Origin of the sequence: Aeromonas sp. MR7 (assembly GCF_963899385.1) — a bacterium.
Classification (GTDB): Bacteria; Pseudomonadota; Gammaproteobacteria; order Enterobacterales; family Aeromonadaceae; genus Aeromonas; species Aeromonas bestiarum.
In genome coordinates, this window is the sequence record NZ_CAWQXH010000021.1 from 1 (window position 1) to 230,686 (window position 230,686).

Annotated in this window: 187 protein-coding genes, 4 tRNA genes and 5 pseudogenes (1 of these 196 cut by a window edge); 99 read left to right on the plus strand and 97 right to left on the minus strand. The window is 60.9% G+C overall.

Annotation, left to right across the window (positions count from 1 at the left end; genetic code table 11):
- Nucleotides 1-2,938: VCBS domain-containing protein (locus AACW87_RS11845; protein ID WP_241325033.1), on the plus strand; the 2,938-nt coding region annotated here is incomplete at its 5' end.
- A 204-nt stretch (nucleotides 2,939-3,142) separates the two neighbouring features.
- Complete coding sequence (locus AACW87_RS11850) at nucleotides 3,143-4,246, plus strand: ElyC/SanA/YdcF family protein (protein WP_241325034.1); 1,104 nt, start codon at nucleotides 3,143-3,145, stop codon at nucleotides 4,244-4,246.
- A 55-nt stretch (nucleotides 4,247-4,301) separates the two neighbouring features.
- Here the strand turns inward: AACW87_RS11850 and AACW87_RS11855 are convergent, their stop codons facing one another.
- Nucleotides 4,302-4,658, minus strand: a complete 357-nt coding sequence (locus tag AACW87_RS11855; protein WP_277606773.1) for a DUF805 domain-containing protein — start codon at nucleotides 4,656-4,658, stop codon at nucleotides 4,302-4,304.
- A 260-nt stretch (nucleotides 4,659-4,918) separates the two neighbouring features.
- Here AACW87_RS11855 and AACW87_RS11860 point away from each other — a divergent pair.
- Nucleotides 4,919-5,044: pseudogene (locus AACW87_RS11860) on the plus strand (taurine dioxygenase); the annotation flags it as partial.
- A 238-nt stretch (nucleotides 5,045-5,282) separates the two neighbouring features.
- Nucleotides 5,283-6,974, plus strand: a complete 1,692-nt coding sequence (locus tag AACW87_RS11865) for an alpha/beta fold hydrolase (RefSeq protein WP_241325035.1) — start codon at nucleotides 5,283-5,285, stop codon at nucleotides 6,972-6,974.
- 88 nt (nucleotides 6,975-7,062) lie between these two features.
- On the opposite strand, the gene AACW87_RS11870 is transcribed toward AACW87_RS11865, so the two are convergent.
- The 6 genes from AACW87_RS11870 to cyoA form a co-directional block, all read right to left on the minus strand.
- Nucleotides 7,063-8,424, minus strand: a complete 1,362-nt coding sequence (locus AACW87_RS11870) for an MFS transporter (protein ID WP_241325036.1) — start codon at nucleotides 8,422-8,424, stop codon at nucleotides 7,063-7,065.
- 281 nt (nucleotides 8,425-8,705) lie between these two features.
- Nucleotides 8,706-9,599, minus strand: a complete 894-nt coding sequence (gene cyoE, locus AACW87_RS11880) for a heme o synthase (RefSeq protein ID WP_042871245.1) — start codon at nucleotides 9,597-9,599, stop codon at nucleotides 8,706-8,708.
- 10 nt (nucleotides 9,600-9,609) lie between these two features.
- Entirely contained in the window at nucleotides 9,610-9,939 is a 330-nt protein-coding gene (locus AACW87_RS11885) for a cytochrome o ubiquinol oxidase subunit IV (protein WP_025327639.1), read from the minus strand.
- Nucleotides 9,939-10,553 carry a cytochrome o ubiquinol oxidase subunit III gene (locus AACW87_RS11890; RefSeq protein ID WP_042871241.1) on the minus strand — a complete coding sequence of 205 codons (615 nt, stop codon included), beginning with the start codon at nucleotides 10,551-10,553 and terminating at the stop codon, nucleotides 9,939-9,941. Before AACW87_RS11890 ends, AACW87_RS11885 begins: the two co-directional genes overlap by 1 nt.
- A 4-nt stretch (nucleotides 10,554-10,557) precedes the next feature.
- Nucleotides 10,558-12,534 (minus strand): cytochrome o ubiquinol oxidase subunit I, encoded by a 1,977-nt coding sequence (cyoB, locus tag AACW87_RS11895; RefSeq protein ID WP_043134253.1) that lies wholly within the window; start codon nucleotides 12,532-12,534, stop codon nucleotides 10,558-10,560.
- 3 nt (nucleotides 12,535-12,537) lie between these two features.
- Nucleotides 12,538-13,563, minus strand: coding sequence for a cytochrome o ubiquinol oxidase subunit II (gene cyoA, locus AACW87_RS11900; RefSeq protein ID WP_084214134.1), 1,026 nt, complete (start codon nucleotides 13,561-13,563; stop codon nucleotides 12,538-12,540).
- Nucleotides 13,564-14,174: 611 nt separating this feature from the next.
- On the opposite strand from cyoA, the gene AACW87_RS11905 reads away from it, so the two are divergent.
- Both AACW87_RS11905 and AACW87_RS11910 read left to right on the plus strand, forming a co-directional pair.
- A complete protein-coding gene (locus AACW87_RS11905; protein ID WP_241325037.1) occupies nucleotides 14,175-16,100 on the plus strand; it encodes an NAD(P)-binding protein in 1,926 nt (641 codons plus the stop codon).
- Nucleotides 16,097-17,296: a c-type cytochrome gene (locus AACW87_RS11910; protein ID WP_241325038.1), complete on the plus strand. Its 1,200-nt coding sequence runs from the start codon at nucleotides 16,097-16,099 to the stop codon at nucleotides 17,294-17,296. The genes AACW87_RS11905 and AACW87_RS11910 overlap by 4 nt, the downstream gene beginning before the upstream one ends.
- Before the next feature lie 75 nt (nucleotides 17,297-17,371).
- Here AACW87_RS11910 and AACW87_RS11915 read toward each other — a convergent pair whose 3' ends face one another.
- A complete protein-coding gene (locus tag AACW87_RS11915; protein WP_241325039.1) occupies nucleotides 17,372-17,707 on the minus strand; it encodes a DUF3634 family protein in 336 nt (111 codons plus the stop codon).
- Between the two features lie 144 nt (nucleotides 17,708-17,851).
- A complete protein-coding gene (locus AACW87_RS11920) occupies nucleotides 17,852-18,820 on the minus strand; it encodes a nucleoside hydrolase (RefSeq protein ID WP_043556739.1) in 969 nt (322 codons plus the stop codon).
- Nucleotides 18,821-19,083: 263 nt separating this feature from the next.
- On the opposite strand from AACW87_RS11920, the gene AACW87_RS11925 reads away from it, so the two are divergent.
- Both AACW87_RS11925 and AACW87_RS11930 read left to right on the plus strand, forming a co-directional pair.
- The gene (locus AACW87_RS11925; protein ID WP_241325040.1) at nucleotides 19,084-19,644 is read left to right on the plus strand and encodes a HutD family protein; all 561 of its coding nucleotides are present in this window, start codon (nucleotides 19,084-19,086) and stop codon (nucleotides 19,642-19,644) included.
- A gap of 105 nt (nucleotides 19,645-19,749) precedes the next feature.
- The gene (locus AACW87_RS11930; protein ID WP_241278370.1) at nucleotides 19,750-20,205 is read left to right on the plus strand and encodes a PD-(D/E)XK nuclease superfamily protein; all 456 of its coding nucleotides are present in this window, start codon (nucleotides 19,750-19,752) and stop codon (nucleotides 20,203-20,205) included.
- A gap of 9 nt (nucleotides 20,206-20,214) precedes the next feature.
- On the opposite strand, the gene AACW87_RS11935 is transcribed toward AACW87_RS11930, so the two are convergent.
- Entirely contained in the window at nucleotides 20,215-20,418 is a 204-nt protein-coding gene (locus AACW87_RS11935; protein ID WP_043134265.1) for a hypothetical protein, read from the minus strand.
- Between the two features lie 212 nt (nucleotides 20,419-20,630).
- Nucleotides 20,631-21,071 carry an azurin gene (gene azu / locus AACW87_RS11940; protein ID WP_241325041.1) on the minus strand — a complete coding sequence of 147 codons (441 nt, stop codon included), beginning with the start codon at nucleotides 21,069-21,071 and terminating at the stop codon, nucleotides 20,631-20,633.
- A 329-nt stretch (nucleotides 21,072-21,400) separates the two neighbouring features.
- Between azu and AACW87_RS11945 the strand changes: the two genes are divergently transcribed.
- The 11 genes from AACW87_RS11945 to AACW87_RS11995 all read left to right on the plus strand — a co-directional run bounded on the left by AACW87_RS11945 (nucleotide 21,401) and on the right by AACW87_RS11995 (nucleotide 38,909).
- Entirely contained in the window at nucleotides 21,401-22,441 is a 1,041-nt protein-coding gene (locus AACW87_RS11945; protein ID WP_241325042.1) for an FAD:protein FMN transferase, read from the plus strand.
- A gap of 110 nt (nucleotides 22,442-22,551) precedes the next feature.
- Nucleotides 22,552-24,198 carry a tetratricopeptide repeat-containing response regulator gene (locus tag AACW87_RS11950; RefSeq protein WP_043134270.1) on the plus strand — a complete coding sequence of 549 codons (1,647 nt, stop codon included), beginning with the start codon at nucleotides 22,552-22,554 and terminating at the stop codon, nucleotides 24,196-24,198.
- Between the two features lie 60 nt (nucleotides 24,199-24,258).
- Nucleotides 24,259-25,221, plus strand: coding sequence for an ion channel (locus tag AACW87_RS11955; protein ID WP_043134271.1), 963 nt, complete (start codon nucleotides 24,259-24,261; stop codon nucleotides 25,219-25,221).
- A gap of 225 nt (nucleotides 25,222-25,446) precedes the next feature.
- The gene (xthA, locus tag AACW87_RS11960; protein WP_042871215.1) at nucleotides 25,447-26,253 is read left to right on the plus strand and encodes an exodeoxyribonuclease III; all 807 of its coding nucleotides are present in this window, start codon (nucleotides 25,447-25,449) and stop codon (nucleotides 26,251-26,253) included.
- Nucleotides 26,254-26,593: 340 nt separating this feature from the next.
- Nucleotides 26,594-27,793 (plus strand): efflux RND transporter periplasmic adaptor subunit, encoded by a 1,200-nt coding sequence (locus AACW87_RS11965; RefSeq protein WP_103471133.1) that lies wholly within the window; start codon nucleotides 26,594-26,596, stop codon nucleotides 27,791-27,793.
- Nucleotides 27,794-27,802: 9 nt separating this feature from the next.
- Nucleotides 27,803-30,931 (plus strand): efflux RND transporter permease subunit, encoded by a 3,129-nt coding sequence (locus AACW87_RS11970; protein ID WP_241325043.1) that lies wholly within the window; start codon nucleotides 27,803-27,805, stop codon nucleotides 30,929-30,931.
- A gap of 217 nt (nucleotides 30,932-31,148) precedes the next feature.
- A complete protein-coding gene (locus AACW87_RS11975; RefSeq protein ID WP_241325044.1) occupies nucleotides 31,149-31,601 on the plus strand; it encodes a hypothetical protein in 453 nt (150 codons plus the stop codon).
- A gap of 322 nt (nucleotides 31,602-31,923) precedes the next feature.
- Nucleotides 31,924-33,435: an efflux RND transporter periplasmic adaptor subunit gene (locus AACW87_RS11980; protein WP_241325045.1), complete on the plus strand. Its 1,512-nt coding sequence runs from the start codon at nucleotides 31,924-31,926 to the stop codon at nucleotides 33,433-33,435.
- Nucleotides 33,432-36,560, plus strand: a complete 3,129-nt coding sequence (locus AACW87_RS11985) for an efflux RND transporter permease subunit (protein ID WP_241325046.1) — start codon at nucleotides 33,432-33,434, stop codon at nucleotides 36,558-36,560. Before AACW87_RS11980 ends, AACW87_RS11985 begins: the two co-directional genes overlap by 4 nt.
- A 46-nt stretch (nucleotides 36,561-36,606) precedes the next feature.
- Nucleotides 36,607-36,963: a copper-binding protein gene (locus tag AACW87_RS11990; protein ID WP_241278377.1), complete on the plus strand. Its 357-nt coding sequence runs from the start codon at nucleotides 36,607-36,609 to the stop codon at nucleotides 36,961-36,963.
- 410 nt (nucleotides 36,964-37,373) lie between these two features.
- Nucleotides 37,374-38,909, plus strand: coding sequence for a glycosyl hydrolase family 18 protein (locus AACW87_RS11995; protein WP_241278378.1), 1,536 nt, complete (start codon nucleotides 37,374-37,376; stop codon nucleotides 38,907-38,909).
- 224 nt (nucleotides 38,910-39,133) lie between these two features.
- Here AACW87_RS11995 and AACW87_RS12000 read toward each other — a convergent pair whose 3' ends face one another.
- The 3 genes from AACW87_RS12000 to AACW87_RS12010 form a co-directional block, all read right to left on the minus strand.
- Nucleotides 39,134-39,922, minus strand: a complete 789-nt coding sequence (locus AACW87_RS12000; RefSeq protein WP_241278379.1) for a hypothetical protein — start codon at nucleotides 39,920-39,922, stop codon at nucleotides 39,134-39,136.
- 229 nt (nucleotides 39,923-40,151) lie between these two features.
- On the minus strand, nucleotides 40,152-41,846 hold the full coding sequence (locus tag AACW87_RS12005; protein ID WP_241325047.1) for a pyridoxal phosphate-dependent decarboxylase family protein: 1,695 nt from the start codon (nucleotides 41,844-41,846) through the stop codon (nucleotides 40,152-40,154).
- A gap of 176 nt (nucleotides 41,847-42,022) precedes the next feature.
- A complete protein-coding gene (locus AACW87_RS12010) occupies nucleotides 42,023-43,039 on the minus strand; it encodes a lipoate--protein ligase A (RefSeq protein ID WP_241325048.1) in 1,017 nt (338 codons plus the stop codon).
- 443 nt (nucleotides 43,040-43,482) lie between these two features.
- On the opposite strand from AACW87_RS12010, the gene AACW87_RS12015 reads away from it, so the two are divergent.
- Complete coding sequence (locus tag AACW87_RS12015) at nucleotides 43,483-45,915, plus strand: diguanylate cyclase domain-containing protein (RefSeq protein WP_241325049.1); 2,433 nt, start codon at nucleotides 43,483-43,485, stop codon at nucleotides 45,913-45,915.
- Nucleotides 45,916-46,020: 105 nt separating this feature from the next.
- Here AACW87_RS12015 and AACW87_RS12020 read toward each other — a convergent pair whose 3' ends face one another.
- The 3 genes from AACW87_RS12020 to AACW87_RS12030 are packed head-to-tail and all read right to left on the minus strand — an operon-like array spanning nucleotide 46,021 to nucleotide 47,213.
- Nucleotides 46,021-46,470, minus strand: coding sequence for a YeeE/YedE family protein (locus AACW87_RS12020; RefSeq protein WP_241325050.1), 450 nt, complete (start codon nucleotides 46,468-46,470; stop codon nucleotides 46,021-46,023).
- A 12-nt stretch (nucleotides 46,471-46,482) separates the two neighbouring features.
- Complete coding sequence (locus tag AACW87_RS12025) at nucleotides 46,483-46,896, minus strand: YeeE/YedE family protein (RefSeq protein WP_043556773.1); 414 nt, start codon at nucleotides 46,894-46,896, stop codon at nucleotides 46,483-46,485.
- Nucleotides 46,896-47,213, minus strand: coding sequence for an ArsR/SmtB family transcription factor (locus tag AACW87_RS12030; RefSeq protein ID WP_098983306.1), 318 nt, complete (start codon nucleotides 47,211-47,213; stop codon nucleotides 46,896-46,898). Before AACW87_RS12030 ends, AACW87_RS12025 begins: the two co-directional genes overlap by 1 nt.
- Before the next feature lie 516 nt (nucleotides 47,214-47,729).
- Here AACW87_RS12030 and AACW87_RS12035 point away from each other — a divergent pair.
- Nucleotides 47,730-48,104 (plus strand): hypothetical protein, encoded by a 375-nt coding sequence (locus tag AACW87_RS12035; RefSeq protein WP_043556778.1) that lies wholly within the window; start codon nucleotides 47,730-47,732, stop codon nucleotides 48,102-48,104.
- A gap of 217 nt (nucleotides 48,105-48,321) precedes the next feature.
- On the plus strand, nucleotides 48,322-49,050 hold the full coding sequence (locus AACW87_RS12040) for an MgtC/SapB family protein (protein WP_043134302.1): 729 nt from the start codon (nucleotides 48,322-48,324) through the stop codon (nucleotides 49,048-49,050).
- 92 nt (nucleotides 49,051-49,142) lie between these two features.
- Here the strand turns inward: AACW87_RS12040 and AACW87_RS12045 are convergent, their stop codons facing one another.
- The 5 genes from AACW87_RS12045 to AACW87_RS12065 form a co-directional block, all read right to left on the minus strand.
- Complete coding sequence (locus AACW87_RS12045; protein WP_043134305.1) at nucleotides 49,143-50,153, minus strand: substrate-binding domain-containing protein; 1,011 nt, start codon at nucleotides 50,151-50,153, stop codon at nucleotides 49,143-49,145.
- 27 nt (nucleotides 50,154-50,180) lie between these two features.
- Nucleotides 50,181-51,596 (minus strand): glycoside hydrolase family 32 protein, encoded by a 1,416-nt coding sequence (locus AACW87_RS12050; RefSeq protein WP_241325051.1) that lies wholly within the window; start codon nucleotides 51,594-51,596, stop codon nucleotides 50,181-50,183.
- Nucleotides 51,596-52,960: a sucrose-specific PTS transporter subunit IIBC gene (locus AACW87_RS12055; RefSeq protein ID WP_043556782.1), complete on the minus strand. Its 1,365-nt coding sequence runs from the start codon at nucleotides 52,958-52,960 to the stop codon at nucleotides 51,596-51,598. The genes AACW87_RS12050 and AACW87_RS12055 overlap by 1 nt, the downstream gene beginning before the upstream one ends.
- An 83-nt stretch (nucleotides 52,961-53,043) precedes the next feature.
- Complete coding sequence (locus AACW87_RS12060) at nucleotides 53,044-53,958, minus strand: aminoimidazole riboside kinase (RefSeq protein ID WP_241325308.1); 915 nt, start codon at nucleotides 53,956-53,958, stop codon at nucleotides 53,044-53,046.
- A gap of 157 nt (nucleotides 53,959-54,115) precedes the next feature.
- Nucleotides 54,116-55,606 carry a carbohydrate porin gene (locus AACW87_RS12065; RefSeq protein ID WP_241325052.1) on the minus strand — a complete coding sequence of 497 codons (1,491 nt, stop codon included), beginning with the start codon at nucleotides 55,604-55,606 and terminating at the stop codon, nucleotides 54,116-54,118.
- Nucleotides 55,607-55,810: 204 nt separating this feature from the next.
- On the opposite strand from AACW87_RS12065, the pseudogene AACW87_RS12070 reads away from it, so the two are divergent.
- Nucleotides 55,811-56,226 (plus strand): annotated as a pseudogene (locus tag AACW87_RS12070) (IS66 family transposase); the annotation flags it as partial.
- Nucleotides 56,227-56,399: 173 nt separating this feature from the next.
- Here AACW87_RS12070 and AACW87_RS12075 read toward each other — a convergent pair.
- Entirely contained in the window at nucleotides 56,400-56,597 is a 198-nt protein-coding gene (locus tag AACW87_RS12075) for a hypothetical protein (protein ID WP_241278388.1), read from the minus strand.
- Between the two features lie 875 nt (nucleotides 56,598-57,472).
- On the opposite strand from AACW87_RS12075, the gene mgtE reads away from it, so the two are divergent.
- Complete coding sequence (gene mgtE / locus AACW87_RS12080; RefSeq protein WP_241325053.1) at nucleotides 57,473-58,852, plus strand: magnesium transporter; 1,380 nt, start codon at nucleotides 57,473-57,475, stop codon at nucleotides 58,850-58,852.
- 117 nt (nucleotides 58,853-58,969) lie between these two features.
- On the opposite strand, the gene dnaJ is transcribed toward mgtE, so the two are convergent.
- The 3 genes from dnaJ to grpE all read right to left on the minus strand — a co-directional run bounded on the left by dnaJ (nucleotide 58,970) and on the right by grpE (nucleotide 63,026).
- On the minus strand, nucleotides 58,970-60,112 hold the full coding sequence (gene dnaJ / locus AACW87_RS12085; RefSeq protein WP_042871174.1) for a molecular chaperone DnaJ: 1,143 nt from the start codon (nucleotides 60,110-60,112) through the stop codon (nucleotides 58,970-58,972).
- A 113-nt stretch (nucleotides 60,113-60,225) separates the two neighbouring features.
- The gene (gene dnaK / locus AACW87_RS12090; RefSeq protein ID WP_043556785.1) at nucleotides 60,226-62,151 is read right to left on the minus strand and encodes a molecular chaperone DnaK; all 1,926 of its coding nucleotides are present in this window, start codon (nucleotides 62,149-62,151) and stop codon (nucleotides 60,226-60,228) included.
- Between the two features lie 299 nt (nucleotides 62,152-62,450).
- Complete coding sequence (grpE, locus tag AACW87_RS12095) at nucleotides 62,451-63,026, minus strand: nucleotide exchange factor GrpE (RefSeq protein WP_043556786.1); 576 nt, start codon at nucleotides 63,024-63,026, stop codon at nucleotides 62,451-62,453.
- A 267-nt stretch (nucleotides 63,027-63,293) separates the two neighbouring features.
- On the opposite strand from grpE, the gene nadK reads away from it, so the two are divergent.
- Complete coding sequence (nadK, locus tag AACW87_RS12100) at nucleotides 63,294-64,178, plus strand: NAD(+) kinase (protein WP_042871168.1); 885 nt, start codon at nucleotides 63,294-63,296, stop codon at nucleotides 64,176-64,178.
- Between the two features lie 114 nt (nucleotides 64,179-64,292).
- A complete protein-coding gene (recN, locus tag AACW87_RS12105) occupies nucleotides 64,293-65,957 on the plus strand; it encodes a DNA repair protein RecN (protein ID WP_098983297.1) in 1,665 nt (554 codons plus the stop codon).
- Nucleotides 65,958-66,093: 136 nt separating this feature from the next.
- Here recN and AACW87_RS12110 read toward each other — a convergent pair whose 3' ends face one another.
- Complete coding sequence (locus tag AACW87_RS12110; RefSeq protein WP_241325054.1) at nucleotides 66,094-66,240, minus strand: hypothetical protein; 147 nt, start codon at nucleotides 66,238-66,240, stop codon at nucleotides 66,094-66,096.
- A 198-nt stretch (nucleotides 66,241-66,438) separates the two neighbouring features.
- Between AACW87_RS12110 and AACW87_RS12115 the strand changes: the two genes are divergently transcribed.
- From AACW87_RS12115 to AACW87_RS12145, 7 genes are all read left to right on the plus strand, one after another.
- Nucleotides 66,439-67,332 (plus strand): DHHA2 domain-containing protein, encoded by an 894-nt coding sequence (locus AACW87_RS12115; RefSeq protein WP_098983295.1) that lies wholly within the window; start codon nucleotides 66,439-66,441, stop codon nucleotides 67,330-67,332.
- Nucleotides 67,333-67,742: 410 nt separating this feature from the next.
- Entirely contained in the window at nucleotides 67,743-68,183 is a 441-nt protein-coding gene (locus AACW87_RS12120) for a universal stress protein (RefSeq protein ID WP_043134323.1), read from the plus strand.
- Between the two features lie 260 nt (nucleotides 68,184-68,443).
- Complete coding sequence (locus AACW87_RS12125) at nucleotides 68,444-69,607, plus strand: efflux RND transporter periplasmic adaptor subunit (RefSeq protein ID WP_241325055.1); 1,164 nt, start codon at nucleotides 68,444-68,446, stop codon at nucleotides 69,605-69,607.
- On the plus strand, nucleotides 69,604-71,544 hold the full coding sequence (locus AACW87_RS12130; protein ID WP_241325056.1) for a MacB family efflux pump subunit: 1,941 nt from the start codon (nucleotides 69,604-69,606) through the stop codon (nucleotides 71,542-71,544). The genes AACW87_RS12125 and AACW87_RS12130 overlap by 4 nt, the downstream gene beginning before the upstream one ends.
- The gene (locus AACW87_RS12135; RefSeq protein WP_241325057.1) at nucleotides 71,541-72,914 is read left to right on the plus strand and encodes an efflux transporter outer membrane subunit; all 1,374 of its coding nucleotides are present in this window, start codon (nucleotides 71,541-71,543) and stop codon (nucleotides 72,912-72,914) included. The genes AACW87_RS12130 and AACW87_RS12135 overlap by 4 nt, the downstream gene beginning before the upstream one ends.
- 153 nt (nucleotides 72,915-73,067) lie before the next feature.
- A complete protein-coding gene (locus AACW87_RS12140) occupies nucleotides 73,068-73,874 on the plus strand; it encodes a siderophore-interacting protein (protein ID WP_241325058.1) in 807 nt (268 codons plus the stop codon).
- Nucleotides 73,875-74,142: 268 nt separating this feature from the next.
- The gene (locus tag AACW87_RS12145) at nucleotides 74,143-75,249 is read left to right on the plus strand and encodes a 3-deoxy-7-phosphoheptulonate synthase (RefSeq protein ID WP_241325059.1); all 1,107 of its coding nucleotides are present in this window, start codon (nucleotides 74,143-74,145) and stop codon (nucleotides 75,247-75,249) included.
- Between the two features lie 591 nt (nucleotides 75,250-75,840).
- Here the strand turns inward: AACW87_RS12145 and AACW87_RS12150 are convergent.
- Nucleotides 75,841-76,251 (minus strand): H-NS family histone-like protein, encoded by a 411-nt coding sequence (locus AACW87_RS12150; protein WP_043134332.1) that lies wholly within the window; start codon nucleotides 76,249-76,251, stop codon nucleotides 75,841-75,843.
- A 402-nt stretch (nucleotides 76,252-76,653) separates the two neighbouring features.
- The gene (locus AACW87_RS12155; protein WP_241325060.1) at nucleotides 76,654-77,076 is read right to left on the minus strand and encodes a GNAT family N-acetyltransferase; all 423 of its coding nucleotides are present in this window, start codon (nucleotides 77,074-77,076) and stop codon (nucleotides 76,654-76,656) included.
- Nucleotides 77,077-77,262: 186 nt separating this feature from the next.
- Between AACW87_RS12155 and AACW87_RS12160 the strand changes: the two genes are divergently transcribed.
- On the plus strand, nucleotides 77,263-77,763 hold the full coding sequence (locus AACW87_RS12160) for an SRPBCC family protein (RefSeq protein WP_011706794.1): 501 nt from the start codon (nucleotides 77,263-77,265) through the stop codon (nucleotides 77,761-77,763).
- 45 nt (nucleotides 77,764-77,808) lie between these two features.
- Here the strand turns inward: AACW87_RS12160 and AACW87_RS12165 are convergent, their stop codons facing one another.
- Nucleotides 77,809-78,195 carry a hypothetical protein gene (locus AACW87_RS12165; protein ID WP_241325061.1) on the minus strand — a complete coding sequence of 129 codons (387 nt, stop codon included), beginning with the start codon at nucleotides 78,193-78,195 and terminating at the stop codon, nucleotides 77,809-77,811.
- A gap of 93 nt (nucleotides 78,196-78,288) precedes the next feature.
- Nucleotides 78,289-78,431: pseudogene (locus AACW87_RS22625) on the minus strand (DUF805 domain-containing protein); the annotation flags it as partial.
- A gap of 267 nt (nucleotides 78,432-78,698) precedes the next feature.
- On the opposite strand from AACW87_RS22625, the gene AACW87_RS12175 reads away from it, so the two are divergent.
- Complete coding sequence (locus AACW87_RS12175) at nucleotides 78,699-78,947, plus strand: DUF3297 family protein (protein ID WP_042034019.1); 249 nt, start codon at nucleotides 78,699-78,701, stop codon at nucleotides 78,945-78,947.
- A 110-nt stretch (nucleotides 78,948-79,057) separates the two neighbouring features.
- Here AACW87_RS12175 and AACW87_RS12180 read toward each other — a convergent pair whose 3' ends face one another.
- Nucleotides 79,058-80,335: an NAD(P)/FAD-dependent oxidoreductase gene (locus tag AACW87_RS12180; RefSeq protein WP_241325062.1), complete on the minus strand. Its 1,278-nt coding sequence runs from the start codon at nucleotides 80,333-80,335 to the stop codon at nucleotides 79,058-79,060.
- 50 nt (nucleotides 80,336-80,385) lie between these two features.
- On the minus strand, nucleotides 80,386-80,985 hold the full coding sequence (puuR, locus tag AACW87_RS12185; RefSeq protein ID WP_043134343.1) for an HTH-type transcriptional regulator PuuR: 600 nt from the start codon (nucleotides 80,983-80,985) through the stop codon (nucleotides 80,386-80,388).
- Nucleotides 80,986-81,307: 322 nt separating this feature from the next.
- Between puuR and AACW87_RS12190 the strand changes: the two genes are divergently transcribed.
- The 4 genes from AACW87_RS12190 to AACW87_RS12205 all read left to right on the plus strand — a co-directional run bounded on the left by AACW87_RS12190 (nucleotide 81,308) and on the right by AACW87_RS12205 (nucleotide 87,580).
- Nucleotides 81,308-82,771, plus strand: coding sequence for an NAD-dependent succinate-semialdehyde dehydrogenase (locus AACW87_RS12190; protein WP_241325063.1), 1,464 nt, complete (start codon nucleotides 81,308-81,310; stop codon nucleotides 82,769-82,771).
- A gap of 179 nt (nucleotides 82,772-82,950) precedes the next feature.
- The gene (gene gabT / locus AACW87_RS12195; RefSeq protein WP_241325064.1) at nucleotides 82,951-84,243 is read left to right on the plus strand and encodes a 4-aminobutyrate--2-oxoglutarate transaminase; all 1,293 of its coding nucleotides are present in this window, start codon (nucleotides 82,951-82,953) and stop codon (nucleotides 84,241-84,243) included.
- Between the two features lie 210 nt (nucleotides 84,244-84,453).
- A complete protein-coding gene (locus AACW87_RS12200) occupies nucleotides 84,454-85,779 on the plus strand; it encodes an APC family permease (protein ID WP_043134347.1) in 1,326 nt (441 codons plus the stop codon).
- A gap of 448 nt (nucleotides 85,780-86,227) precedes the next feature.
- The gene (locus AACW87_RS12205; RefSeq protein ID WP_098983261.1) at nucleotides 86,228-87,580 is read left to right on the plus strand and encodes an APC family permease; all 1,353 of its coding nucleotides are present in this window, start codon (nucleotides 86,228-86,230) and stop codon (nucleotides 87,578-87,580) included.
- A gap of 104 nt (nucleotides 87,581-87,684) precedes the next feature.
- Here the strand turns inward: AACW87_RS12205 and AACW87_RS12210 are convergent, their stop codons facing one another.
- Nucleotides 87,685-88,065 carry a hypothetical protein gene (locus tag AACW87_RS12210; protein WP_043134353.1) on the minus strand — a complete coding sequence of 127 codons (381 nt, stop codon included), beginning with the start codon at nucleotides 88,063-88,065 and terminating at the stop codon, nucleotides 87,685-87,687.
- A 284-nt stretch (nucleotides 88,066-88,349) separates the two neighbouring features.
- On the opposite strand from AACW87_RS12210, the gene AACW87_RS12215 reads away from it, so the two are divergent.
- The 5 genes from AACW87_RS12215 to AACW87_RS12235 all read left to right on the plus strand — a co-directional run bounded on the left by AACW87_RS12215 (nucleotide 88,350) and on the right by AACW87_RS12235 (nucleotide 95,352).
- Entirely contained in the window at nucleotides 88,350-89,504 is a 1,155-nt protein-coding gene (locus AACW87_RS12215; RefSeq protein ID WP_241325065.1) for a Na/Pi cotransporter family protein, read from the plus strand.
- Nucleotides 89,505-89,643: 139 nt separating this feature from the next.
- Nucleotides 89,644-90,114 (plus strand): FKBP-type peptidyl-prolyl cis-trans isomerase, encoded by a 471-nt coding sequence (locus AACW87_RS12220; protein ID WP_241325066.1) that lies wholly within the window; start codon nucleotides 89,644-89,646, stop codon nucleotides 90,112-90,114.
- Nucleotides 90,115-90,428: 314 nt separating this feature from the next.
- A complete protein-coding gene (locus AACW87_RS12225) occupies nucleotides 90,429-91,196 on the plus strand; it encodes a DODA-type extradiol aromatic ring-opening family dioxygenase (protein ID WP_241325067.1) in 768 nt (255 codons plus the stop codon).
- 167 nt (nucleotides 91,197-91,363) lie between these two features.
- Nucleotides 91,364-94,609 (plus strand): response regulator, encoded by a 3,246-nt coding sequence (locus AACW87_RS12230; RefSeq protein ID WP_241325068.1) that lies wholly within the window; start codon nucleotides 91,364-91,366, stop codon nucleotides 94,607-94,609.
- A gap of 65 nt (nucleotides 94,610-94,674) precedes the next feature.
- Nucleotides 94,675-95,352 carry a Crp/Fnr family transcriptional regulator gene (locus AACW87_RS12235; protein ID WP_241325069.1) on the plus strand — a complete coding sequence of 226 codons (678 nt, stop codon included), beginning with the start codon at nucleotides 94,675-94,677 and terminating at the stop codon, nucleotides 95,350-95,352.
- Nucleotides 95,353-95,442: 90 nt separating this feature from the next.
- Here AACW87_RS12235 and tsgA read toward each other — a convergent pair whose 3' ends face one another.
- The 3 genes from tsgA to AACW87_RS12250 form a co-directional block, all read right to left on the minus strand.
- Nucleotides 95,443-96,606, minus strand: a complete 1,164-nt coding sequence (tsgA, locus tag AACW87_RS12240; RefSeq protein WP_241325070.1) for an MFS transporter TsgA — start codon at nucleotides 96,604-96,606, stop codon at nucleotides 95,443-95,445.
- Between the two features lie 57 nt (nucleotides 96,607-96,663).
- On the minus strand, nucleotides 96,664-97,365 hold the full coding sequence (deoD, locus tag AACW87_RS12245) for a purine-nucleoside phosphorylase (protein WP_241325071.1): 702 nt from the start codon (nucleotides 97,363-97,365) through the stop codon (nucleotides 96,664-96,666).
- A 287-nt stretch (nucleotides 97,366-97,652) separates the two neighbouring features.
- Complete coding sequence (locus AACW87_RS12250) at nucleotides 97,653-98,033, minus strand: hypothetical protein (protein WP_042065734.1); 381 nt, start codon at nucleotides 98,031-98,033, stop codon at nucleotides 97,653-97,655.
- A gap of 747 nt (nucleotides 98,034-98,780) precedes the next feature.
- On the opposite strand from AACW87_RS12250, the gene AACW87_RS12255 reads away from it, so the two are divergent.
- On the plus strand, nucleotides 98,781-99,704 hold the full coding sequence (locus AACW87_RS12255) for a hypothetical protein (RefSeq protein WP_241325072.1): 924 nt from the start codon (nucleotides 98,781-98,783) through the stop codon (nucleotides 99,702-99,704).
- A gap of 418 nt (nucleotides 99,705-100,122) precedes the next feature.
- On the opposite strand, the gene AACW87_RS12260 is transcribed toward AACW87_RS12255, so the two are convergent.
- Nucleotides 100,123-101,073 carry a transposase gene (locus tag AACW87_RS12260; protein WP_241325073.1) on the minus strand — a complete coding sequence of 317 codons (951 nt, stop codon included), beginning with the start codon at nucleotides 101,071-101,073 and terminating at the stop codon, nucleotides 100,123-100,125.
- Nucleotides 101,074-101,364: 291 nt separating this feature from the next.
- Here AACW87_RS12260 and AACW87_RS12265 point away from each other — a divergent pair, with 291 nt between their 5' ends.
- Nucleotides 101,365-102,279, plus strand: coding sequence for a DKNYY domain-containing protein (locus tag AACW87_RS12265; RefSeq protein WP_241325074.1), 915 nt, complete (start codon nucleotides 101,365-101,367; stop codon nucleotides 102,277-102,279).
- Nucleotides 102,280-102,393: 114 nt separating this feature from the next.
- On the opposite strand, the pseudogene AACW87_RS12270 reads toward AACW87_RS12265, so the two are convergent.
- Nucleotides 102,394-102,987 (minus strand): annotated as a pseudogene (locus AACW87_RS12270) (threonine synthase); the annotation flags it as partial.
- A 160-nt stretch (nucleotides 102,988-103,147) separates the two neighbouring features.
- Here AACW87_RS12270 and AACW87_RS12275 point away from each other — a divergent pair.
- Nucleotides 103,148-104,056, plus strand: a complete 909-nt coding sequence (locus AACW87_RS12275) for a hypothetical protein (RefSeq protein WP_241325075.1) — start codon at nucleotides 103,148-103,150, stop codon at nucleotides 104,054-104,056.
- Nucleotides 104,057-104,174: 118 nt separating this feature from the next.
- On the opposite strand, the gene AACW87_RS12280 is transcribed toward AACW87_RS12275, so the two are convergent.
- The 5 genes from AACW87_RS12280 to AACW87_RS12300 all read right to left on the minus strand — a co-directional run bounded on the left by AACW87_RS12280 (nucleotide 104,175) and on the right by AACW87_RS12300 (nucleotide 110,391).
- Nucleotides 104,175-104,597 carry a YybH family protein gene (locus AACW87_RS12280; protein WP_241325076.1) on the minus strand — a complete coding sequence of 141 codons (423 nt, stop codon included), beginning with the start codon at nucleotides 104,595-104,597 and terminating at the stop codon, nucleotides 104,175-104,177.
- A gap of 129 nt (nucleotides 104,598-104,726) precedes the next feature.
- On the minus strand, nucleotides 104,727-106,001 hold the full coding sequence (thrC, locus tag AACW87_RS12285) for a threonine synthase (protein WP_241325077.1): 1,275 nt from the start codon (nucleotides 105,999-106,001) through the stop codon (nucleotides 104,727-104,729).
- Nucleotides 105,998-106,978 carry a homoserine kinase gene (thrB, locus tag AACW87_RS12290; RefSeq protein ID WP_241325078.1) on the minus strand — a complete coding sequence of 327 codons (981 nt, stop codon included), beginning with the start codon at nucleotides 106,976-106,978 and terminating at the stop codon, nucleotides 105,998-106,000. Before thrB ends, thrC begins: the two co-directional genes overlap by 4 nt.
- A gap of 2 nt (nucleotides 106,979-106,980) precedes the next feature.
- Nucleotides 106,981-109,440, minus strand: coding sequence for a bifunctional aspartate kinase/homoserine dehydrogenase I (gene thrA, locus AACW87_RS12295; protein WP_241325079.1), 2,460 nt, complete (start codon nucleotides 109,438-109,440; stop codon nucleotides 106,981-106,983).
- Nucleotides 109,441-109,698: 258 nt separating this feature from the next.
- Nucleotides 109,699-110,391 carry a tRNA/rRNA methyltransferase gene (locus AACW87_RS12300; RefSeq protein ID WP_241325080.1) on the minus strand — a complete coding sequence of 231 codons (693 nt, stop codon included), beginning with the start codon at nucleotides 110,389-110,391 and terminating at the stop codon, nucleotides 109,699-109,701.
- A gap of 265 nt (nucleotides 110,392-110,656) precedes the next feature.
- On the opposite strand from AACW87_RS12300, the gene aceK reads away from it, so the two are divergent.
- Nucleotides 110,657-112,384 (plus strand): bifunctional isocitrate dehydrogenase kinase/phosphatase, encoded by a 1,728-nt coding sequence (aceK, locus tag AACW87_RS12305; RefSeq protein WP_241325081.1) that lies wholly within the window; start codon nucleotides 110,657-110,659, stop codon nucleotides 112,382-112,384.
- Nucleotides 112,385-112,545: 161 nt separating this feature from the next.
- Here the strand turns inward: aceK and AACW87_RS12310 are convergent, their stop codons facing one another.
- On the minus strand, nucleotides 112,546-112,944 hold the full coding sequence (locus AACW87_RS12310; protein ID WP_042871037.1) for an META domain-containing protein: 399 nt from the start codon (nucleotides 112,942-112,944) through the stop codon (nucleotides 112,546-112,548).
- A 172-nt stretch (nucleotides 112,945-113,116) separates the two neighbouring features.
- Between AACW87_RS12310 and AACW87_RS12315 the strand changes: the two genes are divergently transcribed.
- Entirely contained in the window at nucleotides 113,117-113,593 is a 477-nt protein-coding gene (locus tag AACW87_RS12315; protein ID WP_241325082.1) for a hypothetical protein, read from the plus strand.
- 4 nt (nucleotides 113,594-113,597) lie between these two features.
- Here the strand turns inward: AACW87_RS12315 and AACW87_RS12320 are convergent, their stop codons facing one another.
- Nucleotides 113,598-114,077, minus strand: coding sequence for a putative 4-hydroxy-4-methyl-2-oxoglutarate aldolase (locus AACW87_RS12320; protein WP_241325083.1), 480 nt, complete (start codon nucleotides 114,075-114,077; stop codon nucleotides 113,598-113,600).
- A gap of 42 nt (nucleotides 114,078-114,119) precedes the next feature.
- Nucleotides 114,120-114,536 carry a DUF3293 domain-containing protein gene (locus AACW87_RS12325; protein WP_241325084.1) on the minus strand — a complete coding sequence of 139 codons (417 nt, stop codon included), beginning with the start codon at nucleotides 114,534-114,536 and terminating at the stop codon, nucleotides 114,120-114,122.
- A gap of 376 nt (nucleotides 114,537-114,912) precedes the next feature.
- Between AACW87_RS12325 and arcA the strand changes: the two genes are divergently transcribed.
- Nucleotides 114,913-115,632 (plus strand): two-component system response regulator ArcA, encoded by a 720-nt coding sequence (gene arcA / locus AACW87_RS12330; RefSeq protein WP_010633329.1) that lies wholly within the window; start codon nucleotides 114,913-114,915, stop codon nucleotides 115,630-115,632.
- 147 nt (nucleotides 115,633-115,779) lie between these two features.
- On the opposite strand, the gene AACW87_RS12335 is transcribed toward arcA, so the two are convergent.
- Nucleotides 115,780-115,854: transfer RNA gene (locus AACW87_RS12335), tRNA-Gly, on the minus strand.
- A gap of 95 nt (nucleotides 115,855-115,949) precedes the next feature.
- Nucleotides 115,950-116,023, minus strand: a tRNA-Gly gene (locus tag AACW87_RS12340).
- A gap of 201 nt (nucleotides 116,024-116,224) precedes the next feature.
- On the opposite strand from AACW87_RS12340, the gene cydD reads away from it, so the two are divergent.
- The 4 genes from cydD (at nucleotide 116,225) to AACW87_RS12360 (ending at nucleotide 120,903) form a co-directional block, all read left to right on the plus strand.
- Nucleotides 116,225-117,994 (plus strand): heme ABC transporter permease/ATP-binding protein CydD, encoded by a 1,770-nt coding sequence (gene cydD / locus AACW87_RS12345; RefSeq protein WP_241325085.1) that lies wholly within the window; start codon nucleotides 116,225-116,227, stop codon nucleotides 117,992-117,994.
- On the plus strand, nucleotides 117,987-119,732 hold the full coding sequence (cydC, locus tag AACW87_RS12350; protein WP_241325086.1) for a heme ABC transporter ATP-binding protein/permease CydC: 1,746 nt from the start codon (nucleotides 117,987-117,989) through the stop codon (nucleotides 119,730-119,732). The genes cydD and cydC overlap by 8 nt, the downstream gene beginning before the upstream one ends.
- A gap of 405 nt (nucleotides 119,733-120,137) precedes the next feature.
- Nucleotides 120,138-120,509: an Rcs stress response system protein RcsF gene (rcsF, locus tag AACW87_RS12355; RefSeq protein ID WP_042871028.1), complete on the plus strand. Its 372-nt coding sequence runs from the start codon at nucleotides 120,138-120,140 to the stop codon at nucleotides 120,507-120,509.
- 7 nt (nucleotides 120,510-120,516) lie between these two features.
- On the plus strand, nucleotides 120,517-120,903 hold the full coding sequence (locus AACW87_RS12360) for a DUF488 domain-containing protein (protein WP_043137973.1): 387 nt from the start codon (nucleotides 120,517-120,519) through the stop codon (nucleotides 120,901-120,903).
- An 89-nt stretch (nucleotides 120,904-120,992) separates the two neighbouring features.
- On the opposite strand, the gene AACW87_RS12365 is transcribed toward AACW87_RS12360, so the two are convergent.
- Complete coding sequence (locus tag AACW87_RS12365) at nucleotides 120,993-121,985, minus strand: NAD-dependent epimerase/dehydratase family protein (protein WP_241325087.1); 993 nt, start codon at nucleotides 121,983-121,985, stop codon at nucleotides 120,993-120,995.
- 248 nt (nucleotides 121,986-122,233) lie between these two features.
- On the opposite strand from AACW87_RS12365, the gene tsaA reads away from it, so the two are divergent.
- Entirely contained in the window at nucleotides 122,234-122,938 is a 705-nt protein-coding gene (gene tsaA, locus AACW87_RS12370) for a tRNA (N6-threonylcarbamoyladenosine(37)-N6)-methyltransferase TrmO (RefSeq protein WP_241325088.1), read from the plus strand.
- A 162-nt stretch (nucleotides 122,939-123,100) separates the two neighbouring features.
- Here tsaA and AACW87_RS12375 read toward each other — a convergent pair whose 3' ends face one another.
- Nucleotides 123,101-123,292, minus strand: coding sequence for a YegP family protein (locus AACW87_RS12375; protein WP_241325089.1), 192 nt, complete (start codon nucleotides 123,290-123,292; stop codon nucleotides 123,101-123,103).
- A gap of 306 nt (nucleotides 123,293-123,598) precedes the next feature.
- On the opposite strand from AACW87_RS12375, the gene AACW87_RS12380 reads away from it, so the two are divergent.
- Complete coding sequence (locus AACW87_RS12380) at nucleotides 123,599-124,009, plus strand: H-NS family histone-like protein (protein WP_241325090.1); 411 nt, start codon at nucleotides 123,599-123,601, stop codon at nucleotides 124,007-124,009.
- A 706-nt stretch (nucleotides 124,010-124,715) separates the two neighbouring features.
- Here AACW87_RS12380 and AACW87_RS12385 read toward each other — a convergent pair.
- From AACW87_RS12385 to AACW87_RS12430, 10 genes are all read right to left on the minus strand, one after another.
- A complete protein-coding gene (locus tag AACW87_RS12385) occupies nucleotides 124,716-127,040 on the minus strand; it encodes a DEAD/DEAH box helicase (RefSeq protein ID WP_241325091.1) in 2,325 nt (774 codons plus the stop codon).
- Entirely contained in the window at nucleotides 127,037-127,726 is a 690-nt protein-coding gene (locus AACW87_RS12390; RefSeq protein WP_241325092.1) for a hypothetical protein, read from the minus strand. Before AACW87_RS12390 ends, AACW87_RS12385 begins: the two co-directional genes overlap by 4 nt.
- Before the next feature lie 153 nt (nucleotides 127,727-127,879).
- Complete coding sequence (locus AACW87_RS12395; RefSeq protein WP_241325093.1) at nucleotides 127,880-129,913, minus strand: replication endonuclease; 2,034 nt, start codon at nucleotides 129,911-129,913, stop codon at nucleotides 127,880-127,882.
- A 511-nt stretch (nucleotides 129,914-130,424) separates the two neighbouring features.
- On the minus strand, nucleotides 130,425-131,150 hold the full coding sequence (locus AACW87_RS12400) for a hypothetical protein (RefSeq protein ID WP_241325094.1): 726 nt from the start codon (nucleotides 131,148-131,150) through the stop codon (nucleotides 130,425-130,427).
- A 4-nt stretch (nucleotides 131,151-131,154) separates the two neighbouring features.
- Nucleotides 131,155-132,120: a P2 family phage major capsid protein gene (locus AACW87_RS12405; RefSeq protein ID WP_241325095.1), complete on the minus strand. Its 966-nt coding sequence runs from the start codon at nucleotides 132,118-132,120 to the stop codon at nucleotides 131,155-131,157.
- 13 nt (nucleotides 132,121-132,133) lie between these two features.
- A complete protein-coding gene (locus AACW87_RS12410; protein ID WP_241325096.1) occupies nucleotides 132,134-132,781 on the minus strand; it encodes a GPO family capsid scaffolding protein in 648 nt (215 codons plus the stop codon).
- Nucleotides 132,778-133,098 carry an ogr/Delta-like zinc finger family protein gene (locus AACW87_RS12415; RefSeq protein ID WP_241325097.1) on the minus strand — a complete coding sequence of 107 codons (321 nt, stop codon included), beginning with the start codon at nucleotides 133,096-133,098 and terminating at the stop codon, nucleotides 132,778-132,780. Before AACW87_RS12415 ends, AACW87_RS12410 begins: the two co-directional genes overlap by 4 nt.
- A gap of 39 nt (nucleotides 133,099-133,137) precedes the next feature.
- Nucleotides 133,138-133,338 (minus strand): ogr/Delta-like zinc finger family protein, encoded by a 201-nt coding sequence (locus AACW87_RS12420; RefSeq protein WP_080706441.1) that lies wholly within the window; start codon nucleotides 133,336-133,338, stop codon nucleotides 133,138-133,140.
- A gap of 190 nt (nucleotides 133,339-133,528) precedes the next feature.
- The gene (locus AACW87_RS12425) at nucleotides 133,529-133,768 is read right to left on the minus strand and encodes a hypothetical protein (RefSeq protein ID WP_241325098.1); all 240 of its coding nucleotides are present in this window, start codon (nucleotides 133,766-133,768) and stop codon (nucleotides 133,529-133,531) included.
- Nucleotides 133,765-134,094 (minus strand): Cox family DNA-binding protein, encoded by a 330-nt coding sequence (locus AACW87_RS12430; protein WP_241325099.1) that lies wholly within the window; start codon nucleotides 134,092-134,094, stop codon nucleotides 133,765-133,767. Before AACW87_RS12430 ends, AACW87_RS12425 begins: the two co-directional genes overlap by 4 nt.
- 112 nt (nucleotides 134,095-134,206) lie before the next feature.
- Between AACW87_RS12430 and AACW87_RS12435 the strand changes: the two genes are divergently transcribed.
- Together AACW87_RS12435 and AACW87_RS12440 are read left to right on the plus strand one after the other, a co-directional pair.
- Complete coding sequence (locus AACW87_RS12435; RefSeq protein WP_241325100.1) at nucleotides 134,207-134,506, plus strand: helix-turn-helix transcriptional regulator; 300 nt, start codon at nucleotides 134,207-134,209, stop codon at nucleotides 134,504-134,506.
- Between the two features lie 66 nt (nucleotides 134,507-134,572).
- On the plus strand, nucleotides 134,573-135,559 hold the full coding sequence (locus AACW87_RS12440) for a phage integrase (RefSeq protein ID WP_241325101.1): 987 nt from the start codon (nucleotides 134,573-134,575) through the stop codon (nucleotides 135,557-135,559).
- Nucleotides 135,560-135,688: 129 nt separating this feature from the next.
- Here the strand turns inward: AACW87_RS12440 and AACW87_RS12445 are convergent, their stop codons facing one another.
- Genes AACW87_RS12445 through AACW87_RS12460 form a run of 4 tightly spaced genes read right to left on the minus strand, consistent with a single transcriptional unit; the run spans nucleotide 135,689 to nucleotide 140,375 of the window.
- Nucleotides 135,689-137,134, minus strand: coding sequence for an HD domain-containing phosphohydrolase (locus AACW87_RS12445; protein WP_241278421.1), 1,446 nt, complete (start codon nucleotides 137,132-137,134; stop codon nucleotides 135,689-135,691).
- Between the two features lie 55 nt (nucleotides 137,135-137,189).
- Nucleotides 137,190-138,311 (minus strand): beta-ketoacyl-ACP synthase III, encoded by a 1,122-nt coding sequence (locus AACW87_RS12450; RefSeq protein WP_098983201.1) that lies wholly within the window; start codon nucleotides 138,309-138,311, stop codon nucleotides 137,190-137,192.
- Between the two features lie 57 nt (nucleotides 138,312-138,368).
- Nucleotides 138,369-139,532 carry a vWA domain-containing protein gene (locus AACW87_RS12455; RefSeq protein ID WP_241325102.1) on the minus strand — a complete coding sequence of 388 codons (1,164 nt, stop codon included), beginning with the start codon at nucleotides 139,530-139,532 and terminating at the stop codon, nucleotides 138,369-138,371.
- Entirely contained in the window at nucleotides 139,533-140,375 is an 843-nt protein-coding gene (locus tag AACW87_RS12460) for an AAA family ATPase (RefSeq protein WP_241325103.1), read from the minus strand.
- Between the two features lie 167 nt (nucleotides 140,376-140,542).
- Between AACW87_RS12460 and cysK the strand changes: the two genes are divergently transcribed.
- The 4 genes from cysK to crr all read left to right on the plus strand — a co-directional run bounded on the left by cysK (nucleotide 140,543) and on the right by crr (nucleotide 144,536).
- Nucleotides 140,543-141,511, plus strand: coding sequence for a cysteine synthase A (gene cysK / locus AACW87_RS12465; RefSeq protein ID WP_042871008.1), 969 nt, complete (start codon nucleotides 140,543-140,545; stop codon nucleotides 141,509-141,511).
- A 442-nt stretch (nucleotides 141,512-141,953) separates the two neighbouring features.
- Complete coding sequence (locus AACW87_RS12470; protein ID WP_005303128.1) at nucleotides 141,954-142,211, plus strand: HPr family phosphocarrier protein; 258 nt, start codon at nucleotides 141,954-141,956, stop codon at nucleotides 142,209-142,211.
- Between the two features lie 44 nt (nucleotides 142,212-142,255).
- Nucleotides 142,256-143,983: a phosphoenolpyruvate-protein phosphotransferase PtsI gene (ptsI, locus tag AACW87_RS12475; protein ID WP_241325104.1), complete on the plus strand. Its 1,728-nt coding sequence runs from the start codon at nucleotides 142,256-142,258 to the stop codon at nucleotides 143,981-143,983.
- A 43-nt stretch (nucleotides 143,984-144,026) separates the two neighbouring features.
- Nucleotides 144,027-144,536 (plus strand): PTS glucose transporter subunit IIA, encoded by a 510-nt coding sequence (crr, locus tag AACW87_RS12480; protein WP_042871003.1) that lies wholly within the window; start codon nucleotides 144,027-144,029, stop codon nucleotides 144,534-144,536.
- A 90-nt stretch (nucleotides 144,537-144,626) separates the two neighbouring features.
- Here the strand turns inward: crr and AACW87_RS12485 are convergent, their stop codons facing one another.
- Both AACW87_RS12485 and AACW87_RS12490 read right to left on the minus strand, forming a co-directional pair.
- The gene (locus tag AACW87_RS12485; RefSeq protein ID WP_378081546.1) at nucleotides 144,627-145,595 is read right to left on the minus strand and encodes a sensor domain-containing diguanylate cyclase; all 969 of its coding nucleotides are present in this window, start codon (nucleotides 145,593-145,595) and stop codon (nucleotides 144,627-144,629) included.
- A gap of 56 nt (nucleotides 145,596-145,651) precedes the next feature.
- Nucleotides 145,652-146,470, minus strand: a complete 819-nt coding sequence (locus tag AACW87_RS12490; protein ID WP_241325105.1) for an ABC transporter substrate-binding protein — start codon at nucleotides 146,468-146,470, stop codon at nucleotides 145,652-145,654.
- A 229-nt stretch (nucleotides 146,471-146,699) separates the two neighbouring features.
- Between AACW87_RS12490 and AACW87_RS12495 the strand changes: the two genes are divergently transcribed.
- The gene (locus AACW87_RS12495; protein ID WP_241278429.1) at nucleotides 146,700-147,248 is read left to right on the plus strand and encodes a cytochrome b; all 549 of its coding nucleotides are present in this window, start codon (nucleotides 146,700-146,702) and stop codon (nucleotides 147,246-147,248) included.
- 30 nt (nucleotides 147,249-147,278) lie between these two features.
- On the opposite strand, the gene AACW87_RS12500 is transcribed toward AACW87_RS12495, so the two are convergent.
- From AACW87_RS12500 to AACW87_RS12515, 4 genes are all read right to left on the minus strand, one after another.
- A complete protein-coding gene (locus tag AACW87_RS12500; RefSeq protein WP_339385736.1) occupies nucleotides 147,279-147,929 on the minus strand; it encodes a bactofilin family protein in 651 nt (216 codons plus the stop codon).
- Between the two features lie 178 nt (nucleotides 147,930-148,107).
- Nucleotides 148,108-151,866 carry an AAA family ATPase gene (locus AACW87_RS12505; RefSeq protein ID WP_241325107.1) on the minus strand — a complete coding sequence of 1,253 codons (3,759 nt, stop codon included), beginning with the start codon at nucleotides 151,864-151,866 and terminating at the stop codon, nucleotides 148,108-148,110.
- Nucleotides 151,863-153,089: an exonuclease SbcCD subunit D C-terminal domain-containing protein gene (locus tag AACW87_RS12510; protein ID WP_241325108.1), complete on the minus strand. Its 1,227-nt coding sequence runs from the start codon at nucleotides 153,087-153,089 to the stop codon at nucleotides 151,863-151,865. Before AACW87_RS12510 ends, AACW87_RS12505 begins: the two co-directional genes overlap by 4 nt.
- A 105-nt stretch (nucleotides 153,090-153,194) precedes the next feature.
- Entirely contained in the window at nucleotides 153,195-153,623 is a 429-nt protein-coding gene (locus tag AACW87_RS12515) for a GNAT family N-acetyltransferase (protein WP_043137934.1), read from the minus strand.
- A gap of 180 nt (nucleotides 153,624-153,803) precedes the next feature.
- Here AACW87_RS12515 and rdgC point away from each other — a divergent pair, with 180 nt between their 5' ends.
- From rdgC to AACW87_RS12535, 4 genes are all read left to right on the plus strand, one after another.
- A complete protein-coding gene (gene rdgC, locus AACW87_RS12520; RefSeq protein ID WP_043137930.1) occupies nucleotides 153,804-154,715 on the plus strand; it encodes a recombination-associated protein RdgC in 912 nt (303 codons plus the stop codon).
- 180 nt (nucleotides 154,716-154,895) lie between these two features.
- Nucleotides 154,896-156,677, plus strand: coding sequence for a gamma-glutamyltransferase (gene ggt, locus AACW87_RS12525; protein ID WP_241325109.1), 1,782 nt, complete (start codon nucleotides 154,896-154,898; stop codon nucleotides 156,675-156,677).
- A gap of 384 nt (nucleotides 156,678-157,061) precedes the next feature.
- Nucleotides 157,062-158,705 carry a YbaL family putative K(+) efflux transporter gene (gene ybaL / locus AACW87_RS12530; RefSeq protein WP_241325110.1) on the plus strand — a complete coding sequence of 548 codons (1,644 nt, stop codon included), beginning with the start codon at nucleotides 157,062-157,064 and terminating at the stop codon, nucleotides 158,703-158,705.
- A gap of 385 nt (nucleotides 158,706-159,090) precedes the next feature.
- Nucleotides 159,091-160,272 carry a M28 family metallopeptidase gene (locus AACW87_RS12535; RefSeq protein WP_043137919.1) on the plus strand — a complete coding sequence of 394 codons (1,182 nt, stop codon included), beginning with the start codon at nucleotides 159,091-159,093 and terminating at the stop codon, nucleotides 160,270-160,272.
- A 70-nt stretch (nucleotides 160,273-160,342) separates the two neighbouring features.
- Here the strand turns inward: AACW87_RS12535 and AACW87_RS12540 are convergent, their stop codons facing one another.
- Nucleotides 160,343-160,558: a hypothetical protein gene (locus tag AACW87_RS12540; RefSeq protein ID WP_445206853.1), complete on the minus strand. Its 216-nt coding sequence runs from the start codon at nucleotides 160,556-160,558 to the stop codon at nucleotides 160,343-160,345.
- A gap of 306 nt (nucleotides 160,559-160,864) precedes the next feature.
- Between AACW87_RS12540 and pykF the strand changes: the two genes are divergently transcribed.
- From pykF to pgl, 4 genes are all read left to right on the plus strand, one after another.
- A complete protein-coding gene (gene pykF, locus AACW87_RS12545) occupies nucleotides 160,865-162,277 on the plus strand; it encodes a pyruvate kinase PykF (protein WP_042870985.1) in 1,413 nt (470 codons plus the stop codon).
- A gap of 147 nt (nucleotides 162,278-162,424) precedes the next feature.
- Nucleotides 162,425-165,745: a mechanosensitive channel MscK gene (gene mscK / locus AACW87_RS12550; RefSeq protein ID WP_241325112.1), complete on the plus strand. Its 3,321-nt coding sequence runs from the start codon at nucleotides 162,425-162,427 to the stop codon at nucleotides 165,743-165,745.
- A 224-nt stretch (nucleotides 165,746-165,969) separates the two neighbouring features.
- Nucleotides 165,970-166,803 (plus strand): hypothetical protein, encoded by an 834-nt coding sequence (locus AACW87_RS12555; protein ID WP_241325113.1) that lies wholly within the window; start codon nucleotides 165,970-165,972, stop codon nucleotides 166,801-166,803.
- 65 nt (nucleotides 166,804-166,868) lie between these two features.
- Nucleotides 166,869-167,876 (plus strand): 6-phosphogluconolactonase, encoded by a 1,008-nt coding sequence (pgl, locus tag AACW87_RS12560; protein ID WP_241325114.1) that lies wholly within the window; start codon nucleotides 166,869-166,871, stop codon nucleotides 167,874-167,876.
- Between the two features lie 82 nt (nucleotides 167,877-167,958).
- Here the strand turns inward: pgl and AACW87_RS12565 are convergent, their stop codons facing one another.
- Nucleotides 167,959-169,197, minus strand: coding sequence for a uracil-xanthine permease family protein (locus AACW87_RS12565; protein WP_172955298.1), 1,239 nt, complete (start codon nucleotides 169,195-169,197; stop codon nucleotides 167,959-167,961).
- A 308-nt stretch (nucleotides 169,198-169,505) separates the two neighbouring features.
- On the opposite strand from AACW87_RS12565, the pseudogene AACW87_RS12570 reads away from it, so the two are divergent.
- Nucleotides 169,506-170,748 (plus strand): annotated as a pseudogene (locus AACW87_RS12570) (hypothetical protein).
- Entirely contained in the window at nucleotides 170,745-171,086 is a 342-nt protein-coding gene (locus AACW87_RS12575; protein WP_241325115.1) for an RT0821/Lpp0805 family surface protein, read from the plus strand. Before AACW87_RS12570 ends, AACW87_RS12575 begins: the two are co-directional and overlap by 4 nt.
- 54 nt (nucleotides 171,087-171,140) lie before the next feature.
- Here the strand turns inward: AACW87_RS12575 and AACW87_RS12580 are convergent, their stop codons facing one another.
- Nucleotides 171,141-172,856, minus strand: a complete 1,716-nt coding sequence (locus tag AACW87_RS12580; RefSeq protein ID WP_098983163.1) for an NAD-dependent malic enzyme — start codon at nucleotides 172,854-172,856, stop codon at nucleotides 171,141-171,143.
- Nucleotides 172,857-173,093: 237 nt separating this feature from the next.
- On the opposite strand from AACW87_RS12580, the gene AACW87_RS12585 reads away from it, so the two are divergent.
- Nucleotides 173,094-174,224 carry a hybrid sensor histidine kinase/response regulator gene (locus AACW87_RS12585; RefSeq protein WP_098983161.1) on the plus strand — a complete coding sequence of 377 codons (1,131 nt, stop codon included), beginning with the start codon at nucleotides 173,094-173,096 and terminating at the stop codon, nucleotides 174,222-174,224.
- A gap of 91 nt (nucleotides 174,225-174,315) precedes the next feature.
- Here the strand turns inward: AACW87_RS12585 and AACW87_RS12590 are convergent, their stop codons facing one another.
- The 9 genes from AACW87_RS12590 to AACW87_RS12630 form a co-directional block, all read right to left on the minus strand.
- Nucleotides 174,316-175,287: a formate dehydrogenase subunit gamma gene (locus tag AACW87_RS12590; RefSeq protein ID WP_241325116.1), complete on the minus strand. Its 972-nt coding sequence runs from the start codon at nucleotides 175,285-175,287 to the stop codon at nucleotides 174,316-174,318.
- Nucleotides 175,284-175,907, minus strand: a complete 624-nt coding sequence (gene fdh3B / locus AACW87_RS12595) for a formate dehydrogenase FDH3 subunit beta (protein WP_042865547.1) — start codon at nucleotides 175,905-175,907, stop codon at nucleotides 175,284-175,286. Before fdh3B ends, AACW87_RS12590 begins: the two co-directional genes overlap by 4 nt.
- A gap of 4 nt (nucleotides 175,908-175,911) precedes the next feature.
- On the minus strand, nucleotides 175,912-178,788 hold the full coding sequence (locus AACW87_RS12600; protein WP_241325117.1) for a formate dehydrogenase subunit alpha: 2,877 nt from the start codon (nucleotides 178,786-178,788) through the stop codon (nucleotides 175,912-175,914).
- A 23-nt stretch (nucleotides 178,789-178,811) separates the two neighbouring features.
- The gene (locus tag AACW87_RS12605) at nucleotides 178,812-179,015 is read right to left on the minus strand and encodes a transcriptional initiation protein Tat (protein ID WP_043137891.1); all 204 of its coding nucleotides are present in this window, start codon (nucleotides 179,013-179,015) and stop codon (nucleotides 178,812-178,814) included.
- Nucleotides 179,016-179,088: 73 nt separating this feature from the next.
- Nucleotides 179,089-179,721 carry a TorD/DmsD family molecular chaperone gene (locus tag AACW87_RS12610; RefSeq protein WP_241325118.1) on the minus strand — a complete coding sequence of 211 codons (633 nt, stop codon included), beginning with the start codon at nucleotides 179,719-179,721 and terminating at the stop codon, nucleotides 179,089-179,091.
- Nucleotides 179,722-179,731: 10 nt separating this feature from the next.
- A complete protein-coding gene (locus AACW87_RS12615; protein ID WP_445206854.1) occupies nucleotides 179,732-181,477 on the minus strand; it encodes a 4Fe-4S binding protein in 1,746 nt (581 codons plus the stop codon).
- 104 nt (nucleotides 181,478-181,581) lie between these two features.
- Nucleotides 181,582-182,250, minus strand: a complete 669-nt coding sequence (locus AACW87_RS12620) for a DUF3306 domain-containing protein (protein ID WP_241325119.1) — start codon at nucleotides 182,248-182,250, stop codon at nucleotides 181,582-181,584.
- Nucleotides 182,243-182,797, minus strand: coding sequence for a DUF3305 domain-containing protein (locus tag AACW87_RS12625; RefSeq protein WP_241325120.1), 555 nt, complete (start codon nucleotides 182,795-182,797; stop codon nucleotides 182,243-182,245). The genes AACW87_RS12620 and AACW87_RS12625 overlap by 8 nt, the downstream gene beginning before the upstream one ends.
- A 666-nt stretch (nucleotides 182,798-183,463) precedes the next feature.
- Complete coding sequence (locus AACW87_RS12630; RefSeq protein WP_276329611.1) at nucleotides 183,464-183,598, minus strand: hypothetical protein; 135 nt, start codon at nucleotides 183,596-183,598, stop codon at nucleotides 183,464-183,466.
- Between the two features lie 604 nt (nucleotides 183,599-184,202).
- On the opposite strand from AACW87_RS12630, the gene AACW87_RS12635 reads away from it, so the two are divergent.
- Nucleotides 184,203-185,060: a formate dehydrogenase accessory sulfurtransferase FdhD gene (locus tag AACW87_RS12635; RefSeq protein ID WP_241325121.1), complete on the plus strand. Its 858-nt coding sequence runs from the start codon at nucleotides 184,203-184,205 to the stop codon at nucleotides 185,058-185,060.
- 89 nt (nucleotides 185,061-185,149) lie between these two features.
- Nucleotides 185,150-186,016 (plus strand): helix-turn-helix transcriptional regulator, encoded by an 867-nt coding sequence (locus AACW87_RS12640; protein ID WP_084214094.1) that lies wholly within the window; start codon nucleotides 185,150-185,152, stop codon nucleotides 186,014-186,016.
- Nucleotides 186,017-186,139: 123 nt separating this feature from the next.
- Here the strand turns inward: AACW87_RS12640 and AACW87_RS12645 are convergent, their stop codons facing one another.
- Complete coding sequence (locus tag AACW87_RS12645; protein WP_241325122.1) at nucleotides 186,140-188,260, minus strand: sensor histidine kinase; 2,121 nt, start codon at nucleotides 188,258-188,260, stop codon at nucleotides 186,140-186,142.
- Between the two features lie 25 nt (nucleotides 188,261-188,285).
- Nucleotides 188,286-189,641 carry a sigma-54-dependent transcriptional regulator gene (locus tag AACW87_RS12650; protein WP_241278445.1) on the minus strand — a complete coding sequence of 452 codons (1,356 nt, stop codon included), beginning with the start codon at nucleotides 189,639-189,641 and terminating at the stop codon, nucleotides 188,286-188,288.
- A 250-nt stretch (nucleotides 189,642-189,891) separates the two neighbouring features.
- Between AACW87_RS12650 and AACW87_RS12655 the strand changes: the two genes are divergently transcribed.
- The 6 genes from AACW87_RS12655 (at nucleotide 189,892) to AACW87_RS12680 (ending at nucleotide 195,856) form a co-directional block, all read left to right on the plus strand.
- Entirely contained in the window at nucleotides 189,892-190,737 is an 846-nt protein-coding gene (locus AACW87_RS12655) for a substrate-binding domain-containing protein (RefSeq protein ID WP_241325123.1), read from the plus strand.
- A 126-nt stretch (nucleotides 190,738-190,863) separates the two neighbouring features.
- Complete coding sequence (locus AACW87_RS12660; RefSeq protein ID WP_043137869.1) at nucleotides 190,864-191,565, plus strand: ABC transporter permease; 702 nt, start codon at nucleotides 190,864-190,866, stop codon at nucleotides 191,563-191,565.
- 115 nt (nucleotides 191,566-191,680) lie between these two features.
- On the plus strand, nucleotides 191,681-192,376 hold the full coding sequence (locus tag AACW87_RS12665) for an energy-coupling factor ABC transporter ATP-binding protein (RefSeq protein WP_098983132.1): 696 nt from the start codon (nucleotides 191,681-191,683) through the stop codon (nucleotides 192,374-192,376).
- Nucleotides 192,348-192,992: a molybdenum cofactor guanylyltransferase MobA gene (gene mobA, locus AACW87_RS12670; protein WP_241325124.1), complete on the plus strand. Its 645-nt coding sequence runs from the start codon at nucleotides 192,348-192,350 to the stop codon at nucleotides 192,990-192,992. Before AACW87_RS12665 ends, mobA begins: the two co-directional genes overlap by 29 nt.
- A complete protein-coding gene (locus tag AACW87_RS12675) occupies nucleotides 192,989-194,734 on the plus strand; it encodes a bifunctional molybdopterin-guanine dinucleotide biosynthesis adaptor protein MobB/molybdopterin molybdotransferase MoeA (RefSeq protein ID WP_241325125.1) in 1,746 nt (581 codons plus the stop codon). The genes mobA and AACW87_RS12675 overlap by 4 nt, the downstream gene beginning before the upstream one ends.
- A gap of 63 nt (nucleotides 194,735-194,797) precedes the next feature.
- Nucleotides 194,798-195,856, plus strand: coding sequence for an FUSC family protein (locus AACW87_RS12680; RefSeq protein WP_043556363.1), 1,059 nt, complete (start codon nucleotides 194,798-194,800; stop codon nucleotides 195,854-195,856).
- Between the two features lie 46 nt (nucleotides 195,857-195,902).
- Here AACW87_RS12680 and AACW87_RS12685 read toward each other — a convergent pair whose 3' ends face one another.
- From AACW87_RS12685 to AACW87_RS12705, 5 genes are all read right to left on the minus strand, one after another.
- Nucleotides 195,903-197,276, minus strand: coding sequence for an HD-GYP domain-containing protein (locus AACW87_RS12685; protein WP_241325126.1), 1,374 nt, complete (start codon nucleotides 197,274-197,276; stop codon nucleotides 195,903-195,905).
- 86 nt (nucleotides 197,277-197,362) lie between these two features.
- A complete protein-coding gene (locus AACW87_RS12690) occupies nucleotides 197,363-197,920 on the minus strand; it encodes a DUF3332 domain-containing protein (RefSeq protein ID WP_241325127.1) in 558 nt (185 codons plus the stop codon).
- A 167-nt stretch (nucleotides 197,921-198,087) separates the two neighbouring features.
- Nucleotides 198,088-199,389 (minus strand): methyl-accepting chemotaxis protein, encoded by a 1,302-nt coding sequence (locus tag AACW87_RS12695; protein ID WP_277606775.1) that lies wholly within the window; start codon nucleotides 199,387-199,389, stop codon nucleotides 198,088-198,090.
- A gap of 48 nt (nucleotides 199,390-199,437) precedes the next feature.
- A complete protein-coding gene (locus tag AACW87_RS12700; protein WP_098983121.1) occupies nucleotides 199,438-199,944 on the minus strand; it encodes a GNAT family N-acetyltransferase in 507 nt (168 codons plus the stop codon).
- 326 nt (nucleotides 199,945-200,270) lie between these two features.
- Nucleotides 200,271-200,471 carry a YbfA family protein gene (locus AACW87_RS12705; protein WP_043136007.1) on the minus strand — a complete coding sequence of 67 codons (201 nt, stop codon included), beginning with the start codon at nucleotides 200,469-200,471 and terminating at the stop codon, nucleotides 200,271-200,273.
- 214 nt (nucleotides 200,472-200,685) lie between these two features.
- On the opposite strand from AACW87_RS12705, the gene AACW87_RS12710 reads away from it, so the two are divergent.
- Entirely contained in the window at nucleotides 200,686-200,979 is a 294-nt protein-coding gene (locus AACW87_RS12710; RefSeq protein WP_043136003.1) for a hypothetical protein, read from the plus strand.
- Between the two features lie 83 nt (nucleotides 200,980-201,062).
- Here the strand turns inward: AACW87_RS12710 and AACW87_RS12715 are convergent.
- Both AACW87_RS12715 and AACW87_RS12720 read right to left on the minus strand, forming a co-directional pair.
- A tRNA-Cys gene (locus tag AACW87_RS12715) sits at nucleotides 201,063-201,136 on the minus strand.
- Between the two features lie 57 nt (nucleotides 201,137-201,193).
- Nucleotides 201,194-201,269: transfer RNA gene (locus tag AACW87_RS12720), tRNA-Gly, on the minus strand.
- A gap of 248 nt (nucleotides 201,270-201,517) precedes the next feature.
- Between AACW87_RS12720 and AACW87_RS12725 the strand changes: the two genes are divergently transcribed.
- The 11 genes from AACW87_RS12725 to AACW87_RS12775 all read left to right on the plus strand — a co-directional run bounded on the left by AACW87_RS12725 (nucleotide 201,518) and on the right by AACW87_RS12775 (nucleotide 218,113).
- Nucleotides 201,518-204,955, plus strand: a complete 3,438-nt coding sequence (locus tag AACW87_RS12725) for a response regulator (protein ID WP_241325128.1) — start codon at nucleotides 201,518-201,520, stop codon at nucleotides 204,953-204,955.
- Nucleotides 204,956-205,357: 402 nt separating this feature from the next.
- Nucleotides 205,358-207,043, plus strand: a complete 1,686-nt coding sequence (locus AACW87_RS12730; RefSeq protein ID WP_043135998.1) for an ABC transporter substrate-binding protein — start codon at nucleotides 205,358-205,360, stop codon at nucleotides 207,041-207,043.
- Between the two features lie 117 nt (nucleotides 207,044-207,160).
- On the plus strand, nucleotides 207,161-208,144 hold the full coding sequence (locus AACW87_RS12735; protein ID WP_042867464.1) for an ABC transporter permease: 984 nt from the start codon (nucleotides 207,161-207,163) through the stop codon (nucleotides 208,142-208,144).
- A 1-nt stretch (nucleotide 208,145) separates the two neighbouring features.
- On the plus strand, nucleotides 208,146-209,054 hold the full coding sequence (locus AACW87_RS12740) for an ABC transporter permease (RefSeq protein ID WP_098983113.1): 909 nt from the start codon (nucleotides 208,146-208,148) through the stop codon (nucleotides 209,052-209,054).
- Nucleotides 209,051-210,070, plus strand: coding sequence for an ABC transporter ATP-binding protein (locus tag AACW87_RS12745; RefSeq protein WP_043556351.1), 1,020 nt, complete (start codon nucleotides 209,051-209,053; stop codon nucleotides 210,068-210,070). The genes AACW87_RS12740 and AACW87_RS12745 overlap by 4 nt, the downstream gene beginning before the upstream one ends.
- A gap of 11 nt (nucleotides 210,071-210,081) precedes the next feature.
- Nucleotides 210,082-211,074 (plus strand): ABC transporter ATP-binding protein, encoded by a 993-nt coding sequence (locus AACW87_RS12750; RefSeq protein ID WP_241278455.1) that lies wholly within the window; start codon nucleotides 210,082-210,084, stop codon nucleotides 211,072-211,074.
- A 114-nt stretch (nucleotides 211,075-211,188) separates the two neighbouring features.
- Complete coding sequence (locus tag AACW87_RS12755) at nucleotides 211,189-212,916, plus strand: glycoside hydrolase family 9 protein (protein ID WP_241325129.1); 1,728 nt, start codon at nucleotides 211,189-211,191, stop codon at nucleotides 212,914-212,916.
- 105 nt (nucleotides 212,917-213,021) lie between these two features.
- Nucleotides 213,022-213,894, plus strand: a complete 873-nt coding sequence (locus tag AACW87_RS12760) for a BadF/BadG/BcrA/BcrD ATPase family protein (RefSeq protein WP_241325130.1) — start codon at nucleotides 213,022-213,024, stop codon at nucleotides 213,892-213,894.
- Nucleotides 213,895-214,054: 160 nt separating this feature from the next.
- Nucleotides 214,055-215,920 (plus strand): beta-N-acetylhexosaminidase, encoded by a 1,866-nt coding sequence (locus AACW87_RS12765; protein ID WP_241325131.1) that lies wholly within the window; start codon nucleotides 214,055-214,057, stop codon nucleotides 215,918-215,920.
- A 214-nt stretch (nucleotides 215,921-216,134) separates the two neighbouring features.
- Nucleotides 216,135-217,688, plus strand: a complete 1,554-nt coding sequence (locus AACW87_RS12770; protein ID WP_241278459.1) for a methyl-accepting chemotaxis protein — start codon at nucleotides 216,135-216,137, stop codon at nucleotides 217,686-217,688.
- A gap of 68 nt (nucleotides 217,689-217,756) precedes the next feature.
- A complete protein-coding gene (locus AACW87_RS12775) occupies nucleotides 217,757-218,113 on the plus strand; it encodes an MGMT family protein (RefSeq protein WP_043135974.1) in 357 nt (118 codons plus the stop codon).
- Between the two features lie 73 nt (nucleotides 218,114-218,186).
- On the opposite strand, the gene AACW87_RS12780 is transcribed toward AACW87_RS12775, so the two are convergent.
- Together AACW87_RS12780 and topA are read right to left on the minus strand one after the other, a co-directional pair.
- Entirely contained in the window at nucleotides 218,187-218,354 is a 168-nt protein-coding gene (locus AACW87_RS12780; protein WP_005312189.1) for a hypothetical protein, read from the minus strand.
- 114 nt (nucleotides 218,355-218,468) lie between these two features.
- Nucleotides 218,469-221,090 (minus strand): type I DNA topoisomerase, encoded by a 2,622-nt coding sequence (topA, locus tag AACW87_RS12785; protein ID WP_043556342.1) that lies wholly within the window; start codon nucleotides 221,088-221,090, stop codon nucleotides 218,469-218,471.
- A gap of 361 nt (nucleotides 221,091-221,451) precedes the next feature.
- On the opposite strand from topA, the gene astB reads away from it, so the two are divergent.
- On the plus strand, nucleotides 221,452-222,789 hold the full coding sequence (gene astB / locus AACW87_RS12790; protein ID WP_241325132.1) for an N-succinylarginine dihydrolase: 1,338 nt from the start codon (nucleotides 221,452-221,454) through the stop codon (nucleotides 222,787-222,789).
- Nucleotides 222,790-223,006: 217 nt separating this feature from the next.
- Here astB and sohB read toward each other — a convergent pair whose 3' ends face one another.
- Entirely contained in the window at nucleotides 223,007-224,014 is a 1,008-nt protein-coding gene (sohB, locus tag AACW87_RS12795; RefSeq protein ID WP_058393651.1) for a protease SohB, read from the minus strand.
- Between the two features lie 223 nt (nucleotides 224,015-224,237).
- On the opposite strand from sohB, the gene AACW87_RS12800 reads away from it, so the two are divergent.
- Complete coding sequence (locus tag AACW87_RS12800) at nucleotides 224,238-224,993, plus strand: YciK family oxidoreductase (RefSeq protein ID WP_043135552.1); 756 nt, start codon at nucleotides 224,238-224,240, stop codon at nucleotides 224,991-224,993.
- A gap of 109 nt (nucleotides 224,994-225,102) precedes the next feature.
- The gene (locus AACW87_RS12805) at nucleotides 225,103-225,987 is read left to right on the plus strand and encodes a LysR family transcriptional regulator (RefSeq protein ID WP_241278462.1); all 885 of its coding nucleotides are present in this window, start codon (nucleotides 225,103-225,105) and stop codon (nucleotides 225,985-225,987) included.
- Between the two features lie 55 nt (nucleotides 225,988-226,042).
- Here the strand turns inward: AACW87_RS12805 and AACW87_RS12810 are convergent, their stop codons facing one another.
- Nucleotides 226,043-227,215 (minus strand): MFS transporter, encoded by a 1,173-nt coding sequence (locus tag AACW87_RS12810; RefSeq protein WP_043135556.1) that lies wholly within the window; start codon nucleotides 227,213-227,215, stop codon nucleotides 226,043-226,045.
- A gap of 161 nt (nucleotides 227,216-227,376) precedes the next feature.
- Between AACW87_RS12810 and AACW87_RS12815 the strand changes: the two genes are divergently transcribed.
- Both AACW87_RS12815 and AACW87_RS12820 read left to right on the plus strand, forming a co-directional pair.
- Nucleotides 227,377-228,516, plus strand: a complete 1,140-nt coding sequence (locus AACW87_RS12815; protein ID WP_241325133.1) for a MalY/PatB family protein — start codon at nucleotides 227,377-227,379, stop codon at nucleotides 228,514-228,516.
- A gap of 183 nt (nucleotides 228,517-228,699) precedes the next feature.
- On the plus strand, nucleotides 228,700-230,019 hold the full coding sequence (locus AACW87_RS12820) for a TAXI family TRAP transporter solute-binding subunit (protein ID WP_241325134.1): 1,320 nt from the start codon (nucleotides 228,700-228,702) through the stop codon (nucleotides 230,017-230,019).
- A 230-nt stretch (nucleotides 230,020-230,249) separates the two neighbouring features.
- Here AACW87_RS12820 and AACW87_RS12825 read toward each other — a convergent pair whose 3' ends face one another.
- Nucleotides 230,250-230,686: the final stretch of a LysR family transcriptional regulator gene (locus AACW87_RS12825; protein WP_241325135.1), read on the minus strand. The gene runs 484 nt beyond the window's last position; only the last 437 of its 921 coding nucleotides appear in the window; the start codon falls outside the window, past its right edge; its stop codon occupies nucleotides 230,250-230,252.

Genomic DNA, 230,686 nt, shown 5'->3' on the forward strand with positions numbered 1-230,686 from the left:
GAATGGCGACCACGGCACCTTCTCCATCGATACCAATGGCAATTGGAGCTATCAGCTCAACAACAATGACCCCGCCGTGCAGGCCCTCAAAGAGGGTGAGTCCCTGCCGAGCGAGACCTTCGTGGTCAACAGTGCTGACGGCTCCGCCCAGCACACCGTCACCGTCGCCATCACTGGCACCAATGAAGATCCCGATGCGCAAGACGACGGCCTTGCCAGCAATAAGATCGTGACGCTCGATGGGCAGAACTGGGATACCAGCGGCGATATCAAGGTCAATTACTATGTCATCAATGCCACGACCGGACTGAAAGTGGCCGACGCCGAGAAATCCGATTACACCGGCGATGGCGACCATCGTTTCGGGGTGAAATCCGGAATCGAGCAACCAAGTGCAGACACTGTTCAGGCCGGGCAGATCGGCTACCTCGACAGCGCGGATCAGAGCGAAGCCATGAGCTTCACCTTCCAGCAGGGACAGGTCGCCAACCATGCCACCATCCAGGTCAAGAACCTGTGGAGCGACATAGCACATGGCAGCTGGGAACCGGGTATCGAGCGGGGTGTCTGGAAAGCCTTCTACAAGGGCGAGCTGGTTGCGACCGGTATCTTCGAAGGCACCTCTGGCGGTCGACAGGATGTGCAGATCGATGCCGGTGGCCGCTACTTTGACACCATCGAAATGTCAGCCATTGGCTACAAGGATGGCATCGTCGATCCGAAAGGCTCCGAGTACTTTATCACCCAGGTCACCGCAGATCTGACCCGCTTCGATCAGGCCTATCAGACCAATGAGACCGGCGTGCTCTCCCTCGACGTGTTGAGCAATGACTCGGATCCCAACGGGGATGCCATCGCCATCGTGCCGGGAAGCTACCCGGCCTATATCACCCTGGTCAATGGCAAGCTGCAGTTTGATGCCGCCAAATACCTGCTGACGTTGCCTGAGGCTGAACGGGATTTGGCTGCGGGCGAAGCCAAAGAGATCAAGTTTGACTACGTGATTCGCGACACTCACGGCGCCACCGATCACGCCAGCGTCACCATCATCCTGATCGGTGAGACGCAACCCGCTCAGGCTCCACTGCATGTGACAGTGCAAGAGGATGGACTGGCTGGCGGTGCGCACGCTCACAGCGAAGGCCCTCTGCCGGGCGCCCATGATGCCACGCCACACGACTACCAGTTTGCCACCCGGCAGACAGGTACTGCAGCCAGCAGCGGTGGCAAGCCGCTGAGCTACGAGGTGAGCAGTGATGGTCTGACCCTGACCGGCTTTATCATGGAAGATGGCCATAAAACGAACGTACTGACAGCGCAGCTGAACTCGCAGAGCGGCACCTATCAGCTGGATCTGTTCCGCCCACTCGATCATAGTGCTGCCGGCAAGGACACCCTCTCTCTGCCATTCGAGCTCGACATCAAGGTTGGCAACCAGCACACCAAGGGAGAACTGGTGATCGATGTGATCGACAGCGCCCCTGCGCCTGCCCACCTGACCCTCACCACCGGGGATATGGCACCGCAATCCAACTCCGTCATCATTGCGCTGGATATGTCCGGTTCCATGGGAGAAGCGGTGAAGGATGCCGATGGCAACACAACGACCCGCTGGGCACTCTCGCAACAGGCTATCAAGGCGATGTTCGAGCAATACGACAAGCTGGGGGATGTGCAGTTCAAGATTGCCACCCACGCGGGCCAACCAGATGGACAAGTATCAGGCTGGTTACACTCGTTAGCCGATATCCAGCAGTTCTTCAGCAAGCTGAGCCCGGCAGCCTGGACCCCCTACACTCAGGCACTTAACCAGCTCGATGCGATTCTGGCAGATAGTCAGAATCAGCAGGACATGGCAGGGAGCAACAAGCAGTTCTACTTCCTCTCCGATGGCGCGCCCTCGGACTTTGACTACTGGTTGAACGGCCGAGACAAGTCAGACATGTTCCGCGAGCGCCTGATGAAGGGCATCAGCCCGGATGAAGTGGGTGGAGAGCAGCACTATCAGGATCTGCTCAATGGCCGGGTCGCGCCAACCAAAGCCGAGCAGTTGCTGATCCTGGGCGAATCCATGGAGCACATTCTGGCTCAGCACGGCCACCCCTTTGACAACGTCAATATGCTCGCCATTGGCAAGAGCTCCTCGCTGGAGTATCTGGCCCCCATGGCGGGTCAGGATGGTACCGCCATCAAGGTGGAGAAGGATGCCGATATCATCAGCACCCTGACCGAGTCGGTTCCGGGCCAGCTGCACGGAGATGTCACCGGCTCATCGATCGAGGGAGAGTGGGTAGATAGCCTAGCCCACGATGGTCGCACCTACTTCTACGACCAGAAGCAAAACGGCATCTTCGCCCACAACAGCGATAGCGACAGCAAGGTGGTCGACGGCTCCAAACTGACGCTCGACACGACCAACGGCAAGCTGGTACTGAACTTTGAAACCGGCCAGTACGACTATCAAGCCAAGGATGTTCATGGGGATGGACAGGATAAATTCCTCCTCACCTTGCGCGATGGTGATGGCGATACCGCAGATACCTCTCTGGTCATCAAGGTCACGGATCTGCAAGGGGGCATCAGCGCACAACCGTTGACCCTGGGGTCGGATGAGAAGTCTGCCTCCTCTGCTCCCTTGCTCGGTACAGAGGCGCAGGATGAGCTCATCGAGCTGCCCGTCAGCCAGTTAGCCGCGCCTGCCAACCATGTGGAGAGCCTGACAACGACCGGGATAGCCATCGACGATCTGCTTGGTCATGATGAGATGGGCAGCCTGCTCACCCAGGTCGCACCTGCCACTCAAGACTCCGCTGGCATTTCCGCTGAGGGGCTGACCACGTCAATCCTGCCGGATGGCAATGCCTCTGACTTGCTCAGTCATACCATGCAAAACCCGGTATTTGATGAACTGCTGTCACAACAGCAATTTATCCAGTAATCCCTCAAGCCAGGCCCCCAACCCAATCGTTGGGGGCTTTTTTGTATGCCGGCGTGCCCTTCATGGGATCCCGATCGCACCCTGCGAAACCGTTAATCGCTCACAGTTTAAGATCCCGATCCGGGGTAATATCCCACTTTCCCATTACCCCCACGATCGAAGAGGCATGTTCTCCTGACCAAATTCAACCGCGAGCCGACCTACATGAAGCAGACCCTACTCTCCCTGACCCTGGCCAGCCTGTTGGCGCTGCCAGTGTTTGTCTCCACCAATGCCTGGGCTGCTCCGGTGCGCTCCCTGCAAAAGGAGCAGAACTACGACCAGTACATCAGCAAGCGCCAGGTGGTGGATCAGCTGCTGGCGGATGCCTGGCAGATCTTCAAGTCGCCGGCCCGCATCTCCACCGCCGGCTTCACCGCCAAGATGCCGAGCAACATGGAGCAGGTCACAGAGCTGCTGCTGCAGGCCTATCAGCTCGAACCCTACCGCACCGACCTGCTGATCTCGGCGGCCAACGCCCAGATCTACAACGGCAACGTGGACAAGGCCATAGGCCTGTTCGAGCAGGCGCTCAGCACGGCGCCGGACGACATAGATCTGCTCACCTACCTCGCCACCTGGCAGACCTTCAAGCAAAACCCCGGCGCCGCCCAGGCATACCAGAGCAAGCTGGCGACCCTCAATCCCGGCCGCGCCGCCGATCTGCAGCGCATTCTGGATACGGTGGCCCGCGTCAACGCCACCCCGCTGAAAGAGCAGGGGGAGCGTTCACCCAAGCCGGGCAACCGGGCCATCGTCACCCTGGGCTATGCCCTCAACCCCGATGGCAGCATGCACGACATCTTGCTGGGCCGACTGGAGACTACCCGCTCCCTGGCCCAGGCCAACCCGGCGGCGCTCATCATACTGACCGGCGGCGTGCCCCAGAACCGCCAGACCGAGGGCAAGCTGATGGCGGACTGGCTGGTGAAGAAGGGCATAGATCGCTCGCGCATCATAGAGGAGAACTACGCCACCAGTACGGTGGAAAACGCCCTCTACAGCGGCTACGCCCTCGCCCACCACCAGATCCAGTACGCCACCCTGGTGAGCTCCGCCAGCCACGTGCGCCGGGGCCAGACATTGCTGGAGATCGCCTGCTGGCAGAGCGGCCCGGCCGGGATCCAGATAGACAGCGTCAGCTACCCGGACAAGTCGCTCTCGACCCTGGCCAAGGTGAGCGACGGCGAGTTGCTCGGTATCTACCGCGATGCGCTGCGCACCTATGGGCTGTGGAGCTACCGCTCGGCCCCGCTTATCGAACGCTGAACCATGTCGAATAAAAAAACCGCCGAATGGCGGTTTTTTTATCTGTCAGTAATGCTCATATTCCCTTCGGGTCTTCACCGAAACGGTTCTCTCCCGTAGTCCCTGCGCAGAAACTGAAGTAGAGTAAAATAAAGGGGCCTACCACTGGAATACAAGATATAAGGATCCACCAGCCACTGCGATCGATATCATGCAACCGGCGTACCGTCACTGCAAAACCGGGAAAGGCGACCAATAATAAATAAAGACAGAGCACTGAGACTCCAACCTCTGGACTAGCAAACAAGACACACACCATACTAATTATGCTAGCAACAAGAACGTTGAACAGGCTGAACATCCAATACTCTTTACGACGTGCTCGTCCGCGCAGTACTGCATATTTTTTAAGAACAGAAAGATACCATTGCATTGTATTAACCCAGATTTATCTATTGTTATGTTGATGCCATTTCAGGCCGTGGCACGCTACCACAAGAGCTCAATAGAGTCCACAAAAAGACTGTCGTCCTGATTTTTGAGAACTTGTCTCCATGCTTACCACCTGAAGATACGCCCCATTATCAGTTCACTGAGCGCACTCTTGAGTGAGTTTTTTCGGGTTGTACCAGTAAACTCTGCTGTCCAATCAGTTAGTGTTCTTGCTGGCTCAACGCATTATATTGGCAGGAGAACGACATCGCCATCTGGGACAACCGGGTCACCCAGCACTATGCCAACGCCGACTATCTGCCTGCCCGGCGGGTGATGCACAGGGCCACCATACTGGGAGACAAACCCTTCTGGCGGGCCTGGTGAGCACGCGGGTATAACCGGCACTCCCTTCATGCCACATGGCCTGTTTAGCGACATTTATTGATCCCGATAAAAATAACGGGGTGCTATGCGGGCCATTATTTTCAAATAACCCAGTTAATGACGCCAAATTATTTTCACCGACATACATTGAAATATTTCCATACAATTGCCCGCTGCTATTTTTTTGAGTCCATCACGTAACATGCCCGGGTTCAGGCAATATGATGGAAACAAAAAAATGAAATACACGCTGATGATATCTTTGCTGGCGCCGGCCCTGCTGGCGGGCTGCGATCTGGAAAAGAAAGAGGAAGCTCCCTTCAAGGCGCGGCATATCACCGCCGCTTATGACACGGGCAACATCTGCCGCCAATTGCGGCAGGGGTGGCAGGAGGATGGCGTCGCCGTGCCCGCCAGCCAGGTCGGTTGCCACTACCTGACGGTGCCACTCGATTACGACAAGGAGTGGGTCCAGATCAAGCAGACCAAATGGGAGAAACGCCCTGCCCCCGCCCCGGCTGCCACTTTCCTCTCTGGCAACACAAGCCGCTTCTCGACCCCCTCCTGGTCAGGCAACCCCATCCGGGGCGAGATCAAGCAGGAGACCCGCACGGTCAAGGGGGACACCATAGACCTCTTCTATGTGCACTATCGCGCCACCGGCGACTATCGCGGCACCCTCTTCTACAACCCGGGCGGCCCCACCTCGGCCACCCCGGATCTGGGTATCCTGCTCGACATGCTGCGCAGTGCCAACCCCGCCATCCTGGCGCACTACGACATAGTCACCCTGGATCCCCGCGGGGCCGGTTACAGCGCGCTCGGGCATGAACTTAGAAGCTGCCTGCTGACGGACAAGAGCGGCATCCGGCCAGACATGACCCCGGCGCAGCTCGCCCAGATCTTTGCCAGCCGAGACAAGGGCGCCCTGCCGGCGCTCGAGAGCGGTGACGATCAGGGCAAGGCCTTCGGCACTGCGCTGCGGGAGCGCTGCGACGAGCCGTTGAAGCTGCATGCGCCGCACCTGGGCTCGCGGGCCGTGGTCGAGGACATGGAGCGACTGCGTCAGCATCTGGGGCGCGACCGCATCACCCCCATCACCTTCTCCTACGGCACCCGCCTCGCCGCCCTCTATGCCGCCCGCTACCCAAGCCACGTGGCCAACCTGGTGGTCGACTCGCCGATGTCCCCTGCCGAGAGCCGCTACCCGGCCATCTTCCGCGGCGATGCCGAGAATGCCAATCGCATCCTTGCCTGGCGCTTCGGGGCCGAGGCGCTGCAGCGCAGCATGGCGGTGACCCGCCAGGTGCGCGACAGCGGCCGCTATGTGGACAACATGGGCAACGTGCTCGACCGCCCCCACTGGGAAGCTGTGATGAGCGATGCCATCAGCGGCAGCCAGCACTATGATCAGCTCGCCTTCTGGCAGCAGGATGATGCAGGCCCCCTGCTGGCCCGCCTCGCCAAGCAGCAGGCCGACGAGACCCCCTACCAGGATCTGCTGGAAATGCCCTTCTTCAGCGCCATCCACTGCACCGACAACAGCGAGCCCTATGGCTGGCAGGCGCTGGACCCGGAAGATGCCGCCTTCCAGGGGGCCGGCGCCCTGCTGCTGGCCAAAAGCTTCAACACCTGCGCCGACTGGCCTTATCCGCGCCAGCCCATCACCACCTACGGCGCCGGCGAGATAAAGCTCCCGAATGATGCCAAGGCCCTGGTGCTCGGCGCCGAGTACGATCCCAATACGCCCTTTGCAGGCGCTCGCCAGATGCAGGCCGCCTTTGGCAGCGCCACCCGTCTGGTGCGGGTGGAGCAGAGCAACCGGCACGGCCAGCTGCACTCCTCACAGTGCGCCAGAGAGGCCCTCAGCACCCTGCTGCTGGGTGACGCCGCGAGCCTCCCCAGCGAGCAGCCCTGCCTGGCCGACTGAACCCGGCCCAACTGAGCACAGTCCAGCTGAGCACAGTCCAACAAAAAGCCCGCCGAATTGGCGGGCTTTTGCATGCTGGCAGACGCCGTCAGACGGCGACCAGCCGCTCCAGATCGCTGCGCGTGAGGCGCTTGCTGTCCACCTTCACATAGAGCGAATGCTCGGCTGGCGCCAGCAGCACATCGCTCACCCCGTCACAGGCGCGGATCTTCTGCTCCAGCGCCGGGCTCGCCTCGACCCCTGCCGGCAGCACTATGCGCAGGCTGCTCACATAGGGGGGCTCCTGCATGGTGAGGCTGACCCCCAGCCAGGCCAGGGCCAGCAGGGCGCAACTGCCAAACACCAGCACGCCGCCACCCAGGCTGTAGAGCAACCCCCCCAGGCTGCCGCCTATGGCCACCCCGATGAACTGGCTGGTGGAGTAGACGCCCATGGCGGTGCCCTTGTAACCCGGTGGCGACTCCTTGCTGATGAGCGACGGCAGCAGCGCCTCCATCACGTTGAAGCCGATGAAGAAGAGCTGCAGCCCGGCGAGCAGGCCCCACAGCTGCAGCCCGGCTTGCCACAGCACCACTTCGGCGATGAGCATCACTAGCACGCAAGCCTGGAATACCCGCTTCATCTGGCGGCGTTTTTCGGCATAGATGATGAAGGGCACCACGCTGACAAAGGCGACCAGCATGGTGACCAGATAGGCCTGCCACTGGCTGTCACGGGGCAGACCGGCCTGCTCCAGCAGCGGCGGCAGCGCCACGAAGCTCGACATCAGCAGGGTGTGCACGCAGAGGATGCCGAGGTTGAGTTTGAGCAGGCGCGGGTTGGTGAGCACGGTGCGCATCCCGCCCCTGACCATGCTGGACTCGCGATTGAGCAGGTGACCGCTCGGGGTCGGCACCAGCCAGAGGGTGATGGCTATGCCCCCCAGCGCCAGCAGGGCGATGAGCCAGAACAGACCGGACAGCCCCAGCGCGCGGGTGATGAGGGGGCCCGTCACCATGGCGATGGCGAAGGTGATACCAAAGCTCACCCCGATGAAGGCCATCGCCTTGGTGCGGTTCTGCTCGCGGGTGAGATCCGAGAGCAGCGCCATGACGGCCGCCGAGATGGCGCCGCTGCCCTGCAAGGCGCGACCGAGGATGACGCCCCAGATGGAGTGGGTCAGCGCCGCGATCACGCTGCCCAGCGCAAACATCAGCAGGCCGCCGACGATGAGCGGCTTTCTGCCGATACGATCGGAGAGCAGGCCAAACGGGATCTGGAACAGCGCCTGGGTCATGCCATAGATACCGATGGCAAGGCCGATCAGGGCTTCGGAGGCGCCCGCCAGAGACATGCCATAGGTGGTCAGCACCGGCAGCACCATAAACATGCCGAGCATGCGCAGGGAGAAGACGGAGCCGAGCGCCCAGGTCGCGCGGCGCTCGCCCCTCGTCATGGTGAAATCATTCATGATGGCCTCGATAGGTCAAAGAGAAGGGAGACGCAAGGGGTGGATGACACAAGGCGCGCCACACCCGAACAACGGGAAAAGTGCCCCGCAGGGCGGCCCCATAATAACAGAGCCGGGAAGGTTCCCGGCTCTGGATTTCATGCATTTAGGGGTGCAGTTCACACTATCAGGGCAGCATGCTCACCAGCACGGGAGTTGCGTCCGGCTGGAAGTCCACCGACATCATCACGCTCAGGCAAGTGAAGATGATGACGACGATGGAGAACATGTCCGCGTCAGGATCACGGCAGCATGCTCACCAATACCGGCGCCGCATCCGGCTGGAAGTCCACCGACATCATCACGCTCAGGCAGGTGATGGTGACGATGGAGAACATGAACAGCTTGCGGGCCCAGAGGGAGTCATCGACCGCCTGCTTGTAACCCGACAGCGCCATGCCCAGCCACCAGACGCTGACCGCAGTGGCCACGATCAGATACTTGTAGCCGGCGTAACCGCCGAGGAACAGCATCAGGGTCGGCACCATGAAGGCCAGTATGTAGAGGGTGATGTGGTGTTTGGCCACGACAATCCCCTTCACCACCGGCAGCACGGGTATGTTGGCGGCCTGGTAATCCTTGAAGCGAAAGATGGCAATCGCATAGGAGTGCGGCATCTGCCACAGGCTGAAGATCGCCAGCAGGATCAAGGCGCCCGAGTCAAACTGACCGCTCACGGCGCAGTAGCCGATGACGGGTGGCGCGGCACCGGAGAGGCTGCCGACCAGGGTGCCATAGACGGAGTGACGCTTCATGTAGAGGCTGTAGACCCCTACATAGACCAGGAAGCCCAGCACTGCCAGCAAGGCGGCCAACGGATTGGCCGCAAAGTAGAGCAGTGCAATGCCCGCAACGCCCAGCGCGCTCGCATACCAGAGCGACACACCGGGGGCGATCAGCCCCTTCACCAGGGCGCGGTTCTTGGTGCGCTCCATGATGCAGTCGATGTCCCGGTCGATATAGTTGTTGAACACACAACCAGAGGCCACCACCAGGGAGACACCCACCATGGTCAGGATGAACAGGGGCACGTCCAGGCTCCCCTTGGAGGCCAGCAGGAATCCCCCGATAACCGAGATGAGGTTACCGAAGATGATGCCCGGCTTGGTCACTTGCAGGTATTGCTTCATCATCACATCAAGCCGCTCAGTGAACCATCATGTTGATGTTGAGGTTGTACATGATCCACAGGGAACCCACGACCACGATGGCGATGATGAGCACGGTAAACACCAGTGCCACCAGGTTCCAGCGCTCCTCTGACGAGGTGTTCATGTGCAGGAAGTAGATCAGATGCACGAAGATCTGCACCACCGCCATGGCCACCACTGTGCCCAGCACCATGGCGTGGGAGGCGGAGCCATCCATCACCATCCAGAAGGGGATTGCGGTCAGTATGAGTGACAGCACGAAGCCGGTCATATAGGACTTGACGCTGCCGTGGCTCGCGCCGTGATTGTCAACGGAATGACTCATTACATGACCCCCATCAGATAGACCACGGTGAAGACGCAGATCCACACCACGTCCAGGAAGTGCCAGAACAGGCTCAGGCACATCAGGCGAGTACGGTTGCGCTCGGTCAGCCCCTTCTTGCTGATCAGCACCATCATCACGATGATCCAGACCAGGCCACTGGTCACGTGGATCCCGTGGGTACCGACCAGGGTGAAGAAGGCGGAGAGGAAACCGCTGCGCTGCGGGCCGAAGCCCTCTGCGATCAGGTGGTGGAACTCGTAGATCTCCATGGCGATGAAGCCGGCGCCAAGCAGGAAGGTGACCAGCAGCCAGGTATTGACCGCGGAGACCTTGTTCTTGTTCATGGCCAGCATGCCGAAGCCGAAGGTGATGGAGCTCAGCAGCAGCAGCATGGTTTCGGCGAACACGAACGGCAGTTCGAAGATATCCTTGCCGCTCGGGCCGCCGGCGGTGCCGTTGACCAGGACTGCATAGGTTGCGAACAGGGTCGCAAACAGGATGCAGTCACTCATCAGGTAGATCCAGAAACCGAACACCTTGGTGGCACCGGCATCATGGTGCCCATGATCGTCATGGGCGCCGTGAGTGTGATGTAGAACGTCAGTCGCCATGGAATTAAGCCACCTTGTTGATATTGTCGAAATGCTGACCTTCGATGCGCTCGATCTCGTCAACCTGCACGTAGTAATCCACGTCCTCATTGAAGCTGTGGACGATCCAGGTGGCTATCATGCCGACGAAGCCGGCGATGGCCATCCACCAGATGTGCCAGATCATGGCAAAGCCGAACACCACGCTGAAGGCGGCGATGATGACACCGGCACCCGAGTTTTTCGGCATGTGGATGGGAGCGTACTGGGCCGGCCGCAGGAAGGCAGAACCGTCTTGCTTGGCTTCCCAGAAGGCATCCAGACCTGTGATCTTCGGCTCGATGGCGAAGTTGTAGAAGGGCGGCGGTGAAGAGGTCGACCACTCCAGGGTACGGCCACCCCAGGGATCGCCAGTCAGATCGCGGTTCTTCTCGCGGTCACGAATACTGACCACCACCTGGATAACCTGGCACAGGACGCCGATGGCGATCAGGCCGGCACCGCAGGCAGCGACTACCAGCCAGCCGTGGAACTCGGGATCTATGTTCTGGCTGACCCGACGGGTCATGCCCATGAAGCCCAGCACGTAGAGCGGCATGAAGGCCACGAAGAAGCCGGTGATCCAGAACCAGAAGGCACGCTTGCCCCAGACCTCATCCAGCTTGAAGCCGAACGCCTTCGGGAACCAGTAGGTGATACCGGCGAAGCAACCGAACACCACGCCGCCGATGATGACGTTGTGGAAGTGGGCGATCAGGAACAGGCTGTTGTGCAGCACGAAGTTGGCGGCCGGCACGGAGAGCAGTACCCCGGTCATGCCACCCACGGTGAAGGTGATGATGAAGCCGACGGTCCACAGCATGGGCGAGGTGAACTCGATGCGACCGCGGTACATGGTGAACAGCCAGTTGAAGATCTTCACCCCGGTCGGGATCGAGATGATCATGGTGGTGATGCCGAAGAAGGCATTCACGTTGGCGCCCGATCCCATGGTGAAGAAGTGGTGCAGCCAGACCACGAAGGAGAGCACGGTAATGGCGATGGTCGCCCACACCAGGGAGGTGTAGCCGAACAGCTTCTTCTTGCAGAAGGTCGCCACCACTTCGGAGAAGATCCCGAACACCGGCAGCACCAGGATATACACCTCGGGGTGACCCCAGGCCCAGATCAGGTTGATGTACATCATCATGTTGCCACCCATGTCATTGGTAAAGAAATGGGTACCCAGGTAACGGTCTGCGGTGAGCAGGGCTATGGTGACGGTCAGGATCGGGAAGGAGGCGATGATCAGTATGTTGGCGCACAGCGCGGTCCAGGTGAACACCGGCAACCGCATCATGGTCATGCCGGGGGCACGCATCCGGATGATGGTGGCAAAGAAGTTGACGCCGGTCAGCAAGGTGCCCAATCCTGAGATCTGCAGACTCCAGATCCAGTAATCGACCCCGACCCCGGGACTGAACTCCTTGCCCGACAAGGGCGGATAGGCCAGCCAGCCGGTCTGGGCAAATTCACCGACCCCGAGGGAGACGTTGATCAGCACCACGGCGGCGGCGGTAAACCAGAAGCTCAGGTTGTTGAGGAAGGGGAAGGCGACGTCACGGGCACCGATCTGCAGCGGCACCACTATGTTCATCAGGCCGATCACCAGTGGCATGGCCACGAAGAAGATCATGATGACGCCGTGGGCGGTGAAGATCTGGTCGTAGTGGTGGGGCGGCAATATGCCTTCGCCACCGGCCGAGGCCATCACCTGCTGGGTACGCATCATGACCGCATCGGCAAAGCCGCGCAGCAGCATGACCATGCCCAGGATGAGATACATGATACCGAGACGCTTGTGATCCACAGAGGTGAACCACTCTTGCCACAGATACTGCCACTTGCCGAAATAGGTGATCAGCCCGGCGATGGCCAGCCCGCCCAATAAGATTGCGGCTATCGTGACCATGATAATGGGTTCATGGTACGGGACAGCGTCGAGCGTTAATTTTCCAAACATCAATTATTCCTCGGATCCTGCTTTCACACTCTTGTCATCCATCGGCATGGCCATATGCCCGGCATGATCCATTTGTGCATCATGGGTCATCTCGTCATGGTCCATTGCTTGATGATCCAGGGTGTCGCCATGCTGCATGGCACCTTCGTGGGCCATGCCCTGGTGCTCACCCGGCTTCATGTCACCCATGAACTTGTTGATCACGTTGACGAACAGGGCCGGGTCGGCACTGGCGAAATACTCCACCGGATTGTTCTGGCTCTGCTTGGCCAGGGCCTCGAACTCGGCCATGGTGGCGAGCATCTTGGGTGACTGTTTCACCTTGGCGACCCAGGCATCGAAGTCGGCCTGATCCCGCGTGGCGATGGCCTGGAACTTCATGCCGGAGAAACCGGCGCCGCTGTAACTGCCGGAGATCCCCTTGTACTGGCCCGCCTCGTTGGCGATGAGATGCAACTTGGTCTGCATGCCCGCCATGGCGTAGATCTGACCGCCCAGCTGGGGAATGAAGAAGGAGTTCATCACTGTGTCGGAGGTCACCCGGAAATTGACCGGGGTATTGACCGGGAAGGCCAGTTCATTGACCGAGGCGATACCCAGTTCCGGATAGACGAACAACCACTTCCAGTCGAGGGAAATAACATCGACCTGGATCGGTTTGACGTCCGATTCCAGCGGTTTATAAGGATCCAGCGAGTGGGATGTTTTCCAGGTAATGACCGCCAGGATGGCGACAATAATGACGGGTACGGTCCAGACGACCGCTTCAATCTTGTTGGAGTGAGACCAATCCGGGGTGTATTTGGCATTGGTATTGGATGCTCTGTATTTACGAGAGAATACCACTGCCATAATAATCACAGGGATCACTACAATTAACATCAGCCCGATGGCCGTTAATATCAGTGATTTCTGTTCCAGACCAATCTGCCCTTTGGGGCTCATTAGAGCCATGTCGCAACCACTGAGCAAGCCGGTTGTCGCGAGCAACAGCAAGGCGCCCAAGCCCCTTTTTACATCAGGTCTCATGCCGTTTCCTCATCTTCGCAAGGCGTAAAGTTGTAATAAAAACGCATCATTCTATTGCATCGGGGGGGGATGTGAACAACATGAAAAATTAATCCCGAACTTGTGTGCGGTTTGGGATTTCCCTGTGAAGCATGTTAATGCCTTGACGGCAAGGCATTTATCAAATCCCGCAAATCACGAATTCATCATTAACAGGCCTTATTTCATCCAATTGTTGTTGATTGAATAGACAGATAGCTGCTTCACCCTATATTTGGCAGGGTTAAATCGCCCCGATCGTTGCTATTTGTATAAAATATCGACGCTATTTTCGGCGCCGCCGTCGAACAGACAGAACATCGAGCGGAACTCAATCCGGACCATAATTAATCAAACTAAACTCTAATTAATTCCATGGATTTGATGAGGCCATAGTCCGCAAAGATGCATATTGCATGCATTTCCAGGGGCCAGATCCATCACAGGACTCATCATTTTGTTTAATAAGTTATTATCAAAGCCATGGACTCCATCCGGATATGGCGTTAGGTTGCGCCCCTTCGTTACCAAGCCAGTCACGAATTCAACCTTATCCCATTTCCCATTTGACTCTTCATACAACAGGGATTGCCATGAGTATCACACGCAGAGACTTTCTCAACGGCGTAGCCATAGCGATTGCGGCCGGTGTCGCCCCCATCAATCTGCTGCAAGCGGCGCAAGGCGGCAACGCGCTGGCCGACAAGACGCTGGCCTATTCGCCCGCCCTCACCGGCCTGCGCGGCAACCATCCGGGCTCCTTCGAGCCGGCCCACAGCATAGCCCGCGACGGCAAGCAGTATGACTTCGCCAATGTCCCCCTCGAGGGGGAGTACGATCTGGTGATCGTCGGTGCCGGCATCAGCGGCCTGGCGGCCGCCTGCTTCTATCAGCAATTGCTCGGCGCGGACAAAAAGATCCTGCTGCTCGACAACCACGACGATTTTGGCGGCCACGCCAAGCGCAACGAGTTCACCACCCCCGATGGGCTGCGGCTGGGCTACGGCGGCAGCGAATCCCTGCAATCGCCGCGTTCCGTCTACAGCCCCATTGCGCTCGGGCTGCTCAAGGCACTCGAGGTCAACATCGACGAGCTGGCCAAGGGCTTCCAGCAGACCTTCTACCCGGATCTGGGGCTCAGTCGCGGCGTCTATTTCGACGAGCAGCACTTTGGCGTCAACAAGGTGGTGAGCGGCGATCCGGGCCACAACGTGGCCGACGACATTCCCCGCGATCGCTTGAACGGCCGCCCGCTGGCACAGTTCATCGGTGACTTCCCGCTCGACGAGAGCGACCGTGCCGCCCTGCTGGCCCTGCACGAAGAGAAGATCGACTACCTGAGCGGCATGAGCCGGGAAGAGAAAGACCTCTGGATGACCCGCAACAGCTACACCAGCTTCCTGCGCGACAAGGTGGGGCTCAGCGAGCGGGCGATCACTTACTTCCAGCAGCGCACCAACGACTTCCAGGCGGTCGGCATAGACGCCACCGCCTGCGCCGATGCGCGCCTCTGTGCCCTGCCGGGCTTCGACGGGCTGGATCTCACTCCCCTCGATGCCGAGGAGCAGGCGGAGCTGGACGATCCTTACATCTTCCACTTCCCGGACGGCAACGCCGGGCTGACCCGCTTGATGGTGCGCAAGCTCATTCCGCAGGTGGCCCCCGGCCACACCATGCAGGACGTGGTGCTGGCCAAGTTTGACTACGGCAAGCTCGACCTGCCGGAGCACAAGGTGCAACTGCGCCTTGGCAGCACGGCGCTGCAAGCCAAAAACGTCCGTCTTGCCGATGGCAAATCGGCGGTGGATGTCACCTACATCAAGGAGGGGAAACTGCATAGGGTGCGGGCCAAACAGTCCGTCATGGCCGGTTACAACATGATGATCCCCTACATGGTGCCCGAGCTGCCTGAGCCCCAGAAGGAGGCGCTGCGCCAGAACGCCAAGGCGCCGCTGGTCTACACCAAGGTGGTGATCAAGAACTGGCACGCCTTCGTCAAACTCGGCGTGCACGAGGTCTACTCACCGGCGGCCCCCTACAGCCGGGTCAAGCTGGACTACCCGGTCAACCTCGGCGGCTACGAGCATCCCAAGAGCCCGGATCAGCCCATGTGTCTGCACATGGTCTATGTGCCGACCCTGCCGGGCAGCGGTCTCTCGTCCCGCGAGCAGTCCCGCAAGGGGCGCGCCATGATCCTCGGCATGCCGTTCGAGCAGCATGAGCAGATGATCCGCGAGCAGCTGCAGGGGATGCTGGGCAGCGCCGGGTTCAACCATGAGCAGGATATCCTCGCCATCACGGTCAACCGCTGGTCCCACGGCTACTCCTACATCACCAACACCCTGTTCGATGACGAGGCGCAGTGCGAAAAATGGATTGAGCTGGGTCGTCAGCCCATAGGCAACATCACCATAGCCAACTCCGACTCGGACTGGAGCCCCTACGCCCACTCCGCCATCGATCAGGCCTGGCGCGCGGTCAACGAGCTGGTCGCCATGCAGAAGGGAGGTGCCCAATGAACCGCGCCCTGTCACTGACCGCCAGCGCCCTGCTGCTGGCCCTGCCCGCCCTGGCTGCACAGGCAACGCCTGCCATGTCGGCGGGGGAATACGTGGCCAAGCTGGGGGATTGTGCCGCCTGCCACACCAGCGAAACCAGCCAGCCGCTGGCTGGCGGCAAGGGCTTCCCGACCCCGATCGGCACAGTCTTTTCCACCAACATCACCCCGGACAAGAGCCACGGCATCGGCAACTACAGCCTGCCGGAGTTCATCAAGGTGATGCGCGAAGGGGTGGCCCGGGATGGTCATCGGCTCTATCCGGCCATGCCCTACACCGCCTACGCCAAGATGAGCGACACAGATCTCGGGGATCTCTACCAGCATCTGATGAAGGAGGTGAAGCCGCTGGCGGTGGCCAACAAGGAGAGCGACATCCCCTGGCCACTCAACATGCGCTGGCCGCTGATGGGCTGGAACTGGGTCTATCACGATGACAGCCGCTTCACCCCGGTGGCGGGCAAGAGCGAGCAGTGGAATCGCGGCGCCTATCTGGTGCAGGGTGCCGGTCACTGCGGCAGCTGCCACACCCCGCGCGGACTCGGCATGCAGGAAAAAGCCCTGACCGAGGCGGACCCTCTCTATCTGAGCGGCGCCACCCTGGATGGCTGGTATGCCCCCGACATCCGCGGCACCCGCTACGACAAGCAGGCGCTGATCGATCTGCTGAAAACCGGTCGCAGCCAGCATCAGGCCGTCTCCGGCCCAATGGCGGAAGTGATCACTCACAGCAGCCAGTACTTCAGCGATGCGGATCTGGCCGGCATAGCCACCTATCTTATCGAGATCGGAGATCATACGCCGCCAGCCCAGGGCAACCGGGCCTACGCCAACGCGGGCGGCAAGGCGGACTATGCCATGTACTGCTCCACCTGCCACGGCGTCAACGGTCAGGGCAATGATGGAGTGATTCCATCGCTGGTGGGCAACCAGACAGTGCTGGCCGACGATCCGGCCAGCCTGCTCAACGTGCTGCTGTACGGCGCCGAGACCCCCATTACCCAGGGCCATATCGGCTACCGCATGCCGGGTTATGGCTGGACCCTCAACGACGAACAGGTGGCCGGGCTGGTCAACACATTGCGCGCCTCCTGGGGCAATGAAGGGGTGGCCATCAAGCCGGCCACCGTCAAGGCCCAGCGCGCGCTGCACGAATAAGCCTGCGCCGCACCACCTCTGCCATAAAAAAACGGGCCTCCAGTGGAGGCCCGTTTGTTGTGTGCGAGCGCGGCGTCAACCCTTGCGCGGTTTTGACCCCGGCAGGGGCGCCGCCGGCTGGCGGTAATCGGCATAGGGGAAGATGTTGCGAAAACGCTGGGCCACCGGCTCGGGGATGGAGCGGGAGAAGACCAGCTTGACGCCGTCTCCGTCACGCTGACCCAGAATGCGGCCCCGCACCGTCTCGTGGCGCAGTATCTGCCTGGCATGCTCAATGAACGCGGGAGACAGCTTGCCCCGCTTGACCACCAGCTTGCCCGGCGCAAGCCGGATCTCGAACAGGGCGCCCCGTCCCAGCTTCATCAACCACCAGATCAGGGCAATCGCCACCAACAAGGATAACCAGGCCATCTATTTCCCTCCTAACGACTCGATATCCGCGCGCAGATCAGGCCATCTCGTGCCCTCCCGGTCGCGCCATGGCTGCCAGTATAGGCCGCCATTGCCCCCGATTGTTTGGCGGGGATCACAGCCACAGCGTCATTTGAGCGCCACTCAGCAATCCTTGCCCCAGGCCACCAGCGTCTCGCGATAGAGTGCCAGCAGCGCCTGATCCCGCACCGCCACCCCGACCTGCTGGGCACGATAATCGGCCCAGCCGTCGTGGGGATGGGACTTGCCATCGAATTTCTGCAGGGTGTGACCGATGGCGGGCCCCTCGTTGATGACCCGTACCGGCCCTTCCCGCAGGGTGAACAGGGTCGGATCTATCACGTAGGCGATGGCGGACGGGTCGTGCACGTGGCAGCCGTCGAGCCCGATCCGCTCCGAGTAGAAGCGCAGATAGAAGCGGCTCACATCCCACAGGAAGCGGCCCGGTTCCCCCGCGTCATCGCGCAGCGCATCCAGATAGGCGCTGCTGAAGAAGCTCTGCTGGGTCACGTCCAGCCCTATGATCACTACGGGCCAGTCGGCGGTAAACACCCGATCGGCGGCATCGGGATCGTCGTGAATGTTGGCCTCGGCATAGGGGGTCACGTTGCCGCGATGGCCGTTGACGCCAAAGGCGCCCCCCATCACCACCACCTGCTTCACCAGGCTGGTGATCTCCGGCGCCTCCTGCAGTGCCAGCGCCAGGTTGGTGAGCGGGCCTATGGTGACCAGGGTGATCTCGCCAGGCGCGGCCTTCACCGCCTCGACGATATATTGCCAGGCGGGTCTGGGATCCGCCGTGATGGTCACCTCCCCCGCCTCCACGTCCCCCAGTCCACTCGGGCCGTGCACGACCGTGGTCGGCCCCACCGGCTCGCGGCGCAGCGGGGCCACGGCTCCCTTGGCCACATCCGCCTTCATGCCATATTTCTGCTTGAGCCAGAGCGCGTTGCGGGTGCCGTTGTCTATGGTGGCATTGCCAAACACTGTGGTGATGGCTAGCAGCTCGATGGCGGGGTGCGCCTCGGCAAACAGTATTGCCATGGCGTCGTCGATACCGGGATCCGTATCCAGAATGATTTTGTGGGCCATGGGGCCTCCAGACAGCAAGAGAGTTGCCAGTGTAGCGACCTCCCGTCCGTTTAACAGCGCAGGGATCACAGCCTGAGGGTTTCCCCCGACCCGGCCCCGTCGAGTGGCGGCATTTTGAGCAGGCCGGCTGGCAGACGGGCCAATGCGCCTAAATAGTGGCCAACCGGACGAACGCGAGGCGCCGCCGCCTTGTGAGCCGGCCTGGGGGATGGTATCACTTGGCCTCATTGCCCCTTCTCTCACTCCACTGCCGAGGCGCCATAGTGATCACCCTGATTAAAGAGTCTGACCAGCTGAAGATGCCCTGGAAGAACAAGCAGGGCACCACAGCCCAGATCCTCATCGCCCCCAAGGGCGCCACCCTGGACAAGCTCGACTTTGACTACCGGCTGAGCTCGGCCCCCATCAAGGCCGCCGGCCCCTTCTCCAAATTTCCCGGCTATCAACGCATCCTGCTGCCCATCAGCGGCGCCGGCTTCGTGCTCAACGGCCACCCCTATGCCACCTTAGAGGCGGCCCACTTCAGCGGAGACGATGAGACCCACTGCGAGCTGCTGAAAAAAGAGGTGACGGATCTGGGGCTCATCTACGATCCCGCGCGCATCAGCGCCAACGTGCGGGTGCTCAATCTGCCCTTCCCGCTTAGCCTCAGTCTGGATACAGACAAAACCTACCTCTGCCACCTGCTGAGCGGCCAGCTCGACGTTGAGGGCCAAGCCGTCGCGGTCAACGAGACGCTGGTGGTGACGGGGGAAGAGAGCATAAAACTGGAGTGCCAGAAGAAGACGGCCATCGCCTTCTTTACCTTACAATCAATTATTTAATAAATTTAACCTTTGGGGCCATGGTCAAAAAACACTCCACCATATTGAATATTATTAATGGTGGAGTAATATGGATCTCTCTATGTTTTTGTGATGAGAGATCCTATGCAATACACATTTGATGGGTTTGAAACACCACCTGAACTCACCACTGAAGAAGAAAAAAGCAATCAACAACTTCAGAAAAGAATGAGAGATATTCTAGAAGAATTTCAATATGTTGAAGATAATCATCTATCGACACACAAAACATTCAAGTCTAGAGTGCCTTATGAAGATCTCTATGGACTTAAAGCCATAAGTGCTTTTGTAATTAACCACCCAGTTGATGGATTAACTCGAATAGAGCCTCATCAACAACAAGTCTCCGGCTCTGTTGACCGCAAATTTCCTTTCTTTTTACAAAGTGCGTATAAAGCCCCCGAACCAAATGTCATTATTTTAATCGAAGGCCAAGGCCATAAAAAGGCCGCCTTCGAATGGTTAAAATCTGAATCAGCCAAATACACCACCAAAAATATCAAATGCTATGACTTGGCAGAATTCGCACTTTGGCTCTGACCTCTTAGATCAGCGCTTGGGGGCGCGGCCCCCGCTGTCGAGACAGGCCTGCATGCTGTCGTAGGGAACATAATGCTTGGTGCGGCTGTAGTAGGTGCCGCCCTGGGGGTGGCAGATACCGTTGCGGCTCTTCTTGACCGGGGGCTCTGCCGCCAGCGCCAGGGCGCACACCAGCAGCAGGCAACAGCTGACCACCCATTTGACTGCTCTCATCACCCACATCCATTCTGAGTCTGGGGTGACAGGCCCCGCTTGCGGCCTATTTTATCCCGTCCAGGACGCGGCCACTCCTCGCCAGATCACGAAATGCACCATTCATTCAATCGCTTGGCTCGTCAGCACAGCGCGATCGACACCAGGTATCCGCATCATAAAAAAAGCCGGGGCAGCCCGGCTTTTTTCTTCATGACCACCCGACAAGCGGCTTAACCGACCTTGAAGGTGCCCTTCATCATGGCGAAGTGGCCGGGGAAGGAGCAGAAGAAGGTGAGGTCTTTGCCGGCTAGGCCGTCGGTCTTGAAGGTGACGCTGGCGCTCTCGCCACCACCCACCAGCTTGGTGTGGGCCAGCACGCGCGGATCATCCTTGGGCAGGTAGTTGTTGTCGGCACCGGCACTCATGCCTGCGGTGGCCACGGCCTGATAGTCGGCGGTATTCGCCAGCGCCCAGTTGTGGCCCATGGCGGTCACCGGCATCTTGCCGGTGTGATTGAGGGTCACGGTCACCTCTTTGCAGGTGGCAGGTACGCTCATCTCTTTGAGGTTGTACTGCATGGCATCATTGCCTTCGATGACCAACGCGCACTCATCGGCCAGAGCCGGGGCAGCCAGGGTACTCAGAAACAGCAGGGTAATCGCCTTTTTCATCATCCTCTCCTTTGATTGGCAATAGATGGCAACACGATTGCCTGCAGGCTGGCGCCGGACTGGCAAAGATGCTGTCAAAATCGACCTTATTCTACTCAAATGTAGTCAATCGGCTATGGCTTTAGCGCAAAGCTGCGGGTCAGGTCACCAGATTGACCATGTTCACAGCAGACGCTGAACCTGAATGGATACGCATCAACCCCTCTCCCGGCCCACCCCTGTTTAATTTTCTCCCGTCATTTTCCACACGGCCACTCGCCAGCCGCCAGCCGCTTGGCTAAGCTGGCGGCCCATGGCACCAGGCCCTGTTCAAGATAGAGATATTGCTTATGTCGTTTCCCCCGGTATTGGCCCTGCGCGGCCTCTTGCTGACCCTGATACTGGCGCTGACCGCCTGCCAGCCTGCACCGACCCAGACCCGCATTCAGGGCAAGACAATGGGTACCTATTATGTGGTGACTGTGAGCGATCCCTTCCCGGGGGGCGAGCCTGCGCTGCAACAGGAGGTCGATGCCCTGCTGGTACGCATGAATCACGAGATCTCCACCTACGACCCGAACTCCCTCATCTCCCGCTTCAATCAGGGCAGCGGCCAGCCCCCCATGGCCATTCCCGCCACCATGGCCAAAATAGTTCAGCAGGGTATCGACGCCGGGCACCTCACCGCAGGCAAGCTGGACGTCACAGTGGGGCCGCTGGTCAACCTGTGGGGATTCGGCCCGGACAAGCGCCCGCTCAAGCGGCCAGATGCCGGGCAAATTGCCGCAGCCCGCCTCAAGGTAGGCATAGACAAGCTGAGCCTGACGCCGGAGGGGGATCACTTCCTGCTCGGCAAGACAATCCCGGCGCTCTACCTCGATCTCTCCACCCTGGGTGAGGGGGCCGCCTCGGACGAGATAGCCGGCCTGCTCGAGAGCAAGGGGGTACACAACTACCTGATCGAAGTGGCCGGTGCCGTGCGCAGCAAGGGCCACAACGGCAAGGGCAACCCCTGGCGGGTGGCCATAGTCGAGCCGTCCGATCAACCGGGGGCCTTCTCGGACGTGGTGAGCCCGAACGGCATGGCGCTCAGCACCGCCGGCAATTATCGCAACTATTACGAGCTCGATGGCCAGCGCTACTCCCACATCATAGATCCCGCCACGGGCGCGCCTGTGACCCACAAACTGGTCTCCGCCAGCGTGATCACCCCGACCGCACTGGAAGCCGATGCCCTCGACACGGCGCTCATGGTGATGGGGCCCGAGCAGGCCATGGCGTTTGCCAGGGAGCACCAACTGGCCGTCTACCTTATCGTCAAGACGGAGCAGGGCTTTCGGGCCGACTACAGCCCGCAATTTGCCCCCTATCTGGTGCAGAAAAAACCATGAATAACGGGGCTTTGCCGAAAAACAGGGTACCCACCCCATGTTCAATTGCCTGTCTGCGCGCTTTGGTGGCACACTTCTGTTATCCGCCCGTAGCGCCCTGACCCAGACAGATGCAGACACCGGAACCCGAGCCAGAAAAAAAAGCCCCGCCCAAGCCCAAGCGCATTCTGCTGGTCAACGAACAGCGATCCTTTCAGGTGATGATGAAGGCGATGCTGATCAACATCGGCATCAGTCGCATCACCTATGTCAATTCGGCCGAGGAGGCCAGACGTCGCTGTCAGAAAGAGACCTTTGACATCTACCTGCTCGATTACGAACTGGGGGTCGGCGAGAACGGCCGCCAGTTGCTGGAGAGCCTGCGGGATCAGAAGCTCATTCCCCCCCAGAGCGTGGTGATCATGGTGAGCGGCGACAGCTCCCGCGCCATGGTGTTGAGCGCGCTGGAGGCCGAGCCCGACGAATACCTGATGAAGCCCTTCTCCCAGGAGCAGTTCTCGTTTCGTCTCAAACGCGCCCTCGCCCGTCGCCTGGCGCTGGAGAGCGTCTTCATCGCCCTCGCCCAGGACGATCTGCCCACCCTGCTGGCCGCCTGCGCCGAACGGGCCGATGCGGTGCCGCGCTTTGCCAACTTCTGCCGCTGCCTGCAGGCCGATACCCAGCTCAAGCTGGGGCAGGCCAAGGAGGCGCGCAGCCTGATGCGCCAGCTGCTGGCCGGCCAGGAGAACAGCTGGGCCCGGCTGACCCTGGGCAAGGCGTGCCATACGCTCGGACTTAATGAGGAGGCGGTGAGCCACCTGCAGGCGACCCTCAAGAACACCCCGCTGATGGTGGAGGCCCACCTCTGGCTGGCGGAATCCCAGCTGGCGCTCGGCAATGACGAACAGGCCCAGCAGGAGCTCAGACGGGCGGTGGACATCTCCCCCCAGTCGGTGCAGCTCTCCCGCCGGCTGGCGGAGGTGTGCCTGCTGCGCCACGACTACGCCCAGGCCAAGGACGTGCTGCTGTCGCTCATCGACTTGTCGCGCAACTCCATCCATCGTACCCCCCACTATCTGGGGGCCTATATCCAGGCGCTGACCCTGTACGCCCTCAACAGCAACGACATCTACCACATAGCCAACCTGCAAAAGCAGGTGAATTCGGCCCTCTCGCGCATTCGCGATTCGCTGATGATGTCGGAGTTCAACTACCCGGTGTTCGAGCAGATTTGCCAAGCCAGGGTGCAGATCGCCCTGGGCGAGCTGCTCAAGGGCAAGAAGATGCTCTATCGCGCCAACCAGAACTGGCTCGATCAGCCGGGCACCATGCCCCCCAGCCTGCTGGGCGAGACCATACTCGCCCTCTACCAGCTCGGCGAATTCGAATATGCCGAGACGCTGCAGGCGCTGCTGGCGGAGGATGAAGACAGGCTGCTCACCACCTGCATCCAGGCCACCCGCGACGACAAGACGGTGCTCGAGCGCCGCCAGCGTTACCAGCAGCTCAACGAACTGGGCATCAAGGCCTACCAGAGCGGCGAACTGGAGCAGGCCCTGGGCCACTTTCGCGAGGCGCTGCGCCGGGCCCCCGCCAATACAGGTGCCGCCCTCAACAAGATCCAGGTGCTGCTGCAACTGATGCAGAAGAACCGCAAGAGCCCGGAGTTTGGCGCCGAGTGCAAGGAGACCCTGGAGGTGCTGGACGGCATTCCCCTGAACCCGGCACAGCAGGATCGTTTTCGCAAACTGCGTCAGGAGTTTACCCAGCTCAGTTGACCCCGGCCACGGCCCGCTCGCCTATGCTGATACAGACTCGGCGAGGGGAGGAAACAGACGATGGCCATGTGTCGATATCTGGTGGCGGACGGGCGCCACTGCAGCGAGGAGGCGGAGGAGCACGAACTGTGCCGCTGGCACGATCCCCACGCCGATCATCAGAGTCCCCATACCGCTCGCGAGCTGGAGCACTACATCCAGCAAGGGGGTCTGTGCCACGGCCTGCAACTGGCCCGCGCCAACCTGGCCGGCCTCAACCTGGTGAAGAAGGGGGCCCCGCAGGGCTTCTTGCTGGAACAGTGCAACTTCTATCGCGCCAACCTGCAGGGAGCTCACCTCTACGGCATCCGCATCAAGGGCGGCAGCCTGATGAAGGCGGATCTCAGCGAAGCCAACCTGCACTGCGCCGAGCTCGATGACGTCAACCTGCTCGGCATCCGCTGGCACAACACCCGGCTCGACAACCTCAACACAGGCAAACGGCTGATGCAGGAGCGGCGCGGCCGCAAGGAGCGCGATCCCGTGCAGGCCCGCATCTGGCTGAAAGAGGCCGAGGAGACCTACCGGGATCTGCGCAAGGCCTCGGAGGCCCAGGGCATCTTCACCATGTCCGGCCGCTACATACAGCAGGAGCTCACCATGCGCAGGCTGCAGTTGCCGCTCTGGTCGACCCAGCGTTTCACCTCCTGGATCGTCGATCTGTTCTGCGGCTACGGCGAGGCGCCCATGCGGGTGGTGCTCTTCTCCCTGCTGCTCATCTTCATCTGCAGCATCTTCTACTTCTTCTTTGGCCTGAGCTTCAACGGCAACCACCTCATCTACCGGCCAGACGCCCCCCTGGAGCAGAACGCCATCTTCCTGCTCGAGTGCCTCTATTACAGCGTGGTGACCTTCACCACCCTGGGTTACGGGGACTTCACCCCCATAGGCCTGTCACGGCTCTTCGCCGCCTTCGAGGCTTTCACCGGCAGCTTCACGCTGGCGCTGTTCGTGGTGGTGTTCGTCAAGAAGATGACTCGCTAAAAACCTGCCCACGATCTTGCTGCGAGGCCGTGATCAAGGCTCATGTGCTGCTCGGAATCCTCATGTATCCATATACATTCCGGTTCCTGCGCTGCGCTTCACCTTGCTGACAGCCTCTCGCGACAGATCGTGAACAGGTTACCGATAGCCCGGCACCTGAACTTGCATCCAGGGCGGATTCCTAGTCCAATAGCGACTTATAAAAATGACATGAGCATCCCGGACATGAAGATCATCTCTTTCAATATCAATGGCCTGCGCGCCCGTCTTCATCAGCTGCAAGCCATCATCGACAAACACCAGCCAGATGTGATCGGCCTGCAGGAGATCAAGGTGCACGACGAGGCCTTCCCGCTGGCGGATGTGGAGGCCATGGGGTATCACGTGGAGTTCCACGGCCAGAAGGCCCACTACGGGGTGGCCATCATGAGCAAGCAGAAACCGGTCGAGGTGCAAAAAGGCTTCCCCACGGATCCGGAAGATGCCCAGCGCCGCATGATCATGGCCACCTTCAAGCGCGAAGATGGCTCCCTCATCAAGGTGATGAACGGCTACTTCCCCCAGGGCGAGAGCCAGGACCACGAGACCAAGTTCCCGGCCAAGCAGAAGTTCTACGAGGATCTGCAGCACTATCTGGAGACCCACCACACCCCGGACGATCAACTGGTGCTGATCGGCGACGTGAACATCTCCCCCACCGATCTCGACATCGGCATCGGCGAGGCGAACCGCAAGCGCTGGCTGCGGGATGGCAAATGCTCCTTCCTGCCCATAGAGCGGGAATGGATGGAACGGCTGAAAGGGTTCGGCCTGACCGACACCTTCCGCGCCGCCAACCCCACGGAGTGCGAGCGTTTCTCCTGGTTTGATTACCGCTCAAAGGGCTTTGACGAGAATCGCGGCCTGCGCATCGACCTCATCATGGCCTCCAACGCGCTCAAGGACGCTGTGACCGAGACCGGCATCGACTACGAACTGCGCGGCATCGAGAAACCCTCGGACCACGCCCCCATCTGGGCCTGCTTCGCCTGATGACGACAAACAGTGGGGACGTTTGACGCCCCCACTGTGACCCGGCCCCCACTTCCCCGCCCTTTTCCTTCTTATAATGCCCAGCAGACCACCCGTGCCGCGCGCAACGCTTATAGTGAGTGCGTCCGTCACCGGGACACAAGTTGTCGCTGGCTCGCCTCTCTGCCGCCATTGGCACTGATAACTTCCATCCCCGAGCAGCTTGGGTTCAATATTCGTGCTCTATCATGAAAAATTGTCAGTAATCCAATGAGTTGAATTTGTAACCATGCTGTTGATGATGTCAGTTCAGAAGAAAGGTGTGCACGGCGATCGCGATCCATCCAACAGGAGTGTGATGATGAAGGTGCAAAACGTCAGGGAAGATAGGTTCAAGCGTTGTGGAATTGCCCTGGCACTGGCCAGCCTGTTGACCGCCTGTGGCGACGAGCCGACCGCCGGTGCCCAGGCGCTGCCTCCCGTGCCCGTGGTGGTGGCCGAGGTCAAGCTGACCGATGTGCCCCTGACCGCCGAGATGGTGGGTGAAACCGCCGGTTTTCGCGAGATCGATGTCCGCTCCCGGGTGAGCGGCATACTGCTCAAACGTACCTATGTGGAAGGCCAGCCGGTCAGCGCCGGCCAGGAGCTGTTCCTGATCGACCCCGAGCCCTACAAGGTGGCGCTGGAGCAGTCCAGAGGCACACTTGCCCAGGAGCAGGCCCGTCTCAACAAGGCCCGCGCCGATCGGGATCGCATCATCCCCCTGTTCAAACGCCAGGTGGTGAGCCGCAAGGACTATGACGACACCATAGCCAACTACGAAGCCGCCATCGCCAGCCATCAGGCGGCCCAGGCCAAGGTAAAGGAAGCGGATCTCAACCTCAGCTACACCCAGGTCACGGCCCCCATCAACGGCATGGCGAGCAAGAGCTCCCAGTCAGAAGGCAGCCTCATCTCCACCAGCGGCGAAAATGGCCTGCTCACCACCATCACCCAGTTCGACCCGCTCTACGTCAACTTCTCCTACTCGGAGCAGGATCGTCTCAACTTCGAGAACTCGGTGAAAAAGGGATTGATTGAGGCCAGGGATGCCACCAACTGGCGCACCCACATCCGGCTGGCGGACGGCTCCGTCTATCCAGAGGCGGGCAAGCTCAACTTCTCCGACAGCCGGGTCGATCCCCAGACCGGCACCATACGGGCCCGCGCCATCTTCGACAACAAGAAGGGCGCCCTGCTGCCCGGCCAGTTCGTGCGCATGACCATCGATCTGGGGCTGCGCAAGAACGCCATCCTGGTACCGCCGCGGGCCATAGTCCAGTCCCAGGCCGACCGCATGGTGATGGTGGTGGATGCCGACAACAAGGTGGTGCCACGGCCGGTCAAGCTGGGTTCCGTGGTCGACAGCGGCGTGCTGATCGACAGCGGGCTCGCGCCCGGCGAACGCTACATAGTCGAGGGGTTGATGAAGGCCCGTCCCGGTTCCGTGGTCAAGCCGGTTTCGGCCGCCGAGATGAAGGCCATCAGCGCCAATATGGTCAGCCAGGCCGCGGCCAAGTAAGGAGTTCGTATGTTTTCCAAGTTCTTCATCGAACGCCCCATCTTCGCCAGCGTGATCTCCATCATCATAGTGCTGGCTGGATTGGCGGCGATGCGATCCCTGCCCATAGAGCAGTATCCGCAGATAACGCCGCCCGTGGTGTCGGTGACTGCCTTCTACCCGGGCGCCACCCCCGAGGTGATCTCCCAGACGGTGGCCGCGCCACTGGAGCAGCAGATCAACGGCGTGGAGCGGATGCTCTACATGCAGTCCGGTTCGGCCTCCAACGGCCAGATGAACCTCAACATCTATTTCGAGATCGGTACCGATCCGGATCAGGCCACCATCAACGTCAACAACCGGGTCTCGGCCGCCATGGCCCAGCTGCCGGAAGAGGTGAAGAAGCAGGGGGTAACGGTCAAGAAGAAATCGACCTCGATCCTGCAGGTGGTGACCCTGCAATCCCCGGGCGGCACCTTTGACACCACCTATCTGTCGAACTACGCCCTGCTCAACATCATAGATGAGCTCAAGCGCATTCCCGGGGTCGGCGACACCACATTGTTCGGCGGCACAGACTACGCCATGCGCATCTGGCTGCGGCCGGACCGGCTGGCCCAGCTCGAGCTCACCCCGAGCGACGTGATCGGCGCCATCCGCGAGCAGAACACCCAGTTCGCGGCCGGCAAGATAGGCGCCCAGCCCACCACGGCCCCCATCGACTTCACCTACACGGTGCAGACCAAGGGGCGCCTCGAGGATGTGAAAGAGTTCCAGAACATCATCATCCGCTCCATGCCGGACGGCTCGAAAATCCGGGTCAAGGACGTGGCCCGGGTCGAGCTCGGCGGCAAGGACTACGACCTGCTGGCCAAGGCCAACGGCAAACCCGCCATCGGCATCGCCACCTACCTGCAACCGGGCGCCAACGCCGTGGCGGTGGCCGATCAGGTGCATGCCACCATGCTGCGCCTCAAGGAGCGCTTCCCCCAGGACATCGAGTACCAGATCCCCTACGACACCACAGAGTTCGTGAAGATCTCCATCGAGGAGGTGGTGCACACCCTGTTCGAGGCGATCCTGCTGGTGTTCGTGGTGGTCTACCTCTTCCTGCAGAACTTCCGTGCCACCCTGATCCCCTGTATCGCTGTGCCGGTGTCGCTGATCGGCACCTTCGCCGGCATGCTGGTGCTGGGCTTCTCCATCAACCTGCTGACCCTGTTTGGCATGGTGCTCGCCATCGGTATCGTGGTGGATGACGCCATCGTAGTGCTGGAGAACGTCGAGCGGATCATGCAGGAGAAGAAGTGCTCGCCCAAGGAGGCCGCCATCCTCGCCATGCAGGAGGTGTCGGGCCCCGTCATCGCCATCGTGCTGGTGCTGTGCGCCGTCTTCCTGCCGGTCGCCTTCATGGGCGGCATGACGGGGGTCATGTACAAGCAGTTCGCCATCACGGTCGCGGTGTCGGTAGCCATCTCAGGCCTGGTGGCGCTGACCCTGTCACCGGCCCTCTGCGCCGTGTTGCTGAAAGAGGGACACCACAAGCCGGCCCGCTTCTTCGTCTGGTTCAACAACGCCTTCGATGGCCTGACCCGTCGCTACGTGCGCGGGGTGGCCTTCCTCAACCGCCGGGTCGGGGTGGCGTTCACCATCATCGCCTTCATCCTGGTCTCCATCTACGGCTTGCTGCTGAAGGTGCCCGGGGAGCTGGTACCGAACGAAGATCAGGGCTACCTGCTCTCCGCCGTCATGCTGCCGGATGCGGCCTCCCTCACCCGCACCCAGGCGGTGGCGAACGACTTCGACCGGATGGCGATGGCCAACCCCAACGTCAAGGACGTCATCACCTTCTCGGGCTTTGACATCCTCTCCAACGCCATCATCAGCAACAGCGGCATCAGCTTCATCACCCTCAAGGACTGGAGCGAGCGCCAGGGCGCGGGGCAGGACTCCTTCTCCCTGGCCAAGACCTTCCAGGGCATGAGCCTGATGGGGCTGGCGGATGGCTTCGTCGCCTCCTTCAACCCGCCGCCCATCACCGGCATGTCCACCACAGGCGGGCTTGAGGCCTATCTGCAAAACCGCAGCACCGGCAACGCCCAAGCCTTCTCGGCCGAGGTGCAGCGTTTCCTCGAGGCGGCCAAAGAGCGTCCCGAGTTCGCCAGCGTCACCTCCACCTATCGCGCCAACGTGCCCCAGGTCTATCTCGATCTGGATCGCGAGAAGGCCAAGGCGCTGGGGCTGCCCATCAATGCGGTGTTTGACACCATGCAGGCCACCTTCGGTCAGGTCTATGTCAACGACTTCAACCAGTTCGGTCGTACCTACCGGGTGCAGTTGCAGTCAGAGGCGGACTACCGCGCCAAGAAGAGCGACATCCGCAACGTCTATGTGCGCTCCGACAAGGGGGAGATGATACCGCTCAGCAGTCTGGTGACGGTGCGCGATGCCACAGGCCCCGAACTGGTCGAGCGTTTCAACATCTTCCAGGCGGCCAAGATCATGGCGCAGCCGGCGCCGGGCTACAGCTCCGGCCAGGCCATAGCGGCGCTGGAGGCCGTGGCCGACGAGTCCCTCGGCAACGACGCCAAGCTGGAGTGGACCGGCTCCGCCTATCAGGAGAAGGCGGCCGCCGGCAGTGCGGGCACCGCGTTCGGCTTCGGCATAGTGATGATCTTCCTCATCCTGGCCGCCCAGTACGAACGCTGGAGCCTGCCGTTTGCGGTGATAACCGCCGTGCCCTTCGCCCTGTTTGGCGCCCTGCTGGCCACCTGGCTGGTGGGCCTCACCAACAACGTCTACTTCCAGATAGGGCTGGTGACGCTCGTCGGGCTGGCGGCCAAGAACGCCATCCTGATCGTAGAGTTCGCTGTGATGAAGCACGAGGAGGGAATGAGCCTGATCGAGTCGGCGCTGGAGGCGGCGCGGCTGCGTTTTCGCCCCATAGTGATGACCTCGCTCGCCTTCATCCTCGGTTGTGTGCCGCTGGTGACCTCGAGCGGCGCCGGCGCGGCGAGCCGTCACGCCCTCGGCTGGCCGGTCATCGGCGGCATGCTGGCGGCGACCTTCATCGCCATCTTCTTCATCCCGCTCTTCTTCCGCCTCATCATGAAGCGATCGGAGCAACCCCGCGCCCCCGCGCCCCAGCAGAAACAGTGACACAAGCCCCCGCCGATGCGGGGGCTTTTCTATACCTACGCGGCTCATCTGTCGCCCCCTCCTTGTGCTTCCATCTGCGCCTCCCATCCAGGCAACCCCTTACCTCCTCAGGCAAAGCGCAAGCGAGATCACAACCGCGCCGATTGGCTTGTACTCACCTTGACCTTACTCTCAAGGTAAGGTTTACAGTGACCCCAATCATCATCAGGACATGTCCATGCTGTCATCGAGATTGCCCACTGAGCGTATTGCCCGGCTGTTGCTGGCGCTCATGCTCGTCTGCAATCTCACCCTCTGCATCAGCTGGCACGGGGCCGAGATCATCTCCCCCGCCATGGCGACCGGCAGCGACGACGCAACCATGAGCGCGACCGCCATGCAGGGGCTAGCCTGCCACACAATGACACCCGATGATGGCGCTCAGGGCGATGCCATGAACCAGGGGGAGTGCCAGATGCACGGCGGCCTCACCTCGCCAACCGGTGCCGGTCTGCCACTGCTGGCCGCGCTGCTGACCCTGCTCGTTCTCCCTTTGTTGCTGCTGCCCCATCTGGGGGCCGCCAGCCATCTGTTCGATCACTGGCTGCGGGATCCCTTCCTGCGATCTCGCGGTACTCACCCCCCCTCCTGGCCTCGCCGACATCTGATGCTGTCGGTGTTGCGCCATTAGAAAGCGCTTCTCTCGCGTGCTCGCGGCAAGGCTCATCTTGTCGCCTGCGCACGCCCTTGCCTGACCCTGTCACGACTGGCCATGCCAGTCACCACAGGGAGCCGTGCGCGCTGACACAGCTGCGCCCCGTTTGCCGCCCTGCCCGTGTGTGCTTTCGTGATAACGACAGCCAGGTGCCACTCTGGCGCACTTGTCACCACGGCAGCCCGGCGGCCTGACAGAAGAGAAGACATATGATGTCATCTGCCCGCATTCCCGGACACAGTACCAAACGCTGCGTCGAACCAAGTGCCACCCGCCTCCCGCAGACAGGAGGTGTGCGATGAGCCAGAAACTGCTGTTCTGCGCCCTGCTGCTCGCCCTCGGGGCCGGTGGCGGCTACTGGGTAGCCAAACAGACGACCGACGGCGCCAGCGCCAAGGAGAAGACGCCGCTCTACTGGGTCAACCCCATGGATCCCCGCGACAAGCGCGATGCCCCCGCCAAGGACAACATGGGGATGGACTTCATCCCCGTCTATGAGGAGAAACAGGGTGGCTCGCCCGGCACCATCACCATCAGCCCCGAGATCCAGCAGAACCTGGGAGTGCGGCTGGCCAAGGTAGAGAGGCTGCCCATCCACCAGCGGATCGAGACCGTGGGTTACGTCGGTTATGACGAAGACAGGCTGGAGGCGGTCAACGCCCGCATGGCGGGCTGGATCCGCACCCTCGCCATCAAGAGCGAGGGGCAGAAGGTGACCAAGGGAAGCCTGATTTACGAGCTCTACGCCCCGGATCTGGTCAACGCCCAGCACGAATACCTGCTGGCTCTCAACACCGCCAACCCGCTGCTGCTGCGCGCCGCCGAGGGCAAGCTCAAGTCCCTGCAGGTACCGGCGGACCAGATAGCCGCCCTCAAGCGCAGCCGCCAGGTGCGTGAAACCATCAGTATTTATGCCCCCAGCAGCGGTTATGTGTCGGAGCTGAAGGTGCGCGAGGGCCAGTACGTGGAGCCCGCCGCGGCGCTGTTCAACATCAGTACCCTGCAGCAGGTGTGGGTGAGCGCCGAGGTGTTCGAGCGCCAGGCGGCCCAGCTGAAGGTGGGGGATCCTGTCACCATGACCCTGGATTACGCCCCCGGTCGCAGCTGGCAGGGCCGGGTGGATTACCTCTATCCGACCCTAGATGCCGCCACCCGCACCCTCAAGGTGCGGCTGCGCTTTGACAACCCGGACGAGTTCCTGAAACCCAACATGTTCGCCAAGGTGAGCATCCGCACCGGCAAGGGTGAGCCCCAAATGGTGGTACCGAGCGAAGCCGTGATCCGCACCGGCAACCAGAACCGGCTGGTACTGGCGCTGGGGGATGGCAGCTTCAAGTCGGTGGCCGTCACCCTGGGCGCCCAGTTTGGTGACAAGGTCGCCATCGAGGAGGGGGTGGAAACGGGTGACAGCATAGTCAGCTCGGCCCAGTTCCTGCTCGACTCCGAATCGGCCATCGACTCGGACTTCCAGCGCATGACGGCGGTGCGCCCCACCCAGGTGTGGACCCAGGGCGAGGTGCAGGGGATCACTCTTGCCAACCGCACCCTGACGGTCTCCCACCAGCCTATCCCCGAGTGGCAGTGGCCCGCCATGGAGATGGATTTCACCGTGGCGGACGGCGTCGACATGACCAAACTCGCATCGGGTCAGACCCTGCATCTGCAGGTGGAACAGCAGGGGGACGAGTACCGCATCACCAACATCCATATCGAGGATGCCCCCGCCAACAAGGCCGTGCCTGCCAACGATGACATGACGGACATGGAAGGCATGGACCATAGCCAGCATGATATGGGAGCCAAGCCATGATCCCTTCCATCATTCGCTGGTCGGTGGGCAACCGCTTTCTGGTGTTGCTGCTGACCGTCATGCTCACCGCCTGGGGGCTCTGGTCGGTCAAACAGACCCCGGTAGACGCCCTGCCGGATCTCTCCGACGTGCAGGTGATCATCAAGACTTCCTACCCGGGTCAGGCGCCCCAGGTGGTGGAGGATCAGGTCACCTACCCGCTCACCACCGCCATGCTGGCGGTGCCGGGCTCCACCACGGTACGCGGCTACTCCTTCTTCGGCGACTCCTTCGTCTACGTGCTGTTTGACGACAACACGGATCTCTACTGGGCCCGCGCCCGGGTGCTGGAGTATCTGAGCCAGGTCGCCCCCAATCTGCCGGCCGAGGCGAAACCCCAGCTGGGCCCGGATGCTACCGGGGTGGGCTGGGTCTATCAGTACGCTCTGGTGGACAGAAGCGGCAAGCACGATCTCAGCGAGCTCACCTCGTTGCAGAACTGGTTCCTGAAATACGAGCTGCAGACCGTCAACGGCGTCTCCGAAGTCGCCACAGTGGGCGGCATGGTGCGCCAGTATCAGGTGCGGGTCGATCCGGACAAGCTGCGCGCCTACGGCATTCCCCTCTCCCTCATCCAGACCGCCATAGAGCAGGGCAACCAGGAGACAGGCGCCTCCGTCATCGAGATGGCGGAAGCGGAATACATGGTGCGCTCCAACGGCTATCTGAAGAGCGTCGAAGACCTCAAGCAGATCCCGCTCGGCACCCAGGTCAGGGGCGCTCCCCTGCTGCTCGGCGATGTGGCGGATGTGGTCACGGGCCCCCAGAGCCGGCGCGGTATCGCCGAGCTCAACGGCGAAGGGGAAGTGGTGGGCGGCATCATAGTCATGCGCTACGGCGAGAATGCCCAGCACACCATAGACGGGGTCAAGGCGCGGCTGGCGGAGCTGAAAAGCAGCCTGCCACAGGGGGTGGAGATAGTCACCGTCTACGATAGATCCGATCTTATCCAGCGCGCCATCGACAACCTCTCCGGCAAGCTGCTGGAGGAGTTCGCCGTAGTGGTGCTGGTCTGTCTGGCCTTCCTGTTCCACCTGCGCTCGTCTCTGGTGGTGGTCATCACCTTGCCCATCGCCATCCTGACCGCCTTTATCGTCATGCACCTGCAGGGGATCAACGCCAACATCATGTCCCTTGGCGGCATCGCCATCGCCATCGGTGCCATGGTGGACGGCGCCATAGTGATGATCGAAAACGTGCACAAGCATATGGAACGGGAGGCATTAACGGACAAGAACCGCTGGCGCATCATCACCGAGGCAAGCATCGAAGTGGGGCCCGCCATCTTCTTCTCCCTGCTCATCATCACCATGAGCTTCTTGCCGGTGTTTGCACTGGAGGCGCAGGAGGGACGCATGTTCCATCCGCTGGCCTACACCAAGACCTACGCCATGGCGGCGGCGGCCGGGCTCTCCATCACGCTGGTGCCGGTGATCATGGGGTATTTCATCCGTGGCAAGGTGCTGGCCGAACAGGCCAACCCCCTCAACCGTGGCTTGAGCCAGGCCTATATCCCGCTGCTCAAGGCCGTGCTGGCGCGCCCCAAAACCACGCTGGCCGCCGCACTGCTGGTGACTGTGGCGGGCTTCTGGCCACTCCAGTATCTGGGCTCGGAGTTCATACCGCCGCTCGATGAGGGGGACATAATGTACATGCCCACCACGGCGGCCAACATCTCGGTGGGCAAGGCGCGGGAAATATTGCAGCAAACCGACAAGCTGATCCGCACCGTGCCCGAGGTGCAGAACGTGTTCGGCAAGGCGGGCCGCGCCGATTCGGCCACAGACCCCGCCGACCTGGTAATGATGGAGACCAGCATACAGCTCAAGCCGCGCGACCAGTGGCGCCCCGGCATGACACCGGAGAAGCTGAAAGAGGAGCTAGACTCCCTGATTCGCTTCCCCGGCCTCACCAACGCCTGGGTGCCTCCCATCAAGACCCGCATCGACATGCTGGCTACCGGCATCAAGACCCCGGTCGGCATCAAGATAGCCGGGCCCGACCTCAAGGTGATCCAGCAAGTCGGCCAGCAGCTCGAGCAGATCGTCGGCAAGGTGGCGGGGGCAGCGTCTGTCTACGCCGAACGGGTGGCCGGTGGCCGCTATGTGAAGGTGGATATAGACCGGCTCAATGCCGCCCGTTATGGCCTCAACATCGCCGACGTGCAGGCGGTGCTCGCCACCGCAGTGGGCGGCATGGACGTGGGCCAGACCATAGAGGGGCGCGAGCGCTACCCCATCAACCTGCGCTATCCCCAGAGCTATCGCGATTCAGTGGCAAGCCTCGAACTGCTGCCGCTGATCACACCCAAGGGGGAGCGGATCGCGCTGGCGGACGTGGCCCGCGTCTACATCAGTGACGAGGCCCCCATGCTGCGCAGTGAAAATGCGCGCCTGAACGGCTGGGTCTACGTGGATATTCGCGGTCGCGACATCGGCACCTTCGTCGCAGAGGCCAAGGCCGAAGTGGCCAAGCAGCTGGTGCTGCCGGCCGGCTACGCCCTCACCTGGTCCGGTCAGTACGAATACATGGAGCGGGCCAAGGCGCGCCTCGCCTACGTGGTGCCGTTAACCATCGCCATTATCGTGCTGCTGCTCTATCTGGCGTTTCGCCGCATGCAGGAGGTGTTGCTCATCCTCACCACGCTGCCGCTCGCCGTGGTGGGCGGGATCTGGACCATATGGCTGCTGGATTTCAACCTCTCGGTGGCGGTGGGAGTGGGCTTTATCGCCCTGGCCGGGGTGGCGGTGGAGACGGGCGTGCTGATGCTGGTCTACCTCAACCACGCCTGGGATGACCTGGTAGCCAAGGGCAAACCGGACAAGGCGGGCCTGCACCAGGCCGTGATCCACGGCGCCGCCCTGCGCCTGCGCCCCAAGATGATGACTGTGGTGACCATTATCGCGGGTCTCTTGCCCATCATGTGGAGCCAGGGCACCGGCTCGGAGGTGATGCAGCGCATCGCCGCCCCCATGATAGGCGGCATGGTGAGCGCCCTGGTGCTGACCCTGCTGGTGCTGCCCGCCGCCTACTACCTGTGGCGCAGCCGAGGCCTTGGCAAGACCGCGCACCAGGCAGCCGAATAACCCGAACTTACAACCGATTTTGAATAAACGACTGAAGGAAAACATCATGAATTACAAGACGCTGACCCTGACATTGCTGCTTGGCCTCGCCTCTCTCCAGGCCCAGGCCGAAATGACCATGAGCCACGAGGGGCACGATATGGCCCAGATGGAGGGGATGGATATGCAGGCGATGGGAGAGAGCGTGATGACCAAGGGAGTCATCAGCCGTATCGACGAGGCCAACGGCAAGGTGGGGATCAAACACGAGGCCATCGACAACCTCAAGATGCCCCCCATGACAATGGTGTTCCTGCTGGCCGATCCCGCCCTGACCAAGGGGCTCAAGGTGGGGGATGCGGTACGCTTTCACGCCGAAAACCCGGCCGGCAAGCTGACGGTCACCCAGTTGCAGAAGCGGTAAAACGACCGACGTGAAACTGGAATATGGAAGGCGGACACCCTCCGTCTTTCATATTCCCTTTCTTTATTCTTGATGCCACCCCAGTCGGATTATGGTCAAACATCCAAATATAATTCAACAAAGACCTTGGCAAGCAGGCTGGATATATAACCACGAGCAGTTATTTGCATTTAAAACAATGATGAAACACTGACAACAAAATTAATAAAACAAGCTTGACAGCCATTCAGTTTATATTCAGCAAAAAACAGTCATCTCACCTTATTATCAGGGCTCATTATTCATAACTGGAGTCACATCAGACCAATAAAATATACCACCGATAATGTCATCCAAGATAACCCTGTATGAGAGCAAGGATATTGCTTTCGGCTCTACTGTGCTCTTGTAGAGATCAATAAGGATATTATATGAAACATCACACCCTGTTCGGCGCGATCCCGCTGCTGTTTGCCGGCGCGGCCATGGCACAAACACCAGAAATAACCGCCTACTATCTGAGTGGCTCGGATGCCCCGGCCAATACACCTGGCTACTATGCATCACTGGACAATCTGGAAACCTTGAGTAATCAGGTGGCCAGTCAAAAGAGCAATTTCAACAAGCTGGTACTGTCATTTGTCCAACCCAGCCTGGTCAATTACACGCAAAATGACCTGGCCTGCACCGGGTTATTTGGTTATGTCTGCGACACTGCCACCGTTAATAAGGCGCCAAAAGATAATAAATCCATCGCCGACTTTTCCCAGCTCAGGGATATTATCAACACCTTCAAACTCCATGGCGTCGAGACCTATATTGCCGTCGGTGGCTGGAACTTCAGCTGCATCCCGGAATACTACGATGTCACGGCGGGCAAGGTGGATGCCTGTGGCCCGGCCGGAGAGCAATACGACTCCTTCCCCAACCCGGGCCCCCGCAACCGCTTCGACAACCCGATATCCGGCCAGGCCGCGGATCAGGCGTATCGCAACGTGGTGCAGCTGGCCAATGACCTCGGCGTGGCAGGCATTGATCTGGACTACGAGGAGTTCTGGCACGCGGATCTCAACGCCTACAGCTGGCGGCTGACGCCGGATTCGGTGCAGCCGCCGGCCAGCAATGTGGAATACCTGGACACGGCTACCCTGATGAGCAGAGGCAAGGGAGTACGGGTCTACAACGACAGCATGCAACTCAATCCCGCCGAGCAGCCCTATCCCAGGATCATGCCGGACACGGTCGACAAGTTTGCGGCCATCATGCGCTCCCTCTACCAGGCCATCGATGCCATCAACCCCGAGCTGGCACTGAGCACGGCGGCCCCCGCAACCGGCGGTATCCCAAACATGTCGGCCAACTGGGGCAGCAATGCCTATACCAGCAATACCTATGGTGGTGCTTGGTGGGGCGGTAATTTATATGGCCTGATTTACAATACCGCGCTGCAATATCCAGATCTGGTCGATCGACTCAGTACCATTGGCATAATGTCATATGACCTGAGCGAAACAGACTGTGGGGGCGACACCAATATTCCGTGCGATCTGGCAGGGCAGGTTGATTATTATTACGGGGCCTTCTTCAGCTGGCTTAAATCCGGTGACACCATACGACCCGGACACGCAGTGGTAAAAGGATCGCCGAGTTATGCCAGCGCCGCCATTCAACCGCAAAAATTGCTGATAAGTCCAGCCATCACGGTCGGATTTGAAGTTGGCAGACCGGCGACAGGCAATTTACTGCTGAGCAAGGATCTCCTCACGGATATCGCCACGCGCACGGCCAGATATTCCCCCTCCGGCATGATCATGTGGGATCTGTATAAAGACAAACGCCATGATGAACCTATGGGTGGCTGGGATCCTGCATGGGCCCGTCCCAATGATGTGTTGACCGCAACCTGTCACATCATGGGATTAAGTGGCGAACAATATGATTGCGCCAGTACGGTGCCGACTCCCTGACCCCGTCACCTTCAACATACCTTGATCACATCATGCCGGCGCACCTTGCACCGGCATGTCTCTATTACGCCGCACTAATGACGCCACATTCGGGCACAAGCCGATATTATCCAGGCCGGTGTGAGCCCGCAGAGGCAATCCATCCGATACCTTGGCGCCTCGCCCGTCCTGATGACAAACAGGCCGGGCCCCTGACCCGGCTTGCATTGTGCCATCAGCGCGGCTCACCCGTTCGGATAAGCCTGGGCTATGTTGGCCTGCGCCACCCCCATCAGCTGGGCCGAGATATCCTGCAGCACATAGAGGTCGCGGCGGCGGGTCCAGGGTTGATCGGATTGCTCGTCATACCAGACGGGCAGTTCGATCCCCTCCGGGGCATGGCTCGCCACCTTGCGGGCACGGCAGGTGATGATGCAGCGTTTGACGTGGTCGCGGTGACCTATAACGGCCGCCATGCCGAGGGCGGCGGCATCTCCGCCTGCGTAATCCCTGACGATGGCCTCCACCACTCCGTCCGTGCTGAGGTAGATCAGCTTGCCCTCATTATCCCAGTAAGGCTCGATGGAGATGACATCCCGGGCCGGGATATCGGGATAGCGGGCCGAGTCGAGGAAGCGGGCTATCTCCCACTGCACATACATGGGTACCGGCTTTTGCCGATAGAGGGCGGCGCAACAGGCGGCCAGGGCCTCATTCATGGGGCCGGGTTCGGCCAGCTCATCCGGGTTGCCCGAGGCATTGGGGCGGTTGCCAAAGGCAAAGGCTATTACGCAGTTGACGCTGTCGATGACGACCCGGGACGGCGTCATGTTGAAGCAGGCCTCCTCGATGAAGGGGGCCAGCCGGCGGGCAGTCTGCTCGTCGTGCAATTCGGCGCTCAGCCGGTCTGTCAGGGTGGTGCTAAAGTCGACCGGGCTCCCTTCGCTGTCGTTGCTGCTGTTGCACCCGGCCAGGGTGGCGACCAGTGGGGCACTCAACAACCCCAGGGTGACTCTGCGTCTGTGCTTGTCCATAACGGCTCCTTTTGTTGATATCCAAGGCTGCAAGCCAGCCCGTTGGAGTCCATACCGTACGGAAAAAACAGGGCGATAAAAGTCAGAAAGGGATGCAGAGGGGCGTAACGTGCAGAACTTCACATTTCCCGGGGGATTCGCAAGCAATCCCTTTTGATTCAATTGATTGACGTATCAAAAAAGCAGGACGCAGGGGGAGACCCGCCTGCGCCCCGTCATTCATCCACCATCAGCCGCGAATGTGCGCGATGAAGGCATCGATCTGCTCACGGCCGCAGGCGGGGTTCATAAAGACCGCCTTCTCACCGGCGATATAGGAGTATTTGCCGCGGGCATCGTAGTCGGAGTGGGCTATGGCCTCCACCCAGTTGGTGTAGAGCCCCACCTTGCCGCGCCCGGTAAAGAGGCCGCGGTGATAGTCGGTGTTGCGCTGCAGCCGCGCCTTGTAGGCCGCGTCCGGGCTGCGCGCCAGCTCGAAGGCGAACTCGGCGTCCGGATCCTGCACCCACTCTGGGTTGTAGATCTTGAAGCCCACGCTCGGCCCCTGATTCTCCTGGGCCACCAGCTTGACGTTGCCGAGCTGGCTTAACCGGAAGCGGAAGTAGTTGGCATTTTGCAGGCAGTGGGCCAGCACGGTGCGATAACCCTCGACCCCCAGGTAGTTGAGCGCCGCATAGGCACCGAACAGGCCGCTCGCCCCGCGGGAACACTCTATGGTGGACTGCAGGTGGGTCTGGCCCTGAATGTCCCGCTCAAAATAGGAGAAGTTCTCCGGGTCGTTCTCCATCGCCTTGAGATCGTCCTGCTCCTTGATCATCACCAGGCTGGAGGTATAGGGCACATAGCCCCACTTCTGGAAATCGACGGTGAAGGAGTCGGCGTATTTCAGCTCGGCGAAGCGGGCCACGTTGCGCTCGATCCCCGCCAGGGTAGCGCCGTTGATGGCGAGCGGGTTGGCACCAAAATCGTAATCCAGGAAGAAGATCATCGACCAGCCGATGGCGGCATCCACGTGGATGTGGGGCTTGACCGCCACCTCGAACCGCTCGCAGAGGCGATCCCGCAGCTCGACCACGGGTTTGACCTGGTCCACCCCGAAGGTGTCAGTGGTACCCATGGTGAGCATGATTGTGGGCACCACGTGCTTGAGGGCAAAACAGGCGGTCAGGGTGCGTTCCAGGTGATCGAGATCGATGTCGTTGTTCTCGCCAACCTGAATGCGGATGGTCTTGTTCTCTATGTCGACCCCGAGCAGGGAGAGGTTGGTGATGTTGGAATAGTGGCCGCCCTGGGAGTTGATGATGCGGTAATCCTGATAGTGGCCCAGCCCCTTGTGCTTGGCCTCCGGCAGGCTCTTGCGAATGCCGAGCAGGTAGCCGTAGAGGTTACAGAAGGTCCCCCCCTGGGTGAAGATGCCGGTGGCGCGGGCCGGATCGTAACCCGCCAGCAGGGCTATCTGGCGCACCACCTTCTTCTCCAGCTCCTCGGCCACCCCGGCATACTCGGAGTAGACCAGGTTGGGGTTGGCCAATATACCCATCTGGGCGCCGTAGATGGCGGGATCCGCCGACATTGTGATGACGTTCTCGACGCTGGAGGGGTTCTCCCAGTCTTTCGACAGAGCCCCTGCAAACAGCAGCTCGGTCATGGGCTCGCCTGGGGTGCGCATCTGTGCGGGCACCGGCATGGTCTCGCAGAGATCGGCGAGGCGGGCGCGGCCATCTGGCCAGGCGTTCAGGCGGGCATCCGGCGCCAGGCCACGGGCGCGAAACTCGTTGAGGGTGGCGAAACCGGGCTCGCGAAACACCGGCCAGAGATCGGGATTGCGCGAGAAAAAGTTGGCTTTGACTGTGGCGAAACGGGCGGAGAACTCGGGGTGGATGGCGTTGACGCCTTCATCTTTCAGATAAACTAAGTCACTCATTTTTATACCATTAGTACAGCAAGTGTGCTGCCCTTATACCCCTGAGCCGCTGTTTGAAACAGCGACAATATCTAATGGCCTCCCCTACTTTTTGTCATGATGAGCCGTGGCGTGGGCTGGCAAAAAGGCGCCTTTGGGGCGCCTCTTTTGATTTCGTGATCGGACAGGAAAAAACCTCAGCGCAGGGCGGCCAGCAACCAGCGGGAGAGCTCGTCCAGCTCGGCTTGCTGGGCCGGGAAATCGGCCCGCAGTTGCGACAGCAGCGTCGCTATGGCCTCGCGGCGATAGGCGAGGCCAACCAGCCGTTCGGCCAGCGCATCCAGCGGCGCCGGATCCAGGCTGTCGCTGAAGATCTGCGCCCGGCCTATGACCCCCTTCTCCACATCGAAATGGAGCTCGACCCCGCCCCAGCCGAAGCGCTCGTCCAGCTGATGGCTGAACGCAGGCGCATGGCCGAAGTTCCACTCCCAGCTGCGCTGGCGGGCGAAGGTGTCGGCAAAGCCGGGCAGGTCGGGCAGTTGGCTCGGAGAGATGTGCTCGGGCAGAACCTGCTCGCCGTAATGGGCAAAGAAGGCCTCGCAGAGAGCGTGGCTCAGCTGGTTGTGGTCAATGCCGGGCAGCAGCTCGCACAGGTTGGCCACCCGGCTGCGCACCGAGCTGATGCCCTTGGCCGCCAGCTTCTTGGGATCCGGATTGAGGTAGTTGGCGAGCCGGCCCAGATCGGCGTCCAGCAGCAGGGTGCCGTGATGAAAGCCGCGATCCTGGGTCTCCCGATACGCCGAGCCCGACACCTTGCGCTCCCCGTCCTGGGTCGCCACCAGCAGATCGTTGCGCCCGGAGGCGAAGGCGCTCACCCCGAGCCGCTTGAGCGCATCCAGCACTATGGCGGTGGATATGCTCTTGTCATAGCCGGGCTTGCCCGCCATGAAGGTGAAGCAGCTGTTGCCAAGGTCGTGAAACACGGCGCCGCCCCCGCTGCTGCGCCGGGCCAGGGTTATTCCATCCTCTTCCATACGACGGGTGTTGCACTCCTTCCAGGGGTTCTGGGCGCGGCCAATCACCACGGTATTGGCGTTGCGCCACAGGAAGAGCACCCGCTGGTTCGGGTCCATCTGGCGAAAGATGCACTCCTCCACCGCTAGGTTGAACAGGGGATCGTGAGAGTCGGACAACAACAGACGCAATCGGGACATGAGAGAGCCTCAACGAGAAGGAAGAGCCGCTATCATACCACCGCTGGCGACCGGATTTGGGCCCTTGCCGGCTGGGCTCCATCGTTACCGATTAACAACCTAATAGAATCAATCCGGATACATTCCCACAGCATCAGAAAAGTATCTTTTGATACGGCGACACAGGTTGACGCATTGCACCGTGAAAAAAGCAATCACTCACTATTACTGAGGTAAACAACAGGTAAATACGACTAAAATGCGACCGTTTTTATAGGCCATATGGCTCCTTAATTATTCGCATAATTGACAAAAATACCGAGCATGAAAGCCAAATGTGATAAACGACACAGAAATCACTTTTTTTGTCACCCATCCCCCATTCCAGCGGCCTTTCGCCCCCTTGCGGGCAACAAGGAATTGTTTGACTCTAGGATCGAACCCGTCTCCCGAGAGGAATGTATATGACAGGCGTAAATTCCTCCCTTCATCGCTTGCTCTGGTATCTGCCAATGCTGGGTATGGCGATCTGCTACAGCGTCACCTCTTTGCCCCTGAGGGCGGCAGATCAGATAGTGGTGCAACTGCCATGGCAACATCAGTTCCAGTTCGCCGGTTATTACGCCGCCCAGTTCAAGGGCTTTTATCGTGATGCCGGTCTGAATGTCGCGCTGCGCGCCGCCACGCCGCAGACCAATGTGGTCAACGAGGTGGTGTCGGGCAATGCCCAGTTCGGGATCAGCGGCAGCGACTTGCTGCTCGCCCGTGCCGCAGGCCGTCCGGTCGTGGTACTGGCGGCCATGCTGCAGCACTCGCCGCTGGTCCTGCTCTCGCTGGAACGGCCCGACATACTGCAACCCTCTGATCTGGCGGGCAAACGCCTGATGCTGGAACCAGGCTCCAGGGAGTTGCAGGTCTATCTCGGCCGCCATGCCCAGCCACAGAGCTGGACCAGACTGCCCTATGAACAGGGGCTGCAGGCCTTGCTGACCGGACAGGTGGATGCCATCAGCGCCTACAGCACCACCGAGCCCTTCTATCTGGCCCAGCTGGGGATCCCCTACCGGGTATTCTCTCCCCGCGACATCGACTTCGACTTCTACGGTGACAATCTGTTTACCTCTGAGCGCGAGCTGGCGGGCAGGCCGGAGCGGGTCTATGCGTTCCAGCAGGCCAGTCTCAAGGGATGGCGCTATGCCATGGAAAACCCGGAGGAGATGATCAGCTGGATCATGGAGAACTATCCCAGCGGTTATGGCCGTGAGCAGCTGGAGTTCGAGGCCCGTGAAACCAGGGAACTGATGCAGCCGGATCTTATCGAGCCCGGCTACATGCAACCCGAGCGATGGCAGCAGATCGCCAGGACCTACCTGGAGGCGGGTTTGCTCAGCTCCCTGCCCGATCTGGAACGCTTCCTCTACAACCCGGACCGGGAGCGGATGCGCCAGCAGCGGCAGCTGTTCGACAAGAGCGTGGCCGTTGCCATGCTGATCACCTTCACCCTGCTGACCCTGCTCGGCATCTTCTGCCACCTCTACCTGCGCCTGCGTCAGGAGGCCCGGGATCGGCTGCGGCTCACCCGTGAACTGGCCCAGAGCGAACAGCACTACCGGTTCGTGGCGGAGAACAGCGCTGACGTCATCTGGACCATGGATACCGCCACCCTGCGCTTTCGCTACGTCAGCCCGGCCATTCTGCCGCTCAGCGGTTACGAGGCGATCGACATCCTCAGCCTGCCCCTCAAGCAGCTGATCCCGGAAACCTCCAGAAAACAGCTGCGCGATGAGCTCAGTGACTCCCTCGCGGCCTGGCAACGGGGCGACCACGAGCAGACCCGCTGCGTGATCCGCACCCAGTTGCGGCACAGGGAGGGGCATCTGGTCGCGACCGAGACCATCACCACCTTGCACGGCAACGAGAAAGGCCAGCCCGATGCCATCCTGGGGGTCACCCGCGACATCACGGAACGCGCCGCCAGCGAGGAGATGATGCACCGCCTCGCCTTCTATGATCCGCTCACCAACCTGCCCAACCGTCGCCTGCTGCAACTGCGGCTGAAGGAGGCCATGGCCGACGAGGGGGGAGAGCTGGCGCTGATGTTTATCGATCTGGATCACTTCAAGCCGATCAACGACACCTTCGGCCATGAGACCGGCGATGTGTTGCTCAACATGGTGGCCGAGCGCATGCGCCACTGCGTGCGGGAACAGGATCTGGTGGCCCGCCTCGGGGGCGATGAGTTCGTGATCCTGCTGCCCGATACCAGTGACGAGGCGCTGGCGGTGGCGGATCATCTGCACCAGAGCCTGCGTCATCCGTTCCGGGTGGATGAAGAGCAGGAGTTGCGGATCTCCAGCAGCATAGGGGTGGCGCTCTACCCGGAACATGGCACGGATCCCAAGACCCTGATGCACCATGCCGATCAGGCCATGTATCAGGCCAAGGGACGGGGCCGTGGCCGGGTCTGCCTGTTTACCGCCGGGCTGGATCCCGAGCTGGGCTCACTGCTGTGGCAAAACAGCCACGAGTGCGGCCACCCCCGCATCGATGCCGAGCATCGCCAGCTCTTCGTGCTGACCAACCGGCTGCTGGAGCGCATGAAAGACAACAGTGAACACCCTGCCCTCTATCTGGAGAGTCTGGAAGGCTTGTTCGAAATGGCGCGCCACCACTTCGCCTTCGAGGAGCAGATGCTGGCCGAGCTGGACTATGCCGAGCTGGCCAGCCACCAGCAGGACCACCAGCGGCTGCTGCACAGGGCAAGCCAGCTGATGACCGCCGCCAGGGCCGGTGAGCTTGGCAACGACGAATTGCTCAACTTCATCATTCAGGAGCTGGTTGTCGGCCACATGAGCCAGGCCGACCGACGCTACTTCCCGCTGATGAAAGGACGCTGACTCAGCGCACCAGCCACCTGAACGTGTGAAAAGAGGAGGGCCACCCAGGTGGCCCTCTCGCTATTGCGCCTGCCTGACTCCGGCACGGATGCCGGGACTGCGGGATCATGGCGCCTGAGGATCAGGCCTGCGGGCGGGCCACAGCGTCGGCCATACCCTGTCCACCAGCAAGATCCCGCTCACCATGGCCGCCACGAACAGCAGTATCATGGGCTGACCGCTGGAGATGAGGCTCAAGGCAGGCCCGGGACAGATGCCCACCAGGCCCCAGCCGATGCCGAACAGGGCAGAGCCACCGAGGAGGCGACCGTCCACCTGTCGGGCCTGGCTGAACGAATATGGCTCACCGAGCAGGCTCTGGCGGCTCGGTTTTACCAGCAGAAAGTAGCCCGGCATGAACACCAGCAAGGCCCCGCCCATCACGAAGGCCAGGCTGGGATCCCAGGCCCCCGCCACGTCGAGAAAGCCGATGACCCGGGCCGGATCCACCATGCCGGAGATGGCAAGGCCGATCCCGAACAAGAGACCGGCCAACAGACTGATAAAGAGTTTCATCTCATCGCCTCGTTACAACAGATGCAGGGTGACAAACACGGTGAGGGCACCGGTTGCCATGAAGGTGAGGGTGGCAAGGATGGAGCGCACAGAAAGCCGACCCATGCCGCAGATGCCGTGACCACTGGTGCAGCCATTGCCAAGACGGGTACCGATCCCGACCAGCAGCCCAGCCAGCAGCACCAGCGGCCAGGCCGGCAGGGTGTCGAAGCGCGGCAGCCGAGCCCAGTCCAGGGAAAATGCCAGCCAGGCACCCGCCCCCAGTCCCAGCAGAAACAGCCAGCGCCAGGCGTGCCTGTGTTGCATGGCGCCCGCCAGAATGCCGCTGATCCCGGCCACCTTGCCGTTGAACAGCATCAGCATCAGGGCGGAGAGCCCCACCAGCATGCCCCCGGCCAGGGCAAGCAACCATTGGGTTTCAAACATCAGGACACCTCGTCATCTTGGGAGTGGCAAAAATGGGTGCGCAACACGGCCAGTACATCCGCCGCCGCCTCGTTCGCCAGCGAGCAGTAGATCTGCTGGGCAACCTTGCGCGACCGGATCAGGCCGCTGCGCCTGAGCACCGCCAGTTGCTGGGAGAATGCCGACTGCCCCAGCGCACTGTGTGCCAGCAGTTCGCCAACACCCTTCTCGCCATCAAGCAGCTGGCAGAGCACCAGCAACCGCTCGGGATGGGCCAGCGCCTTGAGCAGGGCGGCCGCCTCGCTGGCATGCCGGGTCATCTCATCGAAAGGGGCCATAGGAATAAATTAGCAGTTGCTTATATTAAGCTTCATTCTATAAATAAAACCTAAATTAGCAATATCTAATTTTTATATGGGAGTGAACCCTAAGCATGGCCGTGGATCAGGGCGCAGGCTGCCGCAGCCACTGGCCCGGCGCCTGGGATGGCGCCGGCCTTGGCCGGGCTGGTATGGATGTAGCCAAGTGGCTCAGGTTATTGACAAACTTGTATCTAAATGTTGCTGAACGCGGATAAGGCTTTACCTCATCGCTCTGGATGAGTACCATCTGGCCGTTCATCAACAGCGGAGACCATCAGTGGGCAATTCATCAAGTGACAGTTGTAGGCCGACCCAGTCAGTCGGCACCCAGGTCGCGAGATAGCCGCAGGTCTTCCTCTGCCGCGTTCTCGCAACCCTGCGAGAAGCGGAAATCCACTCCCCTCTTCTCTTTTTACACTTGACGTCAGGTGACCCAAGCCCAGGCCTGGACACCTTGCCTGCATAGTTTCTGCTTCCCACAAGGAGGCTGCTATGCGTTTTATTTCAACCAAGTCCGGATCCACCCAGGCCCACCCCCTGCTGAGCAAGCTGGGCCGTGGTTTGTTGCCACTCTGGCTGCGCGCCAAGCCGAGTCAGCACCACTACAGGTTGCAGATCCGTTGCCAGGATCGCGCCGACATGGAGCAGGTGCTCGACATGGTGACTCATACCCTGCAACCGGCCGGGCTGCGTCCCATGCAGTCCCTGAGGCCAGGGCGCAGCGGAGGTCGGGAGCTGGTGCTCAATCTGCACTGCACCCCGCCACAGCGCCGTTATCTGGTGCAGTTCGTGCATCAGGTCGGGGTCGCCCACCCGGTTCGCTGGGAGCTGCGTCCCCGTCGCGACGCCGAGCCACTGCTCAACTAACGGGATCGCGTAGATCGGGGGCCAGCCATGCTGGCCCCTTTCCATCTGGCCCGGCTATCTGCTCGCCATTCTGAGTGCGCGGGCCCGTTTGACCGTGCGCCCGCTTTCATTTCCCATGATGGCCTTCACCGCGCGCACCTCTGCGATTCATCAGGAATGCTCACTGGGCCTTCTATCCTGTATCCCGAAGGCCATCTCAAACCAGAAGGAGTACGCCATGAGAATGTGGCAGCAATTTGACATGATTTCCCTGCTCGACACCCTGGCCAGCCTGTTGCTGGCCTTCGTGCTGGGCAGCCTAGTCGGGCTGGAGCGCCAGTACCGCCAGCGTACCGCCGGTCTTCGCACCAACGTGCTGGTCGCAGTGGGGGCCGCCCTGTTCGTCAGCCTGGCCCAGCGCATCTATGACCTGCACGGCGGCAACTACAACGTGGTCCATGTGGTGGCCTATATCGTCTCCGGCATCGGCTTTCTCGGCGCCGGTGTCATCATGCGCGAGTCTGGCAATATCCGCGGCATCAACACGGCCGCCACCCTGTGGGGCGTGGCGGCTGTGGGCGCGGCCAGCGGGGCCGGGCTCGCCATGGAGGCAGTGCTCGGCGCCCTGTTCGTGCTGGCCGCCAACACCCTGCTGCGACCGCTGGTCAACCAGATCAACCGCCGCCCGGTGGACAATACAGATACCGAGGTGACCTACAGGGTCACGGCCCTCGCCCAGCGCGAGTATCAGAAGGAGGTGCTGCACTGGCTCGAAGAGATGATGGAGCAGGCCAACTACCCTTTGAGCGAGCTGGACATAGAGCCGTTCGGTGAACAGGATCTGGAGATCTCCGCCGTGCTGCTGGCTACCTCCATCGACGGCGACGAGCTGGATGCCCTGATGGTGAAGCTGGCCATTCATCCCCATATCAAGCAGGTGTTCTGGCGCGCCAGCACCACGGATTGAACCGGCTGGGCATGTCTGTGTGCCCTCCCCCGATAAACAAAAAAGCCCCGCCAATTCTGGCGGGGCTTTTGTATGGGAGCAAACCTGCGCGACTAGCGGCGGGTGCGCCAGCGTACCCTGGGGCTGATCACCTGGGCGGTCTGCGCGGGGGGATTGCCCGCGATCAGTTGCTGCATCAGCTCGAAGGCGGCGCGGGCCAGCGCCGGACAATCCTGCGCCACCGAGTCGATGCGCATCGGTATGCAGTCGAGCAGATCGTGATCATCGAAGGTGCACAGCCGCATGCCAGTCTCCATCAGCCCAGCCTCGTTGAGATAGCGCAGCACCCCTTCCAGCAGGGTAAAAGAGGCGGTGAAGAGCCCGCGGGGCGGCGCCCCCAGCTCGGCCACCAGCTCGGCCATCAGCTGATAGCCCGAGCTCGGCTGATAGTCACGATGGCGCACCCGGATGGCGTCCGCCTCAAGCCCGGCTCGATGCAGCCCCAGCTCATACCCGGCAAGCCGATGGCGGCTGGGGGAGAGATCCAGCAGACCGCCGAAATAGTAAATTTCCTCGCCGCATTCGCCAGCCATGTCCCGCACCAGCTCGGCGGTGGCCTTGCAGGCGTCCGAGATCACCATGGGCAGGCGCGACTCGCCTATGTGGCGATCCAGCTGCACCACCGGCAGGCGGTCGTGAATGCGGGCATAGATGTCGTCGCTGTGGCCGCTGGAGGCGACGATGAGGCCATCCACCTGACGGCTGATGAGGTTGTCCACCACCGTCTGCTCCAGAGTGGGATCATCCTCGGAGCAGGCGATCAGCAGCTGGATGCCCGCCTCCCGGCAGTGAGCCTCGAGGGCGCGGGCGATGCGGGCAAAACCGAAGTTGGTGAGATCGGGGATCACCAGACCCCAGGTGTAACTGCGGGTCTCGCGCAGGGCGCGGGCATGAAAGCTCGGCTGGTAGTGGCACTCATCCGCCACCGCCTGGATGCGCTTTTGGGTCTGATCGGCAATCCGGTACTCAGCACTCTTGCCGTTGAGCACCAGACTGGCGGTCGCCTTGGACACCCCCGCCAACTCGGCTATCTGGGCAATCGTGATCCGTTTCTTCTTCTCCACCTGGCCTCCCGGCTGACTAGCACCGGGCTATTGTACTAGGCAAGCCGACAGCGGCCAGTGATTGAGGCAAATTTTGCAGCCCCCACCCGCGTTCCCTGCCGATAGCTGCGGCTTTTCACCGGGGAAGTAGCGGGCCGACAGGCTGTGGCGACCGCCATCGATGAAACACTCCAGACTGGAACGATCGCACAGCACAGTGATCCGCCCACCCAGCCAGGGGGCGGATCGCGTCTCCCATTCCCCGCTCTGCCAGTTCTGGCGCCGCAAGGTGATGCGCCCAGGCTGCCACACCAGCTCGGCCACGGCGCCGAACCAGAGGCTTCCCTCACCGCACAGATCCAGATCGAGCCAGGCCGAGTCGATGGCCAGCCCCGCAAATTCGCCTGGCGTCCCCTCGAACCGGGTCAACTCCCCCTTCAATGCCGCCAGCTCCGCCACCGGCCGCTGGCAGAGCCACTCCCCCTGCCAGAACAGCTCCCGCGGGCAGCTCATCTGATGGATCCAGCCATAGGGGATAGTGGGCTGGCTCATCTCGTTCTCCTCCGGCAGCCCCAGCCAGCCGAACAAGAGGCGCCGCCCCTGACTGTCCTGGGTGGTCTGTGGCGCATAGAACTCGAAGCCCCTGTCCAACTCGTGGAAAGCCCCGTGCTTGAAGTGCTCGCCGTCAAAATGGCCCGCCAGCCAGCCACACTGGTAGAGATTGCGATAATCCTCCCCCACCGGGGCAATCCCTTGCGGGCAACTTATCAGCACGTGGCGACCCCCTAGCGGGAAGAGATCCGGGCACTCCCACATATAGCCAAAGTCGCCGAGACCGCCATGCCCGCTGCCGGCGATGGAGCCCAGCAGCTGCCACTTGTCCAGCGTCTCGCCGCGATAGAGCAGCACTTCGCCCCTGTCATCCAGAGTGCGGGCCCCCAGCACCATGAGCCACTGCTGGCCGTCGTGCCACACCTTGGGGTCGCGCACATGGCCGCTGTAGCCTGCGGGCAGTTCCAGCACAGGCCCCAGCTTGACAAAGCCACCCTCACCATCGGCGCGAGCCAGACACTGGTAGGCGGTACGGCTGCCATCCGGGTATTTGACGTTGCCTGTGTAGATAAGGGTCAGGCACCCCTGCTCGTCGCTCACCGCCGAGCCCGAGTAGCAGCCGTGGCTCTCATAGACTTCGGTGGGCAGCAGCGCCACCGGCTCGTGCTGCCAGTGCAGCAGATCGGTCGAGCTGACATGGCCCCACCCCTTGTTGCTGTGCTCGCAGCCGAGCGGATTCCACTGGTAGAAGAGGTGGTAGCGCCCGTCGTGCTCGATAAAGCCGTTGGGGTCGTTGAGCAGCCCCACCGGGGCTGCCAGATGCCAGCGGGGCCTATGGGGATCGGCCGCCGCCTTGAGCTGTCCGGCCAGCAAGGACCGGACAACCTGGTTGAGGAGATCGACGTCCTTCATCACTCCACCTTGTATTTGAGCAGCCAGGAGGCGGCAAAGGCAGCGCCAAAGGCGATCACCAGCCCGATGACATAGTGGATGAGGCTCATGGGCTGGACTATGGCCATGCCGGGAATGCCGGTCAGCCCCACCGCCGTCATGCCCACCTTGGCCGCCACCACGTAGGCACCGCCCAGGGCACCGCCGAGCAGACCGGCCAGGAAGGGCTTGATGTAGCGCAGGTTGACGCCGAAGATCGCCGCCTCTGTGATGCCGAGCAGGCAGGACATGGCCGCCGGCACTGTGATCGCCTTGATTTTCGGATCCCGTGTCTTGAAGTAGACAGCCAGACAGGCTCCCCCCTGCGCCACGTTGGCCATGGCCCAGATGGGCAACAGGAAGTTGACGCCTATGGCCGGATTGGTGAGCAGCCCCGCCTCTATGGCGTGGAAGCTGTGGTGGATGCCGGTGATGACGATGAGGGAATAGGTGCCGCCAAACACCAGTCCCGCCAACCAGCCTGCCTGCTCATAAAGCGCACTCAGACCGAAGGAGATGCCGTCCCCCAGCACTCGACCCGCCGGACCGATAAACAGCAGCGCCACGAAACCTGTGATGATGACGGTGAGAAACGGCGTGAGGATCAGATCCAGCGCGTCCGGAATGCGCTTGCGCAACTGCTTCTCCAGATGGGACATGAACCAGACCGCCAGCAGCACAGGGAAGACGGTGCCCTGATAGCCGATCATGGCGACATCGAGACCGAAGAAGTCCATGGTCTTGAAGCCACCGGCCACGCCCCAGGCGTTGGTCAGCGCCGGATGGGTGAGGATGCCCCCCATGGTGGCCCCCAGATAGGGGTTGCCGCCAAACTCCCGCGCCGCAGTAAAGCCGATCAGGATCGGCAAAATGATGAAGGCCGCCGAGCTGAACATGTCGAGCATGACGAAGAGGGCACTGTCGGCATTGACCCAGCCGTAGGTGCGCACCATGCCGAGCAGCCCCATCAGCAGACCGGACGCGACGATTGCCGGAATGATGGGCACGAAGATGTTGGAGAGCGTCCGCGCCAGGCGCTGGGCCACATTAAGCTTGGCCGTCGCCATGTCGGTCAGCTCCGCCTTGCTGGCGGTGCCGGTACCGGTCAGGGCGACGAACTCCGCATAGACCTTGTTGACCAGACCTGTGCCGAAGATCACCTGAATTTGACCCGCATTGCTGAAGCAGCCTTTTACCCCGTCCAGCTTGTCGATGGCAGCCTTGTTCACCTTGCTGTCGTCCGCCAGCACCAGCCGCAGCCGAGTGGCACAGTGAGCGGCGCTGACGATGTTCTCCTTGCCCCCGAGCAGGGGCACCAGATCCTTGGCTATCGCACTGATATTCATATTCTTCCTCTTATGACCCGCCGCGCTGGCGGGCCCTTGTCACATGAGAGTAGGGGCTGTCGAGCCGGGCTTCTAGCCGCAGATCAACAGCCGCTTGCGCCTGATCGCAAAAAGGCATCCAGTTCTGTGCGGGTCGGCAGCGCCGTCATGGCCCCCTTGGCGGTGGTGGCAAGCGCCCCGCAGCCGTGAGCCTGGGCCAGGATGGCGTGCAGTTCGGCCAGCGTGGGCAATCGCTCACCCTGCGCCAGCGCGGCCAGGAGACCGGCGACGAAAGCATCCCCCGCCCCCGTGGTGTCGAGTGGGGTCACTTTTTGCCCCACCCACTCCAGCAACTCGCCATCCAGGCGGGCCACCACTCCGGCCGCCCCCCGGGTCACCAGCACCAGCGCCGGGCCCGAGAGAGTGGCGAGCCCTGCGGCCAGCTCATCCTCGCCGCTCAGCAGTTGCAGCTCCTCCACCGAGAGCTTGACCACGTCCGCCAGCGCGATGGCCGCGCTTACCTGTGGCAGCATCTCGGCGGGCTTGCCCCACACTTCGGGGCGCAGGTTGGGGTCGAAACAGACCCGTCCGCCTGCTGCCTTGATGGCGGCCATGGCGTGCAGACAACTGGTGCGCACAGGTTCGTTGGCGAGCGCGATGGAGCAGGTCAGCAGCCACTGACCGGCGCCAAAGCTCGGCAAATCCGCCGGGGTGAGGAACTGGTCGGCACTGGGGCGCACCATGAAGGTGAAGCTGCGCTCCCCTGCCTCATCGAGCGCCACCAGCACGGTCGAGGTGTTATGGGCCGGATCCTGGGTCAGGTGACCGATATCGACACCCTCGGTCACCAGGGTTTCGGCCATGAAGCGGCCGAAGGGATCGGCGCCGACCCGGCCGATAAAGGCCGCATCACCGCCAAGCCGTGCCACCCCGACCGCCACATTGGCGGGGGCGCCGCCCGGACACTTGAGGTAGTGCAGTTCCCCTTCCGGGATCAAGTCCACTACGGCATCCCCCATTACCCACACACGATTCGTCACCTTGCTACTCCACTGCTGCACAGGATTCATTGACGGGGCCAGGCCCTCATCTCTTGGCTTTCATTATTAGCTAAACCGATTTAGCTAACCAACAGATCTCGGCACCGGCTGCCATTTTTGTGATCAGGATAACGAACTAGAACCAGGTTTCCATCTGCACGCCAAAGTTCCACTCGCCACCGGCGGTGAAGTTGCTCTGACCCATGGCATCGTCGCTGGCGTAGTTGTCGAGCTCGGAGGACCAGTCCATCCAAGTCGCGAACACCCGCAGTTCGGGGCGCTCGAAGAAGCCGGCGGTCTGCGCCTTGAAGGTGGGAGCGAAGGTGAGCTTGGTGAAGTTGCCGCTCACCGCCTGGCGGCCCTTGTAGCCCTTGGGATCCAGATCCATGTACTGCCATGCCGCCTCGTAGACCAGCTCGACGTTCTGGCTCAGCACCTGGGCCACCCGGGTATTGAGGGTCAGCCACTGGTATTCATCCCCCTTCACGTAACGGTCCTGGCTCTGCTCTGCCAGCAGGGCCGGCGCGAAACGCCAGCGCGGGTTGAGGTCCGTGGCGCCAAACACGGCGACTCGCACCGCATCGGCATCCGGCAGCAACTCGCTGTCGGAACCCAGCCCCTTGAGCTCGGCCCCCAGGCCATGACCATAGAGGATCGCCGCCTTGGAGAAGCCGGGGTTGATGCCAAAGAAGCTGTCGGCATGATAGGCCAGCAGGGTGTGCGCCCCCTTGTTCGCCGCCTCGCTTCCCTTGCCGCCGTCGTTGATGCGCGCCTCGTTGTCCTTGGCCGAGAGACCGTTCAGCATCCACTGCCAGTTGCCGACGCGGTTGTTCATGGTGAGGATATGGCTCTCTATGTCCGACAGGCCGCTGGCGCTGATGTCACCATAGTCGCGACCATAGAGGGAGAAGTTCGCCTTCCAGCTGTCGGCCAGCTGCACGTCGTAGACGCCACCGCCGGTCCCGGCCAGGAACACCACATCCGAGTCGAGCCAGTGGATGTCGAAGTTGTCCCGATCGAAGCGCTTGCCCGCCCACAACACCGCATGCTTGAAGGGGCCGTCAAAGCTCGCCAGATTGCCGATTTCGGCAAACACCTGGCGGGTATTGAGGCTCGAATCGCTGGCGGTCCAGTCGTTGCTGGTCTCCACGCCATCGGCCAGCATCAGCTTGTAGCGGGCCCAGCTGCCGTCGGCGAAGGTCTGGGTCTTCAGCAGATTGGCCTCCATGTAGGTGTCATCCTCGTTGCCAAGCCGGCCAACAGCCCCGCCCACCGATCCGGCCGGCGTGATGTAGGGCCCACCGCGCCCGCCGTTGCCATTGCCGTTGACCAGCAAGCCCGAGCGGGCATAGCCGTGAAACTCGAAGCCCTGCGCCCCCGCCGTCTTCTCATCCACCTTCTGGCTGCGGCTGTTGGCGACCTGGGCCTGCTCACTGGCCGCACTCGCCTTCACCTCGGCCTGACTGGCACGACTTTCCGCCGCCTCGGCTCGCGCTTCGGCCGCCTGTACCCGCGCCTCCAGCGCCGCCAGCCTGGCTTCGATACCGCCCTCGGCCGCCCACAGCGGACCGCTCATCCCCAATCCCAGCGCTACCGCCAGCGCCAATCTGCTCTTGAACATCATCATCTTCCTCACCTGTCGTGTGTTGCCCGATCGGGCTCTGTTTTTATCGGCGAAGAGAGCATAGCTAAACCGCTTTAGCTAACTCAATACAGAAGCTAAACCGTTTCAGCCACTCTGTGAGCGGGATAACATTTGTACAGAATGAATTGGCTGAACTTGTGAGGTGGATCCCTCATTGGGATCAACTCAATAGGGCGAATCCAAAGTAACCGTTATGAAAATGGCTACCTCGGCAAGGAGCAGTATCTGCACCGACTCAGGCGCTATCGGCAGAGCTAGCACAAGGAACCGTGCTGTGCTCGAAGCGCTACCGGGGCCGCAGTGAGTGGCTAATCAAGGATGACGAGATGCTGTGGCGGTTTATGAGTGATGACGATATCCCGCTGACGAATAACGAGGCGGAACGGGCGCTACGCGGCTATGTGCTATGGCGTAAAGGGAGCTACGGCGTGTGTTCACATCGTGGGGAATTGTTTCGCCAGCGAATACTGTCGTTGGTGGAGACGGCCAAACGACTGGGGCATTGTCCTCAGGAATGGCTTCGTGCAGTCGTCCGAGCTTGCATCGAGAAAACGGATTACCCCCTCCCTGCCGAGTTGTGTGCATCAAGCCCCTGCCGGTGAACGGTTACGTTAACGTCTCATATGTTGCAAGATCAGATTGAAGCGACCTGATTTAGCTGACACGCCCGACAGAAGCCCGTAGGCAAGCCGAAGACATACGATACACGCTAAAAAATTGACCCCGCCACTCGGCGGGGTCAACCTATCAGTTCAGATCCTGGCTGCCAGCTTTCTCAACAGCCGCGAAAAATCAGCCCGAGTTGCGCTCCAAAACAGGCACCCATGGAACCATCTGAAATGCCACCAGATCCGGCATTGCAACTCTGTGCTGCCGCATCACGATAGGCTTTGCATGTATCGTCTTTATTCCCAGCAAAAGCATTTGCAGACATCAAATGGAATAAAGCAATTGCCAAAATACATTTTTTCATAAAATAGTCCTTTAAATAAAAAGCTTGAGTGCTTTTATTGCAACCTGTTTGTCCATAACAAGATAGACGCCAAAACTATACTCACCTGAGTACACCGACACCACCCATTAATCATCATGATATCAATAAAGTTGTTTCTAAATGTTTCTGGCTGCGGATTAATTATTTACCAATAAGTGTCATTCCAGTAGCATCGCCGCATTGATTAATAACGGAGACCATCAGTGGGCAATTCATCAGATGACAGTAGGTTGTTGAGCTCGTCAGCCAATACCTGAGTCGCGAGATCCCGCAGATTCTTCTGCCGCTATCTCGCGCTATGCGGAGAGCGGTTTATTTGCACCTGAGTGCACCCCTTCCCTGTATTCACTCGATGTCTATTACTTGCGCCATCCAGGATCACCCGCTGGATGACGTCAATCATGCCTGCATGGATCTTCTCCTGATATCAGGACCCGCATGTCATTACCGCTGTCTACCCATCAGCCCATGTTGCTCCGCCCATGGCGCGAGTTGCCAATGGCGAGCCCGGTTTGCCTAGGGTCAGTGGCCATGCGGCTTGCCGGCGAAACCGCAGGGGACATGGCAGCCGCCGCTCACCGGGTTGCGTCCGTCTCGCCATCCGGTCTCCCTTGCTGCACGCTTGCCGAGCGTTGCACCTGTTCAGTTCCCCTTTCGTTGCCCATGACGGGCAAGAATATGGCCGTTTTCTACATCAATCAGGAGGTGCCTTATGGACCCTGACCCTGGAGCCAGTACTGGCGACTAGCCCGAGTTAATTTTCGGGTGTTATTTCTTTATCTATTTTTGCTGATGTGATGTCAGTCGGGACTCTATTTGCCATTTTTCCGGCTGATGTAATAAAGGATATATAAATGCAATACCAAGATATTCACCAACAACTGTACGTACTGCTGCAAAACAAGGATCGCATGGGGATCCAGAGCCTGAGCCTGAATATTCATGAAGTCGATTTGGCTCAAGCGATAAAGCGCCTGACAGACAAGCATATTCACACCTTCCTCAGCCTGGTGCCTGCATTGCGGGCCGCTCGCATCTTCCGCCATCTGCCCAGCGACATTCAGGCCAGTCTGGTGCGCTCCATGGCCAAGACCCAGCTGGAGGAGCTGTGCACCCGCCTCTCCCCCGATGACAGAGCCGACCTCTACAATCGTCTGCCCGCCGCCTTGCGCCAGATCCTGCTCGATGCGATGACGGAGGAAGAGCGGGAGGATACCCAACGACTGGCCTCTTACTCCGACAGCCTGGTCGGCTCCATCATGAGCTCGGATTGTGCCAGCCTGCCAGCCGACATCACAGTGGGCGAGGGGCTGCAGCGCCTGCGCAGCACTGCCGCTGACAGAGAAAGCATCTACACCCTGTATGTCGTGGATGAAATGCGCCGCCTCATCGGGGTTGTCTCGCTGCGAGAACTCTTTCTGGCCGACAGCAAGGCCCCCATATCAAGCATCATGCAGCGGGAGCTGGTGAGTATTCAGGCAGATGCCCACAAGGGAGCCGCCGCGGACATGATAGCCCGCTATAACCTGCTGGCCCTGCCGGTGTTGAATAATGACCGACAGCTGCTCGGCATGGTCACTGTGGATGATGCGATGGATGTGGCCGAAGAAGAGGACGCCAACCGCATTGCCCGCTTCGGTGGCACGGCGGCTCTGGGTGGCCCCGAACTCGATCTTCGCGCATCCAGCACACTGAGCATGTTCAATGCCCGTTTCTTCTGGCTGGCGGTACTGACCATCTTTGGCATTCTCACCAGCAATCTGGTCGCGGCCCAGGAGGATCTGCTCAGCGAGGTCCTGATCCTCGCCGCCTTCATTGCCCCCATCATCGACATGGGCGGCAACGCGGGCAGCCAGTCTGCCACCCTGGTGATCCGCTCGATGGGCATGGGGCAGCTCAAGCTGAGCTTGCGTGACTTCTTCTTCGTACTGCGTCGCGATCTGCCCGTTGCCGTGGCGCTGGGGGTGGGTGTCGCCGTGCTGGAAGGCGTGATGGCATTCTGGAGCAAGAGCATAGGTTGGGACATAGTGCTGATCGTCAGCCTGTCCGCCATGACGGTGACCGTCGTTGGCAGCCAGCTCGGTTTGGCTCTGCCCTTCGTGGCGCGCAAGATAGGCACTGACCCGGCCACCCTCAGCTCCCCCATGCTCACCTCGATCATGGATCTGCTGGGTGTGTTGATCTATTTTGGCTTCGCCTATGCCTTCCTCGGCAGCACGCTGGTCGGCGCCTGATATGGACAGCTCTGCACATCGGAATGACGGGTCGCGATAGCGCTCGGCTCAAGACGACAAAAAAAGAGGGAGGCATCATGCCTCCCTCTTTCTATCTTGGTGCCGGACCGGCTGCCATCAGCGGGTCAGGTCGTCGAAGAAGCGTTTCACCCCTTCGAAGAAGCCTTCCGATCTCGGCTTGTGGGTCTTGGCGGCGGCACCGCTGAACGACTCGTCCAGCTGGCGCAGCAGCTCTTTCTGGGACTCGGTCAGCTTGACCGGGGTCTCGACCACCACCTTGCACATCAGATCCCCCACCTGGCCGGAGCGCACGGACTTGACGCCCTTGCCCCGCATGCGGAACATCTTGCCGGTCTGGGTCTCGGGAGTGACCTTGAGCTTGACGCGGCCATCCAGGGTCGGCACTTCGATCTCGCCACCGAGTGCGGCGGCGGTGAAGCTGATGGGCACTTCGCAGTAGAGGTTGTTGCCGTCACGCACGAAGATCTCGTGCTCCTTGACGTGCACCTGTACGTAGAGATCCCCGGCCGGAGCCCCGGCTTCCCCCGCTTCCCCTTCGCCGGAGAGACGGATGCGATCGCCGGTATCGACGCCCGCCGGAATTTTCACCGACAGTGTCTTGGTCTTCTGGTAGCGACCCTCGCCATGGCACTTGCGGCACGGATCCTTGATGATCTTGCCGCGACCGTGGCAGTGCGGACAGGCTTGCTGCACCGCGAAGAAGCCCTGACGCATCTGCACCTGACCGGCCCCGTGGCAGGTCGGGCAGGTCTGGGCACTGCTGCCGGTGTGGGCGCCGGAGCCGTTGCAGACCTCGCAGTGGACCAGGGTCGGTACCTTGATCTCCTTGGAGACGCCGCGCACCGCCTCTTCCAGGGTCAGCTCCATGGTGTAGCGCAGGTCGGAACCCCGGGCCGGACCACGACGACCGCCGCCGTTGCGACCGCCAAAGATGTCGCCAAAGATGTCGCCGAACGCATCACCGAAATCGGCTCCGCCGCCAAAGCCACCGTGGCCACCGCCACCCTGGCTCTGATCCACGCCGGCATGACCGTACTGGTCATAACGGGCGCGCAAGTTGGCATCGGTCAGGACCTCATAGGCTTCCTTGACCTCTTTGAACTTCTCTTCGGAGGCGGCATCACCCTGGTTGCGATCCGGGTGAAACTTCATCGCCAGACGCTTGTACGCCTTCTTGATCTCGCGCTCGTCGGCATCTTTCGATACCCCGAGCACTTCATAGAAATCGCGCTTTGACATACTGATCCTGTTGCTACGTAAACAGTTATGCAGACGGGCGTTGGTCACCCAACGCCCGTAAATTCATCGTTCAAGCCGATGGGCAGAGCGGACTCTGCCCATCTGGGTGTGGCTTATTTCTTGTCGTCTTTCACTTCTTCGAACTCGGCATCGACCACGTCGTCGTCAGCCTTGGCGGAAGAAGAGGACTGACCGGCATCGGCGCCAGCGCCCTGAGCCTGGGCTTGCTGCTGGGCAATCTCCATCAGCTTCTGGGAGGCTTCCATCAGCGCCTGTTGCTTGGCTTCGATGACCGCCTTGTCGTCACCCTTGATGACGGCTTCCAGCTCGCTCAATGCGGTTTCGATCTTGGTCTTGTCGTCGGCAGGCAGGGCTTCACCGGCTTCGGCTACCTGCTTGCGGACCGAGTGGACCAGACCGTCAGCCTGGTTGCGGGTCTGCACCAGCTCTTCAAACTTCTTGTCTTCGGCCGCGTTGGCTTCCGCCTCGCGTACCATGCGTTCGATCTCTTCATCAGACAGACCGGAGGAAGCCTGGATGGTGATCTTCTGCTCCTTGTTGGTCTCCTTGTCTTTGGCAGAGACGTGCAGGATACCGTTGGCATCGATGTCGAAGGTCACTTCGATCTGCGGCAGGCCACGCTGAGCCGGACGGATACCTTCCAGGTTGAACTGGCCCAGGGACTTGTTGTCGCTGGCGCGCTTGCGCTCACCCTGCAGCACGTGAATGGTCACGGCAGACTGGTTGTCTTCGGCGGTGGAGAACACCTGGGACTTCTTGGTCGGGATGGTGGTGTTCTTCTCGATCAGCGCAGTCATCACGCTGCCCATGGTTTCGATACCCAGGGAGAGCGGAGTCACGTCCAGCAGCAGTACGTCGGTCTTGTCACCGGACAGTACGGCACCCTGGATGGCAGCACCCATGGCCACGGCTTCGTCCGGGTTGACGTCTTTGCGCGGCTCTTTGCCAAAGAACTCGGCAACAGTCTTCTGCACCATAGGCATGCGGGTCTGACCGCCTACCAGGATGACGTCGTCGATCTCGCCAACGGCCAGACCTGAGTCTTTCAGGGCGGTACGGACCGGCTCGAGCGAGTCTTTCACCATGTCTTCCACCAGCGATTCCAGCTTGGCGCGGGTCACCTTGATGTTCATGTGCTTGGGACCTGTGGCATCTGCAGTGATGTACGGCAGGTTCACGTCGGTCTGCTGGGCGGAAGAGAGCTCGATCTTGGCTTTCTCGGCGGCATCTTTCAGACGCTGCAGGGCCAGCTGGTCGTTGCGCAGGTCGATGCCCTGCTCACGCTTGAACTCATCTACCAGATAGTTGATGACGCGGTTGTCGAAGTCTTCACCACCCAGGTGGGTGTTACCGTTGGTCGCCAGTACTTCGAAGGTGGTTTCCCCTTCGACTTCGTCGATCTCGATGATGGAGATATCGAAAGTACCGCCACCCAGGTCATACACGGCAACCTTGCGCTCGCCCTTGACCTTGTTCACGCCGTAAGCGAAAGCAGCTGCTGTCGGTTCGTTGATGATGCGTTTTACATCCAGACCCGCGATGCGACCGGCATCCTTGGTAGCCTGACGCTGGGCATCGTTGAAGTAGGCCGGTACTGTGATGACGGCTTCGGTCACCGGCTCGCCCAGGTAATCCTCGGCGGTCTTCTTCATCTTCTTCAGCACTTCGGCAGAGATCTGCGGCGGTGCCATTTTCTTGCCCTTCACTTCAACCCAGGCATCACCGTTGTCAGCCTTGGCGATGGCGTACGGCATGATCTTCAGGTCACGCTGCACTTCTTCATCTTCGAAACGGCGACCGATCAGACGCTTGATGGCGAACAGGGTGTTCTTCGGGTTGGTGATGGCCTGACGCTTGGCCGGCTGACCAACCAGGATCTCGCCATCATCGGCATAGGCAATGATGGACGGAGTAGTACGATCGCCTTCTGCGTTCTCGATCACGCGAGCGGTGTCGCCATCCAGAATAGCGACGCAGGAGTTGGTAGTACCCAGGTCAATACCGATGATTTTACCCATTTGACGAATCTCCAAATACTTTGAATAAACTGGCGAGGAACTCGCCTTAATGCGTTAACGGCTAGGTGGGGGCAGCCAGAGTGGCTTTCAAGCTCCCGGCATCAAATTTTTTGTGCCGCCGCGGCCTTGCAACCTATATGGGGTCTCAAGTTGTCGCTTCAAGCCCCGCCCTCAAAAAACCGCGCATTCTTGCCCTGTTTACGGCTGAATGCTTGCCAAATGGCGCCACTGAATACGCAGAATGGCGCCGCTATCAATAAAAAGCCCGCCGAGCGGCGGGCTCAGCACAGCGATGACTCTCAGGCCGGCGCCTTGGAGACCATCACCATGGCCGGACGGATCACCCGACCGTTGAGCTCGTAGCCCTTCTGCATCACGGCGATGACGGTGTTCGGTGCCAGCTCGCCATTTTCGATCATGCTCATCGCCTGATGGGCGTTGGGATCGAACGGCTGATTGAGCGGATCCAGCGGATTCAGACCAAACTTGCCCACCGAGCTCTGCATGGATTTGAGGGTCAGCTCGACCCCTTCGATCATGGGCTTGAGGGCATCGTTCTCTTTGTCCGCCAGCTCAATGGCGCGCTCCAGGTTGTCCAGTACCGGCAGCAGTTCGGCGGCGAATTTCTCCAGCGCAAACTTGTGAGCCTTCTCCACGTCCTGGGCGGCGCGGCGACGCAGGTTTTCCATCTCGGCGACGGCACGAATGGCACGCTCGCGCTCTTCATTGGACGCCAGCCGGGCGGCGTCCAGTTGGGCCTCCAGCTCGGCAATGCGGGCCTGCTCGGCTGTCACTTCACTGTCTACATCGGTCGGCTCGACTGGCTGGACTTCCACTTGCTCCATCGCTTCAACCTTTTGTTCTTCGTGGTTCATGACATCTCCAATTTCAGGGTTGCTTGTTAGGGTCTGTTGACGTTCGGGTGCGCGACAAGTCGCTAACAGACCCTGTAATGGCGCTATTATGGGGACGCAGCCCCGGCTTTCAAGGGGAAAAGGGCGCTATCGTCGCCAATGAGCCGAGCCAACGGCCAAATTGCCACTTTTCATGGCGCTATGCCCACCAGTCGACGCCGGCAGCAGACAAATCCCCCACAAAGCGCGGTATACTCCCCCCAATACTCATCCCAGACCCGACAGCATATGGATTCTCCGTTCAAAACCATTGCCCTGATTGGCAAACCCCACCACGAAGGGGCCAACCAGACCCTGACCGGTCTGCATCAATATCTCACTACCCGAGGTTTTCGGGTGCTGGTGGAGAGCCGGGTGGCCCACACCCTCGGCATCATGGATGAGAACGTGATGGATCTGGTCCAGCTCGGTGAGCAGGCGGATCTGGCCATAGTCGTCGGCGGGGACGGCAACATGCTGGGGGCGGCCCGGGTGCTGTCACGGTTCGACGTGGCGGTGATCGGCGTCAACCGGGGCAATCTCGGCTTTTTGACCGACCTGTCGCCGCAGGATTACCTGCTGCCGCTGGAACAGGTGCTCTCAGGCCACTACAAGAGTGAACACCGCTTCCTGCTGGAGGCCGCCGTCTATCGTCACGGGGAGCGTAAATCGAGCAACCTGGCGGTGAACGAAGCCGTGCTGCACCCGGGCAAGATAGCCCACATGATCGAGTTCGAGGTCTATATCGATGGCAGCTTCATGTACAGCCAGCGCTCGGACGGCATCATAGTCGCCACCCCGACCGGCTCCACCGCCTATTCGCTATCGGCGGGCGGCGCCATCCTCACCCCCAAGCTCAACGCCATCACCCTGGTGCCCATGTTCCCGCACACCCTCAGCAGCCGCCCCATAGTGCTGGATGCGGACAGCGAGGTGCGGTTGCTGGTCTCGCCCGACAATCAGGACGATGCCATGCAGGTGAGCTGTGACGGTCAGGTGACCCTGGCGGTCCACCCGGGTGACGAGATCCTCATCAAGAAGAGCAGCCACAAGCTGCACCTGGTGCATCCCCTTGATTACAGCTACTTCCACGTGCTGCGCAACAAGCTCGGCTGGGGCAGCAAGCTGTTCTAAGCCGCTTTTCAACCCTTCCTTGTCCATCCTGTTGCGGGCCGACTCTTTACTGTATGTAAAACCAGTATATACTGGATGCATACACAGTAATGTTGGCCCATACAGGATGAGACCATGCTGACCCAGCTGACCGTCAACAACTTCGCCATCGTCAAGTTTCTCGAACTCGATCTGCAACCCGGCATGACCTGCATCACGGGTGAGACGGGTGCCGGTAAATCCATCGCCATAGACGCGCTCGGCCTCTGCCTCGGCGAGCGGGCCGAAGCCAGCATGGTGCGCCCCGATAGCGACAAGACAGAGGTCAGCGCCCGTTTCCTGCTGGACGGCAACCCGGCCGCCCGCGCCTGGCTCGCCGCCAACGAGCTGGACAACGAAGGCGAATGCATAGTGCGGCGGGTACTCTCCGCCGAGGGGCGTTCCCGCAGCTACATCAACGGGGTGCCCGTCCCCCTGACCCAGCTCAAGAACCTGGGTCAACTGCTGGTCAACGTCCACGGCCAGCACGCCCACCAGCTCCTGCTCAAGCCCGACTACCAGCTCAGCTTGCTGGATGGCTACGCCGGCCATCACCTGCTGCTGGACGAAGTGCGCCAGCATTATCAGCTGTGGCGCCAGCTGCAAAACGAGCTCAATCGCCTCAAGGCCGAACAGCAACAGCGGGAGGCCCGCCGTCAGCTCATCGAATATCAGGTGCAGGAGCTGGACGAGTTTGCCCTGCAACCGGGGGAGTTCGAGGCGATCGAAGAAGAGCATCAGCGGCTCGCCAACGGCACCGAGCTGATGCAGGAGTGCGGCGCCTGTCTCGATCTGCTCTATGACAACGAAGAGACCACCATCGCCGGCCTGTTGCAGGTTGCCGTCGACAAGGCCGAGGGTCTGGTGGGCATGGACAGCCGGCTCACCCCTGTGCTGGAGATGTTGAACGAGGCGATGATAGGCGTGCAGGAGAGCCACAGCGAGCTGCGCAGCTATCTGGATCGGCTTGAACTGGATCCCGAGCGCTTCAACGAGCTGGAAGCCCGCCTCTCCAAAGCCATCAATCTGGCCCGCAAGCACCATGTCAAACCGGCCGAGCTGGCCCTGCATCATCAGGATCTGGCCAGTGATCTCGCCCGCCTCAACTCTGATGAAGAGCGCCTCGAGGGCATGGAAGATGAACTGGCCGAGGCCCGCCTTGCCTTCGTGCAGGCCGCCGAGGCCCTGAGCCAGAGCCGTCAGCGTTACGCCCAGGAGCTAGGCACCAAGGTGACCGCCAGCATGCACGAGCTGGCGATGCCGGACGGCCGCTTCGCCATCGAGGTGCGACCGGATGCCCAGAGCAGCCTGTCACCACTCGGCATCGATCGGGTGGAATTTATGGTCACCACCAACCCGGGGCAACCGATCCAGCCGCTCGGCAAGGTGGCCTCGGGGGGTGAACTGTCGCGGATCAGCCTCGCCATAGTGGTGATCAGCGCCCGCAAGGTCTCGACCCCGACCCTGATTTTCGATGAGGTGGACGTGGGGATCAGCGGCCCCACCGCCGCCGTGGTGGGTCGTCTGCTGCGCCAGCTCGGTGAATCCACTCAGGTCATGGTGGTGACTCACCTGCCGCAGGTGGCAGGCAAGGGCCACCAGCACATGGTGGTGAGCAAGCACACGGACGGCAAGACAACTGAGACCCAGATGCAGGCACTGGATCAGGGAGCCCGCCTCAAGGAGCTGGCTCGTCTGCTGGGCGGCGACCATATCACCGACAATACCCTGGCCAACGCCCGCGAGCTGCTGGCCTCCTGAGCAAGCATCTCCAGGCAGGCAGTAAAAGGGAGCGCCAGACCCGCAGGGTTGGGCTCTCCTTTTTTGTTGCTCTCCCCTCATTGCCTCATGCTCTTTTCCTCTCCCACAATCCCCTCCTCTGGCTGGCCAGCCAATATCAGAGAAGCCTCTCTGACCCGGACCTGGCGCTGGCGGTAGACAGGACAACACCTGAGCTGCAGCCAAATTCCTGAGGCAGGATCTGGGTCTGGGTCTGGGTCTGGGTCTGGGTCTGGGTCTGGGTCTGCAATATGGTACTCGCCATGGCCTGCTCCACCCACACGGCAGGGGGCAGCAAGGGACTATAGGATCAGCCTGGTTGCCAGAACTAGCACAGCTGCATAGAGTGAAACCAGACTGGGGGCAAGCCCTCACTCCGTTTAGCCATCTTATCCGCGCCCCCTGCCCGATCTGCGTCATCGCGATCTCGGCCAGGCGAGCCTCCAACGTCAGGAATGTCTTTATGCTCCATGTGTTTGGCCACAAGAACCCCGATAGCGACAGCATCTGTACCGCCCTGGTCACCGCCGACTGGCTCAATCGACAGGGCCGGCAGGCCCAGGCCTATGCCCTGGGTGAACCCATAGCCGAAACCCGCTTCATTCTGGAAACTGCCGGGGTCGATGCCCCGCCCCTGCTGCAGGGCAGCGTGGCCAACAAATCTGTGTTTCTAGTGGATTTCAGCGAGCTGGAGCAGGGGCCAGAGGGGCTGGCCGAGGCCGACGTGCAGGGGCTGATCGATCACCACAGGATAGGCACACTCATCACCCGGGGCCCGCTCGATGCCTGGATCCGGGCCGTGGGTTGCAGCGCCACCGTCCTGCTGGAGCTGATGGGCTATGACACCCTCTCTCGCACCCAGGCTCGCCTGCTGCTAGGGGCCATCATCAGCGACACCTTCAGCCTCACCTCGCCGACCACCACGGCCCGTGATCGCGCCGCCGTCAATGCGCTGCTGCCCCTGGCCGATCTGGCGCTGGAGCCCTTCGCCCAGACCCTGCTGGAGCGGCGTACCCAGCTCGGTGACGCTCCTATGACAGAGCTGCTCGTCGCCGACGAGAAGGCGTACCAGATCGCCGGTTACAAGCTCTATGTCAGCCAGATCTGCGTGATGGATCCGGCGCAGATCCACACCCGCCAGGCCGAGCTGGCGCAGGCCATGCAAGACCGGCTGGAGCAAGATGAGCTGGATGCCTATGTGCTGATGCTGACCGATCTGGCCAAGGGCGGCAGCCTGCTCTACTTCGCCAGCAAGGGCATACTGCCCGAGCAGCCGACTCATCTGGCCGGCGCCGTCAGCCGCAAGAAAGAGGGGCTGCCCTGGTTGACCCAGTATCTCTCCTCAGACCCGGCTTGAGTTCAGTGGAGAGGGGCCGGCCCAGGGCTGGCTCCCTCTCCACTCTCCATCGCCCACTCTTGCCACCGCCTCCCGCACGCCCCAAACCGCTCCCGCCCGCGCTCTCATCGATGCCAAACCACAGGATCCTGGTTTTTGGCGCCTATCCACAGCGCAAACATGCTGCCCTGTCAGGTTTTTCACTGCCAACAGACCAATGAACCGTCAAAAAGCAAGGTTCCCTTCATTTTCCATTCAACTCAGTCTGTTATGATGATGTGAACGAACATGGCTTTGCGATGCATCACCGACAAAGAGTGACGCCAGACGCGCGAAACCGGTTCGTTCTATGCGACACATAGCGGGAACACAGTGGTAGGGGACAGACAATTTGTCCCCGGTGCCCCGCGCCATGCCAAGGAGAACTGCTTATGACCTCAACCCATATTGTGCTGTTGCTGGAAGGCAAGGATTACGAGCAGGAGACACTGGCCAAAGCAAGCCGGTTGGTACAGGGAATGGGCGGTGAATTGACCCTGCTGCACCTGACCCACAGCAGCAAGATGCGCCGCAAGAGCCTGTCACTGTCCGAGGAGGAACGCAGTGCCCAGGGCACCCTGGATGCCAAGGCCATCATCAGCGAGCTCATCACCACCCTGCAGCACCCGGTGGATTACCAGTGTCTGGTGGTCGATGACGTGGTGCCCGATCTGAAGCGCTGGCTGGACGCGCACCCGGCGGATCTGTTGCTGGTGGGCAGCCGCCACCACTGGATGGAAGGGTCACTGGCCCGCCTGCTCATCTACAAGCTGCCGATCGATATCCAGATCTGCCACGAACCCTACGCCGAACAGCTCAAGGCCGTCGGCTGATCTGCCTGGCGCCCACCCCACGGGTGGGCGCCGCTTGCCAACATGGCACAACCTCCTTTCATTCCCTCTCGCCGCACGCTCTCGCACCTCTCCGCCCTGCCCATCCAGGCCGCCCCCCAGCCACAGTCCTGACGGCAGGCAAGGCCGGTAATGACAAGGCTATCTACATGTTTCCTTACATATTCATCGCTGTTTTTTAAGCCTCGTTTGCTGCAGGATATTGCCCTTGCACGCCTTCGCACGTTTCTTTCAGGTGATAAATGAACATAACCCCCAAGCAGCGAAAATTCGCCCTGCTCATCCTGCTCCCGCTGGCTGCCATCTCCTGGCTGGCCTGGCCGAACAAGGCCCCCGAGCCCGTGCTGAGCGCGCCAGTGACTCGTCAGGATGTGGAGCAGACTGTGCTGGCCAGCGGCGTACTGCAGGCCATAGAGCAGGTGGATGTGGGTGCCCAGGTCTCGGGTCAGGTGACCTATCTGGCGGTCGAGGCAGGGCAGAGCGTCAAGCAGGGGGAGCTGCTGGCCGAGATAGACCCGCTGCTCGCCCAGAACAACCTCAAGACCGCCGAGGCGGATCTCGCCAGTCGCCGAGCCCAGCTCAAGATCAAGCAGGCACAGCTCAAGCAAAACGAGCTGGCCTGGCGTCGCCAGCAGCAGATGTTCAGGCAGGAAGCCAGCTCCCGCGCCGATCTGGAGAGCGCCGAAGCCCAGCTGGCGGTCACCCGGGCCGAGCTGCAGAGCGCCCAGGCCGAGATCGAGAATGCGCTGATCAAGGTGGATCGCACCAAAACAGAGCTGGGCTATAACCGCATCCTGGCCCCCATGGATGGCACAGTCGTCAGCATAGTGACCCGCCAGGGCCAGACCCTGGCCGCCAGCCAGACGGTGCCGACCCTGCTCAAGCTCGCCAACCTGGAGACAATGACGGTGAAGGCGCAGATCTCCGAGGCAGATGTCACCCGGGTCAAGGCCGGCATGCCGGTCTATTTCACCCTGATGGGGGATGCGGACACCCGCTATCACGGCACCCTGCGCACGGTCGAGCTGGCCCCCACCAACATCAATGAGCAGGCCACCAGCACCACGGCTACCAGCAATGCCGCCGTCTACTACTACGCCCTGTTCGACGTGCCCAACCCGGATCACACCCTGCGGGTCGCCATGACCACGCAAGTCACCATAGTGCTCGGCGAGCGCAAGCAGGTACTGACCATTCCACAGACGGCCCTTGGCAAGAAGCTGGGGGAGAACGAGTACGAGGTCACCCTGCTCAAGGATGACGATCAGAAAGAGACGCGCCGCATCAAGACCGGCATGAAGGATGACATCAAGGTGGAGGTGGTCAGCGGCCTGAGCGAGCAGGAGAAAGTCACCCTGGGCCAGGGCAAGCCGGTCAGCGACGGTGACATGGAGATAATGCTGTGAGCGAGCCGCTGATCCAGCTCAAGGGCATAGAGCGACGCTATCAGAGCGGGGAGCAGGAGGTTACCGTCCTGCATCCGCTGGATCTGACCATAGAGGCGGGGGAGATGATCGCCATCGTCGGCGCCTCCGGCTCCGGCAAATCCACCCTGATGAACCTGCTCGGCTGCCTCGATCGTCCAAGCGCGGGCCAGTACCTGTTCCGGGGGCAGGACACAGCCACCCTGGACGCCCTCTCCCTGGCCCGGTTGCGCTGCCACCACTTTGGTTTCATCTTTCAGCGCTACCACCTGCTGCCGCACCTCAATGCCGCCGCCAACGTGGAGATCCCGGCCGTCTATGCCGGCGCCTCCCGTCCCGAACGGCAGGCGCGCTCCCAAGCCCTGCTGGCACGGCTGGGCTTGAGCGATCGCAGCCATCACACCCCGGGCCAGCTCTCCGGCGGCCAGCAGCAGAGGGTCAGTATCGCCCGGGCGCTGGCCAACGGCGGCGAGGTGATCCTGGCGGATGAACCCACCGGCGCCCTCGACAGCCAAAGCGGCAAGGAGGTGATGGCCATCCTCAAGGAGCTGCATGCCCAGGGCCACACCATCATACTGGTGACCCACGACATGGCGGTGGCCAGCCACGCGGATCGCATCATCACGCTGCGCGATGGCCGGGTGTTGGAAGACAGCGGCAAACCGGCCACGGCCACAGCCCCCCTTCAGCCCGCCCCACCCACCGCCAGGGCCGGTGGCAACGACTGGGATCGCTATCGCGAGGCGGGGCGCATGGCGCTGCACGCCATGCTGGCCCACCGCATGCGCACCTTCCTCACCATGCTCGGCATCATCATCGGCATAGCCGCCGTGGTGAGCGTGGTTGCGCTCGGTCAGGGCGCCCGTGCCAAGGTGATCGATCAGATCAACGCCATGGGCACCAACACCATAGACATCTTCCCCGGCAAGGATTGGGGAGACGAGAAGGCTGCCAGCATCCAGACCCTCAACAAGCGGGATCTCGATGCCCTGCTCGGCCAGCCTTATCTGGAAGGGGCCAGCCCCCAGATCGCCTCGTCGGGTCAGCTGCGTTATCGCAACAAGACCAGCAGCGGCAGCATAGTGGGGGTCGGCAGCGACTTCTTCCGGGTCAAGGGGATGAAGCTCACCAGTGGCCGCCTGTTTGACGAGCGCGACATCCAGAACCGGGCCGCGGTGGCCGTGGTGGATGGCAAAACTATAAAGAGTCTGCTCGGCGAGGAAGATCCCGTCGGCCAGGTGGTACTGGTTGGCACCCTGCCGGTGCGCATCATAGGCGTGGTGGAAGAGGAGACGGGGTTTGGCCGCAGCAGTCAATCGGTCAATGTTTGGCTGCCCTACAGCGCCGTGATGAGCCGCCTTATCTCCCAGAACCACTTCAGCCAGCTCACCATTCGGGTCAAGGACGGGGTGCAACCCGCCCTTGCCGAACAGGCCGCCATCGAGCTGCTGACCCAGCGTCACGGGGTGAAGGACTTCTTCACCTTCAGCAGCGACAGCATCATCAAGTCTGTGGAGAAGACCACGGCCACCATGACGCTGCTGGTCTCCGCCATCGCGGTGATCTCCCTCATCGTCGGCGGGGTCGGGGTGATGAACATCATGCTGGTCTCGGTGGTGGAGCGCACCCGTGAAATCGGGATCCGCATCGCGGTCGGTGCCCGCCAGTCGGACATTTTGCAGCAGTTTCTGATCGAGGCGGTGATGGTGAGCCTGCTCGGCGGCATGCTCGGGGTCGGCGTCTCCCTGCTCATCGGCCTGCTCTTCTCCCTGTTCGTGGAGAGCATACAGATGCAGTTCTCGCTCTTTTCCATCCTGATGGCGTTTGGCTGCTCCTCGCTCATCGGGATCCTGTTTGGTTACCTGCCCGCCCGCAATGCCGCCCGGCTCGATCCGGTCGAGGCGCTGGCGAGGGAATGACGATGCACAACTTATCCAGACTGGGGCTCTGCCTCGCCCTTGCCGCAGGCGTGAGCGCCTGCAGCCAGCAGAGCACCTATCACAGACAAGATCTGGCGCTGGCCCCGAGCTGGCAGCAGCCGGACGAGGGGCTCACCCGGCAGCAAGCCGGCCTCTGGTGGCAAGGGTTTCATGATCCGGCGCTGGATCAGCTGGTGGCGGCCGTGCTGGCCGCCAACCCCGACATGCAGGTCGCCGGACTGAGGCTCAGAAGCGCACTGCTGGGTGCGGATCTCGCCGATACCAACCTGACCCCCTCAGTCAATGCCAGCCTGGGCGCCAACGGCACCAAGGACCTGAAGAGTGGCAAGGCCAGCGGCAGCATGGGCCCCACCCTGACCCTCGGCTACGAGGTAGATCTGTGGGGCCGGCTCGCCTCGGTGCGGGATCAGGCGAGCTGGGAAGCCCAGGCCTCCGCCCAGGATCTGGCGGCCACCCGTCTGATGCTGATCGGCAAGGCGCTGGAGCAGTACTGGCAACTGGCCTATCTCGGCTCGGCCGTCAGTCTGGGCGAGCGGCAACTGGCCAACTATGCCCGTGCCGAGCAGCTGACCCAGGCCAAATACCAGGCCGGCGCCGTCACCCGGCTCGATCTGGTGCAGGCCAGCCAGCAGAAGGCGGGCAAGCAGGCGGAACTCAGCTCGCTCCTGATGCAGCAGGAACAGGCCCGCAATGCCCTGCGCCTCTTGCTCGGTCGCAGCAGTGGTCCGCTGCCATTTGCCCCGAGCGCACTGACGACGACGCCCGCGCCATCGCTGGCAGTCGGCATACCGGCAGATGTGCTGGCGCGGCGCCCCGACGTGCGCGCCGCCGAGCTGCGGCTGCGCAAGACACTGGCGAAAGGGGACGAGATCCGCACCGGTTTCTACCCCACCCTCAGCCTCACCGGCGGGGCAAGCACCAGCTCGGATACCCTGACCCAGGTGCTGCAAAACCCGGTCGGCACCCTGGGCGCCACCCTGGCGCTGCCCTTCCTTGAATACAACAAGACCCGGCTCTCCATCGCGGGCTCAGAGCTTGACTACCAGATCGCCGAGGCCGAGTTTCGCAAGCAGCTCTACACAGCCCTGGTGGAGGTGGAAGATGGCCTGGCCGCCCGCCATCATGGCGAGCAGCGCCTGAGCTATCTGGCCGAGCAGCTGGCGTTTGCCAAAGAGGCGGAGCGGCTGGCCAAGGCCCGTTTCCAGGCCGGTGCCACCGGAGTGCAGGCCTGGCTGGATGAGCAGAACCGGTTGTGGGATGCCGAGCTCGCCCTGCTCGGTCAGCAGAAGGAGCAGCTCAACACCATGGCCAGGATCTACAAGGCGTTGGGGGGCAGCGATCGCAGCTAACCCAAGCCCTGGCGACGCCGCCACTCATGCCATGAGAGGTGGCGTTTTTCTCCCTTTTTCATGTCCCCTTCCTGACGGACTGCCACACAAAGCAATTGATAATAGTTTTCATTTAATGAAAAATGGGCGCCATTATCAGTCAGGAGTATCCATATGTCTCAGCCCGCCCCGGTCAATCGTCCTCGTCTGCTCACGGTCAAACACATCCGGGATGTGAGCCCGCACCTGCGCCGAGTCTGCCTGACCAGCCCGGAACTCGCTGACTACCCCTTCACCTGCGGCGGCGCCCATATCAAGATCATGCTGCCCCAGCCAGGCCAGGCCCATACCGTGCTGCCCACGCCCACCCCGCAAGGGCCGCGCTGGGAAGACCCGAGCCAGCGCCCCATCATGCGCACCTTCACCATACGGGCGTTTCGCCGCGAGGCGCTGGAGCTGGACATCGACTTCGCCCTGCACGGCGATGCCGGCCCCGCCAGCCGCTTTGCCCTTGAGGCCCAGCCCGGCGATCTGCTGGCCATCTCGGGCCCGGGCGGCCCGGATCCCATGCTGCAACCCGCCCTGCATTACTACATGGCGGGGGATCTCACTTCCCTGCCCGCCATCAGCGCCATGGCGGAGGTGATGCCCGCCGACGCCCAGGGCCATATCGCCCTGCTGGTGCCCTATCAGGAAGATGTGCAGGATCTGTCGCTGCCGGCCGGCGTCAGCCTGCGCTGGTTTATCGGCCCCCCCGAACAGACAGAACCGCTGGTGGCCTATTTCACCGCCCTGCCGATGCAGGAACAGGCGAGCTACTTCTGGTTCGGCGGCGAAGAGGGGCTGGTAGTGCCCTTGCGCCGCCACGTCAGGCGCACCCTGGAGGTGGATCGCACACGCGTCTACGCCGTGCCCTACTGGCGTCAAGGCAAGGATGAAGAGGCCTATCACCACGCCCGTCACGACGTGATGGACAGCTGATCCCCCACATTTTTCCTCCCATTATCAAGCTCATGGCCTGCCGGTCATGGGCTTGATGGCTATCTGCCCTCCCCCGTTTTTACCCCTCTCCCCCCATTCTGGTGATCCGCTCGGTTGTGCTTGCATTTGAGACAGACAACAAGATAATGATAATCACTCTCAACAATAAACAGTGATGATGCCCCATTGCAGCACCCTCGCCATGACCTCAGGGGTCGGGCGTGGCGCGCACGTCATTCACTCCCGTTTGCACAGCAAGGTAATCCAGATGGCAGTTTTGAACTCGGTAATGCGCGCCTTCGCGGTGGAGGCTCTCCCCACTCCTGCCGACCTGTTGGCACTTCATCCCTGTCCCGCCCCGACCACGGCGCTGATCGCGCACCATCGCCAGCAGGCTCGCCAGATCCTGACAGGAGAGGACGATCGTCTGCTGGTGGTGATAGGCCCCTGCTCCATCCATGATCCGCTCGCCGCCCTCGATTACGCCCAGCGGCTGGCGCGACTTGCCGACACCTATCAAGACAGGTTGCAGATAGTGATGCGCACCTACTTCGAGAAGCCCCGCACCACGGTCGGCTGGAAGGGACTGGTGTTCGACCCCCATCTGGATGGCAGCAACGACATAGGCCATGGCCTGCGGCTGGCGCGCCAGCTGCTGCTCGACATCAACCGGCTGGGGCTGGCCACCGCCACCGAGTTTCTCGATACCACCAGCTTCCTCTATCTGGCCGATCTCATCAGCTGGGGGGCGATAGGCGCCCGTACCACCGAGTCCCAGGTACACCGACAGCTGGCCTCGGCCCTGCCCTGCCCCGTCGGCTTCAAGAACGGCACGGACGGCAATATCCGGGTGGCCATCGATGCCATCCAGGCCAGTGAAGCCTCCCACCTGTTCACCGCGCCGGGCAGTCAGGGCGGCATTGTGGTGATCAAGAGCGAAGGCAACCCGGCCGGCCACATCATATTGCGCGGTGGTACGCGCCCCAATTACCACCAGGGCGACGTGGAGGATGCCGCCGAACGACTGACGCGGCAGGGGCTCAGCCACCGCCTGATGGTGGACTGCAGCCACGGCAACAGCCAGAAGCTGCACAAGAACCAGATCCGGGTGGCAGGGGAGCTCTGTCGTCAACTGGGAGAAGGCAGCGACGCCATCGCCGCCGTCATGGTCGAGAGCTTCCTGCAAGGGGGCAGCCAGAAGCCTGCGCCCTTGAACCAACTCGCCTACGGCCAATCGGTCACCGACGCCTGCCTGTGCTGGGACGATACCCTGACCCTGCTCGCCATGCTGGCCGATGCCGTGGAGGCCCGCCGCCAGCACAGCGTCAAGGTCCAGCCTGGCAAGGCGCTCTGGAATACCCAGCTGGCCAGTTGAACCCGGGAAGGCTCCCCCCGCGGGAGCCTGATTTCCCCTGTATCTCCCCCTTGCAATGCAGCCCCCTCGCCACGCCCGCACGACCCGGGTGATCCGTTCAGGTTGAACATTCTGGATATACGGGTCCGCAGCGGATAAAGAAAATATCCCCCACCATGATAAACAACGGTATAGCGGCGCCCCATTATGCTGCGCCAGATAAAACTGAAAAACAGCTGGCTTAATGGCACAGACAACCCCAATGAGTAAAAAAGAAGCGCGGCTTGCTTGCGGGCAGCTTAATGCCCCCTAATTTTCTGGGGAATGACAGAGAAGAATATGCACCGGGCTATATGAGTCCAACAGATTGACTCTCACGAGTGGTCGACAAGCACGCTGCAATAAAATAGAGCGCAACATCACCACTCAGATGCAGACGGATCACAATTAATCGGCCAATAAAGGAGGCAAACACATGGACTGAACCGATGCGTCATACGACGACAAACGGGGTGGTACAAAATGAGTGGGGAATTGACAGGAGAGAGTTTCGGTGAGCACAAATAATAATGCCGCCTCGCGGGCGGCATTATTCATGACAGATCCAATGGATCAGATCAGGAAATCATTCAGATCCTTGCCCAGCGCAACTTGCTCGGCAATGGCTTTCGGCATACGGCCCTGACCGGTCCAGGTCTTCTCCTGGCCGTCTTCCTGGTACTTGTACTTGGCAGGACGCGGAGCACGCTTGCTCTTGGTCGCGCCAGCAGCGGCAGCCGGAGCAGCGGCGCTGTTGATCAGCTCGCGCGGGTCGATACCGGCTTGCTGCAGCATTTCAGTGAACTCGCTCAGCTTGCGCTGACGCTCTTCCTGTTCGGCACGCTCTTGTTCAACGGACTCGGCACGCTCGTTATATACCAGCTCAAACTTTTCTTTTGCTTCTTGCAGCTGTTCAAACGGCAATTCACGGATGGCAGCGCGCAGGCTGCGAATGTTCAGCAGAACTTTCAGAAACTCGTTCATTACTTCCTCACAGAATTATTTTTGTTTGTCACAGGGATAACACAGCTTGAGAATAGCATGCCTGTCTGATAACAACATAATGATTTTATAGCTGCTGTCACTTTCTTAACAAAAACTATTGGCTGAATATGTCAGCAACTTTATTCACCCATTGGTCATTGCGCAAGGCCAGCTGATCACGCTCGGCACAATTCCTCCATACCGGCCTGGCAAATAGGCATGAACCGCCCAGGTATATTTCTCATCACACTTGCGTCAGCTATTTTTACAATTGGCCACGGCTGTTAAAACCCATGCCACCCACACGAGACTCAAGGTAGACGATTGGCGCTATATATTGTCGTCAGGGGCCCATGGCCCCTGACATTCGTCATCCTCATTTTTACCTGCCGCTGACGAGCACTATTCGAGGCTGAGTCGACGCCAGGGGCCGGTGATCTCGCAGTGACCCGTTTCCTCCGTGTTCTGCCAGCCCAGGCGATGGTAGAAGGCCAGGGCAGCCGTATTATGGGTCGCCACCTTGAGCGAGGCCGGTTTCTGGAACGCCGCCAATCCCTGGGCAAGCAGGGCTCGCCCCAGCCCCTGACCATGCCAGTCGGCCGACACATAGAGATGATGCACGAAGCTCTCATCCCCCCAGATGGAGACAAACCCGCAGGGGGCACCGCCCCGTTCGGCCACCCAGATCTGCTCACCCCGGGTCTGTTCGTCGAAATCCTCCAGCCGAAAGTGGGAAGGATCGACCCAGTGAAAGGTCTGACGCCGCCCTTTCAGAAACAACTGCGCCAAGTAGGGAGTGTCTGTCTCTCGCATGACTCTGATCATCAAGCCTTCCTCGTCACTATGATCACCTAGCACCACTGTCGATGGATCGCCACATCATGTCAAATTGCCAGGCCAGTATGACTGGCCGATGGATGGCACGGATGTGACACACCTCTGTCCATTTTATCGCCCGTGGGGCTATACTGCCTGAGTCCCATGTATGGATGGTTTGAGGCTCGCTGATTTATGGATAACAAGCAGATAGAAGGTAACATCTTTGTTCCGGCCCATATCGACGATGTCTGGCGCGCCTGGACAACCGAGAGCGGCCTGCGCAGCTTCCTGGCGCCGGAATGTCTGATGGTGCCCGAACCGAATGGTCCGTTCGAAATCTATTTCAGACCCGATGCCCCACTGGGTGAACGTGGCAGCGAAGGCTGCCGGGTGATGGCCGTCATGCCCCACGACCTGCTCAGCTTCAGCTGGAATTTCCCGCCCTCCCTGCCCCACATTCGCCTGCAAAAGACCCAGGTCAGCCTGCGGTTCGTGCCGGAAGGTCAGGGCACCCGGCTCTACTTCCTGCAAACTGGCTGGGCGAACGATCCTGACTGGGATCAGGGCTATGCCTATTTTCGGGAAGAGTGGCTGGAGACCAGCCTGCCGCGCCTGCAGTACCGCTTCACCCACGGCCCCATCGACTGGAATAACCCGCCGGACAAGCAGCAACTGAAATCCCTGGCCCAATAAGGCCCATTGAAAAACACCGCCCACAGGCGGTGTTTTTCAATGGGGTTACTGGCAATGCAGCATGGGCGCCTCATCCAATAGCCAGGAAATCCAGCGCCGTTTTGAATTGAGCACGAATCCTTCATCTGCCGCTATGCCTTTTACTATGTAACCATCTGCGGCGCGACGTTCCGTCAGCGCAACAAACTGCCATTCGTTGCTATTAATGCGCTCCCCCTTGATTAAGGCTTCGCTTAACTGTTTATTCATCACAATGATTGACAGTCCCTCCACAGCGTCTATCCCCAACCCGGTATTTGCAACACGACCCACTGCAACCGGCACCTTGATGGTACAGTGACGCCCTTCGCCATCAACACGGGTATAGCTTCCCTCACCAACCCGGCCCTGCAACCACAACAGTTTCCCCTGGGTCAGACGCTCTACCGACAATATACCCTGCGTCCCCTTGGGGAATGGATGAATATTGACGGCGTCAGCGAGTGCTGACCGGACTTATCAGCATGAGCAACAAGAGGCAATGTTTCATGATGCCTCCCTCACGGATAGGTGGCCTGAACAAGCTTGCCGAGCAAGCAAATAGATCAACACAAAGGGCCCACGCCAGGGACAAAAAAGATCCATCCCCACCATCCCGAGCGATCAATATCGTGCAGCCGGCGAACCAGATTGCCGGGCACCCAGTTCGGACTCATTATTGACGCAAGATCGCGCCGACGAAATCGTGGCAAAACTGGATATATTGATATGAGAAAAAGCCGGCATGCCTGCGACTTGGCGGTAACAGAAGAGAGCGACCTCATCGTCCATTAATATATGGGATCAGCTTCATCCAGCATGGAAGAGGGGATGGTTGCACACGTTTTGTGCCACCTTGAATGCCATGGCGGCATTCTCTACAATGACGCACTTTTTATCCATTTCAGGTCATATTGATGAGCGATACCAACACCAAGCCGGCCCTGCCGGATCGCCTTGCAGGCAACCCGCGCAGCCCGCACCATGTCGCCGCCTGTTTCGAACACCAGATTGGTATTCGACTCAATGGCAAAGAGCGCACCAACGTCGAAGAGTATTGCATCAGCGAAGGCTGGGTAAAAATCCCCTCCCCCAAGGCGCTGGATCGTCGCGGTCAGCCCATTCTGATCACCCTGAAAGGCACCGTTGAAGCCTTTTATCTCTAAGTGAGTCAGGCGCCTGTCGCCAACAGGGTAAAAAACAAGGCCACCGTCCGGTGGCCTTGTCGTTTCTGGCTTCTGCCCACACCAATAAGTTGCGGCAGAATCGGCGGCGCTTACACCCCCAAGCGGTCGCGCAGGGTATACCAGGCGGCGCCGGCGGCGGTGAAGGGGATGCGGAACAGGCGGCCGCCGGGGAAGGGGTAGTGCGGCAGCTTGGCGAAGGCATCGAAGCGCTCAGCCTGACCGCTCAATACCTCGGAGAGCAGCTTGCCCGCCAGATGGGTACAGGTGACGCCGTGGCCGCTGTAACCCTGCATGTAATAGATGTTGGGGCCGATGCGGCCAAACTGCGGCAGACGCGACAGGGTCAGCAGGAAGTTGCCGGTCCAGGTGTACTCCACCTTGACGTCCGCCAGCTGCGGGAAGGTTTTCAGCATCTTGGGGATGATCAGCCGCTCGATATCCGCCGGATCCCGCGCGCCATAGACAACGCCGCCGCCGTAGATCAGCCGGTGATCGCCCGAGGTGCGGTAGTAGTCGAGCAGGTAGTTGCAATCTTCCAGGCAGTAGTTTTGCGGCAGGAGGGAACGGGCCCGCTCCTCCCCCAGCACCTCGGTGGCGACCACCTGAGTGCCGCAGGGCATGCTCTTGCCGGCGAGCTCGGGCACCAGGTTGCCAAGATAGGCGTTGCCGGCCACCACCACGAAGCGCGCCTTCACCGCCCCCTTGGCGGTCTTGACCAGAGCGGGCTGGCCCGGGGTGATGCTGGTGACAGCGGATTGCTCGAAGATCCTGCCGCCCTGCATGCGGATGGCCTCCGCCTCCCCCAGCGCCAGGTTGAGGGGGTGAATATGACCGCCGCTCTTGTCGAGCAGGCCGCCGACGTAGCGATCACTCGCTATCACCTCGCGGATCCCGTCCCCGTCCAGCAGCTCCAGCTTGTCGTTGCCCCACTTCTGCCAACGGGCCTGCTGGGCCTTGAGCTCATGCAGCTGGCGCTCCGTCTCGGCGGCAAAGACCCCGCCCTCCTGCAGGTCGCACTGGATGTTGTAGCGCTGGATGCGATCGCGAATGATCTGGCCCCCCTCAAACAACATGGAGCCGAGCAGCCTGGCCTGATCCGGCGGGCAGTTCGCTTCTATGGTGTCGATGTCGCGGCTGTAGGAGTTGACTATCTGGCCGCCGTTGCGACCGCTGGCGCCAAAGCCCACCCGGGCCGCCTCCAGCACCACCACCGAATAGCCCTTTTCCACCAGATGCAGCGCGCTGGAGAGGCCGGTGTAGCCCGCGCCTATGACGCAGACATCGCACTCAAGCTGCTCGGTCAGGGTCGGATAGGGCGCGTGTTTGTTGGCACTGGCTGCGTAGTAACTGTTTACATGCTCGGTCATGATCCTGTTTCCTTACCGGTTCTTTTCCCAAACGAGACATAGTCTCAACACTAGAAGTTGGCCGGGGTATGGGCGCTGACGATGCGGCAGACCTGCCCCGACGGATTGCTGAAGCTGTGGGGCTCGCCCGTGTCGATCACGTAGCTGTCCCCGGCACTGAGTTGATAGGCCTGGCCGGCTACCGTCAGGGTCACGGCCCCTTCCAGCACGGTTCCGACCTCCTCCCCCAGATGCTTGACCTGACCGCCGGTGTCGGTGCCGGGGGCATAGGTCTCCAGCATGAAGCCGAGCTGGCGACGGTTGTTGCCGTTGTGTACCAGCTTCATGGAGACCCCCTGACTGCCCAGCTCGATCAGCTGATCGGCCTTGATCACCACGCTCGGCGTGCGTCCCTCCTCCTCGGCGAAGAAACGCGACAGCGGCAGCTCATAGACGTTGAGCAATTTTTGCAGGGAGGCCACCGACGGGCTCACCTTGTCCTGCTCTATCATGCAGATGGCGCCATGGGTCAGCCCGCTCAGCTCGGCGACTCGCCGCTGGGAGAGCCCGAGACGACGGCGGGTGGCGGCGAGGCGCTCCCCCATGCTCTTGCCCATCAACGGGTTATCCGTCATGGTCTGCCACCTTGCCTCTCCTTGTGGTTGCTGCATCGCCCACCTCCTTGTGTGCCTGCGAACATGTGTGGCGGCCGATCTGTTCGATGGCATCCGGTTAAAATAACGGGTCAATCTGTCGGGTGTGTTCGTTATCCTGCACGGCGCACGCCGTTCATTATTTTGCACACCCAGCACCACAAAAACCGGTAAAATCGCCCTGACAGCTCCATTTCTAGCATGTGCAGCCCAGTTTACTCAAATATATTTAACACTTGAAAAACATTTCAGCTCAATTTATGGTCTTCCTGTGCTTATTATTCTATACGGTGGCAGCACGGGATGACGTGACCACCCTGACCCACAATCGAGGCTTCTCATGTCAGCATCACAACCTGCTCTCTCCTTGATCAAATCCCTTGCCTATATAGGTGGCCGCTGGTGCGAGGCCCATGGCGGGCAGCACTTCGAGGTGCACAACCCGGCCACCGGTCAGGTCATCACCCAGGTGCCCGACATGGACGAGGCAGACACCCGCCGCGCCATCGAGGCCGCCCACGCGGCCCAACCGGCCTGGGCGGCGCTCACCGCCAAGGAGCGCAGCAACAAACTCTACGCCTGGTTCGAGCTCATCCTGGCCAACCAGGATGAGCTGGCCCGCATCATGACCTGCGAGCAGGGCAAGCCGCTGGCCGAGGCCAAGGGGGAAGTGGCCTATGGCGCCAGCTTCATCCAGTGGTTCGCGGAAGAGGGCAAGCGCGCCTATGGCCGCACCATTCCGGGTTTCTCCAGCGACCGGCGTCTGGCCACCATCAAGCAGCCGGTGGGCGTGGTCGCCGCCATCACCCCCTGGAACTTCCCCATCGCCATGATCACCCGCAAGGCGGGCCCGGCGCTGGCCGCCGGTTGCACCATAGTCATCAAGCCTGCCGCCGAGACACCGCTGTGTGCGCTGGCGCTGGCGGCACTGGCGGAGCAGGCGGGCATCCCTGCCGGGGTCATCAACATAGTGACCAGCCATCAGGCGGCCGCGGTGGGCAACGAGATGTGCAACAACAAGACGGTGCGCAAGCTCTCCTTTACCGGCTCCACCCGCATCGGCAAGCTGTTGATGCGCCAGTGTGCCGATACCATGAAGAAGCTGTCGCTGGAGCTGGGTGGCAACGCCCCCTTCATAGTGTTTGACGACGCCGATCTCGATGCCGCCATCGCCGGGGCGCTCGCCTCCAAGTACCGCAACGCCGGCCAGACCTGCGTCTGCGCCAACCGCATCCTGGTGCAGGCCGGTGTCTACGACGCCTTCGCCGAGAAGCTCACCGCCGCGGTCAAGGCCTTCAAGGTGGGGGACGGCATGAGCGAGGGCACCCAGATTGGCCCGCTGATCAACCCGGCCGCCGCCAGCAAGGTGGCCGAGCTGGTCAGGCAGGCGACCGCCGCCGGAGCCGAGCTGCTGCTGGGGGGCGAGGCCCATCCCGCCGGCCCGCTCTTCTACCAGCCCACCATTTTGGGCAAGGTCGACAAGCGCAACCCCATTTTGCAGGAGGAGATCTTCGGCCCGGTCGCCCCGCTGGTGCGTTTCGAGACCGAAGCCGAGGCCATCGCCATCGCCAACGACACCCCCTATGGTCTCGCCGCCTACTTCTATGGCCGCGACATCGCCCGGGTATGGCGGGTGGCCGAGCAGCTGGAATACGGCATGGTGGGCATCAACGAGGGGATCATCTCCACCGAACTGGCCCCCTTTGGCGGCATCAAGGAGTCGGGTCTGGGTCGTGAAGGGGCGGCCGAGGGGCTGGAGGAGTACCTCGAAACCAAATACCTCTGCTTTGGCGGCATTCGCTAGGGGCGGTTTTATACCGGCCCTCCCGGTCTCCCCGAGGGGGAGAGCAAACCGGGCCCGCCCTGCAGGGCGGGATAGTGCCAGCGCAGACAGACAGCAAGACAAGGACGAAGTGAGTGCTCCCCGCCGGGGAGGCTCGCCATCATTGAGACAGGGGCCCCTGGCCCCTCATGGAGGAAAACATGAGTCATGCAAACAACAACCAGGCCTGGCAAGCCCGCCGTGAAGCCGCCGTGGTCAACGGCGTCGGCACCCTGCTGCCGGTGTTTATCGAGCGGGCGAAGAACGCCGAGCTGTGGGATGTGGAGGGCAACCGCTACATCGACTTTGCCTCCGGCATCGCCGTGCTCAACACAGGCCACAACCACCCGAAAGTGGTGGCGGCGGTGCGTGAACAGCTCGAAAAATTCAGCCACACCTGCTTCCAGGTCACCCCCTACCCCGGCTATATCGAGCTTGCCGAGAAGCTCAACGCCCTGGTACCCGGCTCCACCCCCAAGCGCACCCTGTTTCTCTCCACCGGTGCCGAGGCGGTGGAAAACGCCATCAAGATAGCCCGCGCCCACACGGGTCGCAGCGGCACCATCGCCTTCAAGGGGGGCTTTCACGGCCGCACCATGATGGGCATGGCGCTGACCGGCAAGGTAGTGCCCTACAAGACCGGCTTCGGCCCCTTCCCGGGGGAGGTCTATCACCTGCCCTTCCCGAGCGACTACCTGGGGGTGAGCGAGGCCGACGCCCTGGCCGCGCTGGATCTCTGCTTCAGCTCGGACATAGAGCCGGCCCGGGTCGCGGCCATCATTCTCGAACCCGTGCAGGGTGAGGGTGGCTTCTATGCCGCCTCCCCAAGCTTCATGCAAAGCCTGCGCAAGCTGTGCGATCAGCACGGCATAGTGCTCATCTGCGACGAGATCCAGAGCGGTTTCTGTCGCACCGGCAAGACCTTTGCCACCGAGTACAGCGGCATAGAGCCGGACATCATTACACTCGCCAAGAGCCTGGCCGGCGGCTTCCCACTGTCTGCCGTGGTGGGCAAGGCAGCCATCATGAACGCCGCCAAGCCGGGCGGTCTGGGGGGCACCTATGCGGGCTCGCCCATCGCCTGCGCCGCCGCCCTGGCGGTGCTGGAGGTGATCGAGGAGGAGCGACTCAACCAGCAAGCCCTGACCCAGGGTGAGCAGATCAAGGCCCGCCTGCACCAGCTGGCGGAACGCTTCGACTGCATCGGCGACATCCGCGGCCCCGGCGCCATGGTAGCCATGGAGCTGGTCAAGGGTCGCAATGCCGGCCAACCCGATCCGGATCTCACCAAACGGCTGGTGGCCGAGGCGGGCAAGCGCGGGCTGGTGCTGCTCTCCTGCGGCGTGCGGGCCAACGTCATCCGCTTCCTGGCGCCCCTCACCGCCTCCCCGGCCTTGATCGAGGAAGGGCTGGGTCTGCTGGAGCAGGCACTCACGGCCGCCAGTCAAGGCTAGATCCGCGCCGTTTTGCCAGTCGGTGCGAAAAATACCGTCAGATAACCGCAGGCCGCCCATCGCGGACGGCCTGCTCATACGGTATCATCGCCGCCCCAAAAAATGATGACAGGAGCGCTTGGCTCCCTCCAAGGCCGAGGCCCCCCTGTCACGGATCCTGCGCCTGCCCGCTGCGCGGGAAACCTGCACCGAATTCAAGGAGATAGGCCAATGGCTCCACGCCCGGCTCGATTGAAGCAAACCCTCACCCTGTGGCAAGTGGTGGTGATGGGATTGGCCTACATGACCCCCATGGTGGTGTTCGATACCTTCGGCATCGTCACCGACATCACCCACGGTCATGTCACCACCGCCTACCTGCTGGCCCTGGTCGGCGTGCTCTTTACCGCCACCAGCTACAGCCAGATGGTGCGTCACTACCCCTCGGCGGGCTCGGCCTACACCTATGCCCAGAAGGAGTTCTCCCCCGTGGTGGGCTTCATGGTGGGCTGGTCGTCCCTGCTGGACTATGTCTTCCTGCCGATGATCAACATGCTGCTGGCCAAGATCTATCTAAGCGCCCTCTTCCCCGGCGTCGAGCCCTGGATCTTCATCTGCGCCATGACGGCCCTGATGACCCTCATCAACCTGCGCGGCATCGATCTGGTGGCCAACCTCAACGGCATCATAATCCTGATCCAGATCGCCATCATAGTGGTGTTCCTGGCCCTGATTGGCTATGGCATAGCCCAGGGTGAAGGGGTCGGTGCCGTCAGCCTGCAACCCGTCTACAGCGCCAACGCCGAGGTGCTGCCGCTGCTGACCGGCGCCACCATCCTCTGTTTCTCCTTCCTGGGTTTTGACAGTCTGAGCGCCCTGTGCGAAGAGACGCCGGAGGCGGGCAAGGTGATCCCCAAGGCCATCTTCCTGACCGCGCTGCTGGGGGGCCTCATCTTCGTGGTGGTGGCCTATGCCCTGCAGCTCTACTTCCCGGATGCCTCCCGCTTCAAGGAGCCGGATGCCGTGCTGCCCGAGATAGCCCTCTACGTGGGCGGCAAGCTGTTCCAGAGCGTGGTGCTGGTGTGCGCCTGCGTGGCCGTGCTGGCCTCCGGGCTCTCCTCCCACGCCGGGGTATCCCGCATCCTCTATGTAATGGGGCGGGACAAGGTGCTGCCCCAGCGCACCTTCGGCTACATACACCCCAAGTGGCAGACCCCGGTGTTCAACATATTGCTGGTGGGCCTGCTGGCGCTGTCGGCCATCAGCTTCGATCTGGAAATCGCCCTGGCCCTGATCAACTTCGGCGCCCTGGTGGCCTTTACCGTGGTCAATCTGTCGGTGATCGCCTGCTATTACGTGCGTCAGGGGCGCAACAAGACCCTCAGGGATCACCTGCAATATCTGGTGCTGCCCCTGTGCGGGGCAGGGACTGTCGCGGTTCTCTGGTTCAATCTGGAACAAACCTCCCTTATCCTCGGCCTTATCTGGGCTGCCATAGGGGGAATTTATCTGTTTTTGCGCACCACCTTCTGGCGCGTATCCTTGCCGACCTATTGAGCCGCAACCCCTGCCACATCTGGGCTGGCGTCCATCTCCCACACTCGGGAGCGGACGCCATTTATTGATATAAACCAGGTCATTGATAATTCTCTTGCCTGGAATGGCCTTAGTGGCTTGTCTTCCCCCCCCATCTGGGGCAAAATCCCGCCGCTTTCATAACCGATGTGATCCCACATCGGTTATTTTCATTTTGAAAAAAAATCAATACCACTCGAGGCCGGAACCATTCCGGAAATGATATCAAGGTTCAGATGAACCTAATGCCGCAATGAGGAAAAACATGGGGCTCTTGTTTGCTTTGTCTCCGGTCGCCACCGGAACCTGCTTTGGTCGCCGCGCGACCAACGTCTGTGGTTTGCATACCGATGTTGTGAGTACGCGAGAACCCGGTCCCATGGCCTCAAGCCATTCCACTTCCTGCCGTCCGTGCAAGGAGGAAGCCTGAATGAGCCAGCAGCAACCCGTTCGTCTGAAGAAAACCCTCAGCATGTGGCAGGTGGTGGTGATGGGCCTCGCCTATCTGACCCCCATGGCCGTATTCGATACCTTCGCCATCGTCGGTGACATCACCGAGGGCCGGGTCGCCACCGCCTATCTGCTGGCGCTCGGCGGCATACTGCTGACCGCGTTCAGCTATGGCCATCTGGTGCGCAAGTTCCCCTCTGCGGGCTCTGCCTATACCTATGCCCAAAAGGTGTTCAACCCCTACGTCGGTTTCATGGTGGGCTGGTCTTCCCTGCTCGACTACATGTTCATGCCGATGATCAACATTCTCTTGGCCAAGATCTACCTCACCGCCATGTTCCCGGGTGTCGATCCCTGGATCTTCATCTTCGGTCTGGTGACGGTAATGACCTTCCTCAACCTGCGCGGCATCAACCTGGTGGCCAACTTCAATGGCCTGATAGTGGTGATCCAGCTGGCCATCATCACCCTCTTCATCGGTCTGATGGGCTGGGGCATCTATCACGGCGAAGGCGCGGCAACCCTGATGAGCAGCCGGCCGTTCCACTTCGAATCCGCCAGCATGGTGCCGCTGTTTACCGGTGCCACCATCCTCTGCTTCTCCTTCCTCGGCTTCGACGGTCTGAGCTCGCTCAGTGAAGAGACCCCGAACGCCGGCAAGGTGATACCGCGCGCCATAGTGCTGACCGCGCTCATCGGCGGCGTCATCTTCGTGGTGGTCTCCTACTGCCTGCAGCTCTACTTCCCGGATCTGGCCCGTTTCAAGGAGCCCGATGCCGTGCTGCCCGAGATCGCCCTCTACGTCGGCGGCGCCTTCTTCCAGAGCGTGGTGCTGGTGTGCACCACGGTCGCCGTGCTGGCCTCCGGCATGGCGGCGCACGCAGGCGTCTCCCGCATCCTCTACGTGATGGGGCGCGATCGCATGATCCCGGAGCGGGTGTTTGGCTATATCCACCCGAAATACCGCACCCCGGCCATCAACGTGCTGATGGTGGGCGGTCTGGCCCTCTCCGCCGTATCGTTCGATCTGGATACCGCGCTGGCGCTGGTGAACTTCGGTGCCCTGGTGGCCTTCACCTTCGTCAACCTGTCGGTCATAGGCCAGTTCTGGGTCCGCGAGAAGCGCAACAAGAGCATCAAGGATCACCTGCTCTACCTGCTGCTGCCGCTGCTCGGCGCCGCCACTATCGGTGCGCTCTGGATCAACCTGGAGCAGAGCTCGCTGGAGCTGGGCCTGATCTGGGCGGGTCTCGGGGTCACCTACCTGTTCCTGCGCCTCGCCGTGTTCCGCATTCCCTTCCGTCAGTACGAAGAGACTGCCGACTCCCAATAAGGGACCGCGCCACACAGCAAGAAAGCAGAAGGGGAGCCATGGCTCCCCTTCTTGTTTTGCACCCAGCCAGCGCCGGCCTGCCATGCCCGCAACAGGCCGGCGGATCAGCCCTGGTTGATCACGGCGGTGGCGGCCGCCTTGAGCGGATCCTTGGCTACCGCCTTCACATCCTGCTGGGTCTGCTTGAGCTGCTGCCCGGCCTGATTGACCTTGTGCTGGGTCGCCTTCACATCGCTCTTGCCCTCTTTGAGGCCGGCGGTCTTCTTGTCCAGCACGTCAGTGGTGTTCTTCTTCACTTCCGCCTTGGCTTTCTCTTTCTGCTGGCGCACCAGCTTGTCGGTGTCGCAGTTGCCCTTGACCCCCAGGGTAGCATTGAGCGCCTCGTTCTTGACGGCCTTGTCGAGGTTGCACTCGGACTTGAACACGCTGGCCTGCGCACCGGCAGACAGCAGACCCAGGGAAAGACACAGTACCCATGCTCGCATAACAACATCACTCTCGTTGAGGGAAGGAAAGGAGGCCAGCATATAACCCTGACTCCCGGGCGCAAGCACCTGGACCCGCGCGCCCCCAAACGGGCCGAAATCGGCTCCGGCTCCGACAGCGGTTGTCCGCCATGGGCGGCGGTACGCACCTCGTTACCCCGCGAACGGCCCCCTGCCGCCATGTCATCAAACCATCATAAAAGTGCCACTTTGTCATATTTCTGTCATGGAGCCTTGGTCTAATGCGCCCGTCCATTTTCACGCAGACTGTCCCAAGAGGCTTCATGCACAGCAACCCATCTTTCGCACAACAGCAGACCCGTCGTCCCGGCCCACTGTTCAACTGGCTCGCTGTCATCACCCTGATCTACCTGATCCTGGTGGCCGTCGGCGCCGTCTCCCACGGCTTCAAGGGCTTCTCCGGCGGCGCCGAGGGCGCGGCCCAGATCTTCGCCTTCGCGAGCAACCCCTTCGTCGCCCTGCTGCTCGGCATACTGGCCACGGCGCTGGTGCAATCGTCCAGCACTGTCACCTCGGTGATCGTCGGTCTGGTGGCGGGCGGCCTGCCCATCGGCATGGCCATCCCCATGGTGATGGGGGCGAACCTGGGCACCACCATCACCAACACCATAGTCTCCATGGGCCATATCCGGGACAGTGCCGAGTTTCGTCGCGCCTTCGCCGCCGCCACAGTCCACGACTTCTTCAACCTGCTGGCAGTGTTCATCTTCCTGCCGCTGGAGCTGATGTTCGGCCTGCTGCAAAAGAGCGCCGAAGCCCTGGCCAACCTGCTGGTGGGCTCTGCCGACATGTCGATGCAGGGGATGGATTTCATGAAGCCCCTCATCTCCCCCGCCCTCACCTTCATCGACGGCCTGGTCGCCTTCCTGCCTGGCAAGGGCCCCGCCATCGCCACCATCCTCATCGGCATACTGCTGATCCTCGGCTGTGTCACCTGGCTCGGCAAGGTGCTGCAACGGGTGCTGGTGGGGCGGGCCCGGGATCTGCTGCACAAGGCGCTGGGCCGTGGTCCGCTGACCGGCATCGCCTCCGGCACCCTGGTCACCGTCATGGTGCAATCCTCCTCCACCACCACCAGCCTGATGATACCGCTGGCGGGGAGCGGCCTGTTCAGCACCCGTCAGCTCTACCCCTTCACCCTGGGCGCCAATATAGGCACCACCATCACGGCCCTGCTGGCGGCCACCGCCATCAGCGGCGCCGGGGCCAAGCTGGCGCTGACCATAGCCCTGGTGCACGTGCTGTTCAACCTGTTCGCCGTGGCGCTCATCTATGGCGTGCCCTTCCTGCGCGAGTTGCCCATCCGGGCCGCCGAGGGGCTGGCCCGGGTGGGCAGCGAGAACAAGCTGCTGGCGCTGGGTTACGTGGTGGGCCTCTTCTTCGCCCTGCCCGCCCTGATGATGGTGGCGGCGAAGTAATCCGCCCTCATGAGGCGAGGGGGCCGGTTCCTGGCCCCCTCGTCGTCTGTCTGTTCCGTCACATCCTCCCGCGTCCCGACTCGCCCTCCCTCCCCGACTGGGATAAGATGCCGCCTTCATTGCATTTAAGGAAAAACTGATGAAATTCATTCTGATCGCGCTGCTGGTTGCCGGTGTCGCCTACTACTTCTACTCGAGCAGCAATAACAAAAAGCTGGCACAAGACAATGTGCGCAAGGGCGCCGAGTTCCTCGCCGGCAACAAGGACAAACCCCTGGTGACCACCACGGCCTCCGGCCTGCAGTACGAGATGCTGACCCCGGGCAGCGGCACGGTTCACCCCACCGCCACCAGCAAGGTAAAGGTGCACTACGAGGGCAAGTTGCTGGACGGCACCGTCTTCGACAGCTCGGTCGCCCGTGGCGAGCCCATCGAGTTTGGCCTCAATCAGGTGATCGCCGGCTGGACCGAAGGGGTACAGCTGATGGTGGAAGGGGAGAAGACCCGCTTCTACATCCCCGCCAATCTGGCCTATGGCGACCGTGCCGCCGGCAAGATACCGCCGGGATCCGTGCTGATCTTCGATGTGGAATTGCTGGGCATTCAATAAGTCGGTCCATGGTGGCAGTGCCATCGGCAAGAGCCCGCTGAGTGCCCGCGCTCATGAACTGCCGGGCATTCAATAAGCCTGATGCCGTGATAATCAGACAAGGCCAGCGCCATGCGCCGGCCTTGTCGTTTATGGGATCAATCCCCCGGTTTTTGCCACAACTATCAACCTATAGTGAACAGTGCTTATACATGACACTGGATTGTTAACCATCAATCCTGGGCAGATAATGAGCTCATCGTCAGTGGCAACACGCCCTGACCCGGGTTTCTGGTACGCCGTGCGTACCGACACAGCTTATATGGAGTCTTGTCATGTCTATCGCCCCTGTATGGTTCATCTCTCACGGCGCCCCGGATCTGGTCTTGCGTGATCAGCCGGCCACCCACTTCCTCAAGACCCTGCGCCTTGGGGATATCAAGGGGCTGGTGGTAATCTCGGCCCACTGGTTCAGCCGCACCGAGCTGCAGATCAACGTCGAGCCCAACCCGGCGCTCATGTATGACTTCTACGGCTTCCCCGACCCGCTCTACAGCATCCGCTGGCCCGCCAACAGCCCGGCTTGGTTACAGGAGGCGGTGGGCGATCAGCTGATGCTGGCGGGCTTGCCGGCCACGCCGGTGCGGCGCGAACTGGATCACGGCGTCTGGTCGCCGCTCTCCCTGATGGATCCGACCAGCGAGATCCCGCTGGTGCAGATCTCCATCCCGGCCAGTTTCAGCCCGAGCCAGCTGTGGCAACTGGGCGAGGCGCTGCAGAGCCTGCGCGAGCAGGGGATAGGCATACTGGCCTCCGGCGCCATCACCCACAACCTGCGGGCGCTCGGGCCGGAAAACTCGCCCGTACCCGGCTGGGCAAGCGCCTTCGTCAACTGGCTGGAGCAGACCATGAGCGAGGGTGACAGGCCCGCGCTGGAGGATTACCGGGCACGCGCGCCGGGGGCGGTGGAATCCCATCCTCACGACGATCACCTGCGCCCGCTGTTCGTGGCGCTCGGCGCCGCCGGCCAGGACAAGCCCCTCAAGCTGCACGACAGCTGGGATGGCGGCAGCCTCTACATGGGCTCCTACCGCTTCGGCTGACGCCGTGCAAATCAAATCGATATGGCGGGCCTGTCCCGCCATTTTTCATGGTGCAAGCACTGATAAACAGGTAAATAGGGACTCATGGCGCGGGACTTTGCGGTAGAATCGCCCCTTTCGGGCGTTTTCTGACAGGCAGGGATGGTTGTCGCAACCCAGGTAGCATGATGAAGCTTACAAGATCCCTGTTCCTCCTCGGCCTGCTGATCTCCCTGCCGCTGCAGGCGCTGACCCTGCACAGCCGCCACTACATACAGAGCAGCTACGCCTCCCAGGTGCCGGCCGAGCAGCACTGGCTCAGGCAAGTCAAGGCGCTGCGGGTCGGCGTGCTGCGTCACGACTATCGCCCGTTCGCCATGATAGTCTCGGACAGCCGCTTCGAGGGGATCTCCGCCGATTACCTGAACATAGTGGCCAAGACGCTGCAAAAGCCGATCGTGCTGCAGGCGTTCGATGACAAGCAGAGCGCACTGGCAGCCTTGCGGGCGGGCAAGCTCGACATGGTCAACCTCGGCAACCTAAGCCTGAGCAAGCGCCAGCAGACCGGCATCGCCCTCAGCCAGCGCTACTTCAGCAATACCCCTATTTTCTCGGCCTTGAAATCTGAATCCGGCCCCCTGCTGCTGCCGGGCCAGCGCGTCGCCACAGTGCAGGGGTACGTCGATCCGGCCGAGTTCAAACGTTACTACCCTGAGCTCACCCTGGTCAGCTACCCCTCCAACGTGGCGGCCTTCGATGCCGTCTTCTTCGGGCGGGACCAGCTGCTGCTGAGCGACATCCACTCCATGCACTACCTCAACAGCGAGCGCTTCGACAAACTCATCCAGCGCCGCGAGGCACAACCCAGCCTGGCCCCGGACGGCTTCCGGTTCGCTGTCTCGACGCGCAGCCCGCACCTGCTGGCCCTGCTCAACCGCACACTGCAAGAGGTCAACGACGTGACCCGCAGCCTCATCTTCAGCCAGTGGAACGGGCCCATCCGCGACATAGTCGACAACCCGGCCGACATCTATGACGCCGCCGAGCTGGCCTGGCTGGCCAGGGCCAGACCTGTCAAGGTGTGGCTGGTGGACGATCTCTATCCCTATGGCGTGCGGGACTACGACAACCAGCTCACCGGCATGTCGGTGGACATGCTGGCCAAGCTGAGCAAGCGCTCCGGCCTGACGTTCGAATTCGTGTCGTTTCGCTCGGAGCAGGCGCGCAACGAGGCCCTGCGCAGTGGCGAGCTGGATCTCATCGGCGCCATCTCCAAGCCGGTGGCCGAGAGCTACCGGCTACACGCCTCCATCCCCTACTCCACCGACGACATCTACGTGATAGTCGCGCGCAAAGGGGATGAGTTGCATGGCACCCTGGGAGAACTGGCGGGCAAACGGGTAGGCTCGACTGACTACAACCCCATAGCCAGGGGCCTGACCGCCAGCCAGGTGAGCTTCATGGAGAGCGCGGACGAGGCGATGCGGGCCGTCGACAGTGGCCGGCTCGATGCCGCCATAGTGCCACTCTACTTTGCCCAGAACGCGGTGGATTGCGGCCGGCTGGCCAGGATCCGCATCGCCGGGCCCGCCGACAGCATGCCCATCAAGATGGGCTTTGCCAGCATGCCGGGCCACGACATGCTGATGCGCATCATAGACAAGACCATACTCTCCATCTCCCCCAACGAGCTGGCCATGATGAGCTACGAGTGGCGCAACCGGAAACTGCCGGCGCCCACCTTCATGGAGCGCAACGCCCACTACTTCTACCTGCTGTTTGCGGCCCTGTTCGGCCTGGCCTTGCTGCTGTTTTACCGCAACCGCATGCTCAACCGGCTGGCGCAAGCGGAGCAGGCCTCCCGTCGCCAGCTGGAAGAACATGTGCGTTTCATCGAGGCGCTGGGGGAGAGCCTGCCCCACCCCATAGTGGTGCGTGACACGGTCGGCAAGGTGATCCTCTGCAACAGCAAGTACCTGGCCATCCTGGGTGCCCGGCTGGAGCAGGTGCTGGGCAAATCCTTCGTCGAGGGGCTGCGGGGGCACATCAATGCCGATGCCATCGCCGCGCTGGAGCAGGATTTCCAGCAGGCGCTGCGAAGCGGCAGTCCCATCCTCTCGGATCGCATCTTCAGCAACACGGAGCGGCGCCAGTTCGTCTACCACTGGATGGTGCCCTACTTCGACGGCCAAGGGGCCATCAGCGGGGTGATCAACGGCTGGATCGACATCACGGAGCGCAAGACCATGGAGGAGGCGCTGCGCCACGCCAAGGAGCAGGCCGACAACGCCAGCCGGGCCAAGAGCGATTTTCTCGCCACCATGAGCCACGAGATCCGCACCCCCATGAACGCCATTCTCGGCATGCTGGAGCTCGCCATTCAGGATCCGGCGCTCGCGCCCCACACAGGCGAGCAGCTGCGCATCGCCTCCGAGTCCGCCAACGGCCTGCTGGATCTCATCGGCGACGTGCTCGACATCTCCAGCATAGAGTCGGGCCAGATGACGCTCTCCCCCGCCCCCTGCGAGCTGGCGCCGCTGCTGCAATCCGTGGCCCAGGTGTTCAGGGGCATGGCCGAGCAGAAGGGGCTGAGTTACCTCGTCACCCTGGACGCCCTGCCGCGGGTGCTGATCGATCCGCTGCGGCTGCGCCAGATCATCTTCAATCTGCTCGGCAACGCCATCAAGTTCACCGAGCGGGGGGAGGTGAGCCTCAGGGCCACACTCGGCGGGGACGCCACTCGCCCCCTGCTGCTGCTCACCATAGCCGACAGCGGGGTGGGCATAGCGCCCGACAAGCTGCCCCTGCTGTTCAACCCCTTCTATCGCGCCCACGACCCTTATCAGTACGCGGGCACTGGCCTTGGCCTCAACATTGCCCGGATCCTGTGCCAGATGATGGGGGGCAAGATAGAGGTCAGCAGCCAGCTCGGGGTGGGCACAGAACTCAGGATCCGCCTGCCGCTGACCCCGCTGGACGATGCCGCCGTGCAGCCGCCCCGACACGGCGACGGGATCAGATCCCCGGCGCCGGGTGGCACGACGCAATTGCAGATCCTGGTGGTGGATGACAACCACGCCAACCAGATACTGTTGCGCCAGCAGCTCAAGCACCTGGGTCACGAGGTGAGCGTGCGCGGCAACGGAGTCGAGGCGCTGCGGGCCATCCAGAGCCACCCCTTCGATCTGGTCATCACCGACTGCCAGATGCCGCTGATGGATGGTTTCGAGCTGACTCGCCGCATCCGCGCCCGCGGCCATGAGCTGCCGATCTGGGGCTTCACCGCCCATGCCCTGCCCCGCGAGCGGGCGCTCTGTCTGGCCGCCGGCATGGATGATTGCCTCTACAAGCCCATAGGTCTTGCCCGCCTGCGCACCGCGCTCGCCAGCCTCAACCAGCTTGAGACCCAGACCCGGACTGGCGAGCGGGTTTAAGGGCTGGAGTATCCGCCCGCAAGCGTGTGTAATAGCCGTTTGTTTTCAGCAGGTGCGCACACTCCATGCAACTCAAACCCCTTCTCAAGGGCCGCTTTCAGCCCCACTGGCAGGCCGGCCACGATCTGATCGAACAGGTGGTCAGCTCCTGCATCACGGAGCGGCGGCTTATCCCGGAAGGGGAGCCCCTGATGCGTCAGGGGGAGCCGTTGCGGGATCTGGTACTGGTGAAGAGCGGCCGCATCGCCATGGGCCACACCGCCATGAACGGCCGCCGCTTTCAGCTCGGCACCCTGGAGTGCGATAACCAGCTGTTTGGCGAGATGGAGTTCTTCACCGGCTACCGCTGCCAGCTCGACATCATGGCCGAGGAGCCGCTGGAAGTGGCCCGCATCGACGGTGAACGGCTGGAGCAGGCGCTGGTCGCCCACCCCAGGGTGGCGCTCTTCTTCGCCACGGCCATTGCCATCGACTATCAGGACACTGTGGATATCTTCACCTGCCGCATGCTCTACCCCATCAGCTACAACATCGCCCTCGACCTCTATCACAGTCACTGCCACGACAATCCGGTGAGCGGCTTTCGCAAGGGGTATCAGGAGGCGGAACGCTTCGGCACCACGGACCGGGTCTACCGGCGGGCGGTGAAAGAGCTGATGGACAAGGGGCTGGTGGCGCGCGGCGAGGAGGGGTTGCAGATCCGCGATCTGGCCGGGCTCAAGGCGTTTCTGGAACAGCCATAAACAAAGCAGGCAACGCACGCCAACAGGGTGCAATAACAGGATAAAAAGAGGGGCGGTCGATACCGCCCCTCTTGCTATTCAATCTCTATATCAGGCCAGACAAGGCTGGGGCCGCGCCATTTTCAGCGACGCCACCAACATGGCGAGAATCACGCCATAGATGACAGGGATGGCGTACATCACCGCCTGCAAGCCGATCACCTGCTCCAGCAGGGCGCTGATAGCCGGGCTGAACATGGCCCCCGCGCTGCCGCTGATAAGGATATAGGAGACGTTCTTGCTCGATGCCTGGCGCACAAACGACACCCCATAGGCGATAAAGGCGTTGTAGAGCGCGGCGCAGACAAAGCCGTAACCATAGGTGAGGTAAGGCAGCTGGCTCAGGTTGTCGGTGGTAACGATCAACGCCGTCATCCCCATCGCCAGGGTGATGATCACCAGCAGAAAGGTGCGGATCGGAATGCGGGTGACGATGGCGGTCGACACCAGGGCGCCGAGCAGGGCAGCCGTCCAGTACTGGGTGATGATGTTGCCCGCCTCCTCGAAGGGGATGCCGAACTTGTTCTTCACGAACATGGGCGCCCAGGTGAGGAAGGTGTAGAGCGCCAGCATACCGAGAAAGAGCCCCAAGCCGCCGCTGATGATGCCGAGGTTCCACTCCGAGTGCTCGTTGCCGGCGCTCTCGCCCCCCGCCTCGCAGCTGCGGAAGTTGGTCAGCACCGCCACCAGCATGGTCGCCAGCGCCACCACACCCACCGCCAGATAGCTCCAGCTCCACGCCATGGCGTGGGTCAGGGTGTAGGTGGTGATGAGTGGAAAGACCACCCCGGCCACGTTGAAGGTGGCATCCTGCACCACCAGCATGGTGCTTTGCATCCGCGCCTTCCAGACGCTCACCACCAGGGTCCCCGCAATGCAGAGCCCCACCCCGCCACACAGACCAATCACCGTCATGGCCGCCATCACCACATAGAGCGAGCCGGTCAGGTGGAGCGATGCCGCCGCCAGGGCGATCAGCCCGTAGCAGAGCAGCGTCATCCGCTTGAGACCCACCTTCTCGATGAGGAAGAAGGCCGCTATAGTGCCAGCCAGCGCCCCGCCGTTGAGCAGGGAGAAGATGGAGGCCACCTGATTGACATCGGCGCCAAACTTGGCAGCGATGGGTTCAATCAGCATGCCGAACTGGGTCGCAAAACCGGCCATCACGAAGTTGGCCAGGAAGCTGATGGCTGTGAGGGAGAGCTTATTGTTCATATTGGATCTCTCATAAGGGTCAGGGTACGTGCAAGGTACAGCGGGGTGGCGGCGGCGCTACAGCGCTGTGTGCAGCGCCAGCTCGATCATCTGGTTGAAGGAGAGCTGCCGCTCCTCTGCGGTGGTCTCTTCACCGGTCAGGCAGTGGTCGGAGACGGTCAGGATGGCGAGCGCCTCTATCCCCTGCTGATGGGCCAGCCCGTAGAGACCGGCCACCTCCATGTCGATGCCGAGCACACCGAACTTCTCCAGCGCCGGAATCAGGTTTTCGTCCGGATCGTAATAGAGATCGCCGGTAAAGATATTGCCCACCTTGACCGGGATAGCCTTCTCCTGCGCCAGGGTGAACGCCTTGTGCAACAGGGCGAAGTCGGCCGAGGTCGCCATCTGGTAGCCGGCGCTGCGCTTGGCATTGGTCGGGGAGTCGGTGCCCGCCGCCTGCGCCAGGATGACGTCGCGCATCTGCACGTGGCGCTGGGTCGCCCCCAGACTGCCGATGCGGATGATGCGCTTGACCCCGAAGTCGTTCACCAGCTCGTGGGCGTAGAGCACCATGGAGGGGATCCCCATGCCGTGGCCCATCACGGAGATGCGCTGACCGTTGTAGTAGCCGGTGTAGCCCAGCATGTTGCGCACATTGGTCACCTCGCGCGCATCGGTCAGAAAGGTCTCGGCGATATAGCGGGCCCGCAGCGGATCCCCCGGCATGATGACGGTGTCGGCGAAATCGCCCGGGTTGGCATTGATATGAGCTGTCATTATTGTTGTGCTCCAGTTTGACTCCTGTAGATGAGCGCATCCTAGCCCCCTCCTCGCCTCCCCTTGCAGGACAAAAGTCCTGTTGCCCCGATCGAGATCCCAGTTCCGGCAACTTCTCCGAGGCCACCCCCACTCGCCCCCCTTCGCCACCGCTCAGCGGCCCTTAATCAGCCCTGCCCCTGCGGCAAACGCCCCGTCACCCGCTCAGCGATAACGCCCCGGTGTGCGCGCCAAAAAGCGCGGGGGGCCTGATGGCCCCCCGCAAACACACCGAATGAGAAAATGCCTTACTTGGCGGCGCTATCCTTCACGCACTTCTGGACAAAGCTGTTCTTGGCCGCGCCGGCCAGTTTCTTGTCGGCCGCCGCCTTCTCGCACTTGGCCGCCGGATCCATCGCCGCCCCCGTCTTCACGCACTTCTGGATAAAGCTGTTCTTGGCCGCACCGGCCAGCTTCTTGTCAGCCGCCGCTTTCTCGCATTCGCCCGTCTTGGCGCCGGCGGCATCTTTCACGCACTTGCCCACAAAGCTGGTCTTGGCGGCGCCCGCCAGTTTTTTGGCCGCGGCCTGCGCCTCGCACTGCAACTGGGCAGCGTCGTTGGCAAAGACCGGATTGGCCAGCAGCACGCTGCCGCAGAGCAGGCCGAACAGGATGGCAATACGCTTCATATAACGTTCCTTATTGTGATGTGTTGGCATGGTGATCTGTTTGCACGGCGATGGTTTGCAAATAGCTGTTATTGCAACAGCTGATTGTTGCCGCAGATCCCCCGCCTCGCCAGCAAGGGACACGGAGCACAGGGCACCATAGCCCGCACTATAGCGCCGATTGGCTAAGTGGGATTCTCCCCGGCCAGTTACACCTCAACAGCAAGCCATCCCCCTCTTCTCCGCGATGCTCGCCAACACCAATAAAATCAAGGGTCATGGGAATCCAGTTCCCTGCCACAGCGATTTCTTGAGCCAGCGCATAAAACGCAGATATTCCTGATAGTTACGTCAATTTTTGACTGGTGAGACCAGATTCGATTGGCTTAACATAGCCATCCGGTGCCTATTGCTGCGATGGGCTGCTGCCCTCGCTGGTCAATAGAGCATATTGGAAGTTGTAATCCACGGGCGGTAGCGGGATTTTTATTAGTAAAGACCATAATATTAGGAGTTTTGAGCATGCAATAATTAGAGCGTTCGAACTGTGATGTACGAAGCCTTAAAACATACATGTATTATATTTATCTAAAGAAAATATTTGTATTATATTATTTATCGACTGGCATCACCAACTTAAATTATATTTAATTTTCTTTTTAAAGGGGAATAGCAACAATGCATGAGTAGTATTTATACAATTCGATCATTTATATGATTTTTTGAAGTTACTCTAACCACCCGCTTTTCACTTAGCAAATAACCAAAATGAACATAGAAAGCCAAGAGTGTAAAAATATGAGTTTTGAAAAATTTGATGATAAGATAGGCATTGATGGATACTATAAATTAATCAGAGATTGCTTTTTCCCAAATAGTACCGAAAACAGCTTTGATATTTCAGGGTTTTCTGCTGAAGAATTCATTTATAGAAAAGGAACTATATTCTCAAGAGTTAGAAAAATCAGTCATGATGATGCTATTAAATTTCATTATGGCGATATAGAAATTAACGATTTTTATCCACCTAAACCCACAATAGTCAACGTACCCATAGGAAGATTCAATAAGAAAAACAATCCTGTTCTTTATGTTGCTGATAATCCAGATATTGCAATAAAAGAATGTGAGATCATTGATGGTGATTATTATTTACTTACTTTTCTAAAGCTTAGGAAGGATATGTGCTTTCTTAAAATAGGGCAGCATGATACAGATCATCGTTCGCAGATTATTTTTAAGTTACTGAGTACAAAAGATAAAAAGTTTTACCCTTTAATAAACTTGATTTATTCAGATTTTTTATGCTTTGAAAAGCACCATGGTATTGCATATGACTCTACTAAAGTAACAGAATTACATGCCAATGATAACCTTAGCGACATGAAATCCATACTTAATATTGCCATCAAAAATGAAAATTTTGTCGATGTCGGGCTAGATACATCACTTCTAGCGCATATGCACAATGGTCACGCTCGCTATCACTCCATATTCACCCGATTAAGCAATAAGAAAAGAAATAAAATAAAATGCATTAATTATCTTGGAAACAAAAAATCATTTATCGATAGTTTTATGAAGACAGAGGTTAGAATGCACAACGAAAAGTATAAAAACAAACTACTTCTGGAGAAGGGGCATTTCCAAAAGTTTGATGGCATCCCAATAAAGTTGACAATAAAAAAATAAGCTAAGATTAAAAATCATTAATCTGAACTAATTCACTCTGCATCTTCTAGGTGCAGGGTTTCACTCAGATGTAAAAATGGGAGCACAATTTAGGATACACTCACTTCCTTAGCCCACAGATGCAACACATCCTTTCTAACCAATACTCCCTTTCAAGCCCCACTCAGGCAACAAAGGAAACCAGCAACAGCAAATATCTAGGACACCGAAAATATCTAGGAAAAATATCTAGAAAATATCTAGGACACCCACCTTTCTGAGCCACTGACTATCTCTGCAATCATGAATACTGACCCCAAGGAAACAGTAACAATCGGGCAAACGAGCGGTTTTTGCCTGACAGATCACTTGTACAAACATGGCAATGCCTGACACCGGAACATATGCAAAAAACGGGGAGAAGACAGGGGCTAACGGATTAGTAAGGTGGCTGATGACATCGTTGTTGACCACAGTGGTGGGCGAACTGCTGACAATGTGCCTTGTCTCCCACAACTCTGATCCCTTGTCGCCTAAACAGGGTCACCTGTTTCAGCCATCGGGCACCATCAAGGCCCAACCGCACCAAGATTGGGGCCAGGCGGGCCGGAATATAACCCCGCTTGTCGGTCCGAATTGCACGGCCGGTCCAGTCAACCAGCATCAGATAGTCAGTGAAGACATAGGGCAGGCCGTCAGGTTCGCACTTACTGGCAAACGGCAGCAATAGTGGTGGCAAAACATCGGTGCCGGGATCTTTCTCGAGACGCTGTTTGATACTGGTGTAATCGCTCTGCTCGGGCCGGTCGGTCAATCCAGCCCGTATCGGGTTGAGGTCCACATACGCCATGCAGGCGAGCAGGGCCGACTCGGTCAGCAAAGCCTGGCTTTTGAAGCGCCCTTCCCAGAAATGGCCCTTGCAGCCATCTTCCCGATTGGCCTGCCGTGCCAGGTTTTCATTGAGCAGCCGCACAAACCAGCTGATGGAGTGAAGCCGCTCGCGCCACTCCCCTATCAGCTGCTGCACTACAACCAGCTCGGGCTCAATCAGGGGTTCCCCCTGGTACCAGCGCCGTACCAGCAGCGGCCATTGGAACAGGGCAGCCCAGCGCTCGGCTATCTCCCGCTCGTTCCAGTTGGTGGCCGTATCAGGCTCAACCTTGAGCACCAGGTGGTAGTGATTGTTCATCACCGCATAAGCGCAGACGCCGATGGCAAACAGTCGCGACAGCTGGCCCAGCTTGTCAACCACCCACTGGCGCCGATGCTCGTAACTCTGGCCAGAATGAACATCTTCCCCACACAGAAAAGCCCGCCGTACACAGCGACTGACCACATGGTAATAAGGCGTATCCTGCAAGCTGATCTGACGTGAACGGGCAATGGTCATGGCTCACCCCTCGACAGTGACCTCTCATCTCAAGCCAAGTACAGCACTGCGCCGCTGTCAAAAAGGTGGGTGTCCCAATTTGAACCTCCCAATTTGAACCACCAATTTGAAAAAGTCGTACAACGCCCCCGCCTCTCTGGTTGGTTGTCTTGACGGTGCTTTATGCTTGCCATATGGAAACCACCTTACGTATGATGCCAAACGGCACCACTTTTGGGGCATACTGTTTTCTCGAGACCCAGGCTGCCGCTTTGAATCATCACCCACCTTTTCAATAAACAGTGAGCCCTTATGAATGTTCGCTATTGCGCCCTGCTGGCGTGCTGTCTGCCACTGGTAACTCATGCAGAGATCGCTGCCCCCTATCAACTTGACGCCGGAAAGGTGGTCTTCAAACCCTATGGCAATCAACCAGGGACACAGCTGGCCGGAGCTGTGCCGACAGACTTTGATGTCACATATCGCAACGATGATTTCAGTATTGCCCTCTCACAGGGGCGCTATTTTTGTAACGCACAGCCACTGCCTGACAGTTTCGATATCAATACTGCCAAGGCGCTTGGCAGCTTCCTGCTGAGCGGGCAGCAGGCCTATGCCTATTGCGAGCAAATCAAGGTGCCTGTCAATACAGCCGCGTTTGCATTGCTCGACCACCCTTTCGCGAGTGACGGGCGCCATGTCTTTCTCGTCACCGGCGAACTGCTCGAGGGGGCAGATCCCAAGCACCTGAAGACGGCCCATGGCCAGGCCGCCGACCAGCACCACTACTACTATGTGGCCGAACAGACCAAGGTCATTCCCCACAAGGGCAAAGTCGCGCTGTACGACGTCTGCCAAGGGTGGGCCAAGATTGATGGCACTCTCTATTTCGAGGGGGAAGCCCAACAAGAGGTGGATGCCACCAGTTTCCACTGCCTGAACTTCTCTTCGGCCGTGACCAAAGACGGCTTCTACAGCGGCAACCAGCGGATCGCGCCCCTGCCAAAAGGGGTCGACAGCGACCTTATCAAACCTCTGCAGGAGAACTTCGTCACCGATGGCACACGCGTTTGGTATGTGAACGTCCAGCCGACCGAACTGCAAGGGGTCAACCTGGCCGCAGCCAAGGTGGAATACGACCAGCTCAGCGATGGTGTGCATAACTGGGATTGCAGTGTTCACGACGATCTGGGCAACCCCAGCTGTGAAAAAACGGCCGTGGAATAACTTGCTCCCGATGTCTGGTTGCTCTCGACCTCAACGCAGAAAACAAAAATCCCCCGATATCGGGGGATTTTTTATGGCTGCCATTCAGCACCCAGCTATCTTGCTTAACCAGTCTTACTCAATCAGAAGCGCTCTTAACCGGGCAAACTCCGCCGGCAGGTTGTGGGACAAGAGCGGCAGGACGGCGTGCTTGGCGAGCGGGCCGGGCAGCGGCACGTCCAGCCCCAGGATCGCGTCCACCGACTCCTTGAATTTGGCCGGATGAGCGGTGCACAGGAACACCCCCACCTCATCTTCACCGAGCTGCTCGTTCAGCAGATCCCAGGCGATGGCGCCGTGGGGCTCGCACAGGTAATCCAGCTGGTGCAGGCGTTTGAGCGCATCGCGGGTCTGAGCGTCGTCACGCATGCCCGAGCCCAGGGTTTCCAGCGCCCAGCCGTTGCGGCGACACAGCTCCTCTACCCTAGGCCAGTTGTTGGGGCGGCTCACATCCATGGCGTTGGAGAGGGTCGCGACCGTCTGGTGCGGCTCCCACTGGCCGGTTTTGAGGTAGCGCGGCACAGTGTCGTTGGCGTTGGTGGCGGCGATAAAGCGCTTCACCGGCAGCCCCAGCGCCTTGGCAATCAGCCCTGCGGTCAGGTTGCCGAAGTTTCCGGACGGCACGCTGATGACCGCCTTGGCGCGACTTGCTTTTAACAACTGGGTCACGGTTTAGACAAGAAAGCGAGAGTCCTAATTCTTCTTTTGAGTAAAAAGACGGCCCATATAAAAATCAAGCAAAGATAAATGTTTCAACACCCATATGGAGCACATTCCAGGGCTCATATGGGATAGAGTATGTGCTCTTTTTTATTCGAGATTGAATTATATGAAACGCGCTTTCTTCGCCGCTCTAGCCATTATCTCCACTTCAGCCGCAGCCGAGCAACCACCGACCTCTCATTTGATCACATTGGAGTATCAACGGATAATTTCCGGATGTCAGATGTATCGTCTCAATACCCCTGAAGGTGCTCACTTGCTGATTGGCCATAACTTCAACGATACCGGCTCCAATGCGGAAGGTGGCGCCTCTGCTGGCAGGATCGGTATGTCAGCTGCCATGTATTCAGACCCTAAATATCGCAGTTATTTACTGCGCGGCACTAATGAACTCTATCAACCAGCTACTAGCGATTCCCATACCTTCATGACGATCTCAGTAGAGGCTAGCTCGTCGCCAAATAATTTCATGCTCACTCAAGTGAAAAACATAGAAAAAGCAACACCCTATTACGGTGGCAACACTCAACTCTCCATGAACTTCTACGATGAAAAAGATTACCCGAAATACACCAATCCCATGCCAAAATATCTCTCATTGTGTGGCACTAATGTAGCTTCTTTCGAGCCACTCACCGAACACCGACTCTCAATTGACACCAAATCTGCAATTATCAAAGTGAAATATGCACTATTCAATCAACCAACACAGCAAAAAGCGACCAATGACCTGGCTGGAGAGATTCAGCTGCTCTGGAACAATAGTGACAACACTGATAGTTTGACCCGCCAGCATAAATTTACTCAGATTGCCCGGGCAGAAAAATTCAATAAATCACAAGATCAGAAATTTGTAACGTTGGCACGCCTAGGTATCAATGATGACCGCTATATCGATATCAACTCGGAAAAAAATCCTCTGATCCCCGGCAAAGAGTATGTCTACAGAATTCAATACTGCGATGGTTATGACTTCTGTGAAGATGGCGTTCAAGCCATTGGAAAATCCAATTAATCACAGCCTACTATCGAAGTTTCAAGAGAAAAGAAGAGCCCTTGGTGGGCTCTTCTTTGTATAACTACATCGCTCCACGCCTCGTAGACGATCTCTTGTAATGCGGCCATGAGGTCCCCTACTGACGGTCCGTTGCAACAGCCAAGCATGCCTCCAACAATGCTGTGCCATAGGAGTTATCTATGGTGCAGCGCCACTCCCCACCAAGATCCTTTCGAAACACATAGGTGGCGCGGCGGGTTTCATCAGTCAGGCCCCTTTGACCATCCGGGTAATTGAGCCAGGTCTCCATGATCACCAGGGCATTATCGGCCCCTTCTATCACCTCCATGGCACCCTGGGTGACCTGGAGCCGGCCCTGAAAATGGTCCGAGATGGCCCCGAAGGCGCGGCGGATGGCGGGAATGCCGCGCACCACCATGCCGGGTTTGACCACCAGGGCGGCGTCCTCGGCGTAGAAGGCCATCAGGGCATCGAAGTCGCACCGGGAGATGGCGGTGTCGTAGGTCTCGATAAGCGCGCGTAGTGGATGCTGGCTCATAACTGTGCTCCTTAGAAGCTGTTCACGCTCTTACTGCGAGGCCGTGAATAGGTTCTTAATCCGATGCGGTTTCCCCGCCGGAGGCTGAAAACAAACATCCCCCGAAGCCGGGGGATGTTTGTTAAGTGCTTAACCGAGCAGGAAGGCCCTTAGGCGAGCAAACTCCGCCGGCAGGTTATGGGACAAGAGCGGCAGCACGGCGTGCTTGGCGAGCGGGCCGGGCAGCGGCACATCGAGACCCAGGATCTCGTCCACCGACGCCTTGAACTTGGCGGGATGGGCGGTGCAGAGGAAGACCCCCACTTCATCTTCAGCCAGCTGTTCGCCCAGCAGATCCCAGGCGATGGCGCCGTGGGGCTCGCACAGGTAATCCAGCTGATGCAGGCGCTTGAGGGCAGCGCGGGTCTGGGCGTCGTCACGCATGCCTGACCCCAAGGTTTCCAGCGCCCAGCCTTCGCGGCGGCAAAGCTCTTCGACCCGCGGCCAGTTGTTGGGGCGGCTCACGTCCATGGCATTCGACAGAGTTGCCACAGTCTGGTGCGGCTCCCACTGGCCGGTTTTGAGGTAGCGCGGCACAGTGTCGTTGGCGTTGGTGGCGGCGATAAAGCGCTTCACCGGCAGCCCCAGCGCCTTGGCAATCAGCCCTGCGGTCAGGTTGCCAAAGTTGCCGGACGGCACGCTGATGACTGCCTTGGCGCGGTCGGCTGTTGGCAGCTGGGCCAGGGCTTCGAAGTAGTAGCAAACCTGGGCCAGCAGGCGGCTGATGTTGATGGAATTGGCGGAGTTCAGACCGATGGCCTTTTTCAGCGCCTCGTCATCGAAGGCATCTTTCACCAGCGCCTGACAGGCATCGAAGTCACCGTCGATGGCGATGGTGCGGATATTGCCGCCCAGGGTGCAGAACAGCGCCTCCTGCAAGGGGCTGATCTTGCCCTTGGGGTAGAGAATGACCACCTCAATCCCCTCCAGCCCGTAGAAGGCGTGGGCCACGGCGGCGCCTGTGTCACCGGAAGTGGCGGTGAGTATGGTGATCTTGTCATTGGTTCTGAACGCAGCCAGACACTGGGCCATAAAGCGGCCACCGAAGTCCTTGAACGCCAGGGTCGGGCCGTGGAACAGCTCCAGGGCATAGGTGCCGTCATTGAGCTTCACCAGGGGCGCCGGGAAGGTGAAGGCGGCGTCGATCAACTCACTCACTTTAGCGGCAGGTACTTCGTCCCCCAGCAGGTGGCTGATGATGCGAGCGGAGCGCTCGGCCAGCGGCAAGTCCAGCAGGGCATCCACGTCTGCCAGAGGCGCAATCACCTCGGGGAAGAAGAGCCCCTGCTCGCGGCCCAGACCCTGGCGCACGGCCTGGGCGAAGCTGACCTGTTCACTCTTGTCCTTGATATTGTAAAGATTCATAGCTCGCTTCCTGTTACCCGTGCCCCGGCCATGTCCAGTTTGCAGACCCGGGCAAATCCATCTTCGTTCTGCACAAAATGTGCGTCCATCCAATCCTTCATCCGCTCGGCCTGGACCAGATCCTTCATCACCACGAAGACGCTGGGGCCCGAGCCTGAGATGCCGGTGGCCAGGGCCCCATTCTGGGCCGCCTGGGCCCGCACCTCGTTGAAACCTTCGATAAGCGCCGCGCGGTAGGGTTCGGCAATCACATCTTTGAGTACGCTGGCCGCCAATCCCTCCTGACCTGTGTAGCTGGCGTGCACGAAGGCCGCTAGGCGGCGGCCATAGGTGAGGCAGTCCTGGCGGCGATACTGGGCCGGCAGTATGGCGCGGGCGGCAGCGGTGGAGACGACTGTGCCCGGGTAGCAGACCACCCAGTACCACTGCTCGAACACCGGAATGCCCTGGCTGATAACGCCGTGCTCTTCCAGCACCAGCTGCATGCCGCCCAGATAGCAGGGGGCCACGTTGTCGTAATGAACGGAGCCGGAGATCTTGCCTTCCATCTCCCCCATCAGCAGCAGCAAGTCGTGCTCATTGAGCGGCGCGCCGTGGAAGGCGTTGAGGCCTTCGAGTGCCGCCACCACGCTGCAGGCGCTGGAGCCGAGGCCCGAGCCCACCGGCAGGTTCTTCTCCAACACCATTTCGAGCGGCTTGAGTTTGATGCCGCGCTTCTCCAGCGCCTCGCCATAGGCCACCCAGCAATCGTAGAGGATGTTCTTCTTGGGATCATCCGGCAGCTTGTGGGCGTAACGGCCCACGGAAGAGAGGGCAAATGCCACGTCAGCCGCCTTCACCTGGACGCGATCCCCCAACAGGGAACCATCCACGGGGGCGAGCGCCGCCCCCAGTACATCGAATCCCACGCTCAGGTTGGCGCTGGAGGCGGGGGCATAGGCCACCACGCTGCCGCTCTGGTACATGTCTGAACTCATGCTTACAACTCCTGCTTCCAGTTCTGGGTGCGCAGCACGTCGGCAAAGACGCCGGCTGCGGTCACTTCGGTACCGGCGCCATAGCCGCGCAGCACCAGGGGGATGGGCTGGTAGTAGGTGGAGAAGAAGGCGAGCGCGTTCTCCCCGTCCTTGACCTTGAACAGCGGCTCATCGGCGCCGACCGCCTTGATGGCGACCTTGCACTTGCCACCCTCGATGGAGCCCACGTAGCGCAGCACCTTGCCTTCTCGCTGGGCTGCCGCGAACTGGTCTCGGAACCAGCCATCGGCCTCTGGCAGGCGGGCCATAAAGGCTTCCACGTCGCCGCTCACGTCAAAGCCCGGCGGCAGTGCCTGCTCTACCTCGACATCGGAGAGTTCCAGCGCCATGCCGGCCTCGCGGGCCAGGATCAAGAGCTTGCGGGCCACGTCCATGCCGTTGAGATCGTCGCGCGGATCCGGCTCGGTGAAGCCGTTGCCGCGGGCAATCTTGGTCGCCTCGGAGAAAGCCATGCCCTCATCCAGCTTGCCGAAGATGAAAGAGAGTGAACCGGACAGCACGCCATCGAAGGCGCGCAGCTTGTCGCCGGCCTTGATGAGGTTTTGCAGGTTCTCGATGACCGGCAGACCGGCGCCGACGTTGGTCTCGTACAGGAACTTGCGACGAGTCTGACGAGCGGTGCGGCGCAGCGCCTTGTAGTAATCGAGCGACCCTGTGTTGGCCTTCTTGTTCGGGGTAACCACGTGGAAACCGGCGGCGAGGAAGTCAGCGTATTGGACGGCGATGGCCTCGCTGGAGGTGCAATCGACGATCACCGGGTTGATGAGGTGGCTCTCTTCCACCAGCTTTTGCACCGCTTCCAGGCTGAAGCTGTCACGGGCTTCCATCAGCTGTTCACGCCAGTTGGCGAGATTCAGCCCGTCCTTGTTGACCGCCATCTGGCGGCTGTTGGCGATGCCCACCACCCGCAGGCCTGTGCCCTGCTCGGCCAATACCGGCTGCTGGCGGGCAATCTGATCCACCAGGGCTGCGCCGACACCGCCGACGCCGACCACGAACAAGTCGATGAACTGCTGGCTGCCGAAGAAGTTCTGGTGGCAGGCCTTGATGGCTTCGGCCACCTTGCGATCCCGCACCACCGCAGAGATGGAGCGCTCGCTCGAACCCTGGGCAATGGCGACGATGTTGATGGAGGCTTGTGCCAGCGAGGTGAAGAAGCGTGCCGCCATCCCCTTGGAGGTGCGCATGCCGTCACCGATGAGGGAGATGATGGCGAGATCTGTCATGATCTCGAGCGGATCCAGCAGCTGGTTCTTGAATTCGAGCTCGAACTCGCGCTCCAGCACCTTGCGGGTCTTGTCGCTGTCATAGCTGTGGATACAGAAGCTGACGCTGTACTCGGAGGATGACTGGGTGATGAGGACTATGCTGACCCCGGCGCGGGAGACGGCAGAGAAGATCCGGCCGGCCATGCCCACCATGCCCTTCATGCCGGGGCCGGAGACGTTGAACATGCACATGCCGGAGAGATCCGAGATGGCTTTCACCTTCAGGTCGTCATCCCCCTGCTCGACGCCAATCAAGGTGCCCGGCCCCTGCGGGTTGAAGCTGTTCTTGATGAGGCAGGGAATGTGGAACTGGGCCACGGGGGCTATGGTTTTCGGGTGCAGTACCTTGGCACCGAAGTAGGAAAGCTCCATCGCCTCTTTATAGGAGAGGGTTTTCAGCAGGTAGGCGTCCGGCACCAGACGGGGATCGCAGTTGTAGCAACCTTCCACGTCGGTCCAGATCTCGCAGCACTCGGCATCGACGCAGGCGGCCAGCACAGCGGCTGAGTAATCCGACCCATTGCGGCCCAGCAGCACGGTTTCGCCCTTGTCGCTGCCGCCGGTGAAGCCCGGCATCAGGTAGAGACAATCGGAACGCAGCCCCTTGGCGGCGAAGCGCAGGCGGGAGGCCTCGATGTCGACGTGGGCTTCCAGATAGCCGCCGTCGGTGGCCAGCAGTTGCTCCGGCACTATGATATCCAGCTCGAGGCCGCGCACTCGCAGCAACTCGTGCATGAAGGCGATGGAGAGGTTCTCGCCACGGCTCAGGATGCGGGCCTGTACGTTGTCCGGGCAGAGCCCCAGCAGCCTTATGCCCTGCATCAGTCGCTCTACCTGATCCAGCTCGGCGGTGAGACGAGCCTGCAGCGCCTTGTCGTCCAGCGCCGGATAGGCTGCCTTCAAGCCGGCCAGCAGGCGAGAGAAGATGCCGTTGATTTCAAACAGGGTGGAACTGGCATCCATGCCGCGACTGGTCTGCTCCACCAGGGCGACCAGGTGATTGGTCACCTTGGCCGGTGCCGACAGCACCAGGGCAACCTGGGATTGGCCGTGGGTATTGACCGCGATATCGGCTACCCGTAAAAAACGCTCTGCGTCGGCCAGTGACGACCCGCCAAACTTCAACACTCTCATCGCTTATCTCCCTGTGAACCCTGCAAATTGATCTGAAAACGGTCTAAAAACAACTCAACAAAAAGGCCCGTACTGGGTGGGTACGGGCCTTTTTTGATTTCTGTGCTTGTTCGTCAGCGCATCAACCGGCCCCAGTGCCACCTGTGGTGGTACCGGTAATAATGGTGGTGGTGATGACGTTGGTGAATGACTGCATGACGAACACTCTTGAACGAAGCTGGCTTTTAGCAATACCGCGCCGACAGCAAGGCTGTCAACCTAAACCTCTTTGCCGAGTTTGCGGGCGAGGTCTTTACAGAGCAGATGCAGCATATTCAAATCCCGCTGTGGCAGCATGGGCACTCGGTCCATTACCCATTGATGCAGTTTTTCATCCTGATAAACCCCGAGTTCACCAAGTATTTCTGCTGTTTTGTGTTTCAGTACACGAACCTGCCCGGCGTTATCAAAATTTTCTGCTATAGCCTGCGGCTCATCCAGCAACTGGCTCATCTCGTAGGCATACAGCATGATCGCCTGCCCCAGGTTCAGCGACGGGTAACTCACCTTGAGCGGCAGATAGCTCAGCAGGTCGGCGTGGGCCAGCTGCTCATTGGAGAGGCCCGACTCCTCACAGCCAAACACGATGGCGACCTTGCCGAGCGAGGGCTTGACGCGGATCTGCTCGCGGATCTCCCCCGGGGTGAGGTAGTGCTGATAGCGGCCGCGCTGGCGGGCCGTGGTGGCGATCACCAGATCCATGTCGGCAAGCGCCTCCGGCAGGGTGTCGAATGCCTCGGCGTTGGTCAAAATGTCCTGCGCCCCGTGGGCTACCCAGCTCGCCTCCTCCTCTTCGTGTACCCGGCTCGCCACCAGTCGCATGGCATCGAAGCCCATGGTTTTCATGGCGCGGGCAGCGGCCCCGACATTGGGTGCCCGGGCAGGCGCCACCAGCACAAAATAGAGTTTCATTGGGTTTCCTCTTGGGCAGGCCGACCGCTCGAACAGGCGGTAAATGGTCGGCAAAACAGGGGCGCAATCTACCGTTTATCCCCCGAAATTGCCACTTGAACAGACGTTTGAATGTTGCCATAGTGGCCAGACGTGTGAACAAACTGCCAGCCATTCTCGGCATGAATGCCGCGAGTGATTGAGCGCTTGCAGGGCAAGGACAGGACGACAGACCAGCCCCGGACTCAGCCGCCATACCGGCCGACACATCACAAGGAAGAGAGAGATGCAGCAGCCATTGGAACAGGCCGTCGCCGAGACTATCTTGCAACGCTTCGAGTCGTTTTACAGCCGCTTTCTCGAGATAACCCAGGGCAGCAAGAGCCGCTTCGAGAACAGCGACTGGCTGGGAGTGCAGCTCGCCGGGCGCGAGCGCATTCGCCTCTACGATCACCACGTGGGCGCCACCACGGCCCTGATCAAGCAGATGATGGGGGAGCATCACGCCACTCAGGAGCTGCTCAAGCGGGTAAAGGGCGCCTTCAGCGATCTGTTGCCCCGCTGTGACAACTTCGAGGTGGCGGAGTCCTTCTTCAACTCCGTCTATCGCCGCATCTTCCGCCATCGCAACATTCGCGACGAGAACCTCTACATCCACCCGTTTCGCAGCCGGGGAGAGCATCCCGACTTGAGCGCCCTGCTGCGGGTCTATCGCACCGATCTGGCCCACCTGCCGCAGACCCTGAGCCAGATGCTGGGGGATTACAGCTTCACCCTCCCCAACGAGGACAAGCAGCGCGACATTGTCGACATCCACCGCCATCTTGCCGAGAACGGCCCGCAGATCCTGCATGAAGAGCCGTTCGCCATCGAGCTGCTCAAAGAGGTGTTCTACCGCAACAAGGGCGCCTATCTGGTGGGGCTTATTCGGGTGAAGGGGCAAGTATTCCCCTTCATTCTGCCGCTGCTCAGCACAGGCCAGAGCATCTATGTGGATACCGTCATCTTCGAGCCGGAGCTGGCCTCCATCGTATTCGGTTTCGCCCGCGCCTACTTCATGGTCTATGCCCCTGTGCCGGCGCTGTTTGTGGTGTTTCTGCGCCAGATCATGCCCCACAAGCCCGATTACGAGATCTACAACGCCATCGGCTGCCAGAAGCACGGCAAGACAGAGCTCTATCGCCACTATCAGCAGCACCTGGCCCAGAGCCGGGAGCAGTTCATCATAGCCCCCGGCATCAAGGGGATGGTGATGAGCGTGTTCACCCTCCCCTCCTATGACGTTGTGTTCAAGGTGATAAAAGACGAGTTCACCCCGCCCAAGGACGTGAGCCACGAGCAGGTGAAGGCCAAGTACCGGCTGGTAAAACAGCACGATAGGGTGGGCCGCATGGCCGACACCCAGGAGTTCACCAACTTCGAGTTTCCCCTGGATCGCATCTCGCCCGAGCTGCTGGCCGAGCTCAAGACGGTGGCTCCCTCGGCGCTCACCATCACCAGTGACAAGCTGGTGATCAAGCACCTCTACACAGAGCGCAAGATGATCCCGCTCAACCTCTATCTGGACAAGGCGGACGAGCAGCAGACCCGGCTCGCTCTGGAGGAGTACGGCAACGCCATCAAACAGCTGGCGGCGGCCAACATCTTCCCCGGCGACATGCTGTTCAAGAACTTCGGCGTCACCCGCCACGGCCGGGTGGTCTTCTACGACTACGACGAGATCTGCTACATGACGGAGTGCAACTTCCGCCAGATCCCGCCACCGCGCTACCCGGAAGATGAATGGAGCGCCGAGCCCTGGTATTCGGTGGCCCCCAACGACATCTTCCCCGAGGAGTTCGCCACCTTCCTGCTGCAAAAGCCCCAGGTGCGGGAGATCATGATGCAGCTGCACAAGGAGATGTTCGACGCCAACTACTGGAAGATGCTGCAGAGCAACATCAAGGTGGGGGTGTTCGAGGATGTCTATCCCTATCGACGCAAGAAGCGCTTCAAGTTCCAGCGGGGGGGATGAGGATTAACTCTCGGCGCCTTGCCGGTGATTCAAGATGCGATGCATCTTGCGATGCTTGCTGGCACAAGCCGCAAAACAGCATTGAAAAAGGGACGCCGCGGCGTCCCTTGCTGATCGCGGCTGCCTGCGCATGCTACGACAGCCTCTGACAGGAATATCAGTTACTTGGCGGCCGGCATGGCATCGAAGGTGAGCAGCGCCACCTTGTTGGCATCACTCAGCACCAGCTGTTGGCCGCTGACCTTGAAGGTTGCCACCTTCTCCAGTTTCTGCAGATAGAGCATCTCCTTGCCGGCCAGATCGCCCATGCACATCATGCGGGTCGAGCCCATGGCCCCCAGCGTCAATACGCCGTCACCCTGCTGGGTGATGCCGCCAAAATAGCGGTTGCAGCCGCCCTTGCCCGCCACCTTGTCACCCGCAACCTGCAGGGTGAAGGTATCGCCGCTCGCCCCCTGCAGCTGCCAGGTGGAGGCTTGCAGTTGAGCCAGATTGGAACCAGTTGCCATGGCGCAGCCTCCCAGTGCCAGTGCGGCCAGCAGGGTCAGTTTCTTGTTCATGGGTTCACCTCTTGATGTGAGAGAAATAGGGGAAGGAAAGTGATGATGGTGGCCTGTTTATCATGAGTCGGCGACAGATTAAAACTGTTTTATTGTGATCTGGGTTGCCTTTACTAGCAGCTGGCATGTGCCATGCTTGTATTCCTGTTCCGGACCCAGGGAGGGGAAAAGAATGGTCAAACCACTCATCATCGCACTCGCTTCATGCCTCAGCCTCGGTGCCCAGGCCGCCGACTGGGATTTCCTCAAGAGCGAGGCAAACAGCCAGCTCTACGTAAAAAGCTATTCCGGCGTGCTGCTCGGCAGCCAGTCCCATCACAGCGACAATTTCGATCTCTGGCTCATCAACACCGGCTACCAGTATCCGGTACAGGACGATGTCAGCCTCTACATGGAAGCCGGGCCGGCTGTGGGCACCCACAGCGAGCAGACTGGCTTCAATATCAGCTCGGGGGTGCGTTACCAGCTCTCCCCCATGCTCAACATCGGCAGCCAGCTCAAACAGCTGGAAGTGAACAAGGCCAGCACACTGCTGGAGCTCAACACCAGCCTGCTGCTCACCCCGCAGCTGGCCATCACGGCCAACTACGGCGTCAGCGCCTTCAGCACGGAACAGTCCCTCAGCATAGGCGTCGGCCTCAACTTCTGACCGCTCAGATGAGCCGGGTGGCGCTCACCAGTACGCCGTTGAGGTCGGCGTAGACGTAGTCACCCGGATGTATGGTCATCCCGGCAAACGACACCACGGCATCCAGCTCACCCTGACCCCGCTTCTCGGTCTTGACCGGGCAGGCCGCCAGCGCCTTGACCCCCAGCGCCAGCGTCGCCAAGGTGCCCACGTCGCGCACGGCGCCGTGGATCAGGATCCCCTCCCATCCCTGCTCCGCCGCCTTGATGGCCAGCTGATCACCGAGCAGGGCGCGGCGCAACGAACCACCGCCATCGATCACCATCACCCGCCCCTGGCCGGGCCGCGTGACCAGCTCCCGCACCAGGCTGTTGTCTTCATAGCAGGAGAGGGTGACCGCCTGGCCATAAAACAGCGGCTTGCCACCAAAATTGTGGAACAGCGGCTCGGCCACTTGCAGGGCATCGCCGTGTTGATCGCAGAGGTCGGGCAGTAGATCCAGCATCATAAGCTTCCTTCCATGGACATGAATTCGCTCATTCTTTCATCAAGCCGGGTTCCTGACAATCCAGTGGGATTCAATTCTGCCCAGATGGAGAGGTATGCCTTTCATCAATACCGGCAGCAGCCAGAGCTCCCCCCGCTCCACCCAATAGAGGGCGTTCTGGCCGAAACGGGCTGCCAGATCGATGGCCTCAGCGCGGGAGGAAGCCAGCAACAGCGACGATTCACGCCAACTTTCATCGGGCGAGCTCCCCCAGCAGAGCCCCATGGCCATCATGCGGGAAGATGCCGCGATCACCCGCCAGAGGGCCCGCTGGCGCCGGGTATTACGACGCATTCCCACCTCTCGACTGGCCGGATTCCAGGCCGTCACTATGGCGTAGGCGGGCCATTGCGGCGCCGCAAAGGGTGCAATAAAACAAATTTTTCTGTAGTTTTCCCACAAATTCATGTCAACCACATGTTACATTCCATTACATTTTATAAGGGCGAAAATGGGGGCAACCCCAAGTATCATGCTGTGAACTCAGGGTTTGACCTATATCAAACCAGAGTTAAAAAGTTGCTATCTGACGGCAAAGAGTGTTGTTATGCGCCTGTTAACTGATAAAATGCAGCCACTTTTGTAATGGACTACCTTTCCAGGCTTCTCTCGATCAGACTTGTTGAGAGCCTATGTGTGGCACAGGGATGTTTGCCAACGCTGATGCCAAATTCGCGATAATCCGACCTGACATTCATACCCAGGATGACGTAATAAATTTTCAGGACCGGTCGGGTAACGCCAAAGAGTGTTAAAATTTAGATAACTAACTGATAAGAATCTGGGAATACTCATGCAAACACCACACATTCTGATCGTCGAAGACGAACTGGTCACCCGCAATACCCTGAAAAGCATCTTCGAGGCCGAAGGCTACATAGTGCTCGAAGCCAACAATGGCGACGAGATGCATCAAGCCCTGACCGCCCACACCATCAATCTGGTGATCATGGACATCAACCTGCCGGGCAAGAATGGCCTGCTGCTGGCACGCGAGCTGCGTGAAGATGACAACATAGCCCTGATGTTCCTGACCGGTCGTGACAATGAAGTGGACAAGATCCTGGGTCTGGAAATCGGCGCCGATGATTACATCACCAAGCCGTTCAACCCCCGTGAACTGACTATTCGTGCCCGCAACCTGCTGAGCCGCACCATGAATGTGGCCGCCGGTGGCGAAGAGAAGAAGCTGGTTGAACGTTACCTGTTCAACGGCTGGGCACTGGACATCAACAGCCGCGCACTGGTCAGCCCGGCTGGCGACATGTTCAAGCTGCCGCGCTCCGAATTCCGTGCCATGCTGCACTTCTGCGAAAACCCGGGCCAGATCCAGACCCGTGCCGAGCTGCTCAAGAAGATGACCGGCCGCGAGCTCAAGCCTCATGACCGTACCGTGGATGTCACCATACGCCGTATTCGCAAGCACTTCGAAAGTGTCAATGACACCCCGGAGATCATCGCCACCATACATGGCGAAGGCTACCGCTTCTGTGGTGAGCTGGAACAGGAATAATCCCTGCTCGTCGGATCCCAGTGTGGTAAGAGAGGCGCCGTTGGCGCCTCTTTCGTTTACGGCGTTCGGGGCAAGCACAGCTGGCAACATCCGATGAGCCAGAAAACAAAAAGCCCACTCGCAGGAGTGGGCTTTTTGCATGAAAGCTGGAGCGGGCAGCGGGAATCGAACCCGCATCATCAGCTTGGAAGGCTGAGGTAATAGCCATTATACGATGCCCGCTAGGCATCAAAATCGCAGCAGATACCAGGCATCAAACGAACGTCGAGAAGCAGTGCGCTAATAACAAGACGGCTTGCTTACCGGGGATCAGAATGTGGAGCGGGTGATGGGAATCGAACCCACGTATGCAGCTTGGGAAGCTACCGTTCTACCATTGAACTACACCCGCGTCAGGGCCTCTACTATATGCATTTTGCCGCCGAGCGCAATCACCGCAGTGCTGTTTTTTACCATAAATCAAGCTGTTCGACCAACTAATGAGCAGCAAGCTGTTTTTTCCATCAAACATTTTCAACACCGGGAATTTACAAGGTTGCCAATGCCGGGGGCCGAGGATAGTCTTGCGCCACTCGACGCGAGGATGGTGGTAATGGACAAAAAAACTCAGAAACATCTCTATGGCTGGTTGCGCAACCAGTCGAGCCACGGCCGACGCTGGATCGGTCTCTCCATCGGCTTTGGTCTGGGTCAGGGCATACTGATGGTGGCACAGGCCTGGTTGCTGGCGACCCTGTTGCATGGCTTCATCATAGAGGGAGCCACTCCGGAACAATCCATTCCCCTCTTCATTACCCTGCTGCTGGTCACCCTGACCAAGGCGGCGCTGGCCTATGGCCGTGAAGTGACCAGCTTCAAGGCGGGCAGCGCGGTGCGCCAGGCCATTCGCGAGCTGGTACTCACCCGTCTCGGCCGGCTCGGCCCCGCCTATATCCAGCGACGCCCGGCCGGCAGCTGGGCCAGCCTGCTGCTGGAACAGATTGAAAACATGCAGGATTTCTTCTCCCGTTACCTGCCGCAGATGGCCATTGCCGTCTTTATTCCCGTGGTGATCCTGGTGGCCGTGTTCCCTGTCAACTGGGCGGCGGGTCTGATCCTGCTGGGCACGGCGCCCCTCATTCCGCTGTTCATGATCCTGGTGGGGGTGGGCGCCGCCGATGCCAACCGCCGCAACTTCCAGGCGCTGGCACGCCTCTCCGGCCACTTCCTCGATCGCCTGAAGGGGCTGCGCACCCTGCAGCTCTTCATGCGCACCCAGGCGGAAGGAGATGCCATTCGCGATGCCTCGGAAGATTTTCGCGAGCGCACCATGGAGGTGCTGCGCCTCGCTTTCCTGAGCACGGCCGTGCTGGAATTCTTCGCCGCCATCTCGGTGGCGCTGGTGGCTGTCTACTTCGGTTTCTCCTACATAGATCACCTGAACTTCGGCCACTATGGCACCAAGGTCACCCTGTTTACCGGCCTGTTCGTGCTCTTCCTCGCCCCCGAGTTCTACGCCCCGCTGCGCGAGCTTGGCGCCCACTACCACGCCAAGGCGCAGGCCATAGGCGCGGCCGAGCAGTTGCTGGAATTTCTCGAGGCCGACGTGAGCGAGCCAGCCTCTGGCAACGCCCCTTTCCATGCCGACACCCCCATCAAGGTCGAAGCCAAAGACCTTGAAGTGCTGAGTGCCGAAGGCAAGGTGCTGGTCGGCCCCATCGACTTCACTCTGGAAGCGGGTTCACGCACGGCGCTCATCGGTGTCAGCGGCGCCGGCAAGAGCTCGCTGGTCAACGCCCTGCTCGGCTTTGCCCCCTATCGTGGTGAACTCAAGGTCAACGGCCAGGAGCTGGCCAGCCTCGACATGAGCCAGTGGCGACTGCAGCTGGGCTGGCTCTCCCAGAACCCGCAGCTGTTCCACGCCTCCTTGCGCGACAACCTGCTGCTGGCCAAGCCGTCAGCCAGCGATGCCGAGCTGGAAGCCGCCCTGAAACGGGCACAGGCCTGGGAATTTGCCATGGAGAAGGGGCTCGACTATCCGGTCGGGGATCAGGCGGGCGGCCTCTCGGTCGGTCAGGCCCAGCGTCTCGCCCTGGCCCGTACCCTGCTCAAATCCACCCAGCTGATGGTACTGGATGAGCCCACCGCCAGCCTGGACCGCCACTCGGAGCGCGCCATCATGACCACGCTGGAGCAGGTGATGGCGGGCCAGACCCTGCTGATGATCACCCACCGCCTCGATCAATTGACCAAGATGGACAAGATACTGGTGCTGGCGCGCGGCCAGCTGGTGGAGCAAGGCAACTTCCAGCAACTGAGCAGGGCACAGGGCCCGTTCGCCCGCCTCTTGTCCCAACACCCGGGGGATTCTCTCGATGACTGATCTATTGCCGTTTCTGCGCCTCTATCGTCAGCACTGGCTGAGCCTCTCGCTGGGCCTGCTGCTGGCCCTGGTGACCCTGGTGGCCGGCATGGGACTGCTGTCGCTCTCCGGCTGGTTCCTCTCCGCCGCCGCCGTGGCGGGGCTGGCCGTCGCCAGCCGCGATACCTTCAACTACATGACCCCGGCCGGCGGGGTGCGTTTCTTCTCCATCATCCGCACCGCGGGTCGCTGGGGCGAGCGGGTGGTGAGCCACGACGCCACCTTCCGGGTGCTGACCCGGTTGCGGGTCTGGTTCTGGCAAAAGCTCTCGCCGCTCTCCACCGGCACCCTGGCCGGCTTTCGCCAGGCGGATCTGCTCAACCGGCTGGTAGCCGACATAGACGCCATGGATCACGTCTATCTGCGTCTGGTCACCCCCATAGGCGCGGCCCTGCTCAGCTGCACCGGTCTGGTGTTCTTCCTCTCCTTCTTCGACGGCCGTCTCGCCCTGACTCTGGGCGCCATACTGCTGTTTGGCATGATAGCCCTGCCGCTGGTGTTCTACTTCCTCGGTCGCCAGCCCGGCCGCCGACTGATCGCCGAGAAATCGGCCATGCGTACCCGCATGGTGGACTATCTGGACGGTCAGGCCGAGCTGCAGATGTTTGCCGCCGCCCCCAAGGCGCTGACCGAGCTGAAACAGGCCGAACAGGCACTGCTGACCGCCCAGGCCCGCATGGCCAGGGTGAGCGGCCTAGCCAACTTCTCGGTGCAGTTGCTCAGCGGCTGGACCCTGACTCTGATGCTCTGGCTGGCCGGCCACGGTGTGGCGGGTGCCGCGCCTGATCCCATCACGGCGCTGATGGTGTTTGCCACCCTGGCAAGCTTCGAGGCCTTGCTGCCGCTGGCGGGTGCCTTCCAGCACCTCTCCACCAGCCTCACCTCGGCCCGTCGTCTCAACGAGATACTGCAGGAGGCCAAGGCCCCCGAGTGGGGAGCCGAGCAGCAACACGCCAGCGTCGGCACCCTGCAGATCAGCGACCTCTATTTCGGCTATCCCGGCAACCCGCATCCTGTGCTGCGCGGTTGCACCCTGCAACTGCAGGCGGGCGAGAAGCTGGCGCTGCTGGGCCAGACAGGTTGCGGCAAGTCCACCCTGATGGGGCTGTTGACCCGGGAGTGGAGCCCGCAGGCGGGCAAGATCCTGCTCGATGGCAAGCCGCTCACCGACTACAGCGAAGGGGCGCTGCGCGCCTCGCTGTCGGTGGTGAGCCAGCGGGTTCACCTGTTTGCCGCCACCTTGCGCGACAACCTCAGGCTGGCGGCCCCGACGGCGTCTGACAAGCAGTTGACCGAGGTGCTGACCCAGGTCGGTCTGGCCAATCTGCTGGAAGATGACAACGGCCACAGCGACAGCGGACTGAACGCTTGGCTGGGAGACGGCGGTCGCCCGCTCTCCGGTGGCGAGCGACGCCGTATCGGCATCGCCCGCGCCCTGCTGCACGATGCCCCGCTCTGGCTGCTGGATGAGCCGACCGAAGGGCTCGACAGCCAGACCGAACGGGAGATCATGGACCTGTTGTTCAGACTGGGGGCGGATCGCTCCTTGCTGCTCATCTCCCACCGCCTGCTGGGGCTGGAGCAAATGGACAGGATAGCCCTGATGGAAGAGGGGCAGATCCGCCTCTGCGCCCCCCATCACGAGTTGCTGGCCGATGATTACTACCGCAGCCTGCATCAGCGGCTGGCACCAGCCTGATCATAAGAACAAAAGAGGGGTGCACCTGCGCCCTTCTCACACCACGAATTGCCGGCGGATGATGACTATCTCAGTCTGCATCAGCGGCTGGCACCGGCCTGATCGCAAGAATGGCAGAGGGGCGCACCTGCGCCCTTCTCACATCATGAGTTGCCGGCCGATGATTACTACCGCAGCCTGCACCAGCGGCTGGCACCGGCCTGATCGCAAGCACGGCAGAGGGGCGCACCTGCGCCCCTTTCATGCCATAAACTGCCGGCCTATGATGACTACCGCAGCCGGTATCAGCGTGCAAGAACCTGTCTGATCCCCGTCACACCCCGTCTCCATGGCTGAAAATGGGGCTGGTCGCAGGCAGCGACTGACCCCTATAATGACCCCCTCACAGTTCAACAAGATACCGACATGAAACGCCTTATCCTGATGATGCCCCTGATCGCCTCCGGTTGCGCCGACTTCTCTTTCAACAGCAACCTGGACAAGGAAAATTTCGACGAGTACTTCAAGCCGGGCGGCGTCCAGATCTATGAGCAGGGTCAGCTGGCTGACCTCAACTACCTCTACCTCGGCACTGTCGAGGGGGAATCCTGCCAGAGCGATGCCAAGCAGCCCATCCCCAACGCAGGTGAAGCCCGCACCCTGGCGCGCCGCCGCGTGGCCGACATGGGTGGCAACGGTGTCACTTTCGACAAGTGCGCCGAGTTCAGCGACACCCCGGGCTGCCTGAAACAGGTGATCTGCTACGGGCAGGCGCTGAAAGTGGCGCAAGAGAAGTAAGGACCCAATGGCACTGGCCATAGTCCGGCTCGGCAGCCCTCGCCTCCCCGATGAGGGGCTGCGCATCGGCACTGTGCGGCGTCCGCCCCGTGGCGTGCCCAAGAGCGAATTTGCCAGTCAGGATTGGTACGACGTCTGGTTCCCCAACCTGGCCCCCAGCAGCGAGACCATGAAGCTGGGCCAGGCTGCCGAGACGCCGGCCCAATGGGCGGCCTTCTGCAAGCAGTACAAGGCCGAGATGGCCAGCCCCTGCGCCCGCCACGATCTGGCGCTGCTGGCCGCCCTCTCCCACACCACCAACCTGTCGGTGGGTTGCTACTGTGAGCAGGCCGAGCGCTGTCATCGCACCCTGCTGAAAGAGCTGCTGATCCAGTGCGGCGCCAGACTGCGCTAACCCGCACCGCCGGTGAATGAAAGAGGGCGTCCCGCAGGACGCCCTCTTTCATATGCTGGCCATCAAGGCAGGATGGGGGCACTCCGACCCTATTGCAGACTGCCCACCCGCAACACTTGCTGCAGCGCCCGCTCCTGCTCGGCCGTCATCCCGGCCACCAGGGCCTGATCGTTCTTCGCCAGCCACTGGGCCAGATCGGCCACCGTCTCCTCCAGCGGCCGAAAGTTGAGCCCCTGCACTATGGCCGCCTCGGCGCTGATGCGGCCATAGCCGGCATACTCCGGCTGCTCGTTGGGCAACAGGGTCGGGTAGCTCTGCCAGGGCTCGACACCGGCCGCCAGCAGCACGGACCAGGGCACCCACTCAGGTTGCGGCGCCATGGCGGGCGCGAGTCGGGCGGCGATGCGATCCACCCAGTCCGCCAGCGCTATGCCGGGCTTGAGCAGGTTGAAGATGCCCCCCAGCTGCTGCTCGGCGGCCCGCAGCACGAACTCGGCGCAGTCGCGCACGTCCAGGTATTGCAATCGATCCTGCCCCTCCCCTGGCAGCAGCCAGGGCCCCCCTTGCTGTATCCGCTTCACCCACCAGGCCAGACGGCCGGTCGGATCATAGGGGCCGCACAGCACGCCGGGGCGCAGAATGCAGAGTCGCTCGCCCCAGCGGGCCCGATATTCGGCCTCGCACAACACCTTCAGGGGGCCATAGTCGGTGGGCGTCTCCCCGGCCCCTGTCTCGTGCAGCGGCGACGACTCATCCATCCCCCGCTGGGCGAAGTCGCGATAGACGCTGATGGTGGAGATGAAGATCAGCCGCTCGCAGCGCCCGAGCAGGGCTGCCGAGAGGCTGGCCGCCTGCTCGGGCCGGTAGCAGCAGGTGTCGATGGCCAGATCCAAGCCGGGCCCTTCCCCGTGCAGGGCGCGCAGATCCTTGTCCCTGTCACCGGTGAGCTGAACCAGATCGCGCCAGCCCGGATGCTGGCGATGACCCCGATTGAACAGGGTCACCTCATGGCCCCAATCCAGCGCCAGCGAGGTGAGGTGGCGGCCCAGAAAACCTGTGCCGCCGATGATCAGCAGTTTCATCCATGTCCCTCCTGTCCGGCACGATCGGCTGTCTCGGGTATGACTCGCCTTGCATGCCGGTATTCATAGTGCCCCCACCCTACCCAAGTTGGCGGCGGGGTACAGCCTCCATGGCGCGGGGATGAGACTGTGATCACGGCAAGGCATAAGGAAAAGGGAGGCAGGGAGCCCGGCCAGGCAAGGGAGGCGAGGCCTGCGTTTTGGCGCCGCCTGTGCTAAATTGCCGGGGTTTTCAGTCAGGATCCGCCATGAAGTTCGAAATCGACACCCTGGGTATCATCCGCTCTCCCTACAAGGAGAAGTTCGCCATCCCCCGCCAGCCCGGTCTGGTCAAGTCGGCCCGTGCCCGCCTCGAGCTGCTGTCCCCTTACGATCAACCGGACGTGCTGCGCGGCATTGAGCAGTTCTCCCACCTCTGGCTCAGCTTCGTGTTTCACCAGACCATGGATCAGGGCTGGCACCCGACGGTGCGCCCGCCGCGCCTGGGCGGCAACGAACGGGTCGGCGTCTTTGCCACCCGCTCCACCTTCCGCCCCAACCCGCTCGGCCTGTCGGTGGTCGAGCTGCACGGGGTGGGCCGCGAGCGGGGCAAGCTGTGGCTCGAACTCGGCGCGGTCGATCTGCTCGATGGCACCCCCATAGTCGACATCAAGCCCTATATCCCCTATGCCGACAGCCTGCCGGACGCCCGTGGCGGCTTCGCCCCCGACGCCCCCACCCCGCCGCTGGCGGTGAGTTTCAGCCCGGAAGCGGAGCAACAGTTGCAACCCTGGCTCAAGGCCCACCCCGAGCTGCGCCTGCTGGTGAGCGAGGTGCTGGCCCAGGATCCCCGCCCCGCCTACAAGAAGGGCAAGCCGGACGACAAGGAGTACGGGGTACGCCTGTTCGATCTCAACGTGCGCTTTCGCATCAACGAACCCGACTGCCTGGTGCTGGCCATAGCGCCCGCCTGATCGCTAGGCGATGCGAGCAATAAAAAAACCACCCTGAGGTGTTTTTAGAAATTAATATAAGCATATGAAACAAAAGGATTTGTTTCAGTCAATGTCCACACGTTGACCACATCGACAAAAAAGCCCCAGCTTGCTGGGGCTTCCACTTCATGTCTCGCGGTCTTACACATCGGTTTTATCGCGGATATCCGTAGTAGAACCATTGTTCTGCACAGATTTAATTCCGTTCTTGGCTCCCTCCTTGGTTGTGTACATCTCGCTCGTAGCGATAGGCTCGCCATTCGTAGCGTGCAGCACAAAGTAAAATGGCTGGTCCGTGGTTTTCTTAGATTTGTGAATTACGTAATAACCCATGCTCAACTCCTTTGAACACCATGCAACAGCGCATGGCTGCTAAACAACATGCCTGCTCAATAGGTTTTTTCAACGCCCGAGTGGATCCATATCCCCCGCACTTACTATCCTGCCGCGCTGCGCTTGCCTCCCAGCAAGAAAAGCAAGGCAGAGAGACATTGCCTTACTTTTCTTACGGGCCTTGTAGCTAATAGCCACTGATTTCCAGAGTTATCCGAATGATATTTATATATCCTTTATAATTTTCTATGGTATGTTCCCCCTGAAATTGATAACTGCCTTTATCAACCATTTAATGGGGACTCCATGAACGAATTTCTTAAGACACTACTGAATATCCGTAGTCTTCGTGCGGCCCTGCGCGAACTGCCATTTGAACAGCTGGAAGAAGCTAAAGAAAAATTCGAGCAGGTTTATACAGAGCGCTTTGAATCCACTGAGAAAGAACGTACCGAGCAAGCAGAACATCAGCGTAAGCTTGCAGAGTTTTCTGAGATGCTGAAACAAGCCGGTGTAGACCCTCGAGACTTGGTAAGTAGCGCAGCCCCAGCCGTATCGGCCAAGGCCAGCAATAAGATGAAGCGAGCACCACGCCCGGCTAAATACAAATATCAAGAAGATGGCCAGGAGAAAACCTGGACTGGTCAGGGCCGTATGCCAAAGGCAATCGCTGAGCAGGTTGAGCAAGGTAAGAGCCTTGATGATTTCTTGATTTAATATCAGTGCCTTACCAGATGCCGCCTACGGGCGGCATTTTCATTGCCTTCTCACTCCCTGCAACCCCCTATCTTTCCTGCCTAAAATTTTTGCAAAATTGCAAAACTGCACATCGACAAAAAACTGGTTAATCATCTGATTTTAAAGGGGAAAACCTACTCATCCTTGGCCGATGAAAAAAGTGGTGCACTGCTGAAATGCTCACGGAAAGTAGGTTTTTTACCTATAAATCATGCACTTATGCTTTCCCCCTACTCCATGAGACCATATCAAGAACTGTAAAACAGTGAAAAAATGTTCACTGTTTTCAGTTCGGGTTCTAGCCGCAAAGCCCAGCGCTGGCGGGCTCTGGGCATATGGTTTTGCAGTAATCCATTTTTGCAAAAAGTTTTCTATACGGGGCGCGCAGGCGGGAGCGGATTAGCGCGGATTCCGTGGTGTAGCTTCGTCCGTGAGACTTAAAGACATTGATATAGAAATAGGATGGTGAATAGCTCTGGAGGGGAGGTAGAATTTCCTCCCCCTTAAAAGCACTAATTCTCGGGACTTGTTTATCTCGACAATAGATGGCACCTAGTCGGCGGATAGTAAAGAGATAATCAGATATCATGAAACTAATTTAAATATACCAACTCTATATTCTCATGTAGACATAAACCATCAGTATTGATGGTTTATGTCTAGTAATATTGTTATTGAATGAGTTTTAAATATATCTAGCTATCAGGTCGAACCTGTCATTGCTTAAGTGCTTTACGTTATTATTAAAAATAATTGAATTTTCATCTACGCTATCAACTATCCCCACCAACCACTCCATGTCCTCGAAACTAAAGCCATATCTCAGCAGCCATATCTCTATGATGTCATTAGTTCCATATAGTATGTAGTTCTTCAGTGACATCGCCCTTTTGTCACTAGTGTTCTTGTAGTACATGTCAAATGCAGCGCTTAATGGTGCAGATAAACACAATGATATTACCTTATCTAAATAATCATATGTATCATAAACAATAGTATCATAATCAATATCACTAACCGACAATTCATTTTCAAACAAAGGGTAGCTTCGTAGCTCCATATTTGGAATGGGACTCGCTCGAGGTGACGATCTAACTTTCAAGCCTTGAACTAACTCTATATATGTGGCAGTTGGAATTTCCCCGAACCTATGCATCCTTCTGTAACGTAGGCGTTCACTACGTTGAGATAGGTATGAGAAGCGCAATGAAATTATCTCACTAAAAGAACGACCTTGTACATGCCACAAAAGAATAGGAATTGAAGCACTTAGAACCGATGCCTCTGCTTTAGTCAGAGTATCTCTTCTTAAATGTGAGCAATATATGTTTTTAAATGCCTGCTTTATACTTTTGCGTTCTTTATCTTTAAGGGCATAGTATTCATCTGCAGTAACTGGGCGATTCGCATCGTTTATAAAAAAGTCGAGGATAGTTTCAATGTCAGGCGTTATATCAGCTTTTTCCATGCGCTGAACCTGTATTTCTGGTATGTGATATTCCACATTGTATGTGTTGTTTTTCGTGGCATCAATGATATCTATTAAATTCGGGTCGATATTATTAGATGGTTGATCTAATAATGAAGTTTCATTAATTGAATAGCTTAGCCTATATCTTTCAGTAAATGTCTTTACATTCTTTTTGTTGATAATTGTATATCCATAATCGAAGCTGTCCTCGTCCTGACTACTGCGCCCCGCTCGCCCAATTAGGTTCTTTAAAGTTAATTCATTCATATTCGAAAAGTTGTCAACCCATACAACATCAAAAGGCATGTTTATACCTTGGCTTAAAGTAGATGTTGCAAAGCAGATTTTGGCATACCCACCCTTGATAAAGTCCTCGATAAGAAGTCTTGCTCTCAACGGCATAGAACCATGATGAATCACAATTCCATGCGTCATCATTTCAACCAACCTAGACTCTCTTCCTGCTCGTGGTGATTTAGATGCTCCGATGTAATGCCGTAAATCTTCTATTATATCAAGCGCCTTGCGGTCCTGAATCAATGGGCAAAGAGCCATATACTCAGTGAAAACATCTTTATATTCACCATGATATATTTTGTTTTTAGAAGTGTAAATTAACAGTGTCCCACCAGAAGTCAGTATATCTTTCGCTGGGTCATTTTCAGCTGGCACTGGCTCCCCTAGTCCATTGGGTGAAAAATAAAAGAATGCATTATCATCGAAATATAAGAATATTTTCCCGACAGCGTGGTAGTCATAATTTTTAGATTCTGAATTATGTTCGACATCTAAATGGTGTTTAATTAGCTGCGCTTGCGGGTTGCTTACAAATGGATGTGTGAAAACAATTTTTGAATTTGGAAATGCAACGCTCGCTCGCCGAACAAATGAATCAAATGTCAAACCTCTGATTGGTTCATCGGTAATTTGTGCCTCATCAAGAAGGAACATATCAATTTCGAATGCATGCTCAAAACCAAATAACTCACTTGCTCTCTCAGGGGTGAGAATGAAAACTCTCTTTCTCGTCCTTGAAATATTTATATTATCTACAAATTGTAAAACCAAAGTGTCACCAGGAACTACATTAATTATATTGTGATAGTATTCTGTTATTAACGCTCTAGATGGCACAATTATTACAACGTCATGTTCGCATTCCAATATTAATTTTCTAAATAGATATGACTTTCCTGTGCTGGTTGGAGCTGAGAATGAAAAATATTGGTGCCCCTTAATATGACGATATGCACTGGCTTGTATTGGAGTGAATAGACTTCCTGTATTGAACTCTATAGCTCTTGAAAAAATTGAATAGACCTCCTCTAATAATGAAGAAGGCTCCTTTTTTTTATAAAACAGGCCAAGCACTGATATTATTTTGCTCTCATAAGGCTGAAGCTCGTCAGGATGAAATTTTTTTATATATGCAATTTTCTCCGTGATTTGTGGGTTAATGGCGCCCTCTTTGTGAAGAGTTCTTATGGCGTCGATAAGGAGCTCATTGAAGTTATGACCATATATAAGTTCTGAAATCATGAAATCTCTACTCCAACTAAGAACACTTCATGCTTCTTTGATAAAGCTAATGTACTATTGTGTTTTTTCGCATTATCCATAATTTTAAATGGATCCTTTCCTTTAATAGAAAATGCTGCTGTGAATGCCTTGTCATTAAATGCGGCAAAGCTGTTTTTTGCATCTTCAGATAAGAATGGCAATATAGCCCTAAACTCCATTTTATCTTTCCCTTTTTCTATGAAGGATTCAATCTGGGTTAAAGCAATAGAGTATTTAGTAGTTTTTCCACCATATTTCGCCTCACCAAAGGAAACTTTTTTTCCGGCAGTCTCGGTATGGAAATCGAACCCCGGGTTTCCTATTATTTTTTCTTTTAAAAGCTCAGCGAGCGGCAGTTTTATATGCTTTTTAAATTTGTGCAAAACATCCTGCGCTGACATTGATATCATATATTCACCGAAGTCTTCGGTGACGGCGGTTTCAATTCGATTGAAAATACCATTGACCAGCCTATCAATTGTTGGTTTAGCCATAGCAGAAAATGATATTTTATTAAATGCATCTAAGTCATCGAGCCAAGTATTATCACTTATTGTCTCTATCATTGTTTCTGCATGTGACTTAACATCACTTATTTCAATAAGAAATGAATGAACTGGGTGTGAGCCAGGAATTTTCAACACTGAATATGATTTTATCTTCATGAGATACTCCGTTTTTCAGGTAAGTATCACATGAGGCCCTGTGCTCGTATACAGATAAAGATGTGTATACATAATTAATGTGATGACGATCTATTTACCGTCTGCCAGGCTAAGCGTAGATCGAATCTTCATCGTACTCATTGAGTTTTTTTTCTACAGAGTACAGTTATTGCCAGAGCTCCAAGGAGCGCAGCTGTCGCCGCTTAAGGGCACCTCGCTACGCTCGCCAAACCCTGCTTCGCTTTGCTCGCTCAACACCTCCTCGGTGCTCTCTGTGGGCTTGTCGGTCGCCTTGCGGCGTAGCACCCAGCCATCAAGACGGGTTCGCTTAACGGCGCTGCCAGCGGCTACACCTACAAGCCGGATCACATCTTCCCCGTATTTATTCTTGGCAAGGTCTATCAGGTGATGCAATCGCACCGGTCGCGCATCCCGTGGGCACACGGGGCCACCCATCGAATAGGTAAACTCCTTCCAGTTCGCCGCGTCCGCATAGCGGCGGCACTCTTCCATGATGTCGCTCTCAAGCGGTGCCACTGTGCGGCCTTCCTTCTCTTGCACTCGCCCAGGTAGTCGCCGCAGTTCCCGCCACACACTCACAGACGGCCCGCCCAGTTGCTGAAACTGGCGCAGGCCCCAGAGGGACGCCCACGCCCTGACCCGTCTTGCCCCTTCACTGGCGGCGGTTTCGGCCTCAAGGTCGCCTTCATCCCCTATCTGGTGGCCGTCTATGTTCTTGGCGATGTATTTGACGATGTAGCCCACGGCCCCGCCTTTGGCCGGATCCATGACCTTCCAGTCAAAGCGCGGGGTAATGTCGCTATAGGGCCGCTTGCTCACCGGATGGCGCTTGCGCTCAAGGTCGCCCTGGTCATGGCTCAGGGCATAGCGTTGCAGGGTGCTTATCAGTTCATGCTGCTGGGCCGGATTGACGAACAGCAGCAAGTGCCAATGGGGGGTGCCATCGTGGTGAGGCTCGACAACCCGAAAGCCGAAATACTCGATACCACGGCGGGCAAGGGCCGCGCGGCAGCGCTTCCAGAGAGTGCCTAGATAGGTGTTGGTGTCGCGGGGAGTGTGGCCCTGATACTTGGGGTTTTCCGTGGTGCGGGCCGGTTGGCCATGTCCCTGGGGGGTTGTCTTCCACGGGTGATATTGGCTCGGGGCTGTCCAGGTGAAGAACAGGCCCACATAACCCATTTCGTCCGCTGCATCGGAGAAGCCCCGCGCCCTCACTACCAGTTCATCACGGCGGTTTGAGGGGTTAGCCATCGAGCTGGCCACGGCATCGGCCAGGGAAATAGTAATGTCGTGTTCTTCGTTGTGCGCCTCCATGCTCTTTAGCCACTGTTCGGCGGCCAGCTGGCGCTCATTGAAGGCCCGCAGGGCGTAGCTGGAGACGTAGGGCGAGACACCGCGCCGCACCTTGCCAAGCAGGATGGCGCAGTGTTCCCGATATTGCTCCCAGAGTTTGCGCAGTTTGCGCGCCCACCATTGCGGGTCGAGCCAGCGGATTAGGTGGGCAGCAATGAAGGTATCGCGGGCCTCGGTGCTCTTGAAGCGCGGCAGGGTGGGCAGGAAGCCCCAGGGTTTGAGCGGTTGGCCACAGACCCGCCAGAGGTAGGTGGCGGGCATGGTGTCGGTCTGGCCATTGGTAGTGGCATCCAGCAGGCGCCAGACACGCTCGGCATAATCCACCGCCAGCTTTTCGCGGCGGTCTTTGTGCTGCAACTGTTCCAGCGGTTCGGGCAGGTCGGCCTGCACTTGCCGCAGCACCTTGACCCGGTCGCATAGCCAGAGGTTGGCCTCCTTGCAGGTGATGCCCTTGAGGATGGCCGGCACCCGCCGCACGCAGTAGCCAACAAACAATTCGCCTACCAGCTCATCGGCCAGTTGCACCGACCCGCCCTGTCCCCCCTTAACCGAGAACATCAGCAGGTCGAGCGCCCAATCAAGGTCATAGACCCCCAGCCCATCCTTGAAATAGGAGCGGATGGTGTCCTCTGAGGCGGGGGCGTTGCGGTCGCGCTGGCTGGCGGGTTTGCGAGCCTCTTCGAGTGGGCACAGAGGCCGCAGTTGCAGCTGTAAAATACGGGTCATCTTGCTGACCCGTGCCCGCAAGACGGCGGCGGACTGGTTGCGGCGGGGGTGGCCTTTGTCAGTGAAGGTGCTTAAGAGGTTGTTCATACCAGACCCCCTACGCTTGCCCGCAGTGCCCTGGCGTGGGCGGTGGCCTTGGTGTGGGCTTGGCGCAAGGTGGCGCGAGTTAATCGGCACATCTGCAACAGCACCCGCGTTTGGGCTCTGTCACGTAAGCCCCTGACCCGTCGCCGGATACGCAACACGGCAAGGCGCGATTGCAGGATATAAAGGCGGTGATGGTCTTGGCGCAGGGACTCACCCCAGAATGCGGACAAAGCGAGTCCCTCCGCTTGCTGGGCGGCATTGAATTTGATACTGTTCATTGGCTATCTCTTGTCGTGCTTGATATGGGTTAGCTAAGGGGAGCCTCGCAACGGCTCCCTTTGTCTTTTCTGGCGTTCTGCCTCTCTTGCTCTCCTCTTCCTTGTTTGCCTCTCCCGTCCGGCCATTTGTCCGGCGCGCTCGGCTTTGCTAATCTGCGCCCGCTCGCTCTGTTGTGATAAGCGTGTGAGCACTGGGGGGAGCCGTTATCGGCTCCCCTCTTCATATGGTCGGGTTACTCTTCCAGCTCCCGCTGCAAGCACTGGCGTTTGCCTGGGCTATTGCACAGCACCAGCAGGTCAGCCGCTTGTGGGCGGGTCGAGGTGGCCAGCACTTCACGGGCGGCGGGCTTGTCGCCATCCAGTGCCACCTGCTCGCCGCTCATCGCCTCTTTGAGGGCGCGGGCCAGCTCGTTCTGCGCCCACTTGCGCGCCCCTTCCGGCCCCATGATGGTGGCCTTGGCGTGAGTCAGGGCGGCCAGCTCGGCCAGACGCTTCTTGAGGGCATTGAGGATGGACGGCATCACCTTGTGGTCGAGGTAGCTTTCATAGCCTCCGGCCACCATGCTCTGGGCGCTGTTGGCCGCCAACTGGGCCTGATAGAGCGGCATGGCCAAGCGCTTTTCCTGACACTCCGACAAGGTGCTTGCCGCCTTGGCATCTTCTAGCAGCTCCCCCAGTTCGCGGTATTCCTGCGCCGCTTCCAGCGACACCACCCCGCCCATCAGTTGGTTAATCCGTCCCTGGCGCAGCTCCTCGCGGCGCTCCTTGGCAGACGGGATTTGCGCCAGCAGCGCTTTACGCTGTTCCCGCAGGGTGTGAATTTCGCCGTCCAGCTCCATCAGCTTGTGGTGTTCGCTTTGGAACAGGGCCACGTGCTCATCCAGTCGGCTGGCGCGGGTGCCCGCTGGGGCATTAGAGAGTTGAATGGTCGGCACGGCCTGCAAAGTCGGTTGTTGCATGGGGTTACTCCTGAGTGGCAAGGGTGATGGCATCAAAGGCGGCGTAAGCGGTGGGCTCGCCCAGGGCGTAGGACTGGGCGCGGTTGTAGCGAATGCCCCAGCTGGCGAGCGCGTCAACGTCACCCGCGTTGAGGCGGTGGGTATGGTTGACGGTGAGCAATTGCAGGTTCTCAACCAGGGTAATGGCCAAGTAGGTGGGAGGCATGTGGCGGTGAGAGACAGTGCCCAGGTCGGCAATCTTCATGCGCTGGGTTTTGTCCCGTACCTGCCCTGGCTTGAGGTGGGCTTTCTGGTGAGCCTGCAACAGGTCGCCGCCCACCATCACCACCAAGCGCGGGTCTTGGCGGTAGGCTTTCGGCAGCTTCTCAATCAGGGCATACACCATCGCGTCCAGGTCGGCGAAATCGCCCTTGCCGCTGGGGTCGAACGTCACGGCATCGCGCAGCACCCGCAGCCCCTCGGGGTCGGCCACTTTGGCCAGCGTAGGCCAGCCCATCATCACATCTTCCCCGTTCGGATTGGCCTCGGGGTCAGTGTTGACGGCGGCAGTCTGGCCATGGAAACCGACCCGTATCAGGTCATCCCCAAAGGCAGCCAGCGCCAAGCCTTCAAGCAGGCTGTTGGCTTGACTCTGGTCGAGCCCTGCCAGCATCTGGGCCAGCTGTTGCCACGTCCAGATGGCGCTGCTGTCCAGCTCCTCGTATTCATGCTCGCGCTTGCTCGGCTCTGCCCCAACAAGGAAACGGCCCTGCGCCTTGCGGCCACTGCGCAGCGTAGGCTTGAGCGGGTCAAAGCGTGGTGCGTGGGGGTCATCCACGCCCAGGATAGAGACCATCCACAAAAACGGAGTGGCCTGCACAATGGCCGCCGTCAGGGCAAGGCCAGCGGCGGTATCCAGGTTGCCAAAGCTAGGCTGGGGCGCGGGAGCAAAGCTCAGGCGCACATCGCGCAGCAGGTCAGATAAGCTCATCGGGTGGGGCTCCTTAGTAAATGCGGTGATGGTTGGCGTGGGTGGGGTCGTCACTGCGGTCAGCAGCGGGGGAGCTCGGCTGGTTGGGTCGATACGGGGTGAAGCTGTCCAGCTTTTGGCAAAGGGCCGCCACCCCCGCCGACAGGGCCTCTATCTGGCTAAACATCTGCTCGGGTTTTGATGTCCGGAAAGCCGGTTTTGCAGGTAAAGGCGCAGGCGTAACGGGCGCCGGTACTGGCACCACCAAGGGACGCCCGCTCGGCGGCTTGGCGCTAAATTGCAGCTGGGTCAGCCCCGTCAGGGTGGGCTGGTCAGTGACGGTCACCCCGGACAGATACCACTTGCCAGTGCTCGCGAAATTCTCGCTGGCCTCAATGGTGCAAAAGGCATGGGTGCCGCTGGTGTTGAGGTCTATCAGCTCCAGGGTCGGGCACAGCACGGCCAGCAGCTTGAGCTGGTCGTCCTGCTCTTGCACCTTGAGCGCGTAAACGTGCCCCAGCGGGCGACCCCGTACCCCCTCCGGCCAGAGGTTGGCCACGTAAAAGTTCGGGTCGTATGTCTCGGCCAGCTGGCGCAGACACTCGGGACTAATGGTGCGGCCATCCAGTGTCGGCCCCGCGCTGGCGATACAAATCCAGCCTGTTTTTACCTGACTGCTCATCCGACCCTCCGCAGTGTGACTACCGGTTTATCCCGCTCTTGCGCGGCTTCTATATCCAGCTGTTGCTGGTGCTCGTTCACGCTTTGACACAAGGTGGCGTGGGCCTCGGGTGACATGACCCGCACCAGCGCCAGGGTAAGTTCATTGGCCCGCTTGGCGGACGGGCTCAGGGTGTGGCTGTAGGACACGGTGGACACCCAGGAGTGACGGCACGCAATATCCGAACAACGGCAATAGAGGTTGGCGACCCCCGCTGTCATGCGGTTGGTCTTGGTAATGCGGCCGGGCTTGCCGCACTCGGTGCAAAGCACACGCATAGTTTCCCTCCGACACAAATGGCGTGAGGCATCATCGGGTTACGGCTTGGTAACGGGTGACGTCTCGGGAATTTTCCTGGCTGACGGGTGCAGGGTGTGGCTGTATGACAGGGACGACACCCACGAATGACCGCACTCGGGGTCAATGCATTGGCAATAGAGCGTGGCCACGCCTCGGGTGTGTCGATAGGTCTTGGTAATGCGGCCCAGTTCGCCGCACTCGGTGCACATCACGCGCATAGATTCCCCCGCAGTGGGTTGACGGGTTGGGGCAGGCGCTGCCACAGGGCCGCCCACGCCAAGGCGTCAGGTTGCTCAATGGCGACAAGGTAGTCAGGCAGGTGTATGAAACGCTGGCAGGCAGACCCCGCCAGCTTGCGGCGTTGTAGCCGCAGGTTGCGCAAGGCGCAGGGGATAGATAAGATGCTCATCAAATCAAGCCCTCGAAAGCTGATTTGGAAACCCCGTTTGGTGTTAGCGCACCGTTAAACGGGGTTTTTCTTTGCCCGTCATTCAGGGTTTGCAGCACTGCCAGCTTGCGCGACAGGCACTGCGCCCCCTTCTCATGGCTGGCCCGTTGCTGGCGGCTGTTGACCTGCTCCACGGTTTCGCGCAGCAACTGCGCCCCCGCCATGTTCAGGGCTGCTTGTTCATCCCATATCTGGCTCATACAGGACACCCCAGCCCCAGCCAGGACAACCAGCCGTCGCGGATTTCACGGGGGCGACTCTCGAAGGCCAGCTTCATTCCCTCGTTCCACGCCGGAAGGTAGATCCAGTATTCGGCGGGGGCACTCGGGTTAAGGGGGTTGCGCATAGGCACCACAGGCACCTTGCCCTTTTCAATCATTCCCCGCACTGCGCCCTTGGTCTTGCCTATCATCTTGGCGAACACCTCAACGGGCACGGCATCGGAGGCATTTATCATGGGTTCGAGCACCAGCGACACGCGCGGGTCTGTCTCGGTCGGCGGTTGGGTTTGGCTTGCTGCTGTCATCTGATATTCTCCCTAGTTAACACACCAGTGGGTCATAGTGGGCCATAATGGCCCAGTGTTAATATCATCTACAATGTAGAGTATGTTCTATAAAATAGAGGAGTTATCTTTTATGTCAACCCCCATCAGCGAGAAACTGGCTTTAGTCAGGGAGTCCGAGCGGATGACAAAGAAGGAATTTGCCGAGCTTGTATGCGTCCCGTATGGGACATACGTGTACTACGAAAGCGGAAGAAATATCCCTTCAACTGAGATCGTTATGAGGATTTTCAAACAACCAAAATTAGAGAAATATGCGCTCTGGTTTTTCACCGATAAGGTCGCACCAGAAGCCGGGCAGATTGCACCGGTTCTCGCACACTTTGGGCAGGAGAACAGGGACTCATCCCTCTCCGACCAGCAAATTGGTTAACCCTGCATGAGGCATTTCTCAACGAAATAGAAACATCATGTTTGGGTTACATCGGAGGGCTTCCTTATGTCGATTAAGAAGCTCGATGATGGTCGTTATGAAGTGGACATTAGGCCGCAGGGGCGCTACGGAAAGCGTATCCGGCGGAAGTTTGCCAAGAAGCATGAAGCAACCGCCTTTGAGCGATATGTACTGGCAAACCAGCATGATAAGGCGTGGATAGAGAAACCGAAGGATGCTCGGCGATTGTCCGAACTCATTCAACTCTGGTGGATCTATCACGGGCAGAACTTGAAATGGGGTATGCCTACACGCAGAGAGTTAGAGCTAGTAGATCGCAAGATGAGCAACCCATGTGCTTTTCAGATTGATAACCACATGCTTGCCGTTTACAGGTCGCAATCACTTAGCCAGGGGATCAAAGCATCAACAGTAAACAGGCGCCTTATGGCACTCAGTGGCATGTTCAGCTTTTTGATTGATGCAGGGATGTATCACGCACCTCATCCACTAAATGGAGCCAAGAAACTTAAAACACAGCCAACGGCCATGAGTTATCTGTCCCAGATAGAAATCAGGGGACTACTGGAGAAGCTAGACGGCGACAACCGGGATTTGGCCATATTGTGTTTGAGTACTGGTGCAAGGTGGAGTGAAGCTGCAGAACTCAGGGCCGAGCATGTCATCAATCAGCGGGTCATGTTTGTGGCCACCAAGAATGGCAAAACGCGAGTAGTACCAGTTTCCGCAGATGTCTCGGCGCAACTGGTTGATGGAAAATCAGGGCGGCTATTCCCGAACGTAGATTACCTAGTTGTCCGGCAGGTACTGCGAGAAGTGAAGCCCGACTTGCCACACGGACAAGCGTCCCATGTGTTGCGCCACACGTTCGCCACGCACTTTATGGCCAATGGGGGGAACATCATCACGCTACAGCGGATCTTGGGACATGGCACAATTCAGCAAACAATGGCCTACGCGCACTTTGCGCCAGACTATTTGCAGGATGCCATTACCTTCAATCCATTACGGGGAGGTGCTGGCATTGAGTGACCACAGATCGTCCACACTCAGGCATGTTTTATATAACAAGAACGGGCCTCAGTGATATGTAAGTCATTGATTCCTAGTGCACCGATTGGTGCACGAGGATAAAAAAACCACCCGAAGGTGGTTTTTTTATCACTCCTGATCCCTGTGCTCGGCGGCAATCTGCCTGAAAGCCCCCTCGCAGGCGAGGAAGGCATCGACCATCCCGGGATCGAAATGGCTGCCGCGCCCCTGCACTATGATGGCTTTCGCCTCTTCGTGGGTGAAGGCGGGCTTGTAGACCCGTTTCGAGATGAGAGCATCGTAGACATCCGCCACCGCCATCAAGCGGCCCGAGAGCGGGATCGCCTCCCCCGCCAGGCCGGCCGGATAACCGCTGCCATCCCACTTTTCGTGATGGGTGAGGGAGATTTCGCGGGCCAGTCGCAGGAAAGAGTTGGAACCGAGCTGGGCCTCGGCGCTGGCCAGCGCATCGGCCCCTATCTGGGGATGGCGCTTCATGATGGCGAACTCTTCGTCGGTCAGCTTGCCCGGCTTGAGCAGGATCGCATCGGGAATGCCTACCTTGCCCACGTCGTGCAGCGGCGCCGACTTGAACAGCAGGTCTATGGTGGCGTCGTCGAGGGGATAACGCTCGGCGTCGTGGCGGCTCAGGTGTTCGGCCAGCACCTTGACGTAGTGCTGGGTGCGGATGATGTGGGCGCCTGTCTCGTTGTCCCGGGTCTCCGCCAGCGAGGCGAGGCCGAGGATGGCCACGTCCCGGGTCAGGTTGAGTTCGTCGCTGCGCGCCTTCAGCTCGCCGATCATCTGGTTGGTGCTGGCGGCGATCAGGCCGAATTCGTCATCCCGGGTCACCGGCACCCGCGCATCCAGATCGCCGCACTGCACCTGTGCCATGGTGCGCGTCTGGTGCATCAGGGAGAGGGTCAGATTGCGGCCATAGCCACGAATGATGAGCCAGAGGTAACAGAAGGTCACCGCCATCACGAAGGCGATTTCCAGCAATATGTAGTGCTGGGCATCGAGCCGCGACAGGCTTCTGTCCACCGTCGCCAGCCACTCCAGATCCTTGTTGAACAGCAGGAAGAAGACGCCCCCCAGCAGTGCGAGCGTGGTGAAGGTAAACAGGGAGAACTTGCGGGAAACCGGCATGACCAGCGGCCGGGTCAGCACCAGCGAGCCCTGATGCTCCCGCAGTTTGGCCAGGTTCCAGTCCCGCACCAGCGACAGATCCGCCGCCACCAGAAAGCCCAGGGTGCTCATCCCCAACAGGATCTTGAGGTGACTCTCCAGCGGGAAGTCATACATGAGGCCGTTGTAGCCCGAGAGCAGCAGGGCCCCCAGCAGGTAGAAGCCCACCTCCAGCGCGAAGCCACCGAGCCCGCTGCCGGGCAGCACCAGCCGGTGCAACACCCGATCGCGCACGGCGAACATGATGGCGAAGACCAGCAGGGTGGGCCCCAGCAGCTGGGGTAGGGTCAGGCTCTCCAGAAACGGACAGACCTGCAACCCATAGAGGCAAAAGAGCGACAGCGTCACCCCGTAGTGCAGGGCGCAGCGCCCCGTGATTTTCTGCATAATTCCACCCTGACCGCTGTTTATTGTTATGACGGCGGGGATATGCCCCCGCCCCTCACAGGCGCCGCAGCAGCAGGCTCCCTATCGAATAGCCGGCGCCAAACGAGCAGAGCACGCCGCGGGCCCCCGCAGGAAGGTCGCGATTGTACAGATGGAACGCGATAATGGAACCCGCCGAGCTGGTGTTGCCGTAACTGTCGAGGATCACCGGCGCCTCCTGCTGGCTGGCATCGTGACCCAGCAGCTTGCGGCCGATGAACTGGTTCATGGTGAGGTTGGCCTGATGCAGCCAGAGCCGGCTCAGGGTATCCGCCGGCCAGCCCTGCTCGTCGAGTTGGCTGGCTATCTGATCGCACACCAGCGGCAGCACCTCCTTGAACACCTTGCGCCCCTGCTGGCAGAACAGCTTGTCATCGCCATAGCGGGTGCGCGGGCTGAGCCGGTTCAGGAAGCCGAAGTTGTTGCGAATGTTGTTGGAGTACTGGGTCACCAGCTTGCTGGCCACCAGTTGCCAGGGATTGGCCACCTTGCAATCGGCCTCCCGCTCCAGCAGCACGGCGGTGCAGGCGTCGCCGAAGATAAAGTGGCTGTCTCTGTCCCTGAAATTGAGGTGGCCCGAGCAGATCTCCGGGTTCACCACCAACGCCAGTTTGGCGCTGCCGGCCGCCAGCATGTCCGCCGCCGCCTTGATGCCGAAGGTGGCGGAGGAGCAGGCCACGTTCATGTCAAAGGCCATGCCGCCCGCGCCGAGATAGTGCTGCAGCTCGATGGAGAGCGCCGGATAGGGGCGCGGCATGTTGGATGCCGCGACTATGACCAGATCGATTTCACCCGGCTCGCGGCCGGCGGCGATCAGCGCCTGCTCGGCGGCAGCCACCGCCATCTCCACCATGATGGAGGGTTTGTCATCCGGGCGCTCTGCCATGAGCGGCTGCATGATGTCCGGATCCAGCACCCCCTCCTTGCTCACCAGATAGCGGCTCTTGATGCCGGAGGCCTTCTCGATGAACTCGCAGCTGGAGTGCTGCTTGGCGGGCAGCTGGCCCGCATCGATGGCGGAGGCATTCTCCTCGTTGTAAAGATCCACATACTGGTTGAAGGCGGCCACCAGCGCTTCGTTGCTGACGGCAAAAGGCGGGGTATAGAGGCCTGATCCACTGATCACGATAGAAGTCATCTTTGCTCCTGGCCGGGTTCGTTCCCGGCTTGTTGGCTTTTTAGGGTAGAGAGGTCATTACAGCTGATCGATCGCCGCGGCGAGACCGGCCAGAGTCAGCGGATGCATGCGCCCACCAACCAGTTCATTCATCAACTTGATGGAGGGGTGCCAGAGCCACTCCCGGCGCGGGACAGGGTTGAGCCACACCAGTTTGGCATAGTGCTGCTGCAGGCGGGCGAGCCACACCTGACCCGCCTCCTCGTTCCAGTACTCGACACTGCCACCGGGCCAGGTGATCTCATAGGGGCCCATCTTGGCGTCCCCCACCAAGATCACCCTGTAGTCGCTGCCGTAGGTGCGCAGCAGCCGCAAGGTATCAAAGCGCTCCTCGGCCCGGCGGTTGTTGTCCTGCCAGACGAAGTCGTAGAGACAATTGTGAAAATAGAAGTACTCCAGATGTTTGAACTCGTGGCGCAGCGCCGAGAAGAGCCGCTGCACCTCGGCCACGTGGGCATCCATGGAGCCCCCCACGTCGAAGAACACCAGCAGCTTGACGCCGTTGTGGCGCTCCGGTCTCAGCTTCACATCGAGCCAGCCCTGACGGGCCGTACTCTGGATGGTGCCGTCGAGATCCAGCTCGTCCGGGCTGCCCTGGCGCACCCAGCGCCTGAGCTTGCGCAGCGCCAGCTGGATGGCACGCTGCCCCAGCGGCGAGTCGTCGCTGAAGTTGCGATAGTGACGCGCCTCCCACACCTTGGCCGCCTTGCCATGCTGGCCCTCTCCCCCCATGCGGATCCCTTCCGGGTGAAAACCGCCGTGGCCGAACGGGCTGCTACCCCCCGTGCCGACCCACTTGTTGCCACCAGCGTGGCGCTCTTTCTGTTCGCTCAAGCGCTGGTTGAGGGTCTCCAGCAGCTTGTCGAGCCCGCCTAAGGATTGCAGCAGCGCTTTTTCCTCCAGACTCAGCAGCCGCTCGAACTCCTGGCGCAGCCACTCATCCGGCAGGGTCTCCGGCAACAGGGGAGTGGCCTGCAGGCCGTCGTAATACTCGGCAAAGGCGCGATCGAAGCGATCGTAATGGGCCTCGTCTTTCACCAGCAGACAGCGGGAGATCTGATAAAAGTCGTTCATGTCGACCGTGGCAAGCCCGGCCGACAAGGCCCCGTGCAGATCCAGCAATTCGCGCAGGCTGCAGGGCAGCTTGTGACGGCGCAGGTGGCTGAAAAAATCGATCAGCATTCAGCTACCGCGACGCGCCAGGAAGGCGAGCTTTTCGAACAGGTGCAAGTCCTGCTCTGTCTTGAGCAGGGCGCCGTAGAGGGCGGGCACCAGCTTGCCCGGCTCTCGGGTGCGCATCGCCTCGGGGGAGATGTCGTCGGCCAGCAGCAGCCGGATCCAGTCCAGCAGCTCAGAGGTGGAGGGCTTCTTGCGCAGCCCGTCCACATCGCGCAACTCGAAGAAGAGCGCCATGGCCTCGTCCAGCAACGCCGCTTTCAGGTTCGGATAGTGCAGATTGACGATGGCCTGCATCTCGGCCTTGTCGGGGAAACGGATGTAGTGAAAGAAGCAGCGGCGCAGGAAGGCGTCCGGCAGTTCTTTTTCATTGTTGGAGGTGATGATGACCACGGGGCGCTGGCGGGCCTTGATGCGCTCGCCGGTCTCATAGACGTCGAACTCCATCCGATCCAGTTCCAGCAGCAGGTCGTTGGGAAATTCGATGTCCGCCTTGTCGATTTCGTCGATGAGCAGCACGGGCCGCTGCTCGGCGGTGAAGGCCTGCCACAGCTTGCCCTGGCGAATGTAGTGGCTGATGTCCCCCACTCGCGGATCGCCAAGCTGGGAGTCGCGCAGCCGCGCCACGGCATCATACTCATACAGCCCCTGCTGGGCCTTGGTGGTGGATTTGATATGCCAGGCGATCAGCTCGGTGCCCAGATGGCGGGTCACGGCTTCGGCCAGCTCCGTCTTGCCTGTGCCGGGTTCACCTTTGATCAGTAACGGTTTTTCCAGCACTATTGCCGCATTGACCGCCATCTTCAGCGCCTCTGAGGCGAGATAGCGATCGCTTCCTGCAAATCCCATAACGTCCATTCCTTTGACGACAAGAGACCTTTTTGAGATCGAGGCCTCAGTAAGAAAGAATAAGCTCTATATCTTGTAATAACATATTGTTATAACAAATCGTCACTTCTCATTCAGAAACCACAGGGTAATCTTGTTTCATCGCCGTAACAAACAGGGATAGCACCATGAGCAAAATTTTTGAGGACAACAGCCAGACCATAGGTCACACCCCGCTGGTTCGACTCAACCGTGTTACCAAGGGCCGCGTACTGGCCAAGATTGAGAGCCGTAACCCGAGCTTCAGCGTCAAGTGCCGCATCGGCGCCAACCTGATCTGGGATGCCGAGAAACGCGGCGTCCTGACCAAGGGCAAGGAGATCATCGAACCCACCAGCGGTAACACGGGTATTGCTCTGGCTTTCGTGGCCGCCGCTCGCGGCTATCCCATCACCTTGACCATGCCCGCCACCATGAGCCTGGAGCGCCGCAAGCTGCTCAAGGCGCTCGGCGCCAATCTGGTGCTGACCGAAGGGCCGCTGGGCATGAAGGGCGCCATCGCCAAAGCCAACGAGATCCTCGAATCCGAGCCGGGCAAATATGTCCTGCTGCAACAGTTTGAAAACCCCGCCAACCCGGAAATCCACGAGAAGACCACGGGCCCCGAGATCTGGGATGCCACCGACGGTCAGGTGGATGTGTTCGTGGCGGGCGTCGGCACGGGTGGCACCATCACCGGTGTCTCCCGCTATCTGAAACAGACCAAGGGCAAGGCCGTGGTCTCGGTGGCCGTCGAGCCGAGCGAGTCACCCGTGATCAGCCAGCGTCTGGCCGGTCTCGAAATCAAGCCGGGCCCTCACAAGATCCAGGGCATTGGCGCCGGCTTCATCCCGGGCAACCTGGACCTGACCCTGCTGGACCGCGTCGAGCAGGTAAGCAGCGATGATGCCATCGAGATGGCCCGTCGCCTGATGGAAGAAGAAGGGATCCTGGCCGGGATAAGCTCGGGGGCCGCCGTAGTGGCCGCCGCCCGTCTGGCCGAGTTGCCGGAATTTGCCGACAAGACAATCGTCGTCATACTGCCGAGCGCCGCCGAGCGTTACCTCTCCAGCGCCCTGTTTGCCGGGGTGTTCAGCGAGCAGGAACTGCAGCAATAGGTGATCGGATTCTTTCAAAACAACGGCGCTCCCAGGAGCGCCGTTTCTTTATGAGCTAGACTGAGCACTTGGCAGCGCCACTCGGCCCCTTATTTTTTGGGGTAAAATAACAAGCTGGCGGGCGACAAAAAAAGCAGACATTCCGTGATAAATCTCATATCCTGTGCGGCGTCACGAGGTGTTTGCCGACTAGGTATCACAAAGTAACAAAGTGTTATTTTTCGTTATAAAATAATTTCAAGCCAGTATTTATGCGGCTTGTAGCGCGATAACGGAAAAGAGTTTGGGCAGACACCGAATACTGCACAGAAAATTGACCTGGATTAAACCATTGCAGGTCTGATTTCGTTACTTTACAACATATCCATACTGACACGGTGAGATAAGGAAGCGTCAAAAGCATCCATCTCTCCAAAAAATATCAATAATATGGGGTGAAACCATGTACGAGAAGTCTGTTGTTATCACTGCTGAAAACGGTCTGCACACCCGTCCGGCAGCTCAGTTCGTGAAAGAAGCCAAAGAATTCCAAAGCGAGATCACTGTGGTCTCCGGTGGCAAATCCGCCAGCGCCAAGAGCCTGTTCAAGCTGCAGACCCTGGGCCTGACCAAAGGCACCAACGTGACCATCCAGGCCGACGGCCCGGACGCTCAGAAAGCCGTTGAGAAGCTGGTTGCCCTGATGGACGAGCTGGAGTAATCCAGCTTTACTCCTCCCCCACAGTCGTTTTAATAGGAAGGATTATGATATCTGGCATTCTTGCGTCCCCCGGTATCGCATTCGGTAAGGCGCTTCTTCTGAAAGAAGATGAAATCGTTATCAATCAGGGCAAGATTTCTGCTGACCAGATTGACGCCGAGATCAACCGCTTCCTCGAAGCCCGCACCAAGTCAGCTGCCCAGCTGGAAGCCATCAAAGCCATGGCTGGTCGCACCTTCGGTGAGGAAAAAGAGGCCATCTTCGAAGGCCACATCATGCTGCTCGAAGATGAGGAGCTGGAAGGGGATATCAGATCCTTCATCAAAGACAACAAGGCCACCGCTGATAAGGCCGTCTACGAGGTCATCGAGCAATACGCCAAGATGATGGCCGATCTGGACGATCCCTACCTGCGCGAGCGCGCCACCGACTTCCGTGACATCGGAACCCGTCTGGTGAAGAACGTGCTGGGCATCGCCGTTGTCAACCTGAGCACCATAGACGAAGAGGTCATCCTGGTCGCCAAAGACCTGACCCCGTCCGAAACTGCCCAGATCAACCTGAAATATGTGCTGGGTTTCGTTACCGACATCGGTGGCCGTACCTCTCACACCTCCATCATGGCGCGCTCCTTGGAGCTGCCGGCCATAGTGGGCACCAACGACATCACCGAGCGCGTCAACAATGGCGAGATGCTGATACTGGATGCGATCAACAACCAGATCATCATCAACCCGACCGCCGAGCAGCTGACTGAAGCCAAACAGTTCCAGGCCCAGTTCCAGGCCGAGAAGGACGAGCTGGCCAAGCTGAAAGACCTGCCTGCCATCACACTGGATGGTCATCAGGTCGAAGTCTGCGCCAACATAGGTACCGTCAAGGATACCGAAGGTGCCATCCGCAATGGCGCCGAAGGCGTGGGTCTGTACCGCACCGAGTTCCTGTTCATGGACCGTGATGCGCTGCCGACCGAAGACGAGCAGTTCAAGGCCTACAAAGAAGTGGCAGAGGCCATGCCGGATCAGCCGATCATAGTCCGTACCATGGACATTGGCGGCGACAAAGAACTGCCTTACATGAATTTCCCGAAAGAGATGAACCCCTTCCTGGGCTGGCGTGCCGTGCGTATTTTCTTCGATCGCGAAGACATCATGCATGCCCAACTGCGGGCCATACTGCGTGCGTCTGCCTTCGGCAAACTGCGCATCATGTTCCCGATGATCATCTCCGTCGAAGAGTTCCGTAGCCTGAAGGCCACCGTAGAGACGCTGAAAGCCGAACTGCGCACCGAAGGCAAAGCCTTTGATGAATCCATCGAAGTGGGTATCATGATCGAGACTCCGGCTGCTGCCGTGATGGCTCATCATTTGGCTAAAGAAGTGGATTTCTTCAGTATCGGTACCAACGACCTGACCCAGTACACCCTGGCCGTCGACCGTGGTAACGAGATGATCTCCGCCATGTACAACCCGCTGTCACCCTCCGTCCTGACGCTGATCAAGATGGTTATCGACGCTTCCCATGACAATGGCAAGTGGACCGGTATGTGTGGTGAGCTGGCTGGTGACGAACGCGCCACACTGCTGCTGCTGGGTATGGGTCTGGATGAGTTCTCCATGAGCGCCATCTCTGTACCGCGTATCAAGAAGCTTATCCGCAACACCAACTTCGAAGATGTGAAGGCAATGGCTGATCAGGCTCTGAGCTATGCAACCGCCGCCGAAATCGAAGCCTGTGTAGATAACTTTATTAAGCAGAAGGCAGTCTGCTAAGATCGGCTGCAAACAGCGACAATCATCTCTAGGAGCTTTTACTATGGGTCTGTTTGATAAACTGAAGAAACTGGTTTCCGACGATAGCTCTGATACCGGCGGCATCGAAATTTTTGCCCCGCTGTCAGGGGAAATCGTACCGATCGAAGATGTGCCTGACGTTGTCTTCGCCGAGAAGATCGTCGGCGACGGTATCGCCATCAAGCCAGCTGGCAACAAGATGGTTGCACCGTGCGATGGCACCATCGGCAAGATCTTCGAGACCAACCATGCGTTCTCGCTGGAATCCGACTCAGGTATCGAGCTGTTCGTTCACTTCGGTATCGACACCGTTGAACTGAAAGGTGAAGGCTTCAAGCGCATCGCTCAGGAAGGTCAGAAGGTCAAGCGCGGTGATACCATCATCGAGTTCGATCTGGCCATCCTGGAAGCGAAAGCCAAGTCTACCCTGACGCCTGTGGTCATCTCCAACATGGACGAGATCAAAGAGCTGATCAAGATGACTGGCGCCGTGACCGTGGGCGAGACCCCGGTGATCCGCATCAAGAAATAATGCGCTCTGGCTGGTGCCAGTGACTGCAACAAAAAACCGAAGCCAAGCGCTTCGGTTTTTTTATGGGCCGTGCTGACCATTGACGCCGGGCTAGGTCTTGCCAAATACCACCCGATTGCGCCCCTGTGCCTTGGCCTGATACAGGGCCCGATCGGCCACCAGCAACAGGTTGTCCAGGCTCTGCCCGGCAGCCAGGGTGGCGCAGCCAAAACTCATCGTCAGCGAGAAATGGTGATGGTGCCAACTCATGGGGCTGGCAGACAACAGCTGACGCAGCTGCTCCGCCCTGGCAAGCACCTGCGTGGTGTCCGCTCCCGGCAGGATCAGCAGGAACTCCTCCCCTCCCCAGCGGGCCAGACACTCGGCCCCCTGCAACTGCTCTTCCATGATGCGGGCAACGCCACACAGGGCAGCATCCCCGGCTGGATGGCCATACCTGTCGTTGACCTGCTTGAAGTGATCGATATCGCACAGGATCACCGAGAACATGTGGCCCTGCAGCCAGAGCGCCTGCAACTGCTGCTCGGCACCGCGCCGGTTGCCGAGCTCTGTCAGCGGGTCGGTACAGGAAAGGCGACTCACCTCCTCTATCATGCAGTGCAGATCGTGAATGTCGCGAAATGTCACTATGTGCCAGCCAGGCATGGCATCGGCAGTAAGCTGGGCCGTGATGGTGAACCAGCGCCGCTGGCCACTCTTGCAGTAGATTTGGATGGCCATCTCAGCCACGGACGAGCCATTGGCCAGACTGGTCATGACAGCCTGATTCCAGTCCTGGATGGCCTGGGTTCTGCTCTGCTCGTCGTGATACACAGTCGCAAACCAGGCGGTCATGTCGGGCAGATCGGCCAGGGTGTAACCCAGTTGCGCCGAGAAGGCCTGGTTCACAAACCTGTGATGACGCACGGGGATGTCCGACAGCGTGGTCGGAATGGTGCCAAGGGTGTCACCACAAATCGCTTCCGAAATGAGGATTGGAAACGGGATCACGTCAAAGGATCGAAACAGGATCTGCTGCAATTCGGTCAATATCGCCGACTCGGATATGTTCAAGGCCATTCCCTTACCAATATTTCACTCAAAAGTAAGTGAGTCTGCCGACTCGGTAAACTGGATCATGGCGTCGTTCGGACCGCCTTGGTCGCAGCGCTTTCTCCCGGCTGCCACTCCTGATAGGGACCATGGATGCCGGAGTAGATCTGGCCCAGCTGGCCGGTGGCCCTGAGCCTTTCGATGGACTGCGTCAGGAAGCCGTCCACCGCGTCGCCTCTCTCCCCCTTGGGGATGATGAACACATCGTCAAACTCGCCAAAGTAGACTCGATGGATATTGGTCAGCCCCATCTTCTTGAGTGCAAAATCCGCCTCCTCCTGCGCCCAGAGGAAGGCATCGATACGGCCCCTGCTCAACTTGCCGAGGGACTGCTCGATAGAGAGGGAACGCTTGACCGAGAAGGGCCAGAAGTCGCTCACCCCCTCGATGAGCAGATCGCGCTTGGTGTACTCGTAACCGAGCACCATGGCCAGAGTGATGGGAGCGGCGCTGTTGCTGTAGAGCACATGGGTCACCTTGCCGAAGGTCACCGAGCTGAAGCGATAGGGCAGCATGGACTCGTCGATATAGGGATTGCGCAGGGCGGGCAGATTGAAATCCGCCTCCCCCACCACCACGCTGCGCGTCGCACGCGACATGGGGTAGACCATCACGCTCACCTCGACCCCGTCATCCAGCGCGGCTATGGCCTTGACCAGATCGACGAAGGGGCCGCTCCCATCGGAATCTATGAGCCCAGGCAAGAGCCCCAGATAGGCGGAAAAGTGCGATGGATGCTCAGGCTCTGCCGCAGAGAGGCGATCGCTGCCACTGCCCGCCACGCCAAGCAGAATTGCGCCCAGCATGAGCAGCAGCACAGCGCCCAACCCAAGATGTTTCATGACCAGATCCTCATCAGCACTGCCGTTACCAGAAGCATAGCCCTGCGCAGAGAGGAGCCTCGCCGGGCACCGCCTGAGAGATGAGAATAAAATGTTAAAAAGTTATCGAGATCAAAGTTTGGTCGAACAGGACTTGTAACATGGAGATGGATGCAAGGAGGTCCGGGCACAGGAAGCAGCCCGGATGGATAAAAAGTGATGCAATGAGCGCCCAGAGAAGGACATGAACATGCTGAAGAATACCGAACAACGTTACGGCAGCCTGAGTATCGGCCTGCACTGGCTGACCCTGCTGCTGATGATAGCCGTCTACGCCCTGATGGAATTCAGGGACATCTTTCCCAAGGGCTCGGCCGGGCGCGACCTGATGAAGGAGTTTCACTTCATGGCGGGCTTGCTGATCCTGGCACTGGTCGTGGCGCGGTTGCTGGTGCGTTTCAGCAGTCCTTCACCCCGCATAGTGCCAGAACAGTCTCCCCTGATGCTCAAGCTGGCTCAGCTCGCCCATCTGGCGCTGTATGGTTTTCTGATCCTCACCCCGCTGCTGGGCTGGCTGCTGCTGAGCGCAGGCGGCAAGCCCATCCCCTTCTTCGGGTTCGAACTGCCCGCCCTGATTGCGCCGGATGATGGCGTGAAGGGCACGATAAAGGAGCTGCACGAGACGCTGGCCAACATAGGCTATGCCCTGATCGCCCTGCACGCCGTGGCCGCCATCTATCACCACCACGTGCTCAAGGACAACACACTGACCAATATGTTGCCCGAGCGCCGCAGCTAAACAACGAGGGGCGCGCAGACGCCCCTTTGTTCACGCCTGTTTTGCCGCCACCTCTGGCACATCGATGACCTTGGTTTTTCCCTCGGGTTGCAACTTTTTCACGTTCCCCTTGCTCTCGCCAGAGACAGCTTTGCTCTCTTCCTGAGCTTGGGATTGCCCGATGAACTGGCCTCCCTTTCGAATAGAGAGGCTGCCACCTTTGAAGATCCCCTTCATCTTGCCATTTTCGAGGATCTCCACCTCTTTCGATGCGCAGGTGCCATCCAGGGTGCCATTGATGGTGACATGGGCGGCGGTCACCTCTCCCTCAACGCTGCCCCCCTCCATGATGCGAACAGTCCCTCCGCTGACCAGCAGGGTTCCGATGAACTGGCCATGTACGTCCAGATTGCCTTCCACTTGCAGCTCACCCTTGAACCTGGCGCCCTGTGCAATCACAGTCATTGCAACATCCGATACCACAGACACAGACTCATTGCGCTTTCGTCCAAACATTCTGACTTTCTCCACCATCAACATCAGCGCCATCACTAGCAGCGGCACTACGGGTAATTTGTAATATGCAGATCCCAGCACATAGAGCAGCAACGCCAGGCCCCAGCAGAACCAGATGAAATAAAGCGCGTCACCTCGTTTTCGCATGGCGATGCGACACAGGATCCTTTCAGGTACAACCGTCATTGACCATTCCCTCTTGCGGGTGCATGGATTCAAGACCGGGGTCATGACCCCTGGTTATGTCTTTTCCCGCGATATGCGGGCATGGACCTAGCTCAAGCGACCATATTGCGAAAACTCTGAAACAAAAAAGCCCCGCCATCTGGCGGGGCTGCTGGCCCTCAACTGAGTGAGTCAGGATTCAGGGCAGAACCACCCGGCTCTCGCCGCCGCCGAGGGCCTCGACCCGGATCTGCACGCCGATCCGTTCCACCAGGGTCTGTACGTGGGAAATGACGCCGATCTGGCGGCCGGCCGCCTGCAGCGAGTCCAGGCTGGAGAGCGCGAGATCAAGGCTGTCCGGATCCAGGGTGCCGAAGCCCTCGTCGATAAACAGCGACTCGACCTGGGTCTGGCGCGACGAGAGGCTGGAGAGGGCCAGCGCCAGCGCCAGCGACACCAGGAAGCTCTCGCCACCTGAGAGGGAGTCCACGGATCGCACCTCGTCCCCCATGTCGAGATCCACCACCTGCAGCGCCAGATCCGTGCCGGGTACCCGCTCCAACCGGTAGCGTGGCGACAGCTCGCCGAGCTGGGCATTGGCCTCCAGCAGCAGACGTTCGAGGGTGAGGCTCTGGGCGAAGGTACGCAGCTTGGCGCCGCTGGCGGAGCCGACAAGCTCGGACAGCTGCTGCCAGTGATCCGCCACCGCCTGCTGGCGGCTCAACTCCTCTTGCAAGGAGCCCGCCTTAAGGGCCGCCGCCTCGGCCTGGGCCAGGGTGCTCTTGCACTGGAACAGTTGCTCTTCCAGCTCGCGGCAATGGGCCTCGCTGGCCCCCAGGCGCAGGCCAAGCTCCTGCGCAGAGAGGGCGGTCAGTTCGCCGTGATGCTCGCGATAACGCGCCAGCTTGACCTCCTCCAACGCCAGCGCCCGCTGGCGTTCGGCCAGCCGGGTGCGGGCCTCGGCCAGGGCGTCGTCCCGCTGCTGCAAGGCGACACGGCGAGCCTTGAGCTCATCCGGCCCCATGGCCAGCAGCCGCCGCAGATCATATTCGGCGATGCCCAGGGTGCTGGCGTGCGCCGCCCAGCGTCCCAGCACCTCGCGCCGGCGACGGCTGCTCACCTGCTTGTCCTGCTCAAGGTGAGTCAGTCTGGCCTTGAGCTCGGTCTGTTTCTCCCGGGCAATCCGCAAGGCGGCCACCGCCTCCTCGAGCTGGCTGGCGGCATGTGACAGCCGCTGTTGCCATTCGCCTTCGACCTCGGCGATAGGGCGGCCTCCGAGGCAGGCCTCGCGGCTGGCGAGCAAGCCCTGGCGCTGCAACTCGGCCTCCTTGTAGTCGCGCTCCAGCTTGTGCAGCAACGCGTTCTGGCTCTGCACCCGCGCCTCCTGCGCGCTCACGCCCGGCGTCAGACTGGCGAGTTCACTGCCAAGCTGCTCCCACTCGCGCTGCCCCTGCAGATAGGCCTCGCAGGTCTGCTGCCATTCGAGCCACTGCTGGCTGCCGAGCCACTGGCGCCAAGGTTCGGCCCCCATCTGTTCATCGAGTCGAGCCTCCCCCTGCACCAGACGCTGGCGCAGCGCGGCCTCCTGCTCGGCCAGCGCCTTGAGCTCAGCCTCCCACTCTATCTTCTGCCGCTCGGCCTCCTGCCACTGCTGTTCGAACTGCTGATGACGGGCAGTCAACTGGGTCAGCTGATTGCGCAGCCCCATCAACAGCTGTTGCCCCTGCTGGGCCTGCTGCAGTTGGCGCTGGCCGGCCACCAGACCCAGCTCCAGGGTCTCTCCCTGTGCCAAGAGATGCGCCAGCAGATCCGCCCACTCCGCCGGACTCTGGCGCAAGGGCAGTTCGTGCCCCAGCAGGGTATTGCCGCCCAGTTGCAACCAGCGCTGGGTCAGCTGTTCGGATCTCGCCTCAAGCTCAGGCTGGCGCTGCTGACGGGCGGCTAGCTGACGGGCCAGTTCCACCCGCTCGCTCTCCCCCTGAATATGTTGATGATTGAGCCGCTCCCACTCCAGCTCCAGCTGACGGGCACGCTCGGCCAGTTGCGCCAGTATGCCGGCCACCTGCGGCTGGCTCTGGCTATAGGGGTGATCCTCGGCGCCGCAGAGCGGGCAGGGAGAGCCATCGCTGAGCACGTGACGGTACTGCTCCAAGCTGGCCACGGCGCGGGCCTGCTCCAGGGCATGGCGCGCCTCGCCACGCTGGGTGGCGAGCCGTTCCAGCGCTGGCACCAGCTCATCGTGCTGACCGGCCAGGCGGTGCAGATGTTGCTCGAGCAGCGCCATCTCTTGCAGCAAGCGCTCCTGTTGCTCGCTGTGATTGCGGCCCGCCTCGGCCAGCTCCAGCAGTTGCCGCACCCGCGCCAGCTGCTCGGTCTGGGCCTGCCGCTGCTCCTGCGCCCTGGCGACCTGGCCGTCCCACTCCTGCGCCTGCAACTGATCGTGCTGCTGTTGCAGCCGCGTGCGCTCCTGCAGCCAGTAGTCCCGCTCCTGCTGACCCTGCTCCAGCCGGCTGTTGAGATCCCGCAGGGCATGACCCTTGTGCTCACGACTCTGCAGCAGATGTTGCAGCTGATCCCGACCCTCGGCCCAATCCTGCATGGCCGCCAGCAAGGGTTGCCACTGGCGCGCCAGGGGTGCCAGCGCCTTGCGCTCATCCAGCCAGAGTGCCCATTGCTGGCGCCGGGTCTCGAGTGCCTGCACCCGGCTCGCCTGCTGTTGCCACTCCTGCTGCAGCGCCAGTTGCAGGGTGCGCGCCTGCGCCCCCTGCTGCTGGACATCCTGCAACAGGCTGCCCTTCTCCCTGATGCGGGTATCCAGCTCCTGCGCCCGCTTGAGCTCGGGTTGCAGCGCCCCCCATTCACGCTCGGCGGCTATCTTGTCGGCCAGCAGTTGCTGCTCGCGCAGCGCGGCCTGCTGCTGTGCCAGTTCAACCTGTGCCAATTCGGGCCCCAACTGGCCGATTAGCTGTTCCTGCTGCTGCACCTCCAGGGTGAGACGCGCCAGCTCGTCGTGATCGGCACGGGCCACCTGGGCCTGCTCGGCGCGGGCAAACTCCTCCCGCTCGGGCGCTGCCTGGGCGTGAGCCGCTTCGGCGGCGGCCAGTGCCGCCTGCCCCTCCTGACAGGCCAGCAACTGGGCGGCGATGCGATCGTTGAGATCGCGCAAGTCCTGCAACAGCTGGCGCTGCTGCTGCTCATGCTTGAGGCCGGTGGAGAGACTCAACTGTTGGGTGACCCACTGCTCGCGGGTCGCCTCGTCCATCAGCGCCACGTCGCCGAGCCGTTGCCCTATGGCGGCCAACTTTTGCTGCTCCTCCCGCGCCCGCTCATGGGTCTGGATGGAGATGGCGGAGTAGAGCTCGGTACCCGTCATGCGCTCGAGCAGGGCGGATCGCTCGTCGGCACTCGATTTGAGAAAGGCCGCAAACTCCCCCTGGGGCAGGATCACGGCGCGGCGGAACTGCTCCCAGGAGAGCCCCACCAGCTCGTCGATGCGATCCTGCAGCTCCCGCTTGCTGCCGGAGAAGACCTGGCCGCTCGCCACGTCGGTCAGGCTGCGCTCCTGAGCCTGAAAGCGCCCCTCGGAGCGGTTGCGGGCCCGGCGCACCGCCCAGCGCGCCAGCCAGATGCGACCGTCACAGCCGCGAAACTGCACCTCGGCACAGCCGCTGGCGTGGCCACGGCTGAGGATGTTTTTCACATCATTGGCGGTTAACTTTTCTTTTTCGTCTTCATCCGCTCGACCAATTTTCTCAACATTCTTGCGGTTGGCGATAAAGCGTGGCATCTCGTCGTACAGCGCCAGACAGATGGCATCGAGCAAGGTGCTCTTGCCCGCGCCCGTGTTGCCCGTGATGGCAAACAGACCGGCGGCGCCGAGCGCCCCCCTGGTAAAGTCGATGGTGAAGGCCCCAGTCAGACTGGCCAGGTTCTCACCGCGGAGGGACAGGATCTTCATGCGCCGGACTCCTTCACCTGTTGCAATATCTCTTCAAACGAGGCCACCAGTTCGGCCCCGGGTTCACCGTCAAACTGGCGCTGATAGCAGAGCCGAAACACCTCCGTGGGGGAGAGCTCATCCAGCCTGCGCTGGTTCTGGCCATCGGCCAGCCCCTGCCCGGATCCCAGATAACGGGTGCTGATGCGGGCCAGGCGCACCGGCTTGCCGGCCATGGCCGCCAGAATGCGCTCGCGGATGCGGGCCTCAGGTCTGGGCAACAATAGTCGTACTTCGAGGAAGGGCTGTGCTTCTTGTTGGCAAGCGGGTAGCGCCAGCGCCTCGATGGCCTTGAGCGCCCCTTCCAGTTCGCTCTCTGGCAGCCGGATCATCTCCACCGCGCGGGGCACAGGGAGCCGCTCCAGCCCCACCAATTGGCCCCCCTCAAACGTCACTTCCAGCACCTGATGGTTGTAGTTGGCCTCGGCGAGCGAGAGCGGCAACGGCGAGCCGCTGTAGTGCACGCCGGGGGCCGGGCTCTGGGCCAGATGCAGGTGCCCGAGCGCCGTGTAGTCGGCGGCGGCGAAGATGTCGGCGGGCAGGGCGTGCTGGTTGCCACCCAGCACCCGCCGCTCGGAGAGTTCGGAGAGCTGGCCCGCCGCCAGATAGGCGTGGCCCATGGCGATCAGCGCCTGATCGGGTTCACAGCGTGCACGACCGGCATTCAGCACCTCTTCATAGACCTGACGAACCCCCTCGATCAGCCGATCCTGCCCCTCTTCAAGCTGCTCGACCCTCAGGTCGCTGCTGCGCAGGAAGGGGACGGCGGCGCACCAGGCGGCTATCTTGCCCTCCCTGTCTTGCAGCGGCACCAACAGGCGATCTGTCTCAAGCCCGCCATCACAGTCCCGGCTGATGCTGCCCACCAGATGCAGGTCGAAGGCCCGCAGCAGCTCGTGGGGCGCATCCAGCTTGGAGGGGGAGTCATGATTGCCGCCGATCAGCACCATGTTGAGGCGGGGCATCTCGGCCCGCAGCCTCGCCAGGAAGCGATAGAGCTGCTGCCAGGCGCTGGCGGGAGGGTTGGCGGTGTCGAACAGATCGCCCGCCACCAGCAGGGCGTCGATCTGCCGCTGCTTGATGGTGTCGGTCAACCAGTCGAGAAAGGCGTCGTGTTCGAAACGGCGTTCATGGCCATGGAGTTGGTGGCCAAGGTGCCAGTCGGCTGTGTGCAGGATCTTCATGAGAAAACGGCTCGAAATGGAGGAGCGGTGCCCACGGCACCCAATGCAGACAAGATGAGGATACGCCACCCTTTTTTCAAGCAAAACAGGCCGGTGGCGTCAGATTCAGGCGGGCTCGCAACACATCTTGTACTGGGGATGGCCGGTGAGGGGATCGAACTCCTCCCCCTCGATCACGAAGCCGTGGCGGCGGTAGAAGCGCACCGCCTGATCGTTTTCCACGAACACCCGCGCATGCAGCCTGGCCCCCTGCAACTTGGCCTCCTGCAGCAGCGCATGGCCCACGCCGCGTCCCTGCCGGTCCGGTCGCACGAACAGGGCGGCGAGGTAGTCATCCACCAGCGCCATGAAGCCGAGCAGCTCGCCGCGCTCCTCGAATACCCAGATGCGGGCGTGGTCGAGATAGCGGGTGCGCAGATCTTCCTGGGCCTGCCACCAGCAGGAGGCATCGACGAAATCGTGGGCCTGCAGGGAGGCCAGCAACCAGATTTCGACGATCTCTTCCATGTCCTCTGACCGACTCGGCCTCAACATATCTGCATCCTTGTTAACAACTTGAACACCCGCAGTCTAGGGGAGTTTGATGACAGGGTTGGGGGCGAACATGGCTCCCTGTGAACTCGATCGCCCTTTATTTAGCGAGAATGATTGGCTGATCACAAAGCGCCTCTCTAGTACAATGCCCGCCGGACAATCTATGAGACCGAGGACGCCATGTGGTTTAAAAACCTGCAGATTTATCGCTTTACCCGCCCCTTTGACCTGACAGTGGATCAGCTGGAAACCCAGCTCGAGGCCTGCGCCTTCACCCCTTGTGGCAGTCAGGATATCTCCCGGTTCGGTTGGGTCAAGCCCCTTGGCAAATTCGGCTCGACCCTGACCCACTCGGCCGCCGGCCACATCCTGCTCTGTGCCCGCAAGGAAGAGAAGATGCTGCCGGGCTCCGTCGTCAAGGAGATGCTGGCGGAGAAGGTAGAAGCGATCGAATTCGAGCAGGGCCGCGCCCTCAAGAAGAAAGAGAAGGAAGCGCTGAAGGAGGAGATACTCCACACCCTGCTGCCCCGTGCCTTCAGTCGTACCAGCCAGACCTTTGCCTGGATCAATCCGGCCGACAATCTGATGGTGGTGGACGCGGGCTCCGCCAAGAAGGCGGACGATCTGCTGGCCCTGCTGCGCAAGAGCATAGGCACCCTGCCCGTGGTGCCCGTGGCCCTCAAGAATCCACCCGAGATCACCATGACCGAGTGGCTGAGCGAGGGCAATCTGCCCGCCTCCTTCGCGCTGGAAGACGAAGCCGAGCTGCGCAGTGCCATGGAGCACGGTGGCATCATCCGCTGCAAGCAGCAGGATCTGATGACCGACGAGATCAAGAACCACCTGTCCAACGACAAGCTGGTGACCAAGCTGGCCCTCAACTGGGGCGAGACCCTGAGCTTCGTGCTGGGAGACGACATCTCCATCAAGCGCCTGAAATTCAGCGAAGAGCTGCGCGAGCAGAACGACGACGTGACCAGCGAAGATCCCGCCGCCCGTCTGGACGCGGACTTCGCCCTGGTGACCGCCGAGCTGGCCCAGTTCATCCCGGCGCTGTTTGCCGCCCTGGGTGGCGAAGAGCAGTCCATCTAGCCCGGCCTGCTTCACCAAATTGCAAAAACCGCCCCTGGGCGGTTTTTTTATGGCCGGCGCTGACGGATGGGGCCTATTGATAAATGAGTAAGGCATTGATCCTGTTCAACAACTTGAGTAACCAGTGCCAATCGTGACATAGTCGCCCCTCATGGTCATAAAACAGACAAGGAGAGTGTCATGTTGCTCAAACCCCTGGGGCTGACCCTTGCCCTCGCCCTGCTGGCCGGTTGCGCCAGCGACAAGGGCTTTCACTATGCCCCGCCGCCCCAGACCCTGCTCGCCCCCGAGGCGGCCAGCGGCTGGACCGACAAACAGGGCTGGCAGGGCCATGACTTCATGGTGGCGGCCGCCAACCCGCTGGCGGTGGATGCGGGCTACCAGATCATCCGGGCGGGTGGCAGCGCCGTGGATGCCGCCATCGCGGTGCAACTGGTGCTGACCCTGGTGGAGCCGCAATCCTCCGGCATCGGCGGTGGCTCCCTGCTGCTGGTGTGGGATGGCAACAAGGTTACGGCTGTGGATGGCCGCGAGACGGCCCCCGCCGCTGCCACCGATCAGCTGTTCATGAAGGATGGCAAGCCGATGGCCTTCTACGACGGCGTGGTGGGTGGCCGCTCGGTCGGCGCGCCGGGCACGGTGCGGGCGCTGGCGCTGGCCCACCAGCGTTACGGCAAGCTGCCCTGGGCCACGCTGTTCGAGCCCGCCATCACGCTCGCGGAGCAGGGTTTTGTGATAAGCCCGCGGCTGGCCACCCTGCTGGCAAAAGATCCCTACCTCGCCAGGGACCCGGATGCCCGCGCCTACTTCTATCTGCCGGATGGCACACCCAGGCCCGCCGGCAGCACGCTCACCAACCCGGCGCTGGCCAAGGTGCTGCGCACCCTGGCCACACAGGGGGCGGATGCCTTCTATCAGGGACCGCTGGCCCAGGCCATGGTGGCCAAGGTGCGCCAGCATCCCACCAATCCCGGCGTGCTGGCGGCGGCGGATCTGGCCAGCTACCAGGCCAAGCTGCGGGACGGTCTCTGCTTTGACTATCGCCAGAGCCAGATCTGCGGCTTTCCCACCCCCTCCTCCGGCACCATAGCCCTGGGCCAGATCTTCGGCATGCTGGAGAGCCGCGACATGGCGGCCCTCAAGCCGATCGCCACGACGGAAGGGGGACTGGCCGCATCAAGCGAGGCCATTCACCTCTACAGCGAGGCGGCGCGGCTCGCCTTCGCCGATCGCAACCAGTATGTGGCGGACGGCGATCTTGTCAGCGTGCCGGTGAAGGGGCTGCTGGACAAGGGCTATCTGGCCGAGCGGAGCAAGCTTATCGGCGAGCGTTCCATGGGCCTGGCCCAACCGGGCACGCCGCCGCTGGCACTGGCTCGCGGCAAGGATGCAACCCCCGAGCTCCCCTCCACCAGCCACGTCTCCATCGTCGACAAGGCGGGCATGGCGGTCTCCATGACCAGCTCCATCGAGGATGGCTTCGGTTCGCGGCTGATGGTCAACGGCTACCTGCTCAACAACCAGCTCACCGATTTTTCCTTCACCTCGCTGGATGCCGCCGGTCTGCCGGTGGCGAACCGGGTCGCGCCCGGCAAACGGCCGCGCTCCTCCATGTCCCCCCTGCTGGTGTTTGACAAGCACAGTGGCGAGCTCGAAATGAGCCTGGGCTCTCCGGGGGGCTCCGCCATCATCAACTACGTGGGCAAGACGCTGCTCGGCACCCAGGATTGGGGGCTGAACCTGCAGCAGGCCATCAACCTGCCCAACTTCGGCAGCCGCAACGGCCCCACCGAGCTGGAGGCGGGACGCACCCCCGAGGCAGTGGTCGAGGGGCTCAAGGCGAGGGGACACGAGGTGGTGCTGAGCGAGCAGACCTCGGGCCTGCAGGGGGTCGAGCGCAATGCCGGCGGCTGGTTCGGCGCCGCCGATCCGAGGCGCGAGGGGATTGCCAAGGGCGAGTGAGTGCCCGCGTCTCTGCAACAAGGCGACCTCAGGGTCGCCTTGTTGCTTGTTGCGCCCTGGCGCCGCCCCGGGGCGCACACTTGCAGACAAAAATCATCGCAGATTAATTACTCCTGCCAACAAAATGGAGAAAGGAGCCCCTTCCCCCCTGCATTTCGATACTTATGCACTTTTAATCGCAAATAAGCGTTGAAATGTGGATAAATATTGCTTTTAGGCAAAAAATGTATTATTTTTCAACAGAAACGACAACTGTTGTCCCCAATATCCAGTGTTTGTCGCGGCCAACATCTGTCTCTTTCGCCCCCTGCTCATTGACAGCTGCCCTGTTCATCCCGCGCGGTGATCTGGTAGCCCCCTGACTGCCATTAGCGAGGTGACGACATGGACCACTCCCTTCCCCTGATTACCACCCTGGTTGGCGGCTTCGTGCTCGCCTACGTGCTCGGCATGCTTGCCCATCGCCTCAAGATCTCGCCCATGGTGGGTTATCTGGCGGCCGGGGTGATCTCGGGCCCCTTCACGCCTGGCTATGTGGCCGACATGGCGCTGGTGCCCGAGCTGGCGGAGCTGGGCGTTATCCTGTTGATGTTCGGGGTGGGCCTGCACTTCTCCTTCAGCGACCTGATGTCGGTGAAGAAGATCGCCATCCCGGGCGCCATCGTCCAGATAGCGGTCGCCACCTTGCTCGGCATGGGGCTCTCCTCCCTTATGGGGTGGGATCTCACCGCCGGCCTGATGTTCGGCCTCGCCCTCTCCACCGCCAGTACAGTGGTGCTGCTGCGGGCGCTGGAGAGCCGCCAGAATCTGGAGACCCTGCAGGGGCGCATCGCCATCGGCTGGCTCATCGTCGAGGATCTGGTGATGGTGCTGGCGCTGGTGATGCTGCCCATACTCGCCAATATCCAGCACGGCGATCAGAGCATGAGCTGGCAGAGCATAACGCTGGATCTGGGCTGGACCCTCGGCAAGGTCGCCCTGTTCGTGGCGCTGATGATGGTGGTGGGCAGCCGCTTCATCCCCTGGTTGCTGGCTCACACCGCCAGCACGGGCTCCCGGGAGCTGTTCACCCTGGCGGTACTGACCGGCTCCCTCGGCATCGCCTTCGGCGCGGTCAAGCTGTTCGGCGTCTCCTTCGCCCTCGGCGCCTTCTTCGCCGGCATCGTCATGAACAGCTCCGAGCTGAGCCATCGCGCCGCCAACAACACCTTGCCGCTGCAAGATGCCTTCGCCGTGCTCTTCTTCGTCTCGGTGGGCATGCTGTTCAACCCCGCTGTGCTGCTGACGGATCCGCTGGCGGTGCTGGCCACCCTGTTCATCATCATGTTCGGCAAGTCGGTGGCGGCCTACGCCATTGTGCGGCTGTTTCGCTACAGCCAGCGCACCGCGCTCACCATCTCCGCCAGCCTGGCCCAGATCGGCGAGTTCTCCTTCATCCTGATTGGCCTCGCCATCGTGCTCAAGCTGGTGCCGGAAGCGGCCCGGGATCTGATCCTGGTGGGTGCCAGCCTCTCCATCATGCTCAATCCGCTGGTGTTCAACGCCGTCGAGCGCTACCTGGAGAAGCACCCGGATGCCGACAACACCCAGGCGCTGGCCGAGTGCAAGTGCCCGGCCGTCGAGATGAAGGATCACACGGTGCTGGTGGGCTTTGGCCGGGTCGGCCGCCGGCTGGTGGAAGGGCTGCAAGCCGCCGAGCGGCCGCTGGTGGTGATAGAGCAGGATCCGCACCGGCTGGAGAGCCTGCACCAGGCCGGGATCCCTCATATCAATGGCAACGTGGCGAACGATGAGGTGCTGTGTCGCGCCGCCATCGCCGATGCCAGCTGGCTGCTGGTGGCCATCCCCAACAGCTTCGAGGCCGGCGAGGCCATCGCCCAGGCCAGGCTGATCAATCCGGCCATCCGGGTCATAGCCCGCGCCCACAGCGATGACGAGGTCAACTTCCTCACCCGGCAGGGGGCAGACAAGGTGATCATGGGGGAGCGGGAGATAGCGCTCGGCATGCTGGCCGAAACCACGGGCTGACCGCCATTGGCACGGAGCGAACCGACAGAGAGGGGCCCCAGACCCCTTTCGTTTGGGCCGCGCGCAGCGGCCAGCCCCCAGCCATAGTGGCGCAATATCGCCGACATGGCACACTTTGGGTCCCTTCGTCAGCCCCCCAGCCGGGGCACAATGGCCAGGGCACGGCGACCAGACTGCCACTCCCCTTCTCATCAGCACAAAGCGCTGACCAGCCCGACCCAACCCCCCGGGTAAACAGCAGATCCTGCAGTGACCCCCACCGGATGGGGAAGCCAGCCCGCCAGATGGGCAGATCCGGCGTGCACTCCCCTGACTAGACTGGGCAGGTCGTCTTATGACACCCACTTATGCCATTCATCTGTCACGCTACCCGGAAGGATCCGATATGAAACCCTTGCTGACCGCCCTCTTGCTCCCCCTGCTGCCCCTCGCCGTGCAGGCCGCCGACCCCGTCTGGATCACGGTCGGAGCCGACAGCGGCGTCGAACTCAAGCAGGTCAAGGCCAAGCTGGCCCCCCTGTTCAGTGCCAGCGGCGCCCCCGTCCAGCTGGCTCAGGTCGAGGCGAGCGAGCTCGGCACCCTCTCCCACCTGATGCACGAAGGCCATCAGCGCTGCGGCGGCTATGTGGTGCACAGCACCCTGGCCGACGCCCTGCAGAGCATGGCCCAGCCCCTCAGCCAGAACCTATTCAGCGCACCGCCGCTGACCCAGGGCGGCAGTGTCAACCGACTGCTGCCCTATCTGGATCAGGGCAACATAGTCGGCACCATCAGCAAGCTCGCCAGCTGGCGCAACCGCTACTACACCACCACCACAGGGGTGCAATCCGCCGACTGGGTGGCCAGCCAGTGGCAGAGCCTGAGCGCAACCCTGCCCTGGGCCAGCGTCAGCCGGGTCAAGCACAGCGGCTACCCGCAGCAATCCGTGGTGCTGACCCTCAAGGGCAGCCGCTATCCGGATGAGGTGGTGGTGATCGGCGGTCATCTCGACTCCACCGCAGGCTCGGCTCCCAACAGCCGCACCCTGGCCCCCGGCGCCGACGATGACGCCTCCGGCATCGCCACCCTGACCGAGGTGCTGAGGGTCATCGCCGAGCAGGGGCGCCAACCGGAACGCACCCTTCAATTTATCGGCTATGCGGCGGAAGAGGTGGGCCTGCGCGGCTCCAAGGACATCGCCAGTCGCTACAAGGCGGCCAACACCAAGGTACTGGCGGCGTTGCAGCTGGACATGACCAACTACCAGGGCTCGGCGGAAGACATCGTCTTCATGACCGACTACACGGACCAGGGACTGACCGGCTATCTCGCCCAGTTGCTCGATGCCTACCTGCCGCAGATAAGCTATGGCTATGACAGCTGCGGCTACGGCTGCTCGGATCACGCCTCCTGGCACAATCAGGGCTATCCCGCCGCCATGCCGTTCGAGTCGCGCTTCAACGACTACAACCCCAACATCCACACGGCGCAGGATACCCTGTCAAATTCGGACGCCTCCGCCGGTCATGCCCTCAAGTTCGCCCAGCTGGCCACCAGCTTCGCCATCGAGATGGGCAAGATCAACTGAGCCAGATTCCGTTGAAAACAGGATAAAAAGAGAGGGAGGCTTGGCCTCCCTCTCTTTTAACGTCTCCCGTTCAGTGCGGCCCGTGTTGCCAGCCGTGCAGACTGTCCTGGCGCAGCTGCCGCCAGGCGTCACGGGAGAGGCCGGGTTCGCTGGCCGCCAGCATCTGCTGCAATTCGACAAGCTCAAGGGCGCTGGCAGCCCGCGGGGCTGGATTGTCCGGCCAGCAGGCGGCAGGCAGGGCCTGCACGGCCAGCAGGGCGAGAGAGAGTATCAACAGATAGGGCATCATCCTGGGGCTCTCATGTTCCGTCACCGGGTCTATTCTTGTCGGGACTGATGACGGCTTGATGACAGGGCGGGATCGTCATTTTACAACATCTGACGAGGCGGGCCGGCGCCTGGATGCATATGGCAACATTTATGCCAAATCTGCTCGGACCAGTTAATTTATGCCCTAAAAAGTAGCCGGGAGGAAAACGTTATCCCTGAAAAGAAAACGTTATCTGGTCAAAACGTTGTTTCTGGATCATAAAAAGTATCCAAAAACTGGTGTATATTGCACGGCGGAAACTCCTTAACCATGAAGACTGACATGAAAAAGACCAAAATCGTCTGCACCATCGGTCCCAAGACCGAATCCAAAGAAATGCTGGCTAAAATGCTGGATGCCGGCATGAACGTCATGCGCCTGAACTTCTCCCACGGCGACTACGCCGAGCACGGCGGTCGTATCAACAACCTGCGCGCTGTCATGGCCGAAACCGGCAAGCACGCAGCTATCCTGCTTGACACCAAGGGTCCGGAAATCCGTACCATCAAGCTGGAAGGCGGCAACGACGTTGCCCTGGTCGCTGGCCAGACCTTCACCTTCACCACCGACCAGACTGTGGTTGGCAACAAAGACAAAGTGGCCGTGACCTATGCCGGTTTCGCCAACGACCTGCGCGTCGGCAACCGCATCCTGGTGGATGACGGCCTGATCGGCCTGGACGTGATCGAAATCACCGAGCGTGAAGTTGTCTGTAAAGTGCTGAACAACGGTGATCTGGGCGAGAACAAGGGCATCAACCTGCCGGGCGTCTCCATCAAGCTGCCGGCCCTGGCCGAGAAAGACAAGCGCGACCTCATCTTCGGTTGCGAGCAAGGCGTGGATTTCGTTGCTGCCTCCTTCATTCGCAAGAAAGAAGACGTGCTGGAAATCCGTGAGCACCTGAAAGCCCACGGTGGCGAGAACATCCAGATCATCTCCAAGATCGAAAACCAGGAAGGCCTGGACAACTTCGACGAGATCCTGGCTGTCTCCGACGGCATCATGGTTGCACGTGGCGACATGGGCGTGGAAATTCCGGTTGAAGAAGTGATCTTCGCCCAGAAGATGATCATCACCAAGTGCAACAAGGCACGTAAAGTGGTTATCACCGCCACCCAGATGCTGGATTCCATGATCAAGAACCCGCGTCCGACCCGCGCCGAAGCCGGCGACGTGGCCAACGCCATCCTGGACGGTACCGACGCAGTCATGCTGTCCGGTGAATCCGCCAAGGGCAAGTACCCGCTGGAAGCCGTGACCATCATGGCCACCATCTGCGAGCGTACCGATGCCGTGATGCCGTCCAACCTGTCTGCTGCCAACGACAGCAACAAGCTGCGCATCACCGAAGCCGTATGTAAAGGCGCGGTCGAGACCTCCGAGAAGCTGGATGCCCCGCTGATCGTGGTTGCCACCGAAGGCGGCAAGTCTGCCAAGGCCATTCGCAAGTACTTCCCGCAAGCCTGGATCCTGGCCATCACCACCAACAAGAAGACAGCTGCCCAGCTGGTTCTGACCAAGGGTGTGATTGCTCACGTGGTTGACAGCATCGCCTCCACCGACGATTTCTATCGCATCGGTAAAGAAGCTGCGCTGGCCAGCGGCATGGGTCTGAAGGGTGACGTGGTTGTCATGGTCTCCGGTGCCCTGGTACCGAGCGGCACCACCAACACCGCCTCCGTTCACGTACTCTAATCCGTACCGAACCGATGAAACGGCGCCTGCGGGCGCCGTTTTTTTTATCTGCCCCCCTGCTTCCCGTTCAAGCCCGGTGTTAGAATCCACGCGGATTCAATCCAAGTGGGAAATTTCCCAAATATCGCGTAATAACCCGGAAGTTTTATGCTCTCAACACGCTTCAAAAGAGCCTCGGCCACCCTGTTGCCGCTGCTCTGCTTATTCATCAGCCTCTGCGTACCGCAAGCCATGGCGCAGGACGTGCCCCAAAGAGCCAGCGTACAGCGCGCGCTCGATGCCCTCGGCAAGTCAGACACCCTCACCGTCAGCCAGCAGGCAGACCAGAAGCTCCTGACCGAGACCCTCAGCCTGCTCGACAGCATCGAGAAGGAGCACGCCAAGGCCAAGAGCCAAACCCAGCGCCTTCGCTCCCTGCCGGGTGAGCTCAGGGACATCAGCGCCAAACTCGATGCCCTGACCCAGAACAAGAGCGCCGAGCAGATCAAGAGCGAATACGCCAGCATGAGCCTGGCGGAACTGGACAGCCGCCAGCCGGAAGTGCTGGCCAATATGCAGGATGCCCAGGAAACCCTCGGCACCATCGGCAGCCAGCTCACCAGTCTGCAAACCCTGCCGGAGCGGGCCCAGACCAACATGAGCCGCGCCTATCAGCGCAGCCAGGAGATCCGCACCCGCCTCAACGTTGGTGACAGCGTCAGCAGTGCCGAGAAGATGAAGCTGGGCGCCGAGCTGGCCTTGCTGGAGCTGCAACTGGCCAACCTGCAACAACAGCTGGATAACCGCACCAGCATGCAGGATCTGGCGGTCAAGCAACGGGACTACCAGAATGCCCGCCTCGCCAACGAGGAGCAGAAGCTGCAACTGCTGCAGGAGCAGAGCAGCGCCAAACGTCTGGGCGATACCGAAAAGACTGCCGAGCAGACAGGTGAACTGGTCGCCATCGACGATAACCCGCTGGTACAAAAAGAGCAGGAACTCAACCATCAGCTCAGCCAGCAACTGGTCAGCGCCACCACCAATCTCAACAATCTGGTGCAGAAGAACCTGCAAGCCAAGAGCTGGCTGGAACGCGGCACCCAGACAGAGCGCAACCTGAACGAACAGGTACAGATGCTCAAGGGCAACCTGCTGCTGTCGCGCATCCTCTATCAGCTCTACCAACAGCTGGAGTCTTCCCCTTCCACTCTGGTCAAGAACCTGGAGGAGCAGATCGCCGACCTGCATCTGGCCCAGTTCGAACTGAGCCAGCAACGTGACCAACTGTTCCAGAAAACCCAGTATCTGGACAACCTGATCGCCAACAGCAGCGAACCTGTCACTGCAGAGGACAAGGCCAACCTATCCACCCTGCTCGACACCCGCATCAGCCTGCTCGACCAGCTCAACCGTCAGCTCGACAGCCAGCTGACCAACGCCATCAGCCTGCAGCTGACCCAGCAGCAGCTGGCGCGGATCTACGCCTCCATCGAATTTACCCTGCAGCAACACATCTTCTGGGTCAGCAGCAACAAACCCATCGATATGAAGTGGTTCATCAACTGGCCAGCCCAGGCCTACAAGCAAGCCTCGGACTGGGTGCTGAAGCCGGACTGGGACGGCTGGGGCGAGATGCTGCTGCCGGTTTCCCTGCTCGCCTTCCCGCTGCTGCTGGTGGGTGGCCTGCTGATCTGGAAGCGCCCGACCCTGGTCAAGCGCCAGCAGAGGATCGCCAAGGATCTGGGACGTTTTCGCCAGGACAGCCAGTGGCACACACCGCGCGCCCTGCTCTATTCCGTGCTGCAGCGCCTGCCGGGCAGCCTGTTCATACTGGCGGCCGGTCTCTGGCTCACTTACTGCGGCCTGCTCAGCCCCAAACTGATTTTCCAGATCACCCTCAACCTGGCCCTCGGTTATCTGGTGTTCAGCGTCTATCTGGCGGTAATGCGCCCGGGCGGCATTGCCGAATCCCACTTCCGCATGCCGAAGGCCGAGCTGCAGGCCAAGCGCACCAGCATGCGCTATCTTTGGCTGCCGCTGCTGCCGCTCATCATGCTCTCTACCAAGGCGGTGGTAGAGCCCTCGTCGCTGGGCAACGATGTGGTCGGTCAGGCGCTGACCCTGCTGCTGCTGGGCCTCACCACCTATCTGGTGTTCCCCATCTCTCGCGCCATTATCAAGGGCGAGGGCAGCATGCAGCAGTCGATCACCGCGGGCGCCCTGGCGCTGGCGCCGGTGGCACTGATGGTACTGGTCGGCCTGGGCTACTACTACACGGCGCTGAAACTGACCGGCCGTCTGGTGGAGTCCTTCTACCTGCTGATCATCTGGAGCCTGGTATACCGCACCGCCCTGCGTGGTCTGGAGCTGGCGGCCCGCCGTCTGGCTTACCGCCGTGCAGTGGCCAAGCGTGAGCACAGATCGGTGGAAGACGCGGAAGGTGGCGAGTCCATCGAAGAGCAGCCCATGGATCTGGAGGATGTCAGCCAGCAATCCCTGCGCTTGACCCGCACCGTGCTGCTGCTGGTATTCGGTGTCGCCTTCTACTGGCTCTGGTCTGATCTGGTGGCTGTCTTCTCCTACCTCGACAGCATGGTGTTGTGGCACCGCAGTGAAGGGAGCGGCGCCAATGCCGTGCTCTTCCCGATCAGCCTGAGCGACGTGCTAATCGGCTTCCTTCTGCTCGGGGGCGCCTGGTCACTGGCCCGCAACCTGCCCGGTCTGCTGGAGGTGCTGGTGCTCTCCAAGTTGAACCTGGCCCAGGGTACCGCCTACGCCATCACCACCATGCTCAACTATGTGCTGATCGGCTTCGGCTCCCTGACCGCCCTCTCCATGATGGGCGTACAGTGGGACAAGCTGCAGTGGGTAGCGGGTGGTCTGTCGGTCGGTATCGGTTTTGGCATGAAGGAGATCCTCTCCAACTTCGTCTCCGGCATCATCATACTGTTCGAGCGTCCGGTGCGGATCGGCGACACAGTCACCATTGGTCCCTTCTCCGGTACCGTCTCCAGGATACGTATTCGCGCCACCACCCTGACCGACTTCGACCGCAAAGAGGTGATCATCCCCAACCAGCAGCTGATGACAGAGCGGCTGATCAACTGGTCCCTGAGCGATACCGTCACCCGCGTCATAGTGCGGGTCGGGGTCGCCTACGGCTCGGATCTGGAGCTGACTCGCACCCTGCTCAAGCAGGCCGCCGACGACAACAGCCGCGTGTTGAAAGACCCGGCCCCCATCGTCTACTTCCTCACCTTCGGCCCCAGCACCCTGGATCACGAGCTGCGCTTCTTCGTGAGCGAGCTCGGCGATCGCAACCCGGCCGTGGACGAGCTGAACCGCAAGATCGACGCCCTGTTCAAGGCGAACGGCATCGAGATCGCCTTCAACCAGATGGATGTCTACATCAAGAACATGAAGGGCGAAGAGCAGAAGGTGGAGCCCAGCTCCGCCGCCCTGCCGCCGCCGGGCCAGCAGCCCGCCTGATGCAGGACGACAACCAGTACCCAAGGCCCCGTGACGGGGCCTTTTTTATGGTCCTGGCCCGCCCGGCGGAACCGGGTTGGCGGTTTTGTGATGGCGAGGCGAGAACAAGCCGTCACTTATCAGTAACTTGGATAGCGGATAAAGGGCGACGGCACGACCGCCAGCTCGGCCAAGCCGGGATACACTCAGGTGCCACATCCCCACATTTGCAATCGAGGTGCGCCATGAATTCACCATCCAGTCTGCTCGCTTTTCTCGGCTCCCCCCTGCTCGGGGTCGCCGCCACCTATGCAGATCCGGCCAGCAAGGAGACCGGCGTCTATATCTGCGGGGTCGAGATCCATGACGACGATACGCTGCTGCTCAGCTTTCCCAAGGGGCACCAGCTGGCGGCGGGCGACAAGATCACCCTGCACCTGGACAACCGCACCGGAGTCGATGAGTACGATGCCTCCCTGAGCGTCTATCGCGCCTCCTACAAGGGGCGGGTCGAGCGGGTTTCGCCCGGCAGGGTCCATGTCACCCCGCTGCAGTTCGAGCTCTGGTATGGCAATCGGGTGGTCCATGCCTTTGCCCAGCCGGACTATCAGCATCCGCAAGACGGGCGAGAGGCAGTTCCGCTGCCGGTCACCCCGCTCACCGGCCTGCCCGTACCTGACCTGCGCGAAGTGGAGAACAAGATAGGGGTACTGGTCACCCGGGCCCAGTCACAGCCGCACACCACAGTGCTGGCATTTCTCTCCTCGGATGAGGACGACATCTTCTTCATCACCTTCCCCGAGACCTTCAAATCCCGGCTGCTCAAGCGCGACGGCCGCTGTCATTTCGCCATCGACTCGCGGGCTGTGTTTACCTACACCCGGGCCATCGAGTGGAATTACACCATCATCGCCGCCGATGCCTACCAGATCCCGCAGGATCATCCACTGTTCGAGCCCATTCGCGCCGCGTTCGTGCAGAAAAATCCATGGGAAGTGGGCTTCTTCAGCCACCCGCAGGTGGAGCTCTATCACCTGAAGGCCCATCAGGTGGTGTGCCCGGGCCGGGCAAAAGAGTAAGCAAAACCCCGGAGGATGGAGATAAGATTGGCCTGCCGTTACCCATGACAAGGAGTAGAGATCAGATGCAGCAGGTTGTTTACGTCGCAAGCCCCGCCAGCCAGCAGATCCACGTGTTCGCCCTGGCCGAGAGCGGGGAGCTCGCGCTATTGCAGGTGGTCGATACCCCGGGCCAGGTCCAGCCGCTGGTGACAAGCCCGGATGGGCGCTGGCTGCATGCCGCCGTGCGGCCCGATTTTGCGGTCATCAGCTACCGGATTGGCATGGATGGCCGGCTCAGCGAACAGGGCTCGGCGCCGCTGGCAGGCAGTGCCTCCCACACCGCCATCACGCCCGACGGCCGCTTCCTGCTGGCGGCTTCCTACGCCTTCAACCATGTCACCGTCTCCCCCATCGATGCCGCTGGCCTGGTGCAGGCCCCACACCAGCACATGGATCCGCTGATGACGGCTCACTCGGTCACCCTGCTGGCGGACGAGCAGGGCAGGCAGGAGGCGCTGGTTGCCTGCCTCACGGAAGATGCCATCCGCCGCTTCACCCTGAGCGACGAGGGGTGGCTGGCGCCCCATCCGCAGGGAGATCTGCAGACCGCCAGCGGCGCCGGGCCAAGGCACCTGGCGCTGCACCCCGTCAATGGCGATATCTACTGCCTGAACGAGCTAGATTGCACCATCAACCGCTACCACAGGCAGGCCGATGGCCATATCCATCTGCAACAGAGTCTGGACATGCTGCCTGCGGGGTATCAGGGAGAGCGCTGGGGGGCGGATCTCCATGTCACGCCGGATGGCCGTTTTCTCTACAGCTGCGAGCGGGCCAGCAGCCTGCTGACCCTGTTTGGCATAGCGGAACGAGATGGCAGCCTGACCCCGCTGGCCCACTTCCCGACCGAGACCATGCCGCGCGGCTTTGCCATCGATCACAGCGGCCGCTATCTGCTGGCAGCCGGGCAAGCCTCCCACCAGCTCGCCGTACACCGCATAGACCCGGGCAGCGGCGAGCTGACGCTGCTCGCGCGCCATCCGGTGGGCGACGGGGCCATGTGGGTGCGAGTGCTGGCCTTGCCCGAGTGACGCCGGGAAACAGGTCGAAATGAGTGAGGCCACCCTGGGGTGGCCTCTTTTTCATCATCTCAATGCACAGCAAGCCAAGCGCTTAATCCTTGGCACTCTCCATGGCGCCCTCTTCGGAGCTGGCAGGCAAGATCAGGTTGAGCAGTATGGCGGCAACCGATGCCAGGCCGACACCGGCCAGGGCGAAGTCACCTATCTTCATCTCCAGCGCGCCGACGCCGACCGTCAGGGTCACGGCCACGATGGCGATGTTGCGGGCCAGCCCCAGATCCACCTTGGACTCCACCAGCGTCTTGAGACCGATGGCGGCGATGGACCCGAACAGCAGCAGCATGATGCCGCCCATCACAGGCATGGGGATGGAGGTGAGCAGGGCGTTGAACTTGCCGAAGAAGGCCAGAATGATGGCGAACACGGCGGCCCAGGTCATGGTGACAGGGTTGAAGTTGCGGGTGATCATCACGGCGCCGGTCACTTCGGCGTAGGTGGTCACGGGTGGGCCACCGATGAAACCGGCGAAGCAGACGCCGATACCGTCACCGGCCAGGGTACGGTGCAGGCCCGGGTTCTTGGTGTAATCCTGCCCGGTCACGCCACCGATGGCGAGCACGCCGCCTATGTGTTCGATACAGGGGGCTATGGCCACCGGCAGCATGAACAGGGCGGCAGCCCAGTTGATCTCCGGCGTTTCGAAGTGAGGCAGTGCCAGCCAGGGGGTGTTGACCAGACCGTCGAAGTTCACCTGGCCCATCAGCACGGCAGAGACATAACCGGCGATGACACCGCACAGTATGGGGATCAACTTGATCCACCCCTTGCAGAACACGGCCGCAATCAGGGTCACCGCCAGCGAGATGCCAGCCAGCGTCAGCGCAGTCCCAGCGGGCACCACCTGCTCACCACCGGCACGACCCATCGCCATGTTGCAGGCAACCTGAGCGACCGACAGGCCGATCACCATGATCACGGGGCCAATCACCACGGGCGGCAGCAACTTGTGCACAAAGCCCATGCCCCGCACGCGAATGAGTGCGGCCAGGATGAAGTACATGAAACCGGCGGCAAACAGGCCAAACATGGTGGACGGCAGTCCCCATGTCTGGGTGGCGTAGATGATGGGGGCGATGAAGGCAAAGCTGGAACCGAGGAAAATCGGGACCTGGCGGCGAGTGCAGAGCTGGAACAACAGGGTGCCCACACCGGCGCCAAGCAGGGCCATGGAGGGGTTCAGTCCGGTGAGCAGGGGCACCAGAACCATGGCACCGAAGGCGACAAACAGGATTTGCAGCCCGGCGACACTTTGCTTGACTAAGGAAAACATGGATGTCCTTAATTTTTTGATAACTGACAGGGATATTTGACACTTTTCAGTTATCACAAGACGCTTTCAAGGCGTGAAATGGGCCATTTGGCGTCATTCGTTACCTTTTACTGCTTGGGGAGGGCGTGAAACTGGCTGTTTAGGCGGGATTCGTTGCTACAAGCATCGAGTATGCGATTTTACGCACTTTTATGGCGGACGCCAATCGTTTTTCCACGCGACTTTGTTTGTCAAAGGCTCACCCCTGCTCCGCCATAGGGTCACTCTATACTTGATTGCGTGAATCCCTGCCGGACAAGGAGTCCCCCATGCCACTGCCCTCTTTCAAGCCCAGCCAGCGCAGATTGCTGGTGGGATCGGCCATCGCATTGGCCCTGTTTGCTACCCCATTCAGTTATGATTTCACCCACAACGCATGGCAAATGAATCAGGCCCATGCCAAGTCCTGCTTCATTGCCGGTACCCGCATCGTCATGGCCGACGGCAGCGAGCGCCCCATAGAGACGCTGCAAGCCGGTGAACGAGTGCTGGATCAACATGGTCATGTCAACCGGATCCAGGCTATAGAGCGGGTGCTGCTGGGGGAGCGCAGGCTCTACGGGATCAACCAGCTGGCGCCCTTCTTCACCGCCGAGCACCCCTTCCTGACCTCTCGCGGCTGGGCGGCCATCTCGCCAGCCATGACCCGTACCGAAAATCCGGCCCTGGCCGTGTTGCCGCTGTTTACCGGCATGCGCCTGCTAGGCTGGCCGGCAGCCGCAACCAGCGCGGGCAATCTGGCGCTGGCCCCGCAACCGAGCGAGCTGCTGGATTGACGCACCGCCCACCACGGCACTGTTCAACCTGATCCTCGATGGCAGCCACAGCTATATTGCCAACTCGCTGATCGTTCACAACAAGGATGGTGACAGCGGTGGTGGTAGCGACAGCGGTGGCGGTAGCGACAGCAGTGGCGGTAGCGACAGCAGTGGCGGTAGCGACAGCAGTGGCGGTAGCGACAGCAGTGGCGACAGCGACAGCGGTGGCGGTAGCGACAGCGACAGCAGTGGCGGCAGCGACAGCAGTGGCGACAGCGACAGCAGTGGCGGCAGCGACAGCGGCGGTGGTAGCGACAGCAGTGGCGGCAGCGACAGCGATGGGGGTGGTCAGGGTAGTGATGACAATGGCGGTGGTGAACACGCCGGTGGTGAGCATCATGCAGGGGGCGAGCAGCATGGCGGAGGAAACCGCCACGCCGGAGGGGATCGTCATGCCGGCGGACGCGGACTTGGCAACGGCCTGGATGACTATGGCGTGGATGCCATCAATGCCAATGGCAACGAGATCCGGGGCGACGGCACTGTCGACGACAAGGGCGTGGATGCCGTCGATGCCAACGGCAACGAGATCCGGGGCGACGGCACTGTCGACGACAAGGGCGTGGATGCCGTCGATGCCAACGGCAACGAGATCCGGGGCGACGGCACTGTCGATGATCGCGGCCAGACGCTGACCGATGCACAGGAACAAACCCTGATCCAGCAGGGCTTTCGTACAAAGGAGCAACCATGATCCGTTACCTGCTGCCCTGGCTTTCCCTGTGGCTGCTCGGCTGTGCCACCCTTGAGCACGCCCCTCTCTACCACCAGATGGACAAGGCCGATGTGGCACTGGCCAACCAGGCGCTGGCCGATACACTGCAAACCCGCCCCAAAGGCCAGAGCCTCACCTGGTTCAATGCCGCCAACCGTCACAGTGGCAGCGTCACGCCGCTGCGCACTTTTCGCCACGCCAATGGCCATTGGTGCCGCGACTATCGCGAGCAGCTCTACATAGGCCAGGCAAGCCAGCAGTGGCAGGACACCGCCTGCCGCAGCAAAGAGGGACACTGGCTGCCGCTGCGCAGCTGACGAAAAAAGGGGGTGGCCGACGGCCACCCCCTTTTCATCACACGCTTTCGACCGTCATACCCGGCGATAAGGCAGGTAGAGCGGTTCCCACATGTGGCTCAGGATATGCTGCTGCAGATCCTGCCCGATCAGCGGATGGGAAGGATCCTTGCGCACTATGTCTTTGAGCACGGCAGTCGCCACGTGCACCGAGATGTTGCGCAGCTCGCGAATACGCGGATAGACGGAGCCTTGTGCCAGATCCACCTCGTTCACGCACTCGGCCAGTGCAAAGGCGGCCGTGGTGAAGATATCCGGGCTGATCTCGCTCAGCTGGCTGACGATGGCCGCCAGCCCCACCCCGGGGAAGATGAAGACGTTGTTGCCCTGGCCTATGCGGTAATCCTTGCCCTCATAGTGCACGTCCTTGAACGGGCTGCCGGTGGCGACGATTGCCTTGCCCTGACTCCAACGGTAGATGTCTTCCGGCAGCGCTTCGCAGTTGGCAGTCGGGTTGGAGAGCGGGAACACCATGGGGCGGGCACAGTGCTTTTGCATCAGCTGCACGTGCTCCTCCTTGAAGGCGCCGCCGGAACCGCTGGTGCCGAGCAGCACTGTGATGGGCACATGGCGCAGCACGTCGGTCAGGTTGGCCCTGCCGGGCACTTCAGTATCCCAGCCCGCCAGCAGCAGACCCGGTTTGGCGTAGCGGCGCTTGTACTCGTCGAGCCCCTCGCGGTTGTCACACACCAGCCCCTGGGTATCCAGGATATAGATGCGATCCCGGGCCGCCTGCGGATCCAGTCCCTCGCGGATCATGCCGGCACAGATCTGATCCGCAACCCCTACCCCGCCGGCGCCGGCGCCATAGACCAGATAGTTCTGCTGACCCAGGGTCTCCCCCTTGACCTTGACCGCCCCTATGATGCCGGCCAGTACCACGGCCCCCGTGCCCTGAATGTCATCGTTGAACGACGGCAGTGACTGCTGGTAGCGGGAGAGATTGTTGAAGGCGTTGGACTTGCTGAAGTCTTCCCACTGCAGCACGGCGTTCGGGAAGTGGCGCTTGACCCCGGCCACAAACTTGTCGATGAAGTCGTCATACTCCTTGCCACGGATGCGCTTGTGAGGCTGACCCAGATACATGGGATCGTCCAGCAGGGCCTGATTGTCGGTGCCCACATCCAGCGCTATGGGCAGGCAGCAGGCAGGGTGAATACCGGCCGCCAGAGTATAGAGAGAGAGCTTGCCGATGGGGATCCCCATGCCGCCCACCCCCTGATCACCTATTCCCAGGATGCCCTGGCTGTCGGTCACCACGATAATGCGCACCGATTTTGCGTCCAGCTGGCGGGCCAGGGAGCCCATGTCCTCGACGTTTTTCGGGGTGATATAGAGGCCGCGCGCCTTCTGGTAGCGGTGGCTGAACTCCTGGCACGCCTTGCCGACGGTCGGGGTATAGATGATGGGGGTCATCTCCTCCACGTGGCGTGACAGCAGGGCATAGAACAGGGTCTCGTTGCGATCCTGCAGGGCGCGCAGGTTCTGGTACTTTTCGATGTCGCTGCAGGCGCTCAAAAAGCCCTGATAGACCCGCTCCAGCTGGGCCTCAAAAGTCTGAACCCGGGGAGGCAACAGGCCGTCGAGCTCGAAGTCGGCGCGCTCCTGTTCGGTGAAGGCGGTGCCCTTGTTGAGATTGCGATCGTTGAGCAGATCGGTGCCAGTCAGTGCAACGGGGCGAAAATCCTGTCCCTGTGCATCTTTCCACAGCAGATATTGTCCGGTAGCCATAGTCGTTCTCTTTGATTTACGTGAAATTGCCGTTCGGCAGGAGAGCAAGACTCATAATGAAATCAATCATATGACGTTTGGTTGTTTAGTTTTGTGAGCTTGGGCATACCCTGCGGCCAAAAAACGCGCCAAACCGGTTTATGGCCTCATACCGGCCACGCACGGCCTAAATCGGCCAACTATGCTGAACAACAGGCCACCAGCAGGATGAGTTTCCTCAGGGGCGGGAGAGAACAGATGAGTGATATCCTGATCGTCGATGACATGGCGTCCAACCGCTACATATTGCGCTGCCTGCTGGAAGAGGCGGGTTATCAGGTGCGCGAGGCGACCGACGGCCAGCAGGCGCTGGATGCCGCTACCCGGTTTCCTCCCGCACTGGTGTTGATGGACATCAACATGCCGGTGATGGATGGCTATGAAGCGTGCCGCCGCATCAAGCAGTTGCCGGGCCAGTGGTGCCTGCCCGTCCTCTTCATCAGCGCCAACAACGAGATCAGCGCCCTCGAGCAGGCCTTTCAGGCGGGCGGCTGCGACTATGTCTCCAAGCCCTTTCACCAGCTAGAGGTGCTGGCCCGGGTGCAAAACCAGCTGCGCCTCAAGGATCTGAGCCGCCAGCAGGCCAAGGTGCAGCTCTACCAGAGCCTGTTCCAGCTCACGGCCGGGATTGCCCACGAGATCAACACCCCGGTCGGCATCGGCATCACGGCCTCCAGCCTGATCCACGGTGCGGGCGATCTGCTGGCGAACGCGGTGCAAAACGGCATGCTGGGCCAGCGCCTGCTCCACCAGCAGCTCACCGACATCAAGGAGGGCACAGAGCTGGTGGAATCCAGCCTGCGCCGGGTCGCCCTGCTGATCACTCGCTTCAAGGAGCTGACCCGGGATCAGCACGAGCCGCCGGCCCTCCCCTTCCCGGTGCAAAAAAGCCTGCGCAAGCTGCTGCAAGCCTTCTCGCCCGAGTTTCTCATCGCCAGAGTCAACGCGGATGTCGGGGGCGAGGAGGTAACCCTGACCGCCCCCGAGCCGCTGTTTCTCGATCTGGTGCAGGAGCTCATCAAGAACAGCATGGATCACGCCTTCAAGGGGCCGGGGCAGCACAGCTTCGGCCTGAACATAGCGCAAAGCGGCAACGAGCTGCTGCTGACCTACAGAGACTCGGGCCCCGGCATGACGGCCGAGCAGCTGCCCCGCCTGTTCGAACCCTTCTTCACTACCCAGCGCGGCAACACCAACCACTGCGGCCTGAGCGCCTGCCGCATCCACAATCTGGTGGAGAACAACCTGCACGGCCAGCTGACCGTCACCAGCCCGCCCGGCCAGGGGCTGACATACCAGATCCGGCTCCCCCTGCAGCCGCCCCTGTAAAGAGGCTGGCGCTGACGAGGCGATGACAAGCAGACAATAAAAAGGGACGCCTCGGCGTCCCTTCTCTTTCATCGTTGAATCGCGGTCAGCCTCAGTCGGGCTTGCCTGCCTTGGGCTCGTCGAGCTGGTGCTTCACCTCTTCATACCAGAGGTCGTGGTGCTCCTTGGCCCAGGTCTCGTCCACCTCGCCGCTGATCATCCCCTCCAGCGCCCCTTCCAGCTGGAACAGGCCCATGTAGATATGGAAGATGAAGCCGCAGATGAGGATCAGCGCCCCGACGATATGGATAAAGCTGGCCCACTCCATCTGGCGGCGCAGCTGGCCGAAGATGGGGAAGTCCAGAAACAGCCCGGTCGCCACCACTATGCCGCCAAACCAGATCAGCAGCCAGAAAATGGCCTTCTCGCCGCCGTTGGAGAAGCCCGCCGAGGGGTGGCTGCCCTTGTGAGGGCCCAGCATGCCGCCCGCCTTCATGAACCAGCGCACATCCACCATGTTGACTATGTTGTGGCGAAACCACTTGATGAGCACGCCCAGCAGGCAGAGGAAGAATAGCGGCCCCACGTAGTTGTGGAACTCCTTGGCGAACCAGATCCAGTTCTCCCACACCCCCATGCTCACCACCGGCTTGATGAAGTGCTTGCCGTAGATGATGGCCAGCCCTGAGCCAGAGAGGGTCAGGAACATGCCCGCCGTGGTCCAGTGCAGCGCCCGATCCAGCCGGCTCCAGCGTTTGAGCTTGCGCCCGGTGCGTGGCTTGGAGAGCCGGGTCGGCCCCACAGCCCAGTACATCAGGCCGCACATGGCCAGGGAGCCGAAGATGGCGATGGCACCGAGTGGCGACACCCACTTGGTCTTCACCTCGAACCAGAGCTGGCCCGGCACCGAGATCAGCACCCCGTGCTCCGGCGAGCGGGAGGTGGTGTAACCCTCCTGCCCGTCCTTCACCGCCCGCCAGTAGTCGGCGCCGGCAAAGCCGACCGCCTCCTTCTCGGCGTCGGCGAAGCTGGCAGTGCTCACCAGCAGCAGGGCGGCAAACAGGGCCATTAGCCAAGTTTTCATGCCGCCCCTCCCTTGCCCGCCTTGCTGGCGTCATGGAACAGCTCTTCACCGCTGCCCCAGCCCGCTTCCTTGGCGCCGCGATAGGCGACCCGCTCGCGGAAGATGTCGGAGATGACCTGCGCGTCACCGGCCAGCAGCGCCTTGGTGGAGCAGAGCTCGGCGCACATGGGCAGCTTGCCCTCGGCAATGCGGTTGGCACCGTACTTCTGGCGCTCCGCCTCGCTGTGATCCTCTTCCGGCCCGCCGGCGCAGAAGGTGCACTTGTCCATCTTGCCCCGATCGCCGAAGGCGGCGGTCTTCGGGAACTGGGGCGCCCCGAACGGGCAGGCAAACAGGCAGTAGCCGCAACCGATGCAGAGATCCTTGTTGTGCAGCACTATGCCGTCGTCCGTGTGATAGAAGCAGTCCGCCGGGCAGACCGCCATGCAGGGAGCGTCGGTGCAGTGCATGCAGGCGACCGAGATGGAGGTCTCCCCCGGCAGGCCGTCGTTGAGGGTCACCACCCGGCGCCGCTGTATGCCCCACTCCAGGGCGTCGTCGTTCTCGTTCTTGCACGCCGTCACACAGCCGTTGCACTCGATGCAGCGCTTGGTGTCACACATGAATTTCATTCTGGCCATGAGATCAGGCTCCTACTTTGCGAAAGCGGCACAGGGTGACCTTGGTCTCCTGCATCTGGGTGACAGGGTCATAACCATAGGTGGTGACTATGTTGACCGATTCCCCCAGCACATAAGGGTCAGACCCTTCCGGGTATTTGGATCGCAGATCCTGGCCCTCGAAGTGGCCGCCGAAGTGGAACGGCATAAAGGCCAGCCCCGCCTTGACCCTTGGGGTCACCAGCGCCTTGACCAGCACCCGGCCCCCTTCCGGCCCCTCGACCCACACATCCTGACCGTCGCGCACGCCGACGTCGTTGGCATCCGCCGGGTTCATCTCGACGAACATCTCCTGCTGCAGCTCGGCCAGCCAGGGGTTGGAGCGGGTCTCATCGCCGCCCCCCTCGTACTCCACCAGACGGCCGGAGGTGAGGATGATCGGGAACTCCTTGCTGACGTCCTTCTCCTGAATGGAGGCGTACTGGGTCGGCAGGCGCCAGAGGCTCTTGGAGTCAGACCAGGTAGCGTAGTCGGCCAGCAGATCCCGACGCGGGGTGTAGAGCGGCTCGCGGTGCTTGGGCACCTGGTCCGGGAAGGTCCACACCACGCAGCGCGCTTTGGCGTTGCCATAGGGCACGAAGCCGTGCTTGATGGCGACCCGCTGGATGCCGCCAGAAAGGTCGGTCTTCCAGTTCTTGCCCTCGGCCTCCTTCTTCTCGGCCTCGGTCAGCTCATCCCACCAGCCGAGCTGTTTCATCAGATCGGCGGTGATCTCGGGATAGCCATCCTCCACCTCGCTCCCCTTGGGCCAGGAGTCTTCGGCAAGCAGCGAAACGCCCTGATACTCGATGCCGAAGCGGGCACGGAACCCGCCGCCCCCCTCGGAGACCGGAATGCTGGTGTCGTAGAGGATGTGGCTGCCTGGGTGCTTCATCTCAGGGGTGCCCCAGCAGGGCCAGGGCAGACCATAGATCTCGCCGCTCACCGGGCCCCCTTCGGCCTTGAGGTTGGTCTTGTGGAAGGTGTGCCAGTTCTGCTGGTGCGCCTTGAGCCGTTCAGGGCTCTGGCCTGTGTAGCCCACGCTCCACATGCCGCGGTTGTACTCGCGGGTGATGTCTTCCAGCAGTGGCTCGTTGTTCTCCACCTTGATGTGCTTGAACAGCTCATCGGCGAAGCCGAGCTTCTTGCTCAGCAGATACATGATCTCGTGATCCACCTTGGATTCGAACAGGGGCTCGACCACCTTGTCACGCCACTGCATGGAGCGGTTGGTGGCAGTGACGGAACCATAGGTCTCGAACTGGGTGGTGGCCGGCAGCAGGTAGACGCCGTCGGTGCGATCGTTCATGACGGCGGCGACTGTGGGGTACGGATCGACAATCACCATGATGTCGAGCTTTTGCATCGCCTTCTTCATCTCGGGGCCGCGGGTCTGGGAGTTGACCGCATGGCCCCAGTAGAACATGGCGCGAATGTTGGAGCCCTGCTCGATGAGATCGGCGTTCTCCAGCACACCATCCACCCAGCGGGAGACAGGAATGCCGTTGTTCTGCATCGGCAGCTTGCCGTTATAGGCCTTGTTGTCAAAACGTGCCTTGATCCACTCGTAATCCACATCCCACACCCGGGCCCAATGTTTCCAGGAGCCCTCTTCCAGCCCGTAGTAGCCGGGCAGGGAGTCGGAGGTGACGCCAAAATCGGTGGCACCCTGCACGTTGTCGTGACCGCGGAAGATGTTGGTACCCGCCCCGCTCTTGCCCACGTTGCCGAGGGCCAGTTCGAGGATGCAGTAGGCACGGGTGTTGTTGTTGCCCGTGGTGTGCTGGGTGCCGCCCATGCACCAGACCACGCAGCCGGGACGGTTGTCGGCCAGCAGCTTGGCGGCGCCATGGACCTGCTGTTCGTTGAGGCCGGTCACCCGCTCCACTTCGGCCGGGGTCCAGCGCGCCACCTCTTTTTGCACCTCGTCCATGCCGTAGACGCGGGTGCGGATGAACTCCTTGTCTTCCCAGCCGTTCTTGAAGATGTGCCAGAGCATGCCCCAGATAAAGGCGACGTCTGTGCCCGGGCGCAGGGAGAGGTACATGTCCGCCTTGGCGGCGGTGCGGGTGCGACGCGGGTCGACCACCAGGATCTTGCAGTCGTTGCGCTCTTTCGCCAGCAGTATGTGCTGCATGGCGACCGGGTGGGCCTCCGCCGGGTTGGAGCCGATAAACATGATCGACTTGCTGTTGTGCATGTCGTTCAGGCTGTTGGTCATGGCGCCATAGCCCCAGGTGTTGGCTACGCCGGCGACCGTGGTGGAGTGGCAGATGCGCGCCTGGTGATCCACGTTGTTGGTGCCCCACAGGGACGCCATCTTGCGAAACAGGTAGGCCTGCTCGTTGGAGTGCTTGGCGGAGCCGAGCCAGTAGACGCTGTCGGGGCCGGACTCCTTGCGAAGCCGCAGCACTTCATTGCCCACCTCTTCGATGGCCTGCTCCCAGCTCAGACGCTGCCACTTGCCGCCCACCAGCTTCATCGGGTACTTGAGGCGACGCTCGCCGTGGCCGTGCTCACGCAGGGCCGCCCCCTTGGCGCAGTGGCCACCGAGGTTGAAGGGGTGATCAAACGCCGGCTCCTGACCGGTCCAGACGCCGTTTTGCACCTCGGCATAGACGCCGCAACCCACAGAACAGTGGGAGCAGATGGTGCGCTTCACCTCGACCGGCACGTCGGCCGCCACGGTTTTGGCCTCGGCCCGTTGCATCATGGCGGGGGCCAGCCAACCGGCGGCAACGGCGCCGCCGGCCACCAGACTTGAGTTGACCATAAAGGCGCGGCGGGTCAGCCCCTGGCCGCGAGCGGCCGCATTGCCTTGCTCGCTCACGTTGACCGGCTCGGCTCGTTTTGTCAGTTTCATAAGGTCTCCTTCACTGAGCCGGCTCAGTCGGTGCCGCGCAGGGTGCGATAAAAGTCGTGAACATGGGGTGTCTCCCGATAGCCCTTGTCGGGCTGGGTGTCGTGGGTCAGCGCCTCCTTGCTCACCACCCGGCCGGTGGCACCGGCCAGCACGCCTATGGTGGCGACCACGCCCACCCCCTTGATCAGATTGCGTCGGGACGGGTCTTTCAGCTTTTCATCGCTCATCTTTCTGTGACCTCTGTTTTTGTTATGACCAGCCGCACTGTGCCGGCTTCGCTATGAGTGAGTGGGTGCCGCGTCATGGCAGCGTCACCACAGGGGTACCAAAGGGCAGGCGCAGATCCTGCTCCAGTTTGAAAAAGTCTTCGGCAAGCGCCCCGACCGCCCGGTAGAAGCTGCCACCCTTCGCCTCTTGCTGATCGCGGCAGCAGGCGAGCACCCAGGGGGCCAGATGGCGTTCATAGAAGCGGTTGCGATCCGGGTGCAACTCGGTAATCAATACCGCCATCACCTCGCACAGGGCGGCCAGGTGATCCTCGGGTTCGCACACCCCGCTCTGGCGCTCGAAGCCCAGAGACTGGAGGTCTGCGCGCAGCACCGCCAGCGGCAGCTCCATCAGAGAGCCGGTGAGATACCAGGAGGCAAACGGCACTATTTCGCCGCGCCCCAGGCCGATAAAGAGATCCTGATACTCCTCGGCGAGTTCGCTTTCGCGGTGGCTGCTGGCGGCCAGTTGCACCAGCCCCAGCCCTCTGGCAAAGGGGCCCGGCATGGCCTGCAAGCCTTGCAGCCAGGCGAGTTGCTCGCCTCGGGGAGCGGCGCGCCACAGGCTCGCCAGCAGGGCATACATGTCGGCGCTGCTCTGTTCCAGATCTGTCATGGTCAGTTCGCCTGCATTCAGTGCGGTATGGCTATTCGGTTGTTCACTCATCACAGGCCCCTCATATCTTGAGCTGGGCGGCAGGATCCGCCGCCAGCGCCGTAAACACATCCTTGACCCGGCAATCCTCACACATCAGCAACCGCTGGGCGGCTTCATTCTGGAAGTGGGAGTGACCGGCCAGCTTTTGCTGGATGCGACGAATGAGGGAAGCTGGCGCAAACGGCTTGCCGCAGCGTATGCAGCAGGCGGCCTCCTCGGCTTTCAGGCTCTGCACGGCGCGGCGCACCTCGGGCACAGGTTGCAGGCGGGGTGCAAGGACAATGGCCTGCTCGGGGCAGGCTTTTTCGCACATGCCGCACTGGATGCAGTCCTGCTCGATAAAGTTGAGGCCGGGCGTGTGGCCCACCGCATGCAGGGCGCGGGTCGGGCAGACCGCCACGCAGCCCATGCAGAGGGTGCAGTCCGATTCCTTGAGCACCACTGCGCCGTAAGGGGCGCCATGGGGCACCGCCAGCGGCTCGTGGCTGCCCCCGTTGGCCTGCCAGAGGGCATCGAAGGCGGCAAACAGGGTCTCCCGCTTCTCCCCTTTGAGCGGTTTGTCGAACAACGCAGTGCCAGGGTGTTCACTGGCACGCTCCATGGCGCTCAGGGAGTGGATCGCCACCCGGCCCGCCGATAAACCGGCCCCCACCAGCAGTACGGCGGCGCTGGCCAGCTCCCGCTCCAGCAGGGCCCGCACGCTGGCGGGGGCGTCCTCGCCAAGCACTATGCGCACCGCGCTGGCACCATAGGCGAGCGCCGCCAGCCAGCTCTCAACCCCCAGGCTGGCGCTCTCTTCCACCCAGACCGGCAACCAGTGGGTTGGCAGGGCGGGCAGGCTGGCCTCAAGCCGTGCCCGCTCGCTCTCCCCGGCGATCAGCAGCACAGGGTGGGCACCGCCCGCCTCCCGATAGCGTTTGAGCAAGCGCAGCAGGTAGTCGCCGCTGGTGCTGGCATCGGGCTGGTGATAGGCAATCGCCCCGGTCGGACAGGCGGAGGCGCAGCTGCCGAATCCCTGGCACAGATGCGGATCTATCTGGATGCGACCATTGACGGGCTTGAGCGCATCGGTCGGGCAGACATCGAGGCAGCGGCTGCAACCTGGCACGCCGCGGGCGGTGAAGGCGCAGGCCTCGGCATCGAGGCGAAAATAACGCGGCTTGTCGAAGATGCCGGTCAGGGCGCACAGCTCGGCGAGCCGTGCGGCCAGCCCTTCGTCATCAACCAGATGCAGATAGCCGATTGGTGGGCGCTCCAGCGCAAACAGCGGCGTGCGGCCCAGATCGGCCACCAGATCGAAACGCGGATCCCCTGGCAGTTCACTGACAGCTGCCGCAGCCTGCTGCGGGAAACCCTGTTGTGGAAAACAAAGCCCCGCCAGGTCAACCCGCTCCCCCTGCCCGCTCAGGCCGGTTAGCTGGTACTGACCCAGATACCCCTTGAGGCTCGGCTCGCGCAGGGTCAGGGCGTTGAGGGATGCGGTGGCGTCGAAGATGGCTTCGAGATCTGCTGCCTCGGCATTGTGGACGGATTCGGTGACCAGCAGGGTCGGCATCACGCCTTGGGGCAGCAGGCTGGCGGCACGGCGAATGCGATCTTCCGGGCCGACCAGCAACAAGCGGCCCTGGCTCTGATAGGAGACGGTGGCCGGGATCAGGTTGTCGGTCTTGACCGTGTGGCGCAAGGCGTCGGCGCGGGCTCGCTCATTGCGCCCCGCCACTCCCCCATCGGGGGTCAGGTTTGAGTAATGTTGTTCGATGCTCACATGCACTCCTGTGCGGTCCACCTCATGGGATGGATCGCTTGTTGGTCTTGTGGAGGAGCAAGAGCCGAGCCAACTCCCCCGGAAAAATAGTGACTGGCAGGGAGTCAGGATCCCAGACGCTCCATTCCCCCACCCTTGGTTGGGACATTTTGTCCACCCTCATCAACCAAAATGTCCCGATCCTTGGTGTGGGCTTGTGGATCCGGGGCTGGCAAGGTGGCGGGCGGTTCACTCCGCTGGGAGGCGGGAGAAGAAAAAGAGGGGGCAGCGGCTGGCTGGTCGGCAAGGGCCTGCTCGGGTGCTGCCTGATCTGATGGCGACAGTGCGCTGCCGGACTCGGCCTCGGGCGCCGTCACCGTCTCCACCAGCCAGTTGCGCAGCCCGGCGGTCAGGGCCGCCGGCAACAGCTCGGGCTGGCTGAAATCCTGGGTGTAGTCATCCAGCCCGTCCGGCTTGTGAGTGCGAAACATGGCTCTCAGTGTCTCTTTGTCAGGCAACGCAGATTTGCCCGGCTGGGTTGGTCTGACCGGCTGCGAAGCGGCGTCACCGATAGCCGGTTTTCCCTCCGACACCTCATACAGGAGACCCTCGGCAGCCTCGGGTTCACCACTCCCCTTGTCAGTGCTGACTACGCGGCTATCCTGCTCTGCATATGATATTTTACCTTCACCATTGCCTTCGATGGGGATAGCAACAACCTCGGGGTCAGCCTCTTCCCGTGGCTGCAATGCCTGATGCTTTCGAGCCGACCAGCGCTTGAGAAACTCACTCATGGGAGCCTGCTCCCGAACGCTCGCGGCCATCGGGGCCTGTGGCTCTGACGGCGCCGCAATTGGCTTGATCACTGGCGTCTCTTGATGTCTCAACTCTCGTATCGACCCCCAACTGATCCTGCGCCCGCCCCTTGCCCTTCTTGCCCTTGCGGCGGGCCTCCAGCAGCTCGCCGTGACGGCCGATAAAGGCCTCCACCCAGGCTTGCAGCGCCTCAGGCAGCGGGCAGGAGAGCACCTGCCGCTCGCCATCCATATAGGCGGCGGCCACTGTCTGGCTCAGGGTGAGGCCATCGGCCACAAAGCCATTGTCCACGCGGCTTCCAGTCACAAACAGGCGGGGCGAGCCGGAGCTCAGATTGAAGCGATAATCCCCCCGCTCATCGCGAAACAAGGTAAGGGGCAAGGCACCGGCAGCCTCAGGTTCGGCGGGGTGGAGCGCCGCAATCTCGAAACGGCGGCTCTGCCAGCGGCCAACCTGGCTGTCGATGGCATTCAACTCCAGCTGCAGCCAGCGCTGCGGGGAGAGAGGTTTGGTTGTGTCTTGCACTTGTCGCGACTCCCATCAGAAGGTCTCTGCCGGGCCGCCCTCCCCTATGATTAGCCCCTGTCGGGGCTGGTCACTGCGGGTAAATCGAGGCGGCCACGGCCATCAATGGGATAAGACATAGCAAGAGTGGGGCCAAGGCGGGATGAGTGGCCGATTTAGGGGATTTAAAATACAGGCTAACGCTGAACGCAACAAAGCCCAGAATACGGAGTAAAACCAATCTGCCAAAGCCTAATCAGAATAAATGGAAATAATCGAATAACGCCGAATTATCCGATTATTTCCTTGATAACGAGATAGGTGGTCTTCATGTATTAAGCTTTTCACCTACATTTTTTACACTGGCTCTGGTTCGTAACTCCACTATCTTTAGTTCTATAACCAAAAAATTTATCTAGCTCCTGTTCAGTTTTAGCCACAACTCCACATTTTGGGCACTTGTGAGGCAAAGTGATTTTCCCTGACATAGCCAATATACCTCTTTCCGTCTGAGCTATTTAAAAACAAGCTAAGTACAACCATTCATTTAGCAAAACACTTATGATGACAAAAAATCAACAGTGACTTTTTGTCAATGCAAAAAACTAGTGACTTGCCCTAATTGTTCATTTTTAGATTAGTGCTACCTAGCCCAGGCTAATTGCCAATCATTTTTTTGGTAAGCAATCAACGCTTAGACATTTCTTCTTTTCTTACTCTGCGTTCCCATTTGTTGTAGTACTCTGAATACTCCTCATCTCTCCCACCGGTTTCTTCGATCCAGTCTTCATACTCTGGACTATGTTCGAATTTTTCACTCATACAACCTCCTGTATTAGTGATTTATCTTTTCTTACTTTTCTCTGCCATATCCCTTAGGATTTCTGGCGATTTTTTCACTAAATCATTAGTGAAGCCTCTAAATTTTTTAAATTTTATATATAAATATATAAATAGCACAACACCTAAAATGATCAGAATCGGCATACTAACTCCAAAGCATAAGGTGGCAGATTAGAGAAAATAATGAACATTATCTTCAAACCCTGCTTTTTATTGCAAGAATAGTATCAATAGAACCACGATGTGCACTTCGTGGAAATCACACATCAGACGACCCTTATGGAAATTGCCATCATAACTCACCTATGGAATTACCATCAAAATGGTGCGTTCTAAAAAATCATCACGAATAAGGCGAAGTTCAGATAAATATTGTAATTTAAAGAGTTCTTAATTCAATAACTATCTTAATCAGTACTTTTATATGGTCACACAACATAGACCTGTTCGCATTCGATACAGTCCAATTTTGAGATGGGTATCACACCTATAAATGACTATTTTTAGTGTTCGACTAAATACATCAAAGTGGAACACAAATTGCTTTACCCCCCTACACCCAGCTACCGGTCGCGAGGGGCCCATGATACCGACCTTTATCAAAAGCAATGCTGCCGCCCAGCTCACCATGGCCGTCGAGGTGATGGATGAGCAGGGCACGCTGCAAACCCGCCAAATCGCCTGTGAGCGCCCACTGACTGTCTACCTCAACTGGAAGGAGATAGTGACCCTGATGACGCTGGGGGCCCGCCCCGAGGCGCTGGTGCTGGGTTATCTCAAGAATCAGGGCTTTATCGAGGATATTTCGGCCATAGAATCGGTGATCGTCGACTGGGAGAGCGAGGCCGCCGCCGTGGTGAGCAGCCAGCAGGCAGCCGATCTCGACCAGGCGCTGGAGAAGAAGACGGTCACCTCCGGCTGCGGTCAGGGCACCATGTATGGCAGCGTGATGAAGAAGCTCGAAGGGGTGGTCTTGGCTGCGCCTGAGCTGAAACAGAGCACCCTCTATGCCCTGCTCAAAGCGCTGTCGGCCCATAACGAAACCTACAAGATGGCCGGCGCCGTGCATGGCTGCGCCATCTGTCGCGGCGCCCAGATCCTCTCCTTTGTCGAGGATGTGGGGCGCCACAATGCGGTGGATACCCTGGCGGGCGAGCTCTGGATGCGCGGCGAGAGCGGCAGCGATAAAATCTTCTACACCACGGGCCGGCTCACCTCCGAGATGGTGATCAAGGTGGCGCAGATGGGCATTCCCGTGCTGCTGTCGCGCTCCGGCGTCACCCAGATGGGGCTGGATCTCGCCCGCCAGCTCGGCATCACCATGATCGCCCGCGCCAAGGGGCGCCACTTCGAAGTCTTTACCGGCCAGCAGCATCTGGAGCTGGACGAGAGGCCGCCTGTGCTGCTCCATACCCCGTCAGGCCGGGGTCAGCGAGAGTAAGCCATGAGCGAGTTGATGAGTGCCAAACAGATAGTTGAGTATCTCGACCACGCCAGCCAGAGGATCAAGCGCAAGCCATGAACGAATTTATGAACGTGAAGCAGGTGGCCGAGTACCTCGATCTCAACGAGAAGAAGGTCTACCAGCTCGCCAACGAGGCGCGCATCCCCGCCACCAAGGCGACCGGCAAGTGGCTGTTTCCGCGCTCCCTGCTCGATCGCTGGCTGCTCGGCAGCTGCCACGAGGGGGTGATGAACGACCGGCTGCTGCTGGCGGGATCCGACGACGTGTTGCTGCACTATGGTTGCAGCACGCTTGCGCGGCAGCTCGGCACCCAGGCGCTGGTGGGCTACACCCCCTGCGGCACTCGCCAGGGGCTGGCGATGCTGGCACGCGGCCATGTGGATCTGTGCGCCATTCACTGGGGTCAGGCCGAAGAGGCCCACCTGCGCCACCCGGCGCTGGTGCAGCAGTATCAGGGCCACCGCCAATGGGTGATAGTGCATGGCTTTCGGCGGGTACAGGGGCTGGTGCTGCGCCAGGGCTTGCAGCCGCAGGAGGCAAAACAGGCGCTCGACTGGCGCTGGGCTATGCGCCAGGAGGGGGCCGGCAGCCAGCGCGCCCTGCAGGAGTGGCTGCAAACCCAGGGGGAGTCGCTGACCCGGCTGGAGAGCACTGTGCAGGTCAACAGCGAGCGGGAGCTGGCTGCCGCCATCAGCCGGGGCGATGCCGACGTGGGGCCCGGCGCCCAGAGCACGGCCACCGAGTTTGGCCTCGGCTTTATGCCGCTGTCGCAGGAGTGCTTCGATCTGGTGATGCCGCAGGGAGTCTTCTTTCGCACCCTGTTGCAACAGCTGATAGGCTGGCTGCAATCCCCCGAGGGGCGCGAGCTGGCGGCCCGCCTCGGCGGCTATGACCTGACCCAGAGCGGCAAGCTGGTGTGGAGCCCGCAGTAGCGAAAGAAGCTAGCCTCTCTTTGTACCGACAGCCCTGACCAGCACGGGCCTGCCACCCTGGCAGGCCCGTCTGTTTTATTGCCCATCTGTACTATTCATCCGCTCTGATAAATGGGCAGGCGCTTACCCTGGCCTTGACTCACCCGCTGCCGAGTCAGGCTCATGCCCCGCCGAGCCAGATCCGCGCCCCTCGGCCCCGAGCGCAATGCGCCATCCCTCCAGCTGGGTGGGCTCGCCACCGCTGGGCAGCAGGGCATGGCTGCGCAACCGGATGGTAAAGCAGCTCCCCTGCCCGGGAGTGGAGTCCACCACCAGCTCCCCGCCCCAGCGGCTGATGATGCGATGGCTCAGGGCCAGCCCCAGACCTGTGCCAGTGGCACGAGTGGTGAAGAAGGGGTCGAAGATCTTGTCCATGATGGCGGCATCTATGCCGCTGCCGTTGTCGATGACCCGCACCTCGGCCCCTTGCAGCCCACCCGCCTCGTCGAACCAGTCGCGGCTCTCGACCCGGATCTCCCCCTGCTCCCCCAGCGCGTGGCTGGCGTTGACCAGCAGGTTTATCAGCACCTGCAACAGCTGCTGGCGATCCGCCTCTATGGGTTGCTGGGCCTGCAAGTCGGCCACCAGGTTCACCTGCTGCTGGCGCAGGGCGGAGCGCACCAGGGTCAGGCTCTCTTCGATGATGGGGGTGAGGTGCTGCCACACCGGCGCCGTCTCGTAGTCGCCGGGGCGGGAGTATTGGAGCAGGCTGCGGGTGATGGCGCGAATGCGCTCTATCTGGGCCAGCACCAGCGCCAGCTCCTCGCTGACCGGGGCGGCCGCCTCTCCCAACTCCAGCTTCATCAGTTCCACATTGCCGAGGATCACCGCCAGCGGGTTGTTGATCTCGTGGGCCACCCCGGCGCACAGCTCGCCGAGGGCCGCCAGCTTCTCGCTGATGAGCAGCTGCTGGCGCGCCTGGGTCAGCATATGGATATGGTGTTCCAGTTCGGCTGTCTTCTGCTCCAGACTGCCCGTGCGCTCGGCCACCTTCTGCTCCAGCTCGTCGGCGCTGCGGGCCAGCTGCTGCTGGTGCGCCGCCTGCCGATCCAGCATGGCGTCAAACTGGCGCCCGAGCTGGGCCAGCTCGTGGTCGGGGTCGAGCGGCAGCGCCCCCACCCTGGCCGACTGGTCATGCTGCACCTGACGCACCACGCCGTGCATCCGCTCTATGGGGGTGAAGAGATCCCGGGCGCCGCGATAGACCAGCAGGCCCGAGAGCAGCAGGAGCAGCACCACGCCTGAGCCCAGCTCCAGCAGGTTGGTGAGGTAGGTGCGAATGAAGGGCCACTCCAGAAAGCCGACGTAGAGCATGCCGATGCGCTCGCCGTGCGCCCCGAGCAAGGGCTCGTAGCCGGAGACATACCAGGCGTCGTGGACGAAGGCGCGGTCGACCCACAGTTCCCCCCGATCCAGCACCTGCTCGCGCACCGGCGCCGAGACCCGGGTCCCCACCGCCCGCCCCAGCTGGCGACTGCTGCTGGCGGGCACGTTGGTGCTCACCCTCAGATCGCCGAGAAACAGAGTGACAGTGCCTATGCTCCCATCCGGCAGGGTGTTCTTGGCAAACACCTGTCCCTTGAGCTCGTCCACCAGCCGGGTGCTGCCGTTGATAAGCTCGCCCCCCTCCAGCACGGCCCAGAGGCTGCCGTCTCTGGCCATGACGGGCGTCAGGGAGAGGCTGACGAGCCCCCGGGTCTCCTGGCCCGGAGCGGCCGTGTGCTCCCTGTCCAGCACGGCGCGGCTGGCAAGAGCGGGCGAGAGGGCCAGCAACTGCTCACGCGACCAGACCACGAAGTGGCTGACGCTGCGCCCGGCGGCGAGGGCCGTGCGCTCCCTGGCCGTCAGCAGTTCCAGTTCGGCGCCACTGCGCAGGCGCAGAAAGTCGAGATCGTAGTTGGCCGCCAGCGGCATCACCCAGGCCGGCAGTGCTTCGGGCGTCTGGCGCAGCCGCAGCTGGAAGGCCCAGGCATCGCGCAGATGCTCCAGATGTTCGGCCTGACGCTGCTGCTGCACATTGACCGCATGGTGGGCCACCCCCAGGTCGCCGCGCACATTGGTGAGCAGGTTCTGCCAGCTGTAGGTGAGGGTCCAGTAAAGCGTCAGCCCTATCATGCCCACCAAAGTCAGCATGATAGGCACCGAGGTGAGCAGCAGCAGGCGCCAGCGTACCTTGGTCTTGAGCCAGCGCGGCAGCAGGGTCATAGCGGCACCGTCCGGTTGCGGGTTGTCATTCGATAGCCCACTCCTTGAACTTGCGCTCCAGGGTCTTGCGCGCCACCCCCAGCACCCGGGAGGCGGCAGATTTGTTGCCATCATGGCTCGCCACCACCTGCAGGATATGGGCCTTCTCCACCTCGGCCAGCGGCCACGCCAGCGGATAGCCCTCCTCGCTCGCCCCCTGTTCTGCCGCCTTACTGCTCTGCCAGTAGTCGGCGGGGGGCTTGCCCAGCAGCAGGCAGCGCTCGATCAGGTTGCGCAGCTCGCGCACGTTGCCGGGCCAGGGATAGGCCTGCATGGCCACCACGTCCTCGTGGGTCCAGCTAAGCGAGCCCATCCCCATCTCGGCGGTGAGCTGGCGGGTGAAGTGGTGCACCAGGGCCGGGATGTCGTCGACGCGATCGCGCAGGGGCGCCACCGGCAGCGCCACCACGTTGAGGCGATAGAAGAGATCTTCCCGAAAGCGGCCCGCCTCCACCTCGGTTTTGAGGTTGCGGTTGGTGGCGGCGACGATGCGCACATCCACCGACAATTCACGTTCGGCGCCGACCGGCCTGATCGCTTTTTGCTCCAGCACCCGCAGCAGGGACGATTGCATGGCGAGCGGCATCTCGCCTATCTCGTCCAGAAAGAGGGTGCCCTGATGGGCGACCCTGAACAGGCCGTCGCGCCCCTTGCGGGCACCGGTGAAGGCCCCCTGCACGTGGCCGAACAGCTCGCTTTCGAGCAGCTCGGGGGCGATGGAGGCGCAGTTGAGCGGCACGAAGGCCCCCATGCGGCCGGAAAGCTGGTGCAGGGCACGGGCCACCAGCTCCTTGCCGGTGCCGGACTCCCCCTCCACCAGCACGGCGGCGTTGGAGGGGGCCACTCTGGCGATGAGCGTCTTGAGCTCGCGGGTCTTGGCGCTGTCACCTATCAGGGTGGGCGGGAACAGCTTGCTCACCTCCCGGCGCAGCAGCAGGTTCTCCCGCTCCATCTGGCGGCGCTCTATCACCCTGTCCACCGCCTGCACCATCTGATCCAGGTTGAAAGGTTTGAGGATGAAGTCGCTGGCGCCGAGCCGCAACGCCTTGAGGGCTGTCTCCATGTCGCCGAAGCCGGTCATGAAGATGATGTCGCTGCGCCGGGTGGCGGGGTCTATGGCCTCGTGCCACTCGATGCCGGAGCGCCCCGGTAGCCGGATGTCGGCGATGATGAGATCGAAATGCAGACGGCAACGCAGGGCTTCCGCCTCCTCCACACTGGCGGCCGTCTCTATCTGGGCGAAGCGCCTGGCCAGCGCCTTGGCCAGAAAGCTGCGCATGCCGGGCTCGTCATCGACGATGAGCAGAGAGAGGGCGGACCAACGGCTGGCGGGTGCAGTCATGAAAAAAGTACCTCAGATTCGACAAGGTTCCGGGATTGTCCCACCGACCTTATAAACTGTGGGACATTTTGTCGCTAACCGGCCCCCAGTGCCAACCCCCTTTATTAAAAGCGACGAGGCCATCACGCAATTAATGCCGTTAACCGACTGTTTTAACATTGAAAACCTCGCTGCTGGCAGCATGCGGCCAGCTTGGCACCCTGCTTGCTTAGTCCTGCCCTCTCCCCATCACCCGGATACGATGAACATCATGATCACAGGAACCGTGCGCCAACGTCTCGCCCTTGCCCTCTCCACCGCCCTGCTGCTGAGCCTCCCCTTGCTGAGCACAGCCAGCCACGCCGAGAGCGCCAAGGCGCCCATTCGCCTCGCCACCACCACCAGCACGGAGCAGTCCGGCCTGCTGGGCTGGCTGCTGCCCCAGTTCACCCAGGAGACGGGTTATCCGGTACAGGTGATGGCGGCCGGTACCGGCCAGAGCCTGAAGATGGGTGAGAACGGCGACGCGGATCTGGTGATGACCCATGCTCCGTCTGCCGAAAAAGCCTTTGTTGACGCGGGCTTTGGCATAGAGCCGGTGCACCTGATGTACAACGACTTCGTCATCGTAGGCCCGGCGAAAGACCCTGCGGGTCTTGGCAAGCTGCACGACGCGGCCAGGGCGCTGCAGGCCATCAAGGATAAGAAGCAGACCTTCATCTCCCGCGGCGACGAGTCCGGCACCCACATCAAGGAGAAGACCCTGTGGCAGGCGGCCGACGTCAAACCCGAGTTTGCCGGCTACAAATCCATCGGCCAGGGCATGGGCCCGACCCTGACCATGGCCTCCGAGCTTGGCGCCTATACCCTGACCGACCGCGGCACCTGGCTGGCCTATCAGAGCAAGCTGGATCTCGCCGTGCTGCTGGAGGGCGACAAGCGCTTGTTCAACCCCTATCAGGTGATCCTGGTCAACCCCAAGCGCTACCCGGATCTCAATACCGAAGGGGCCCGCACCCTGAAGAACTGGCTGGTCTCCGAGCACGGCCAGACGCTTATCGGCGACTTCAAGGTGGCAGGCCAGGCGCTGTTTGTGGCCGATGCCAACGGGAAATAATGCAGCCCTTGTTCCATACGATCACATGGATGGCTCTCGCCCCGCACGATAGGGGAAGCGTCTGATGCCGACCCTGGTCGAAACGACGCTGGCCGCCCTCGCCCTGCCCCATGAGGCAAGCGCCTGATGCCGACTCTGCTGGATACAACGCTGGCGGCGCTGGCCTTGCTGTTCGGGGGCGACACAGATCTGTGGCAGGTGGTGGGGGTCTCCTTCTCCGTCTCCTGCCTGGCACTGGCGCTGGTGCTGGTGCCGGCGCTGCTGCTCGGCTTTGCGCTCGCCTATCTGCCGATCCCGGCGCGCTGGCTCTGGCTCTCCTGCATCAATACCCTGCAGTCGGTGCCGACCGTGGTGATAGGCCTGCTGCTCTACATGCTGCTCTCCCGGGCCGGCCCCTTCGGCGACTGGAAGATGCTGTTCACCCAGCAGGCCATGGTGGTGGGGCAGATGCTGATCGCCTTCCCCGTCATCGCCACCATGGCCCACGCCGCCTTTATCCAGAGCGACAGGCGCGCCTGGGAGACGGCACTCACCCTGGGGCTCTCCTGGCCGAGGGCGCTGCTCGGGCTGATGCGCGAGTGCCGTTTCGGCCTCTTGGCCGCAGTGATCGGCGCCTTCAGCCGCATCGTCACCGAGGTGGGCTGCTCCATGATGGTGGGGGGCAATATCCTGCACTTCACCCGCAACATCCCCACCGCCATCGCGCTGGAAACCCAGAAGGGCGCCTTTGCCCAGGGGGTGGCGCTCGGCATAGTGCTGCTGAGCCTGGCACTGCTGCTCAACCTGCTGCTGACCGCGTGCCGCGGCCACAGTTATTTGAAAAACTGACCATGGCGCCGCGCATTTTTATCCCTGACCGGATGCTGCTGACCCCATCTCTGTCGTGGTCACAGCGAGTTGAAGAACCGACCATGCCCCCACTGCTTATCAACTGGAGTACCCCATGGCCCTGACCGCCCACCAGCTGATGATGCGCTTTGGCGAGCGCAACCTGTTCCAGATAGAGCGGCTCTCCATCGCGGCGGGCGACGCCATCTGGCTGCGCGGGGCGAACGGGGTGGGCAAGACCACGCTGCTCAAGATACTGGCGGGCCTGCTGACGCCGACCCTGGGCCACACCAACCTGGCCCGGGGCTGGCGCGCCAGGCTCGAGCAGTGGATCACACGGGATCCCGGCCCGGGCCGGGTCACCTATCTGCACCAGACCCCCTATCTGTTCGATCGCAGCGTGCACGACAACGTGGCCTGGGCCCTCGGTCATCAGGCCGCCGACGAGGTACGGGTGTTCGAGGCGCTACGCCGGGTCGAGCTGGAGGGGCTGGCGCGGGAGCACATCAGCATTCTGTCCGGCGGCGAGCGCCAGCGTCTGGCCATGGCCCGCGCCTGGGCGCTGCAGCCCGCCTTCTTGCTGATGGATGAACCCACCGCCAATCTGGATGCACATTCGGTTGCCCTGATGGCCGCCTTGGCGCAAGATCTGCGGGAACAAGGCAGCGGCCTGGTCATCATCAGCCACCAGAGCAACGATCTGACCGACCTGTGCGAGCGCCAATGGACCCTAGCCCGGGGCCGGCTGCACGAACCCACCCCTTTGAAAATCATCGAGCGACATGACCTCAAACAGCGAACCCAGAACTGATGCCTTCCCCGTCTCTGCCGTGATCCTGGCCGGTGGCCGCGCCACCCGCATGGGGGGCGAAGACAAGGGCTGGGTCCAGCTTGCGGGCCATCCGCTCATCGACCACGTGCTTGACCGGCTAAGGCCCCAGGTCGACGAGATACTGATCAACGCCAACCGCAGTCAGGCCCGCTATCAGGCGCTGGCTCCTGTCATCAGCGACGACAACCCGGACTATCTGGGTCCGCTGGCGGGCATGCAGGCCGGTCTTGCCGCCGCGCGCCACGACTGGGTGCTGTTCGTCCCCTGCGACGGCCCCGCCCTGCCCCGCGATCTGATGAGCCGCTTTCGCGCCGCCCTCACCCCGGATACCGAGCTGGTGGTGGCCCACGACGGCGACTGGCTGCAACCCGTGGTCGCCCTGCTGCACAAGTCCCTGCTGCCGTCGCTCACCCAAGCCCTGGCCGAGGGGGAGCGCAAGATAGATATCTGGTTTGCCCGCCACCGGATGGCGGTGGTGAGCTTTGCCGACCAGCCGGATGCCTTCATCAATCTCAACAGTCCGGCCGAGCTGGCCGCCTACGAGGCGCGCCTGCTGAACTCGTCTACCGACCCCCAACAAGGAGCCACCCCATGACCCCGGCCCCCACCCTTCCCCTGCTCGGCTTTGCCGCCTGGAGCGGTACCGGCAAGACCACGCTGCTGGAGCAGCTCATCCCCCTGCTGGTGAGTCGTGGCCTGCGCCTCGGGGTGCTCAAGCACGCCCACCACGACTTCGACATCGACCAGCCGGGCAAGGACAGCCATCGCCTGCGCAAGGCCGGCGCCAGCCAGATGATGGTCGCCTCGCGCCGCCGCCATGCACGAATGGTTGAAACCGAGCTGGCCGAGGCCGATTTTCGCGAGCTGCTGGCCAGCTTCGATCAAACCAGCCTCGACCTGCTGCTGGTGGAGGGGTTCAAGCACGAACACTTCCCGAAAATCGAGCTGCACCGCGCCGCCATTGGCAAGCCGCTGCTGTTCCCGGACGATGGCGACATCATAGCCCTGGCAAGCGATCAGCCGCAGGAGACAGCCCTGCCCCGGCTCGATATCAATGATCTGGACGCCATCGCCGACTTCGTCTGCGCCTACCTGACGCAGAGCCGGCAGCAGGAGCAGGCGCCGGGGGCCGGTTTTCTGTCGGTGGAAGGGGCCCGCAGCGCCATTCTGGACGCCCTCGAGCCCGCCACCCGCAGCACGGACACGCCGCTGACCCGCTGCCACGGCGCCGTGCTGGCGAGGGATCTCGTCAGCCCCATCAATGTGCCCCCCCACGCCAACTCGGCGATGGACGGAATTGGCCTGCGCGGCGACGACCTCGCCGCCGGTCGCTGGCAACTGGTGGGTCAGGTATTGGCGGGCCAGCAGCGCCACGAGCCGGTACTGGCGGGTCAGGCGGTACAGATCATGACGGGGGCGCCGCTGCCCCCCGGCGTCGATACCGTGGTGATGCGCGAAGAGACTCAAGTTGACGGCGACTGGGTCACCCTCAGCGCCCCCATCAAGGCGGGGCAGAACGTGCGGCTGGCCGGTGAAGATCTGGCGCTGGGCGCGGTCGCCATCCCAGCCGGGACTCGTCTCGGCGCCCCCCAGCTGGGACTGGCGGCATCGCTCGGTCAGGCCACTCTCAGCGTGCGTACCCCGCTCAAGGTGGCGCTGTTCAGCACGGGTGACGAGGTGCAGGCGCCGGGCGAGACGCTGGCCCCGGGCCACATATTCGACAGCAACCGCTTCACCCTGATGGCGCTCATCGCCGCCGCCGGCTGCGAGGTGATGGACTTGGGCATCATCCCGGATGATCCCGCCATACTGAGCCGGCAGCTGGCACAGGCATCGGCCGACGCCGATCTGGTGCTGAGCTCGGGCGGCGTCTCGGTAGGCAATGCCGACTTCATCAAGCAGGTGCTGGCGGAGCTTGGCCAGATAGCCTTCTGGCGCATCCAGATGCGGCCGGGCCGCCCGCTGGCGTTTGGCAAGCTGGGGACGACCCCCTTCTTCGGCCTGCCGGGCAATCCGGTGGCGGCCATGGTCTGCTTCCTGCAATTTATCGAGCCCGCCATCGCCCGCCTGCAGGGCCGGCTCTGGCAGCCGCTGCGCCTGTCGGCACAGGCCGAGCAGAAGATGCAGAGCCGCCCTGGCCGCACCGAGTTCCTGCGCGGCGTCTTCCATCAGGATGCCAGCGGCGTGCTGCGGGTGCGCACCACAGGGCCGCAGGGCTCCGGCATTCTCAGCTCCATGGCCGATGCCAACTGCCTGATTGAAATTGTCCCCGCCCAGCCGGCCATCGCGGTCGGCGAGCGGGTCTGGATCCACCCACTCCAGGGACGAGTGGCCTGATACATAGCGATCACCCCGCCGGGCGTGGCGGGGTGTTTGTGCCCATGACCCGAGGCTTGTCCCTTGCGCCTGAATACCCCGCTCTCCCGGCTCGATCTGCTGATCTATGGCCGCTATCGCATCGTCCACGGCCTGCGTATCGCGCTCGCCTTCATGCTCACCTTTCTGCTGACCCGTGAACTCAAGCTGCCGGAAAGCACCTGGCCGCTGATCACGCTGGTGGTGGTAATGGGGCCCATCTCGTTCTGGGGCAATGTGCTGTCACGGGCCCTGCAACGGGTGGTCGGCACCATCTTCGGCGCCGGTTGCGGTGTGGTGGCCCTCTATCTGGAGCTCTACTCCCTGCCGCTGACCCTAGTGTGGTGCGGCTGCATCATGTTCCTGTGCGGCTATCTGGCGCTCGGCAAGCGCCCCTACGTGGGGTTGCTCATCGGCATCACCCTGGGCGTGACCATGGGGGCCATGCCGGGGGACATAGAGACGGCGCTGTGGCGCAGCGCCGACGTGATCCTGGGCTCCCTGCTGGCGCTGCTGTTTTGCAGCATCTACCCCCAGCGCGCCTACAGCCACTGGCGGCTGCAGATGCACGACACCCTGCTGCAGGCGCACCGGCTCTACCATACCCACCTCTCCCCCAACATTCTGGAGCGACCCAGGCTGGCCCAGAGCCACTCTCGTCTGCTCTCCAAGATGGTGAGCCTGCGTCCCCTGCTGGCCCCGGCGGTCAAGGAGACCCGCCTTGGCAGCGCCCTGTTCGAGGCCATCCAGACCACGATGCGCAACACCCTCTGCACCCTGGAGATGCTGGCCAACACCTACTGGAGCGATCGCCAGAGCCACTTTCTGATGCAGAGCACCCCGGAGCTGCGCGCCTGCCAGCAGGCGACCGAAGCCGTGATGATCCAGCTGGCGCTCATGCTCAAGAGCGGCGAGTTGAAAGGGGCTGAACAGGCCATCAGCGAGTTGCAGGAGGCCGCGACCCGGGTGCGGCTCGATGCCGGGGGCGAGGCCGCCATCAGCGGCTATCTCTGGCTGAGCCTGCAGCTCACCGAGCAGCTAACCCACCTGCGCCGCCTGCTGGGGCTGGTGATGTACCCGCCCCGCAGCCAGAGCCACCCATAGCAAAACGCCCCGCAATGCGGGGCGTTGTCATAGCGAGCCGACCGCGTCAGCTGGCATCCGCCAGCGGCTGCTCGGCCGTGAGGTAAATGGAAAAATCCTTAATCCCCGCCTCCAGCGCAGCAAAACAGTCGGGGTCTATGGCGGATCCCAGCTGCTCGGCCATCATCTCCAGCGCCTGGGGCACGGGAATGGCACCACGATAGGGACGCTTGGCGGTGATGGCATCGAAGATGTCGGCCGTGGTGATGATGCGGGTCTCAAGGGCAATCTCCTCTGCCTTGAGTCCCTTGGGATAGCCTTTGCCGTCGAGCCGCTCATGATGGGCCCCCGCCACCTGGGCCAGCTCCTTGAAGGCGCCGATCCGGCTCAGGATCTCCTCGGTAAAGGCGGCATGCATCTGCACCGCCGCCCACTCATCGGCATTCAGCTTGTCCGGTTTGTCGAGGATTGCGTTGCTCACCCCAAGCTTGCCCACGTCGTGCAGCAGAGCACCCCGCTTGAGCCAGCGCCGCCGCGGCTCCGGGATCCCCATCTGGGTGGCAAGGATATCGGTATAGAGTGCCACCCGGCCGCTGTGACCGGCTGTGTAGGGACTCTTGGAGTCCACCACCTGACCGAAGGCGGCGGCAATCTCGTCCAGATAGTCCTCGTCGAGCGCCACTTCCCCCTGCCCGGCCGGATGGATAAATACCCACTCAGCCAGCTGGGGATCCGCCAGCCCTTGCCAGAAATGCTCATCGGCCATGGCTTCGAACTGCCTGACCAGCTCGGGGTCGAACCAGCTGCCACTGCGCCCGCGCAGCTCCTTGAGCACGGCCTGCGGGCCTACGGCGGCATGAAACACATCCACCACCTGACAGAGCAGGGCAATGCGGGAGAAGAGCGGGATCGCCTCGCCAGCCAGCTGCAACGGCCGCCCCTTGCCATTCCAGTGCTCGTCGAGAGAGAGGATGCCGCCGGCGACCTCATCGCTGAAGCGCAGCTGGCGAGCGATATCGGCGCCGCGATGGCAGCGGGTCTGGATCAGCTCGTTGGCAATCTGATCGCCGTTGCGAAAGATGTGAAACAGGCTGCGAAAGCGCCCCAGCAGATCGGCCTGCAGGCCGGTGTGGCCCAGCACGAAATTGACCACCTCGGAGAGGGAGCCATCCACCAGCTTGAAATCGCGTTTGAAGTGCAGATCGTCGGTGAGATAGAGCTCGCAGATGCGGGCAGCATTGCTGCTGCAACCGAGATCCTTGAGCAGCAGGGTGTAATAGAGGTCGTGGCGCTGCCCGGCATCCAGGCCAAGCCGCTCCCCCAGCCGGGAACCAATCCAGCAACAACGGATGCAGTGCCCTCTGGGTTGCCCCTCAGTCATGTCGAGGGCATGACTGAGGGAACCGATCAGTTCCGATAATCGCAGACCGCTGAAGGTCATAAGCTACTCCCTGGCCACAATGGCAATGTTGCATGCAGGGAATACTATACCCAATTCAGGCCAGAACGGATCTCGGACCTGCGGGATCAGGCCTGCACACGGCCAGCGACCGCAGCATCGTCCAGCTGGGCCTGAGTCAGGGTCGAGACCAGCCGGCCATCGAAGTAGATATCCAGCAGCTCGCCGCGCTTTTCACCGCGCATCAGGCTGCTGCGACCATCCAGGTAGTGCACCTCCATCTGGGCGGTACGCTCGTCCGGATAGCTCATCTCGACCTCGCGCACCCCTTGCGGCAACATGGCCAAGGGCACCTTGTTGAGAGCCGGGTCCAGATGCTGGTTGACCTTGATCAGGGCATCCAGCTTCTGATCCACCAGCGCAGGTGACTTGCCGGTGATGGGGTTCTTGCCCGACCAGAATTCGATGGTATTGAACACGAACAAGTCCGCCGTCGCCGCCAGACCATAGACGGGGGAGAGCAGCAGGAAGACCCCGGCCCGACCGTAACGGTTGTCCACCACGCTGAGATTGCCCTTGGTCACCATGGAGGAGAGCCCCATCTGCCCCATGCAACCGCTCAACCCCATGCTCGCAAGCATGCCCGCCAACAGGGCCAAGACCCTGCTTTTTGCTCTTGTTGCCATTACGTTTTCTTGCTCCAGAATCGTGAGGCGGCAAGCCTAAACAGGCCGCCCCCGGCGGGCAATTGACAAGCAGGGGGTGATACAGCAGGGGTTCAGATTGGTGAGCTGACCGCTCGGATTGTGCACAGCCGCCAGGACGGCAGCCGTGCTCGGGGAGGAAAAATGACTCAGGCGCCGATGGCCAGACCCGAAACAGTCTGGGTCACGTTGGTCGCCCCCTGCTCTATCTGTACCATCACGCTGCTCACCTCGACGATCTGTTCCTTGCCACGCAGGGCACTCACGGCAACTTCGTTGATGTTGTTGGTGATCTGCGCCGTCAGTTCACGGTTTTTCTGTACCACGCTGTCAATCTCGCTGGTAGAGAGGGAGGTTCGGGCGGCCAGTTGCCGCACCTCATCCGCCACCACGGCAAAGCCACGGCCCTGATCCCCGGCCCGCGCCGCCTCTATGGCCGCATTGAGCGCCAGCAGGTTGGTCTGCTCGGCGATGCTGCTGATGGTGGAGACGATGGCCTCGATACTCTTGGATTGCTCGTTGAGCAGCCCGATCAGATCGGACATCCTGCCCACCTGCTCCGAGATGGCCGTGGAGATGCTGACCGAGGAGTTGAGCAGGGTCGCCCCGGTTGCCGCCGCCCTGGTCGTCTCCTGCGATATGCTGTGGGCGATGCGGGCCGCCTCGCTCACCGCCTGTGCGCGCTGGATCCGCTCGGTCACATCGCTGGCAAACTTGATCACCTTGATCACCTTGCCGGCCTCGTTCTTGATGGGGTTGTAGCTCGCCTCCAGCCAGATCTCGTTGCCATGGCTGGTGCGACGCAGGAACAACCCGGACTTGACCTGTCCCTTGGCCAGATCCTCCCAGAAGTGCGGCTGCTCCCGATAGAAGCTCTCATCGCAGAAGATCCTGTGATGCTGGCCCTTGAGCTGCGACAAGGAGTAACCCATGCAGGAGAGAAAATTCTGGTTGGCGCTGACAATCTCCCCCTTGGGGGTGAACTCTATGATGGCCTGGGAACGATCGAGGGCGGTCGAGGTGGCCTCCTGGCTCAGCAACTGCTCATGGCTGTGGGTGATGTCGGAGGCAATCTTGATCACCCGCACCACACGCCCCCCCTGCTTGACCGGGAAGTAGGTGGCATCCAGCCACAGGGTGTGGCCCTGCTTGTTCAGCCGCCGGAACACGCCACTGTGGCTGCGCCCCTGACGCAACTGCTCCCAGAACTGCTGGTAAGCGCTCGACTGGGCATACAGGCCGTCACAAAATATCCGGTGCGGCTGGCCCACGACCTCCTGCTCGCTGTAGCCCACCACTCCCAGAAACAGCGGATTGGCATCCAGGATCTGCCCCTCTGGACTGAAGGTGATCACCGCCACCCCGCCCTTGACCGCCTCGATAAAGGTCTGTGCCTGCGTCAATTGCTCCTGACAAGCCAGCAGTTCGGCTTTGAGTTTAAGATTGAACATCTTGTCTATACCTCGTCATCAGGGAAAGCTCCCCCGCCTGAATTGATCTTAGTCAAGGTTTCTAGCTTCTCGGCGCTCAGATAGCAACGGGGAAGGGGTGGCCGACCACTCCAAATAGGCCGGATTGGCCACAAAACCGACCCGTTCATACAGAGGGCGCCCCTCATCGCTGGCATGCAGCCACACCTTGCCCAGTCGTTCGGCGCTGGCATGGGCCACCATGGCGTCGAGCAGGGCGCTGGCCATGCCCTGCTTGCGGTAGGCCGGCAGCGTATACATGTTGAGCAGATAGGCCTCCCGTCCCGACAGGTTGCCGGGATAGGGCGGCCGCACAAACAGGGCCAGCGTGCCGCTCGCCACCACCTCACCCCCGACCTCGGCCACCCAGGAACGCGCGCTGCCATCGGCCTGCGCCGTGCTGAAATAGGCGCGGGTCGCCTGCCAGAGATCCAGATCGGCCAGCGGATCGCTCAGCTCGCCTACCTCGCAAAACAGCCCCATGCGCAGACTCACCAATGCGGGAATATCAGCCTGCGTTGCCTGACGAATGATCATCTGCACCTCCTGGTGTCATCACGGCTCCAAACATGACAAGGCGCCCCCGAAGACGCACCTTGTGGAGGGAGCAGTGTGTGCAGATATGTCCCCCTTGGCAAGGCAACCGGACTCCCGTACCCGCGGATGCCAGCTCCCACTGGCCAGCCACATCCAGCCCGCGGCGGGCGATCAAAAAAGCCCCGCCAGAGGACGGGGCCAAGCAGCCTGACAGCCAGGGTGAACCGGGCGAGACATGACCTGGTCACCCACCAGGCCGGTTGCTGCAATCTCTTGATAACAATAAAAAAGACAGCCGAAGCTGTCTTTTTTGTCTGAAGCCGAGCTTAGTAGAAGATCCGCTCGCCACGTTCGCTCATTTTGAGCCACACCGGCTTGGTGCTGGTCTTGCTCCAGATGCGGTGCAGATAGCTGTAGAAACGGGCGCGATCACTGCGAAACAGCATCACGGGGAAGGCCAGAATACCCACCAGCAGCACATAGATGCGACGAAGAATTATCTGAGTCAGGGAATAGGGATGAAACATGATAGCACTCCTTACTGGTAAGACCACTGAGCAAAGATTACTCCACAATTTGTAGGATTACTACACCAACAACCTCATTTTTTCGCAAAAAAGTTCGTCAAAAGCCACAAAATGAAATTATGTTACACCCATTAACTTACAAGCAACAAAATCTGGCAAAGCGGCGCCGTTTGACCAGATTTAATGAGTTGGCAGTCAACATGGAGTCTGTGCGATGAAACCCGCAGAAGTGGCGATCATAGGAGTGCTGGGTCTGTTGCTCTGGTCGGAGTGGCAGGATTGGCGGCTCAATCAAAACGACAGCATAGAGCTGGCCTACAAGGGGGCTCCGACCATCAGCCTGTGGCAATGCGGCCAGTTGAAACAGAAGATGATGGATCTGACCGAGCATTCGGCCGAGGTGCAGTTTCAATTCCGGGGACAGGATCTGGTGGAGGTCAATCGCTATCTGGAACGGGAGTGGCAACAACAGGGCTGCGAACCCTTGCTGACGCAGCAGGGATATTGAGAAAACCGGAATAGCGGGAAACAGAAACACACACATGAATGTGTGGGATCTTGGTGCAGGGATGAAGCTGAACAGAAAGATGATGGAGGCACGTTCCGGAGTCGAACCGGACTAAACGGATTTGCAATCCGCTGCATAACCGCTTTGCTAACGCGCCATGCTGACAAGGCTGATTGCCTTGAAAGTGATACCCATAGTTGGTGCTATGAGAAATTGGAGCGGGAAACGAGACTCGAACTCGCGACCCCGACCTTGGCAAGGTCGTGCTCTACCAACTGAGCTATTCCCGCCTGACTGCCGTGTGCCAGTTACCTGACAACGAGGCGCATTATACGTACCCCAAGCGCGGGCACAACCCTTTTTTCGCACTTTTAGCCCTTGCCCGTGCTGTTTGCTCAGGGTTTAGACGGCTTGGCCAAAAAAACCACATCAGGCTGTGACCCCACAGGCGAATTTAAGATAAAGTCATTGAAATGATTAGTCTTTAGTCAGAGACTTGTGGCGCTTAGTAACTGGATTCTCAATTGAAAATCACACGATGAAATGGATCTTCAAGCCTCGTGGGCTCAGGCCGCAGCTAATGCTGGCTTTTTTCATGCTGGCCATGGTGCCCTTCCTGGTCGTCACCCTGTTCTTCCTCTACAGCCACGGCAAAGATCTTACCACCCAGACCTCCAATCATCTGGTGTCGGTGCGCAACATCAAGAAGAGCCAGCTGGAGGATTACTTCGGCAACCTCAAAGAACAGATCATCAACTTCTCCCAGCAGGATTTTGCCGGTAACAGTATCGGCCGCTTCTATGGCTTCACCGGTGCCTTCGAAAAACTCGGCGTCACGCCACAGGAGGCCCGCGCTCGCGCCCAGGCCCGCTATGTGCCCGGCTCCTGGGATCAGTTGCAAAAACCCGACGACAAGGCCGACATAGAGCCCTCCATCAGCGCGCTGATCCTGGCGGACGAGATGTATGGCCGGGTGCACCAGCGTTTTCATCGCGGCTATGCCGACATGGTGCGCAAATCCAACTACAGCGACATCTTCCTCATCGATCTCAACGGCGACGTTGTCTACTCGGTCACCAAGCGTCCCAACTTCGCCACCAACCTGCTCTCGGGCCCCTATCAGGCGAGCGGCCTTGGCAGCACCTTCGCCAAGATCAAGCGCCGCCTCGACGGCGGCCAGAAGCCGCAGCAGATCTTCGAATTCACCGACTTTGGCCGCAACGAGCTGACCGGCCAGGTGGTCGCCTACATGGCCGCCCCCGTGATGCAGTACGACTATGTGCGCGGCGTGGTGATCTTCGAGCTGCTGCCGGACAAGCTCAACCAGATCATGGCGGAACGGGAAGGCCTCGGCGAGACCGGCGAGACCATCCTCATAGGCCCGGACAAGCGGATGCGCGCCAACGCCTGGCTGGCGCCGGAATTCAGCGTGGAGAACAGTTTCAGCCCCAATTTCAGGCCCCTGCAGACACCGCTGGTGGTCAAGACCCTCTCAGGTGAGCAGGGGGTCGGGCTGTTTCGCTCCTATCACGATGACGAGGTGCTGGCCGCCTACACCCAGGTGAAGGTCTTCGACACCGAGTGGGCCTTCATCGCCGAGATCTCCACCAGCGAGGCCTACCGCCCCATCCGTCAGCTGGAGACGCTGGTGATCCTTCTGGGGGCCGGCACCCTGCTGCTGCTGATCCTGTTCTCGCGCTGGCTCTCCCACTCCATCACGGCCCCGCTGCGCTCCCTCACCGCCGCCGCCGAGCAGGTGGCGGACGGCGCCCTGGATCACCCCATCACAATCCCCCGCACCGACGATGACATAGACAGGCTGGCCCAGGCGTTTCGCCACATGCAGCGCTCGGTGAAGGACAAGATAGAGCTCATCGAACGCCAGACCCAGGAGCTGCAGCAGCAGGTCAAGCTGACCCACAAGCAGAACCTCAGCCTGCAGCAGGCGGACAAGCTCAAGGATGAGCTGTTGGCCAACACCTCCCACGAGCTGCGCACCCCCATCCACGGCATCAAGGGGATGGCCGAATCCATGCTCGCCAGCCAGCAGGACTTGACCGAAGGGCAGCAAAAACAGCTAGGCCTCATCATCAAGAGTGCCGACGGCCTGGCCCGGCTGGTGGACGATCTGCTCGACTACCACCAGATGCGCTACGGCCAGCTGGAGATACATCCCCAGCCCGTCGCCTCCAAGGGAGTCATACGGCTGGTGCTGGATCTCTGCCAGCACCTGGTGCAGGCCAAGCCCCTCACCCTGGTGGACATAAGCCCGGCGGAGCTGCCGCCGGTGCTGGCCGACGAACAGCGGCTCGAACAGGTGCTCTACAACCTGGTGGGCAACGCCATCAAGTACACGCCGCAGGGCAAGGTCGTGCTGAGCGCCCTAGTGGAGGGCAACTTCCTGCGCATCCGGGTGACCGACACCGGCATCGGCATCGCCAGAGATCATCTGGAGCACATTTTCGAGCCGCTGGTGCAGATGAGCCCGGAAGTGAGCAAGCAGGGGGCTGGCCTCGGCCTCTCCATCACCCGCCAGCTGGTGCACCTGATGGGGGGTGAGCTGTTCGTGGAGAGCGAGCCGAGCGTCGGATCCACCTTCGCCTTCACCCTGCCGCTCGCCAGCGGCAAGGCGGGCAGCCTGACTCTGGACAGCCGCCAGATCGAGCACCAGCTGGTGCGCCAGCAGCCGCTCATCCTGCCGGACTGGGAGAGCGATGACCTCCCCCCTCCCCCCGAGGATGCGCCCCTCATACTGGTGGTGGATGACGAGCCCATCAACCTGCACATACTGCGCCACCTGTTGCAGCCCTGCGGCTACCGCATACTGCCCAGCAGCGATGGCCACGATGCCCTGGCCAAGCTGGCTCAGGAGCCGGTGGACCTCATACTACTGGATGTGATGATGCCGACCCTGTCGGGATTTGACGTCTGCCGCCGTCTGCGCCAGCAGCATCCCAAGGATCAGCTGCCGGTGCTGCTGCTCACCGCCCTCAACCAGCCCAAGGATATAGAAGAGGGTTTCAACGCCGGCGCCAACGACTATCTGGTGAAACCCTTCTGCAAGGAGGAGCTGTTTGCCCGGGTCAGGGCACTGCTGGAAGCCCGGGCCGGCCGCGCCTCCCTGGTGGAGAACCGGTTGCTGAAACAGGAGATAGAGCACCGCCTCACCCTGCAGGAGCGGCTGCATCAGGATCAGGAGCGGCTGCTGGCCCTGCTCGGCGAAGGGGCCGATCCCATGGTCTTCATCGACGAGCAGGGCACAGTGCTGTTTGCCTCGCGGGTGCTGGCCCGCTTGCTGGGCCAGGAGCCGGAAGCCATGGAGGGTCAGCCACTGGACGACTGGCTGGCCAGCCCGTTGACCTCCCAATGGCCCGATCTGAAGGCCCGCCAGGAGCAGCGTCTGGAATTCCTGGTGGCCGGGCTGAAGGACGAGCTCAATGCCCGTGCCCTGCCCATCAGTCTGGGGGGACAGGCCGCCTTCGCCCTCACCCTCAGCACAGAACCGCGCCAGGACGAGAACCGGGTGATGGCGCTGGAGAACGCCCTCAAGAGCCTGTCGCGCCAGGCCATCATAGAGGACGGTCAGCTGCTGGGTGAGCTGAGCCGGTTGGGGGGAGAGTTCCGATCGCTCGCCGACGATCTCATCCGCCAGCAGGATGACGAGCCGCTGCGCCGGGCCCTGGTGGATACCATGCGCCTCACCCTGGATGCCTGGCAGCAGAGCACGGGCAAGGGCAAGATAGTGCTGGCGGAGAAGAGCAAGCTGTGGCGGGTCTACATGGACAGATCCAGCCCCCAGACCCGCACCCTCGACAAGTACCTGAGCCTGGACACCCTGCCCAAGGCGCCGCGCTGGAAGACTGTGGTGGCCACCGCCGAGTACGTGCTCACCCACGGCCCGCTGAGCGATCCCCAGCGCCAGCAGTTGCACCACAGCGCCCAGACCCTGCGTCAACTCGCCAACCGCAAACCCTGACATACCCGCCCCGATCTGCGCCCTGGCTCACACTTGCCGGGGCGGTTTTTTTTTGTGCAGAATTAAGCAGGCAAAAGGTGTCAAAACGAGAGCCGATCCAATTCACACAATTGTCATGACGAGCGTATGTATGGGGACTTATTACGCCAAAGCAAATAACATAACTTAATGATTTAAAATGAGTTAAAAGTCATTTTGACGGAATTGACGTAGGGGCCGTGATTTTTACGATATCGACGAACGGAACAGTTGTTGTTTTCCTGTTAACTCTGCTTTGCTAGGGACGTTGGATGACACAACTACAAGGGTGAAAAACCTGACCAACATTGAGGGCCGACCTCCACAGCATGCGATGTCGGTGCTCAAATCCGAACAAGGAATATAAATAAGAAAGGACATAATATGCTTGCCAAAGTATCCAAAATCTCTACTGCTGTACTGCTGGGAACCATGATGCTGGCCGGAGCTGCCGGCACTGCCATGGCTGCCGACAACAAGACGGTGCTGACTCTGGTCGCCCAACAGGAGACCGCCTGGGTCAAGAACTTCAACCCCTTCCTGCAAGCGGGCCTGCTGCACACCACACGTCACTTCATCTATGAACCTCTGGTGATCTTCAACGATATGCAAGGGGGCAAACCCGTCTATCGTCTGGCCACCAACTACGCCTTCAGCGATGACCTGAAATCCGTCACCTTCGATCTGCGTGACGGGGTCAAGTGGTCTGACGGTCAGCCCTTCACCGCCGACGATATCCTCTTCTCCTTCAATCTGGTCAAGGCCAACAAGGCGCTGGACGAGCGCTCTATCTGGACCCAGATCAAGAGCGTCGAGAAGCTGGCCCCCAACAAGGTCAAGTTCGAGCTGACCGACGTCAACACCAACGTGGTGAATGACCTGGTACTGGTGCCCATAGTCCCCGAGCACCAGTGGAAATCCGTGAAGGATCCGGTTGCCTTCACCAACGACAAGCCGGTCGGTACCGGTCCCTTCACCGAGGTGGACAACTTCTCCGCCCAGCTCTACACCCAGTGCCGCAACCCGCACTACTGGGACAACGCCAACCTCTCCATCGACTGCCTGCGCATGCCGCAGATGGCCACCAACGATCAGGTGCTGGCCGCCGTGATGAAGGGTGACGTGGACTGGTTCGGCTCCTTCGTGCCGGACATAGAGCGCCTCTACGTCGGCAACGATCCGAAGAACAACAAGTACTGGTTCCCGGCCTCAGGTACAGTGGCATTCAACGTCAACTTCCAGACCAAGAATCCCGGCAACCACGAAGCCTTCAACGACATCAACTTCCGCCGCGCCTTCTCCATGGCGATGGACCGTCAGTCCATGGTGGACATCGCCGGCTACGGCTACCCGACCGTCAACGAATACCCGTCAGGTCTGGGCAAGGCGTTCGCCTCCTGGGACAACCCGGAAGTCGAGAAGAAATATGGCAAGTTCAACAAGTTCGACCTGGAAGGGGCCAAGGCCCTGCTGAAACAGGCCGGCTACAAGGACTGTGACGGCGACAAGTTCCTCGACACCCCGACCTGCCAGAAGATCACCTTCAAGGTGCTGGTGCCGAACGGCTGGACCGACTGGGTCAATACCGCCCAGATCGGGGTCGAAGGCTTGCAGGCCCTGGGTCTGAACGCCAAGACCGCCACCCCGGAAGCCACCGTCTGGACCGAAAACCTGATCACAGGTGACTTCGACGTCGCCCTGCAGGGGTACTTCGCCGGTGCCAACCCGCACAAGTACTTCGAAACCGCCTTCCACTCCCGCAACATGGGTGAGCGTGGCAACCGCTTTGCGGCTCCCCGCTACAAGGATCCGGCACTGGACAAGCTGATCGATGACTTCACCCAGACCGCCGATGCCGCCAAGCAGAAGGCCATCATGTTCGAGATCCAGGACAGGGTCGGTGCCAACCAGACCATAATCCCTGTGTTCAACAACCCGACCTGGTACGAATACAGCACCAAGCGTTTCCACGGCTGGTTCAGTGCCGACAACCCGGTCGCCAAGCCGCAGGTTCACCCGGATACCCCGGAGCGTCTGCTGCACGTGTTGTCACTCAAGCCAAACAGCTAACCACTCCGGCCCCCTGCGGGGGGCCATTTTCCCCGCCATGTCTTCCATCCCCCTGATTGTTCGGGGTTGGGGGAGCTTTGCCCGGCGCGGGGCAGGCTTGCAGTAAAAGGGTTTACCATGGGATTTATACTGAGACGTTTCTCCTTCTATCTGGTCGCCTTCCTGGTGGCCGCCACCATCAACTTCCTGCTACCCAGAGCCATGCCGGGGGATCCTGTCTCCGTCATGTTTGCCCGGGCTGGCGCCATGATGGAACCCGCCGCACTGGAGGCCCTCAAGGCGACCTTCGGCTTTGTGGACGGCCCCATCAGCACCCAATTTCTCACCTATGTGAAGAGCGTCTTCACCTGGGATCTCGGCACCTCGGTGCGCTACTACCCCCAACCCGTGGCTGACGTGCTGGGTCGCGCCATCGGCTGGACCCTGTTCCTGGTGGGCACCTCCACCATCCTCAGCTTCTCCATCGGCTCCATCGTCGGCATCTTCGCCGCCTGGCACCGGGGGGGACGCATGGACAGCATACTCTCCCCGCTCACCCTGGTGATGCAGGCCATTCCGCCCGTGGTCATCTCCCTGCTCGCCCTCTTTCTGTTCGGGGTCAGTCTGGAGTGGCTGCCCATCGGCTATGCCTACAGCCCGGAGATCACCGCCGATTTCGGCTGGGAACACATCAAGAGCATCATGCTGCACGCCGTCATGCCGGTGCTGACGCTGGCCATGGTGCAGGTGGGGGGCTTCCTCATCACAATGCGCAACAACATGATCAACCTGCTGGGGGAGGACTACATCACCATGGCCAAGGCCAAGGGGCTCTCCAGCAACCGGGTCATCTTCAACTACGGTGCCCGCAACGCCATACTGCCGAGCGTCACAGCGCTCTCCATGGCGCTCGGTTTCGTCATCGGCGGCTCTCTCATCACCGAGGTGATCTTCAACTATCCCGGCCTGGGTCTGACCCTCTATCAGGGCATCCTGGCCCGCGACTACCCGCTCATCCAGGGGCAGCTGCTCATCATGACCATCACCATGCTCAGCTTCAACTTCCTGGCCGACGTGCTCTATGTCTTCCTGGATCCCCGTCTGCGTACAGGAGGCAAATAAGATGCGCATGCCGACTATCTTGAAAATCCTGCTGGGCAACAAGAAAGCCGCCTTCGGCCTCTTCATCGTGGTCAGCTTCGTGCTGATGGCGCTGCTCGCCCCGCTGCTGGCCAGCAACGAACCGACCAAGCGGGTCTCCCGTCCGCACCAGCCCCCCAGCGCCGAGTACGTGATGGGCACCACCCGCATGGGCCACGACATCTGGTCCCAGTTTGCCAACGGCGCCCGCATCTCCCTGATGGTGGGCTTCGGGGCCGGCATACTGGTGTGCGCCCTCGCCATCACCATCGGCATCACAGCCGGCTACTTTGGCGGCGTGATCGACGAATGCCTCACCTTCCTGATGAACGTGGTGCTGGTGATCCCCAACCTCCCCCTGCTACTGGTGCTCGCGAGCTTTATCGGGGAGGCGTCACCGACGGTGATTGCGCTCATCATAGGCTTTACCTCCTGGGCCTATGGCGCGCGCGTCATCCGGGCCCAGACCCTGGCCCTGCGCGAGAAAGAGTTCGTCATCGCCGCCGAGGTGCTAGGGGAGCCAGCCTGGCGCATCATTCTGGTGGAGATACTGCCCAACCTCATCTCCATCATAGGGGTCAGCTTCATCGGCTCCATCATCTACGCCATCGTCACCGAGGCGACCCTGGAGTTCCTGGGGCTCGGCGACCCGACCGTGGTCAGCTGGGGCATCATGCTCTACAACGCCCAGACCTCCAGCGCCATCCTGGTGGGTGCCTGGTGGGAGATCCTGGCCCCCTGCTTCGCCATCGCCACCCTGGGCGCGGGCCTGGCCCTGCTCAACTTCGCCATCGACGAGATAGCCAACCCTCAGTTGCGATCCCACAAGGGGCTCAACCGCTGGAAAAAACTCGCCGCGCCCGTCTCAGCACCACAGGAGAGGACAGCATGAAGACCCCACCCCTGCTGTCGGTACGCAACCTCTGCGTCGACTACATCACCGAGAGCGGCGACGTGCGCGCCGTCAACTCGGTCAGCTTTGACATAGCCCCCGGCGAGGTATTCGGCCTCGCCGGCGAGTCCGGCTGCGGCAAGTCCACCATCGCCTTCTCGGTGGCCCGGCTGCACAAGCCGCCCGCCTACATCAGTGGCGGCGAGATCCTGTTCAAGGGCGAGAACATACTCCACTACGGCGAAGAGCGGCTGCGCTCCTATCGCTGGCAACAGGTCTCTGTGGTGTTCCAGTCCGCCATGAACGCGCTCAACCCAGTGCTGCGCATGGAGGAGCAGTTCTGTGACGTGCTGCTGGCCCACAACCCCGGCATGACCCGTTATGAGGCGATCAAGCGCGCCCAGGTGCTGCTGGAGATAGTCGACATACACCCGAGCCGGCTGCGGGATTATCCGCACCAGTTTTCCGGCGGCATGCGCCAGCGGCTGGTGATCGCCATCGCCATGGCGCTCAACCCCGAACTCTTGATCATGGATGAGCCGACCACGGCGCTGGACGTGGTGGTGCAGCGGGAGATATTGCAGAAGGTCTACGCCCTGAAAGAGCAGTTCAACTTCTCCATCCTGTTCATCACCCACGACCTGTCGCTCATGGTCGAGTTCTGCGATCGCATCGGCATCATGTACGCCGGTGAGCTGATCGAGGTGGCCCCGTCCAAGGCGATCCTGACCTCGCCCCTGCACCCCTATACCCGCGGGCTCGGCAACTCCTTCCCGCCCCTGCACGGCCCGAAAACCGTGCTGGAGGGGATCCCGGGCACCCCGCTCAACCTGCTGGAGGTGCCGGTCGGCTGCCGCTTTCAGGCCCGCTGCGGCAAGGTGCACGCGCGCTGCCGCCAGGAGTACACCCGCCTGGTCGAGATCCGGCCGGGACAACAGACCGCCTGCCACCTCCATGAGGCGCAGGATGAGCAACAAGATCCCCTGATCTATCTGGACAAGGCCGCTGGCTGTTAAGGATGTCTGTCATGCAAATCGCCCAAACCGACGCGCCCATCATCGAAGTCCAGCACCTCTACAAGGACTTCCCCGTCAACTCCAATGCCATCAAGAGCGGCAAGATGCGGGCCCTCTCCGACATCACCTTCAACCTGCACCGGGGCCGCGCCCTGGCGGTGGTAGGAGAGTCCGGCTCCGGCAAGAGCACCATCGCCAAGATCATCGCCAAGATGTACAAGCTCTCCAGCGGCCGCATCCTCTATCGCGGCCGGGACCTGGAGGAGTTCAACAAGGGCACGGCCCTGCTCGACTATCGCCAGAGCGTGCAGATGGTGTGGCAAGATCCGTTCGGTTCGCTCAACCCGACCCACACCATCTACCACCACATAGCCCGCCCCCTGCTGCTGCACAGCAAGGTGATCGACAAGAAAGATCTGCCGGACATGGTCCATGCCCTGCTCGAAAAGGTGGGGCTCACCCCGGCCAAGGCGACGGCGGCCAAGTACCCGCACCAACTCTCCGGCGGCCAGCGCCAGCGGGTCAACATTGCCCGCAACCTGGCGGTGGAGGCGGAAGTGGTGCTGGCGGATGAGCCCACCTCCATGCTCGACGTCTCCATTCGCATCGGCATCCTCAACCTGATGGAGCAGATGAAAAACGAGCTGGGCGTCTCCATGCTCTACATCACCCACGACATCGCCACCGCCCGCTACGTGGCGGAAGATCTCGCGGTCATGTACGTGGGTCACATGGTGGAGTGGGGCGAGGTGGACGAGATCCTCCATCATCCACAGCACCCCTACACCCAGCTGCTCATCTCGGCGGTGCCCGACCCCGAGAAGAGCATCCACGCCGAGCTGGAGGGGGGCCGCAAGGGGGAGATACCGCTCTGGACGCCGGAATCCTGCGGCTGCCCGTTTGCCGGGCGCTGCAATCAGGCCATGGCCCGCTGCAAGGATGAGCTGCCCCCCATCACCAGGCTCGCCGACAACCACTTCGTGCGCTGCTACCTCTACGAATGAGAGTGAGCCTTATAGCGGCCGGACAGCACTGTCCGGCCATGCCTCGCTACGGGGCAGCCACAGCCCCGTGATGTGCCTCACCGCCCGTCGGTGAACCACAGGAGTAATACCTTGATGGAACTCTTGATCAATCAGGTGGGCTACGAGTGCGACGGGCAGAAGATTGCCCTGCTGCAGACCACCACCCAGCTGGCTATCAGCGGCCATGTCAGGCTGCTGCGCCAGTGTGATGACCAGATCCTGTTTGAAGCGCCGCTGCAACAAGCCGGCCGGGTCGACGGCTGGCAGGGCCGCGCTTACTGGCGCGCCGACTTCTCCGCATTCAAGGAGCCCGGCCACTACCGGCTAGAAACTGTCATCCAGGCCGGCACCGACGAGCGCATGGTCCGCTCCGCCCCCTTCATCATCGGCCAGGGGTTGCTGGCGAGCCGCTGCCTCTCCGATGTCATTCACTACTTCAAGGGCCAGCGCGCCAGCGGCGCCTTCGATCGGGCCGACCACACTGCCCGCCTGTTTGGCACCGATCAGCGCAAAGACGTACACGGCGGCTGGTTCGATGCCAGCGGCGACATGAGCAAGTACCTGAGCCACCTCTCCTACGCCAACTACCTCAACCCCCAGCAGACCCCCATGGTGGTATGGGCCCTGCTCAGGTGTAGGGAACTGCTGGCATCGCGCCGCGACATAGACGGGGTCAACCTCTGCAAGCGGCTCAATGACGAGGCGCTGCACGGGGCGGATTTTCTCTGCCGGATGCAGGATGAGAGCGGCTTTTTCTACATGACGCTGTTCGACAAGTGGAGCAAGGATCCCGAGCAGCGCGAGCTGTGCGCCTACGCCACCCAGCAGGGGCTCAAGTCTGCCGACTGGCAGGCGGGTTTTCGGCAAGGGGGCGGCATGGCCATCGCCGCGCTGGCCCGCGCCGCCCGCGAGAGCGTCAGCGGCGACCTTGATGCGAGTCACTATGCCGAGGCGGCCAGGTGCGGCTACCTGCACCTGCGCGAGCACAACCTCGCCTATCTGGACGACGGGGTCGAGAACATCATAGATGACTACTGTGCCCTGCTGGCTGCGGTCGAGCTGACCAAGACCCTGGGCCATGAGTGGCTAAGCGAGGCGAGAGTGTGGGCCGGCAAGCTGTGCACCCGTCAGCGCGCCCACCCAGATCTCGGCCACCACTGGTCCGCCAACCAGGATGGCTCGCGCCCCTACTACCACGCCGCCGAGGCAGGCCTGCCGGTGCTGGCGCTGCTGGAATACCTCGGCGTAGAGCCGGATCAGGGGCGCAAGGACCAGGTGCAAACCGTGGTGCAGCAGGCGCTGGCCGCCGAGCTGGCACTGTGCGCCCGGGCAGGCAACCCCTTCGCCCTCGCCCGCCAGTATGTGAAAGGAGTGGATGAGGCGCCTCGCGTCAGCTTCTTCATTCCCCACAATAACGAATCCGGCTACTGGTGGCAGGGGGAAAACGCCAGGCTGGCGTCTCTGGCCGCCATGGCCTTTGCCGCCGCCGAGCAGCTCCCGCCACAATCCGGGCCGCTGCTCGGCTTCGGCCAGCGCCAGCTCGACTGGATCCTGGGGCAAAACCCGTTCAACGCCTGCATGCTGGCGGGCCACGGCATCAACAACCCGAGCTACACAGCCGGTTATCCCAATGCCCTGGGCGGCATCTGCAACGGCATCACGGCCGGCTTCGATGACGAAAATGACCTGGCCTTTATCCCTGAAGAGTACAAGGATCGGCTGGATCAGAACTGGCGCTGGGGCGAGCAGTGGATCCCCCACGCCGCCTGGTTCGCCCTGGCCATCAGCTGGCAGAGCGCACAGGGAGGTCGCCATGATTGAGAGCGGCTCGGACATCATTAGCACTGGGGGAGAGCAGTGGATCTTCCATACATTCCGCCTGGTTTGCCCTGGCCATCAGCTGGCAGAGCGCGCTGGGAGGCCGGCATGATTGAGTTCTGGGTCGGCGTGGATGGTGGCGGCACCCACACCCGCGCCCGCATTCGGGACCGGGCCGGCAAGCTGCTGGGCGAGGGGCGCGCCGCCGGCTCCAACCTGGAGCTGGGCATAGAGGTCGCCCACGCCAACGTGCTGGCCGCCGTCGAGCAGGCCCGCACCGCGGCCGGTCTGCCGGCGGCAAGCGTGCAGCAGATGGGGGTCGGGCTGGCGCTCGCCTCCGCCGAGCTGGCGGAGTGCTATCACGCCATGCTCGAGATGCCCTTCCCCTTTGCCAGCGTCAGGCTCACCTCCGACGCCTTCGGTGCCTGCCTGGGTGCCTTTGGTGGCCGGGAGGGGGCCATTCTCATCGCCGGCACCGGCTCGGCCGGGCTCCTCTATCGGCATGGCCAGCTCCACACCTGCTCCGGCCGCGGTTTTCCCATCTCGGATCTGGGCAGCGGCGCCTGGCTTGGGCTGCGTGCCATCCAGCAAGCCCTGCTCTGCCATGACGGCATCCTGCCCCCCAGCACGCTCGCCATCCGCTTGCTCGACCACTTCAAGCGGGATCAGGCCGACGTCGTGCGCTGGGCATACCGCGCCATTCCGGCCGATTATGGCCGCTTCGCCCCCTGGGTGTTCGACGCCGCCAGCGACGGCGACGAGCTCGCCTGCCAGCTGCTGGACGAGACCTGCGAACAGTTGCGGATCCTGCTGGAGGGGATGCAACAGCTGGGCGCCAGCCAGATTGCCCTGCTCGGCGGCATCGGCATGCGCCTCGCCCCCCGACTGGCGCACCTCAACCTGGTCAACCCCAAGGCCGATGCGCTGGAGGGGGCCATACTGTTTGCCCAGTCGGAGGCGTTCCCATGTCTGCACTGCTGAGCCTTGTCCAATGCGATCTGCCCGCTGGCGGGGACAGAGTCCCCCTCTGCCCGCTCCGGGGTGTGCCCATCTCAGCACTCAGGCTCCCTCCCCGGGTTGACCAGTACCACAAGGAGATGATCGCCTTGTTTGTTCCCTTAACTCCATCAGAGGAATTTTCATGTCTGCACCCCTGATCAACACCCAGGTCGACCGACGCGATGGCGAGGACGTCTGGTTCCGCTTCAACCTGAGCCAGCTGCCGGCCGTCCCCTGGAAGCTCCACTTCTGCCTGGCGCGCCACATAGACCCGGCCTCGGTCGAAGGGGGGGAGCTGGAGCGCCAGAGCGGCAGCTACAAGGTACTGATCCCGGCCGAGGGGCAAAGCGAGCTGCGTTTTTGCTGTCGCAACACCCCCATCAAGCGCCTCTCCGACATGCCGCGCGGCTTCTTCCTGAGCCTGCCCCAAGCCAGCACGGGCCCGCAGCTGATGCCGGTGGTGCTGGCCGATGAGGCGCTGGGCCTGCCGCCAAGCGCACCCGGCGCCCCGGATCTGCCCGAGGTCGAGTCCCTGGCCGGCATAGTGCCCCAGCCGGATCAGCTGGTGTTGCTGGAGGGCAACTTCCGCTTGGCAGAGCGGGCCCATGTCAGCGGGCCCGGGTCGCTTACCGGCCTGCTGGCCCATTTCAACGAGCTGACCGGGCTCGCGCTGGAGCAGGATCACGATGCCGAGATCCGGCTGCTCGAGGAGCCTCTGGCTGCGGAGGCCTATCGCCTCACCATCACGCCTGAGGGGGTGACCATAGCCGCCGCCGGCGAGGCCGGCTGGCGCCATGGCCTGACAAGCCTGGCCCAGTGGGCCCTGCAGCACGGGGAGAGCCTGCCCTGCATCGAGCTGGTCGATGCCCCCCGCTTCGGTTTTCGTGGCATCTTCCTCGACTGTGCCCGCCACTTTCACAGCCTGGCCACCCTCAAGCGCCTGCTCAAGCTGATGAGCCTCTACAAGTTCAACCGCTTCCACTGGCACCTGACCGATGACGAGGGGTGGCGGCTCGAGATCAAGGCCTTCCCCCAGCTTACGGAACGGGCCGCCTGGCGCGGCCACGATCTGCCGGTCGGGCCCCAGCTGAGCGGCGGCGCCGAGCCCTACGGCGGCTACTACAGCCAGAGCGAGGTGCGCGAGCTGGTAGCCTATGCCGCCGGACTCGGCATCACAGTCATTCCCGAGATCGACATACCGGGCCACTGTCATGCGGCCATCAAGGCGCTGCCCGAGCTGCTGGTGGAAGAAGCCGACCGCTCCCGCTACCTGTCGGTGCAATATTTCGACGACAACGTGCTCAACCCGGCCCTGCCCGGCACCTATCAGTTCCTGGAGGCGGTGATCGACGAGGTGTGCGAGCTGTTCCCGGGCCCGCTGGTACACATGGGAGGAGACGAGGTGCCGACCGGAGTCTGGACCGACAGCCCGGCCTGCCGGCAGTTGATGGAGCAGCAGGGGTATCAGGATTGCCGCGAGCTGCAGGGCCACCTGCTGCGCCACTGCCAGCAATATCTGGCTGGCAAGGGCAAGCGGATGCTGGGCTGGGAGGAGATATTGCATGGCGACAAGGTGAGCCGGGATGCCACCATCTTCGCCTGGACCAGCTTCCAGGCAGGGCTGGATGCGGCTGCGGCCGGCTATCCGGTGGTGATGGCACCGGCCCAGCACCTCTATCTGGATCTGGCCTGGAGCCAGGACATCCATGAACCCGGCCTCTACTGGGCGGGCACCCTCAATCTGGAGCAGGTCTATCGATGCGATCCTGCCCCGGCCGATTTCCATGCCAACGATAACATCCTGGGGGTACTGAGCCCCTTATGGTCGGAGCTGGTGACCTCTCGTGACCGCCTCGACTATATGTTGTTCCCGCGCATGCTGGCCACCGCCGAGGTGGCCTGGAGCGACCCCGCCCGCAAGGCGTGGGATCACTTCGCCGCCCGTCTGCCGGGCCAGCTGCAGATCCTCGACCAGCTACAGGTGCGTTACCGGGCGCCGCAGAGGTAGTGTTATCTTTCTGTTTGGCGACCTTTCGGTCGCCTTTTTTTACCATCCACCAACAAAAAACCAACTTTCCCCTACCATTCATCCGCCATTGTTGGCAAAATTCAGCCCCCTATGAAGCCGACCTGGCGCACCCTGACAGGCACCTGCAACCACGCCCGGATCTGCCACAATAACAACGATAAAACTATCAACAAGAACATCGGAGCCTATCCCTATGACTCGCAGAGACGTCCATACCCTGGACAGCGAAGTGGAGTTTCCTGCCGACGAACAACTGGTTTCCACCACGGACCTGCGCGGGGTGATCACCTACGCCAACCCCGCCTTCTGTCGCATTGCCGGCTACCCCGTTGAAGAACTGGTCGGCCACAACCACAACCTGGTGCGCCACCCCGACATGCCCAAGGCCGCCTTCGCCGATCTATGGGCCCGCCTCAAGGAGGGCAAGCCCTGGCGCGGCATGGTGAAGAACCGCTGCAAGGATGGCCGCTACTACTGGGTCGATGCCTATGTGACCCCCATCTACGAGGGGGGCAGAGTCAGCGGTTACCAGTCGGTGCGCTGCAAACCTGAACCCCAGCTCAAGCGAGTCGCCAGCCAGACCTATCAGGCCCTGCTCAAGGCGGAGCGCGGCTCGGCCAGCAGCCTCCCTTCCCTCAGCCGCATACGCCTGCCTGTGCTGGGCCTGCTGTTGCTCGGTCTGTTTGGCTGGGCCTTCAGCAGTCAGGGCCCCATGACAGCCCTGCTGATGCTGCTGCCCCTGCTGCTCATAGGCGGCGCTTGCTGGCGCGAGCTCTTCGCCCTGCCGCTCTATCTGCAGCAGCTCGGCCGCGAATACGACAGCCTGACCCGGCTGGTCTACTCGGGCGACGGCCCCGGCGCCATCGCCGACTTTCACATCAAGATGCTGCAGGCCCGCATTCGCACCGTGCTGGGTCGGGTCAACGATGCGACCCAGCCGCTGCAGACCCTGGCTACCAAGCTGAAACAGGCCTCCCATCAGGCCTGCCTCGACATCAACGAGCAGGATGCCCAGACCCAGCAGATGGCTGCCGCCATGACCCAGATGGCCAGCACGGCCCACGAGATAGCCCACAACATCCAGAACTCCAACGGTCAGGTCAACGAGGCCCGCAGCCGCTGCGAGCACACCAACAAACAGCTGAGCCAGACCGAGCAGCGCATCGAGCAGCTCGCCAGACAGGCGGAGCTGGCGTTCAACTCGGCGGTGGAGCTGGCCAGCGAGTCGGAGCGGATCGGCAGCGTGATGGGCGAGATCCAGGGCATAGCCGATCAGACCAACCTGCTGGCCCTCAACGCCGCCATCGAGGCGGCGCGGGCCGGTGAGCAGGGCCGCGGTTTTGCGGTGGTGGCCGACGAGGTGCGCACCCTGTCGACCCGCACCCACAAGGCGACCGAGCAGATCCAGGGCAGCATACAGCAGATCCAGCACACCCTGGGACGCTGGAAGGGGATGATGCAGGAGAACCTGCAACAGACCCGCGAATGCGCCGAGATGACCCGCCAGGGCGCCAGCAGCCTGCACTCTGTGCTGGAAGAGATAGAGCTGGTCACGGAACACTCAACCCAGATCGCCGCCGCCGCCGAGCAGCAACAGGCGGTGGTGGAGGAGATCAGCCGCAGCATCAACCAGATCTCCCAGTACTCCCACGCCAACAGCCAGAAGATGCAGGAGGTCGACGACTCGAGTCAGGAGCTGCTGGAACGCACCAAACAGCTCAAGGGGCTCAGTCAGACCTTTGGTTGAAGCGGTTGCCACCCCCATAATAGAAGCGCCACAATGGCGCTTCTATTGTTTCTGGAGAGTCATGACCCATGAGAATGGAGCCAGCCCCTGTCACCCTGAACAAGGTCGCCCGCATCGAGGCGATCCTCGCCCTGATCCCGGCCGGCAAGGTGGTCAGCTATGGTCAGGTGGCGGATCTGGCTGGACTGCCCGGTCGGGCCCGGCTGGTGGGCAAGGTGCTGCGGGAAACGGACAAGGTGCTGCCCTGGCATCGCGTGCTGGGCGCAGGTGGCACCATTTCACTGCCAAAAGGGTCGACAGGCTTCACGGAACAAACGGGGCGATTGCAGCAGGAGGGAGTGCCTGTGGTAGGCGGGCGGGTCAGGATGCGGGAGTGGCAATGGCAGCCCGACCTGGCCGAGCTGCTATTCCTCATTCCCTTTTAAACCAGGGTGTCACGGCTTCTCATGACGTTCTGTTGAGCCAAAGAGCGCCCATGACGCCTTGCCTCCTGGTACATCACAGCGTGAGAGGAGCCAGGATCTCGTCGCTGCGCACCTGCACGGGTATGGTTTCATACTCCCGTTGCAACAACACCAGCAGACTCTGCCTGTCCACCTCCAGCACATAGGCAGTACCTTCCCGGGTCAGACAGGTCATTCCCGGCCGGATCTCGTTAATCTCCATCACAACCTCCGTGTACAGCGCTGCCATCCTTGCAGCGGTTTCAGTATACCGCCATCTCCCAACAAAAAGGCCCCAGCAAGGGGCCTCTTTCATCATAGTGTGAACTGCGCGCCATCAGGCCTTCTTCGACTTGGCCAGGCTCTCCTGCCACTTGCCGTTGTCGTAGTGCGCCGTCCAGCCCGTTGCCTTGCCGTTGACCTCCGTCATCACGTACTGCTCCTTGGTCTTGCGACTGAAGCGAACGATGGAGGCGTTACCGTCAGGATCTGACGCCGGGGCGTCGGCCAGGTACTGGTGCTTGGGCGAGAGGCGATCCTTGAAGCGCTTGAGCTCTTCCACCAGAGGCGCACGGGTCTCGCGGGATTTCGGGAAGTTGCTGGCAGCCAGGAACAGGCCGGCCGCCCCGTCACGCAGCACGAAGTGTGCGTCGGACTGGGTACACTTGAGCTCGGGCAGCGGGACCGGATCTTCCTTCGGCGGCGCTATGTCGCCGTTTTTCAGGATCTTGCGGGTGTTCTTGCAAGTCTCGCTGGTGCAACCCATGTACTTGCCGAAGCGGCCGTTCTTGAGCTGCATCTCGGATCCGCAGCGATCACACTCTATGCTCGGCCCTTCGTAGCCCTTGAGCTTGAACTGGCCCTTCTCGATCTCGTAACCGTCGCAATCCGGGTTGCGACCACAGACGTGCAGCTTGCGGCTGTCGTCAATGATGTAGGCGTCCATGGCGGTGCCGCAGACGCCGCAGCGGTGCTTGGCGCGCAGCGCCTCAGTTTCGGCCTCGTCACCGTCGGTGGCGGAGACGAATTCGTCGGCGGAGACCAGGTTGATGGTCTTCTTGCAGCGCTCTTTCGGCGGCAGGGCGTAACCTGAGCAACCGAGGAAGACGCCTGTGGTGGCGGTACGAATGCCCATCTTGCGGCCGCAATCCGGGCAATCGATGTCGGTCAGCACCATCTGGTTGGCACGCATGCCCCCCTCTTCCGCGTCCCGATCCGCTTTTGCCAGCTCCTGGGTGAATTCTTCGTAGAAGGCATCCAGCACCTTCTTCCACTCCAGGCTGCCCTCGGCTATGCCATCGAGCTTGTCTTCCATCTTGGCGGTGAACTCGTAGTTCATCAGCTCGACGAAGTTCTCGACCAGCCGGTCGGTGACGATTTCACCCATCTTCTCGGCGAAGAAACGGCGGCTCTCGACCCGCACATAACCGCGATCCACGATAGTGGAGATGATGGAGGCGTAGGTGGAAGGACGGCCGATGCCGCGTTTTTCCAGCTCGCGCACCAGGGCCGCTTCGGTGAAACGCGCAGGCGGCTTGGTGAAGTGTTGACGCGGATCCAGCTTGACCAGTTTGAGGATCTCGCCCACCGTCACCGCCGGCAGCTGGCTGTCGTCGCCCTTGCGACCCATGGGTGGCAGCGCCTTGGTCCAACCGGCGAAGCGCAGGGTGCGACCACGGGCCTTCAACTCGAACTCACCGGCCTTGACGGTCAGGGTGGAGGAGTCGTACTGGGCCGGGGTCATCTGGCAGGCGACGAACTGGCGCCAGATCAGGTCATAGAGCCGCATCGCATCCGGCTCCATGCCTTCCAGCATCTCGGCCGTGACCAGCACGCTGGAGGGACGGATCGCCTCGTGAGCCTCCTGGGCGCCGGCCTTGGAGCCGTAGAGATTCGGTTCGCTCGGCAGATAGGCGGCGCCATACTGCTCGCCGATATATTCCCGCAGCGCCTCGACCGCCTCTTTGCTGAGGTTGGTGGAGTCGGTACGCATGTAGGTGATGTAGCCCGCTTCATACAGACGCTGGGCCATCATCATGGTCTTCTTCACCCCGAAGCTCAGACGGGTCGATGCCGCCTGCTGCAGGGTGGAAGTAATGAAGGGGGCGGACGGCTTGGAGCCGGTCGGCTTGTCTTCCCGGTTCACCACCTTGTAGTCGACCCCTTCCAGGGCGGCCACGGCGGCAAAGGTCTCGGCCTGGGTGACCGGCTTGAAGTCGGCGCCGTTGCGGCTGACCACTTCCATGCGCAGGTCGGCCTTGTCTCCGGTCAGCAGGTCGGCGTTGAGATCCCAGAACTCGACCGGCACGAAGGCCTTGATCTCGCGCTCTTTATCGACGATGAGACGCACAGCCACGGACTGCACCCGGCCGGCGGAGAGACCGCGAGCCAGCTTCTTCCAAAGCAGGGGGGAGACCATGTAACCCACAACCCGGTCGAGGAAACGACGGGCCTGCTGGGCATTGACGCGGTGGATGTTCAGCTCGGATGGCTGGGCAAACGCCTCCTGAATCGCGGTCTTGGTGATCTCGTTGAACACCACCCGCTTGTAGCGGCTGTCGTCACCACCGATGATCTCGCGCAAGTGCCAGGCGATCGCCTCTCCCTCTCTATCCAAGTCGGTTGCGAGATAGATGGTGTCAGCCTTGGCGGCCAGACTTTGCAACTCACTGACCACTTTCTCTTTGCCGGGCAAAATCTGGTAGTTGGCCTGCCAGCCTGCGGTCGGATTGATCCCCATCCGTGAGAACAGGGCATTGCGATCCTTGGCAGCCTTCTCTGATTCGCTCAGCTTGATGCCGCGAATGACAGGTTTTTTGGGCTCGTTGCTCGCGCTGCCACTGGTGGGCAGATCGCGAACATGACCGACGCTGGATTTCACCACGTAGTCCTTGCCCAAATATTTGTTGATGGTCTTGGCCTTGGCCGGAGACTCCACTATGACCAGTGATTTGCCCATGCTGTAACTATTATCCTCATTGCACCCGACGGGGTTGGTGTGCGGTTTTGTGGGGCTGTATAAGAGATTTGACGCGAAAAAGCAATCTTGTGAGCAAATTAGCTCACCCGCCCGAACCAGCTGACCTCTTTATTTATTAATGCGAAGCCGAGCCGCGGGAAGCAACCGCTTTTTTATTTTTATGCTATATCCACCCCCTTTTTATATTTGAAACGACATAACCAACCGCTCTTGTAACATAACAAACCACTTTGGTTATCAGCTTGTTACAAAAGACAAAATCTCCTTATAATGGCTGCATCCCGCAGCTTTGTGCGCGGAAGGAACCGCTACCCATATAAAAATCGAAAGGATGTACGCAATGAAGCACTTCGAGGTCAACTTCGACGGTCTGGTCGGCCCGACCCACAACTATGCCGGCTTGTCCTATGGCAACGTCGCCTCCCAGAGCAACGCCAAGGAGGCGTCCAATCCGAAGGAGGCGGCCAAGCAGGGGCTGCGCAAGATGAAGGCGCTGACCGAGCTTGGCATGACCCAGGGGGTGCTGGCACCGCAGGAGCGGCCGGATCTCGCGACCCTGCGCCGCCTCGGCTTCACCGGCAATGATGCAAGCGTGCTGGCCCAGGCCGCGAAACAGGCGCCCGCCGTGCTGGCCGCCTGTTATTCGGCCTCCAGCATGTGGACCGCCAACGCCGCCACCGTCTCCCCGAGTGCCGATACCCAGGATGGCCGCATTCACTTCACCCCCGCCAACCTGACCAACAAGTTCCACCGCTCCCTCGAACCCGAGGTGACCGGCCGCATACTGCGCGCCGTGTTCAACAACGATCGCCACTTCTATCACCACCAGCACCTGCCGGAGAACGACCACTTCGGTGACGAGGGCGCCGCCAACCACACCCGGCTGTGCCGTGCCTACGGCGAGTCCGGGGTCGAGCTGTTCGTCTATGGCCGCAGCGCCTTTGATGTCTCCCAGCCCGCCCCCAAACGCTACCCGGCCCGCCAGACCCTGGAGGCCAGCCAGGCCATCGCCCGTCTGCACGGTTTGAGCGAAGAGAGCGCCGTCTTCATCCAGCAGAATCCGGAGGTGATCGATCAGGGGGTGTTCCACAACGACGTGATAGCGGTAGGCAACCAGAACGTGCTCTTCTTCCACCAGCAGGCCTTCCTCAACACGGCGTCGGTGCTGGCCGAGGTGCGCACCAAGTTCGGTGACGGGGAGCTGCACTTCATCGAGGTGCCGACTGCCGAGGTGTCGGTGCAGGATGCGGTGAAATCCTATCTGTTCAATACCCAGATCCTGACCCTGCCCTCCGGCGAGATGGCGATCATCGCCCCCACAGAGTGTCGCGACAATCCGGCCGTATCGGCCTACCTCGGCCAACTCCTCGCCCAGGGCACCCCCATCAAGCAGGTGCACTACATGGACGTGAAGCAGAGCATGCGCAACGGCGGCGGCCCCGCCTGCCTGCGGCTGCGGGTCGCCATGAACGATCAGGAGCTGGCGGCGGTCAATCCGGCCTGCCTCATCAACGACAGCCAGTTTGCCCGCCTCGACAACTGGGTGGATCGCCACTACCGCGACAGCCTGGCGCTGGACGATCTGCGCGACCCGGCGCTGGTGCAGGAGTCCCGCAGTGCGCTGGACGAACTGACCCAGATCCTGAAACTTGGCTCTGTCTATCCCTTCCAGCGCTGAGTCGCTGGATAGCAAAAGCCGGGCAAGTGCCCGGCTTTTTCATGCCCTTTGAACGGCTTCCTAGAACCTGTTTTCGAACTGTCGCGAGAGGTCGTCAGCAAGGTTACAAGCCGCTCAGGAACCGGAGCGTATAGACATACGTGAGCCTCCTGCTTACAAACAAGCGAGCAGCACATGAGCCTTGATCACGACCTCGCAGTAAGATCGGAACAGGTTCTCAGCGCCAGGGGCTCTGCTGCCACAGCCGACCCAGGCTCGACTCCAGCGCCAGGGCGGCCTGCTGGCCCAGTTTCTGGGTCAGGCTCTTTGGCTTGCGATAGCTGATGCCGACCACCTTGTGATGGCTGGCCTGGGCCAGCAGGTAGTCGTCGCTGGTGCAGAGGGTATCCACCAGCCCCAGCCCCTTGGCCTGACTCGCCAGCCAGTGCTCTCCCGTGGTGACGCTGTCTATGTCGAGGTGGGGCCTGTGCTCGGCCACGAACGCCTTGAACCGCTCGTGGATGGCGCCCAGCTCCTCGCGAAACTTCTCCCGCCCCAGATCGTCGTTCTCACCGAACATGGTGATGGTGCGCTTGTACTGGCCTGCTGTGTGCATCTCAAATTCGATGTCGTGTTTTTTCAACAGCTTGTTGAAGTTCGGCAACTGGGCTATCACGCCGATGGAGCCGACGATGGCAAAGGGTGCAGCCAAGATCTGATCCGCCACGCAGGCCATCATGTAACCGCCGCTCGCCGCCACCTTGTCGATGGCCACGGTGAGCTTGATGCCCTTGTCGCGCAGTCGCTGCAGCTGGGATGCGGCCAAGCCATAGCCATGGACCACGCCGCCGCCGGATTCTAGCCGCAGCAACACCTCGTCACCGGACTGGGCGACGCCTATCACGGCGCTCACCTCTTCCCGCAGGGAAGCCACCTCTTTGGCATCCATGCTGCCGTTGAAATCGAGCACAAACAGCCGACTGCGCTCGTCTTCTGTCTTGGCACGGGCCTTGTGTTCGGCCTTGCGCGCCTTCTCCAGCTGCTTGCGCTCAGTCTTGCCGGCCAGCGCCGCCTGCAACTGGTAACGCCCCTGCTCCAGCTCGCTGGAGAGATCGGTCACCACCAGCTCACCCTTGCGGGATTTCGGCTGACGGCTGCTGATCACCATCAGGATGACGGCAGCTATGGCCAGCAGTAAGGTGAGGGTCTTGGCCAGGAACAGGCCATATTCGGTCAAAAATGCCACTTGATGCTCCGCTCAGTGTTCGAGTTTTTCACATTCTAGGGAGTTTGCCGGGCTCGCGCAAAAACTCTGCGACAGTGGCTCAAAAAACACACTCTGCAATCACAACCCCTCTATTTTCTTCACATTTTTGCCGTCTCATACTGGTCAAATGCCGTGCGGGGTCAGTACACTTGCCCCTCTATTGCCGCGCGCATCTGCCACGAACTTGTTAACAGGAGTTGTCATGCTCGATTATCAGGCCCCCCGGGATCTGCTCAAGCACAAGGTCATTCTGGTCACAGGTGCCGGTGACGGCATAGGCCGCGAAGCCGCTATCACCTATGCCGCCCACGGCGCCACCGTGATCCTGCTCGGCCGCACCAGCGCCAAACTCGAAGCGGTTTATGACCAGATCGAGGCCGCCGGTTATCCCCTGCCCGCCATAGTGCCGGTGGACCTGAAAGGGGCGACAGCCGCCCACTACCGCGGCATGGCCGAGACCTTCGCGCAGCAGTTTGGCCGCCTCGACGGCGTACTGTTCAACGCCGGCCTGCTCGGCACCCTCTCCCCCTTCGAGCACATTCAGGAGCAGGAGTGGGACGAGGTGATGCAGGTCAACGTCAAATCCGAGTTCCTGCTGACCCAGGCGCTGCTGCCGCTGATCCGCCAGACCGCCAAGGAGCACGGTGAGGCCTCCATCGTCTACACCTCCTCCAGCGTGGGCCGCAAGGGCCGCGCCTACTGGGGCACCTACGCCATCTCCAAGTTCGCCATCGAGGGCATGATGGAGGTGCTGGCCGACGAGCTGGAGAACACGGCTGTGCGGGTCAACACCCTCAACCCGGGCGGCACCCGCACCAAGATGCGCGCCAGCGCCTTCCCGGCGGAAGATCCCCAGCAGCTCAAGACGCCAGCCGATCTCATGCCGCTCTATCTCTATCTGATGGGGGCCGACAGCCGTGGCAAAACCGGCCAGACCTTTGTGGCCCAGCCCAAATAAATCAACAAAATAACCGGAACCCTGCGCCGCATGGGGTTAAATTCAATAGGGTGCCGCCGGCACCCTGTTGCAGCCCCTTACCACATACGATCCCTGATCAGGTTGAGATATGTTTCGTCCCAAGAGCACGTTTGAGCAATGGCGGATCTTTCAGGCCGTGGTGGACTGTGGCGGTTATGCCCAGGCCGCCGAGGCGCTGAACAAGAGCCAATCCTCTCTCAATCATGCGGTGGCCAAGCTGCAGCAGAGTCTGGGGGTGCCTCTGCTGGAAGTGAGGGGGCGCAAGGCGGTGTTGACCCAGGCCGGGGAGATCTTCCTCAAGCGGGCGCGTCAGCTCAGCCAGCAGGTGGAAGAGCTGGAAAACCTGGCCAACAACCTGGAACGGCAGTGGGAGCCGCAGATCAACCTCTATGTTTCCGTGCTGCAGCCGCGGGAGCGACTCTATCGGGCGCTGGCCCACTTCTATCCCCGCAGCCGGGGCTGCCGCGTCAATCTGCACGAACGCATTCACTGCCACTTCAACGCCTTGCAAGTGGGGGATCTGATGCTCTCCGAGCACCTGCCCCAGGATCGCACCGGCCTGCCGCTGGACGAGGTGTGCCTGCTGCCGCTCTGCTCGGCCGACCATCCCCTCGCCGCCCTGGCCGGCGCCGTCTCCACCGACGAGCTTGCCAGCCACAACCAGATAAGCCTGCATCCCCCCATTCACCGCTCGGTGGACTGGAACGACGCGGACGACACCGGCTGGAAGGCGACCCACTACCACGAAGTGATCGCCATGCTCAAACTCGGCCTCGGCTATGCCTGGCTGCCCCGCCATCTGGTGCAGGAGGAGCTGGCCAACGGCGTCCTGGTGCCGCTGGATCTGGCAAGCGGCAACGAGCGCCATCTCTACACCTATCTGCTGACACCGTCAGCGGATTCGCTGGGGCCGGCCACCGAGCTGCTGCTGCGCTGCCTGCGCAACGAATATCAGAACGACAACGACAAATAAGCCCCAGCCGTCAGGCAGCCTGCGTCACCCATAGCCAACCGGTCACAGACCCGCCTCACACATTGGGCACCCGCCAGCAGGCGCCCAGTGCCGCCAGCGCCAGCGCAGTCGCCACCATGAAGACCCCGTGAAAACTCCAGATCTCGGCCACAGTCCCCGCGATGGCCCCCGCCATGATGGAGCCGGTGCGTATGCTGTTGGCAAACAGGGTAGTCGCCACCCCGGCGCGCCCCGGCATCAGATCCTGGAAGTAGGACATGCCGATCCCGGCGACTATGCCGATGAAGATGGCGTTGAGCAGTTGCAGCGCGATGAGCGCAGACTGGCTCGACAGAGTGACCAGCCCCACGTAGAAACCCACCCCGGCCAGCACGGCCACCAGCATCATGGGGCGTTTGCCGAAGCGCTGGGTGTAGTAGCCTGCCAGCAGCATGAAGGGGATCTCGAGGGCTGCCGCCGTGCCCATCAGCACACCGGCCAGCTTCTCCTCCAGCCCCAGCTCGCGGGTGATGTAGAGCGGCATGTTGATGAGGTACATGCTGTTGCAGGTCCACATCAGGGTGGAGGCGATGAACAGCGCCCGCACCGAGGGATCCTTCCAGCTGCTGACCCGCTCAACCTCGCTGTTTGGCGTGGGCAGCGGCAGGGAGGGCAGCCAGCGCCACACCACGAAGGCACAGATGAGGTAGGCCAGGGCGGAGGCGAGATACATCACCTCGAAGCCATAGCCGATGGCCAGCGCGAAGGCGATGGGAGGGCCAATGACCCAGGCCAGGGAGAACTGGGCCCGCAGCACCGAGCTGAACATGTCCGCCCGCTTGTTGCGGCTGTCGGCATATTCCCGCGCCAGGGCAAACAGCTGGGGACTGGCGGTGGCGGCCAGGCTGGCCAGCAGCACCCCCAGGCTCACCAGCAGCCAGTAGTTGCGATTCCAGGCGAACAGCAGGGAGAGCACCACACCCGCAAAGCAACAGCGCAGGATCAGCCGCTTGCGATCCCCCTTGCTGTCGGAGCGGTGGCCGAGCCACTGGCTGATGAGGATGCCGATCACGGCGTTGACCGTGTAAAACAGTCCGACCAGCAAGGGGCGCACCTGCACCTCTTCGGCCAGAAACAGGCTCAAGGTAGGCACCTGGAGCGCCACCGCCACCCCGGTCATAAAGGTCACGGCCAAAAAAGAGAGGGAGACGGGATCCGACCTCTTCAGAGCGGCGGTCAACAAGCTCATAGGATTACCACTGATTGGGGGGAAGAAAACTGGCCAAAATTCGGCAAGTGCATGAAATAGCGTCGCTTATTTTATGTCATTATCAAGAGTCACCTCAAGGCTTGCGACCCCGCGCCCGACCCCGTACATTGAAAGCCCACTGCCCAGCATAAGGATTTCACATGTTTGATTTTGACCGGGAAATAGATCGTCGCGATACCATGAGTCTGAAATGGGACAAGTACAAGGGACAGGACGTGCTGCCCATGTGGGTAGCCGACACCGACTTTGTCTCGCCGCCCGCCGTCGTCGAGGCCCTCACCCAGCGGGTCGCCCACGGCATCTTCGGTTACTCGCGCCCCTCTGCCCGGCTGATCGAACTGATCATGGCGCGTCTGGCCAGCCGCTACGGCTGGAGCATCCAGCCCGAGTGGCTCGTCTTCCTGCCCGGCGTGGTACCCGGCCTCAATCTGGCGTGCAAGGCCTGGAGCCAGCACGGCCGCGGCATCATCACCCCCAAACCTGTCTACTACCCCTTCCTGCAGGCACCCGGGTTCAACGATCGCCCCCTGCTCACAGTGCCCATGGTGGAAGAGGCCGGTCGCTGGGTGCTGGATCTGGAGGAGCTTGAGCGTCAGGCCCCGGCGGCGGATCTGCTGCTGCTGTGCAACCCACACAACCCGGGCGGTACAGTGTTCACCCGCGCCGAGCTGGAAGCCATAGACGCCATCGCCGAGCGCCACAATCTGGTTGTCTGCTCGGACGAGATCCATTGCGACCTGCTGCTGGACAAAGATGCCCGCCACATACCCTATGGCGCCATCAGCCCGGACGCGGCCGAGCGCTGCGCCGTCATGATGGCTCCGAGCAAGACCTTCAATATCGCGGGTCTGTGCTGCGCCTTCGCCGTGGTGCCCAATGCCCGCCTGCGCCTCAAGCTGCAACAGGCGATGCGCGGCATCAGCGCCGACGTCAACCTGCTGGGCTTCGTGGCGGCCGAGGCGGCCTATGAGGGAGGCGACCCCTGGCTCAGCGAACAGCTTGACTACCTGGCCGCCAACCTGACGCTGATCGAGCAGGCGGTCGCCCGCTGGCCCGGCATCAAGCTGGCGCGCCATCAGGCCACCTACCTCGCCTGGATCGACGTCAGTGCGCTCGGTCTCGAGGATCCCATCGCCTTCTTCGAGCAGGCGGGGGTGGGACTCTCCCCCGGCGCCCAGTTCGGCGATGGCCAGTTCGTGCGGCTCAACTTCGGCTGCACCCGGGCACGGCTGACCGAGGCACTGGCCCGGATGGAGAAAGCGATCCAGACTCGCATCTGATGGCAATAGGGTATATTTTTGCGGCTGAATGTCAGCTGCACCAGCCCCCGCCATAAGCGATGAGATCGGGTTTGAATGGCACATGCCATGCAAACCCGGCTCTGCGCCAAACAGCGGCAGGCCGTGATGTCAGACGGGATGGGCTTGGCCCATCCTTTTTATCAGCCATTGATCCGGTTCATTATGTTGCCAAGCGCCCTGCACCACCTGTCGACCCTGTCTCGTACCGCCCTGCCCTGGCTGGCTGCAGCCCTGGTGCTGCCCCTGCACGCCGCCACACCGGCCTATCTCACCATAGGCACGGGGGCGCTCAACGGCGTCTACTATCCGGCGGGAGGGGCCATCTGCCGCCTGCTGAACGAAGATAACGCCAACCACGGGCTGCACTGCGCCGTGCAGAGCACCTCGGGCTCCCTCGCCAACCTGAAGGAGCTGGGCCAGGGGAAAATCCAGCTGGCGCTGGTGCAGTCGGATGTGGTGCACCACGCCGCCCACGGCACAGGCCCCTTCGTGGGCCAGCCGCCCAACGACCGGCTGCGCAGCCTGTTTCGACTCCATCAGGAGTCGCTGACCCTGCTCGCCGGTGCCAACAGCAACATCAACACCCTGGCCGACATCGAAGGCAAGCGGGTCGATCTGGGCAATCCGGGGTCGGGAGAACGCGTCACCAGCCAGGCCCTGCTCGATGCCATGGGCTGGCAGGAGAGCAGCTTCGCGCCCGTCATTCCCTCCTCCATCAACAACCGGCTGGAGGGGCTCTGCGACGGCACCCTGGACGCCGCCTTCATGGTGGCGGGCCACCCCAATCAGGGCATAGGGGATCTGACCGGTCGCTGCAAGGCGCGCATCATCCCCATCGAGGGGGAGCAGATCGATCGCCTGCTCAAGAACCACCCTTATTACCAGCGCGGCCGCATCGGCGCCAACCTCTACCCGGGCCAGCCCAGCGGCGTCAACACCTTTGCCGTCACCGCCGAACTGGTTGCGCTGGACAGCCTGCCAGACACCCAGGTGCGCACAGTGCGCGATGTGCTGACCGCACGGCTCAAGCAGTTCACCCGTCTGCATCCGGCGCTGACCACCCTCACCTTGGACTCCATGCTGGCGGAGGCCGAGGTGCCGCGCCACCCGGGCATGGAGGATGCCGTCCTGCCGCCGCCATCACTGCTCCCCGAATCCCTGACTCCCCAGGAGTCAAAGGGCTCGGCGGCGACGGCAAGCCTGGCAGCCCAATCGGCGGCACAGGCCACCGGGGATGGCGCAGCAGCACAGGCAGCAACCTCGGGTGCAATGGCAACCCAGCCGGTGGCACCCGTCTCGGCCGCCCAGACCACGCAAGCCGTGACGGCGGAGCCACCTTCGGCCGCTGCAGCCACGCAAGCCGCCTCGGCCGCACTCGGCTCGGCGCCCGCCGATACGCAAGGGGCTGCGCCCAGTGCCGCCAGTGGCAGCCTGAACCAGCCCCTGCCGGTCACCCCTTCGGCAAGCGTGCCCGTCCAGTAATCTCACGTTCCGCCAACGAAAGAGGCCACCTGTCAGGGTGGCCTCTTCTTTTGCATTGCAGCTGTTGCCTTGCACCTTTTACCTTGTTCTGTGGCAACTCATGCGCACACGGGCCGCAACACTGTGGCCGATCGCTATCTCCCCTCCCGGCCCAGCCAAACCCGGTCAGGCGCCCGCCGTGAAACCGGGCGCACAAGGGGCATCCCGTCTGCTTGTCCCGCCGGACCTGATCAGCCTTCTGCCCTGGGCGCCGCTTGATGGCGGGCGTCGGGCTGCAATATCTCCTTCTCCACCCAGTGCAGCAGCTGTTTGATGGCCCGCGACAACACCTGATTCTGGCGCACCACATAGCCCAGGCTGGTGCCGGGAAAGTCGGTCAGACGGGCCACGGGGGCGGTGAGCTTGAGGCGCGGGTGGAGCGAGAAGTCCGGCACTATGGCGACCCCGAAGCCCGCCTCGGCCCAGTCGAGCTGGGCATCCACGCTGCCCACCTCCATGATGCGGCAGCTCGGCAGCCCGAGCAGGGGCAGCGAGGGGTCGATCAGGGCGCGGGTGCGGGTGTCGTGGCCGAGCAGGATCAGGGTCGGCTCGTCGAGGGGATCGCTCTCACCCGCCTTGGCCCGCGCCTGCCAGCGGGCCAAGCCGTGTCCCAGCGCGCACCAGGTCA

What these genes read in the sequence shown, in the direction of transcription:
- AACW87_RS11850 (WP_241325034.1), top strand. Translation starts at nt 3,143, where the DNA reads ATGAAGCAGACCCTACTCTCCCTGACCCTGGCCAGCCTGTTGGCGCTG.
- AACW87_RS11855 (WP_277606773.1), bottom strand. Translation starts at nt 4,658, where the DNA reads ATGCAATGGTATCTTTCTGTTCTTAAAAAATATGCAGTACTGCGCGGA.
- AACW87_RS11865 (WP_241325035.1), top strand. Translation starts at nt 5,283, where the DNA reads ATGAAATACACGCTGATGATATCTTTGCTGGCGCCGGCCCTGCTGGCG.
- AACW87_RS11870 (WP_241325036.1), bottom strand. Translation starts at nt 8,424, where the DNA reads ATGAATGATTTCACCATGACGAGGGGCGAGCGCCGCGCGACCTGGGCG.
- AACW87_RS11885 (WP_025327639.1), bottom strand. Translation starts at nt 9,939, where the DNA reads ATGAGTCATTCCGTTGACAATCACGGCGCGAGCCACGGCAGCGTCAAG.
- AACW87_RS11890 (WP_042871241.1), bottom strand. Translation starts at nt 10,553, where the DNA reads ATGGCGACTGACGTTCTACATCACACTCACGGCGCCCATGACGATCAT.
- cyoB (WP_043134253.1), bottom strand. Translation starts at nt 12,534, where the DNA reads ATGTTTGGAAAATTAACGCTCGACGCTGTCCCGTACCATGAACCCATT.
- cyoA (WP_084214134.1), bottom strand. Translation starts at nt 13,563, where the DNA reads ATGAGACCTGATGTAAAAAGGGGCTTGGGCGCCTTGCTGTTGCTCGCG.
- AACW87_RS11905 (WP_241325037.1), top strand. Translation starts at nt 14,175, where the DNA reads ATGAGTATCACACGCAGAGACTTTCTCAACGGCGTAGCCATAGCGATT.
- AACW87_RS11910 (WP_241325038.1), top strand. Translation starts at nt 16,097, where the DNA reads ATGAACCGCGCCCTGTCACTGACCGCCAGCGCCCTGCTGCTGGCCCTG.
- AACW87_RS11915 (WP_241325039.1), bottom strand. Translation starts at nt 17,707, where the DNA reads ATGGCCTGGTTATCCTTGTTGGTGGCGATTGCCCTGATCTGGTGGTTG.
- AACW87_RS11920 (WP_043556739.1), bottom strand. Translation starts at nt 18,820, where the DNA reads ATGGCCCACAAAATCATTCTGGATACGGATCCCGGTATCGACGACGCC.
- AACW87_RS11930 (WP_241278370.1), top strand. Translation starts at nt 19,750, where the DNA reads ATGCAATACACATTTGATGGGTTTGAAACACCACCTGAACTCACCACT.
- AACW87_RS11935 (WP_043134265.1), bottom strand. Translation starts at nt 20,418, where the DNA reads ATGAGAGCAGTCAAATGGGTGGTCAGCTGTTGCCTGCTGCTGGTGTGC.
- azu (WP_241325041.1), bottom strand. Translation starts at nt 21,071, where the DNA reads ATGAAAAAGGCGATTACCCTGCTGTTTCTGAGTACCCTGGCTGCCCCG.
- AACW87_RS11945 (WP_241325042.1), top strand. Translation starts at nt 21,401, where the DNA reads ATGTCGTTTCCCCCGGTATTGGCCCTGCGCGGCCTCTTGCTGACCCTG.
- AACW87_RS11950 (WP_043134270.1), top strand. Translation starts at nt 22,552, where the DNA reads ATGCAGACACCGGAACCCGAGCCAGAAAAAAAAGCCCCGCCCAAGCCC.
- AACW87_RS11955 (WP_043134271.1), top strand. Translation starts at nt 24,259, where the DNA reads ATGGCCATGTGTCGATATCTGGTGGCGGACGGGCGCCACTGCAGCGAG.
- xthA (WP_042871215.1), top strand. Translation starts at nt 25,447, where the DNA reads ATGAAGATCATCTCTTTCAATATCAATGGCCTGCGCGCCCGTCTTCAT.
- AACW87_RS11965 (WP_103471133.1), top strand. Translation starts at nt 26,594, where the DNA reads ATGAAGGTGCAAAACGTCAGGGAAGATAGGTTCAAGCGTTGTGGAATT.
- AACW87_RS11970 (WP_241325043.1), top strand. Translation starts at nt 27,803, where the DNA reads ATGTTTTCCAAGTTCTTCATCGAACGCCCCATCTTCGCCAGCGTGATC.
- AACW87_RS11975 (WP_241325044.1), top strand. Translation starts at nt 31,149, where the DNA reads ATGCTGTCATCGAGATTGCCCACTGAGCGTATTGCCCGGCTGTTGCTG.
- AACW87_RS11980 (WP_241325045.1), top strand. Translation starts at nt 31,924, where the DNA reads ATGAGCCAGAAACTGCTGTTCTGCGCCCTGCTGCTCGCCCTCGGGGCC.
- AACW87_RS11985 (WP_241325046.1), top strand. Translation starts at nt 33,432, where the DNA reads ATGATCCCTTCCATCATTCGCTGGTCGGTGGGCAACCGCTTTCTGGTG.
- AACW87_RS11990 (WP_241278377.1), top strand. Translation starts at nt 36,607, where the DNA reads ATGAATTACAAGACGCTGACCCTGACATTGCTGCTTGGCCTCGCCTCT.
- AACW87_RS11995 (WP_241278378.1), top strand. Translation starts at nt 37,374, where the DNA reads ATGAAACATCACACCCTGTTCGGCGCGATCCCGCTGCTGTTTGCCGGC.
- AACW87_RS12000 (WP_241278379.1), bottom strand. Translation starts at nt 39,922, where the DNA reads ATGGACAAGCACAGACGCAGAGTCACCCTGGGGTTGTTGAGTGCCCCA.
- AACW87_RS12005 (WP_241325047.1), bottom strand. Translation starts at nt 41,846, where the DNA reads ATGAGTGACTTAGTTTATCTGAAAGATGAAGGCGTCAACGCCATCCAC.
- AACW87_RS12010 (WP_241325048.1), bottom strand. Translation starts at nt 43,039, where the DNA reads ATGTCCCGATTGCGTCTGTTGTTGTCCGACTCTCACGATCCCCTGTTC.
- AACW87_RS12015 (WP_241325049.1), top strand. Translation starts at nt 43,483, where the DNA reads ATGACAGGCGTAAATTCCTCCCTTCATCGCTTGCTCTGGTATCTGCCA.
- AACW87_RS12020 (WP_241325050.1), bottom strand. Translation starts at nt 46,470, where the DNA reads ATGAAACTCTTTATCAGTCTGTTGGCCGGTCTCTTGTTCGGGATCGGC.
- AACW87_RS12025 (WP_043556773.1), bottom strand. Translation starts at nt 46,896, where the DNA reads ATGTTTGAAACCCAATGGTTGCTTGCCCTGGCCGGGGGCATGCTGGTG.
- AACW87_RS12030 (WP_098983306.1), bottom strand. Translation starts at nt 47,213, where the DNA reads ATGGCCCCTTTCGATGAGATGACCCGGCATGCCAGCGAGGCGGCCGCC.
- AACW87_RS12035 (WP_043556778.1), top strand. Translation starts at nt 47,730, where the DNA reads ATGCGTTTTATTTCAACCAAGTCCGGATCCACCCAGGCCCACCCCCTG.
- AACW87_RS12040 (WP_043134302.1), top strand. Translation starts at nt 48,322, where the DNA reads ATGAGAATGTGGCAGCAATTTGACATGATTTCCCTGCTCGACACCCTG.
- AACW87_RS12050 (WP_241325051.1), bottom strand. Translation starts at nt 51,596, where the DNA reads ATGAAGGACGTCGATCTCCTCAACCAGGTTGTCCGGTCCTTGCTGGCC.
- AACW87_RS12055 (WP_043556782.1), bottom strand. Translation starts at nt 52,960, where the DNA reads ATGAATATCAGTGCGATAGCCAAGGATCTGGTGCCCCTGCTCGGGGGC.
- AACW87_RS12060 (WP_241325308.1), bottom strand. Translation starts at nt 53,958, where the DNA reads ATGGGGGATGCCGTAGTGGACTTGATCCCGGAAGGGGAACTGCACTAC.
- AACW87_RS12065 (WP_241325052.1), bottom strand. Translation starts at nt 55,606, where the DNA reads ATGATGATGTTCAAGAGCAGATTGGCGCTGGCGGTAGCGCTGGGATTG.
- AACW87_RS12075 (WP_241278388.1), bottom strand. Translation starts at nt 56,597, where the DNA reads ATGAAAAAATGTATTTTGGCAATTGCTTTATTCCATTTGATGTCTGCA.
- mgtE (WP_241325053.1), top strand. Translation starts at nt 57,473, where the DNA reads ATGCAATACCAAGATATTCACCAACAACTGTACGTACTGCTGCAAAAC.
- dnaJ (WP_042871174.1), bottom strand. Translation starts at nt 60,112, where the DNA reads ATGTCAAAGCGCGATTTCTATGAAGTGCTCGGGGTATCGAAAGATGCC.
- dnaK (WP_043556785.1), bottom strand. Translation starts at nt 62,151, where the DNA reads ATGGGTAAAATCATCGGTATTGACCTGGGTACTACCAACTCCTGCGTC.
- grpE (WP_043556786.1), bottom strand. Translation starts at nt 63,026, where the DNA reads ATGAACCACGAAGAACAAAAGGTTGAAGCGATGGAGCAAGTGGAAGTC.
- nadK (WP_042871168.1), top strand. Translation starts at nt 63,294, where the DNA reads ATGGATTCTCCGTTCAAAACCATTGCCCTGATTGGCAAACCCCACCAC.
- recN (WP_098983297.1), top strand. Translation starts at nt 64,293, where the DNA reads ATGCTGACCCAGCTGACCGTCAACAACTTCGCCATCGTCAAGTTTCTC.
- AACW87_RS12110 (WP_241325054.1), bottom strand. Translation starts at nt 66,240, where the DNA reads ATGGCGAGTACCATATTGCAGACCCAGACCCAGACCCAGACCCAGACC.
- AACW87_RS12115 (WP_098983295.1), top strand. Translation starts at nt 66,439, where the DNA reads ATGCTCCATGTGTTTGGCCACAAGAACCCCGATAGCGACAGCATCTGT.
- AACW87_RS12120 (WP_043134323.1), top strand. Translation starts at nt 67,743, where the DNA reads ATGACCTCAACCCATATTGTGCTGTTGCTGGAAGGCAAGGATTACGAG.
- AACW87_RS12125 (WP_241325055.1), top strand. Translation starts at nt 68,444, where the DNA reads ATGAACATAACCCCCAAGCAGCGAAAATTCGCCCTGCTCATCCTGCTC.
- AACW87_RS12135 (WP_241325057.1), top strand. Translation starts at nt 71,541, where the DNA reads ATGACGATGCACAACTTATCCAGACTGGGGCTCTGCCTCGCCCTTGCC.
- AACW87_RS12140 (WP_241325058.1), top strand. Translation starts at nt 73,068, where the DNA reads ATGTCTCAGCCCGCCCCGGTCAATCGTCCTCGTCTGCTCACGGTCAAA.
- AACW87_RS12145 (WP_241325059.1), top strand. Translation starts at nt 74,143, where the DNA reads ATGGCAGTTTTGAACTCGGTAATGCGCGCCTTCGCGGTGGAGGCTCTC.
- AACW87_RS12150 (WP_043134332.1), bottom strand. Translation starts at nt 76,251, where the DNA reads ATGAACGAGTTTCTGAAAGTTCTGCTGAACATTCGCAGCCTGCGCGCT.
- AACW87_RS12155 (WP_241325060.1), bottom strand. Translation starts at nt 77,076, where the DNA reads ATGATCAGAGTCATGCGAGAGACAGACACTCCCTACTTGGCGCAGTTG.
- AACW87_RS12160 (WP_011706794.1), top strand. Translation starts at nt 77,263, where the DNA reads ATGGATAACAAGCAGATAGAAGGTAACATCTTTGTTCCGGCCCATATC.
- AACW87_RS12175 (WP_042034019.1), top strand. Translation starts at nt 78,699, where the DNA reads ATGAGCGATACCAACACCAAGCCGGCCCTGCCGGATCGCCTTGCAGGC.
- AACW87_RS12180 (WP_241325062.1), bottom strand. Translation starts at nt 80,335, where the DNA reads ATGACCGAGCATGTAAACAGTTACTACGCAGCCAGTGCCAACAAACAC.
- puuR (WP_043134343.1), bottom strand. Translation starts at nt 80,985, where the DNA reads ATGCAGCAACCACAAGGAGAGGCAAGGTGGCAGACCATGACGGATAAC.
- AACW87_RS12190 (WP_241325063.1), top strand. Translation starts at nt 81,308, where the DNA reads ATGTCAGCATCACAACCTGCTCTCTCCTTGATCAAATCCCTTGCCTAT.
- gabT (WP_241325064.1), top strand. Translation starts at nt 82,951, where the DNA reads ATGAGTCATGCAAACAACAACCAGGCCTGGCAAGCCCGCCGTGAAGCC.
- AACW87_RS12200 (WP_043134347.1), top strand. Translation starts at nt 84,454, where the DNA reads ATGGCTCCACGCCCGGCTCGATTGAAGCAAACCCTCACCCTGTGGCAA.
- AACW87_RS12205 (WP_098983261.1), top strand. Translation starts at nt 86,228, where the DNA reads ATGAGCCAGCAGCAACCCGTTCGTCTGAAGAAAACCCTCAGCATGTGG.
- AACW87_RS12210 (WP_043134353.1), bottom strand. Translation starts at nt 88,065, where the DNA reads ATGCGAGCATGGGTACTGTGTCTTTCCCTGGGTCTGCTGTCTGCCGGT.
- AACW87_RS12215 (WP_241325065.1), top strand. Translation starts at nt 88,350, where the DNA reads ATGCACAGCAACCCATCTTTCGCACAACAGCAGACCCGTCGTCCCGGC.
- AACW87_RS12220 (WP_241325066.1), top strand. Translation starts at nt 89,644, where the DNA reads ATGAAATTCATTCTGATCGCGCTGCTGGTTGCCGGTGTCGCCTACTAC.
- AACW87_RS12225 (WP_241325067.1), top strand. Translation starts at nt 90,429, where the DNA reads ATGTCTATCGCCCCTGTATGGTTCATCTCTCACGGCGCCCCGGATCTG.
- AACW87_RS12230 (WP_241325068.1), top strand. Translation starts at nt 91,364, where the DNA reads ATGAAGCTTACAAGATCCCTGTTCCTCCTCGGCCTGCTGATCTCCCTG.
- AACW87_RS12235 (WP_241325069.1), top strand. Translation starts at nt 94,675, where the DNA reads ATGCAACTCAAACCCCTTCTCAAGGGCCGCTTTCAGCCCCACTGGCAG.
- tsgA (WP_241325070.1), bottom strand. Translation starts at nt 96,606, where the DNA reads ATGAACAATAAGCTCTCCCTCACAGCCATCAGCTTCCTGGCCAACTTC.
- deoD (WP_241325071.1), bottom strand. Translation starts at nt 97,365, where the DNA reads ATGACAGCTCATATCAATGCCAACCCGGGCGATTTCGCCGACACCGTC.
- AACW87_RS12250 (WP_042065734.1), bottom strand. Translation starts at nt 98,033, where the DNA reads ATGAAGCGTATTGCCATCCTGTTCGGCCTGCTCTGCGGCAGCGTGCTG.
- AACW87_RS12255 (WP_241325072.1), top strand. Translation starts at nt 98,781, where the DNA reads ATGAACATAGAAAGCCAAGAGTGTAAAAATATGAGTTTTGAAAAATTT.
- AACW87_RS12260 (WP_241325073.1), bottom strand. Translation starts at nt 101,073, where the DNA reads ATGACCATTGCCCGTTCACGTCAGATCAGCTTGCAGGATACGCCTTAT.
- AACW87_RS12265 (WP_241325074.1), top strand. Translation starts at nt 101,365, where the DNA reads ATGAATGTTCGCTATTGCGCCCTGCTGGCGTGCTGTCTGCCACTGGTA.
- AACW87_RS12275 (WP_241325075.1), top strand. Translation starts at nt 103,148, where the DNA reads ATGAAACGCGCTTTCTTCGCCGCTCTAGCCATTATCTCCACTTCAGCC.
- AACW87_RS12280 (WP_241325076.1), bottom strand. Translation starts at nt 104,597, where the DNA reads ATGAGCCAGCATCCACTACGCGCGCTTATCGAGACCTACGACACCGCC.
- thrC (WP_241325077.1), bottom strand. Translation starts at nt 106,001, where the DNA reads ATGAATCTTTACAATATCAAGGACAAGAGTGAACAGGTCAGCTTCGCC.
- thrB (WP_241325078.1), bottom strand. Translation starts at nt 106,978, where the DNA reads ATGAGTTCAGACATGTACCAGAGCGGCAGCGTGGTGGCCTATGCCCCC.
- thrA (WP_241325079.1), bottom strand. Translation starts at nt 109,440, where the DNA reads ATGAGAGTGTTGAAGTTTGGCGGGTCGTCACTGGCCGACGCAGAGCGT.
- AACW87_RS12300 (WP_241325080.1), bottom strand. Translation starts at nt 110,391, where the DNA reads ATGAAACTCTATTTTGTGCTGGTGGCGCCTGCCCGGGCACCCAATGTC.
- aceK (WP_241325081.1), top strand. Translation starts at nt 110,657, where the DNA reads ATGCAGCAGCCATTGGAACAGGCCGTCGCCGAGACTATCTTGCAACGC.
- AACW87_RS12310 (WP_042871037.1), bottom strand. Translation starts at nt 112,944, where the DNA reads ATGAACAAGAAACTGACCCTGCTGGCCGCACTGGCACTGGGAGGCTGC.
- AACW87_RS12315 (WP_241325082.1), top strand. Translation starts at nt 113,117, where the DNA reads ATGGTCAAACCACTCATCATCGCACTCGCTTCATGCCTCAGCCTCGGT.
- AACW87_RS12320 (WP_241325083.1), bottom strand. Translation starts at nt 114,077, where the DNA reads ATGCTGGATCTACTGCCCGACCTCTGCGATCAACACGGCGATGCCCTG.
- arcA (WP_010633329.1), top strand. Translation starts at nt 114,913, where the DNA reads ATGCAAACACCACACATTCTGATCGTCGAAGACGAACTGGTCACCCGC.
- cydD (WP_241325085.1), top strand. Translation starts at nt 116,225, where the DNA reads ATGGACAAAAAAACTCAGAAACATCTCTATGGCTGGTTGCGCAACCAG.
- cydC (WP_241325086.1), top strand. Translation starts at nt 117,987, where the DNA reads ATGACTGATCTATTGCCGTTTCTGCGCCTCTATCGTCAGCACTGGCTG.
- rcsF (WP_042871028.1), top strand. Translation starts at nt 120,138, where the DNA reads ATGAAACGCCTTATCCTGATGATGCCCCTGATCGCCTCCGGTTGCGCC.
- AACW87_RS12360 (WP_043137973.1), top strand. Translation starts at nt 120,517, where the DNA reads ATGGCACTGGCCATAGTCCGGCTCGGCAGCCCTCGCCTCCCCGATGAG.
- AACW87_RS12365 (WP_241325087.1), bottom strand. Translation starts at nt 121,985, where the DNA reads ATGAAACTGCTGATCATCGGCGGCACAGGTTTTCTGGGCCGCCACCTC.
- tsaA (WP_241325088.1), top strand. Translation starts at nt 122,234, where the DNA reads ATGAAGTTCGAAATCGACACCCTGGGTATCATCCGCTCTCCCTACAAG.
- AACW87_RS12375 (WP_241325089.1), bottom strand. Translation starts at nt 123,292, where the DNA reads ATGGGTTATTACGTAATTCACAAATCTAAGAAAACCACGGACCAGCCA.
- AACW87_RS12380 (WP_241325090.1), top strand. Translation starts at nt 123,599, where the DNA reads ATGAACGAATTTCTTAAGACACTACTGAATATCCGTAGTCTTCGTGCG.
- AACW87_RS12385 (WP_241325091.1), bottom strand. Translation starts at nt 127,040, where the DNA reads ATGATTTCAGAACTTATATATGGTCATAACTTCAATGAGCTCCTTATC.
- AACW87_RS12390 (WP_241325092.1), bottom strand. Translation starts at nt 127,726, where the DNA reads ATGAAGATAAAATCATATTCAGTGTTGAAAATTCCTGGCTCACACCCA.
- AACW87_RS12395 (WP_241325093.1), bottom strand. Translation starts at nt 129,913, where the DNA reads ATGAACAACCTCTTAAGCACCTTCACTGACAAAGGCCACCCCCGCCGC.
- AACW87_RS12400 (WP_241325094.1), bottom strand. Translation starts at nt 131,150, where the DNA reads ATGCAACAACCGACTTTGCAGGCCGTGCCGACCATTCAACTCTCTAAT.
- AACW87_RS12405 (WP_241325095.1), bottom strand. Translation starts at nt 132,120, where the DNA reads ATGAGCTTATCTGACCTGCTGCGCGATGTGCGCCTGAGCTTTGCTCCC.
- AACW87_RS12410 (WP_241325096.1), bottom strand. Translation starts at nt 132,781, where the DNA reads ATGAGCAGTCAGGTAAAAACAGGCTGGATTTGTATCGCCAGCGCGGGG.
- AACW87_RS12415 (WP_241325097.1), bottom strand. Translation starts at nt 133,098, where the DNA reads ATGCGTGTGCTTTGCACCGAGTGCGGCAAGCCCGGCCGCATTACCAAG.
- AACW87_RS12420 (WP_080706441.1), bottom strand. Translation starts at nt 133,338, where the DNA reads ATGCGCGTGATGTGCACCGAGTGCGGCGAACTGGGCCGCATTACCAAG.
- AACW87_RS12425 (WP_241325098.1), bottom strand. Translation starts at nt 133,768, where the DNA reads ATGAGCCAGATATGGGATGAACAAGCAGCCCTGAACATGGCGGGGGCG.
- AACW87_RS12430 (WP_241325099.1), bottom strand. Translation starts at nt 134,094, where the DNA reads ATGACAGCAGCAAGCCAAACCCAACCGCCGACCGAGACAGACCCGCGC.
- AACW87_RS12435 (WP_241325100.1), top strand. Translation starts at nt 134,207, where the DNA reads ATGTCAACCCCCATCAGCGAGAAACTGGCTTTAGTCAGGGAGTCCGAG.
- AACW87_RS12440 (WP_241325101.1), top strand. Translation starts at nt 134,573, where the DNA reads ATGTCGATTAAGAAGCTCGATGATGGTCGTTATGAAGTGGACATTAGG.
- AACW87_RS12445 (WP_241278421.1), bottom strand. Translation starts at nt 137,134, where the DNA reads ATGCAGAAAATCACGGGGCGCTGCGCCCTGCACTACGGGGTGACGCTG.
- AACW87_RS12450 (WP_098983201.1), bottom strand. Translation starts at nt 138,311, where the DNA reads ATGACTTCTATCGTGATCAGTGGATCAGGCCTCTATACCCCGCCTTTT.
- AACW87_RS12455 (WP_241325102.1), bottom strand. Translation starts at nt 139,532, where the DNA reads ATGCTGATCGATTTTTTCAGCCACCTGCGCCGTCACAAGCTGCCCTGC.
- AACW87_RS12460 (WP_241325103.1), bottom strand. Translation starts at nt 140,375, where the DNA reads ATGGGATTTGCAGGAAGCGATCGCTATCTCGCCTCAGAGGCGCTGAAG.
- cysK (WP_042871008.1), top strand. Translation starts at nt 140,543, where the DNA reads ATGAGCAAAATTTTTGAGGACAACAGCCAGACCATAGGTCACACCCCG.
- AACW87_RS12470 (WP_005303128.1), top strand. Translation starts at nt 141,954, where the DNA reads ATGTACGAGAAGTCTGTTGTTATCACTGCTGAAAACGGTCTGCACACC.
- ptsI (WP_241325104.1), top strand. Translation starts at nt 142,256, where the DNA reads ATGATATCTGGCATTCTTGCGTCCCCCGGTATCGCATTCGGTAAGGCG.
- crr (WP_042871003.1), top strand. Translation starts at nt 144,027, where the DNA reads ATGGGTCTGTTTGATAAACTGAAGAAACTGGTTTCCGACGATAGCTCT.
- AACW87_RS12485 (WP_378081546.1), bottom strand. Translation starts at nt 145,595, where the DNA reads ATGGCCTTGAACATATCCGAGTCGGCGATATTGACCGAATTGCAGCAG.
- AACW87_RS12490 (WP_241325105.1), bottom strand. Translation starts at nt 146,470, where the DNA reads ATGAAACATCTTGGGTTGGGCGCTGTGCTGCTGCTCATGCTGGGCGCA.
- AACW87_RS12495 (WP_241278429.1), top strand. Translation starts at nt 146,700, where the DNA reads ATGCTGAAGAATACCGAACAACGTTACGGCAGCCTGAGTATCGGCCTG.
- AACW87_RS12500 (WP_339385736.1), bottom strand. Translation starts at nt 147,929, where the DNA reads ATGACGGTTGTACCTGAAAGGATCCTGTGTCGCATCGCCATGCGAAAA.
- AACW87_RS12505 (WP_241325107.1), bottom strand. Translation starts at nt 151,866, where the DNA reads ATGAAGATCCTGTCCCTCCGCGGTGAGAACCTGGCCAGTCTGACTGGG.
- AACW87_RS12510 (WP_241325108.1), bottom strand. Translation starts at nt 153,089, where the DNA reads ATGAAGATCCTGCACACAGCCGACTGGCACCTTGGCCACCAACTCCAT.
- AACW87_RS12515 (WP_043137934.1), bottom strand. Translation starts at nt 153,623, where the DNA reads ATGTTGAGGCCGAGTCGGTCAGAGGACATGGAAGAGATCGTCGAAATC.
- rdgC (WP_043137930.1), top strand. Translation starts at nt 153,804, where the DNA reads ATGTGGTTTAAAAACCTGCAGATTTATCGCTTTACCCGCCCCTTTGAC.
- ggt (WP_241325109.1), top strand. Translation starts at nt 154,896, where the DNA reads ATGTTGCTCAAACCCCTGGGGCTGACCCTTGCCCTCGCCCTGCTGGCC.
- ybaL (WP_241325110.1), top strand. Translation starts at nt 157,062, where the DNA reads ATGGACCACTCCCTTCCCCTGATTACCACCCTGGTTGGCGGCTTCGTG.
- AACW87_RS12535 (WP_043137919.1), top strand. Translation starts at nt 159,091, where the DNA reads ATGAAACCCTTGCTGACCGCCCTCTTGCTCCCCCTGCTGCCCCTCGCC.
- AACW87_RS12540 (WP_445206853.1), bottom strand. Translation starts at nt 160,558, where the DNA reads ATGCCCTATCTGTTGATACTCTCTCTCGCCCTGCTGGCCGTGCAGGCC.
- pykF (WP_042870985.1), top strand. Translation starts at nt 160,865, where the DNA reads ATGAAAAAGACCAAAATCGTCTGCACCATCGGTCCCAAGACCGAATCC.
- mscK (WP_241325112.1), top strand. Translation starts at nt 162,425, where the DNA reads ATGCTCTCAACACGCTTCAAAAGAGCCTCGGCCACCCTGTTGCCGCTG.
- AACW87_RS12555 (WP_241325113.1), top strand. Translation starts at nt 165,970, where the DNA reads ATGAATTCACCATCCAGTCTGCTCGCTTTTCTCGGCTCCCCCCTGCTC.
- pgl (WP_241325114.1), top strand. Translation starts at nt 166,869, where the DNA reads ATGCAGCAGGTTGTTTACGTCGCAAGCCCCGCCAGCCAGCAGATCCAC.
- AACW87_RS12565 (WP_172955298.1), bottom strand. Translation starts at nt 169,197, where the DNA reads ATGTTTTCCTTAGTCAAGCAAAGTGTCGCCGGGCTGCAAATCCTGTTT.
- AACW87_RS12575 (WP_241325115.1), top strand. Translation starts at nt 170,745, where the DNA reads ATGATCCGTTACCTGCTGCCCTGGCTTTCCCTGTGGCTGCTCGGCTGT.
- AACW87_RS12580 (WP_098983163.1), bottom strand. Translation starts at nt 172,856, where the DNA reads ATGGCTACCGGACAATATCTGCTGTGGAAAGATGCACAGGGACAGGAT.
- AACW87_RS12585 (WP_098983161.1), top strand. Translation starts at nt 173,094, where the DNA reads ATGAGTGATATCCTGATCGTCGATGACATGGCGTCCAACCGCTACATA.
- AACW87_RS12590 (WP_241325116.1), bottom strand. Translation starts at nt 175,287, where the DNA reads ATGAAAACTTGGCTAATGGCCCTGTTTGCCGCCCTGCTGCTGGTGAGC.
- fdh3B (WP_042865547.1), bottom strand. Translation starts at nt 175,907, where the DNA reads ATGGCCAGAATGAAATTCATGTGTGACACCAAGCGCTGCATCGAGTGC.
- AACW87_RS12600 (WP_241325117.1), bottom strand. Translation starts at nt 178,788, where the DNA reads ATGAAACTGACAAAACGAGCCGAGCCGGTCAACGTGAGCGAGCAAGGC.
- AACW87_RS12605 (WP_043137891.1), bottom strand. Translation starts at nt 179,015, where the DNA reads ATGAGCGATGAAAAGCTGAAAGACCCGTCCCGACGCAATCTGATCAAG.
- AACW87_RS12610 (WP_241325118.1), bottom strand. Translation starts at nt 179,721, where the DNA reads ATGAGTGAACAACCGAATAGCCATACCGCACTGAATGCAGGCGAACTG.
- AACW87_RS12620 (WP_241325119.1), bottom strand. Translation starts at nt 182,250, where the DNA reads ATGAGTGAGTTTCTCAAGCGCTGGTCGGCTCGAAAGCATCAGGCATTG.
- AACW87_RS12630 (WP_276329611.1), bottom strand. Translation starts at nt 183,598, where the DNA reads ATGAGTGAAAAATTCGAACATAGTCCAGAGTATGAAGACTGGATCGAA.
- AACW87_RS12635 (WP_241325121.1), top strand. Translation starts at nt 184,203, where the DNA reads ATGATACCGACCTTTATCAAAAGCAATGCTGCCGCCCAGCTCACCATG.
- AACW87_RS12640 (WP_084214094.1), top strand. Translation starts at nt 185,150, where the DNA reads ATGAACGTGAAGCAGGTGGCCGAGTACCTCGATCTCAACGAGAAGAAG.
- AACW87_RS12645 (WP_241325122.1), bottom strand. Translation starts at nt 188,260, where the DNA reads ATGACCCTGCTGCCGCGCTGGCTCAAGACCAAGGTACGCTGGCGCCTG.
- AACW87_RS12650 (WP_241278445.1), bottom strand. Translation starts at nt 189,641, where the DNA reads ATGACTGCACCCGCCAGCCGTTGGTCCGCCCTCTCTCTGCTCATCGTC.
- AACW87_RS12655 (WP_241325123.1), top strand. Translation starts at nt 189,892, where the DNA reads ATGATCACAGGAACCGTGCGCCAACGTCTCGCCCTTGCCCTCTCCACC.
- AACW87_RS12660 (WP_043137869.1), top strand. Translation starts at nt 190,864, where the DNA reads ATGCCGACTCTGCTGGATACAACGCTGGCGGCGCTGGCCTTGCTGTTC.
- AACW87_RS12665 (WP_098983132.1), top strand. Translation starts at nt 191,681, where the DNA reads ATGGCCCTGACCGCCCACCAGCTGATGATGCGCTTTGGCGAGCGCAAC.
- mobA (WP_241325124.1), top strand. Translation starts at nt 192,348, where the DNA reads ATGACCTCAAACAGCGAACCCAGAACTGATGCCTTCCCCGTCTCTGCC.
- AACW87_RS12675 (WP_241325125.1), top strand. Translation starts at nt 192,989, where the DNA reads ATGACCCCGGCCCCCACCCTTCCCCTGCTCGGCTTTGCCGCCTGGAGC.
- AACW87_RS12685 (WP_241325126.1), bottom strand. Translation starts at nt 197,276, where the DNA reads ATGACCTTCAGCGGTCTGCGATTATCGGAACTGATCGGTTCCCTCAGT.
- AACW87_RS12690 (WP_241325127.1), bottom strand. Translation starts at nt 197,920, where the DNA reads ATGGCAACAAGAGCAAAAAGCAGGGTCTTGGCCCTGTTGGCGGGCATG.
- AACW87_RS12695 (WP_277606775.1), bottom strand. Translation starts at nt 199,389, where the DNA reads ATGTTCAATCTTAAACTCAAAGCCGAACTGCTGGCTTGTCAGGAGCAA.
- AACW87_RS12700 (WP_098983121.1), bottom strand. Translation starts at nt 199,944, where the DNA reads ATGATCATTCGTCAGGCAACGCAGGCTGATATTCCCGCATTGGTGAGT.
- AACW87_RS12705 (WP_043136007.1), bottom strand. Translation starts at nt 200,471, where the DNA reads ATGTTTCATCCCTATTCCCTGACTCAGATAATTCTTCGTCGCATCTAT.
- AACW87_RS12710 (WP_043136003.1), top strand. Translation starts at nt 200,686, where the DNA reads ATGAAACCCGCAGAAGTGGCGATCATAGGAGTGCTGGGTCTGTTGCTC.
- AACW87_RS12725 (WP_241325128.1), top strand. Translation starts at nt 201,518, where the DNA reads ATGAAATGGATCTTCAAGCCTCGTGGGCTCAGGCCGCAGCTAATGCTG.
- AACW87_RS12730 (WP_043135998.1), top strand. Translation starts at nt 205,358, where the DNA reads ATGCTTGCCAAAGTATCCAAAATCTCTACTGCTGTACTGCTGGGAACC.
- AACW87_RS12735 (WP_042867464.1), top strand. Translation starts at nt 207,161, where the DNA reads ATGGGATTTATACTGAGACGTTTCTCCTTCTATCTGGTCGCCTTCCTG.
- AACW87_RS12740 (WP_098983113.1), top strand. Translation starts at nt 208,146, where the DNA reads ATGCGCATGCCGACTATCTTGAAAATCCTGCTGGGCAACAAGAAAGCC.
- AACW87_RS12745 (WP_043556351.1), top strand. Translation starts at nt 209,051, where the DNA reads ATGAAGACCCCACCCCTGCTGTCGGTACGCAACCTCTGCGTCGACTAC.
- AACW87_RS12750 (WP_241278455.1), top strand. Translation starts at nt 210,082, where the DNA reads ATGCAAATCGCCCAAACCGACGCGCCCATCATCGAAGTCCAGCACCTC.
- AACW87_RS12755 (WP_241325129.1), top strand. Translation starts at nt 211,189, where the DNA reads ATGGAACTCTTGATCAATCAGGTGGGCTACGAGTGCGACGGGCAGAAG.
- AACW87_RS12760 (WP_241325130.1), top strand. Translation starts at nt 213,022, where the DNA reads ATGATTGAGTTCTGGGTCGGCGTGGATGGTGGCGGCACCCACACCCGC.
- AACW87_RS12765 (WP_241325131.1), top strand. Translation starts at nt 214,055, where the DNA reads ATGTCTGCACCCCTGATCAACACCCAGGTCGACCGACGCGATGGCGAG.
- AACW87_RS12770 (WP_241278459.1), top strand. Translation starts at nt 216,135, where the DNA reads ATGACTCGCAGAGACGTCCATACCCTGGACAGCGAAGTGGAGTTTCCT.
- AACW87_RS12775 (WP_043135974.1), top strand. Translation starts at nt 217,757, where the DNA reads ATGAGAATGGAGCCAGCCCCTGTCACCCTGAACAAGGTCGCCCGCATC.
- AACW87_RS12780 (WP_005312189.1), bottom strand. Translation starts at nt 218,354, where the DNA reads ATGGAGATTAACGAGATCCGGCCGGGAATGACCTGTCTGACCCGGGAA.
- topA (WP_043556342.1), bottom strand. Translation starts at nt 221,090, where the DNA reads ATGGGCAAATCACTGGTCATAGTGGAGTCTCCGGCCAAGGCCAAGACC.
- astB (WP_241325132.1), top strand. Translation starts at nt 221,452, where the DNA reads ATGAAGCACTTCGAGGTCAACTTCGACGGTCTGGTCGGCCCGACCCAC.
- AACW87_RS12800 (WP_043135552.1), top strand. Translation starts at nt 224,238, where the DNA reads ATGCTCGATTATCAGGCCCCCCGGGATCTGCTCAAGCACAAGGTCATT.
- AACW87_RS12805 (WP_241278462.1), top strand. Translation starts at nt 225,103, where the DNA reads ATGTTTCGTCCCAAGAGCACGTTTGAGCAATGGCGGATCTTTCAGGCC.
- AACW87_RS12810 (WP_043135556.1), bottom strand. Translation starts at nt 227,215, where the DNA reads ATGAGCTTGTTGACCGCCGCTCTGAAGAGGTCGGATCCCGTCTCCCTC.
- AACW87_RS12815 (WP_241325133.1), top strand. Translation starts at nt 227,377, where the DNA reads ATGTTTGATTTTGACCGGGAAATAGATCGTCGCGATACCATGAGTCTG.
- AACW87_RS12820 (WP_241325134.1), top strand. Translation starts at nt 228,700, where the DNA reads ATGTTGCCAAGCGCCCTGCACCACCTGTCGACCCTGTCTCGTACCGCC.